Annotated in this window: 158 protein-coding genes and 4 tRNA genes (1 of these 162 cut by a window edge); 101 read left to right on the top strand and 61 right to left on the bottom strand. The window is 67.4% G+C overall.

The features are described from left to right. Positions 1 to 333 precede the first annotated feature (333 nt). Positions 334 to 2,397, bottom strand: a complete 2,064-nt coding sequence (locus tag N5J29_RS08170; RefSeq protein ID WP_053520399.1) for a 3-hydroxyacyl-CoA dehydrogenase NAD-binding domain-containing protein — start codon at positions 2,395 to 2,397, stop codon at positions 334 to 336. 235 nt (positions 2,398 to 2,632) lie between these two features. Between N5J29_RS08170 and rpoE the strand changes: the two genes are divergently transcribed. The 9 genes from rpoE to recO all read left to right on the top strand — a co-directional run bounded on the left by rpoE (position 2,633) and on the right by recO (position 11,180). Then, entirely contained in the window at positions 2,633 to 3,253 is a 621-nt protein-coding gene (gene rpoE, locus N5J29_RS08165; protein ID WP_164153111.1) for an RNA polymerase sigma factor RpoE, read from the top strand. Next, a complete protein-coding gene (locus N5J29_RS08160; protein WP_164153112.1) occupies positions 3,250 to 4,035 on the top strand; it encodes a sigma-E factor negative regulatory protein in 786 nt (261 codons plus the stop codon). Before rpoE ends, N5J29_RS08160 begins: the two co-directional genes overlap by 4 nt. A gap of 74 nt (positions 4,036 to 4,109) precedes the next feature. Then, the gene (locus N5J29_RS08155) at positions 4,110 to 5,642 is read left to right on the top strand and encodes a DegQ family serine endoprotease (RefSeq protein ID WP_065181807.1); all 1,533 of its coding nucleotides are present in this window, start codon (positions 4,110 to 4,112) and stop codon (positions 5,640 to 5,642) included. Between the two features lie 173 nt (positions 5,643 to 5,815). Continuing rightward, complete coding sequence (gene lepA / locus N5J29_RS08150; RefSeq protein ID WP_065174904.1) at positions 5,816 to 7,609, top strand: translation elongation factor 4; 1,794 nt, start codon at positions 5,816 to 5,818, stop codon at positions 7,607 to 7,609. A gap of 54 nt (positions 7,610 to 7,663) precedes the next feature. Next, the gene (lepB, locus tag N5J29_RS08145; protein WP_053520237.1) at positions 7,664 to 8,458 is read left to right on the top strand and encodes a signal peptidase I; all 795 of its coding nucleotides are present in this window, start codon (positions 7,664 to 7,666) and stop codon (positions 8,456 to 8,458) included. Positions 8,459 to 8,495: 37 nt separating this feature from the next. Further along, entirely contained in the window at positions 8,496 to 8,879 is a 384-nt protein-coding gene (locus tag N5J29_RS08140) for a DUF4845 domain-containing protein (protein ID WP_053520236.1), read from the top strand. Further along, on the top strand, positions 8,869 to 9,549 hold the full coding sequence (gene rnc, locus N5J29_RS08135; RefSeq protein ID WP_164153113.1) for a ribonuclease III: 681 nt from the start codon (positions 8,869 to 8,871) through the stop codon (positions 9,547 to 9,549). The genes N5J29_RS08140 and rnc overlap by 11 nt, the downstream gene beginning before the upstream one ends. Beyond that, complete coding sequence (era, locus tag N5J29_RS08130; RefSeq protein ID WP_053520234.1) at positions 9,546 to 10,442, top strand: GTPase Era; 897 nt, start codon at positions 9,546 to 9,548, stop codon at positions 10,440 to 10,442. The genes rnc and era overlap by 4 nt, the downstream gene beginning before the upstream one ends. Before the next feature lie 18 nt (positions 10,443 to 10,460). Continuing rightward, positions 10,461 to 11,180 (top strand): DNA repair protein RecO, encoded by a 720-nt coding sequence (recO, locus tag N5J29_RS08125; protein ID WP_164153114.1) that lies wholly within the window; start codon positions 10,461 to 10,463, stop codon positions 11,178 to 11,180. Between the two features lie 99 nt (positions 11,181 to 11,279). On the opposite strand, the gene N5J29_RS08120 is transcribed toward recO, so the two are convergent. Further along, positions 11,280 to 12,008 (bottom strand): response regulator, encoded by a 729-nt coding sequence (locus N5J29_RS08120; protein ID WP_053520232.1) that lies wholly within the window; start codon positions 12,006 to 12,008, stop codon positions 11,280 to 11,282. 129 nt (positions 12,009 to 12,137) lie between these two features. Here N5J29_RS08120 and rlmD point away from each other — a divergent pair, with 129 nt between their 5' ends. From rlmD to N5J29_RS08075, 9 genes are all read left to right on the top strand, one after another. Then, positions 12,138 to 13,472, top strand: a complete 1,335-nt coding sequence (gene rlmD, locus N5J29_RS08115) for a 23S rRNA (uracil(1939)-C(5))-methyltransferase RlmD (RefSeq protein WP_053520231.1) — start codon at positions 12,138 to 12,140, stop codon at positions 13,470 to 13,472. A gap of 33 nt (positions 13,473 to 13,505) precedes the next feature. After that, positions 13,506 to 13,991: a CYTH domain-containing protein gene (locus N5J29_RS08110; RefSeq protein ID WP_053520230.1), complete on the top strand. Its 486-nt coding sequence runs from the start codon at positions 13,506 to 13,508 to the stop codon at positions 13,989 to 13,991. 47 nt (positions 13,992 to 14,038) lie between these two features. Beyond that, positions 14,039 to 14,731: a DsbA family oxidoreductase gene (locus N5J29_RS08105; protein WP_053520229.1), complete on the top strand. Its 693-nt coding sequence runs from the start codon at positions 14,039 to 14,041 to the stop codon at positions 14,729 to 14,731. A gap of 102 nt (positions 14,732 to 14,833) precedes the next feature. Then, positions 14,834 to 15,841: a beta-N-acetylhexosaminidase gene (gene nagZ / locus N5J29_RS08100; protein ID WP_111186713.1), complete on the top strand. Its 1,008-nt coding sequence runs from the start codon at positions 14,834 to 14,836 to the stop codon at positions 15,839 to 15,841. After that, a complete protein-coding gene (locus N5J29_RS08095) occupies positions 15,841 to 16,395 on the top strand; it encodes a hypoxanthine-guanine phosphoribosyltransferase (protein WP_053520227.1) in 555 nt (184 codons plus the stop codon). The genes nagZ and N5J29_RS08095 overlap by 1 nt, the downstream gene beginning before the upstream one ends. A gap of 82 nt (positions 16,396 to 16,477) precedes the next feature. Continuing rightward, on the top strand, positions 16,478 to 17,224 hold the full coding sequence (locus N5J29_RS08090) for an S-methyl-5'-thioinosine phosphorylase (protein WP_053520226.1): 747 nt from the start codon (positions 16,478 to 16,480) through the stop codon (positions 17,222 to 17,224). Between the two features lie 88 nt (positions 17,225 to 17,312). Next, complete coding sequence (locus tag N5J29_RS08085) at positions 17,313 to 17,519, top strand: cold-shock protein (RefSeq protein ID WP_005410590.1); 207 nt, start codon at positions 17,313 to 17,315, stop codon at positions 17,517 to 17,519. Positions 17,520 to 17,740: 221 nt separating this feature from the next. After that, the gene (locus tag N5J29_RS08080) at positions 17,741 to 19,009 is read left to right on the top strand and encodes an NAD(P)/FAD-dependent oxidoreductase (RefSeq protein ID WP_164153133.1); all 1,269 of its coding nucleotides are present in this window, start codon (positions 17,741 to 17,743) and stop codon (positions 19,007 to 19,009) included. A 178-nt stretch (positions 19,010 to 19,187) separates the two neighbouring features. Next, the gene (locus N5J29_RS08075) at positions 19,188 to 19,460 is read left to right on the top strand and encodes a hypothetical protein (RefSeq protein WP_053519542.1); all 273 of its coding nucleotides are present in this window, start codon (positions 19,188 to 19,190) and stop codon (positions 19,458 to 19,460) included. Between the two features lie 18 nt (positions 19,461 to 19,478). On the opposite strand, the gene pdeM is transcribed toward N5J29_RS08075, so the two are convergent. From pdeM to N5J29_RS08055, 4 genes are read right to left on the bottom strand one after another with little or no spacing between them, the layout of a single operon-like run. Further along, positions 19,479 to 20,120, bottom strand: a complete 642-nt coding sequence (gene pdeM, locus N5J29_RS08070; protein WP_065181810.1) for a ligase-associated DNA damage response endonuclease PdeM — start codon at positions 20,118 to 20,120, stop codon at positions 19,479 to 19,481. Continuing rightward, positions 20,110 to 22,569 carry a ligase-associated DNA damage response DEXH box helicase gene (locus N5J29_RS08065; RefSeq protein WP_164153132.1) on the bottom strand — a complete coding sequence of 820 codons (2,460 nt, stop codon included), beginning with the start codon at positions 22,567 to 22,569 and terminating at the stop codon, positions 20,110 to 20,112. The genes pdeM and N5J29_RS08065 overlap by 11 nt, the downstream gene beginning before the upstream one ends. After that, entirely contained in the window at positions 22,566 to 24,173 is a 1,608-nt protein-coding gene (locus N5J29_RS08060; RefSeq protein WP_164153131.1) for an ATP-dependent DNA ligase, read from the bottom strand. Before N5J29_RS08060 ends, N5J29_RS08065 begins: the two co-directional genes overlap by 4 nt. Next, positions 24,170 to 25,168, bottom strand: coding sequence for a ligase-associated DNA damage response exonuclease (locus N5J29_RS08055; protein WP_053519546.1), 999 nt, complete (start codon positions 25,166 to 25,168; stop codon positions 24,170 to 24,172). Before N5J29_RS08055 ends, N5J29_RS08060 begins: the two co-directional genes overlap by 4 nt. A 112-nt stretch (positions 25,169 to 25,280) precedes the next feature. On the opposite strand from N5J29_RS08055, the gene N5J29_RS08050 reads away from it, so the two are divergent. Beyond that, complete coding sequence (locus N5J29_RS08050; RefSeq protein WP_164153130.1) at positions 25,281 to 26,918, top strand: acyl-CoA dehydrogenase family protein; 1,638 nt, start codon at positions 25,281 to 25,283, stop codon at positions 26,916 to 26,918. Positions 26,919 to 26,977: 59 nt separating this feature from the next. On the opposite strand, the gene N5J29_RS08045 is transcribed toward N5J29_RS08050, so the two are convergent. The 3 genes from N5J29_RS08045 to N5J29_RS08035 form a co-directional block, all read right to left on the bottom strand. Further along, entirely contained in the window at positions 26,978 to 27,388 is a 411-nt protein-coding gene (locus N5J29_RS08045; RefSeq protein WP_164153129.1) for a hypothetical protein, read from the bottom strand. A gap of 146 nt (positions 27,389 to 27,534) precedes the next feature. Beyond that, the gene (locus N5J29_RS08040; protein WP_053519549.1) at positions 27,535 to 27,876 is read right to left on the bottom strand and encodes a hypothetical protein; all 342 of its coding nucleotides are present in this window, start codon (positions 27,874 to 27,876) and stop codon (positions 27,535 to 27,537) included. A 122-nt stretch (positions 27,877 to 27,998) separates the two neighbouring features. Continuing rightward, complete coding sequence (locus N5J29_RS08035; protein ID WP_053519550.1) at positions 27,999 to 29,174, bottom strand: thiolase family protein; 1,176 nt, start codon at positions 29,172 to 29,174, stop codon at positions 27,999 to 28,001. Between the two features lie 183 nt (positions 29,175 to 29,357). On the opposite strand from N5J29_RS08035, the gene N5J29_RS08030 reads away from it, so the two are divergent. Further along, the gene (locus N5J29_RS08030; RefSeq protein WP_279924272.1) at positions 29,358 to 32,186 is read left to right on the top strand and encodes an autotransporter serine protease; all 2,829 of its coding nucleotides are present in this window, start codon (positions 29,358 to 29,360) and stop codon (positions 32,184 to 32,186) included. 58 nt (positions 32,187 to 32,244) lie between these two features. Here the strand turns inward: N5J29_RS08030 and N5J29_RS08025 are convergent, their stop codons facing one another. Further along, positions 32,245 to 33,342 carry a Glu/Leu/Phe/Val dehydrogenase dimerization domain-containing protein gene (locus N5J29_RS08025; RefSeq protein ID WP_053519551.1) on the bottom strand — a complete coding sequence of 366 codons (1,098 nt, stop codon included), beginning with the start codon at positions 33,340 to 33,342 and terminating at the stop codon, positions 32,245 to 32,247. Between the two features lie 280 nt (positions 33,343 to 33,622). Between N5J29_RS08025 and N5J29_RS08020 the strand changes: the two genes are divergently transcribed. Continuing rightward, entirely contained in the window at positions 33,623 to 34,705 is a 1,083-nt protein-coding gene (locus N5J29_RS08020) for an HDOD domain-containing protein (RefSeq protein ID WP_065181815.1), read from the top strand. A 3-nt stretch (positions 34,706 to 34,708) separates the two neighbouring features. Here N5J29_RS08020 and N5J29_RS08015 read toward each other — a convergent pair whose 3' ends face one another. From N5J29_RS08015 to N5J29_RS08005, 3 genes are read right to left on the bottom strand one after another with little or no spacing between them, the layout of a single operon-like run. Next, complete coding sequence (locus N5J29_RS08015; RefSeq protein ID WP_164151983.1) at positions 34,709 to 36,277, bottom strand: phospholipase D family protein; 1,569 nt, start codon at positions 36,275 to 36,277, stop codon at positions 34,709 to 34,711. Between the two features lie 42 nt (positions 36,278 to 36,319). Beyond that, on the bottom strand, positions 36,320 to 37,018 hold the full coding sequence (locus tag N5J29_RS08010; protein ID WP_065181817.1) for an RNA pseudouridine synthase: 699 nt from the start codon (positions 37,016 to 37,018) through the stop codon (positions 36,320 to 36,322). Positions 37,019 to 37,066: 48 nt separating this feature from the next. Further along, positions 37,067 to 37,567, bottom strand: a complete 501-nt coding sequence (locus tag N5J29_RS08005) for a M48 family metallopeptidase (protein WP_053519555.1) — start codon at positions 37,565 to 37,567, stop codon at positions 37,067 to 37,069. A 62-nt stretch (positions 37,568 to 37,629) separates the two neighbouring features. Between N5J29_RS08005 and N5J29_RS08000 the strand changes: the two genes are divergently transcribed. Beyond that, positions 37,630 to 38,187 carry a DUF2058 domain-containing protein gene (locus N5J29_RS08000; protein WP_053519556.1) on the top strand — a complete coding sequence of 186 codons (558 nt, stop codon included), beginning with the start codon at positions 37,630 to 37,632 and terminating at the stop codon, positions 38,185 to 38,187. Between the two features lie 125 nt (positions 38,188 to 38,312). Next, positions 38,313 to 38,579 (top strand): DksA/TraR family C4-type zinc finger protein, encoded by a 267-nt coding sequence (locus N5J29_RS07995; RefSeq protein ID WP_053519557.1) that lies wholly within the window; start codon positions 38,313 to 38,315, stop codon positions 38,577 to 38,579. 10 nt (positions 38,580 to 38,589) lie between these two features. Here N5J29_RS07995 and N5J29_RS07990 read toward each other — a convergent pair whose 3' ends face one another. Together N5J29_RS07990 and N5J29_RS07985 are read right to left on the bottom strand one after the other, a co-directional pair. Continuing rightward, positions 38,590 to 39,183: a mechanosensitive ion channel family protein gene (locus tag N5J29_RS07990; RefSeq protein ID WP_080375333.1), complete on the bottom strand. Its 594-nt coding sequence runs from the start codon at positions 39,181 to 39,183 to the stop codon at positions 38,590 to 38,592. 35 nt (positions 39,184 to 39,218) lie between these two features. Beyond that, positions 39,219 to 39,398, bottom strand: a complete 180-nt coding sequence (locus tag N5J29_RS07985; RefSeq protein ID WP_053519558.1) for a hypothetical protein — start codon at positions 39,396 to 39,398, stop codon at positions 39,219 to 39,221. A gap of 124 nt (positions 39,399 to 39,522) precedes the next feature. Here N5J29_RS07985 and N5J29_RS07980 point away from each other — a divergent pair, with 124 nt between their 5' ends. The 3 genes from N5J29_RS07980 to N5J29_RS07970 are packed head-to-tail and all read left to right on the top strand — an operon-like array spanning position 39,523 to position 41,521. Continuing rightward, the gene (locus tag N5J29_RS07980) at positions 39,523 to 40,101 is read left to right on the top strand and encodes an RNA polymerase sigma factor (RefSeq protein ID WP_065174854.1); all 579 of its coding nucleotides are present in this window, start codon (positions 39,523 to 39,525) and stop codon (positions 40,099 to 40,101) included. Further along, positions 40,098 to 40,631 carry a hypothetical protein gene (locus N5J29_RS07975; protein WP_065181819.1) on the top strand — a complete coding sequence of 178 codons (534 nt, stop codon included), beginning with the start codon at positions 40,098 to 40,100 and terminating at the stop codon, positions 40,629 to 40,631. The genes N5J29_RS07980 and N5J29_RS07975 overlap by 4 nt, the downstream gene beginning before the upstream one ends. Positions 40,632 to 40,639: 8 nt before the next feature. Further along, positions 40,640 to 41,521: a DUF4097 family beta strand repeat-containing protein gene (locus tag N5J29_RS07970; RefSeq protein WP_164151985.1), complete on the top strand. Its 882-nt coding sequence runs from the start codon at positions 40,640 to 40,642 to the stop codon at positions 41,519 to 41,521. 48 nt (positions 41,522 to 41,569) lie between these two features. Here N5J29_RS07970 and N5J29_RS07965 read toward each other — a convergent pair whose 3' ends face one another. The 3 genes from N5J29_RS07965 to N5J29_RS07955 form a co-directional block, all read right to left on the bottom strand. Next, positions 41,570 to 41,752: a hypothetical protein gene (locus N5J29_RS07965; protein WP_053519936.1), complete on the bottom strand. Its 183-nt coding sequence runs from the start codon at positions 41,750 to 41,752 to the stop codon at positions 41,570 to 41,572. A gap of 11 nt (positions 41,753 to 41,763) precedes the next feature. Beyond that, a complete protein-coding gene (locus tag N5J29_RS07960) occupies positions 41,764 to 42,057 on the bottom strand; it encodes a YkgJ family cysteine cluster protein (protein WP_080375345.1) in 294 nt (97 codons plus the stop codon). 229 nt (positions 42,058 to 42,286) lie between these two features. Further along, positions 42,287 to 43,648, bottom strand: a complete 1,362-nt coding sequence (locus N5J29_RS07955) for an Hsp70 family protein (RefSeq protein WP_164151987.1) — start codon at positions 43,646 to 43,648, stop codon at positions 42,287 to 42,289. Positions 43,649 to 43,815: 167 nt separating this feature from the next. On the opposite strand from N5J29_RS07955, the gene N5J29_RS07950 reads away from it, so the two are divergent. Next, the gene (locus N5J29_RS07950; RefSeq protein ID WP_053519938.1) at positions 43,816 to 44,151 is read left to right on the top strand and encodes a zinc ribbon domain-containing protein YjdM; all 336 of its coding nucleotides are present in this window, start codon (positions 43,816 to 43,818) and stop codon (positions 44,149 to 44,151) included. Between the two features lie 7 nt (positions 44,152 to 44,158). On the opposite strand, the gene N5J29_RS07945 is transcribed toward N5J29_RS07950, so the two are convergent. Continuing rightward, positions 44,159 to 45,307, bottom strand: a complete 1,149-nt coding sequence (locus N5J29_RS07945; RefSeq protein ID WP_164151989.1) for a transglutaminase domain-containing protein — start codon at positions 45,305 to 45,307, stop codon at positions 44,159 to 44,161. A 229-nt stretch (positions 45,308 to 45,536) separates the two neighbouring features. Between N5J29_RS07945 and N5J29_RS07940 the strand changes: the two genes are divergently transcribed. From N5J29_RS07940 to N5J29_RS07925, 4 genes are all read left to right on the top strand, one after another. After that, complete coding sequence (locus tag N5J29_RS07940; protein WP_164151990.1) at positions 45,537 to 46,139, top strand: hypothetical protein; 603 nt, start codon at positions 45,537 to 45,539, stop codon at positions 46,137 to 46,139. 50 nt (positions 46,140 to 46,189) lie between these two features. Further along, entirely contained in the window at positions 46,190 to 46,363 is a 174-nt protein-coding gene (locus N5J29_RS07935; RefSeq protein WP_065174857.1) for an oxidoreductase-like domain-containing protein, read from the top strand. After that, positions 46,360 to 46,977, top strand: coding sequence for a DUF998 domain-containing protein (locus N5J29_RS07930; protein ID WP_164151992.1), 618 nt, complete (start codon positions 46,360 to 46,362; stop codon positions 46,975 to 46,977). Before N5J29_RS07935 ends, N5J29_RS07930 begins: the two co-directional genes overlap by 4 nt. A 93-nt stretch (positions 46,978 to 47,070) precedes the next feature. Next, complete coding sequence (locus N5J29_RS07925; RefSeq protein ID WP_239519786.1) at positions 47,071 to 48,414, top strand: AcvB/VirJ family lysyl-phosphatidylglycerol hydrolase; 1,344 nt, start codon at positions 47,071 to 47,073, stop codon at positions 48,412 to 48,414. 52 nt (positions 48,415 to 48,466) lie between these two features. On the opposite strand, the gene mprF is transcribed toward N5J29_RS07925, so the two are convergent. Next, positions 48,467 to 51,031: a bifunctional lysylphosphatidylglycerol flippase/synthetase MprF gene (gene mprF / locus N5J29_RS07920; protein ID WP_164151994.1), complete on the bottom strand. Its 2,565-nt coding sequence runs from the start codon at positions 51,029 to 51,031 to the stop codon at positions 48,467 to 48,469. A 158-nt stretch (positions 51,032 to 51,189) separates the two neighbouring features. Here mprF and N5J29_RS07915 point away from each other — a divergent pair, with 158 nt between their 5' ends. After that, complete coding sequence (locus N5J29_RS07915; protein ID WP_049426796.1) at positions 51,190 to 51,537, top strand: RidA family protein; 348 nt, start codon at positions 51,190 to 51,192, stop codon at positions 51,535 to 51,537. 49 nt (positions 51,538 to 51,586) lie between these two features. Here the strand turns inward: N5J29_RS07915 and rnfB are convergent, their stop codons facing one another. The 13 genes from rnfB to trxA all read right to left on the bottom strand — a co-directional run bounded on the left by rnfB (position 51,587) and on the right by trxA (position 65,330). Beyond that, the gene (gene rnfB / locus N5J29_RS07910) at positions 51,587 to 52,000 is read right to left on the bottom strand and encodes an Rnf electron transport complex subunit RnfB (protein ID WP_080375344.1); all 414 of its coding nucleotides are present in this window, start codon (positions 51,998 to 52,000) and stop codon (positions 51,587 to 51,589) included. Between the two features lie 25 nt (positions 52,001 to 52,025). Further along, positions 52,026 to 52,616, bottom strand: coding sequence for an HAD family hydrolase (locus N5J29_RS07905; RefSeq protein ID WP_065174860.1), 591 nt, complete (start codon positions 52,614 to 52,616; stop codon positions 52,026 to 52,028). Positions 52,617 to 52,691: 75 nt separating this feature from the next. After that, a complete protein-coding gene (metG, locus tag N5J29_RS07900) occupies positions 52,692 to 54,770 on the bottom strand; it encodes a methionine--tRNA ligase (RefSeq protein ID WP_164151996.1) in 2,079 nt (692 codons plus the stop codon). A gap of 102 nt (positions 54,771 to 54,872) precedes the next feature. After that, on the bottom strand, positions 54,873 to 55,316 hold the full coding sequence (locus N5J29_RS07895) for a DUF2147 domain-containing protein (RefSeq protein WP_053519945.1): 444 nt from the start codon (positions 55,314 to 55,316) through the stop codon (positions 54,873 to 54,875). Positions 55,317 to 55,464: 148 nt separating this feature from the next. Next, positions 55,465 to 55,869: a VOC family protein gene (locus N5J29_RS07890; protein WP_053519946.1), complete on the bottom strand. Its 405-nt coding sequence runs from the start codon at positions 55,867 to 55,869 to the stop codon at positions 55,465 to 55,467. Beyond that, entirely contained in the window at positions 55,866 to 56,936 is a 1,071-nt protein-coding gene (locus tag N5J29_RS07885) for a serine hydrolase domain-containing protein (protein ID WP_053519947.1), read from the bottom strand. The genes N5J29_RS07890 and N5J29_RS07885 overlap by 4 nt, the downstream gene beginning before the upstream one ends. 16 nt (positions 56,937 to 56,952) lie before the next feature. Next, complete coding sequence (locus N5J29_RS07880) at positions 56,953 to 58,884, bottom strand: DUF885 family protein (protein WP_164151998.1); 1,932 nt, start codon at positions 58,882 to 58,884, stop codon at positions 56,953 to 56,955. Positions 58,885 to 58,978: 94 nt separating this feature from the next. Beyond that, positions 58,979 to 59,764, bottom strand: coding sequence for a queuosine precursor transporter (locus N5J29_RS07875; protein WP_053520127.1), 786 nt, complete (start codon positions 59,762 to 59,764; stop codon positions 58,979 to 58,981). Beyond that, positions 59,761 to 60,444, bottom strand: coding sequence for a DUF502 domain-containing protein (locus N5J29_RS07870; protein WP_053520126.1), 684 nt, complete (start codon positions 60,442 to 60,444; stop codon positions 59,761 to 59,763). The genes N5J29_RS07875 and N5J29_RS07870 overlap by 4 nt, the downstream gene beginning before the upstream one ends. 54 nt (positions 60,445 to 60,498) lie before the next feature. Further along, complete coding sequence (locus N5J29_RS07865; protein ID WP_065174907.1) at positions 60,499 to 60,951, bottom strand: DUF4442 domain-containing protein; 453 nt, start codon at positions 60,949 to 60,951, stop codon at positions 60,499 to 60,501. Between the two features lie 81 nt (positions 60,952 to 61,032). Then, complete coding sequence (locus N5J29_RS07860) at positions 61,033 to 62,658, bottom strand: CHASE2 domain-containing protein (RefSeq protein WP_164151999.1); 1,626 nt, start codon at positions 62,656 to 62,658, stop codon at positions 61,033 to 61,035. Then, the gene (locus tag N5J29_RS07855) at positions 62,655 to 64,364 is read right to left on the bottom strand and encodes a FecR domain-containing protein (protein ID WP_164152047.1); all 1,710 of its coding nucleotides are present in this window, start codon (positions 64,362 to 64,364) and stop codon (positions 62,655 to 62,657) included. The genes N5J29_RS07860 and N5J29_RS07855 overlap by 4 nt, the downstream gene beginning before the upstream one ends. Before the next feature lie 108 nt (positions 64,365 to 64,472). After that, on the bottom strand, positions 64,473 to 65,330 hold the full coding sequence (trxA, locus tag N5J29_RS07850; RefSeq protein ID WP_053520124.1) for a thioredoxin: 858 nt from the start codon (positions 65,328 to 65,330) through the stop codon (positions 64,473 to 64,475). 123 nt (positions 65,331 to 65,453) lie between these two features. Between trxA and N5J29_RS07845 the strand changes: the two genes are divergently transcribed. The 8 genes from N5J29_RS07845 to N5J29_RS07810 all read left to right on the top strand — a co-directional run bounded on the left by N5J29_RS07845 (position 65,454) and on the right by N5J29_RS07810 (position 72,347). Beyond that, positions 65,454 to 66,056, top strand: a complete 603-nt coding sequence (locus N5J29_RS07845) for a DUF998 domain-containing protein (RefSeq protein WP_065181828.1) — start codon at positions 65,454 to 65,456, stop codon at positions 66,054 to 66,056. Between the two features lie 105 nt (positions 66,057 to 66,161). Then, positions 66,162 to 68,804 carry a leucine--tRNA ligase gene (gene leuS / locus N5J29_RS07840; protein WP_164152001.1) on the top strand — a complete coding sequence of 881 codons (2,643 nt, stop codon included), beginning with the start codon at positions 66,162 to 66,164 and terminating at the stop codon, positions 68,802 to 68,804. Positions 68,805 to 68,941: 137 nt separating this feature from the next. Continuing rightward, positions 68,942 to 69,526, top strand: a complete 585-nt coding sequence (gene lptE / locus N5J29_RS07835; RefSeq protein WP_053520122.1) for an LPS assembly lipoprotein LptE — start codon at positions 68,942 to 68,944, stop codon at positions 69,524 to 69,526. 11 nt (positions 69,527 to 69,537) lie between these two features. Next, positions 69,538 to 70,575, top strand: a complete 1,038-nt coding sequence (gene holA, locus N5J29_RS07830; RefSeq protein WP_053520121.1) for a DNA polymerase III subunit delta — start codon at positions 69,538 to 69,540, stop codon at positions 70,573 to 70,575. Between the two features lie 3 nt (positions 70,576 to 70,578). After that, complete coding sequence (gene nadD, locus N5J29_RS07825; RefSeq protein WP_164152003.1) at positions 70,579 to 71,244, top strand: nicotinate-nucleotide adenylyltransferase; 666 nt, start codon at positions 70,579 to 70,581, stop codon at positions 71,242 to 71,244. Between the two features lie 58 nt (positions 71,245 to 71,302). After that, positions 71,303 to 71,713: a ribosome silencing factor gene (gene rsfS, locus N5J29_RS07820; protein WP_053520119.1), complete on the top strand. Its 411-nt coding sequence runs from the start codon at positions 71,303 to 71,305 to the stop codon at positions 71,711 to 71,713. A 64-nt stretch (positions 71,714 to 71,777) separates the two neighbouring features. Beyond that, entirely contained in the window at positions 71,778 to 72,248 is a 471-nt protein-coding gene (gene rlmH / locus N5J29_RS07815; protein ID WP_019662111.1) for a 23S rRNA (pseudouridine(1915)-N(3))-methyltransferase RlmH, read from the top strand. Positions 72,249 to 72,270: 22 nt separating this feature from the next. Further along, a tRNA-Asn gene (locus tag N5J29_RS07810) sits at positions 72,271 to 72,347 on the top strand. A 42-nt stretch (positions 72,348 to 72,389) separates the two neighbouring features. Here the strand turns inward: N5J29_RS07810 and N5J29_RS07805 are convergent. From N5J29_RS07805 to N5J29_RS07790, 4 genes are all read right to left on the bottom strand, one after another. Continuing rightward, a complete protein-coding gene (locus N5J29_RS07805) occupies positions 72,390 to 73,814 on the bottom strand; it encodes a basic amino acid/polyamine antiporter (protein ID WP_111186401.1) in 1,425 nt (474 codons plus the stop codon). Between the two features lie 129 nt (positions 73,815 to 73,943). After that, a complete protein-coding gene (locus N5J29_RS07800; RefSeq protein WP_164152005.1) occupies positions 73,944 to 76,751 on the bottom strand; it encodes a TonB-dependent receptor in 2,808 nt (935 codons plus the stop codon). Between the two features lie 195 nt (positions 76,752 to 76,946). After that, positions 76,947 to 77,597, bottom strand: coding sequence for an energy transducer TonB (locus N5J29_RS07795; RefSeq protein WP_065174870.1), 651 nt, complete (start codon positions 77,595 to 77,597; stop codon positions 76,947 to 76,949). A gap of 254 nt (positions 77,598 to 77,851) precedes the next feature. Continuing rightward, positions 77,852 to 78,586, bottom strand: coding sequence for an SIMPL domain-containing protein (locus N5J29_RS07790; RefSeq protein ID WP_053516775.1), 735 nt, complete (start codon positions 78,584 to 78,586; stop codon positions 77,852 to 77,854). A gap of 129 nt (positions 78,587 to 78,715) precedes the next feature. Here N5J29_RS07790 and N5J29_RS07785 point away from each other — a divergent pair, with 129 nt between their 5' ends. The 4 genes from N5J29_RS07785 to tldD are packed head-to-tail and all read left to right on the top strand — an operon-like array spanning position 78,716 to position 86,195. After that, positions 78,716 to 79,324, top strand: a complete 609-nt coding sequence (locus N5J29_RS07785; protein ID WP_065174871.1) for a Maf family nucleotide pyrophosphatase — start codon at positions 78,716 to 78,718, stop codon at positions 79,322 to 79,324. Then, on the top strand, positions 79,317 to 80,804 hold the full coding sequence (rng, locus tag N5J29_RS07780; protein WP_053516779.1) for a ribonuclease G: 1,488 nt from the start codon (positions 79,317 to 79,319) through the stop codon (positions 80,802 to 80,804). The genes N5J29_RS07785 and rng overlap by 8 nt, the downstream gene beginning before the upstream one ends. A gap of 30 nt (positions 80,805 to 80,834) precedes the next feature. Next, positions 80,835 to 84,689 carry a YhdP family protein gene (locus N5J29_RS07775; RefSeq protein WP_164152008.1) on the top strand — a complete coding sequence of 1,285 codons (3,855 nt, stop codon included), beginning with the start codon at positions 80,835 to 80,837 and terminating at the stop codon, positions 84,687 to 84,689. A 60-nt stretch (positions 84,690 to 84,749) separates the two neighbouring features. Further along, positions 84,750 to 86,195 (top strand): metalloprotease TldD, encoded by a 1,446-nt coding sequence (gene tldD / locus N5J29_RS07770; protein ID WP_065174873.1) that lies wholly within the window; start codon positions 84,750 to 84,752, stop codon positions 86,193 to 86,195. Between the two features lie 41 nt (positions 86,196 to 86,236). Here the strand turns inward: tldD and yjgA are convergent, their stop codons facing one another. Further along, complete coding sequence (gene yjgA / locus N5J29_RS07765; RefSeq protein WP_065181832.1) at positions 86,237 to 86,827, bottom strand: ribosome biogenesis factor YjgA; 591 nt, start codon at positions 86,825 to 86,827, stop codon at positions 86,237 to 86,239. Between the two features lie 67 nt (positions 86,828 to 86,894). Here yjgA and pmbA point away from each other — a divergent pair, with 67 nt between their 5' ends. Continuing rightward, positions 86,895 to 88,262: a metalloprotease PmbA gene (gene pmbA, locus N5J29_RS07760; RefSeq protein ID WP_065174875.1), complete on the top strand. Its 1,368-nt coding sequence runs from the start codon at positions 86,895 to 86,897 to the stop codon at positions 88,260 to 88,262. 87 nt (positions 88,263 to 88,349) lie between these two features. Next, positions 88,350 to 88,724 carry a DUF4870 domain-containing protein gene (locus tag N5J29_RS07755; protein WP_053516791.1) on the top strand — a complete coding sequence of 125 codons (375 nt, stop codon included), beginning with the start codon at positions 88,350 to 88,352 and terminating at the stop codon, positions 88,722 to 88,724. Between the two features lie 62 nt (positions 88,725 to 88,786). On the opposite strand, the gene N5J29_RS07750 is transcribed toward N5J29_RS07755, so the two are convergent. The 4 genes from N5J29_RS07750 to N5J29_RS07735 form a co-directional block, all read right to left on the bottom strand. Further along, the gene (locus tag N5J29_RS07750) at positions 88,787 to 89,665 is read right to left on the bottom strand and encodes a farnesyl diphosphate synthase (RefSeq protein WP_164152010.1); all 879 of its coding nucleotides are present in this window, start codon (positions 89,663 to 89,665) and stop codon (positions 88,787 to 88,789) included. Then, entirely contained in the window at positions 89,655 to 89,915 is a 261-nt protein-coding gene (locus tag N5J29_RS07745) for an exodeoxyribonuclease VII small subunit (RefSeq protein WP_065174877.1), read from the bottom strand. Before N5J29_RS07745 ends, N5J29_RS07750 begins: the two co-directional genes overlap by 11 nt. Positions 89,916 to 89,951: 36 nt before the next feature. Next, complete coding sequence (tilS, locus tag N5J29_RS07740; protein ID WP_065174878.1) at positions 89,952 to 91,238, bottom strand: tRNA lysidine(34) synthetase TilS; 1,287 nt, start codon at positions 91,236 to 91,238, stop codon at positions 89,952 to 89,954. 101 nt (positions 91,239 to 91,339) lie between these two features. Beyond that, positions 91,340 to 93,046, bottom strand: coding sequence for an alkaline phosphatase (locus N5J29_RS07735; protein WP_065174879.1), 1,707 nt, complete (start codon positions 93,044 to 93,046; stop codon positions 91,340 to 91,342). A gap of 154 nt (positions 93,047 to 93,200) precedes the next feature. Between N5J29_RS07735 and N5J29_RS07730 the strand changes: the two genes are divergently transcribed. Continuing rightward, complete coding sequence (locus N5J29_RS07730; protein WP_065181834.1) at positions 93,201 to 94,535, top strand: dicarboxylate/amino acid:cation symporter; 1,335 nt, start codon at positions 93,201 to 93,203, stop codon at positions 94,533 to 94,535. A 182-nt stretch (positions 94,536 to 94,717) separates the two neighbouring features. Here the strand turns inward: N5J29_RS07730 and N5J29_RS07725 are convergent, their stop codons facing one another. Both N5J29_RS07725 and N5J29_RS07720 read right to left on the bottom strand, forming a co-directional pair. Continuing rightward, entirely contained in the window at positions 94,718 to 95,422 is a 705-nt protein-coding gene (locus tag N5J29_RS07725; protein WP_229765799.1) for a C40 family peptidase, read from the bottom strand. Positions 95,423 to 95,621: 199 nt separating this feature from the next. Next, the gene (locus tag N5J29_RS07720; RefSeq protein WP_053516860.1) at positions 95,622 to 96,161 is read right to left on the bottom strand and encodes a C40 family peptidase; all 540 of its coding nucleotides are present in this window, start codon (positions 96,159 to 96,161) and stop codon (positions 95,622 to 95,624) included. Between the two features lie 111 nt (positions 96,162 to 96,272). Between N5J29_RS07720 and N5J29_RS07715 the strand changes: the two genes are divergently transcribed. From N5J29_RS07715 to N5J29_RS07685, 7 genes are all read left to right on the top strand, one after another. Next, entirely contained in the window at positions 96,273 to 96,755 is a 483-nt protein-coding gene (locus N5J29_RS07715; RefSeq protein WP_164152014.1) for a peptidylprolyl isomerase, read from the top strand. A 99-nt stretch (positions 96,756 to 96,854) separates the two neighbouring features. Further along, positions 96,855 to 98,099 (top strand): DUF418 domain-containing protein, encoded by a 1,245-nt coding sequence (locus N5J29_RS07710; protein WP_164152016.1) that lies wholly within the window; start codon positions 96,855 to 96,857, stop codon positions 98,097 to 98,099. A 3-nt stretch (positions 98,100 to 98,102) separates the two neighbouring features. After that, positions 98,103 to 99,353 (top strand): FAD-dependent oxidoreductase, encoded by a 1,251-nt coding sequence (locus N5J29_RS07705; protein WP_065174883.1) that lies wholly within the window; start codon positions 98,103 to 98,105, stop codon positions 99,351 to 99,353. After that, positions 99,350 to 100,708, top strand: a complete 1,359-nt coding sequence (gorA, locus tag N5J29_RS07700; RefSeq protein ID WP_164152018.1) for a glutathione-disulfide reductase — start codon at positions 99,350 to 99,352, stop codon at positions 100,706 to 100,708. Before N5J29_RS07705 ends, gorA begins: the two co-directional genes overlap by 4 nt. 84 nt (positions 100,709 to 100,792) lie before the next feature. Beyond that, a complete protein-coding gene (locus N5J29_RS07695) occupies positions 100,793 to 101,713 on the top strand; it encodes a DMT family transporter (RefSeq protein ID WP_164152020.1) in 921 nt (306 codons plus the stop codon). Then, positions 101,620 to 102,048 (top strand): MGMT family protein, encoded by a 429-nt coding sequence (locus tag N5J29_RS07690; protein ID WP_229765798.1) that lies wholly within the window; start codon positions 101,620 to 101,622, stop codon positions 102,046 to 102,048. The genes N5J29_RS07695 and N5J29_RS07690 overlap by 94 nt, the downstream gene beginning before the upstream one ends. 93 nt (positions 102,049 to 102,141) lie before the next feature. Next, a complete protein-coding gene (locus N5J29_RS07685; RefSeq protein ID WP_053516819.1) occupies positions 102,142 to 102,816 on the top strand; it encodes a rhomboid family intramembrane serine protease in 675 nt (224 codons plus the stop codon). A 49-nt stretch (positions 102,817 to 102,865) separates the two neighbouring features. Here the strand turns inward: N5J29_RS07685 and N5J29_RS07680 are convergent, their stop codons facing one another. The 6 genes from N5J29_RS07680 to N5J29_RS07655 form a co-directional block, all read right to left on the bottom strand. Next, complete coding sequence (locus tag N5J29_RS07680) at positions 102,866 to 104,452, bottom strand: NAD(P)/FAD-dependent oxidoreductase (protein WP_164152022.1); 1,587 nt, start codon at positions 104,450 to 104,452, stop codon at positions 102,866 to 102,868. Further along, the gene (locus N5J29_RS07675; protein WP_065181841.1) at positions 104,449 to 104,931 is read right to left on the bottom strand and encodes a VOC family protein; all 483 of its coding nucleotides are present in this window, start codon (positions 104,929 to 104,931) and stop codon (positions 104,449 to 104,451) included. Before N5J29_RS07675 ends, N5J29_RS07680 begins: the two co-directional genes overlap by 4 nt. Positions 104,932 to 105,052: 121 nt before the next feature. Next, positions 105,053 to 107,059 carry a M13 family metallopeptidase gene (locus N5J29_RS07670; RefSeq protein ID WP_053516862.1) on the bottom strand — a complete coding sequence of 669 codons (2,007 nt, stop codon included), beginning with the start codon at positions 107,057 to 107,059 and terminating at the stop codon, positions 105,053 to 105,055. A 166-nt stretch (positions 107,060 to 107,225) separates the two neighbouring features. Beyond that, positions 107,226 to 109,328 (bottom strand): M13-type metalloendopeptidase, encoded by a 2,103-nt coding sequence (locus tag N5J29_RS07665; protein WP_180876129.1) that lies wholly within the window; start codon positions 109,326 to 109,328, stop codon positions 107,226 to 107,228. 172 nt (positions 109,329 to 109,500) lie between these two features. Next, positions 109,501 to 111,534 (bottom strand): prolyl oligopeptidase family serine peptidase, encoded by a 2,034-nt coding sequence (locus N5J29_RS07660; RefSeq protein ID WP_164152024.1) that lies wholly within the window; start codon positions 111,532 to 111,534, stop codon positions 109,501 to 109,503. Between the two features lie 97 nt (positions 111,535 to 111,631). Next, positions 111,632 to 114,583, bottom strand: a complete 2,952-nt coding sequence (locus N5J29_RS07655) for a TonB-dependent receptor (RefSeq protein WP_053516828.1) — start codon at positions 114,581 to 114,583, stop codon at positions 111,632 to 111,634. A 439-nt stretch (positions 114,584 to 115,022) separates the two neighbouring features. Here N5J29_RS07655 and apbC point away from each other — a divergent pair, with 439 nt between their 5' ends. Both apbC and dcd read left to right on the top strand, forming a co-directional pair. Beyond that, entirely contained in the window at positions 115,023 to 115,877 is an 855-nt protein-coding gene (gene apbC / locus N5J29_RS07650; protein WP_053516830.1) for an iron-sulfur cluster carrier protein ApbC, read from the top strand. Between the two features lie 74 nt (positions 115,878 to 115,951). Next, a complete protein-coding gene (gene dcd, locus N5J29_RS07645) occupies positions 115,952 to 116,524 on the top strand; it encodes a dCTP deaminase (RefSeq protein ID WP_065174891.1) in 573 nt (190 codons plus the stop codon). 66 nt (positions 116,525 to 116,590) lie between these two features. Here the strand turns inward: dcd and N5J29_RS07640 are convergent, their stop codons facing one another. From N5J29_RS07640 to N5J29_RS07630, 3 genes are read right to left on the bottom strand one after another with little or no spacing between them, the layout of a single operon-like run. Continuing rightward, entirely contained in the window at positions 116,591 to 116,758 is a 168-nt protein-coding gene (locus N5J29_RS07640) for a DUF5668 domain-containing protein (protein ID WP_005410498.1), read from the bottom strand. Positions 116,759 to 116,773: 15 nt separating this feature from the next. Beyond that, positions 116,774 to 117,196 (bottom strand): HIT family protein, encoded by a 423-nt coding sequence (locus tag N5J29_RS07635; RefSeq protein ID WP_053516834.1) that lies wholly within the window; start codon positions 117,194 to 117,196, stop codon positions 116,774 to 116,776. Continuing rightward, positions 117,193 to 117,864 (bottom strand): dienelactone hydrolase family protein, encoded by a 672-nt coding sequence (locus N5J29_RS07630; RefSeq protein WP_065174892.1) that lies wholly within the window; start codon positions 117,862 to 117,864, stop codon positions 117,193 to 117,195. The genes N5J29_RS07635 and N5J29_RS07630 overlap by 4 nt, the downstream gene beginning before the upstream one ends. Positions 117,865 to 118,209: 345 nt before the next feature. On the opposite strand from N5J29_RS07630, the gene N5J29_RS07625 reads away from it, so the two are divergent. From N5J29_RS07625 to N5J29_RS07615, 3 genes are all read left to right on the top strand, one after another. Then, on the top strand, positions 118,210 to 118,734 hold the full coding sequence (locus tag N5J29_RS07625) for a hypothetical protein (RefSeq protein WP_164152026.1): 525 nt from the start codon (positions 118,210 to 118,212) through the stop codon (positions 118,732 to 118,734). Positions 118,735 to 119,118: 384 nt separating this feature from the next. Continuing rightward, entirely contained in the window at positions 119,119 to 120,480 is a 1,362-nt protein-coding gene (gene rimO, locus N5J29_RS07620; RefSeq protein ID WP_053516842.1) for a 30S ribosomal protein S12 methylthiotransferase RimO, read from the top strand. Positions 120,481 to 120,482: 2 nt separating this feature from the next. After that, the gene (locus N5J29_RS07615; RefSeq protein WP_164152028.1) at positions 120,483 to 121,310 is read left to right on the top strand and encodes a DUF3025 domain-containing protein; all 828 of its coding nucleotides are present in this window, start codon (positions 120,483 to 120,485) and stop codon (positions 121,308 to 121,310) included. 52 nt (positions 121,311 to 121,362) lie between these two features. On the opposite strand, the gene greB is transcribed toward N5J29_RS07615, so the two are convergent. Together greB and N5J29_RS07605 are read right to left on the bottom strand one after the other, a co-directional pair. Further along, positions 121,363 to 121,869, bottom strand: a complete 507-nt coding sequence (gene greB, locus N5J29_RS07610; protein ID WP_053516845.1) for a transcription elongation factor GreB — start codon at positions 121,867 to 121,869, stop codon at positions 121,363 to 121,365. A gap of 35 nt (positions 121,870 to 121,904) precedes the next feature. Further along, positions 121,905 to 123,410, bottom strand: a complete 1,506-nt coding sequence (locus N5J29_RS07605; protein ID WP_053516846.1) for a helicase HerA-like domain-containing protein — start codon at positions 123,408 to 123,410, stop codon at positions 121,905 to 121,907. 123 nt (positions 123,411 to 123,533) lie between these two features. On the opposite strand from N5J29_RS07605, the gene N5J29_RS07600 reads away from it, so the two are divergent. Further along, the gene (locus tag N5J29_RS07600; protein WP_065174896.1) at positions 123,534 to 125,144 is read left to right on the top strand and encodes a transglycosylase SLT domain-containing protein; all 1,611 of its coding nucleotides are present in this window, start codon (positions 123,534 to 123,536) and stop codon (positions 125,142 to 125,144) included. 23 nt (positions 125,145 to 125,167) lie between these two features. Next, complete coding sequence (locus N5J29_RS07595) at positions 125,168 to 125,515, top strand: ribonuclease E inhibitor RraB (RefSeq protein WP_164152032.1); 348 nt, start codon at positions 125,168 to 125,170, stop codon at positions 125,513 to 125,515. Positions 125,516 to 125,576: 61 nt separating this feature from the next. Here the strand turns inward: N5J29_RS07595 and asd are convergent, their stop codons facing one another. Both asd and N5J29_RS07585 read right to left on the bottom strand, forming a co-directional pair. Then, positions 125,577 to 126,419, bottom strand: a complete 843-nt coding sequence (asd, locus tag N5J29_RS07590; protein ID WP_053516850.1) for an archaetidylserine decarboxylase — start codon at positions 126,417 to 126,419, stop codon at positions 125,577 to 125,579. After that, positions 126,416 to 127,066, bottom strand: coding sequence for an SCO family protein (locus N5J29_RS07585; protein ID WP_065174897.1), 651 nt, complete (start codon positions 127,064 to 127,066; stop codon positions 126,416 to 126,418). The genes asd and N5J29_RS07585 overlap by 4 nt, the downstream gene beginning before the upstream one ends. A 122-nt stretch (positions 127,067 to 127,188) precedes the next feature. On the opposite strand from N5J29_RS07585, the gene prmB reads away from it, so the two are divergent. The 8 genes from prmB (at position 127,189) to N5J29_RS07545 (ending at position 135,195) form a co-directional block, all read left to right on the top strand. Beyond that, on the top strand, positions 127,189 to 128,118 hold the full coding sequence (gene prmB, locus N5J29_RS07580) for a 50S ribosomal protein L3 N(5)-glutamine methyltransferase (RefSeq protein ID WP_053516852.1): 930 nt from the start codon (positions 127,189 to 127,191) through the stop codon (positions 128,116 to 128,118). Then, positions 128,115 to 129,218 (top strand): chorismate synthase, encoded by a 1,104-nt coding sequence (gene aroC, locus N5J29_RS07575; protein ID WP_053516854.1) that lies wholly within the window; start codon positions 128,115 to 128,117, stop codon positions 129,216 to 129,218. Before prmB ends, aroC begins: the two co-directional genes overlap by 4 nt. Continuing rightward, a complete protein-coding gene (locus tag N5J29_RS07570) occupies positions 129,211 to 130,248 on the top strand; it encodes a D-glycerate dehydrogenase (protein ID WP_053516856.1) in 1,038 nt (345 codons plus the stop codon). The genes aroC and N5J29_RS07570 overlap by 8 nt, the downstream gene beginning before the upstream one ends. 89 nt (positions 130,249 to 130,337) lie before the next feature. Then, on the top strand, positions 130,338 to 131,366 hold the full coding sequence (locus N5J29_RS07565; RefSeq protein WP_053516858.1) for an aspartate-semialdehyde dehydrogenase: 1,029 nt from the start codon (positions 130,338 to 130,340) through the stop codon (positions 131,364 to 131,366). A gap of 70 nt (positions 131,367 to 131,436) precedes the next feature. Beyond that, entirely contained in the window at positions 131,437 to 133,353 is a 1,917-nt protein-coding gene (locus tag N5J29_RS07560; protein WP_164152034.1) for a FimV/HubP family polar landmark protein, read from the top strand. Positions 133,354 to 133,379: 26 nt separating this feature from the next. Further along, on the top strand, positions 133,380 to 133,739 hold the full coding sequence (locus N5J29_RS07555) for a VOC family protein (RefSeq protein WP_074900255.1): 360 nt from the start codon (positions 133,380 to 133,382) through the stop codon (positions 133,737 to 133,739). Between the two features lie 32 nt (positions 133,740 to 133,771). After that, a complete protein-coding gene (gene truA, locus N5J29_RS07550) occupies positions 133,772 to 134,542 on the top strand; it encodes a tRNA pseudouridine(38-40) synthase TruA (protein WP_053520070.1) in 771 nt (256 codons plus the stop codon). Then, positions 134,539 to 135,195: a phosphoribosylanthranilate isomerase gene (locus N5J29_RS07545; protein WP_053520071.1), complete on the top strand. Its 657-nt coding sequence runs from the start codon at positions 134,539 to 134,541 to the stop codon at positions 135,193 to 135,195. The genes truA and N5J29_RS07545 overlap by 4 nt, the downstream gene beginning before the upstream one ends. A gap of 23 nt (positions 135,196 to 135,218) precedes the next feature. On the opposite strand, the gene N5J29_RS07540 is transcribed toward N5J29_RS07545, so the two are convergent. Further along, entirely contained in the window at positions 135,219 to 136,106 is an 888-nt protein-coding gene (locus N5J29_RS07540; protein WP_053520072.1) for a LysR family transcriptional regulator, read from the bottom strand. A 96-nt stretch (positions 136,107 to 136,202) separates the two neighbouring features. Here N5J29_RS07540 and trpB point away from each other — a divergent pair, with 96 nt between their 5' ends. The 5 genes from trpB (at position 136,203) to glmM (ending at position 141,362) form a co-directional block, all read left to right on the top strand. Continuing rightward, a complete protein-coding gene (trpB, locus tag N5J29_RS07535; RefSeq protein ID WP_053520073.1) occupies positions 136,203 to 137,420 on the top strand; it encodes a tryptophan synthase subunit beta in 1,218 nt (405 codons plus the stop codon). Further along, complete coding sequence (locus tag N5J29_RS07530) at positions 137,417 to 138,106, top strand: hypothetical protein (protein ID WP_164152037.1); 690 nt, start codon at positions 137,417 to 137,419, stop codon at positions 138,104 to 138,106. The genes trpB and N5J29_RS07530 overlap by 4 nt, the downstream gene beginning before the upstream one ends. Before the next feature lies 1 nt (position 138,107). Beyond that, complete coding sequence (gene trpA / locus N5J29_RS07525; RefSeq protein WP_053520075.1) at positions 138,108 to 138,917, top strand: tryptophan synthase subunit alpha; 810 nt, start codon at positions 138,108 to 138,110, stop codon at positions 138,915 to 138,917. Between the two features lie 205 nt (positions 138,918 to 139,122). Further along, complete coding sequence (gene accD, locus N5J29_RS07520) at positions 139,123 to 139,998, top strand: acetyl-CoA carboxylase, carboxyltransferase subunit beta (protein ID WP_053520076.1); 876 nt, start codon at positions 139,123 to 139,125, stop codon at positions 139,996 to 139,998. Further along, complete coding sequence (gene glmM / locus N5J29_RS07515; protein ID WP_053520077.1) at positions 139,998 to 141,362, top strand: phosphoglucosamine mutase; 1,365 nt, start codon at positions 139,998 to 140,000, stop codon at positions 141,360 to 141,362. Before accD ends, glmM begins: the two co-directional genes overlap by 1 nt. Before the next feature lie 85 nt (positions 141,363 to 141,447). On the opposite strand, the gene N5J29_RS07510 is transcribed toward glmM, so the two are convergent. Genes N5J29_RS07510 through N5J29_RS07500 form a run of 3 tightly spaced genes read right to left on the bottom strand, consistent with a single transcriptional unit; the run spans position 141,448 to position 145,346 of the window. Next, entirely contained in the window at positions 141,448 to 142,305 is an 858-nt protein-coding gene (locus N5J29_RS07510) for a polysaccharide deacetylase family protein (protein ID WP_164152039.1), read from the bottom strand. Continuing rightward, on the bottom strand, positions 142,298 to 143,443 hold the full coding sequence (locus N5J29_RS07505) for a glycosyltransferase family 4 protein (RefSeq protein WP_164152041.1): 1,146 nt from the start codon (positions 143,441 to 143,443) through the stop codon (positions 142,298 to 142,300). Before N5J29_RS07505 ends, N5J29_RS07510 begins: the two co-directional genes overlap by 8 nt. A gap of 19 nt (positions 143,444 to 143,462) precedes the next feature. Continuing rightward, entirely contained in the window at positions 143,463 to 145,346 is a 1,884-nt protein-coding gene (locus tag N5J29_RS07500) for a DUF3413 domain-containing protein (RefSeq protein ID WP_164152043.1), read from the bottom strand. Between the two features lie 149 nt (positions 145,347 to 145,495). Between N5J29_RS07500 and N5J29_RS07495 the strand changes: the two genes are divergently transcribed. From N5J29_RS07495 to pnp, 27 genes are all read left to right on the top strand, one after another. Further along, a complete protein-coding gene (locus N5J29_RS07495; RefSeq protein WP_053520081.1) occupies positions 145,496 to 146,473 on the top strand; it encodes a 2-oxoglutarate and iron-dependent oxygenase domain-containing protein in 978 nt (325 codons plus the stop codon). 680 nt (positions 146,474 to 147,153) lie between these two features. Continuing rightward, the gene (gene tpiA, locus N5J29_RS07490) at positions 147,154 to 147,909 is read left to right on the top strand and encodes a triose-phosphate isomerase (protein ID WP_053519907.1); all 756 of its coding nucleotides are present in this window, start codon (positions 147,154 to 147,156) and stop codon (positions 147,907 to 147,909) included. Positions 147,910 to 147,942: 33 nt separating this feature from the next. Further along, on the top strand, positions 147,943 to 148,380 hold the full coding sequence (secG, locus tag N5J29_RS07485; protein WP_065175541.1) for a preprotein translocase subunit SecG: 438 nt from the start codon (positions 147,943 to 147,945) through the stop codon (positions 148,378 to 148,380). A gap of 51 nt (positions 148,381 to 148,431) precedes the next feature. Further along, a tRNA-Leu gene (locus N5J29_RS07480) sits at positions 148,432 to 148,516 on the top strand. A gap of 111 nt (positions 148,517 to 148,627) precedes the next feature. Then, positions 148,628 to 148,984 carry an NADH-quinone oxidoreductase subunit A gene (locus tag N5J29_RS07475; protein ID WP_053519909.1) on the top strand — a complete coding sequence of 119 codons (357 nt, stop codon included), beginning with the start codon at positions 148,628 to 148,630 and terminating at the stop codon, positions 148,982 to 148,984. Continuing rightward, entirely contained in the window at positions 148,975 to 149,529 is a 555-nt protein-coding gene (locus N5J29_RS07470; protein WP_005410463.1) for an NADH-quinone oxidoreductase subunit B, read from the top strand. The genes N5J29_RS07475 and N5J29_RS07470 overlap by 10 nt, the downstream gene beginning before the upstream one ends. A 33-nt stretch (positions 149,530 to 149,562) precedes the next feature. Beyond that, on the top strand, positions 149,563 to 150,309 hold the full coding sequence (locus N5J29_RS07465; RefSeq protein ID WP_065181852.1) for an NADH-quinone oxidoreductase subunit C: 747 nt from the start codon (positions 149,563 to 149,565) through the stop codon (positions 150,307 to 150,309). Then, positions 150,306 to 151,613, top strand: coding sequence for an NADH-quinone oxidoreductase subunit D (locus N5J29_RS07460; protein ID WP_053519911.1), 1,308 nt, complete (start codon positions 150,306 to 150,308; stop codon positions 151,611 to 151,613). Before N5J29_RS07465 ends, N5J29_RS07460 begins: the two co-directional genes overlap by 4 nt. A gap of 97 nt (positions 151,614 to 151,710) precedes the next feature. Next, positions 151,711 to 152,238 (top strand): NADH-quinone oxidoreductase subunit NuoE, encoded by a 528-nt coding sequence (gene nuoE, locus N5J29_RS07455; RefSeq protein ID WP_006381132.1) that lies wholly within the window; start codon positions 151,711 to 151,713, stop codon positions 152,236 to 152,238. Between the two features lie 4 nt (positions 152,239 to 152,242). Then, entirely contained in the window at positions 152,243 to 153,583 is a 1,341-nt protein-coding gene (gene nuoF, locus N5J29_RS07450; RefSeq protein ID WP_065175540.1) for an NADH-quinone oxidoreductase subunit NuoF, read from the top strand. Continuing rightward, a complete protein-coding gene (nuoG, locus tag N5J29_RS07445) occupies positions 153,580 to 155,814 on the top strand; it encodes an NADH-quinone oxidoreductase subunit NuoG (RefSeq protein WP_053519913.1) in 2,235 nt (744 codons plus the stop codon). Before nuoF ends, nuoG begins: the two co-directional genes overlap by 4 nt. Next, the gene (gene nuoH, locus N5J29_RS07440; RefSeq protein ID WP_053519914.1) at positions 155,811 to 156,905 is read left to right on the top strand and encodes an NADH-quinone oxidoreductase subunit NuoH; all 1,095 of its coding nucleotides are present in this window, start codon (positions 155,811 to 155,813) and stop codon (positions 156,903 to 156,905) included. The genes nuoG and nuoH overlap by 4 nt, the downstream gene beginning before the upstream one ends. 4 nt (positions 156,906 to 156,909) lie before the next feature. Then, positions 156,910 to 157,398 (top strand): NADH-quinone oxidoreductase subunit NuoI, encoded by a 489-nt coding sequence (nuoI, locus tag N5J29_RS07435; protein ID WP_053519915.1) that lies wholly within the window; start codon positions 156,910 to 156,912, stop codon positions 157,396 to 157,398. Positions 157,399 to 157,407: 9 nt separating this feature from the next. Then, the gene (locus tag N5J29_RS07430; RefSeq protein ID WP_053519916.1) at positions 157,408 to 158,067 is read left to right on the top strand and encodes an NADH-quinone oxidoreductase subunit J; all 660 of its coding nucleotides are present in this window, start codon (positions 157,408 to 157,410) and stop codon (positions 158,065 to 158,067) included. Then, on the top strand, positions 158,064 to 158,369 hold the full coding sequence (nuoK, locus tag N5J29_RS07425) for an NADH-quinone oxidoreductase subunit NuoK (RefSeq protein ID WP_053519917.1): 306 nt from the start codon (positions 158,064 to 158,066) through the stop codon (positions 158,367 to 158,369). The genes N5J29_RS07430 and nuoK overlap by 4 nt, the downstream gene beginning before the upstream one ends. A gap of 7 nt (positions 158,370 to 158,376) precedes the next feature. Then, positions 158,377 to 160,539: an NADH-quinone oxidoreductase subunit L gene (gene nuoL / locus N5J29_RS07420; protein ID WP_164150621.1), complete on the top strand. Its 2,163-nt coding sequence runs from the start codon at positions 158,377 to 158,379 to the stop codon at positions 160,537 to 160,539. A gap of 23 nt (positions 160,540 to 160,562) precedes the next feature. After that, the gene (locus tag N5J29_RS07415) at positions 160,563 to 162,071 is read left to right on the top strand and encodes an NADH-quinone oxidoreductase subunit M (RefSeq protein ID WP_164150620.1); all 1,509 of its coding nucleotides are present in this window, start codon (positions 160,563 to 160,565) and stop codon (positions 162,069 to 162,071) included. Between the two features lie 15 nt (positions 162,072 to 162,086). Next, complete coding sequence (nuoN, locus tag N5J29_RS07410) at positions 162,087 to 163,547, top strand: NADH-quinone oxidoreductase subunit NuoN (protein ID WP_053519920.1); 1,461 nt, start codon at positions 162,087 to 162,089, stop codon at positions 163,545 to 163,547. A 126-nt stretch (positions 163,548 to 163,673) separates the two neighbouring features. Next, positions 163,674 to 163,750, top strand: a tRNA-Met gene (locus tag N5J29_RS07405). A gap of 82 nt (positions 163,751 to 163,832) precedes the next feature. Continuing rightward, a tRNA-Met gene (locus N5J29_RS07400) sits at positions 163,833 to 163,909 on the top strand. A gap of 368 nt (positions 163,910 to 164,277) precedes the next feature. Then, positions 164,278 to 164,868: a ribosome maturation factor RimP gene (gene rimP, locus N5J29_RS07395; RefSeq protein ID WP_053518672.1), complete on the top strand. Its 591-nt coding sequence runs from the start codon at positions 164,278 to 164,280 to the stop codon at positions 164,866 to 164,868. A gap of 4 nt (positions 164,869 to 164,872) precedes the next feature. Continuing rightward, entirely contained in the window at positions 164,873 to 166,384 is a 1,512-nt protein-coding gene (gene nusA, locus N5J29_RS07390) for a transcription termination factor NusA (RefSeq protein ID WP_053518673.1), read from the top strand. 92 nt (positions 166,385 to 166,476) lie between these two features. After that, positions 166,477 to 169,119 carry a translation initiation factor IF-2 gene (infB, locus tag N5J29_RS07385; RefSeq protein WP_065181857.1) on the top strand — a complete coding sequence of 881 codons (2,643 nt, stop codon included), beginning with the start codon at positions 166,477 to 166,479 and terminating at the stop codon, positions 169,117 to 169,119. Positions 169,120 to 169,242: 123 nt separating this feature from the next. Next, a complete protein-coding gene (gene rbfA, locus N5J29_RS07380; RefSeq protein ID WP_053518676.1) occupies positions 169,243 to 169,626 on the top strand; it encodes a 30S ribosome-binding factor RbfA in 384 nt (127 codons plus the stop codon). A 111-nt stretch (positions 169,627 to 169,737) separates the two neighbouring features. Beyond that, positions 169,738 to 170,646, top strand: coding sequence for a tRNA pseudouridine(55) synthase TruB (gene truB / locus N5J29_RS07375; protein WP_065181858.1), 909 nt, complete (start codon positions 169,738 to 169,740; stop codon positions 170,644 to 170,646). A 172-nt stretch (positions 170,647 to 170,818) separates the two neighbouring features. After that, positions 170,819 to 171,079: a 30S ribosomal protein S15 gene (gene rpsO / locus N5J29_RS07370; RefSeq protein ID WP_005417886.1), complete on the top strand. Its 261-nt coding sequence runs from the start codon at positions 170,819 to 170,821 to the stop codon at positions 171,077 to 171,079. Between the two features lie 151 nt (positions 171,080 to 171,230). Then, on the top strand, positions 171,231 to 173,246 hold the 5' portion of the coding sequence (gene pnp, locus N5J29_RS07365; RefSeq protein ID WP_053518678.1) for a polyribonucleotide nucleotidyltransferase. Its footprint extends 93 nt past the window's final position; 2,016 of the gene's 2,109 nt are visible here — the first part of the coding sequence; its start codon is at positions 171,231 to 171,233; the stop codon falls past the right edge of the window.

The following is a 173,246-nucleotide window of genomic DNA, read 5'->3' as shown; positions in this document are numbered from 1 at the left end:
AAAAAAGAAAATCAACATCAAACGCCGGTCGCTTCGCTCCTGATGGCGACCAAGGTCGACACCCACCAGTTCGTAGTGATCCACACCGGAATCGAGATTCACCACCGTCACCGGGAAACTGTCGGGGGTGGGGCGGTGTCGGGTTGCGGGGACGCCGTAAACCCGTCCCTGGGGGCTTGGCCGCGGCATCCATGCCGCGGACACCCCGCAACCCGACACCGCCCCGCCCGACAAACAGAAAAGCCAGAGCCGGCTGTTGCTCCGGCTCTGGCTTCTGCTGTGGAACTTGACGTTGCCTCTGCGGGTGCCGGGCCGCAGGCCCGGCCGATCACATCACACCACCGGTTCGCGCAAGGCAGGGTTGTCCCAGCCCGGGCGCGGGGCAAAGCGGTCACCGTGACGCTGCTGCAGCGCCTTCAGGCGCTCGACGATCGCATCGGCACCCACCGCGCGGATGTGCTGGATCGGACCCCCGCGGAACGGCGCGAATCCGGTGCCGAAAATCACGCCCGCATCCAGCAGGTCCGCATCGGCCACCACGCCTTCGTGCAGGCAGGCCACGGCCTCGTTGAGCAGCGGCAGGATCAGGCGATCTTCCAGGTCCGCAGGGGCCTGGTAGTCGCTGGCGACATCCGGCTTCTTCGGCTTGCCGTTCTCCCAGGTGTAGATGCCCTGGCCATCCTTCTTGCCGCGCTTGTCGGCTTCCACCGTCTGCAGTGCCGCCGGAATCTGCAGGCCGAGGAACGGCGCCAGCTCGCGGCCCACGCCGGCGGCGACATCCAGGCCGACCGTGTCGATCAACTCGATGGGGCCCATCGGCATGCCGAACTTCACCGCTGCCTTGTCGATCACCGGGCCCGGGATACCTTCGGCATAGGCGGTGGCCGCCTCCAGCATGTACGGGAACAGCACGCGGTTGACCAGGAAGCCCGGGCTGCCCGCCACCGGTACCGGGAACTTGCCCAGCGCCTTGCAGAACGCTGCCAGGCGGCGCTCGGTCTCCGGCGCCATGCCGTCGTGATGGATGATTTCCACCAGCGGCATCTGTGCCACCGGATTGAAGTAGTGCAGGCCGGCGAACTGCGCCGGGCGCTGGATGTGGTCGCGCAGTTCCACCAGCGGAATCGACGAGGTATTGGTGGTCAGCAGCGCATCGGCCTTCATGCCCGGCTCCAGCGTCTGGTACAGCGCGCGCTTGGCCTCCGGGTTCTCGATGATCGCCTCGATCACCAGATCAGCGGCGGCCACGCCTTTGCCCTCCAGATCCGCCCGCAGCCGCGCCGCCACCGCCGGACGCTTGCTCTCGTCCTTCACCTTCCTGGCGAACAGTGCCTGCGCGCGTTCCATCGCCGGATCGATGAAGCGCTGCTCGCGATCCTGCAGGGTGACCTCAAAGCCCTTGTAGGCCGCCCACGCGGCGATGTCACCGCCCATCACGCCGGCGCCGACCACGTGCACGTGGCGGATGCCGGAATCGCCGCCGCCCAGACCCTTCAGGCGCTCGGTCAGGAAGAAGATGCGGATCAGATTGCGCGCGGTCGGCGTGCTGGCCAGTTTGACCACCGCGCGGCGTTCGGCATCCAGGCGGGCCTGCACCGGCTTGCCGGCGCTGCGCTGCCAGGTGCTGATCAGTGCATAGGGCGCCGGGTACTGGTCCTTCTTCGCCTTGCGCGCGACCTGCTTGATCATCTGCGGTGCCAGTACCTTGCGCGCCAGCCAGGTGTTGCTGGCCCATGCCAGCGCACGCTGCTTGAACGGCCGCGTGGTGCCGGCCAGCGCCAGTGCGACGGCGGTGTCGAGGACCACCGCCGGTGCCACCACCTTGTCGACCAGGCCGATGCCACGCGCGGCCGAGGCCGAGAGGGTGCGGCCGGTCAGCATCATGTCCATCGCCGCCGGGGCGCCGACCAGCTGCGGCAGGCGCGCGCTGCCACCCCAGCCGGGGAAGATGCCCAACTGGGTTTCCGGCAGCCCGATGCGGGTGCTGCTGTCGTTGGAGGCCACGCGGTAACGGCAGGCCAGGGCCAGCTCGGTGCCGCCACCCAGGCAGTGGCCATGGATGGCTGCAACGGTCGGGCAGGGCAGCTCCGCCAGCTTCTGGTAGGTGGATTGGCCGCGACGGATGGCATCGTTGACGGTGCCGCGCCGGTCGAACTCCTGGAATTCCTTCAGATCGGCGCCGGCGATGAAGCCGGCCTTCTTCAGGGACTGGATCACCACGCCCTTCGGCGGATCCAGCGCGATGCGTTCGAGCAGATCGCCCAGCTCCAGCAGCACGTCCTGCGACATCGCGTTGACACTGCTGTCCTGACGATCCAGGGACAGGACCACCACGCCGTCGTCGCGGATCTCGGGGTGCCAGTGGCTGAAGCGGAGACCATCGAAGCCTGAGAGCATGGACGTTCCATCCGGTTATGTATGGAGAAGCGGCTATGATCCAGAGGTTGTTTCCCCCGCGTCAAATCCCTATAGCAGGGGAGTGGCGGTTCCGGATCCATGGCCGTGGAACAGAACGCTAACGGAACAGTGGTTAAAAGCTGGTGCGGCGCCGGGTGATCGGCGACTGAACTTTTCCCGGGATTGGCAGTCTCATTGCCCGACGTCGGTTGGGCTGACAGGAGTGCGGCCCCCCATGGCCGAGGTTGAAACACCACAGGAGCTGGATCTGGAACTGGTCCGGCGCGTGCAGCGCGGCGAGAGCGCGGCTTTCGATGTACTGGTGCGCAAGTACCAGCATCGGGTCGTGGCCCTGGTCGGTCGCTACATCGCCGACTGGAGTGAATGTCAGGACGTCGCCCAGGACACTTTCATACGCGCCTACCGCGCGATCGGAAGCTTCCGCGGCGATGCCCAGTTCTCAACCTGGTTGCATCGGATCGCCGTGAACACCGCCAAAAACTACCTGGCTTCACACAATCGACGCCCGCCGACCGATGACATCGACATCGGCGATGCCGAACAGTTCGACAGCGGCACGCGCCTGCGCGACACCGACACGCCCGAACGCGAGTTGATGCGCCAGGAGCTGGAACAGACAGTGATGAAGGCCGTCAACGCGCTGCCGGAAGAACTCCGGTCGGCGATCACCCTGCGCGAGGTGGAAGGCCTGGGCTACGAGGAAATCGCGCAGAAGATGGGGTGCCCGATCGGCACCGTGCGCTCTCGGATCTTCCGGGCGCGCGAGGCGATCGACACCGAACTCCGGCCGCTGCTGGACATCGGCAGCGCCACCCGCGAGAAGAGCCGCGTATGACCAGTCATCCATTCAACGAATCGCAGAATCATCAATCGCCGGCCGGGCTGCGGCTTGACCAGCGCCATCGGGAACAGCTGTCGGCCCTGGTCGATGGCGAGCTGGGGGCCGACGAGGCCCGCTTCCTGCTGCGCCGCATGGAGCATGACCCGGAACTGGCCGGCTGCCAGGAGCGCTGGCAGCTGCTGGGCGACGTGATGCGCGGGCAGGCGTCGGTGCTTGCGCCCGCCGGCTTCAGCGCCGCGGTTGCCTCTGCCATCGCCGCCGAACCCACGCCCCGGTCCGGGCCTCAGGACCGGCAGGTGCGCCGCAGTGGCTGGCGTACCTGGGGGGGCGGTGCCGCATTGGCTGCCTCGGTCGCTGCGGTGGCCCTGTTGATCGGCGGCGAGAAGCTGAAGGAGACCCCTCCCGGAGAGCCGCTGGCACCGCAGGTGGTGGCCAGCCAGGCCGAGCTGCCGCCGGCACCGGTATCGCCCGCGACGGTGACCGAAGCCTCGGTCGATCCGGCGGTGGTGGCGGTGGCCAGTGTTCCGGCGGCCGCATTGGCCGCCAGCCGTCGCCAGGACGCACGCCGCGCCAGCGCCAGTGCCACCCGCAACCTGCCGTTCGGCGAGGTGGCCGGCCTGCAGGCCCGGCCGTGGCCGCGCTCCAGCCTGGCTCCGGCCGCGGGGGGCGCGCTCAACGCCAGCTTCCCGGCGCATGCCGACAGCGCCACGTTCTACCCCTTCGAGCCGCGCCTGCAGGACGACGACCTGCCGCCGCCGCCCCGCCCGCGCGACTGAGCCGGGTGCCGCCACGCCCCGCCGATCGCGGGGCCCTTCTTCTCCCTTCCATCCGATCCGGAGGTTGCCGTCCGATGACTCCCCGATTCCGCACGCAGGCCATCGGCCTGCTGGCCCTGACCCTGCCGCTGGTGGCCTGTGCCCAGGCGCCGTCCCCGGCTGCCCAGACCGCGCCGGCCGCGGCCGCTGCCGCGCCGCGCGCTCCGGCGCAGCCGCTGGTCACCGGCCTGCCCGATTTCACCAACCTCGTCGAGCAGGTCGGCCCGGGCGTGGTCAACGTCGACACCACCATCGTCCGCAGCAACCGCCAGGCGCGTGGGCCGATGGGGGACGACGACATGCCGGAGTTCTTCCGTCGCTTCTTCGGCCCGGACTTCCCGATGCCGGGGCAGGGGCCGGGCGGCCCCGACGGCGGTCCCAGCATCAAGGGCCGCGGCATGGGGTCGGGCTTCATCATTTCGCCCGACGGCTACGTGCTGACCAACTACCACGTGGTAGCCGACGCCAGCGAGGTGAAGGTCAAGCTGGGCGATCGCCGTGAGTTCACCGCCAAGGTGGTGGGCAGCGACCAGCAGTACGACGTCGCCCTGCTGAAGATCGAAGGCAGGAACCTGCCGACCGTCCGTGTCGGCGATTCCAACAGCCTGAAGCCGGGCCAGTGGGTTGTCGCGATCGGCTCGCCGTTCGGCCTTGACCACTCGGTCACCGCCGGCGTGGTCAGCGCCCTCGGCCGCAGCACCGGCGGCCCGGACCAGCGCTACGTGCCGTTCATCCAGACCGACGTGGCGATCAACCAGGGCAACTCCGGCGGTCCGCTGCTGAACACCCGGGGCGAAGTGGTCGGCATCAACTCGCAGATCTTCTCTGCGTCCGGTGGCTACATGGGCATCAGCTTCGCGATTCCGATCGATCTGGCGATGAGCGCGGTTGAACAGATCAAGAAGACCGGCCGGGTCACCCGCGGCCAGCTGGGCGCGGTGGTGCAGGAGATCGACGGCCTGAAGGCGCAGGCCATGGGCCTGCCGGACAGCCGGGGTGCGCTGGTCAACCAGATCGTGCCGGATTCGGCGGCCGCCCGCGCCGGTGTGAAGGTGGGGGATGTGATCCGCACCGTGAACGGCGCACCGGTCAACAGCTGGTCCGATCTGCCGCCGCTGATCGGCGCCATGGCCCCGGGCAGCCGGGTCACCTTGGGCGTGATCCGTGACGGCAAGCCGCGCGACCTGAGCGCCACCCTGACCGCGCTGGCCGAGGATGACCAGGCCAGCGCCCGCAGCCCCGCCACCGCCAGGGCCGATGCCGCTCCGCAGAGTGGTGCCAATGCCCTGCTGGGCCTGGACGTCAGCGATCTGACCGCGCCGCAGCGCAAGCAGCTGGGCCTGGAATCGGGCGAGGGCGTGCGCATCACCGGCGTCAAGGGGCAGGGCGCCCGGGATGCCGGCCTGTCCCCGGGCATGGTGATCCTGCAGGTGGCCAGCACCCAGGTGAGCGGCGTGGAGTCGCTGAACCGCGCGCTGTCCAGCTACAAGAAGGGCGATGTGGTGATGCTGCTGGTCCGCACCGGCAACGGCAACAGCGCCTTCGTGGCGGTCAAGGCCGGCGAGTAAGGACCGGGGCTGCTCCGGCAGCCGCTGCCCCCCGAAGCCCCGCTCAGGCGGGGCTTCGGTCGTTCCGGCCCTGGCCCGGCGAGGCGCCTTTCGCGGCCGGGCCCCGGGCGTGCGATAATCCACCGTTACCCTGACGACGCCGCGCGCCGCCGCCACCTATGTCATCTGATTCGATGCGGAACATCCGCAACTTCTCCATCATCGCCCACGTCGACCACGGCAAGTCCACGCTGGCCGACCGCATCATCCAGCTTTGTGGTGGCCTGCAGGCCCGCGAGATGGAAGCGCAGGTACTCGACTCCAACCCGATCGAGCGCGAGCGTGGCATCACCATCAAGGCGCAGTCGGTATCGCTGCCGTACCTGGCCAAGGACGGGCAGACCTATCATCTGAACTTCATCGACACCCCGGGCCACGTCGATTTCTCGTATGAAGTCAGCCGCTCGCTGGCCGCCTGTGAAGGTGCGCTGCTGGTGGTCGATGCTGCCCAGGGCGTGGAAGCGCAGTCGGTGGCGAACTGCTACACCGCGGTGGAGCAGGGTCTGGAAGTGGTGCCGGTGATCAACAAGATCGACCTGCCTACGGCCGACATCGAGCGCGCCAAGGCCGAGATCGAGGCCGTGATCGGCATCGACGCCAGCGACGCCGTGCCGGTCAGCGCCAAGACCGGCCTGAACGTGCAGGACGTGCTGGAGGCCATCGTCCACCGCATTCCGCCGCCGCAGCCGCGCGATACCGACAAGCTGCAGGCGCTGATCATCGACTCCTGGTTCGACAACTACCTCGGCGTGGTCTCGCTGGTGCGCGTCATGCAGGGCGAGATCAAGGCCGGCGACAAGCTGCAGGTGATGTCCACCGGCCGCAACCACCAGGTCGACAACGTCGGCGTGTTCACCCCCAAGCGCAAGGTGTTGCCGGCGCTGCGCGCGGGTGAGGTGGGTTGGGTCACGGCCAGCATCAAGGACGTGCATGGTGCGCCGGTGGGCGACACCCTGACCCTGGCCGGTGATCCGGCACCGAAGCCGCTGCCGGGCTTCCAGGAAATGCAGCCGCGCGTGTTCGCCGGCCTGTTCCCGGTCGACGCCGAGGACTATCCGGACCTGCGCGAGGCGCTGGACAAGCTGCGCCTGAACGATGCCGCGCTGCGCTTCGAGCCGGAAAGCTCGGAGGCGATGGGCTTCGGTTTCCGCTGCGGCTTCCTCGGCATGCTGCACATGGAGATCGTGCAGGAACGGCTGGAGCGCGAATACAACCTGGACCTGATCAGCACCGCGCCGACGGTGGTGTACGAGGTCCTGAAGACCGATGGCTCGATCATCAACATGGACAACCCGGCCAAGCTGCCGGCGGTGAACCAGGTCCAGGAGATCCGCGAGCCGATCATCCGTGCCAACGTACTCACCCCCGAGGAGTACATCGGCAACATCATCAAGCTGTGCGAGGAAAAGCGCGGCAGCCAGATCGGCATCAACTACCTGGGCAGCCAGGTGCAGATCAGCTACGAGCTGCCGATGGCCGAAGTGGTGCTGGACTTCTTCGACAAGCTGAAGTCGGTCAGCCGCGGCTACGCGTCGCTGGACTATCACTTCGTGCGCTTCGATGCCGGCCCGTTCGTGCGCGTGGACGTGCTGATCAATGGCGACAAGGTCGATGCGCTGTCGCTGATCGTCCACCGCAGCCATGCCGACCGCCGCGGCCGCGAGCTGTGCGAGAAGATGAAGGACCTGATCCCGCGGCAGATGTTCGACGTGGCGATCCAGGCGGCTGTCGGCTCGCAGATCATCGCCCGTACCACGGTCAAGGCCATGCGCAAGAACGTGCTGGCCAAGTGCTATGGTGGCGACGTTTCGCGCAAGAAGAAGCTTCTGGAAAAGCAGAAGGAAGGCAAGAAGCGCATGAAGCAGGTCGGCCGCGTGGAAATCCCGCAGGAAGCGTTCCTGGCCGTGCTGCAGATGGACAACAAGTAAGCGCGCACCGGCCCTCCGGGGCCGGTCGTCCGGTGACGTTGCAAAGGACCCTGAATGAAACTGTTTGAGATCCTCCTGGTCGTGCTGACCCTGGCCTCGGGCCTGATCCTGCTTGCGGACAAGCTGTACTTCGCCAGGCGCCGCGCCCAGCGTGCAGGCCTGCTCGACACCGAGCCGGTGCTGGTGGATTACTCGCGTGCATTCTTCCCGGTGCTGGCGATCGTGCTGGTCGTGCGCAGCTTCATCGCCGAGCCGTACAAGATCCCGTCCAGCTCGATGATGCCGAACCTGCTGATCGGTGATTTCATCCTGGTCAACAAGTTCGCCTATGGCCTGCGCCTGCCGATCACCAATACCCGCTTCGTGCCGGTGGGTGATCCCGCGCGCGGCGATGTGGTGGTGTTCCACTTCCCGGGCCACGGCGACAACGACCCGGCCAAGGGCGAGAACTTCATCAAGCGCGTGATCGGCGTGCCGGGTGACACCGTGGTGTTCGAGGGCGACAGCCTGGTGCTGAACGGCGAGCCGGTGAAGTACGACAACAAGGGCATCTACGCCGGCCACAAGGGCCAGGGCGAGGGCGCCAACCTGCTGGTCGAGCATCTCCCGGGCCGCACCCATACCGTGCTGGAGACCGACTATCCGCGTGGCCAGGGCCAGTGGACGGTGCCGGCCGGCAAGTACCTGGTGATGGGCGACAACCGTGACAACAGCGATGATGGACGCTTCTGGGGGCTGCTGCCGGAAGAGAACCTGCGGGGCAAGGCATTCCTGATCTGGCTGAACTGCCAGGGCTGGTTCTGCAAGGACGGTTTCGAGCCGTCGCGGATCGGCTCGGGCATCAACTGAGTATTTTCACATCCAACGCGTATCTGGGGAGAACGCAATGAAGACGATGAACACGCAGCGCGGCATCACCCTGACCTCGTTCCTGGTGGTCCTGGTCGTGGTTGGCTTCTTCATCTACATCGGCATGAAGCTGTTCCCGATGTACCAGGAGTATTACGCGGTACGCTCGGCGATGAAGAGCCTGGCCAGCCAGCCGGGCGTGGCCAGCATGGAGCCGGCGCGGATCCAGGATCTGTTCTTCAAGCGGCTGTACATCAACTACTCGGACAACGTGAAGCCGGGCAACGTCAAGTTCGATCGCCGCGACAATGGCTGGACCCTCAAGGTCAACTACGAAGTGCGTCGCCCGTTGATCGGCAACCTCGATGTGGTTGGCAAATTCGATTCTTCCCAGGACCTGACCCGAAGCGGTGCCCAGTAAATTCATCCAACGTGGCGACCTGATCGGCCATGCCTTCCGCGACCCGGCGCTGCTCAAGCAGGCGCTGACCCATCGCAGTGCCGGCGTGCCGCATAACGAGCGCCTGGAATTCCTCGGCGACAGCATCGTCAACATGATGGTCGCCGAGGCGCTGTACCAGCGCTGGCCCAAGGCCGACGAGGGCGCACTGACCCGCGCCCGCGCCGAGCTGGTGCGTGAAGGGGCGCTGGCAGTGATCGCCCGTACCCTGCAGCTGGGCGAACGGCTGATCCTGGGCGCGGGCGAGATGAAGTCGGGCGGGCACCGCCGCGACTCGATCCTGGCCGATGCACTGGAGGCGGTGGTGGCCGCGATCTACCTGGACGCCGGTTTTGACGCGTGCCGGGAGACCGTGCTGCCCTGGTTCATGGCCTCGATGGAGGCGCTGCCGGCCACCGGCCGCCCCGAGAAGGACCCCAAGACCCGCCTGCAGGAATGGCTGCAGGCCCGGCAGAAGGCGTTGCCCCAGTACGAACTGGTGTCAGAATCCGGTGACGACCACGCCAAACATTTCCGGGTACGCTGCAACGTGGCCGACCCGGCCGCCAGCACCGAGGGCGAAGGCGCCTCGCGGCGGCTTGCCGAACAACAGGCGGCTGCAGCCGTCCTAGAACAACTGGATTCCAAGTGAGCGAACAAACTTCCCATCATTGCGGCAGCGTGGCCGTCATCGGCCGCCCGAACGTCGGCAAGTCGACCCTGACCAATGCCCTGGTCGGGGCCAAGGTCAGCATCGTCTCCAACCGGCCGCAGACCACCCGCCACCGCCTGCTCGGCATCGCCACCTATCCGGAAGGCCAGCTGGTGCTGGTCGATACCCCGGGCCTGCACAAGGTGCAGAAGCGGGCGATGAACCGGGTGATGAACCGCGCCGCGCGCGGCTCGCTGGAAGGCGTGGATGCAGGCCTGCTGGTGATCGAGGCCGGGCGCTGGGATGACGAAGACAGCCTGGCCTTCAACGTGCTGCGCGATGCCGGCATCCCGGTGGTGCTGGTGGTCAACAAGATCGATCGCCTGAAGGACAAGGGCGCGCTGCTGCCGTTCCTGCAGGAGGTGACCGCCGGCCGTGATTTCGCCGCCGTGCATCCGATCTCGGCGCAGAAGCGCAACGGCCTGGACGCCCTGGTGCGTGACGTGCTGGAGCTGCTGCCGGAAGCCCCGCCGATGTTCGGCGAGGACGAGATCACCGACCGCAGCCAACGTTTCCTTGCCGGTGAACTGGTACGTGAGCAGCTGATGCGCCAGCTTGGCGAGGAGCTGCCCTATGCCACCACCGTGGAGATCGAGCGCTTCACCGAGGATGGCAATCTTCTGCGCATCGGCGCGGTGATCTGGGTCGAGCGGGAAGGCCAGAAGGCCATCGTGATCGGCAAGGGGGGCGCGCGCCTGAAGGAGATCGGGGCCAAGTCGCGCCTGCAGATGGAGCGTCTGTTCGGTGCCAAGGTGTTCCTGGAAACCTGGGTGCGCGTACGTGAAGGCTGGTCCGACGACGAGGCCGCGCTGAAGGCCTTCGGTTACGAGTAAGCCACGGCGATCGCTTCGGTGATCATCGAGGACGACACGGGGTTCGTGCTGCATGCACGGGCCTATCGCGAAACCAGCCTGCTGGTGGAGGTGCTGAGCGCGGAGCATGGCCGGATCGGCCTGCTTGCGCGCGGCGTGTCCACGGCCAAGGGCCAGGTGTTGCGCGCGGCCCTGCAGCCGCTGCAGTGGATCCGCTTCAGCGCACAGCAGCGCGGCGAACTGGCGCAGCTGCGTGCCGCCGAAGCGCTGGACGCGGCGCCGCGGCTGGTCGGCCAGTCCATGCTGGCCGGCTTCTACCTGAGTGAACTGACGCTGCGGCTGGCGCCACGCCAGGATCCGTTGCCGGAGGTGTATCTGGCGTACGGCGAGGCACGCGCGCGGCTGGCAGTGGGCGCCGGACTGGCCTGGACGCTGCGCCGCTTCGAGCGCGAGCTGCTTGCCGCACTGGGGCTCGGTTTCGATCTGGAAAGCGCCAGCGATGGTCAGCCGATCGATCCGGCAGCGCGTTATGCGCTGGATCCGCAGGAAGGGCCGCAACGGCTGCTCAGCGAGCGCGGTGGAGAGCGCAGTGCGGCGGCCACCGGTTCGGCGCTGTTGGCGCTGGCGGCCGACGAGGAGCCGGGGCCTGCCGATCTGGCGAGCCTGCGGCTGCCCATGCGGCGGGTGCTGGCGCACCACCTGGGGCCACGGGGGCTGAAGTCCTGGGAGCTGCTGGAGCAGTTGGCCCCCCGGCGGTAGGCGGACGGGGAGCAGATCCGTCTTCCGCAGGGAAAGGGATCTGACCCCGGATTGATTTCGATATCCGACGGGGCAGGGCGCACCCGTGCCGGGCAACCCTCAGTGCAGCAGTGCCGCTACCGCGGCGCGGAAGCCCGCTTGTGCCAGGTCCGACTCCGGCATGTGGTGCAGCTGGCGCACCGCGCGGCCCAGCCGTGCTGCACCGACGAAGCCGCAGCTTGCCTGCAGCCGGTGCAGCTGGCTGCGCAGCTGGCGTTCATCATGCTGGTCCACGGCCTGCTCGACCGCATCGCGGACGCCCGGCAGTTCCGCAAGGAACAGCTCGCGCAGGGCGATCAGGTGGTTGCGCTGGCCATTGAGAGCGGCCAGAGCGGCGGTCTCGTCCCAGTCCTGCCCGTTCAGCTCGATCGCAGCGGGGGCCGGAGCGACGGCGATGCCGGCCGGCGAGTTGACCAGGGCGCGGCGGACCGCCTTCAGCAACTGGTCGCGGCCGAGCGGTTTGACCAGGGTGTCGCTGAAACCGGCCTCACGCAGGCGCGCATGGATGGACGTGTCGCCGTCGGCGGTATGCGCCAAGGCAGGCGTGTCCGGATGCGAACGGCGCAGTTCGCGCAGCAGCTGCGCGCCATTGCCGTCAGGCAGGTTGACGTCGATCAGCCACAGGTCGTGAGCCCCGGGCTCGGCGCTTGCCAGGGCACTGGCAAGGGAGTCCGCGGTATCGACGTCCGCCGGCAGGGTTTCCAACGCCGCCTTGAAAAACCCGCGGCTGATGATGTCGTCCTCGACAAGCAGGAAGCGGGGCCGACCGGCCCGCGGGGTCATCTGCATCAGGGGCTGCCTCCATGTCAGCTGGTTGACATCATCAAGCACGGCGGCGGCTGGCGCAAGCGGCGGCAGGCCCCGCCGGTCAGGATCTGCGACAATACGCGCCCATTTTCGCCCGCAGCCTGTTGCCACGTGGCCCGATCCCGCTCCCGCATCGACCGTACCCCGTTCCAGACCGAGATCCTCGACCTCAGCCATGATGGTCGCGGCGTCGCCCGCCGTGAAGGCGAAGGTGGCAAGGTCACCTTCATCAGCGGCGCTCTGCCGGGCGAGGTGGTCATGGCTGAACAGACCGCCCGCAGCCGCCATTTCGACGAAGCACGCACCGTGGAAGTGCTGCAGGCCTCGCCACAGCGGGTGACGCCGAAGTGCCCGCATTTCGGCACCTGCGCCGGCTGCGTGCTGCAGCATCTGGATGAAGACCAGCAGATCGTTGCCAAGCAGCGCGTGCTGATGGACAACCTGGAACGCATCGGTCACGTGAAGCCGGGCCGCGTGCTGCCACCGCTGGTCGGCGACAGCTGGGGTTACCGCCGCAAGGGGCGCTTCTCGGTGCGCCGCGTCGAGAAGAAGGACAAGACCCTGGTCGGCTTCCGTGAACAGGACCCGCGCTTCGTCGCCGATCTCAGCCAGTGCCTGACCGTGATCCCCGAAGTGGGCACCAAGGTGCAGGCGCTGTCGACCTTCATCGAGTCGCTCGACGGCAAGCGCGACATCCCGCAGATCGAGTTCATCGGCGGTGACCAGGCCATCGCGCTGACCGTGCGCCATCTGCAGCCGCTCAGTGATGCCGACCGCGCCGCATGGGCCAGCTTCGGCCAGCAGCACGGATTCGCCATCTACCTGCAACCCGGTGGCGTGGACACTGTCCATCCGCTGGACGGGCAGGGCGTGCCGCTGTCGTTCCGGCTGGCGCCGTGGGATGTCGAACTGGCGTTCCGGCCACTGGATTTCATCCAGGTCAATGCCAAGCTCAACGAGAAGATGATCGCTCACACCCTGGATCTGCTGGAGCCGGGTGAGGACGAGCGCGTGCTGGACCTGTTCTGCGGGCTGGGCAACTTCACCCTGCCGCTGGCGCGCCGCGTGCGCGAGGTGGTGGGCGTGGAAGGCGACGCGGGCCTCGTTGCCCGCGCACGTGAGAACGCCGAGCGCAACGGGCTGGGCAACGCCCAGTTCTACAGCGCCGACCTGACCCAGGACCAGCGCGCCACGCCGTGGATGCGCCAGGGCTTCGACAAGCTGTTGCTGGACCCGCCGCGCTCGGGCGCGATCGAGGTGCTGCAGCAGCTGCCGTTGAAGCAGTTCAAGCGCATCGTGTACGTCAGCTGCCATCCGGGATCGCTGGCCCGGGACGCGGGCTACCTGGTGAACGAGCAGGGCTTCACCCTGGTCAGTGCCGGCGCCATGGACATGTTCCCGCACACCGCGCACGTGGAAAGCATCGCGGTGTTCGAAAAGCGCTGACCCGCTGTCATGCCCATCGCGCATAATGGCGCGATGGGCATCGAGATCGAACGCAAATTCCTCGTCAGCAGCGACGGCTGGCGTGCGGCCGCACACCGGGTGATTCCGATGGCGCAGGGCTACATCAACGATCTGGGCGCGCTCGACAGCGGTCGCCAGAACGCGTCCGTGCGGGTGCGCATCGAAGGTGAGCACGCCGCGCTGAACCTGAAGTCGCGCACGATCGGCCATACCCGCCAGGAGTTTGATTACCCGATTCCGGTGGAGGATGCGCGCGCGCTGCTGGCGCTGTGCGTGGGGGGCCTGATCGACAAGCGTCGCCACCTGGTCGAGCATGCCGGCCTGACCTGGGAAGTGGATGAGTTCCTGGGTGACAACGCCGGCCTGGTGGTGGCCGAAGTCGAGCTGGAAAGCGCAGGGCAGGCCATCGTCCTGCCGGACTGGGCCGGCGCGGAGGTCACCGACGACCCGCGCTACTACAACGTCGCACTGGCCAGTCATCCCTATTCACGCTGGTGAAAGGCGTTCCCCCTTTTTTCGGGGCGCCCGGACCCCATGTCGGTGGGATGAGAATCGACATCTACTCCGACGTGGTCTGTCCCTGGTGCTGGATCGGCAAGCACCGTTTCCAGCAGGGGGTGCAGTTGCTGGGGGCCGATGCCCCAGTACTCGACATCCACTGGCAGCCGTTCCAGCTGGACCCGGATGCGGGCACCACGCCGGTGCCGCTGCGCGAGGCGTATGCGCGCAAGTTCGGCGGTGTCGAGCGCACAGAGCAGATTCTCGGCCAGACCCAGGCCACCGCCCGTGGCGAAGGCCTGCCCATGGACTTCAGCCAGGGCCAGGTGCGGGTGACCACCCTGCCAGCGCACCGGCTGCTGTGGCTGGCCGGCCAGCACGGTGTGCAGGACGCGGTCGGAGAGGCGCTGTTCCGCGCCCATTTCGAGCACGGCCAGAATCTGGCGGACACAGAGGTGCTGACCCGGGCCGGTGTGGCAGGCGGACTGGATGCGGCAGAGATCGCCCAGATGCTGGCCTCCTCACGCGGCCTGGCCGAGGTCGAAGCGGGACTGGACCAGGCCCGTGCGCTGGGTGTTTCCTCGGTGCCGACCTTCGTCATCGACGGCCGCTGGGCGATCTCCGGCGCCCAGCCTCCGGAAGCCTTCGCCCAGGCGCTGCGGCAGATCGCGGCGGAGCAGGGCACGGCAACCGGACGCAGCGGCGACGACGCCTGTGGTGCGGACGGCTGCAGGGTCTGATCCTTCGAGGGGCGCGCGATGGACGCCCCCACCTGCGTCCAACGGCCGGTTCTGCGACAATGCGGCACTGCGCCATGCGGGCGCCCGTTGTGGAGAACGACCATGCTGCTGATCGGCGTTGCCGGCACTGAACTGACCCCCCAGGAACGCGACTGGCTGCAGCACGATGCCGTTGCCGGGGTGGTGCTGTTCACGCGCAACTTCGCCTCCCGCCAGCAGGTGAGCGAGCTCAGCGCCGCGATCCGCGAGGCCGCGCCGCGCCCGCAGCTGATCTGCGTCGACCAGGAAGGCGGTCGCGTGCAGCGTTTCCGCAAGGGCTACAGCGATCTGCCGCCGCTGCAGGAGATCGGTGCCGGCTATGCGAAGGATCCCGGCGCCGCGTTGGCGCTGGCCGAGCAGCACGCCTGGCTGATGGCCAGCGAAGTGCGCGCCAGTGGCGTGGACCTGAGCTTTGCCCCGGTGGTCGACCTGGGCCGTGGCAACCTTGCGATCGGCAACCGCGCTTTCAGTGAAGACCCGCAGGTCGTGGCTGCGTTCACCGAGGCCTACGTACGCGGCATGCACGCGGCCGGCATGGCGGCCACCCTCAAGCATTTTCCCGGCCATGGCACCGTGCTGGAAGACACCCATGTCGATACCGCGGTCGATCCGCGGACGCTGGACGAACTGCGCGCGCAGGACCTGGTGCCGTTCCGGGCTGGTGTTGCCGCCGGTGCCGACGCCGTGATGATGGCGCACGTGATCTACCCGCAGGTGGCGCCGGAACCGGCCGGCTATTCGCCGCGCTGGATCCAGGAGGTGCTGCGTGGCGAGCTGGGCTTCCGCGGCGTGGTGTTCTCCGACGACATCGGCATGGCCGCTTCGCACCATGCCGGTGGCGTTGCGGCACGCGTGCACGCGCACCTGGATGCGGGCTGCGACGTCGTGCTGGTCTGCCATCCGGAGCTGGTCGATGAAGCCCTGCACGCGGTGCAGGGACGCTCCCTCAATACCGCTGCGCTGCTTGGCCTGCTCGGTCGCGGCGCGCTTGGCTGGGATGGCCTGCTGGCCGATGCCCGCCATGGCGACACTCAATCCCGTCTGCTTGAAACCCTTGGAAGAACCGTCTGATGCCGAACCTCACCATTTCCCAGGCCCTGGCCCAGGCCGACCTGCTGGTTGACCGCCCCACCATCGACAAGGCCATCGCCGGTATCGCCGACGCCATCGCGCGCGATTACAAGGGCGAGGTGCCACTGTTCCTGTCGATCATGCACGGTGCGCTGCCGTTCGCCGGCCAGCTGGCGCTGGAGCTGGGTGCGCGCGGCCAGGACGTGCAGTTCGATTACCTGCACGCCACCCGCTATCGCGGTGAAACCACCGGCGGCGACCTGGTGTGGAAGCACAAGCCGGCCACCGCGCTGTTCGGCCGCCGTGTGCTGCTGGTCGATGACATCCTCGATGAGGGCTACACCCTGCAGGGCGTGCGCACCTGGTGCCTGGAGCAGGGCGCGACCGACGTGCGCATCGCAGCGATGACGGTGAAGAAGCACGATCGCGGGCTGCCGGATGTGACAGCTGACTACGCCGGTATCGAACTGCCCGACCGCTACGTGTTCGGTTTCGGCATGGACGTCAACGAGACCCTGCGCTGCGTGCCGGCCATCTACGCGATGAAGGAATAACAGGCACGGCCGTCCGCGGCCGTCCTTTGCCGCCGCCGGCATCCTCGGGTGCCGGCGTTCGTCTTTCTCTGGAGTGCTTTCGATGCAACAGATCGCCCTGGCCGTGATCGGCGGTACCGGTGTCTACAACCTGGCCAAGCTCGACGATGTGCAGACCCACGAGGTCGAGACCCGCTTCGGCCGTCCCTCCGGCCCGGTGCGCGTGGGCACGCTGCTGGGCAACCGCGTGGCGTTCCTTGCGCGCCATGGCGAGGGCCACTCGCTGCCGCCGCACAAGATCAACTACCGCGCCAATCTGGCTGCGCTGCAGCAGATCGGCGCCCAGCGCGTGCTGGCGCTGAACACCGTCGGGGGCATCACCGAGCAGGTCGGGCCGCGCGTGCTGGCCTGCCCGGACCAGATCATCGACTACACCTGGGGCCGGATCAGCACGATCTGTGAAGAAGAGGGTACCGAAGTGCTGCATGTGGACTTCGGCCACCCGTACACGCCGATGCTGCGGAGCAAGATTCTGGCCGCGGCCAAAGTGACGGGTGTCACGGTCCATGACGGTGGCTGCTACGGTGCGACGCAGGGGCCGAGGCTGGAAACCATCGCGGAAATCGCCCGCATGCGGCGCGATGGCTGCGATCTGGTGGGCATGACCGGAATGCCCGAAGCCGCGCTGGCGCGGGAGTTGGGACTGGATTACGCGTGCCTGGCGATCGTGGCGAACTGGGCCGCGGGCTGTGGTGATGGCGAGGAGATCACGATGGCCGAAGTGCTGGCCAATGTGCAGGCGGCGAGCAATGGACTTCCGGAACTGATCGGCGAATTGGCACGGGGGTGATTGTCTTCGCCGAGCAAGCTTTGCATACTCAGCCGGTACGCGGGTTCAGCGTACACCACCCATTCATTGCATAAGGTCTCGCATCACCATGCCGAACGGTACCGTCAAGTGGTTCAACGACGCCAAGGGATTTGGCTTCATCTCGCCGGAGGATGGCAGCGCCGACGTGTTCGCGCACTTCTCCGCCATCAACTCCAAGGGCTTCCGCAGCCTGCAGGAAGGCCAGCGTGTCACCTATGACGTGACCCAGGGCCCGAAGGGTGCCCAGGCTTCGAACATCACGCCGGCCGAGTGATCCACTCGACAGTGCGTTGAGAACCCCGCTCCGGCGGGGTTTTTTTTTGCGCCCATCGCATGGGACCGAACCCAAGCCGCGCGCGGGCGGGCCGCCCTGCCGGCGAAGTAAAGGAGGAGGCGACGGTCGAAGGCCGGCGCCGGGGGACATTCGCCGGCAGGGCGGCCCGCCCGCGCGCGGCTTGGAGAACGATCCGGATCCGGCTGGGGCACAATGTGCGGATGACGGAACGACTTCGCATTGCCGTGATTGGATACGGCACCGCTGGCCAGGCGATGGCCATCCTGCTGACCCGCGACGGGCACGACGTTGAGATCTTCGAGCGCGTGCCGACCCCTGGGCCGGTCGGCGCCGGTTTCCTGTTGCAGCCCAGCGGCCTGCAGGTGCTGTGGCAGATGGGACTGCTGGAGGCCGTGCGCGCGCATGCCGCGCCGGTGCATCGGCTTTATGGCGACACGCCGTGCGGACGTGCGGTGATGGACATGGGCTATGGCGGCCTCGATGTCCGCCTGCACGGTCTGGGCATGCAGCGCGGCGCCCTGTTCTCGCTGCTGGACCAGGCCCGCGATGGCGCCGGCCAACTGCATGCGGGGACCACCATCGACGCGGTCGATACCGCGCGGGGGCAACTGCGCGACAACGAAGGCCGCACCCATGGCCCGTTTGACCTGGTAGTGGCGGCCGACGGCGCAGCGTCGTCCCTGCGCGCGACCATTGCCGGCGGCGCTGGCCTCGACCGCGTCTATCCGTGGGGCGCATTGTGGTGCCTGCTGCCGGCCGGAGAGTGGCCGCACGTGCAGCAGCTGCGCCAACGCTACGTCGCCGCGCGCAAGATGATCGGCCTGTTGCCGGTGGGCACGCGTCCGGGTGATGACACCCCGCGCCTGAGTTTTTTCTGGAGCCTGCCACGCGCCGACTTCGCGCGTTGGGAAGATGAAGGCATGCAACCGTGGCTGCAGGAACTGCATGCGCTCTGGCCCGAGGCCAGCGCACGCTTCGATCACCTGCACGATGCCGGACAGCTGTCCCGGGCGGTTTACCGCGATGCGGTGATGACCCGTTGGCATCAGGGGCGCATGGTCCTGGTCGGCGATGCAGCGCACGCGATGAGCCCGCAGCTGGGGCAGGGGGTGAACATGGCGCTGCTCGATGCGCTGGCGCTGCGAGACGCGCTGCGTGTGCATGGCGCTGGTGAGACGGCACTGCAGGCTTACCAGGCGCAGCGACGTGCGCATGTGGCGGTGTACCAGCGCTGGAGCCGCTGGCTGACGCCGCTGTTCCAGTCCGATCGCGATGCGTGGGCCAAGGCGCGCGACGCGCTGCTTGGCCCGATGGGGCGGCTGCCGGGGGGACGCGGGCACATGCTGCGGGTGCTCAGTGGAACCCAGCACGGCTGGTTCGGTTCGCTTGCTCTGGATCCAGCCTTCCTCGAAGCCCTGGCCCGGCCGCCCGTTGCGCGTGCCACGCAGGCTGCCACGGCGGCTGCGTGAATCACATCATCACGTGAATTAACGGTTACCTCACTGCGTCTGTGCGACAAGAGTGAAGCACGCCACAGCTGCGTCGCCCGTTTTCCTCTCCGTGATTCGAACATCGCGTGGCCCGGGTGGCGCCGCCGTCGCGGCCTGCTGCGGCCCGGATGTGCTGCGAGTTCACGAGGAGGACGCCATGTTGTTCGCGGTCGAAGAGCTGGAATCGGAAATCTGCAAGCTGCGGGGATTGCTGCAGATGCTGCACGAGGACCAGCCCGACGTTCTGGAGGATGTGTTCGAGTTCCATGTGGGCAGCCTGATCAGTCATGCGCTGCCGGAACACCACACGCACATCCGCGCCTGCGCGCAGGAAATGCTGTCGGCCGTCCAGGCACTGCCGCGCCGGCAGAGCAACGACACGCCCGATTTCCATCTGATGCCGGCGCTGGCGGGCGTCCGGCCGGCCTGACTGTCGCGCCCGCTGGCCTTACCGGCCAGGCATCGCCACCAGACCCTGTTCGACACAGGCGATGCGCCGTTCACCCTGCGCCGGTGCGATGACCCAGCCGCCGGTGAAGGCGGAGAATGCCGGCAGCACCGTCAATCCTTCGCGGAGCCAGAACGCCGGAAAGCGGCGGCGCAGCGCCGGCAGTGCGATCTGCGGATGGATATGGCCGGCAATGACGTGCGCCGCGGGCATGTGCCGTGGTTCATGGCACAGCAGGAACGCGCCCAGTTGCACCTCCTCATGCAGCTCCACCTGCAGCGCCGCGTGCGGCAGGTGCCGATCATGATTGCCGCGTATCACATGCACCGCCAGCGCGGAGTGCTGCTCTCGCCATCCCAGCCATTGCCGGTACCACGCCGCACGATGCGCCGGCCCATGCAGCACATCGCCCAGTATCCACAGCTCGCGGCAAGCCCTTGCCTGCACCAGCCTCTGCAGGCGCTGCAGGTCGTCGCGGGTGCCGCCGGACGGCAGCGCGATGCCGGCGCGGCGGAACAGGTCGGCCTTGCCCAGGTGCAGGTCGGCGATCAGCAAGGCCTGCCGGGCCGGCCACCACAGTGCGCGCGCACCGAGCAGCAGCATGGGTTCACCGCCCAGCGTCACGGCCAGCTCATCGGCCATGGCGTCTCTCCAACTGCTGTGCGGCACGCAGCACGCGGGTGCGCCAGTCTTCATTGCTGAACTGTCCTCGCAGGCGCTCGGCCCACAGCGGGAAGCCCAGCGGTGTCAGCGAGGCGGGATGCTGCAGTGACAGTGACTGCGTGCCGATGCGTTCGAGCACCTGCTGTAGGCCCGGCAGATCCAGGCTGTCCTGCAGCACTTCATGCTCGGCCAATGCCAGCAGCAGATGCTCGGGGTCGTGCTCACGCAGCACGTCGTACAGCAGTCCGGCCGAGGCCTGCAGCTGGCGCAGCGAGCGCGGCGCGCCTCCGGGCAGGCTGGGTACCAGCAGGCCAGCGACGCGTGCGATTCCGCGGAACTGGCGTCGCGCGAGCTCGCCCAGATTGACGGCGGCACGCAGGTCCTCAAGCAGCTGATCGGCCGCGAACAGTTCCTTCCATTGCTCCGCCTGCAGCTCGATCGGCTGCGTCGGTGCCAGCACCAGCCCGTGGTCATTGACGGCATAGCCGATGCTGTTGCGCTGCCGGCGCGTGCAGCGCAGCGCCAGCAACGCCGCCAGTGCCTCGTGGATGTGGCGTCCGGCAAAGGGATAGACGAACACGAACTGGCCTTCGCGGCGGCGCACGTCTTCCAGCAGCAGGTGCGCAGGCGATGGCCGGGCAGACAGGCGCGACTGCAGTGCCATCAGAGGGGCCAGCCAGCGCGACTCGGCGCTGTCGTCCGCGCCGGACAGCACCGCTTCCAGTTCGCGCCCGAGCGGCATCGACAGGGGCAGCTGGCCACCCTGCCAGCGCGGGACGGTGCCTTCACCGCCCTTGCGGGCCAGGCGCACATAGGCGGTCATGTCGCGCAGCTGCACCAGCTCCAGCATGCGCCCGGCGAACTGGAATCGATCGCCTCTGCGCAGGCGGCTGGCGAACTGTTCTTCCACCGAGCCGAGGCCACCGCCGCGCAGGAACTGCACACGCACGGCGCCATCGCTGCTGATGGTGCCGATTGACAAGCGATGGCGCAGGGCCTGGCGGCGGTCGTGCACGCGATGGTAGCCGTCCGCGTCGAGCACCACCTTGTGGAAGTCCGGGTACTGGGCCAGTGCCCGTCCCCCCTGCACGATGAAGTCCAGGACAGCCTGCCATTGCGCGTCGCCCAGGTGCGCGAATGCGTGCGTGCGCCTCACCTGCGCCAGCAGCGAGCGGCTGGTGAATCCCCCCGCCAACGCGCGGCTGACCGCATGCTGGGCGAGCACGTCCAGCGACAGGGTTGGCGGTCGCCTGGCTTCAACCACGCCGTCGCGCAGCGCGCGGCGGACGGCGGCGTACTCGGCCAGTTCCAGCGCATGGCTGGGCACGCACAGGATTCTGCCGCTGGCGCCGGGGCGATGCCTGGCACGGCCGGCGCGCTGGCGCAGCCGCGCCACGCCCTTCGGGCTGCCGAGCTGCAGTACCTGGTCCACTTCGGGAAAATCGACGCCCAGATCCAGGCTGGAGGTGGCAACCACGCAGCGCATCGCACCGGCGCGCAGGCCGTCTTCCACCTGCTGACGCAGTGCGGGGTCCAGCGAACCGTGGTGCAGCGCCAGCGTGGCGGCATCCTCCGGCCACACCGCCGCCAGCGCCTGGTGCCACAGTTCGGCCTGCGCCCGCGTGTTGGTGAACAGCAGGCTGCTGCGCGCGGCCATCAGCGCTTCCAGCACGCGCGGAAGCTGCGCCAGGCCAAGATGTCCAGCCCAGGGAAAGCGCTCGCCCGGTGCCGGCAGCAGGCTGCTTACGGTGACCGGACGCTGGCGCGCGCCTTCGACGATGGGTGCATCCGGCCTGTCCGGCAGCAGCACGTCGCGCGCCTGCGGCAGATTGCCCAGCGTGGCCGACAATCCCCACAGCTGCAACGCAGGCGTGGTGTCGCGCAGCAGTGCAAGATTCAGCTGCAGCAGCACGCCGCGCTTGTTGCCCAGCAGTTCATGCCATTCGTCGACCACCACGCAGCGCAGCTGATGCATGCGTGGCAGGGTATCGGGGTAGGTGAGCAGCAGTGCCAGTGATTCGGGCGTGGTCACCAGCACGTCGATGCGCCCTTCGCGCGCCAGGCGCCGCTCGCGCTGGCTGGCGTCGCCGCTGCGCAGGCCCACGCGCCACCCCAGGCCCAGGCCATCGACGACCGATTGCAGTGCGCGTGCGGTGTCGCTGGCCAGGGCACGCAGCGGGGTCACCCACAGCACCTGCAATGGGCGCACCGCGCTGGGGCGGGCGGGTACGGGTGCGGGCGCGATCATCGCCTGCAGCAGCGGTCCGCCGAACATCGCCAGCGTCTTGCCGCTGCCGGTGGGGGTATGCAGCAGGCCCGATTCGCCTGCCAGGTAGTGACGCCACATGGCGCGCTGGAAGGGCAGGGGTTTCCAGCCGCGGCTGGCAAACCAGCCGTTCAGCCGCTGCAGGGCCTCGCTCCGCGTCATCGTGCCAGGGCCTGCAGCGTCGCCAGCTGATCGGCCTCGCTGGCCGGCTTGTCGTGGCGCCAGCGCAGGATGCGCGGAAAACGCACGGCGATTCCTGATTTGTGCCGTGCACTGCGGTTGACCGCCTCGAAGCCGAGTTCGAACACCTGCTCGGCGCGGACGCTGCGTACCGGTCCGAAGCGCTCGCGGGTGTTGGCGCGGATCCAGCGATCGAGGGCGAGGATTTCCTGATCGTCCAGGCCCGAGTAGGCCTTGGCCACCGGAACCAGCGCATCGCCGTCCCATACGCCGAAGGTGTAATCGGTGTACAGCGTGCTGCGCCGGCCATGGCCGGCCTGTGCGTACAGCAGCACGGCGTCGATGGTGAGTGGATCGACCTTCCACTTCCACCAGTCACCACGGCGCCGGCCGGACTGGTACGCCGAGCTGCGGCGCTTCAGCATCAGGCCCTCCACGCCGCGCTCGCGCGCGGCGTCGCGCAGCGCGGCCGCCCGTGCCCAGTCCCCGGCGGGCACCTCCGGCGACAGCTGGATGCGCGCATCGCCGAGCGTGCCGAGCAGTTCCGCCAGCTGCACGCGCCGCTGCTGAAGCGGCAATGCGCGCAGGTCGTTGCCGTCGCGTTCGAGCAGGTCGTAGGCCAGCATCCGCACCGGCGTCGTACGCAGCGTGGTGGCGCCCGGCTTGCGGCGCTGGATGCGGGTCTGCAGGGCGGTGAAGGCTTTCGGAAGATCGGCCGGCTCATCCCAGGCCAGCAGTTCGCCATCCAGCACCGATCCGTCCGGCAGCAGTGCGGCGGCCTGCTCGATCTCGGGGAACCGGCCGTCCAGGCGCTCTTCGCCACGCGACCACAGCGCCACCTCGCCGCGACGACGCAGCAGCTGCAGGCGGATGCCGTCCCATTTCCATTCCAGCAGCCAGTCGTCGATGCTGCCCAGGCGATCACCGGGCTCACCTTCCAGCGGCGAAGCGAGGAAGAACGGATACGGCTGCTGACGGTCCAGCGGCAGTTCTTCCGGCGACAGCAACTGTGCGAGCAGGGTGGGCGAGGGCACCCAGGTGCCCAGCATGCGCTGCGCGATGCGCGCGATGTCCAGTCCGGACAGTTCGGCCAGCGCCTGCTGGACCAGGCGCTGCGACACGCCGACGCGCAGTGCACCGGTCAGCAGCTTGTTGAACACCAGGCGCTCGTTCGCGGGCAGCTGGCGCCAGCCCTCGACCACGGCTGCACGTCGCTCGGGCTCGGGCTGATTGGCCACGGCCAGCAGATGCTGTTCGATCCAGTCGGCCAGAGGGCGGTCCGGCGCCGTTACCGCTGGGTCGTCCAGCAGCAGGGTCAGTGTCTCCGCCAGATCGCCGACCTGCGCATAGCTGTCCTCGACCAGCCACGCAGGCAGTCCGGCTTCCTCGCCGATCCAGCGGCGCAGCTCGCCGCTGGCAGCGATCTTCCGGCGCGCACCCCCGACCTTGCCACCGCTGAGCAGGAACAGGGCCCAGGCCGCATCGTGCGGTCGCGCGTGACGGAAGTAATCGACCAGCGCCGCGCGCTTGTCCAGCGTGGCAGTGCTGCGATCGAGGCGTTGGTACAGCGCGGCGAAGGCCTTCATTCCTCGCTCCCGAAATCGGTGCGGAAAGCCTCCGCAGCGACACCGCGCTCGCGCAGAAACGGAATCAGCGCATCGGTGTTGCCATGGGTCGCGATGACGCGTCGTGCCCCGGTCTGCTCGATGGTACGCAGCAACGCGGGCCAGTCGGCGTGGTCGGAGATCACGAAGCCACGATCGACGTTGCGGCGCCGGCGGTTTCCGCGCAGCTGCATCCAACCGGAGGCGAAACCCAACTGGTGGCGCCCGAAGCGGCGCAGCCAGGGCGTGCCGGCGGCCGAGGGCGGGGCGAGGATCAGCCGTCCGGCCGCATCGGCCTGGCGCCCCTGTTCGGCGACGGCGATCGTGTCCAGCATCGGGATGCCCGCAGCGCGATAGACGGCCACGCCATTGGCGATGGCACCGTGCAGCCATGCCGGCGGTTCGCCCCGTGCCAGCAGCTCGGCCAGCACGCGCTGGGCCTTGCCCAATGCATAGCAGAGCAGGACGGCGGCTTCACCGCGCTGCGCGCATTCCTCGCGCCAGGACGCGATCTCGGCAGCCACGGCTGCGGTGTCCGGCCAGCGGTAGATGGGCAGGGCGAAGGTCGCCTCGGTGATGAAGGTATCGCAGGGCACCACTTCGAACGGCGTACAGGTGGGGTCGGGCTGGCGCTTGTAGTCACCGGAGGCGACCCACACCTGCCGGCCATCATCGATGCGCACCTGCGAGGAGCCGAGCACATGACCGGCCGGATGCAGCGACACCTGCACCCGGCCCAGCGCAAAGGGTGCGCCCTCGGCATGCGCGTGCAGCGGTACGTCGCCCAGCCGCCAGCGCAGGATCGGCGCGCTGCCCGTGCTGCAGTGGTATTCGCCCATGCCCGGGCGCGCGTGGTCACCATGACCATGGGTGATGACCGCGCGCGGCACCGGCCGCCAGGGATCGATGTGGAAATCGCCAGCAGCGCAGTACAGCCCTTCCGGGCGCAGCACCACAAGATCGTCGTTGCCTGCCATGGCTGCACTGTGGCGCGCGGCTCGTGCACGGGGTGAGAACCGGCCTGAACGCGGGCTTGGCGCAGCATGCGGCACAATCGGATCGCATACCTCTTGCCGCCGGATGGATCGCATGAGTGGACCGGGTTTCAGCAGCACTGCCCCCTTCGAGACCCATGTGGTGCTCAATCAGCCGCCACCGTTCGCCGGGCGCCAGCTGTGGACCGATGACGCAGCGTTGATGGAGGCGGTGCATCGCGAAGGCGCCGCAGCCTTCGTCCCGCGCCTGGCGCAGTACGGTGCGCTGGCCGGTGACGAGCTGTACCGGCTCGGATTCGATGCCAACCGCGACCGCCCGCGCCTGCGCACCCACGACGCGCAGGGGCATCGCATCGATACGGTGGAGTTCCATCCGGCCTACCACCAGCTGATGACCGCCGCGAAGGCGCATGGCGTGGCCGGCCTGTCCTGGCATGAGCCGCAGCCGGGTGCGCATGTTGCACGCGCGGCGCTGAGCTATCTGCACCACCAGGCCGAGGCCGGTACCAGTTGCCCGTTGACGATGACCCATGCGGCGGTAGCGGTGCTGCGGTCGCAGCCGAACCTGGCCGAATGGGCGCGCAAGGCCGCCGCACCGGTGTACGACCCGCGCGACGTACCGGTGGCCGACAAGGCCGGCATCACCCTGGGCATGGGCATGACCGAGAAGCAGGGGGGCTCGGATGTGCGCGCCAACACCACGCGAGCAGAGCCCATCGACGGCGAGCGCTATCGGCTGGTCGGCCACAAGTGGTTCTTCTCGGCACCCATGTGCGATGGCTTCCTCGTGCTGGCGCAGGCACCGGGCGGACTGACCTGTCTGCTGATGCCGCGCCGGCTTGCCGATGGCGACCGCAATGCATTCCGCCTGGTGCGGCTGAAGGACAAACTGGGCGATTGGGCCAACCCGTCCAGCGAAGTCGAGTTCTGCGGCGCGCAGGCGTGGCGGGTGGGCGAAGAGGGGCGTGGCGTGGCCACCATCATCGGCATGGTGATGATGACCCGCCTGGACTGCATGCTGGGTGCCGCAGCGGAAATGCGCATGGCGCTGGCGCAGGCGCTGCACCATGCCCGCTACCGCCGCACCTTCGGCCGATTGCTGGTGGAACATCCGTTGATGGCCAACGTGCTGGCCGACCTCGCACTGGAATCGGAAGCGGCGACGGTGCTGTCGATGCGCATCGCGCGTGCGGTGGACCGTGCGTCCTTCGATGCCGGCGAGGCGGCGCTGGCCAGGCTGGGCACGGCGCTGGGCAAATACTGGGTGTGCAAGCGGGCGGCGACCTTCGTCAACGAGGCGCAGGAATGCCTGGGCGGCGCGGGCTATGTGGAGGAATCAATGCTGCCGCGCCTGTACCGGCAGGCGCCGCTGAACTCGATCTGGGAAGGCAGCGGCAACATCCAGTGCCTGGATGTGCTGCGGGCACTGGCCCGCGAACCGGAGACGCTGGGCGCACTGCAGGGCGAGCTGTCGGCGGTGGCTGATCGCGATGCGCGCTATGCCGCTGCGCTGCAGCGCTGGGTAACGACCCCGGCACCGGAAGAGTCGCAGGCGCGGATGTTCTGCGAGCGCACCGCATTGCTGCTGCAGGCGGCGCTGCTGCTGCGTGCACGCAGTCCGGTGGCGGATGCGTTCATCCGCAGCCGGCTCGGCGGTGAACATGGATGGGTGTTCGGCACCCTGCCGGCCGGGTTGGACCTGTCGGAAATCCTGGCGCGCGCGCTGCCGTAGCGTGGAATTCTGTAGAGCGCCGCAGCGTGGCTGCGGCGCTCTGCAGTACCGGACGCGGCTCAGTGCTTGGCTTCTTCCTTGGCCGCGTTCGCCTTCGCGTCATTTGCGACATCACGCGCCTTGTCGGCGACCTTCTGTGCGGCGTCCGCGGTCGCATCGCTGGCGTGTGCAGCGGCGTCGGTGGCGGCGACCTTGGCCTGGTCAGCAGCATTGGCGGTAGCGTCGGCCGCCTTGTCCAGCGCCTGCTGGGTATCGGCCGCCGCCTGCTCGGATGCAGCTGCCGTCTTGTCGGCGGCCTCGCGGGTAGCTGCGGCGGCCTGGTCGACTGCGTCACGGGCGGCGGCGCCTGCGCTGTCGGCAGCCTGCTGCGCATCCTGGCGGGCCTGTTCGGCTTCCGGCCCCTTGCAGGCGGCCAGGCCGATCAGCAGCGAAGCGGCCAGCAGGGACAGGGTCAGCGAGCGGATCTTCATGGCGGTCTCCGGTAGTGCACTGCGGCAATGGATGGGGACGCCAGCCTATTCACGCCCTTGTGAAGGCGGGGTCGCGGAACGCGATGCAAAGAAAAAGCCGCTGGCGAACCAGCGGCTTTTCCAGAACAGCGTGAAGAAAGAAGTTATTACTTCTTGGCTTCTTCAGCAGCGTCCTTGGCCTGCTCGGCGGTGCCTTCGGCAGCCTTGGCAGCGTCCTTGGCCTGTTCAGCAGCAGCGTCGGTAGCGGCGCCAGCAGCCTGGGCAGCGGCGTCAGCCGAAGCGTCAGCAGCGGTGGCGGCGGTGTCGGCGGCCTGCTGGGCAGCGTCGGCGGTCTGGGCGCCAGCAGCGGCGGCCTGATCGGCAGCAGCCTGGGCTTCGGTGGCGGCTTCGTTGGCCGAAGCAGCGGCGTCCTGGGCAGCTTCCTGCTTCGAGCAGGCGGCCAGGGCCAGAGCCAGGGACATCGCGACCAGCAGCTTGTTGATGCTCATTGTGTGAATCCTCGTCGTTAGATTAGGCAACGCGCAACTGCGCGCCGACAACATGATGACAAGCCACGTTTGGCTGTCAAGCGATCCCGCATTCATTTTTGCGAAATCGCAGTTAAACCTTTTTAAATCAATTCGATGGCAATTGCGGTCGCCTCGCCACCACCGATGCACAGGGTGGCAATGCCGCGCTTGCCACCGCGCGTGCGCAGGGCGTTGACCAGGGTCACCACCAGGCGTGCCCCGGATGCGCCGATCGGATGGCCCAATGCGCAGGCCCCACCATTCACGTTGAGCTTGTCGTGGGGAATGCCCAGTTCGCGCATCGGGGCCATCGCCACCACGGCGAAGGCTTCGTTGATTTCGAACAGATCCACCTGGTCCAGCGACCAGCCGGTCTTCTGCAGCAATGCGTGGATGGCGCCGATCGGTGCGGTGGTGAACCACTCCGGCTCCTGCGAATGCGTGGCGTGGCCGACGATGCGTGCCAGCGGGGTGATGCCGCGGGCCTTGGCGTCTTCCTCGGTCAGCAGCACCACGGCGGCGGCGCCGTCGGAAATGCTGGACGAGCTGGCAGCGGTCACGCTGCCGTCCTTCTTGAATGCCGGGCGCAGGGTCGGAATCTTGGCGATGTCCGAGCGGCCGGGCTGTTCATCGGTATCGACCTCGACCTCACCCTTGCGGGTGGCCACCTTCACCGCGACGATCTCGTCGGCGAACGCACCGTTGGCCTGCGCCGCCTGCGCGCGCTTGACCGATTCGATGGCGTAGGCGTCCTGCTCCTCGCGGCTGAACTGATACTTGTCCACGGCGCATTCGGCGAATTCACCCATGGCCTTGCCGTCGTAGGCGTTGACCAGGCCATCGTGGGCCATGTGGTCCACCGCCTGGAAGTTGCCGAAACGGTTGCCGGTGCGCGAGTTGGGCAGCAGGTGCGGCGCGTTGGACATCGACTCCATGCCGCCGGCAACCACGACCTTGGCCGAACCGGCCTTGATCAGGTCATGCCCGAGCATGATGGTCTTCATGCCCGAGCCGCACACCTTGTTGAGGGTGCTGGCACCGACGGACAGCGGGATGCCGGCGGCGATCGCGGCCTGGCGGGCGGGCGCCTGGCCGAGGTTGGCCGGCAGCACGCAGCCCATCAGAACTTCGGAAACGTCGCTGGCCGGGACACCGGACTGCTCCAGCGCTGCGGCGATGGCGGCCGCGCCGAGGGTCGGGGTCGGCACACCGTTGAACTGGCCGAGGAAGGAGCCGATGGCGGTGCGTTTGGCGGCGGCGATGACGATGTTGGACATGGCAATCTCGTTGATGCGTAAGCAATGTTCGGAAAGGAGACCGGGGGGCGTTGGATGCGCTCCGGTTTCCCGGCAGACTGCGTGGGGGTCGGCCCAAGTATAGAGGGTCGGGGATGGCTGCCGCTGGATGGCGCCGCATGCCCGCCGGGATGAAGGCGGGCCAACGTTCATGGGATGGAATCGATGGAACGCACGACGATGGCACGGTCGGTCCTGGCAGCGGCGCTGGCGATGGCGCTGACGGCGTGTGGGGGCGGAGGTGGCGGTGGCAACGTGCGCGTTGACCCGCCGCCCACCACGCCGCCGCCTGCACCGCCGCCGCCGACCACGCCGCCCCCGCCCAAACCGCTGGAGCCGGCCTTCGATGCGCACCTGTCGGTCACCCATGCGGGTGCCGCGCAGGCCACCGGTGCCACCGGCAGGGGCGTGCGCATCGGCATCGTCGATTCGGGCGTGCAGCGCGCGGCCGCCGCGTTGAACGGGCGGGTAGTGGCCAACCTCACCTACATCGACCCTGCCCGCAACAATCTGGGCGTGGACGATGTGGTCGGCCATGGCACTGCCGTCGCCAGCCTGGCCGCGGGCGCAGCGGTCGGGCGCTGGCCCGGCGGCATCGCGCCCGGTGCGCAGATCGTGTCGGCGCGGATCATCTCCGACAAGCCGCCGGCAGACGACGGCAGCGGCCAGGGCAATTCCTTCAGCGGCACCCTCGGCGTGGCCCAGGTGCACCGCGACCTGATCAGCTACAACGTCAAGGTGATGAACAATTCCTGGGGCGGGCTGTACTGGACCGACCTGCCCACCACCGCCCAGGTCGCCGGCGAGTACCGGCCTTTCGTCATCAATCACGGCGGGCTGGTGGTGTTCGCCGCGGGCAACGACGCGCGCAGCGAGCCCAGCAGCCTGGCGGCATTGCCGGGTCAGGCGGGCGTGGCAGGCTCGCGGCCGGCTGCGGATCTGGAGCGCGGCTGGCTGGTGGCCACGGCCGTCGATCCCTACGCGCCGGACACGCTGGCCGGTTACGCCAACGCCTGCGGCCAGGCGGCACGCTACTGTCTGGCGGCGCCCGGCAGCGCGGTCTATCCGGATGACGCGGGCACCAGCTACTTCTGGAACTACGGCACGTCCTTCGCCGCACCTCTGGTGTCGGGCGCGGCCGCGCTGGTGTGGGAGCGGTATCCGTACTTCGACAACAACCTGGTACGGCAGACCCTGCTCGGCACGGCCAAGGACATCGGCGCCCCCGGCGTGGACCCGGTGTTCGGCTACGGGCTGCTCGACATCGGCAGGGCCATCAACGGGCCGGGACGTTTCGACTGGGGCGACGTGGTTGCCAATGTCGACGCAGCATCCACCGGTTCGGTCTGGAGCAACGACATCGTCGGCAGTGGCGGCCTGGTCAAGCAGGGCGCCGGCGTGCTGGCGTTGACCGGCAACAGCAGCTACAGCGGTGCCACCCGCATCGAAGGCGGTGTGCTGTCGCTGCGCGATGGCGGCGTGATCCGTTCCGGCGTGAGCATCCTGCCGCAGGCCGATCCATCATCCAGCGGCCTGCAGTTCAATGGCGGCACGCCCCGCGTGGTCGGCAACGTGACCAACGGCAGCAGCGTGTTCCTGACCACCGCCAATACCACGGCGACCATCGAAGGCAACTACGTGCAGCAGGCCGGCGCACAGCTGATGATCGCGCTGGGGGCCAACGCGCTGCAGGTCACCGGCAGCGCCCGTCTGGACGGTGGCGTGCACGTCCACGGATTCGTCGATGGCTACGTGCCGCAGGACGGTACCCGGCAGGATCTGATCCATGCCGCAGCCGGCCTGACCGGCACCTTCAGCACCGCGGCCACATCCAGTGGCCTGCAGGGGCTGGCCCTGCTGCAGACCAGCTATGGCTATGACAGCAACAACGCATGGTTGAACCTGACCCGGATCAGTGTCACCGCTGCTGCGCGTGGGCTCGATGCCGGTGTGCAGACAACTGCGGCGCGGCTGGAAGGCGCGTTCGTCGAACTGGACGGCAACCACGCGTTGCAGGATTCGCCATTCGGTGGCGCAGCGGCCGGCCTGCAGCGCAGCACGGGCCTGGCGGCCACGCTGGAGAGCCTGTCCGGCAAGGCCCACGCACGGGCCGAGGCGGCAACCTTCGACAGCATCGACATGTCGCGACGCGCGGTGGCCGCCCGTTTTGATCGCGTGCAGGCTCTGCCTGCGCTGCGCGGTGCCTGGCAGAGCACGTTGGGTGAGGCAGGGCAGGGCAGTTTCGCTGGCAGCGCCACCGACAGCCGGGGCTGGATGGCCGGTCAGGACGTGCCGCTGGGCAGCCATGGCCTGCTGGGCATGGCGTTCGGTGAAACACGCAGCAACGGTGGCAGTGCCTTCAACGGTGACCGCGGGCAGGACCGCCAGGCGCAGGCGCAGCTGTATGCCGGCTGGAGCGTTGGGCACGGTTATGCATTGGCACAGCTCGGCACAGGGCGGTTCACCCGCGAACTGGACCGGCAGCTGCTGCTGGGTGCAGGTGCCTACGGCGTTTCCGCGCGCTACGGCGGTCGATTCAGCAGCGCCAGTGTCGAAAGCGGCTATCGCTTCGGCACCGTCGGCGCGTCGTTGACACCATATGTCGGTGCCAGTGCCACGCGGGTGGATACCGCGGCGTTCAACGAGCGCGGCGGCTTCGGTTTCGGCCTGCGGGGTGAAGCCAATCGTGCGCAGCGCAGCCAACTGCTGGCGGGGCTGCGCGGCGAGCGCGGCTGGGGACGCTGGACGCTGCGCGGGCACGCCGAATGGCAGCAGCGCCTTCAGGGCGGCGCCGGGGAGTGGCAGGCCAGCTTCGTCGGTGTCGACGCGTGGGCACCGTTGCCAGGTGCCGACTCACCGCGTGGCAGCGCCCTGCTCGGGCTTGCGCTGGAGTCGTGGTGGGGGCGGAGTGGCCGTCTGAGCCTGGGCATCGATCAGCGTGTCGGCGGTGATGACGCACGGCAAGCGGCGCTGCGTTACAGCGCCGGGTTCTGATCCATCATGGGGTTGCCGGCGCCCGGAGGGGCGCCGTGCCGAGGCCCGGCAGGGGCGGTCAACCGCCGCGCAGATTGCCCAGGCGCGGGGTGCTGCGGCCCAGCGGCATCTTCAGCTTGCCGATCGACAGGATGCGGCTCTCGGCGATTCGGTCGGCCGCACGTTGCGGCGCGATGTTCTCGCGCTGCGACAGTTCAAAGATGCGTGTCAGGTTGTGGTAGATGCTGCGGATCAGGCGCATCGCGCGCTCGCGGTTGTAGCCATCGATCTCCAGCGACACGTTCATCACGCCACCGGCATTGACCGCGTAATCGGGTGCGTACAGGATGCCGCGCGCGTGCAGTTCATCGCCGATTTCCAGGCTGGACAGCTGGTTGTTGGCGGTGCCACAGATGATCTTGGCCTTGATCCGCGGCAGGGTGTCGGCATTGATCGAGCCTTCCAGCGCGCACGGCGCGAAGACGTCGGCATTCACTTCGTGGATCTCGTCCGGCTTCACTGCTTCGGCGCCGAAATCGCTGACTGCGCGATCGACCAGGGCCGCGTCCAGGTCGGTGACATACAGCTTCGCGCCGCGGTCGCGCAGCAGCTTGACCAGTTCCATGCCGATGTGGCCCAGGCCCTGCACTGCGATGCTGGTCTTGCCCACTTCCTCGTGGCCGAACTTGAAACGCATCGACGCCATCAACGCCTGCAGCGCGCCGTAGGCGGTGAACGGTGCGGGATCTCCGGAGCCGCCATGCACCTGGTGGACGCCGGTCACGAACTGGCTTTCCAGGTAGATGTTCTCCATGTCGTTGACGTCGGTACCGACGTCTTCGGCGGTGATGTAGCGGCCACCCAGCGAATCGACATAGCGACCGAAGGCGCGGAACAGGACTTCGGTCTTGTCCGCTTTCGGATCGCCGATGATCACCGCCTTGCCGCCACCGACATTGAGGCCGGCCAGCGCATTCTTGTAGGTCATCGTCCGGCTCAGCCGCAGCACGTCGGCCAGCGCTTCGTCGGTGCTGGCATAGGGACGCATGCGCACGCCGCCCAGGGCCGGGCCCAGGGTGGTGTTGTGGATGGCGATGATCGCCTTCAGGCCGGCGTCATGGCTGTGGCAGAACACCACCTGTTCGTGGCCGGTGGTGGCGAGGGTTTCGAATAGCATGGCGTCTCCGATGGTGCGAACGGCGGCGAACTGCAGCGAACGACCAGTGAACGGTAGGGTCCCAAAACAAAAAAAGCGACGTCGTCGGTGCAGGGGGACGGGTCGCGCGGCGCCATTCTAGTCCATTCCCCGAGTGTCTGCCGTCGACGTCGACGGGCACTGCGGGTTAAAGAAGATGAAAGCGCGGCCGATGCTGCGTCGATGGCCAGTGGCCGGATCGTGTGAAGAGACAGAGACGGGCCATGGCGAGCGCAGTACGACATCGACAGGATCACGGCCGGTGACGCTGGCCTGGGCACGCAGGGTACGCGGCTGGCTTGCGTCGCTGACCGGCGCGGCGCCGTCGCGTCTGTCGGCGGGGCCGCGTCAGGCGGTGGCCGCTGCGGCTGCCCGCCTGCAGGGAGACCCAGTGCCCCCGGGAGAGATCGCCGCGCAGCTGCAGCGTGGCCTGCACGCGCTGGCGCTGTACCCGCGACTGGCGGGCGAGCCCGGCCCTGTCGATGCCGCCAGCGCCGGACTGGCACAGGCGGTGGCGGACGCGCTGCAGGATCGCGACTGGGCGACGCGGCAGCTGCCGCGCCGGCCGCAGCTGCTGCCGCAGCTGATCCAGACCGTCAACGATGATGCCGCCTCGGCACGGGTGATGGCGGCGATCATCGGCCAGGATCCGGTACTCACGGGCAACCTGCTACGCATCGCCAACAGTCCCGCGTACAAGGTGCACGAACGCCCGGTCGAGAGCCTGCAGCGGGCGGTGACCCTGGTCGGCACGGAAGGCGTGCGGCAGATCATCAGTGCGGTGCTGGTGCAGCCGGTGATGCAGGTTCAGTGCGAGCGGTTCCCGCAGTTCAGCACGATCACCTGGGAGCACGCCCTGCTGGCATCGCGTGCTGCTGCCGACCACGCACGCAGCGTGAACTCCGGCGATGCCTTCGCTGCGCAGTGGCTGGGCCTGGTGCAGGGACTCGGTGCGGCGCTGGTGATGCGCCAGCTGCTGCAGGAAGCCCAGGCGCGCGGCGAGGACGTGCAGCCGGCCCTGGCCCTGCAGCTGCTGCAGCAGTGGTCGTTGCCGCTGGCACAGCGGGTGGCCGCCGCCTGGGAGCTGCCCGACCCGGTGCACCAGACCCTGGCGGCCGACGCCTCGGGCCCTCTGTCCGACAGCCTGCGGCTGGGCAGCGCAGCGGCGGCGGCGAGCCTGCTGTGCCGGCATGGCCACGCCACCCAGGGCCGGATGCTGGCCCTGCTGGAGCAGCTGCCGTCGGCTCCGCCCCATGCGCTTCGCTGGATCTGGCGGCGCCTGCATGGTCGCAGCGTGGAAACACTGGACGACGCCCCGCATGAAGGCGAGGCCAGGGCACACTGAGCGCTACAGCTGCGATTCCACCGGCAGCCAGCTGATGATCCGCGACAGCCAGCGCTGGCGCCGCGTAGCACCTGGCTCGTCCTCCACCCAGCGCGGCGGAGGCTCACGCTCCAGCCAGCGCAGCCGATCGCGGTTGTCCACTGCCAGCCACCAGCTGTGCCTGGCGTCGGCCAGGCGCAGGTACTCGTCGCGCAGCTGCGCGCCCAGCACGGGATCGTCGAACAGCACCCCCATTTCGGTGTTGAGATAGGCCGAGCGCGGGTCGAGGTTGAAGGAACCGACGAAGCCACGGTGGTCGTCCACCAGGAAGGCCTTGGTGTGCAGGCTGGCCCCGCTGCTGCCGAACAGGCCTGCATCGCCCGCCTGGCCCTGTGCCTTCAGCTCATACAGGTGCACGCCGGCGTTCAGCAGGGGCACGCGGTAGCCCATGTAGCCGCCGTGCACGGCCGCAACGTCGTTGGCGGCAAGGGAGTTGGTCACTATGCCCACGTGCACGCCGCGCGACGCCATTGCCGAGAGCCCGTCCAGGCCCTCGTTGCCCGGCACGAAGTAGGGCGAAATCAACAAGGCCTTGCTGCGCGCAGACTCCAGTTCACCGATCAGCCCGGTAACGAGCCAGCTGCCGCGGTCGTCGTTGCGGTGTTTCATCGGCGGATCCGAGACGATGCGCACGGTGCTGCTCCAGTGCAGCGGCTCGGGGCTGGGACGCTGCCGATGGCGTGATTCGGCCACGCGCGCAAGATAGGGCCGGGCAGCATCGCGCTGCGCTTCATGGTCGGACTCACGCACCAGAAGGCGAAGCTGCGCGTCGGTATGGAAGGCCAGCGCGGAGACCGGAATCGCCGCCGGGCTGTTCCAGTAGTCGTCGAATATCCGGTTCGCCTGTGCAACGGCAGGGCCGGCGACCAGCAGGTCCAGGTCCTGGAAGTTCACATCCGTGCGCGCGCTGAAATACTCCTCGCCGATGTTGCGGCCACCGACGATGGCAACACGGCCATCGGCGATCCAGCTCTTGTTGTGCATGCGGTGGTTCACGCTGAAGAAGCGCTGCACCATCTCCACCATGCGCAGGATGCCGCTGCGGTTGCGGAACGGATTGTAGAGCCGGATCTCGATGTTCGGATGCCGGTCCAGCGCCATCATCAGCGCGTCCTTGTCCTTGGCATTCATGTCGTCCAGCAGGATGCGCACGCGCACCCCGCGCTCGGCGGCGTCATGCAGCGCTCTGGCCATCAGGTGACCGATCAGGTCGTCGTGCCAGATGTAGTACTGCAGGTCCAGACTGCGCCCGGCCTGCGCGGTGATCATCGCGCGCGCCGCGAATGCATCCATGCCATCGCCGAGGAAGGCCACGCCGGATTGCCCGGGGTGCGCCTCCTGCAGCGGCACGACCTGCTGGTCGATGCGGGTCTGCGCCGGTTGCAGCGGCAGTACGTGCGACGGCTCACCGTGCGCCTGTGGCGTCAGGTGGTCGGCCAGCAGCAGTCCGGACAGGACCAGCAGCAGGAGGATGGCGAAGATGATCGCAACGACGCGCAACAGGCGTCGCCACACAGGCGCAGGCGGGCTCATGGCCCCATGCTAGTGGATCGGCGTGCCGCGCGGCGGCGCGCGTCAGAACCGTTCGTCGCTGCCCACGTAGCGCCACTGTCCCGGCGGCAGCGGGCCCAGTGCCACCCGGCCGATGCGCAGGCGGCGCAGGGCGGTGACCTGCAGGCCAGCGGCAGCCACCGCGGTCTTCAGGCCCTTGGCCGTCAGCCCCTTGCCGGCGAAGCGCAGCCGCTGCTCGCTCTGCCAGCTCACCTTGGCCCCGCCCGACTCCTGCTGCAGCCGGGCCAGCAGCCAGGGGCCCCGTTCCGGCCCGCCTTCTGCCACTTCGACCAGATACTCCTGTTCGGTGCGGCCGAGATTGCGCTGCAGGTGGGCCAGCGTGGCCGGGTCCTGGCTGACCACGACCAGGCCGCTGTCTGCCGCGGGCAGGGACGCAGCCAGCTGCAACCCGTGGAAATGGCGCTGCAGTGGCCGGATGCCGCTGGCGTCCAGAGCGCTGTGGCTGTTGCTGCTGACCAGCGCACACAGGGTTTCGGCGGCAGCACCAGCCGGCTTGTGCAGCAGCATGCCCACGCGCTCGGCCTTGCTGTCATTGGCCTGTTCATCGACCACGATCACCGCCGTGTCATCGACCGGGCGCTGTGGCTGTTCGACCACCTCGCCATCGACCGTGACCCAGCCACCTTCAATGTAGCGCCGCGCTTCGCCGCGCGGGATGCCGAGCAGGGCGGACAAGCGTTTGTCGAGGCGTATCGGTTCCATGGGCGGGCAGGTCGGGCAGGGGCCGCGCAGTGTAGCCCCTGCGCGCGGTCAGCGCTGGCTGCGGTTGGCCAGCTCGGTCAGGTACAGGCGGGTGTCGAATTCCAGCTGCAGGTAATCGGGCTCCATGTGCTGGCAGAGCTGGTAGAAGGCCTTGTTGTGGTCGGCTTCCTTCAGGTGCGCCAGCTCGTGCACCACGATCATGCGCAGGAAGGCGGCCGGCGCCTGCCGGAACACCGTGGCGATGCGGATCTCACGGCTGGCCTTGAGGCGGCTGCCATGCACGCGGGAAATGGCGGTATGCGTGCCCAGTGCATGCTTGATCACTTCCAGCGTGTTGTCGTAGCAGACCTTGTTGAGCGGTACCGACTTGCGCAGGTAGCGGTCTTTCAGCTCCTGGGTGTAGTCGTAGAGCTGGCGGTCGCTGCGCACCTCATGGGGCTCGGGATAGCGCTGCTGCAGCCACGGGCCGAGCCGGCCCTGCGCCAGCAGTTCGCTGACCTGGGCGACCAGGGGTTCGGGATAACCGGTGAGGTACTTCAGGACTGCCATGCAGGGGCGGCGGGGCGTCGGTAGAATGGGGCAACCAAGATTACACGCGGTACGCACCGACCATGGCAAAGCCCAACGCGCTGCAGGAACAATTGCTCAAGGCCGGCCTGGCCAAGAAGTCGCAGGCCAGCGCCGCCGCACGCGAACAGGCCAAGGCGCGCCAGGGCAAGGCTGAATCGACGTCGGCCGAGGTCCAGCGTGAGGCTGAACGCGCCCGCGCCGAGAAGATCGAGCGTGATCGTGCCCTGGCCGCCGAGCGCAACGCACAGGCCAGGCTGGCCGAGCAGAAGGCGCAGGCAAAGCAGATCATCGCCGCCCATGCCGTGCCGCATAAGGGCGAGGACGAGTATCGCTTCAGCGATGGCAGCACGATCCGTACCCTGCTGATCGACCCCAAGCTGCGCAAGGCGCTGTCGGTGGGCGTGCTGGTCATCGTCGCCCAGGGCGAGGGTTACGCGTTGCTGCCCCGTGCTGCGGCGGAAAAGGTGCGCGAGCGTGCGCCGGAAGCCATCGTGGTCGACCACGGGCAGCCGGGCTCGACGGAGGAGATCTCCACCGGCAACGCCGAAGATGATGCCTATTACGCGCAGTTCCAGATTCCTGACGATCTGGTCTGGTAAGCCGCTGCCGCAGGCGTCCCCACGGGCAGACAGGTAGCTGAAGCACGGGCCGGGCGGGGCACTGCCCGGCCTTTTCCGTGGGTGTATCGTCCCCATATCAGGCCACACACCTGCGGAGGACGGACATGGCTACCGGTTGGGCGGGAGATGGCGCGGTCCAGGACCAGATCGACGCGACGGTAGACGATGCGATTGCCCGCGCGCGGCGCCAGCTGCGCCAGGGCCCGGGTCTGGAGCACTGCGAGGAATGCGACGCACCGATTCCGTTGGCGCGGCGCAACGCCGTGCCCGGCGTACGGCTGTGCGTGGCCTGCCAGCAGGCGCACGATGAGGAAGAGCAGGCGCACAGCAGCTACAACCGTCGCGGCAGCAAAGACAGCCAGCTGCGTTGATGTGGGCGGCTCAGCCGTCGCCCTGGATGCCGCCCGGCGCCTGTGCCGGATCGCGCCAGCGGCGTACGGTGCGCTGGAAGAACAGGTTGTTCGGCAGCTGCAGCACCGTGCCTTCGTGGCCTTCGCCGGTCTCCTGCAACGTGGTGTAGATCAGGTTCACATCGATCACCCGGCCCTTCAGTCCGGGCTTCTCGCCGTTCTCCAGCACCTCGATGTAGTCATGCAGGCGGAACGGGCGGGTAGTGAAGATCAGCAGCGTGCAGAAGATGTTGGAGAGCACGCTCCAGGCCGCGAAGAAGGCCACCGCACCGACGGCTGCAAAGCCCGTGAATGCCGTCCACAGCACTGCCGGTGAGGCCCCCAGCAGGCTCAGGATGTACAGCAGTGCACTGAAATAGACCACGAAACTGGTGATGCGGCGCGCGCCCATCACCATTTCCGGCGGCAGGGTGTAGTGGTCGGCGAAGCGGCGGATCAGGCGGCGCGCCAGCAGCCGCAGCAGCCAGGCGGCCAGCAGGACGAGCGCGATCTGCAGGGCGATGCCCATGTTGTGCAGCCAGGGATGGGTCCAGGCCGGCAGGTGATCCTTCAGCGACAACATCATGGGGCGACAGCAGGTAGCGGTGGTGGTCGCCGATGTTACCCGGCACGTGCCGGCGATTCGACCATCGGCCTCCACGCCAGGCACACCAGCTCCTGGCGCTGCTGCTGCAGGCAGGCCCGGCCGCGCTCGGGGTGGAGCTGCAGCGACAGGCCAAGCACCTGCAGCGCGACGCAGGCAGCGACGGCCAGCAGGGCGGCACACGATGGGCTGGACATGGCGGGCTCCCGGACGGTATTTCACGAAGGACCCTCCATGGATGCAGCGGCCGCCGAAAAGGTTGCATCGTGCCTGGCAGGAATCGGATCTAAACCTTCTGCGGGACTGGCGCATCCAAGGACTATGCTCGACACCACCATGCCCGCACCGCCTGCTGCCTCCGACGCCGTCGACGAACCTGCCCTGGTACGGGCGGCAGCCGGTGGCGATACAGCGGCCTACGAACTGCTGTATCGACGCCATGCGCCACGGGTGTTCGCCGTGCTGTGGAGGCTGTGTGGCGGCCAGCAGGCACGTGCGGAGGATGCGCTGCAGGAAGCGTTCCTGCAGGCGTGGAAGGCACTGCCCGGGTTCCGTTTCGAAAGCAGCCTGTCGACCTGGCTGCATCGTCTCGGGGTCAATGCCGCGCTGATGGAACTGCGCGGCCGGGCGGGAGGACACGATCACGACAGCCTGGATGACGTGGACGGTGGTGTACCGGAGCTGGCCGTGCATGACCGCTGCGCCGGCACGGAGCGCGACCTGGAACGTGCGCTGGCGACGCTGCCCCCGCGGGCGCGGGCGGTGCTGGTGCTGCACGACATCGAAGGCTGGAAACACCAGGAAATCGCCGAGCAGCTGCAGATGGCTGTCGGCAGTTCCAAGGCACAGTTGCATCGTGCGCGTGGCTTGCTGCGTGCACGGCTGGGAGACATGACATGACGATGAACGACCCCGACTACGACCACGACCTGCTCGCGCGCCTGCGCGCCTTGCCCCGCGAGCGCAGCGTTCCGGAGGACGGCTGGGCGCGGCTGTCGGCCAGCCTGCCACCGCGCGGGTCCGCCCCCGGACCGCTCCCGGCAGCAGGCACGGTGGTGGCGATGACGCCGCGTCCGCGACGGCGCTGGTGGCTGCCGGTGGGCGCGGCGCTGGCCGCCAGCCTGGCGGTCTACGCGGTGGCACCGTGGTGGCAGCCGCCGCAGGCCACGCCGGCGCCTTCCGGGCTGCAGCTGCAGGCCGCAGCGATGACCGAGCAGTACCAGCAGGCGGTGGCCTCCCTGCCGCAGGGTGGGGCAGCGGAGTGGCAACCGGCCCTGCACGAACTCGACCGCAGCGCGGAGCAGATCCGCGCGGCGATGGCGCAGGATCCACGTGCGCCGCACCTGCTTGGACAGCTCAAGCGCACCTATGCGCTGCGGCTGGAACTGACCCGGCAGGCGGCGCAGGCCGCCGCCGGACTGACAACCTGAGGAGACCCATGATGCGACCCCTTCTTTTCTGCTGCGCCGCGCTGCTGCTGGTACCGGCTGTGGCACTGGCCAACACGCGCGTCGACGAACGCCATGCACTCGCCACCGGTGGCCGGATTGAACTGAGCAACGTGGCCGGCAAGGTCACCGTGCGCGGCTGGGACCGCAACGAGGTCCAGCTCACCGGCAGCCTCAGCGACGGCCTGCAGCTGCGTCAGGAGAAGAGTGCCAACCGCGTGCGGTGGGAGGTGGAATATCCACGCCGCAGCAACAATGGCGGGGCCACCCTGGTGCTGAACGTGCCACGCTCGGCGGAACTGCTGCTCAGCACCGTCAGTGCGAGCCAGGACATCAGTGGCATCGATGTGCGTCGGCTGCAGGCCGATACGGTCAGCGGCAGCCTGTCCGCGGCAGGCCGCAGCGGCGACACCAAGCTCAACACGGTCAGCGGCAGCGTCACTGCCCGCCTGCAGACGCCGCGGCTGGACGTGAACACCGTCAGCGGCCGCATTGACGCGGGGGGAGGCGTGTCCGGCGACATCGGTGCGCAGACCGTGTCCGGACGCGTGGATGTCGATGCGGGGCGCATCCAGCGCCTGGCGGTGGAGACGGTGTCAGGCAGCATCGAACTGGCCGCTGCCGGTCTGGCGCCGGGGGGGCGCATCAACGTCGAATCGGTGAGCGCATCGGTCAATCTGCGGTTGCCGCGGACCGTATCGGCGCAGCTGTCGGTGAACAGCTTCAGCGGCTCGATCAACAGTGATGCCGGCACGGTGGAGCGGCCGCGTTATGGGCCGGGCAGCAATCTCGACACGCGGCTGGGGGGCGGTGACGGCGATATCCGCATCCAGTCGCATTCGGGCAGCGTGCGGGTCCGACTGGACCGCTGAGCATCGACCGGCAGGCCGCGGCGGCAGCGCCGCCGCGGTCAGGGAGGGTCAGCTGGCTTTCTTCAGCGCCCAGGTCGTACCCAGCACTTCGATCTTGCCACCGGCCTTGCGGAACGCGGCCAGGTCAGACGCGATCGAGTCGCTGCTGACCACAGTACTGGCGGCTGCACCCTTGCGTTCGCTACGGATGCTGTTGTTAGCCTTCGCGGGGGTCTTTGCCTTGCGGGGCATGGTTGCTCCTGTCAGGTGGAAGGGGAGGAAAGCGCACAGGCATCGGCCTGGCGCAGGTAATCCTGCCGCTCGCGGCGGCAGTCATCGCCGCCCATCGAAAACTGGCGGCAGATCGCCGGGCGCTGCGAATAGATCGTGCAGCGCAGGTGATAGGGATCGATCGCCGCGCACCAGCCTTCCTCGTTGCGCGCCATCACGGCCCGGCCGTGGGCGTCGCGCGCGAGGAACTGGCCGGGCACGTGGTCGCCGGGCTGCAGCAGTACCGGCAGCCGGCAACAGACCGCGTCACAACGGCGGCAGTCGATGGGTGCAGGTGCGGCGTCAGGTTGTAAGGCCACAGGGGCCTGGCGGGTGCCCAAAGCGGGTCTCGATGGCGGCTCGGGTGATGCGCGGCCATGAACGAGCCAGGAAGGCACGGCCGCAAGACCCGCGTGGCGGGCCGCGCTGCACCCGGAACACACACCGGCAGGGCCGATGGAAGGTACAGCTGTGGATCAAGCCTACCGAGGGTAGCAAACCCTGCGTAACGTTTTGTTAATCCCGGCTGGCTGCGGCCAGCGCCAGGCCTTGTACCACCCCGAGTGAAGGCTCCCCGTAGACCATCCGGGCACCCGGAAACGCCTCCGCCACGGCCTGGCGCAGGTAGCCCGCACGGGACATGCCACCGGTCAGGAACACCGCGTCCGGGTCGCCGCCGATGTCGCTGCGCACCTGGGCGAGCAGCGTGCGGATCTGTTCCAGGTAGCCATTGGCCGCACTGGCCAAGCCCTCGGCACTGCTGTCGGCGTGCAGGTCGCGGCCGATGTAGTCCAGCGTGCTGCGGTGCGTGGCAGAACTGCTCAGGGCGATCTTGGCGCGCTCGACATCACGGTACAGGCGCGCGGTGTTGCCGGTGTCCTGCAGTGCCTGCAGGCGCGGGCCCCAGGGTGCGTCGACCGCATCGTAGTTGTGCTGGCGGAAGTCGCGCTGGCGGGTCATGTCCTGCACGGTGGCGGCTTCCACGTAGTGGTGGGCGGGCACGCGGGTGATGCCACGACCGAACAGCGGCATGTAGCTGGACAGGCTCAGGGCCAGGTCGATGTCGGTGCCGCCACGGGCGATGCCCCAGGCACGGTGGATATGCGGGGGTACTGGTCCCCCCACTTCGGCATGGGCGATGTCGGTCGTGCCACCGCCGATGTCGACGATCACGGCCTGGTGCCGTGTCGCGCTTCCGGCGTGATAGTGCATCGCCGCTGCGGCAGGTTCTTCCAGGAAATCGATGCGGTCGAAGCCGGCCTGCGCCGCCGCCTCGCGCAGGATGTCCAGCGCCTGCGCGTTGCCGGCCTCGCCGATCGAGCTGCGGAACTGCACGGGGCGGCCGAGCAGGGCGGTGCGCAGCGGCTGGCCGAGCTGCGCGCTGGCGGTCAGGCGGATGTGCTCAAGGATATGCGCGGCAATGCCGGTGATGGTCTGCTTCGCGCGCGGGTGCAGGTTGTAGCCGAGCATCGACTTGGGGCTCTGCACGAGGTTGCCTTCATGCTCCTCGAAATAGGCTTCCAGCGCGTCATCGCCGTAGATCGCGTTCTGCAGCAGGTCGCTGGCGCTGCGCGCTTCGCGGGCACGGGCTTCCATCCATTCGCGGCGCAGTGCGCGCAGTGCTTCGCGGCGCAGTGCCTGCGGCGGGCGCTCCTGGCCGGCAGCGCGGGCGGCACGCGCCGCGCTGTCGATCATCTGCTCCAGCGCATGCTGTTGGCTGGCATCGGGCTGGAAGTCGTCCGGATCGGGTACCACGCCTGGGAAATAGACGCTGGTGCGGAACTGTTCGGCATCGCCGAAGCGGATCGGCAACAGGCGGCCCTCGTGCACGATGGCGGCGGCAGAATTGCTGGTACCGAAGTCGATGCCGAGGCGCATGCGGAATTCCAGGGACGGACAAGGGCCGCGCACTCTGCTGCAGTTTGCGGTCCGCTGCAAGCGCCTGCCGGCCATCTCGGGCGGGCAGGGGGAGCGGCCGCGGGAAAACGGGTGAAAAGAGCGGGCGGTTACAATGGCGGCCGTTGATTCATTTTGAGGTACTTGCAATGTCGTCCGTTCCCGCTTGTCCGCAGTGCACCCTGGAAAACACCTATGCCGATGGCGCGCTGTGGATCTGCGCCGATTGCGGCTTCGAATGGACCGCCGAGGAGGGCGCGGGGCAGGCGCTGGTCGTGCGTGACAGCAACGGCAACACCCTGCAGGCCGGCGACACCGTGACCGTGATCAAGGACCTGAAGGTCAAGGGCTCCTCGATTCCGCTCAAGCAGGGCACGGTGATCCGCAACATCCGGCTGGTCGAGGACGATGCGGAGCACATCGAAGGCAACTCGGACAAGATCAAGGGGCTGGTGCTGAAAACCTGCTTCCTCAAGAAGGCCTGACGGGCCCTCAGCGCCTGGCCTGCTGCTGCGCCCGCCAGCGGGCCAGGCTGTCCAGCTTGGCCTGGTAGCGGGCCCGCTGCGGCGCCCCGCCGAGTTCCTGGGCCCGTGTCAGTTCCTTGTCGGCGCGGGCCAGCTGGCCGGCGAGGAAGTACACCCTCGCCAGGCCGAAATGGAACTGGTGTGCGGCATCGTACAGGCGCACGGCCCGGCGGTAGCAGCGGATGGCCTCCGCCAGGTCGCCCGCGCGTTCGGCGCGGGCCCCGAGCATGTACTGGGTAAACGGATCCTCGCGCTGTACGGCGCGCAGGCGGCGCTCCAGCTGCTGCGCTGCTGCCACCAGGCCCAACCGCCGGTAAAGCGCACTGGCGTTGTTCAGTGCCGCATCCTGACGGCCGTCCAGGCGCAATGCCATTTCCAGCGCACGACGTGCGCCGGCGGTGTCTCCCTTCCGGTTGTCCAGCACGCCCAGGTTGTTCCAGGCCGGTGCGAATCGCGCGTCCTGCGCGACCGCTGCATCGAAGAACACCCGGGCACCATCCAGATCGTCGCTGGCCATGCGTTCGGCGCCACGATTGTTGTAGAAGTGCGCCAACGCACGGGCACGGTCGATCGGCTGCGGGCCGTGGCGGTCGTACAGCACGTTGCGGTCCAGATCGACCGTGCCGAAGCGGCCGCCGACGTCGACCCCGGCATTGACGTGGCCGACGCTGTAGACCACGCCCTGGTCCTGCTCCTGATACCAGGACACCACGCTGCCGACTTCCTGCACCCGGGCCTGGATGCCGGCCTCGCGTGCCAGCGACACGAACAGCAGCGTGAATGCCAGGCAGTTGGCGCGGCGGTACTGCCAGACTTCGCCGACGGTATAGGTCGCGTCGGCGTCGTACTGCAGATCCAGTCCCTGCCGATCAAAGATCATCTCCACCAGGGCCTGCAGGCGCTGGTCGCGCGAGTGGCTGCGCGCGATCACCTGTCGGGTCAGCATCGCGCGCAGCGCCGGCGGAATCGCCAGCACTTCGTCTGCGGTCGGCACGCTCGCTGGGGCGGGGCGGTACTGAGCGGCCGGTGCGGCGGCAGGACCGTCCAGGGCAACGGCGGCCGGCGCCGCCAGCGCGAGCAGGGCGAGCAGCAGGAATCGGGTGGCAGGACGTTGCATGGCAATTCCCGGCAGCGGCGGGCGCATCCGCCTGCCGCCGAGTGTAGTCCTGCCCGTGCGCCCGTGCATCGACCGCCGGTCGGCGGCGCGGTCATCCACAGGCGATGTGGACCAGCGCTCGGCAAAGCTGTGGACAACTGTGCTCCGCCCTTGCCGGACGGCGGCTGTGAGTGCGTGGTGAATTATTGTCCAGCTTGCTGGCCGGGGCGTCTGGCGGGATCATGCCGGCATGGACTTCGCCCCGATCCCGCTCGATCCGGCGCAGTGGCAGGCGTTGCAGGACCGATATGCCACGCCGCCACGCGCGTACCATCACTTCGGCCACGTGCGCGCGGTGCTGCAGCACTGCCAGGACGTCGCCGATGGACCGGGTTGGCGGCAGCCCGCCGAGGTCTTTCTGGCCGCGCTTTACCACGATGCGGTCTACGAGGCGGGACGCAAGGACAACGAGGCACGCTCGGCGGCACTGGCCGTGCAGGCCATCGCGCAGGAGCCTGCGCTGGCGGGCATCGACGCCGCCCGCGTCGAGCAGCTGATCCTGCTGACTGCCCGTCATGGCGAACTCGGTCCTGCGGATGTCGACGCCGAAGCGGCGCTGTTCCTGGATTGCGACATGGCGATCCTGGGCGCGCCTGCACCGGTGTTCGATGCCTACGATCGTGGCGTGGCCGAGGAGTACCAGCGGGTGGTCCCGGGTTTCCTGTACCGCGCCGGCCGCCGCCGCTTCCTGCAGGGGCTGCTGCGCGCACCGCGGATCTTCCTCAGCGACTTCTTCCACCAGCGCCTGGATGCCGCGGCACGCGCGAACCTGCGCCGCCGGCTGGACACCTGAGCGGGGCAGTTACACTGGCGGCCTGCATCTGCAAGGTAGCGCCGCCCACCGTGTCCGTTCCCGATCCTGATCCCCGGCCGACCGCACCGGAAGAACCTGGTCCCAACGAGTGCTGCGGCAGCGGCTGCCCGCTGTGCGTACTCGATCTGTATGCCGAAGAGCTGCAGCGTTACCGCAAGGCGTTGGCCGAATGGAAGGCGCGCCACCCGGAGGCCACGCCATGACCGGAGCGCGTCCGGCTGCGCTGCTGGCCCTGGTGGCGCTCCTGTTGTTCGTGGCGACGGCCCTGTGGACGCAGTTCGCGCGCGCTGATCTGGATTGGATGCGCGCGACCCTGAGCCTGTACCTGCACGGTCCCTGGGGTCTGGCGCTGCGCGCCGCCTACTGCCTGCTGGCGGTGGCGATCGCCGCGCTCGGCATCGCGCTCTATCGTCACAGCGTGGGGCCCCGCCGCAGCGCGGCCGCGCCGCTGCTGTTCACCGTGTCCGCCGTGGGCCTGGCGACGGTCGCCATCGGCGACAGCTGGCTGCCGCAGGCGACGCCGCTGCTGGCGCCGCTGGTGCATGGCGTGGCTGCCAACACGGCCTTCCTGTGTGCCAGCGTCGGCATGCTGCTGCAGGCGTGGTACCTGCGTCGCGAGCCGGGCTGGCAGCGCAGTGCTGCCCTGCTGTGGGGCTGGGCCTGGCTGGCCTTCGCGTTGCTGTGGCTGCATGTGCTCTGGCGTGACGGGCCGCCGCGCGGGCTGGGGCAGAAGCTGGTGATCGCCGTGATCGTCGGCTGGCTGCTCTGGCTGGCCGTCACCCTGTACCGGCGCGGTCTGGCGCGCACGCGCGCCTGAACCCTGGCCGCGGGCCCGGCGAACGGCCGTGACCGGTACGTGTCGTGCACGCGGTGGCGGCGTATCGTGTGCGCATTCCACTGGGGTTGCGACATGACGCGTGCAGGGTTGGGCAGGGCGATGGGACTGGTGATGGCACTGGCGGCGTTGCCGGCGGTGGCCGCGGCATCCGTGCAGCAGGTCAGCCATGGCCGATTCGAGCAGGTGCCCGTGCATCTGCCGGTGGGAGTGCCGCAGCGGGTGGTGATCTGGTTCCACGAAGGTCCCTATGGCGCTGCCAGCCTGGCGCCGATCGAAGCACTGCGTGCCGACGGTGCGCTGGTGGCGGCGGTGGATGTGGCGCACCTGCGGGGCGTGCTTGAACGCGAAGGCGACAGCACCTGTTCGTTCGGTGCTGGCGACGTCGAGAATTTCTCGCGCTGGGTGCAGGCGTTCCTGCACCTGCCGGGTTATCACCTGCCGCTGGTCGGCGGCGATGGTGAGGGTGCCGAGCTGGCCTACAGCCTGGCCGCACAGGCCGACACCCAGGTGTTCGCCGGCCTGCTGACCTCCGGCTTCTGTCCCGACCATGCCCACGAACGCATGGTCTGCGGAGACGGCGTCAAGCAGGGGCGGCTGCAACCGGCCGAACTGAACTTTCCCTGGTTGAATGCCATCGGCGATATGGGCTGCAGGGGCCAGGGCGCGGGTCCGTTCGTGCAGCAGGTCGCGATGGCGCGCGGATTCAAGCGCAGCGCCCGCGGCGATGCCACGCCGGGACTGGTGGCTGCCGCGCGGGTGATCGGTGCGCAGGCCGGCATCAGCCTGGCACCGCCGCCGGCGGCGTTGAAGGGCCTGCCCGTGGTGGAAGTCCCCGCGCACGGTGACGGCGATACGCTGGCGATCTTCGTTTCCGGTGATGGCGGCTGGGCGGGACTGGACAAGGACGTGGCCTCGTCGCTGGCCGAACACGGCGTGGCCGTGGTGGGCATCGATTCGCTGCGTTATTTCTGGAGCGAACGCACGCCGGAGGGGTTTGCCGCTGACCTGCAGAAGATCATCGACCACTACCGCCAGCAATGGCGGCGCGACAAGGTGATGCTGATCGGCTTCTCGCAGGGCGCCGACGTGCTGCCGGCCACCATCAACCAGCTCGATGCCGGCAGCCGCGAAGCACTCGAGCGCATCGTGCTGCTCTCCGTGGGGCGGAAGGCCGATTTCGAGTTCCATGTCAGCAACTGGCTGGGCGGTGGCGGCGATGGCCTGCCGATCGCGCCGGAAGTGGCCAGGCTGCCGGCGGCCAAGACCCTGTGCGTCTATGGCGACAAGGATGAGGACGCGCTGTGTCCGGACCTGCCTGCGAACGAGGGCGTGCGCAGGATCCGGTTGCCTGGCGACCACCATTTCGGTGGCGACTACGATCGTCTGGCCGAGGTCATCCTCAAGGGCGGCACGTAATCAGCACACGCCTGCAGGAGCAGCGCCGGGCCATGCCCGGCGGTCGGGTGGCTCAGCCGCGGCGTGGATCCAGCGAAATCAGGCGGGTGGCGTCCAGCAGGGCTGCCGGCAGGTGCATGCCACCGGGCGCCGCCAGGTAGCGCGGGCGCCACTGCGGATCGAACTTCGACTTGAAGCGGCGCAGGCCACTGAAGCCATAGAAGCGCTCACCATGCCGTGCCAGCAGGCCGGCAAGACGATTCCAGCGGCCCGCCAGGCGATGCTGGGCCAGCCCAGACAGCGGCGCCATGCCCAGCGAGAAACGCGCATGGCCCTGCGCCCGGCCCCACAGGAACAGTTCGATGAACAGGAAATCCATCGTGCCTTTCGGCGCGTCGTTGACGTGCCGCATCAGGTCCACCGACAGCTCGGCACCGGCTGGCGCCTGCCACAGGTTGGCGAAGGCGACGATCCGACCTTCGGCCTCGACCAGCGCGACCGGGAAACGCACCAGGTAATCGGGATCGAAGCTGCCCAGCGAGAATCCTTTTTCGTCACCGGACTTGTCTTCCAGCCAGGCATTGGAGATCGCATGCAGGCGTGGCAGCAGGCTGGGGACCTCTTCCACCGGCGCCACCCGGAACGACAGGCCACTGCGCTTGCCGCGGTTCCATGCCTGGCGCAGGTCGGCGCGTTCGCGGCCTTCCAGACCGAAGTCGTGCAGCGGCACGATCGCTTCCTCGCCCAGCTTGACCAGGCCCAGGCCGAGATCCAGATAGGTTTGCCAGTAGGCTTCGCCCACCTGGTAGAACACCGGGCGCAGGCCGAGGCGGTCGGCTTCCTCACGGAAACGCCAGATCAACGCACGTGCGACCTCCGGCGGGCCGACCGGATCACCCATCGCGATCAACGAGCCGCCGTAGCGCTGCATCATCACGAAGCCCTGCCGGGCATCGTCGCGCAGCACTGCTTTGTCGGCGGTCAGCACCAGGCAGGCCTGGGTGTCGGTGGCGCTGGCCAGCACCGGTGCCAACGCCTGCAGCGTGGCTTCGTCAGCGGCCGGCAGCGGGCTGCGCGTGCTGTGCAGCAGGCGGGCGAGGCCGAACATCACCAGGGCGATGGCTACCACCAGCAGCGCACGCAGCGCACGCGGTGCGTTGCCGGACAGTGCGAACTGCCACCAGAGTTCGTTCTGGTACTCGACATGGCTGTACGTGAAGAACAGCAGCCAGGTGACCGCGACCAGGACCAGCCCCAGGTTGCGCAACCATGGCCACGACCACGCCTCATCCAGCAGCGCACCCTGGCGGTAGAACTCACGGCGTGCGGCCCACAGTGCCATCGCGACCAGTACGGCCGATACCGCGATCAACGGTTGACCGCCGCGCAGCCACAGCGGCAGCGGCGTGATCACGCAGACCGCCATCGCCAGCATCCACGCGGCGTGGCTGCGCCGGGCCAGGCCCTGGCCGATCAGCAGCAGGGCGACACCGCCAAGACTGCCGATCAGGTGCGATGTTTCCAGGATCGGCAGCGATGCATTGAGCAGATGGCGACGCGGGGTCGGCAAGGTGCCATCGATGACCAGGGCGGCGCCGATGCTGAAAGCCGCCAGCGCGATGATCTGCGGCAGCCAGGGGCGCAGCGCGTTCCAGCCGGCGCGGGTGGCGCCGGCGCTGGCCCGCAGCGGTCGCCGCAGTGCAGGCGCAAGCGCGAGCACGGTGGCCAGCAGCAGCGGCAGGACGTAGTAGGTGACGCGGTAGATCAGCGCGGCCGCCAGCACCGCCGCCGGTGCCACCTGCGGCAGCAGCTTGAGCAGGCTCCACTCGAACACGCCCAGGCCGGCCGGAACGGTCGAGACCAGGCCTGCCAGCACCGCCACCAGGTACAGGCCGACGAAGCCGGGAAGCCCGGTGGGCGTGGAGTCCGGAAGCAGCACGTAGAACGCTGCGCTGGCCAGCACCAGTTCGATCACGCTGAGCGCGGTGACGCCGAGCATGGTCAGCCGGTCGGGCAGCCACAGGGCGTGGCCGAACACACGGAACTGGCGTCCGCTGCGGCCGACCAGCAGCACCGTGGCCAGATAGGCGAGCAGGGCGGCAATGCCGACCGCGCGCACGGCGCCGGAATCCAACGGCAGCGCCAGCGCCGCCGCTGAGGGTTCCAGGCATAACGCCAGGCCGATCAACAGCCATGCACCGAACATGAAACCGAGCGTGCTCATCAGCACGACCTGGCCGATCTGGGCCAGATCCAGCCCGGCACCGCGATAGCCCCGCAGGCGCACCGCGCCGCCGGTCAAGGCCGCAAAGCCGACGGTCTGGCCCAGGGTGTGGGCGAGAAACGCGGTGATGCCGATGCGCGCGGGATGCACACGGATGCCGCTGCGTCGCAGGCCGATGGCATCGAAGCCGATCAGGCAGGCATAACTGGCCAGGCCCAGTGTCACGGTCAGTGCGATCTGCGTTGCGCTGAGTGCATGGAACGCCTGGCGGATGGCGCGGTAGCCATGTTCGTCGAACTCGCCGGCCAGGCCATGCAGGGCCAGGGCCAGGATCAGCAGGGGAACGAAGATGGTAAGCAGCCGCTTCCAGACCGGGATGGACGGAGCGGTTGCGGGATCGGAAGGGACGGTCATCGGCGCAAGGGTGCGGCAGGGAGGGCGAGGGCGGTGTCAACGCGGGCGTGGCGCATCGTGCGCCTCTCGAAGGCATTTGAACAGCGGTGGTGCAGGAGCCCCACCCGCCGCCGGTTTGGAGGACAATGCAGGCCTGATCACCCGCAGGAGCCACGCCCATGATGGAGCGTTACGACGTCGGACCGCGCATGTCCGAAATGACCGTGTACAACAAGGTTGCCTACCTCTCCGGCCAGATTCCGGAGGACACCAGCCAGGACATCACCGGACAGACCCGGCAGGTGCTGGCCGAGATCGACAAGCTGCTGGCACTGGTGGCCAGTGATCGCCAGCATGTGCTGCGCGCGGAAGTGTTCCTGGCCGACATGGCCGACTTCGACGGCATGAACAAGGCATGGGACGAATGGGTGGTCGAGGGTGCGACCCCGGCCCGCGCCACGGTCGAAGCCAAGCTGGCACACGCCGAGTGGAAGGTCGAGATCGTGGTGACGGCGGCCGTGCCGTAACGGCGGGCGGGTGTCAGCTCCCTTTCCTGCCGGAAGGGAGCTGGCACCGCTACCGTTCCCGCAGCACGATGCAGTCCACCGGACACGGTGGAATGCACAACTCGCAGCCCGTGCACAGGTCGGCGATCACGGTATGCATGTACTTCGCGCCGCCGACGATCGCGTCCACCGGGCAGGCCTGGATGCACTTGGTGCAGCCGATGCAGTCGGCCTCGACGATCACCGCAACCTGCGGCGCCTTGTGTTCGCCGCGCGTACGATCAAACGGCAGTGCCGGCACACCCAGTACCTGGGCCAGTGCACGCGCGCCCGCATCGCCGCCCGGCGGGCAGCGGTCCACGCCCGCCTCGCCGCGCGCCATCGCCTGCGCATAGGGGCGGCAACCGTCATAGCCGCATTGTCCGCATTGCGTCTGCGGCAACAGTCGGTCCAGGCGTTCGGTCAGCGGCGGAATCAGGCTCATGCGTGGCGAAGGCTGCGCGTATGGATCATTTCAGGGGTTTGCCACGGAACCAACGTTCGTGGGCGAGGGCCAGCATCGGCCGGTCCTCTGCGCTGTCGCCATAAGCGTGGATGCGCGTGTAACGCGACAGATCGAAACGGCGACGGATCTGCTCGACCTTGCGAGGACCGCAATCGCCGCCGTGGTACCGGCCGGTCAGGCGTCCGTCCCGGCTTTCAAGGCGGTTGCAGATCAGTTCAAGACCCAGCGTTTCGCACCAGGGACGCAGGTACAGATCCAGCGAACCGGACACGACCACCACGGTGTGCTGCTGTTCCTTGTGCCAGCGGATCTGTTCCAGCATTTCCGGGCGCACCACCTCGGGCAGGAACTCGCGCGAGAAGCCGGTGGCCAGCGCTGCGATGTCGTCGGCGTGGCGCTCGCTGAAGGTGAGGCGGGTGACGCGGGCGCGGATGCGTTCGGCCGAGATCAGTTTCAGCCGGTACGCTGCCAGCCACGGACCCACCTTCCACCACGCCTGCGCAAGCTGCTCGGCGGTGGCCACGCGGCGCAGGAAGCGGCCATAGGTATCGCAGGTGGTGACGGTATGGTCGAAGTCGAACAGCGCCAGTTCCATTCCGATGCCTCCCGTGGTGCGTCCCGTCGTTGCCGTGACCGCTGGGCGCCGCCGTGGCCGCGCCCGCGCAGTGCATCAGCGGACCGGCATGCCCGGCTGCGCGCCGCTGTCGGCGTCCAGCAGCGCCAGCGCGCCACCATCGAAACCTGCCGACAGGATCATGCCTTCACTCAGGCCGAAGCGCATCTTGCGCGGGGCCAGGTTGGCGATGAACACGACGCTGCGGCCGACCAGCGCTTCCGGCTCGCCGTAGCTGGCACGGATGCCGGAGAAGATCTGCCGTTTGCCCAGTTCGCCGGCATCCAGCTCGAAGCGCAGCAGCTTGTCCGAACCCTCCACGAACTCGCACACCAGCACCTTGCCGATGCGCAGGTCGAGCTTGGCGAAGTCGTCGATGCCGATGTAGGCCGGTGCCTCGGCGCTGGCCGTTGCGGCACTGGCCGGCACGGCAGCCGCCGACTTGGCAGCGTCGGCCTTGGCGGCGGGGGCAGCGGCGGTCGGCTGCAGGGTGTCCTTGGAGGCGTCGATCATGGCGTCAATCTTCTTCGGGTCGATACGGGTGAACAGTGGGGTGTAGTCAGCGATTCGATGGGCCAGCAGCGGCTGCGCCAGGTCGGTCCAGTCGGCCACTGGCGCGGCCAGGAACGCCTCGGCCTGGGCGGCGGTGGAAGGCAGTACCGGCTTCAGTGCGGTGACCAGTACACGGAACAGGTTCAGGCCCTGGCTGCACACGGCCTGCAGCTGCGCGTCGGCGCCTTCCTGCTTGGCGATCACCCACGGCTTGACGTCGTCGATGTAGCGGTTGGCTTCGTCGGCCAGGGTCATGGTCAGGCGGATCGCCGCCGCCGGATCGTTGCGCTCGTAGGCTTCGCGGATCGGCGCCAGGCTGTCGATGAAGCGCTGGTACTGGGCGGCATCGGGCAGCTGCGCGGCGAGCAGGCCGTCGAAACGCTTGCTGATGAAGCCCGCGCAGCGGCTGGCCAGGTTGACGAACTTGCCGACCAGATCAGCGTTGACGCGGGCGACGAAGTCACCCAGGTTCAGGTCGAGGTCGTCGACGCCACCGCCGGACTTGGCCGCGTAGTAGTAGCGCAGCGCTTCCGGTTCCAGTCCTGCATCGAGGAAGGTGCGCGCCATCACGAAGGTGCCGCGCGACTTGCTCATCTTGGCGCCGTCAACGGTCAGATAGCCGTTGACGTGCAGGCGGGTCGGCGCGCGGTGGCCGGTGCCGTGCAGCACCGCCGGCCAGAACAGGCCATGGAAATTGACGATGTCCTTGCCGATGAAGTGGTGCAGCTCGGTGGCGGTGCCGGCGCGCAGGTGGGCTTGGAAATCCTCGCCGAGCGTGCCGCACAGGGTCTGGAAGCTGGACAGGTAGCCGATCGGCGCGTCCAGCCAGACGTAGAAGTACTTGCCCGGATGGCCCGGGATCTGGAAGCCGAAGTACGGCGCGTCACGCGAGATGTCCCACGCGCGCAGGCCGCCCTCCGCGTCCAGCCACTCCACCAGCTTGGCTTTCACCCCGGGCAGCGCGACGTCGCCGGCCAGCCATTCGCGCAGGAAGCCCTCGAAGCGGCCGACCTCGAAGAAGAAGTGCTCCGAATCCCGGATCTCGGGCGTAGCGCCGGAGATCACCGATTTCGGCTCCTTCAGATCGGTGGGGCTGTAGGTGGCGCCACAGACTTCGCAGTTGTCGCCGTACTGGTCGGCGCTGCCGCAGTTCGGGCAGATGCCCTTGATGTAGCGGTCCGGCAGGAACATGCCCTTGGCCGGGTCGTAGAACTGGGCCACCGAACGGCGGCTGATGTGGCCGGCCGCTTCCAGCTTCAGGTAGAACGCCTCGGTCAGCGCCTGGTTGGCTGCCGAATTGGTCGAATCGTAGTGATCGAAGGCCACGCCGAATTCGGCGAAATCACGTTCATGGCTGGCCTGGATGCTGGCGATGAAGGCCTCCGGGGTTACCCCGGCCTTCTCGGCTGCGAGCATGATCGGCGTGCCATGGGTGTCATCGGCGCAGACGAACCAGGTCCTGCCGCCGCTCATTCGCCGTGCACGCACCCAGATGTCGGCCTGGATGTAGCCGACCAGATGGCCCAGATGCAGCGGGCCGTTGGCGTAGGGCAGGGCGGTGGTGACGAGCGCGGTACGGGTCATGGTCGCGGGGTGAAGCCGAGGGGAACCGCAGATTATCGCATGCCCGCAACGAGGTGACCCGGCCGGGGCCGGGTCACGGGTATGCGCGGACAGGCCGGTGGCTTACTCGCGTACCCAGGTCTGCGCCCGGCAGATGAAGGCGATGCAGCCGGAGACGTCCAGCTTGTTGCCACCCGGCTGCAGTTCCATCTTCGACTTGTAGGTCTTGCCGTTGGCGGGGTCGAGGATGGTGCCGCCGGACCACTTGCTGGCGCCGTCGGCCTTCAGGTTCCAGAGGATGGTCATGCCCTTCACCGGCTTGTTCCTGTTGGCACCCTCACAGCCATCGCAGACCGGGTTCGGACCCTTGTCCGAGTGCAGGATGTCCACCACCTTGCCGGACAGCGTGCCGTTGGCGGCCTGGCTGATCTCGACGATGGACTTCACCTGGCCGGTCTTGTCGTCGATGGTCTTCCAGCGGCCGGCCGCGCCATCGGCGGCCTGCGCCGAGAGCGCCGCCAGGCACAGCGGCAGCGCCAGCAGCAGGGTCTTGAAGGTCTTGCGCATGGTCCCCTCCCAGGGTTCATTCCGGCACGGTGCCGGTACACGCCGACTGTATACCCATTCGGCGGGGTATGGGGAAGGGGGTGCCGGGTCGAGCAGGTGAGTGGGGCCAGATCCTTTCCCGATGGAAAAGGGATCTGACCCCGAGCCATCAGCCGACTTCGTAGAGTTCCAGCGGCAGGCCGTCCGGGTCGGCGAAGAAGGTGAAGCGGCGGCCGGTGTATTCGTCCACGCGGACCGGTTCGCAGTCCACGCCGCAGCTGGCCAGGCGCTGGATGAATGGCTCCAGCGCGGCCACGCGGAAGGCCAGGTGACGCAGGCCCTGTGCCTCCGGGCGGCTGGGCCGGGGCGGTGGTGACGGGAACGAGAACAGTTCCAGCTGGCCGCCATCCGGCAGTGCCAGGTCCAGCTTCCACGAATCGCGCGCGGCACGGTGGTTCTCGGCCAGTACGCGCAGGCCGAGGATGCGCACGTAGAAATCCTTCGAGCGCGCATAGTCGCTGCAGATCAGCGCGGCATGATGGATGCCCAGCAGGGCGGTCGGATCGTCGGTCATTGCAGGATGTCCAGCCAGCGCTGGGCGATCTTCAGCGCCAGCGGATAGGGTTCGGGGTCGTTGCGGTTGCTCAGCACGATCACTGTCAGATGCCGGTCCGGATAGCGCAGGATGACGTTGCGGAAGCCGATGCTTTCGCCGCTGTGCCACTGCATGCGGCCGTTGAGGCGCCAGCCGAAGCCGTAATGCGGTACGTCCGGTTCGGTGGTTGCGGTGGCCGGGCTGAACATGGCCCGCCGCGATGCGGCTGACAGCAGGCGGTCGTCGTACAGTGCGGCATCCCAGCGGGCGAGGTCGTCCAGCGAGGAATAGATGCCACCATCACCCAGCACGGCACTGGTGGTGCTCTGGTCGGTGCGCTGCCAGCGACCGTCGAGCCAGCTGTAGCCGTAGGCCCGCGCAGTGACCGTATCGACGCCGTCCTGGTGGGCGACGGTGTGGGTCATGTGCAGCGGGCCGAAGATCCGCTGCTGCAGGAAGGTGGCGAAATCCTGGCCCGACGCGCGCCCGACGATCAGCGCCAGCAGCGCATATCCGCTGTTGCTGTAGCGGTACGCAGTGCCCGGTGTGAAATCCAGCCGGTCCTCGCGTGCGAGCAGCGCCAGCACGTCCGCATCGTGCACCTGGCGGCTGTCGGCGGGGTCCATCAGGCCCTCATAGTCGGGCAGACCGCTGGTATGCGACAGCAGGTGACGGAGGGTGACGGAGGACGCCGCAGTGGGAAGTTCCGGCAGCCAGCGTCGCACTGGCTGGTCCAGGCCCAGGCGGCCCTCTTCCACCAGCAGCAGCACGGCGGCGGCGGTGAACTGCTTGCTCACCGAGGCCAGCCGGAAATTGCTGGCCGCGGTCACCGCGGTGCCATCTTCGACCACCGCCAGGCCGTACCCGCGGCGGAACACCGCCTGCCCGTCGTGCAGCACCAGTACCGCTGCTCCCGGCACCTGGCCATCGTAGGCCTGCATCAGGCCATCGATGCCCGCATCCGGTGGCATCACCGCCGGTGCGGCAGGCGCGGCCTGCCGCAGCAGGGCCAGTACGGCAGCGAACACGACGGTGGCGGGACGCATGAGGGCTCCGTGGCGATCAGGGGGCCGGCGCGGCCCCCGGCGGTTGTGACAGCCATCGTTCCATCTTCCGCTCCAGCACGTCCAGCGGCATCGAGCCGTCCTTCAGCAGTTCGGCATGGAAACGGCGCAGGTCGAATGCCGCACCCTGGCGTGCCTTGGCCTTGTCGCGCAGTGCCAGCAGGGTCGTCAGGCCGGCCACATTGGACAGCGCCTGCGCAGGCTGGGCCATGATCCGCTCCACTTCGGCATTGGCATCATCGCTGCTCATGTCCACGGTCTTCTGCAGGTAGGCGACGGCCTGCTGCTTGCTCCAGCCCTGGGCATGCACGCCGGTGTCGGCGACCACGCGCGCTGCGCGCAGCAGGCGCGAGGAGAGATAGCCGATGCGGTCGTAGGGATCGGTGTAGACGCCCAGCGTTTCCCCCAGCGTTTCCGAGTACAGGCCCCAGCCTTCGATGAAGGCCAGGTCGCCGCCGGCACGCCGGAAGCGCGGCTGCTTGGCCAGCTCCTGCTGCAGACCCAGCTGCACGTGGTGGCCGGGAATGCCTTCATGCAGGTACTGCACCGGCACGTTCCAGCGCTTGCGGCTGGGCAGGTCGCGGGTGTTCACATACAGCACCCCGGCCTCGCCGGGCTGTGTCGGCTGGTAGGAGGCCGCGGCCGCGGTGAGCGCACGCTCGGGCTCCACTGCACGGATGTCCAGGGCAGCCTTCGGCAGCGTGTCGAGCACCTGCGGCAGGCGCGTGGCGACCTGCTGCTGCACCTGGCGGTAGCGGCCGAGCAGCGCGTTGGCGTCGCCATACTGGAACTGGCGATCACTGCGCATGCTGCGCAGAAGCTTGGTCGGCGTGCCGCGCAGCTTCGCATCCTTCATCACTGCGGCGATCTGCGCCTGCAGCTCCTGCACGCGCTGTTCGCCGAGCGCATGCCATTGCGCGGGTGTCTGTTCGCTGGCCGTGGTCTGCACGATCAGGTTGGCGTACCACGCCTGGCCATTGGGCAGGGCGCCCAGACCGCTGCTGGTCCGCGTGGCCGGCAGGTACTCGGTGGCGATGAAGCCGCGCAGGGCGCGGTAGGACGGCATGATGCGCAGTTCGATCATGCGCTTGTACTCGGCACTGATGCGCGCCTTGTCCTCGGCGGAAATCGACTCCGGCATGGTCCGGATCGGCGACCAGAAGATGCTTTCCTCGGCGGTCGGCTTGATCACCGCATCCAGCTGCGGCAGCACTTTTTCCATCAGGTCGCGCGGCTGCACCACACCGGCCTTCATGCCCTGGCGCATGTTGTCGATGGCCTGGTCGAACAGCGCCGGAATGCCCAGCGAGCGGCGCGACCAGGTGTCGTAGTCCTGCACGGTATTGAACGGCTGCGCACCCGCGCCGGCACCGAGAATGGCCATGATGCTGCCGACGTTGTAGTACTGGCTGATCGGCATCATCCAGCTGGGATACGGCTCGGCGGCCAAGGTCGCGCGCGCGTCGCGCACGAAGATCTCGTAGCTCAGCAGGTCCTGGCCCTGCAGGCCGTCGCTGCCGATCTTCTCGACCTTGCCCAGCCACTCCACGGTGAAGTCATGCGACTGCTGGCGCCACGCCGCGGACAGGATGTTCGGCAGCTGGTCGTTGTAGCGGGTTTCGCCCTGGAAGGTCGCCTGCAGCGGGTTCAACCGCATCGACGCATCCCAGTATTCGTCATAGAGGCGCTCCAGCTGGACCGTTTTGGGCACAGTGCGGGCGGCGGCGACCGGGCGCGCGGGGGAGCGGGTGGCGCTGCGTGCCGGTGCGGTGGCGCGCGCGCTGGGCCGCGCCTTGGGCTTGGCCGCCGGACGGCTCTGCGTCGCAGCGGGCCGGCTGGCCTTCTTCTTTGCAGCTTCGGCCGACGGAACGGCGCTGAACAGGAACAACGCGGCAATGGCGGCGGCCAGGGCGCGGGTGGAATACGGCATCAGGAGCTTCCGTGGAACACAGACCGTGGAGCTTGCACGATCCGGCCGCGTACGGCCAGCGCGGGGGCGCAGTCAGCTGGCGCCCGCTGGGCCTTCAGTCAGCCGCGGCCGCAGCCCGCAGCGCGGCCGCGCGCTCGACACCCAGGTATCGGGTGATCGCACGGCGCATCAGGTACAGCAGGGGAATCAGGGCGATCGCAAAGCCCATCTTGTAGACGTAGTTGACGCTGCTCACCGCCAGGAACAGCGATGTCGGCCACTGCTGCGGGCCGAGCACGAAAGCGATCCAGATCACCACGAAGCTGTCCACCAGCTGCGAGACCGCGGTGGAACCGGTAGCGCGCAACCAGACGTGGCGCTCGCCGGTGGCCTGCCGGATCCTGTGGAACACGGCCACGTCGATCAGCTGGCCGAGCAGGAAGGCCACCAGCGAACCAGCAATGGTCCACATGCCCTGGCCGAACACCGCGGCGAACGCGGCCTGGTAGTCGGGCACGCCATGGGCGTTCATCGAGGTGACCCACCAGCTGGCCGGCGCCAGCGAGATCGCCGCGAAAGCGAACAGGAAGCCGTAGGCGATCAGCACCACCGCCAACCACGAGATGAAACGCACCCCGCGCTTGCCGAAGAACTCGTTGATGGTGTCGGTCATGATGAACACCACCGGCCACAGCAGTGTGCCGGCGGTGAAGCTCAACGATCCGGTCTGGCCGAACAGATTCCAGTTCAGCGGGTCGATGCCGAGCGTGTCTTCCAGCGCGAAGATCTTCACTCCGATCAGCTCGGCCAGCACGGCATTGCCGCAGAAGAACGCGGCCAGCACGATGAACAGCAGGACCGCGCGGTCCTGCAGCGGGCGCTCGACCGGCGTCGTGCTCATTCGGTGCGTTCGCCCGCGCGGGTGAACGGCACGCTGGCTGGCGCCACAGCACCACCGGAAATGATGAAGCTCATCGCCTGGTCCACGGTCCAGTCGGTGGGTGTGAGCAGTTCCACCGGCACGATTTCAAGATAGCCGGAGGTCGGGTTCGGCGTGGTCGGCACGTACACCGCTGCCAGTTCGCGGTCCGTACCGTGTTCCTTGATCACCCGCGTGACCAGGCCGACCGACTTCATGTCGCGGTGCGGGAAGTCGATCAGCACGACGCGCTGCGTGCTGCCGGGTTCGGTCTGCAGCATGTCCAGCAGCTTCTTGGCGCTGTCGTAGATGATGCTGGCCAGCGGGATCCGCTTGATCACCGCGCCGATCCAGCGCAGCAGGCGCTGGCCGAGCACGCGGCGGCTGGCCACGCCCACGGCCAGGATCACCAGCAGCGTCGCCAGCAGCGCGATGGTGTTCTGGATCCACTCCGCGCGCACCCAGCCCAGATAATGCGGGAAGCTGGTCGCGATCTGCTCCGACAGGGGCACCACCAGCGGGCTGGAGATGCCCGACAGCAGCACGAACACGAATTTGACCACGACCCAGGTGAGCCAGATCGGCAGCAGGGTCAGCAGGCCGGTCAGGAACAGGCGCTGCAGGGAGGGGCGGGGGACCAGGGAGGGGGCTTCGAGCGACATGGGCGCATTGTAGCGGCCAGCGCTTGCCGATGATGCGGGGGAATGCGGCCGGGATCAGCGTGCGTGCGGCTTCAGCCGCAGGTAGACCTGCTTGCGCACCTGGGCGACCACCTCACCGCTTTCATCGACCACATCGTTGCTGAACCAGCGCAGCACTTTGCCGCCGCCGGCAGCGTCGGCGCGCAGTTCGTCCAGCAGCGCATCGTCGATGCGGAACGACGTGCGCACGGTGCCGCGCCCCGGCTTGAGGAAGTCGATCGCGCCGGCGCGGTCCCACACGTAGTAGTCGCGGCCGAGAATATGCAGCAGGCCCAGCATCCAGAACGGGTCGGTCATCGCAAACAGGCTGCCACCGAAGTGGGTGCCCACGTAGTTGCGGTTCCAGGGGCGCTGGCGCAGCTCGACGTCGATCTGCCGGTAGTCCGGGCTGACCCGGGTGACGTGGATGCCGGTGAACAGGAAGGGCGGCCACAGGTTGATGCCGAAACGGAACAGGCGGGCGTTCATGTGCATCGCGAGGGCGGAGGGCGGGCCCCAAGTCTAACCATTCGCATGCGTATGTTGTAGCTGTGCGCGGCGCGGCGCGTGTCACCCTGCGGCGTCGATCACGTAGCCGTCGCGACCATTGGCCTTGGCCTGGTACAGCGCCGCGTCGGCACCTTCCACGAAATGGTGGGGTTGCAGCTCGCCGTTGGGGATGCGGGTATAGACGCCGATGGTCAGGGTGATGCCGCCGCCATGGCCTTCGCCCGGTGCGGGCAGGGCGCGGATGCTCTGGATGAGGTCTTCGATCACCTGCCGCGCGCCCTCGGCCGGCGTATCCGGCAGCACCAGCGCGAACTCATCGCCGCCGTAGCGTGCCGCCTTGTCGCGCGGGCGACGCGCGTGGGCGGCGATCTGCCGCGCCACTTCGCGCAGTACGCGATCGCCGACCTGGTGACCGTGACGGTCGTTGTGGTGCTTGAAGTGATCGACGTCGATCAGCGCGAGCGTGAGCGGCTTGCCGCTGCGCCGTGCGGCATCGCATTCCTGCTGCAGCGACTGTTCGAAACGCAGCCGGTTGCCCAGGCCGGTCAGCGCATCACGGTTGGCCAGCCGGTGCCAGGCCGCGATCCGCCATATCGCCCAGGCCAGCAGCACCAGCACGATGCCCAGCATCGCGCTGGCCGGTGCCCACCACAGGTTGCCGGCGCGCAGCAGCGCCCAGCTCAGCAGCGGGGCCAGCGGCAGCGAACAGAGCGCCGTCAGCCAGGGCAGGCGCAGGCCGAGGAGGATCACGCACAGCGCCACCAGCAGGCCACCGATGGCGTCCTGGCAGAACCGTGGCAGGACGTGGATCTGCCTGCCCTGCAGCAGCATCGAGGCGATGTTGGCCTGGTACTCGCTGCCGCTCATCCAGTACTCGCGCGTGGTCGGCGTGAGCAGGCGCGGGGCGATGCCGCTGGCGGTCATTCCGACCACGATGCGTCGCCCATGCAGCATCGCCATGTCCACGTGGCCCTCGAGCACGTCGGCATAGGACACCTGCGGCAATCGTTCCGGCGGGCCGGCGTAGCGCACCCGCACGTAATCGTCGCGGCGCCACTGATAGGGGGAATCGACCTCCGGCTCGGGATCCGGCAGGCCGTCGATCGCGCTGGCGGGCAGTCCGGCCAGGGCCAGGCCCAGCGCAGGCCAATGCGGCTGGCCGATGCCGGCGCGCAGGTACACCCCACGGGCGACGCCATCGCCATCCACTTCGACATCGCTGTGGCCGATCGCCGCAGCGCTGGCCGCGATCAGTGGAATGGGCAGCAGTTCCTCGGCCATGCGGTCGCCGGCTGCCGGCGCCGCCAGCACGGGCAGTACGACGTGGCCATTGCGCCGGATCGCGGCGGCCAGGATTTCGTCCTGGCGGCTGTCGCGGCGGTCGGGTTCTGACAGCATCAGGTCCAGTGCGATGCGTTCAGCGCCGGCGTCGGTGAGGCGATCAAGCAGGCGCGCATGTACCGAGCGCGGCCATGGCCATTGGCCGATGCGCTGCAGGCTGCCTTCGTCGATGGCGATGATCAGCACGCTGGGGTCGGGTCGATAGTCCCAGCCGCCGACCATCGCGTCGTAGGCCGCTTCATCCTGGCGCCACAGCCACTGGCCATGGCTGGCCACGGCCGTCAGCACACCGGCCAGCACGGCCAGTGCGATCCGTCGGGACCATGGAAGCGGCGAACGCCTCATAACAACAGCCAGAGCAGCAGCGCACCGCCGCCGCCGGCGCCGTAGCACAGGCGGCAGGGCAGCTTGACCTGCTGCGCGGGCGAGAAATCGCCTGCGTGCCCGTCGTCGTCGATGTACTGCACGCGCACGTGCAGGGTGCCGCTCCATGGCCGCTTGAAGCTGACCTGGGGCTGCTCGACGGTTTCATCGAGCATCGGGCTGGCGAAGTCGCCACGACGATCCACCTGCACGCGGTAGCGCTGGCCTTCGCTGCCGGCCTGCCAGCGCAGGGTTAGTTGGCCATGCGCCGCCTCGGGCGGCTGCAGGGCAGGGTCCACCGGTTCGTTGGTCAGCTGCAGTGGCAGCGCTTGTCCATAGCGCCCCTGGTGGCCGTTGTCATCGCGCGAGGCAACGCGCCAGTAGTACTGGCCCGGCGGCAGGGGCTGCGCCAGGCGCAGGTCGGTACCGGTGCTGGCCTGCTCCTGCAGCGGCTGCGTGAACGTCGGTTCTGCAGCGACCTGCAGCACGCTGCTGCTCGCGCCCGGGGCCTGGGTCCAGCGGAACCGGGGGCGATCGCTGTTGACGGTCTGGCCGTGCAGCGGAGAGACGGTCAACGGCGGCGGCGGTTGGTCGCTGAGTTCGAAGTCGGCACTGGCGTCCAGGCCCTCCACGCCCTGTGCGTCGACCGCACGCAGCAGCACACGCAGCTCGCCGGGCGGTAGATCGCCGATCGCCAGTCGCGTGTCGGCGGTGGTGGCGGCGAACAGCAGGATTTCCGGCGTGGCCGCCTGCACCACCTCCACCCGGTAGTGGTCGGCTCCGGCGACCGGATCCCAGGCCAGCAGGCTCGGCAGGGGGGCCAGTCTCAGCTCATCCTGGCGCAGCGTCGGCGCCGGCAGCAGCGCGGCCACGGCGGCGGGCGCCTTGTCGGCGCTGGTGTTGCGGCTGGCCTGGCCCGGACGGACAAGGCGCTGGCCGTGGGTGTTGGCGACCTGCACCCGTCCTTCCAGCACTTCGGTGGCACCGATCCGGCCGGCCTCGCCATCGCCGGCGCTGACGCGGAAGACCGTGCCGCGCACGCTGCTGGTCGCCGTCGGTGCATCGATGATGTAGCGCGATGCCGGGCCGCGTGCCGGGGTGACCCGGTTGCTGGCGCGGCCCTGCTGCAGGCGCAGGCGGGTATCGACCATGCCGGTGCGGCCGTAGCGGCTGAGCTGGTCCAGGCGCAGGCGCGAATACTCGCGCAGCTGCAACCGCGAGGCATCGGCGAATTCGAGGGTGATGCTGGAGTCGCCTTCGGTTTCCACGGTGTCGCCGATGCGCAGCTGCTCTCCGGCCCGCACCGCGCGGGTGGCGCTGCCATCGCCGCCCACCAGCCCGACCTTCCCGCGCACGGACAGGACCCGTGCCGGCGCAGGCTCGGTGCGCAGCCAGCTGATCGGGAAGCGCAGCAGCTGGCCCGGCGGCAGCTGGTAAGGATTGGCGATGCGGTTGTGCTGCTGCAGCTGTTGCCAGGGCACGGAAGGCTTCAGGTACAGGCCACCCAGGTCCCAGAGGGTGTCACCGGGACGGACCCGGTAGTTCCAGTCCTGTGCGGCGGCGATGGCCGGCAGCAGCAGGAGGGCACACAGCAGGACACGTTGGAGGCGCGTAATGAAAGGCGAAGTGCGGACGAAGGTCACAGTTTGCAGTCCCGGCAATGCGGAGGCGCAGCAGCAAGACCCAATGGCCCCGACCCTCATCCCCCCGAATGGATCGCGGCGGCCGAACGGCCGCCATCGATCACATTATCGCCCGCGTTCAGTGCAGGGATTCTGAACGGGACAGGCTTCCGTTCAGAACAGCAGCGAGGCCATCTTCCTGCGGTACTGCCCGACCAGGTCCTCGTCGGAGATCACATTGAAGGCGTCGATCAGGGTCCTGCGCGGCAATCCGTCCTCGAAACCGCGGTCGATCCGCAGCATTTCCAGGAACTGGGCCAGGGCCGCCTCGTCCTGGCCCTCCAGCAGCAGCTGCACGCCCCGCAGATGGCGCGCCTTGAGGTCGCTGCCATCGGCGGCGATGCGTGATTCGAGCACCTCGGCGGCCGGGGCGTCCTTGAGTGCGGACGCGAAGGCCAGGCGTGCACGGGCGCGCACGGCGCGGTCGTCGGTGGCCAGGTTGGCCGGCAGGCGGTCGATCAGCGTACCGGCTTCATCCACGCCGCCGATCTGCAGCAGGGCCAGGGCCAGGTCGAGCTTCAGCTCGTCCTTGTCCGGTTCGGCGGCGATCTGCGCGCGCAGCACGTCCACCTGTGCCTGTGGGTCCAGCGGTGCTTCCTCCTCGCTGACCGTATCGCCGACATCAGCGGGGACGATGCCGTGCTGGGCCAGGAACTCGCGCAGCTGGCCCTCCGGGATGGCGCCGGGGAAGCCGTCCACCAGCTGCCCGTCCTTGACCAGGAACACGGTCGGCACCGAGCGGATCTGGAAGGCGGCAGCGATCTGCTGTTCCTTGTCGACATCGACCTTGGCCAGCTCAAAGGCGCCGTTGTACTCGCCGGCCAGCTTTTCCAGCATCGGTCCCAGGGTCTTGCACGGACCGCACCAGGTGGCCCAGAAATCGACCAGCACCGGCGTCTGCAGCGACTTCTGCAGGACTTCGGCCTCGAAGGTCGCAGTGGTGGCGTCGAATACGTAGGTCGTCTCGGTCATGGAGGAGGCATCGCTTGGCATCTGGAGAGGGATTCTATGGTGGCGGAACCTGTCCGTCTCAACCCGGGCCGCTGCAAATGGCCGACAATGCGGCCTTCCTGTTGCCGCTGTCGTGGAGCCTGCATGTCGTCGCCGTCCCCCTTGCTGCGCCTGTCGGGCGTGATCGCCGCACTCGTCTTCGTGGCTGCGGTCATCGGCTTCGGTGCCGGCCTCGACGGCTATGCGCAGGCCCGCCATCCGGTGGCGTTGCTGGGCGCGCAGGGGATGCCGCATGCCTTGGGCTTCAATCTGCTGGGCTTCATGCTGCCGGGCCTGCTGGCGGTGGTGGTGGCCGAATGCCTGCGCCGGCAGCTGCCGGCCACCGCGGGCTGGGCCCCGCGTGTGGGCAGCCAGATGCTGCTGCTGGCCGGCCTGGCGTTCGCCGCCATGGGCGTGCTGCCGCTGGATGTGGATGACCTGCACGGGCTGGCCAGCCAGCTGCATGCCAGCGCCTGGATGGTATGGGTGCTGGGCTTCGTTGCCGGCGCCCTGCTGCTGGGCACGGCGCGCCTGCGCGACACACAGGGCCGGGCATTGGGCGGGGTGGCGCTGGCCTGTGGTGTGGTTGCCGCGTTGGCAGCCTTCGCCCTGCAGGGCGTGCTGCCGGCGCCTCTGTCGCAGCGGCTGGCCTTCGCCTGCTGGGCGGTCTGGCTGGCGTTGGCGCTGCCGCTGTCGCGGGCCCGTTGAGACGGTCGCGGGGCCGCCACCGGGCCCACAGCCGTCGGACAGGATTGGAGACGTTTGCCGCACTGCGGTACGCTGTACCGCTTTGCCGCCGCATCCGCGTGTTCCATGACCAGCGCTGAACCCAACGCCTACGACCCGCAGCAGGTTGAATCCGCCGCCCAGCAGTACTGGGACGCCACCCGCGCGTTCGAGGTCGACGAGACTTCCGACAAGCCGAAGTACTACTGCCTGTCGATGCTTCCGTACCCGTCCGGTGCGCTGCACATGGGGCACGTGCGCAATTACACGATCGGTGACGTGATCAGCCGCTACAAGCGCATGACCGGCCACAACGTGCTGCAGCCGATGGGCTGGGACGCGTTCGGCCTGCCGGCAGAAAACGCGGCGATCAAGAACAGAACCGCGCCGGCGGCGTGGACCTACAAGAACATCGACCACATGCGCAGCCAGCTGAAGTCGCTGGGCTATGCCATCGACTGGTCGCGCGAGTTCGCCACCTGCCGCCCGGACTATTACGTCCACGAGCAGCGCATGTTCACCCGTCTGATGCGCAAGGGCCTGGCCTACCGCCGCAACGCGGTGGTGAACTGGGACCCGGTCGACCAGACCGTGCTGGCCAACGAGCAGGTCATCGACGGCCGTGGCTGGCGTTCCGGTGCGCTGGTCGAGAAGCGTGAGATTCCTCAGTGGTTCCTGCGCATCACCGATTACGCCCAGGAGCTGCTGGACGGCCTGGACGAGCTGGACGGCTGGCCGGAATCGGTCAAGACCATGCAGCGCAACTGGATCGGTCGTTCCGAGGGCCTGGAGATCCAGTTCGACGTGCGCGACGTCGATGGCAGCGTGCTGGATCCGCTGCGCGTGTTCACCACCCGCCCGGACACCGTGATGGGCGTGACCTTCGTCTCGATCGCCGCCGAGCACCCGCTGGCGCTGCACGCAGCGAAGAACAATCCGGAACTGGCCGCGCTGCTGTCGGAAATGAAGCAGGGCGGCGTGTCCGAGGCCGAGCTGGAAACCCAGGAAAAGCGCGGCATGGATACCGGCCTGCGCGCCATCCATCCGGTCACCGGCGAGAAGGTGCCGGTGTGGGTCGCCAACTTCGTGCTGATGGGCTATGGCACCGGTGCGGTGATGGCCGTGCCCGGCCATGACCAGCGCGACAACGAAGTGGCCAACAAGTACGGCCTGCCGATCGTGCAGGTCATCGCGCTGAAGGATCCGCGCAATGACGACGAGCGCAATTGGGATGGCGCGCGCTGGCAGGACTGGTACAGCGACAAGAACCGTGCCTTCGAACTGATCAATTCGGCCGAGTTCGACGGGCTGGATTTCCAGGGCGCCTTTGAAGCCCTGGCCGAGCGTTTCGAGCGCAAGGCGCAGGGGCAGCGCCGCGTCAACTACCGCCTGCGCGACTGGGGCGTGAGCCGCCAGCGCTACTGGGGCTGCCCGATTCCGGTGATCTACTGCGCCAAGTGCGGCGCGGTACCGGTGCCGGAAGAGCAGCTGCCGGTGGTGCTGCCGGAGGACGTCGCGTTCTCCGGCACCGGTTCGCCGATCAAGACCGACCCGGAGTGGCGCAAGACCACCTGCCCGGAGTGCGGCGGTGCAGCCGAGCGCGAGACCGATACCTTCGACACCTTCATGGAGTCGAGCTGGTACTACGCGCGCTACACCTCGCCGGGCGCGCGTGATGCCGTGGACAAGCGCGGCAACTACTGGCTGCCGGTGGACCAGTACATCGGTGGCATCGAGCACGCGATCCTGCATCTGATGTACTTCCGCTTCTACCACAAGCTGCTGCGTGACGCGCGGATGGTGGACAGCAACGAACCGGCCCGCAATCTGCTGTGCCAGGGCATGGTGATCGCCGAGACCTATTACCGTCCGAACCCGGACGGTTCCAAGGACTGGATCAATCCCGCCGACGTGGAAGTGCAGCGTGACGAGCGCGGCCGCATCACCGGCGCGACCCTGATCGCCGACGGTCAGCCGGTGGTGGTCGGTGGCACCGAGAAGATGTCCAAGTCGAAGAACAACGGCGTGGACCCGCAGGCGATGGTCGGCAAGTATGGCGCCGACACCGTGCGGCTGTTCTCGATGTTCGCCGCACCGCCGGAACAGTCGCTGGAGTGGAACGAGGCCGGCGTGGACGGCATGGCCCGCTTCCTGCGTCGCCTGTGGGCCCAGGTGCAGAAGCATGCCGCCGAGGGTGCCGCCCCCGCGCTGGACGTGGCCGCGCTGGACGGTGGCCAGAAGGCGCTGCGCCGCAAGACCCACGAGACCATCGGCAAGGTCGGCGACGACTATGGCCGCCGCCACAGCTTCAACACCGCGATCGCTGCGGTGATGGAACTGATGAACGCGCTGGCCAAGTTCGAGGACGGCAGCGAACAGGGCCGCGCGGTGCGCCAGGAAGCACTGCAGGCCATCGTGCTGCTGCTGAATCCGATCACCCCGCATGCCAGCCACGCCCTGTGGCAGGTGCTTGGCCATGGCGAGACGCTGCTGGAGGACCAGCCGTTCCCGCAGGCCGACGCCAGCGCGCTGGTGCGCGACGCGCTGACCCTGGCCGTGCAGGTCAACGGCAAGCTGCGCGGCACCATCGAAGTGGCCGCCGATGCCGCTCGCGAGCAGGTCGAGGCGCTGGCCCTGGCCGAGCCGAATGCAGCGAAGTTCATGGAAGGCCTGACGGTGCGCAAGATCATCATCGTCCCGGGCAAGATCGTGAACATCGTCGCCGCCTGATGTACCCCGCACCGGCCGCCCTCCCGGCGGCCGGTGTTCCAGCAACGCGGGGGCATGCGGTTGATGGCCCTGCGTTCACGCGGTCTCGGGCACGCTGTCTGTTGCCGTGATCGCCCGGCTCCGCCAGACTGTTCTCCATGACCCGACTCCTGCTTGCCCTCGTTCTTGTCCTCGGCCTTGCCGGCTGTGGCTTCCATCTGCGCAACAAGCTGATGTTGCCGACCGACACCGCGCCGGTGAAGGTGGTCTCCACGGCCCCGTACAGTGAACTGGTCAAGCTGCTCAACCGCAGTCTGCAGGCGTCCGGCGCCAAGCTGGCAAGCGAGGATGGCAACGAACCCAGCACCCAGCTGCAGGTGTTGTCCGAACGCTGGGGCGACCTGCCGATCGCGATCGACTCGCAGGGTCGTGCGCAGGAATACAGCCTGCGCTACGCGGTGATCTTCATCTTCCGTCGCGAGGATGGCAGCGAACTGGTGCCGCAGCAGGTGATCGAACTGTCGCGCGACTACGTGTCGCCGCCCACCGACGCGACCGGTACCACCACCGAGCGCGAGATCCTGGCCGATGAACTGCGCCGGGAAATGTCGGCCTCGATCATCCGCCGCATCGACAGCGTGGTCCGTGCCGAAGTCGCGAAGGGGGGCAGCCTGTCCGCGCCGAAGCCGGTCGATCCTGCGGTTCCGGCCGAGCCGACACCGGCACCGGCCATCAAGCCCTGACCGGGACCGGCATGGAACTGCGTCCGGAGCAGCTGGCCAGCCAGGGCGCTGATACCCCGCTGTCGCCGGTGTACCTGATCGCCGGTCCTGAGACGTTGCGCGTGCTGGAAGCCGCCGACGCGGTCCGTGCGCGGGCGCGCGCCGCCGGCATCGGTGAGCGCGAGGTGTTCGACGCCGATGGTCGCGACTTCGACTGGGGCCAGCTCGACGCCAGCTTCAACGCGCCGAGCCTGTTCAGTGCCCGTCGCCTGGTGGAAGTGCGGTTGCCCAGTGGCAAGCCGGGCAAGGACGGCGCCGAGGTGATCAGCCGGTTCTGCGCCGATCCGGCACCGGACGTCGTGCTGATGATCACCGCCAACGAATGGAGCAAGGCGCACCAGGGCAAGTGGGCTGAAGCGGTGGGCCGGGTCGGCGTGCTGTCGGTGGCCTGGGCGATCAAGCCGCATGAACTGCCCGACTGGATCGAGCGTCGCCTGCGCAGCAAAGGCCTGCGCGCGGATCCGGCCGCGGTGCAGCGCCTGGCCGAGCGCGTGGAGGGCAATCTGCTTGCCGCGGCGCAGGAGATCGACAAGCTGGCGCTGCTGGCCGATGGGCACGCGCTGGACGTGGAGCGCATGGAATCGCTGGTGGCCGATGCCGCCCGCTATGACGTATTCCGGCTGGTGGAAGCCACGTTCTCCGGGCAACCGGCGGCGGTGCTGCGCATGCTTGCCGGCCTGCGCGGCGAAGGCGAGGCGGTGGCCGCGCTGATGCCGATCGTGATCCGGGAACTGCTGGCAGGTGCCGGGCTGGCGCGGGTGCAGGCGCGCGGTGGCAACCTTGCCGCCGAGATGAAATCGCGCGGCATCTGGGAGTCGCGGCAGGCACCGTACAAGCGTGCGCTGCAGCGGCATCCGGAAGGCAAGCGCTGGGAACGTTTCGTGGCCGAGGCCGGGCTGGTCGACCGCATCGCCAAGGGGCGCGCCGACGGCGACGCCTGGCTGGCGCTGGAGCGCCTGCTGGTGGCCGTGGCCGAGCCGCGCGCCGTGCGGCTGCTGGCCCGGGCCTGATCGATGAGCCTGCGGGTCTATTACGGGGGCACCTTCGATCCGGTGCACCTGGGGCACCTGGCGATCGCGCGCGCCGCGCGCGATGAGCTGCAGGTCGCGGTGCGGATGCTGCCGGCGGCCGATCCACCGCACCGCCCGGTTCCCGGCGCGACCGCCGAACAGCGCTGCACGATGCTGTCGCTGGCCATCGGCGAAGAGCCGGGGCTGCTGCTGGACCGGCACGAACTGGATCGGGCCGCGCGCTTTCCCGGTCGCCCGTCCTACACCGTCGATACCCTGCGCGAACTGCGCGGCGAGCTCGGTCCCAGCCGGCCCCTGGCCTGGCTGGTCGGCGCCGACAGCCTGCTGGGCCTGCCCGGCTGGCATGAGTGGGAGGCGCTGTTCGGCCTGGCCCACTTCGTGGTGGCGGAGCGGCCGGGCAGTCCACTGCAGGCCTCGGTCGACGGCGAGCTCGGCCGTGTCCTGGAAGGGCGGTGGGCCGACAGCGAACAGGACCTGTTTGCCAGTCCGGCCGGCCGCATCCTGCGCCTGCACCATCCGTTGCGCGGGGAATCGGCCAGCGCCGTGCGCGCGCAGATCGCCGCGGCAGGGCCCTGGCGTGCCCTGCTGCCGCCGGCGGTGGCCGACTACGTGGCCGCGCAGCGGCTGTACCATCCGGCAACACCGTGAATGCCGCGACCGCGCCATCCCCGTATAATCGCCCCCACGTTTATCGAGTCGATCCACTTTGAGCAACCAGACCCAGCCCCAGACCATCAAGGTCGATCTGCCCAGCCCGCCGCCGTCCGTGCCGGAACTGCTGGCCAGTGTCCGTCAAGCCACCGAAGACCTGAAGGCCAAGGACCTGGTCGAGATCGACGTGCGCGGCCGGTCCAGCGTTGCCGATTACCTGGTGATCGTCTCGGGTACTTCGACCCGCCACGTCAAGTCGATCGCCGACGAGGTCGTGCGCTTCGCCAAGAAGATCGACGTGATGCCGCTCGGGGTTGAGGGCGAGCGCGAAGCCGAGTGGGTACTGGTCGATCTGGGCGACGTGATCGTCCACGTGATGCTGCCGCGCGTGCGTGAGTTCTACGCCCTCGAGCGCCTGTGGACGGTCGGTGACCAGCCGCCGTCCAGCGACGACGAAGTGGCCTGAGCCGCACGTTGATGCATCCCTTCGACGGCGCCGATGGCGCCGTCGACGTTTTCGAGGAGCGCTGATGAAAGCCCGCCTGATCGCCACCGGTGAACGCGCACCCAGTTGGGTCGCGCAGGGGTTCGCCGAGTACCAGAAGCGGCTCTCGCACTGGCTGCCGTTCGAGCTGGTCGAGATCGAGCCCGGCCTGCGCGGCAAAGGCCGCGATCCACGCCGTGCCACCGAGGACGAGGGCCGGCGGGTGATCGCCGCGCTGCCGAAGAATGCCTACGTCGTGGCGCTGGATGTGCCCGGCCGCCAGCTCAGTTCCGAACAGCTGGCGCAGCGCCTGGAGCATTGGCGGGGACAGGGCAGGGACCTGGCGTTCCTGATCGGCGGTCCCGAGGGGCATTCGCCCGAAGTTTCGGCATTGGCCGACGAGAAGTGGTCGATTGGTCCGCTCACGCTGCCGCACATGCTGGTGCGGTTGGTCGTGGCGGAACAGCTGTACCGGGCCGCCGCAATGATTGCAAATCACCCCTACCATCGCGCGTGAAGAGCCGTTATACTGTTCGTCTGCCCGAATAGCTCAGCCGGTTAGAGCACTTGACTGTTAATCAGGGGGTCGTTGGTTCGAGTCCAACTTCGGGCGCCACTTTCAGAAACCTGCATCGCGAGATGCAGGTTTTTTTTTGCTCTACAGAGTCAGCGCTCCTCGCCAGAACGCCATCAGTGTGGCGATCGCAACGGCCAGGATGGCGCCGAACAGCACCCACTCCCAAGGCGTGAACACCTGTTCGCCACGCTGGCGACGGGTCAGCGTGAACAGCGCTACGCCCGGTACATACAACAGCACCGACAGCAGCAGGTTGTGCAGGCCACCGGCATAAACAAGCCACAGCGCGTATGCGCTCGCCAGCAGCGCGACGCTGAAGTCGCGCCAGCGGATTCCTGCTTCGCCGCCCGCATAGGCCTGACCACGCCAGGCCAGCTGCACGCCGAATGCCGTGGACAGGAAATAGGGCACCAGGCTCATCGATGCAGCCAGCAGTACCAGGCCGGTATAGCTGCCGGAATTCACCAGCACCAGCAGCAGGAACAACTGGATCAGGCCGTTGCTCAGCCAGAGCGCATTGGCCGGCACGCCGCGCGCATTCTCGCGGCCAAGGAACGCGGGCATGGTGCCGTCGCCGGCAGCCGCATACAGCACCTCGGCGCACAGCAGTACCCAGGCCAGCAGGGCGCCAAGCACCGAGATGATCGAACCGATGATGATCACGGTCGCGCCCCATTCGCCGACGATGGCGCGCAGCACGTAGGCCATCGATGGATTGGGCAGGGCGGCCAGCTCGGCCTGCGACAGCACGCCCATCGACAACAGGCTCACCAGGACCAGCAGCAGCCATACGCCGAGAAAGCCGATCACGGTCGCGCGCCCTACATCGGCACGACGCGCAGCGCGCCGGGAATAGATGCTGGCGCCTTCGATGCCGATGAACACCCATACGGTCACCAGCATCATGCCGCGCAGCTGCTGGCCGAGATCGCCAAGTGCGGGGGTACCCAGGAAATCGGCGCCGAACACGTCCATGCGGAACGCGCCGGCGGCCAGGATGAGGAACAACGCAATGGGCAGCAGCTTGGCCACCGTGACCAGGCCGTTGACGATGGCGGCAGTGCGCAGGCCGCGCAGCACCAGCAGGTGCACGGTCCATAGCAACAGCGACGAGGCGGCCACCGCTGCCGGCGTATTGCCTTCACCGAACACCGGCATGAAGTGGCCGAGGCCACTGAAGATCAGCACGAAGAAGCTGGCGTTGCCGAGTACCGAGGCAACCCAGTAGCCCCATGCCGCGGAGAAGCCGATGTAGTTGCCGAAGCCTTCCCGCGCATACGCGTAGATGCCGGTATCGAGGTCCGGCCGGCGGTTGGCCAGGGCCTGGAACACGAAGGCGAGCATCAGCATGCCGGCGCCACTCACCGCCCAGCCGATGATCGCGGCGGCCGGACCGGCGCTGCGCGCCACGTTCTGTGGCAGGGAAAAGATGCCGGCGCCGACCATCGAGCCGACCACCAGAGCGGTCAGTGCAGCCAGGCCCAGCCGTTGTGAGGTCGCAGCCATGAATCTCCCCTGCGGCAGCGCGGCCGCAGGGGCACAGTAGCGGCAGTGCCGTGAAGCCGCATGCAACATCTGCAACGACGGAGGCCCGGGCATGTGCCCGGGCCTCCGAAGGTGATGCTGCAGCGACGATCAGTTGAAGGTGTACTTGGCACCGACCGTGAAGTAGCGGCCGATGGCTCCGCTGAAGTGCAGCGGGTTGTAGTTCACGCCGCCATAGGTGGTCGGATCGAGCGGTGCGATGCGATCAAACACGTTCTGCACCGATGCGTTCAGTTCAAAGGCTTCGGTGATGTTCCAACGACCGGACAGGTCGAAGGTGGTGAACGAGGAGATCTTCTCGACCGGCGAGCCATCCTCGTAGAACGCCAGGTAGTCGCCGCCACGGCGGTCCTTGTTCTCCAGCTTGCTGATGTAGTTGGCGACGCCGCTGACACTCCACGGGCCCTGCCTCCAGGTGGTGCCGAAGTTGATGCGGTCCTTCGGCGTGCCGATGCAGTTGGTGACGTCGCAGTTGCCGTGGGTGCCGGCGTAGTCGACCGTCACATCGGCATCGGTGCGCTCGAACTTCAGCACATGGCTCCACTGCAGATCCATTTCCAGCTGGCCCGGACCGATATCGAAGGTCTGGCGGATATCGGTGTCGATACCGCGCACGCGGGTGGAAGCGGCGTTGATGTACTGCGTGTTGACCGCCAGGATGCTGCCGGTGCCGGCAATGCCGTTGAGCAGGTTGGTGTCGCGCAGGACGTTGCCGGCGGCAATGGCGTCGGCGGTGCTGCCCTGGGCGATTTCGTTGGTGCGCTTGATCTGCCACGCATCCACCGTCATCGAGGTGGAGGAGGTCGGCTGCAGCACGATACCCAACGAATAGCTCTTGGATTCCTCCGGCTTCAGGTCGCTGTTGGGGCGGGTGATGATCGCCACCGAGCGTGCGGTGCATTCGGCTTCACTGATGGCGCAGCGCACCGGGTCGCGGGCGTTGGAGAAGGCGGCCAGGCCACCGTCGCCGTTCTCGGCCGGGTTCGGCGCGCGGAAACCTTCGGCGTAGCTGGCGCGCAGCGCGATCCAGTCGGCCGGGGTCCACTTCACGCCCAGCTTCGGCGTCGCCTTGCCTTCACCGCTCTCGTACTTGTCGTAGCGCAGTGCACCGGACAGCTCCAGCTGTTCCAGCACCGGCGCGGACAGTTCGACGTATCCGGCGTACACGTTCTGGGTACCGTCATAGGCCGAGTAGCCCAGGCCGATGATGTCGCCGGTGTCGGTGAACGTCTGCGGGGTCAGGCTGTTGCTGGTCTTGCGCCACTCGGTGCCCATCGCCAGGCCGAGCGGGCCACCCTTGAGGTCCATCAGGCTGCGCGACACGGTGAAGTCGAACATGTCCAGGCTGGACTTGGCGCGTGCACTGATCTCCGGCGAGATGAAATCGTACAGCGCCTGCGAGTTGAGGTTGGCGTTGTCGCCGATGCGCCATACGCCACCGGCACAGTTCGGGTTGGCCAGTGCACAGCGGACGTTGTCGTAGTGCAGGAAGCCGGTACGACGGTTGATCAGGTCGGTGCCGGAGTGCAGGTAGGCGGTGTCATAGTTCCAGTCGCCCCAGTTGCCCTTGACGCCCACCAGGAAGCGGTTGAACTCGTTGGTGTTGTTGGTCACGCGCGGACCAACGTCCCAGGCCGAATAGCGCAGGCGCGAGGCCTGGCCGGGAATCGGGTTGTCCGGATGATCCGGGCCGAGCACGGTGGCACCGGAACCGCTGTTGGCGTTGACCGGTCCTTCCGGGTAGCCCCAGCCGCCGGACACGCCCGAGGGCGTGTTGCTGAAGGTGGTTTCCTTCTTCGAGTAGCCGATCTCGGTGTAGATCTCGCCGCCTTCGCCGAAGGCGAAGCTGGCACGTCCGAACACGTTGATGTACTTCTCTTCCGGGCTCAGGTCACGGAACTTCTGCGCCGGATCCCACAGGCAGCCCTGCTGCTGTGCGGTCGCATCGGTCTGGCCGGGAATGCTGGTCAGATTGGCACAGCCCGGCAGCGCCACCAGGAACGCGGGATTGTCGTCGTCGACATTGCGGTCGTCGAACACCGAGCCGTTCGGGCCCACGCCACCGGCAGTACCACCGGACAGGTAGGCACCGCCCAGGAACTGCGCGTCGGCGGCGGAATACCCCCAGCGACGGATGTCACCGGTGCCGATCCACTTGCGGTTCTTGCGATCGCCGATCTTGATCGCGTCGGTCTTGCCGACGTCCAGGCTGAAGAATGCGTTCCAGCCATCGGTGGCCAGGTCGCCGGTGCCTGCGGTCAGCGTCGCCTTCTTGGCATCGCCGTCGCCGTCGCCGGAGACGCCGTAGGAACCGCGCAGGATCGCGCCCTGGAAATCGCTGCGCAGGATGATGTTGACCACGCCGGCGATGGCGTCGGAGCCATAGATCGCCGATGCGCCGTCCTTCAGAACTTCCACGCGCTCCACCGCATCCAGCGGAATGGTGCTCAGATCGGTGAAGACCTTCTGGCCATCGTCAGCCAGGCCGTAGGTGGCCATGCGGCGGCCATTCAACAGCACCAGCGTCGAGCCGGCGCCGAGGCCACGCAGGGAGATGCCGGCGCCGCCGCCGGCAAAGCCGTTGCCGAAGGTCTTGGGAATCGAGCCGGAACCGTCGGCGGTCAGGGTCTGCAGGTATTCGGCGACCGTGGTCTTGCCGGTGCGGTCGATCTCCTGGCGGGTCACCACCTGCACCGGGGACGGTGTCTCGGTATTGGTGCGCGGGATGTTCGAGCCGGTGACCGTGATGCGGTCGAGATTGGTGGCCTGCTCCTGGGCGAAGGCGGAGGAGGAAACCACGGCGCCGGCCAGCAGCAGGGCGCTGCCGGTAAGGATGTGAGTGATGGACGATGCCAGGGTGTCACGGCGGCTGGCGGGCCGATGGATCGGGTGTTTCACAGCTTCTCTCCTAACTGGAAAACCTTGCGTTGAGGGCTGTCGCCGGATCAGGTCCGGGACGGGCCAATCTAGGTTTCCGGCAGGTGACGGAGTCGTGAAATTTTGCTTAATCGGCAGCGCGTGGACGGGCGGTGTGCGGATTCGCAAACCCGGTCGCGGATTCCGGCCCGGCCTGAGGCCGGGCCGGTGCAACGGTCAGTCGGGCAGCGAGAACTGCACCGGCACCATGCCGATGGCAGGCACCGCCACGCCGTCATGCTGGGCGGGCTCAAACCGCCAGTGGCGCAGCACCTGTTGGCGTGCGGCCTGGTCCAGGCTGCGCGAACCGCTGCTGCGTTCGATGCTGACCGCAACAGGCTGGCCGTTGCTGTCCACTTCCACGCGCAGCAGGACCGTGCCCTGTTCGCGGTTGCGCAGCGCGGGGATGGGATAGGCCGGGGGCGGCGCACTGCGGTACTGCAGCTGGGCTCCCGCCAGCGGCGTAGCTGCCGTCGGCGTCGGCGGCGCCATCACGGCGGTCGGTTCGGCGGCCGGCAGGACGATGCCCGGCGCGTCTTCGACCGTTGCGGTGGGGGCTGGCAGCGCCGGTGCGGTCGGCACCGCCTGGGAGCGGGGGGCGACCTTCACCTGTTCGGGTTCGGTGGGCAGGATCGGCGGAGGTTCCGGTGTCTCGACCTTTTCGATCCAGCGGACCGTGGTCGTGTCACGCGGGGCCTGTACCGCCTGGTAGGTGGCGGGGATGAGCAGCAGCAGCAACGCCAGCAGATGCAGTGCGATGGCCGCGCTCCAGGCGGCGATGCGGGCGGGGTCGAAGTGCGCGGATGCAACGGGATACGTACGAACCATGGTCCACCTCCGTGCCAGTGTCGAAAGACGTCAACGCACCTGGGCCGCCATCGGGGTTTGCCGCACGCGGCTGGCAGCCAAGCATTAGCGCGTTGTGGCCGCCACTGCCTAGAGGCATGTCAGGCGATGTTGAACTGGCCTTCATCTACGCAACGGGGCCGGAGACCTTTCCGCTGGAAAGGCATCCGGCCCCGTGGGCAGCAGATCAGGGCAGGGCGCTGTCCGGCGGACAGTGCCCCCGCCGTGCCGGGTCGTCAGCGACCCAGCTCGAACACCACGTCCAGGTTGACCGAAACGGTGGATTCGCCCGGCGCGACCGGCGTGGCCTTGTCCATGGCGGCCGAGGCCATCTGTGCCCGCATCATCGGCACCGGGCGGAAGCCGCCGTTGCTGTTTTCAGAGATGCTGACGATGCGGCGCACCTGCAGGCCCAGCGACTTGGCATAGGTCTGGGCGCGCGCCTGTGCCTTCTTCAGCGCGGCCAAGCGGGCTTCGTCATAGACCGGCTCCGGCTGGTCGATCTCGAAGCTGGGGCCGTTGATCTGGTTGGCGCCCTGGGCGGCCAGCGCATCGAGCACCCGGCCCAGCTTGGCGATGTCGCGGACCTTCAGGCTGACGGTGTTGCTGGCCTGGTAGCCGGTGATCTTCGGCGCTTCGTTGTCGGCATAGCGGTATTGCGGGTTGAGGCTGACGCCGCTGGTCTGCACATCGCGCTCGGCGATGCCGGCCGCCTTGATCGCGGCCAGCACCTTGTCCATCTGCTGCGCATTCTGGCGCATGGCGCTGTTGCCGTCGGCGGCCTGGGTGACCACGCCGGCCGACAGGGTGGCCACATCCGGCACACGGGTCGCTTCGGCGTTGGCCGAAATGTTCAGCAGGGTGCCCTCGGCCGGGGCGGCGATCGGCGGCGGCGGGGCGGCATGGGCGGACATCGAGGCTCCAAGGGCGAGGGACAGGGCAAGCAGCAGCGGGGAGGCGGTCAGGCGCATGGGATCTCCTTGTTGTGGCGTGAGGGTGGTGTCGTAGCGATGAACGCGCTGTGAGTCCGTTCGGGGTTGAAGGCACGCGGGAGCAGGTTGCCGACGATTCAGGCGGCGGCCTCAGGTTATGCTGTGCCGATGCTCTATCTTGCTTCCCGCTCCCCCCGACGCAACCAGCTGCTGGCCCGACTCGGACGCCCCTTCCAGGCGCTTGACCTGGAGGTTGTCGAGCAGCGCGCGCCCAGTGAAAGCGCCGAACAGTACGTCTGCCGGGTTGCGGCCGACAAGGCGCGCGCCGGGTTGGCCCGGGTGCTGGCCGATGACCCGGACGCACGGGTGCTGGGCTCGGATACCGAGGTCGTGCTTGATGGCGAGGTGTTCGGCAAGCCGGTCGATGCCGCCGATGCCCGGGCAATGCTGACGCGCCTGGCCGGACGCACGCACCAGGTGATGACGGCCGTGGTGGTGGTCGGCGCGGCCGGGCTGGACAGCGAACTGGTGGTGTCCGAGGTCACGTTCGCTGCGATCGGCGCCGCCGACATCGCCGCTTATGTGGCCACCGGTGAGCCGCTGGACAAGGCCGGGGCCTACGCCATCCAGGGTGGGGCCGAGCGCTGGATCGAACACCTGTCCGGCAGCTACTCCGGTGTGATGGGGCTGCCGCTGCTGCACACCGATCGTCTGCTGGCGCGCTGCGGCGTGCCGGCTCCCATTGCCAACGCCGCCAGGGAGGCTGCAGATGTCTGAGGAAATCCTGGTCAATGTGACCCCACGCGAGACCCGGGTCGCGGTGATCGAGAATGGCATGCTGCAGGAACTGCACATCGAGCGCGGCTGGCGCCGGGGTGTGGTCGGCAACATCTACAAGGGCAAGGTGCAGCGGGTGATGCCGGGCATGCAGGCCGCCTTCGTCGAGGTCGGCCTTGAGCGCGCTGCGTTCCTGCATGCCAACGACGTGGTGCGGCCAGCGCCGGTGGCCAGTGCCGACACCGAGAACACCACCCTGCCACCACCGGCCAGCGTGCCGATCGTCGAGCTGCTGCGCGACGGCCAGGACATCGTGGTGCAGGTGGTGAAGGATCCCATCGGTACCAAGGGCGCGCGGCTGACCACGCAGATCAGCATCCCGTCGCGCTACATGGTGCTGCTGCCGCAATCGAAAGTGGTGGGCGTGTCTGCGCGCATCGAGGACGAGGCCGAGCGCGCGCGCCTGAAGGCGCTGGTGACCGAGTTGTCGGCACAGCACGGCGGCTACGGCTACATCGTGCGCACCAACGCCGAAGGGCAGCCGGCCGAAGCCATCGCCGAGGACATCGCCTATCTGTCGCGGGTCTGGAACGTGGTGGAGCGCCGCGGCCGCGACGCCACCCCCTGCAGCGTGATCTACGAAGACCTGAGCCTGCCGCTGCGGTCGGTGCGCGACCTGATCCGCAAGGACGTGGACAAGGTGAAGGTCGATTCCAAGGAAACGTTCGCGCAGCTGCAGGCTTTCGTGGCCAAGTACATGCCGGTGCTGGCCGAGAAGCTGGAGCTGTACTCCGGCGATCGCCCGATCTTCGACATGTTCGGCGTGGAGGACGAGATCGGCCGCGCGCTGGACAAGCAGGTGCCGCTGAAGTCCGGTGGCTACCTGGTGATCGACCAGACCGAAGCGATGACCACCATCGACGTCAACACCGGGTCGTTCCTCGGCCAGCGCAACCTGGAGGAGACGGTGTTCCGCACCAACCTGGAGGCGGCGCAGGCCGTGGCCAGGCAGCTGCGCCTGCGCAATCTCGGCGGCATCATCATCATCGACTTCATCGACATGGACGATGCCGAGCACCGCCGCCAGGTGCTGCGGACCCTGGAAAAGGCGCTGGCGCGGGACCATGCCAAGACCACGGTCTACGACTTCTCGCCGCTGGGCCTGGTGGAGATGACCCGCAAGCGCACGGTCGAAAGCCTGGAGCGCCAGCTGTCGGAGACCTGCCCGCAGTGCAGCGGTCGCGGCACCATCAAGACCACCGAAACGGTCACCTACGAGATCTTCCGCGAGATCACCCGCGCGGTGCGCCAGTTCGATGCCGCGCGCCTGCTGGTGATCGCGTCGACCAAGGTGGTGGCGCGCATCACCGATGAGGAATCCGCGGCGGTGGCCGAGCTGGAAGAGTTCCTCGGCAAGAGCATCCGCTTCCAGGCGGATGAGCAGTACCTGCAGGAGCAGTTCGATGTTGTGCTGCTCTGATCCACGCCGGCCGAAGGTCGGCGGCGGCCGATGAGCGCGCCGCCGCGCCTGCGACTGCGAAGGATCCGCCGTCATCTCATTGCTGCCTGTGCGGTGGCCCTGGTCGGGCTGGCGCTGCTGGTGGGCACCTTCAGCCAGCTGCTGCCGCTGGCCGAGCGACACCCCGACAGGATCGCCGCCTGGTTGAGCGAGCGCGCAGGCCAGCCGGTCCGTTTCGACCAGCTGGACACGGCGTGGACCCGTCGTGGCCCGCTGCTGCAGCTGAAGGGCCTGCGCATCGGCGCCGGGCAGGGCCTGGCGGTCGGCGAGGCTGAAATCCTGGTGTCGATGTACAGCGGCCTGCTGCCGGGCCGTTCGTTGACCGAGCTGCGTCTGCGCGGCCTGGCCCTGGATCTGCAGCAGAGCGAGGACGGTCGCTGGTCGGTGCGTGGCCTGCCGCAGCCCAGCAGCGGTGGTGACCCGCTGGAGGCGCTGCGCCGGCTGGGCGAGCTGCAGGTGATCGGCGGCCGGCTGGGCGTGCAGGCTCCGGCACTCGGCATCGACACCGTATTGCCGCGCGTCGATCTGCGCCTGCGCGTCAACGGCGACCGCCTGCGGGTAGGCGTGCGGGCCTGGGCCCAGACCGACGCACTTCCGCTGACCGCCGTGCTGGATGTGGACCGTGTGCGTGGCGACGGCGAGGCATGGCTGGGCGCCGATCCCATCGATTTCCGCGCTTGGTCGCCGTTGCTGGCGGCCGGGGGCGTGCGCCTGCGTGAAGGACGCGGCGAACTCAATGTGTGGCTGACCCTGCGCGATTTCGTCCCCGTGGCGCTGACCACCGATTCGGATCTGCGGGATCTGCGCATCGACGGCGCACCGATGCCGGGGCTGGCAGTGCCGCGGCTGCAGTTGCAGCGCATGCAGGCGCTGCTGCGCTGGCAGCGGCAGGCGGACGGATGGGCGATGCAGGTACCGCGCCTGCGGCTGGTGGACGACACCGGCGCGCAGCAGCTTGATGGACTGCAACTGCAGGTCGGCACGCAACTGGGCATCCGCAGCGGGGCGGTGCAGGCCGGCACCGCGCTGCGTGCGCTGGCGCTGAGTGACCGCCTGGACCCTGGCCTGCGGCGCTGGCTGTTCCTGTCAAAGCCGCAGCTGGATCTGCGGGAACTGCAGCTGGCCGGCACGCGCAACGGTCCGCTGTGGGCCCAGGGCGAGCTGCAGTCGCTGGGTTTTGCCAGCGTCGGTGACGCACCTGGCTTGCGTGGGCTGGGCGGCCATTTCGAAGGCGACGCCGATGGCTTCCGCCTGCAGCTGCAGCCGCAGCGCGAGCTTCAGTTCGATTGGCCGACCGGCTTCGGCGTGCGCCATGACCTGCACCTGGCAGGCCAGGTGGTGGGGTGGCGCGACGAAGGCGGCGGCTGGCGCATCGGCACGGCCGCCCTGCGCGTGGAAGGCACGGATTACGCAGCCGATCTGCGCGGCGATGTCTGGTTCCAGGGCAATGGCACGCGTCCGTGGCTGCAGCTGGCGGCCAAGCTGGACGATGTACCGATGACGGCCGCCAAGCGCTTCTGGATCCATTCCAGGATGAGCAAGGGTGCCACCGACTGGCTGGACATGGCGCTGGCCGGCGGCCAGGTGCGTGATGGTATCGGCCTGGTCACCGGTGACCTCGACGACTGGCCCTTCGACAACAACGACGGGCGGTTCGAGGCCACCGGCCATATCACCCGCGGCGACATCCGCTTCCAGCGCGACTGGCCGCTGATGAGCCAGGTTGACGCCGACATCGCCTTCATCGGTCCTGGCTTCCACATGCAGGGGCGCGGTGACCTGGCAGGCGTGCCGGTGCAGCACTTCGAGGCCGGCATCAAGGATTTCGGCCAGCAGCCGCTGTACGTGCGTGCCGATACCCGCAGCGAAGCCGGAAAGCTGCTGGCGCTGCTGCGGCAGAGCCCGTTGCACCAGGAATACGGCGAGACGCTGGACAACCTGACCGCCACCGGGCCGGCGCAGGTGACCTTCGACCTGCTGCAGCCGCTGCATGCCGACGAAGGGGGGGGGCACCTGCAGGGCACGGTCGATCTGGCCGGCGTGAAGCTGGTGGAGAAGCGCTTCGCGCTGGAATTCGACAACATGCGTGGGTTGGCCCGCTACGGCAACGGTGGTTTTGCCGCCGAGCAACTGGCGGTGCGCCATCTGGGCCAGGACGGCCAACTGAGCCTGCGCGCGGGTGGGTTCGTGCGTGACCCGAAGCTGGCCTTCGAGTCGGAGCTTTCGGCGCGCCTTGATGCAGGCGTGCTGATTGACCGCGCGCCGGAAATGGCCTGGCTCAAGCCCTACATCACCGGTACCTCGCCCTGGACCATCGCCGTCAACCTGCCGAAGGTCGCGCCAGGTGCGCCTGCTCCTCCCAGCGAACTGCGCCTGCGCTCGGATCTGGCAGGCACGCGCCTGGATCTTCCCGCCCCGCTGGACAAGCCCGCCGACGAGCCACTGGCCACCACCGTGACTGCGCAGCTGCCGATGGGGGATGGCCGCATCGACGTGGCGTTTGGCCAGCGCCTGGCCCTGGCCGCGCGCAGCCATAACAATCAGACCGGCGTGCAGGTGACCCTGGGCAGCGGCCAGGTCGACCGCGAGCCGCCTTCCAGCGGGCTGGCGGTCAACGGTCACAGCCCGACCCTGGACGCGCTGGAGTGGATCGGCCTGGCCCGCGGCGGAGACGGCGACGGCGATCCGATGCCGTTGCGGGCGATCGACGTGCAGGTCGGCCGCTTGATGCTGATCGGAGGGGTGTTCGAGCAGACCCGCCTGCAACTGCGCCCGGGCGCGCAGGCGCTGGATGTGCGCCTGGACGGCCCTTCGCTGGCTGGCCGCCTGAGCGTGCCCAATGCCGAGGGCGGCACCATCAGCGGCCAGCTCGACCGGGTGTACTGGCAGTCACCGCCGGCCGCGTCCGGTGCGCCAGCGGCACCGGCCCGGGTGCAGGCCGGCGCCAACGACATGGATCCGGCCAGACTGCCGTCGTTCGCGCTGGACATCGCCGACCTGAAGTTCGGCAAGGTGGCGCTCGGCCAGGCCGTGCTGCGCACCCGCCCGCGAGGCAACGGCCTGGAGGTGCAGACCCTGCGCTTCCGCGCGCCCGACCAGGAGATCGATATCACCGGCCGCTGGCTGGGCAGCAGCAGCGGCGCCCGCACCGAGCTGAACGCGCAGGTGCGCAGCGAGGATCTCGGCGCGCTGATGCAGAATCTCGACTACGGTGGCCAGCTGCGTGGCGGCGCCGGCCAGGCGCAGCTGCAGGCGTCGTGGAATGGCGGGCCGTCGGACTTCCAGCTGGGCAATCTGCAGGGCCAGCTGGATATCCATGCGCGCAACGGTCAGCTGCTGGAACTGGACCCCGGTGCCGGTCGCGTGCTGGGTCTGCTCAGCGTGGCCCAGCTGCCGCGGCGGCTGATGTTCGACTTCCGTGATTTCTTCTCCAAGGGCTTCGCGTTCAATCAGATCGAGGGCAGCCTGCAGTTCGGCCAGGGCGTGGCCCGCACCGACAAGGTGCTGATCGAAGGGCCTGCGGCGAACATCACCATCCGCGGTCAGGCCGACCTGCGCCAGCAGCAGTTCGACCAGACCATCGACGTCAATCCGCGTGCCGGCAATCTGCTGACCGTGGTCGGCGCAGTGGCCGGTGGCCCGGTCGGGGCGGCGCTGGGGGCGGCGACCAATGCGGTGCTGTCCAAGCCGCTGGGTGAGATCGGCGCCCGTACCTACAAGGTGACCGGTCCCTGGAAGGAGCCGAAGGTGGAGGTGATCGAACGCAGCCGCGAACGGACCCCGCCGGCTCCCGCACCTGCGCCGACCCTTCCACCGGCCGTGACCGACCTGCCGCGGTCGCGCTGAGCGCGGCCTCCCATTCCCTGGGGCTTGCCTGAGTGCCCCTGCATCCCCAGATCGAGAGCCATGACTGATATCGCCCTGACCCTTGCCCAAGACCGCCTGCTGCGCCCCGGCGGCCTGGATACCGCTGGACTGGAGCGCACCTTCGGCCAGCTGCTCGGCCCCGGTGTCGATTTCGGCGACCTCTATTTCCAGCACGCCCGGCGTGAGAGCTGGAGCGTGGAAGACGGCATCGTCAAGGACGGTGCCCATTCCATCGAGCAGGGGGTCGGCGTGCGTGCCATTGCCGGCGAGAAAACCGGCTTCGCCTATTCCGATGACATCCATGCCGATGCGCTGCTGGCGGCGGCGCAGTCGGCACGCGCGATTTCGCGCGAGGGCGGTGCCCAGGCGGGCCGCTCGCTGCTGCGCGGCAATGCACGCGCGCTGTATCCGGCGCTGGATCCGATCGATGGGCTCGGCAACGAGGCCAAGGTTGAAGTGCTCAAGCGCCTGGATGGCTATCTGCGTGCCGCCGATCCGCGGGTGAAGCAGGTGATGGTCAGCCTGTCCGGTGGCGTTGACACCGTGCTCATCGCGCGCAGCGACGGCGTTCTGGGTGCCGACGTCCGCCCCCTGGTGCGCTTGAACGTGCAGGTGATCGTCGAGCAGAACGGTCGCCGCGAGTCCGGCTATGCCGGCGGTGGTGGCCGTTATGGCTACGAAGAACTGTTCGCCGATGGCCGGCCGGAAGCGTTCGCCCGCGAGGCGCTGCGCCAGGCGCTGGTGAACCTGGACGCGGTGCCGGCGCCGGCCGGTGTGATGCCGGTGGTGCTCGGCCCGGGCTGGCCTGGCGTGCTGCTGCATGAAGCGGTCGGCCATGGGCTGGAGGGCGACTTCAACCGCAAGGGCACCAGCGTCTACGCCGGTCGCATCGGCGAGCGCGTGGCGGCCCCGGGGGTGACGATCGTCGATGACGGCACCCTGGACGGCCGTCGCGGCTCGCTGAACGTCGATGATGAAGGCCATCCGACCCAGTGCACGACCTTGATCGAGGACGGCATCCTGGTCGGCTACATGCAGGACAGCCTCAATGCACGGTTGATGGGCATGGCACCGACCGGCAACGCGCGCCGCGAGTCGTTCGCGCACCTGACCATGCCGCGGATGACCAATACCTACATGCGCGCCGGCCAGCACGATCCGCAGGAGATGATCCGCTCGGTGAAGAAGGGGCTGTACGCGGTCAACTTCGGCGGTGGCCAGGTCGACATCACCAGTGGCAAGTATGTGTTCTCGGCCACCGAGGCCTATCTGATCGAGGATGGCCGCATCACCACGCCGGTGAAGGGCGCGACCCTGATCGGCAACGGCCCGGAAACCATGCAGAAGGTGCGCATGGTCGGCAACGACCTGGCCCTGGACGAGGGCGTGGGCATCTGCGGCAAGGACGGGCAGAGCGTGCCGGTGGGTGTCGGCCAGCCCTCGCTGCTGATCGAGGGCCTGACCGTCGGCGGCACCCAGGCCTGAACATGGCAACGGCCCCGGCCAGCGCCCCGGCCGGCGGGGACTCAGTCCTCGTCGGTCGCGTCGTCCAGATCGGCGCCGGTGTCGTCGTCGGTGGCGACCTTCAGGCCAAGCGCGGCCGGCAGCATCAGCCCGCGCAGCACCTGGTAGATCTCGCGGTAGGCGCGCGGCGGCTTGTTCTTCGCCTTCTCGGCCTGGGCGTTGCGCACCAGCGTGCGCAGCTGCTGGCGATCCGCCTGCGGATACTCGTCCAGCAGCGCGGCCAGCGCCTTGTCGCCGTCGTCCAGCAGGCGCTCGCGCCAGTCTTCCACGCGGTGCATCATCGCCACTTCGCGGCGCGAGGTTTCGCTGTTGGCGTCCAGCGCATCGCGGATCGCCTCCAGGGTTTCGTCTTCCTCGCGGCGCATGTGCTTGGCCAGGAACGCCAGCTGCCGCTTGTGGGCGATGTGGGCCGTGATGCGCTTGCACTCGGCGATATGCGGCAGCAGATCCTCCGGAATCGGCAGGCGCGCCAGCTGGGCCGGGGTCAGCGACACCAGCTTCTCACCCAGGGCCAGGACTTCCAGGGCTTCGCCGCGCTTCTGCTTGCGGCTCTTGTCAAGGAATTCACCGGTTTCTTCGTCGCGTCCGCGCATCGTCCACACCTGCTTTCAAAAAAGTCGCCCGGCGTGATGCCGGGCCCAACCCGTACAGGATAAAGCATTGAACGTGATCGCCCCTGAAGTGGTTGTCGGCGACGACAGCCCGGCCCGCCTGGAACGGCTGGCCGACCTTTCCCAGCAGCTGCTCGAGCGTGCCCGTGCGCTGGGGGCCAGCCAAGCCGAGGTCAGCTGCAGCGAGGACCGCGGCCTGGAGGTCAATGTGCGCCTGGGCGAAGTGGAAACCGTACAGTCCACCCGCGACCGCGGCATTGCCGTGACCGTGTACTTCGGCCAGCGCAAGGGCAGCGCCAGCACCGGCGACCTGAACGAGGCCAGCCTGTCGGCCACCGTGGAGCAGGCCTGCGCGATCGCCCGCCACACCGAGGATGATCCGGCCGCCGGACTGGCCGATGCCGGCCTGATGGCCAAGGACTTTCCCGACCTGGACGGCTGGCATCCCTGGGCCCTGCAGGCCGACGAGGCGGTGGACCTGGCGCTGGCCTGCGAGGCCGCCGGGCGCGAGGCCGACGCGCAGATCCGCAACTCCGATGGCGCGGCGGTGTCCACCTCGCAGAGCCTGTCGGTGTACGCCAATTCGCACGGTTTCATTGGCCGTGAGCGCGGCACCCACCATTCGATCGGTTGTGCGCTGATCGCCGGCCAGGGCGATGGCATGCAGCGCGACGGCTGGTACACCAGTGCGCTGGCCAGGCAGGACCTGGAAGATCCGGCCCAGGTCGGCCGCCAGGCCGCCGCGCGTACCGTCGCCCGCCTGCAACCGCGCTCGCTGGCTACGGGCAGCATGCCGGTGCTGTTCGCCCCGGAAGTGGCGCGCAGTCTGGTGGGCCATCTGCTGTCGGCCGTGTCCGGTGGCGCGCTTTACCGCCAGGCCAGCTTCCTGCTGGACAGCGCCGGGCAGCGACTGTTCCCGGACTGGATGCAGATCGACGAGCTGCCGCACCTGCGCCGCGGCCTGCGCTCGGCCGCCTTCGACGGCGATGGCGTGGCGACCCGCGCGTCGGCACTGGTCCGCGATGGCGTGCTGCAGCGCTACGTACTGGGCAGTTACTCGGCCCGCAAGCTGGGCCTGCAGACCACGGCCAATGCCGGCGGCGTGCACAACCTGCAGCTGGCGGCCAACGCCGGGCCGCTGGAAGACATCGCCCGGCAGATGGGCAGCGGCCTGCTGGTGACCGAGCTGATGGGGCAGGGGGTCAATGGTGTGACCGGTGACTACTCGCGGGGGGCCGGTGGCTTCCGTGTCGAGAACGGGGAGATCCAGTACCCGGTGGACGGCATCACCATTGCCGGCAACCTGCGCGAGATGTTCATGGCGATCGAAGCGGTGGGCAGCGATGTCGATCCGCGCTCGCACATCCGGACCGGTTCGATCCTGGTGGGGCGGATGACCATCGCCGGTAATGATTGATGGCGTCGATGGCGTAAGCTATGGCCGCCTGACGCAACCGGCCTGATGCCGGTGGGTCAAGACCACCCAATGAAAAGGAGTTTTGTCGTGAGTGAATTCGATAACGTCCCGCCGCCGCCGCCGGTCACCGCCGATGTCCCGGCAGACCAGCGCACCATGGCCCTGGCCGCGCACCTGCTGGGCATCTTCACCGGCTTCATCGGCGCGCTGATCATCTGGCTGATCAACAAGGACGACGCCGGCAAGTCCTTCGTCACCGACCAGGCCAAGGAAGCGCTGAACTTCCAGATCACCGTGGCCATCGCGATGGTGGTCTGCATCATCCTGACCATCGTGGTCATCGGCGCGATCCTGATGCCGATCGTCGGACTGGTCAGCCTGGTGTTCTGCATCATTGCCGCGGTCAAGGCCAACAACGGCGAAGCCTATCGCTACCCGTTCGCATTGCGCCTGATCAAGTAAGACCGGCTGCATGCGGACATGAAAACGCCCGGCATTGCCGGGCGTTTTCGTTGCGCACCACGTCAGTGATCGCGCTCCACCGCAAGCCTGGCCAGCGCGCGCAGCGCATCGGCCTCTTCGTGGTAGCCCGCCAGAGCAGCCTGCATGCGGGCCGCCAGCTCGCGCAGCTGCGCCTTCGCTCCCTCCATGCCGAGCAGGGCGGGGAAGGTACTCTTGTCCTGCGCCTGGTCCTTGCCTGCCGTCTTGCCCAGCTGCTCGGAGCTGGCTTCGACATCGAGGATGTCATCGCGGACCTGGAACGCCAGGCCGAGTGCATCGGCGAATGCGTCCAGCTGCACCCGCTGCGGCTCCGGCGCATCGCCGCACAATGCGCCCATACGTACCGCGGCACGGATCAGCGCGCCGGTCTTGAGCGCATGCATCCGGGTCAGCGCGGCCAGCGACTGCCGCTGTCCGGTGGCATCGATATCCAGCGCCTGGCCGCCGCACATGCCGGCGGCACCGGAGGCGTGTGCCAGCGCCTGCAGGCAGTCCACGCGCAGTGTTGCCGGCAGTGGTGCCTCGGCCAGCAGGCTGAAGGCGCGGGTCTGCAGGGCGTCGCCGGCCAGGATCGCGGTGGCTTCGTCGAAGGCGATGTGGGTGGTGGGTCTGCCACGGCGCAGTGCATCGTCGTCCATCGCCGGCAGGTCGTCGTGCACCAGCGAATAGGCATGGATCAGTTCCACCGCCATCGCGGCCGCGTCGAGCCTTTCCGGTTGAGCGCCGAACAACTGGCCAGTGGCATAGACCAGCAGCGGACGCATGCGCTTGCCACCGCCGAGGACGGAATGGCGCATGGCCTGGTGCAGCCGCTGCGGTGCATCGGCCGGCGAGGGCAGGGCGGCATCGAGCAGGCTTTCGATCCGGTCGCGCCAGCGCGCGAACGCCGCCTCAGCCGTCATGGCTGGGCGGATCGAAGGGTTCTGCCGTATCGGGCTGTGCCGGATCGCTGAGCAGCCGGACGCGCAGTTCGGCCTGCTCCAGCGCCTGCTGGCACTGGCGGTACAGGCCCACGCCACGTTCGTAAGCACTGAGCGACGCTTCCAGGCTCAGCTCGCCGGTTTCCATCTGCTCCACCAGCTGCTCCAGCGATTCGAGCGACTGCTCGAACTGGGCAACAGGGGAGGCGTTTTCGGGGGACTTCTTGGCCATGCGGCAAGTGTGGACGGCACGCGCGCAGGGGTCAATTCACCAGCCACCCGGCTGCCACCGCAGCTGGGCGTCGTGAGCGTGCAGCCAGGCCTGCAGCGGTGCGGCGATCACCACATCGGCGGCGGCCAGCAGGTTGCCGTCAGCAAACAGCAGCGGCAGCTGCGCGCGCCGCCAGGGGGCCAGATGTTCACGCTGCAGGCAGTCCTTCAAGGCATGTGCGTGGCCGCGTCCCGGCAGCACGATGCGCTCGCCGCCACGCCGTGCACGCACCTGCATCGGCTGCTGGAACATCGCGGCGCCCAGCAGGCGCAGCTGGCCGCCATCAGGCAAGGCCAGAGGCACCCGGCCGTCCCACTCCTGCTGCCAGTCCAGGGGCAGGGCAGGCAGCTGGGCCGGCAGCAGATAGGCATGCTCGCGCCATTGCTGGATGACGTGATCCTGCCAGCGCACCCGCGCCTGCCGGTCGCAAGCGGAGGGCAGCATTTCCTCGAGCATCTGCTGCAGCACCCGCCCCGGCAGCGGGGCCGCGCCATGGCTGGCCACCCAGGTGCGCAGGACGCGTGCGGCGCGTTCCGGCGAGACCTGCCGCAGCAACTGCAAGGACAGCACGCGCGGGGCTGCTTCCAGGTGTGCGAGCAGTTCAGTGTCCTCCTCCTGCAGAAGGCCGCGGGTGCGTGCGCAATGATCGGCACTGCCGGCCAGGGCCGCTGCGGCGTGCGGCCAGCGCTGGCGCAGCAGCGGCAGCACCTGCAGGCGCAGGAAATTGCGGTCGGCATACGCGTCGTCGTTGCTGGGGTCTTCGATCCAGTGCAGATCGTGGGCCCGCGCATAGTCATGCAGAGCGTCGCGCGGGACCTGCAGCAGCGGCCGCCACAGCCGGTGGCCGGCGAGCATGCTGTCCCCGCTCATTGCCGCCAGGCCATCAACACCGGAACCGCGCAACGCGCGCAGCAGGAAAGTTTCAGCCTGATCGTCCTGATGCTGGGCCAGGGCCAGCGTCTCTCCGTCGCGCAGAGAGGCGGCGAAAGCAGCGCGACGCGCCTGCCGGGCTGCACCCTCCAGGCCCAGACCGGTGCCGGTCTCGACCTGCACGCGGTGTACGACCAGTTCGATTCCCAGGGCCGCGCACTGCTGCTGGCAATGCTGGACCCACGCATCGGCGTCGGGCTGCAGCCCGTGATGTACGTGTACAGCGCGCAGTCCCACGCCGGCCGCCTGCGTGCAGCGCCGCAGCCAGTGCAGCAGGACGGTCGAATCCAGGCCGCCGCTGTAGCCGACCAGCAGCGGTGCATCGAGGGAAACCAGGGCGGGGAAGGCAGTCACGGGTGAAGTGTAGGGTGATCGGCGGGGTCGCGCCGCGCCTTCGACTCACGGGCGGGATGCAGCCGGGCATGGCCCGGCTGCACACTGCGTCCGCCGTGCCGTTACTTTCCGTCGACGCTGCGTTCGAAGGCCTCGGGCGCCGGCAGCTGCACCGGTACGCCCTTGTCATCGCAGGTGCCCGCCTGGCACAGGCGATCGCGCAGCGCCGGCGTTGCCTGCACGATCATGTGATAGATCGTGTTCTGCTCCAGCGTGCCGCGGATCGCCTTGCTGCCGGGACCGCGCGCCCAGATGCCGACGTCCTCGCCACCATGCGATTCGGACTTCATCGGCACCAGCGCTTCCTGCATGTAGTCCGGATGCTCGGTGTCGACATCATGCAGGTCCGGACGCCCCTTGGCCGGCTCGAAGCTGCTCGGGTTGTGCGGGTAGCGCTTGCTGCCCGCCGGCTGCTGGTTGGTGCTGCCGGTGTGGCCCGGTCCATTGGCGTAGCTCAAGGTGGTGTAAGGCTGGCCGTTGCCGTCCAGCGCGTAGTCCAGCTTGCCGGCGCCGTCCTCACCGCCCTTGTCCTTCACCTTGCCCAGGATCGGGTTGCCGCGTGCGGGGTAGCCGACGAAGTTCAGGGTGTGCGAGTGGTCGGCGGTGACGATGATCAGCGTGTCGTCGGCCGACGTCATTTCCGACGCCACCCGCACCGCATCGGACATCGCCACGGTTTCGGTCAGTGCGCGATAGGCATTGCCGCTGTGGTTGGCATGGTCGATGCGGGCGCCTTCGATCATCAGCACGTAACCTTCCTGATGGCGCGACAGATTGGTGATCGCAGCAGCGGTCAGCTCGGCCAGGCTCGGCTCACCGGCCGGATCCTGCGGGCGCTCGTATTCGTAGCGCATGTGGTCCGGCTCGAACAGGCCGAGGATGGCCGGCGCATTCGCGGCGGCGGCCAGCTGCCTGCTGTTCCACACGTAGGCACCCTGCGGATGCGCCTGCTGCCATTCCTGTACCAGGCTGCGGCCATCCAGGCGCTGGCCGACCTTGTCGTCGTATTCCGGATCGCGCTCTTCCACGGTGGTGAATTCACCGCGACCACCGCCGAGCGCGACCAGCGGGCCGCGGCCATAGCGCGACGTGGACAGCAGCTGCTGGGCGATGTCCTTGCAGCCGGCGGCCTTGGCCGCTTCGGTCAGATCGGTGTCATTCTCCCAGTTGCGCTCCGGCGAGTGCGCGTAGGTGGCCGCCGGGGTGGCGTGGGTCAGGCGCGCGGTGGACACGATGCCGGTCGCCAGGCCGGCGCTGTCGGCCAGCTGCAGCCAGGTGAGCAGGCCCTTGGACAGGCTGTCGGCACAATCGGTTCGGGCGCCTGCGCTGACACCGATCGCGCCCATGTGGGTCTTCACGCCGGTGGTGATGGCGGTCATGGTGCCCGCCGAATCAGGGGTCTGCGAGTCGGTGTTGTAGGTCTTGCTGAACGCGGTGGCGGGGAAGCGTTCCCAGGACAGCAGGTTCTCTTCACCCGATCCGCCCTTCTTCTGGCCTTCGTAGATGCGCGCAGCGGCCACGGTGGTCAGGCTCATGCCGTCGCCGAGGAACAGGATGACATTCCGGGCCTTGCCGGCCATCGCGCCATTGGCGGCGGCCTGGGCGGCGCCGCTGCGGTACCACCATTGCGGCGTCTCGCCGGCCGGGTGTGCAACCGGCTCGACGGCGACCTTCAGGCCTGCCGGCGCGGAAGCGGGGGGGGTGCTGGCGCAGGCGCCGAGCAGCAGGGTGGTGGCACACGTGGCCAACAGGGAGACGGAACGGCGCATGGACGCTGGGATCTCACAAACTGTAACGGGACGTTCATTATGCCCGCCCTCGCAAGGCACGCCGATGACACACTGATTTGCCGGGCGGACGGTCGTTCTGCGGGCCGCCTTGGGCTATCGTGCCAGCATCCCTTCCTTCCCCTCTGGATTGCCTATGACGCTGGTCTCTGCCTGGCTGCGGATTCCATTCTGGCAGCGCGTGGTCGGCGGCTTCGTGCTTGGTGCGCTGGCCGGCTGGGCGCTCGGCCCCGCTGCGGAAACGTGGTTCGGTCCGCTCGGTGAGCTGTATGTCACCCTGATCAAGATGATCGCGGTGCCGCTGGTGTTCTTCGCGGTCATCAACGCGATCTCGTCACTGCATGGCCAGAAGTCGGTTGCAGCGCTCAGTGGCCGCACCTTCCTGTGGTTCGTGATTACCGCGGCGTTGGCGGTGTGCGTGGGCCTGGGCGTGGGCACCGTGCTGCAGCCCGGTGCTGGTGGCCTGCAGCTGTCCATGGCCAGCAACTATGTACCGCGCGAGGTTCCCAGCGTGGTACAGGTGCTGCTGGATGTGGTGCCGGCCAACGTCTTCTATGCACTGTCCGGCATCGGCACCCGCGTCAATGCTGCCGGCGAGACCGTGCTGGCCGCTGGCAGGGGCTCGATCCTGCCGGTGATCTTCTTCGCCGGCCTGGTGGGCTTTGCCATCGTCAAGCTGGGCGAGAAGGTGACCGAGGCGCGGAAGCTGGTCGGCCAGATGAGCGACATCATGATCCAGGTGACCCGCTTCGTGCTGGAAGTCACCCCGATCGGTACCTTCGGCCTGATTGCCGGCCTGGTGGGCAGTTACGGTTTCGAAAAGCTGCTGCCGCTGGGGCATTTCGTGCTGGCCCTGTACGTGGCCTGTGCGTTGCACATCGTGGTCGTCTACAGCGCGCTGCTGCTGGCGCACGGCCTGAACCCGCTGAAGTTCTTCCGCGGCGCGGCGCCAGGCATGCAGGTCGCCTTCGTCAGCTCCTCCAGCTTCGCCGCGATGCCGGTGGCGCTGCGTTCGATCACCCACAACCTGGGCGTCAACAAGGACTACGGTGCATTCGCGGTGCCACTGGGTGCGAGCATCAAGATGGACGGCTGCGGCGCGATCTACCCCGCGTTGTGCGCGGTCTTCATCGCCCAGTACAGCGGCGTGCCTTTGACGCCGGAGCAGTACGTGGTGGTGCTGATCGCCTCGGTGCTGGGCAGCTTCGGTACTGCCGGTGTGCCGGGTACGGCCGTGATCATGGCCACCGTGGTGCTCAGTGCCGCCAATCTGCCGCTGGAGACCATCGGTTACCTGTATGCCATCGACCGTATCCTGGACATGATGCGCACCATGACCAACGTGACCGGTCAGATGCTGGTGCCGGTGCTGGTGGCCAAGGAGACCGGCCTGCTCGACCAGTCGGTGTACGACAATCCCTCCAGCAACGTGGGCGTGGATGACCCGGACCCTACGCCGCCACGCAGCTGAGACGCCGCGCAGCGGCCTGTCATGCGAGAGATGAAGGCCCGCCGGACTGGCGGGCCTCTTCGTTGTGGGCGTGCCCGCCGGGCCAGGGAAGGGAAGACGCATCCCAGGCATTCCGCGGGCAACGAAAAAGCCGCTGCAGGGCAGCGGCTTTCAGCTATCAGGCGGTGCCTGGAAAGGCGGCGTCAGAGCTCGACGCGGCGCGCCTGCATGAACTTGTTGCCCCAGTAGCCGCTGAGCAGGGTGTCCACCCGCACATCCTTGCCTGCGCTCGGGGCATGCAGGAAGCGGCCGTCACCCACATAGATGCCGACGTGGTCGACCCGGCCCTTGCGACCGAAGAACACCAGGTCACCCGCGGCCAGGGCGGCACGGTCGTTGATCAGCTCGGCGTTGTTGTCGTGTGCCATCTCGCGGGAGACGCGCGGCAGTTCGATGCCCAGCGCCGAACGGAAGACGTAGCCGACCAGGCCGCTGCAGTCGAAGCCGCTGTCCGGATTGCTGCCACCCCAGCGATAGGGGGTGCCGAGCAGGGTCATCGCCCGCCGCAGCAGCGACTGCACCTTCCCATTGTCGGCGGCGCTGCCGACAACGCTGCCATTGGCAGCGCTGCTGGTGTCGTAGTTGGCGAGCAGGCGGCTCAGATCGCCGGCGACCATGGCCGAGCGGTCCATCAGCGGAATGGTGTCGTTGGCGGCCAGGTGCGGCAGCAGGGCGGCCAGCGTGGCACTGGCGGCTGCATCGGTGCGGCTGCGCTGGGGGGCCGCGGCGTCGGTCTTGCCCGTCACACGTACGCCATTGTCGGTCGCCGGGACCGGAGCAGCGTCGGCGCGTGAGGGAACGGTCTGCGACCAGGCGGGGAGGCTGGTCAGGCACAGTGCCAAGCCCAGAAGAACAGGGCGGACACTACGCGGAGAAGCGGCGGTCTGGCCTTTGCACGTCAGGTCGTCAGTCGTCACGCGTCGGTCACAGAAAAAAACGATGGGGCATCATGCCCTGTAAAAGCACTGATAAGTTAAAAATTCCGTTATAAAACCGTTATTTCCACTGTGACGCAATTCTCAATTTTGAACATGTCGCCTGTTCATTTTAGCGAAGGACGCGTTTGGCCCCTGTGTAGTGGTCCTTCCAGTAGGGCCCGCTGAGCGAGTCCAGGCGCACCGTGCCGCCGGTGCTGGGGGCGTGCACGAAGCGCCCCTCGCCGACATAGATGCCGACATGGGTGACGTTGCCGCGGCTGCCGAAGAACACCAGGTCACCCGTGGCCAGACGCTTCGGATCGATCCTCGGGCCCTGTACGGCGGCCAGGTCGCGCGAGGTGCGCGGCAGCTTCAGATCCAGCATCTCGCGGTAGACATAGGCGACCAGGCCACTGCAGTCGAAGCCCGATTCGGGGGTGTTGCCGCCGTAACGGTAGGGCGTGCCGACCAGGCTGATGGCACGCATCAGTACTGAATTGGCGGCCTCGGGATTGTCCGGGGTGGTCGCCGGCCAGTGCGCCGACGGCGGGGGCGCCGCCGTCCGGGTGGCCTTGCCGCCGCCGCAGGCGGTCAGCAGCAGGGGCAGGACCAGCAGCAGGGCGGGCACGGACAGCCGGCGCGGGCCGGACGAAACTGGCGTGATGTGCATGTTCTCCGGATAATGCGCCACCTTGGATTGGCCGTCATGATGGCGGCGTCCCCGCCGGGCGACAACCCGCCCCAACCCGTCTGCCTCCGGCAGAACCAGACAGAGTCGCGCATGAAGATCGAAAAAGACCGCGTTGTCCGCTTCCACTACACCGTTTCCGAAGTCGGCCAGGAGCCGATCGAATCGTCCAAGGACCGCGGCGAGCCGCTGGCGATCCTGATCGGTCACGGCAACATCATCCCGGGCCTGGAAAACGCCATGATGGACAAGGAAGCCGGCGCCACCTTCAGTGTCGACGTCACGGCGGCCGACGCCTATGGCGAGCGCCGCGAAGGCCTGTCCCAGCGCGTGCCGAAGAAGCACTTCGGCAATACCAAGCTGGCGCCGGGCCAGCAGGTCGTGCTGCAGACCAACTTCGGCCCGCGTGCGGTGACCGTGCAGAAGGTCGGCATGAGCGTGGTCGACGTCGATCTCAACCATCCGATGGCCGGCAAGGACCTGCACTTCGACGTGGAAATCGTCGACGTCCGCGAAGCCGGCAGGGAAGAGATCGAGCACGGCCACGTTCACGGCGACGGCGGTCACGCGCACTGATCGCCCTGCGATCGTGACGGCAGCAACGGCCCGCTTCGGCGGGCCGTTGCATGTCTGGAACACCGCGCGCTCGTCCACGGCGCGCAGGCGGGCTGCATAATGAAGGACCTGCCCGCCGGATGTCCTGTGAACAGCGCTTCGTCTTCCCTGCAGCCGGTCGCCTCCGGCGACCGCATCGCCGTGCTGGACATACTGCGCGGGGCCGCGTTGCTGGGCATCCTGCTGATGAACATGGAGGCCTTCAGCGGACCGCTGGACCTGGCATTCACTGGTATCGACGTGCGTTGGCAGGGGATCGATTACTGGGCCGACGCCTTCGTCTATGTGTTCGTGCAGGGCAAGTTCTTCACCCTGTTCTCGCTGCTGTTCGGCGCCGGATTCGCAGTGATGATACAGCGCGCCGAGACCGCCGGCCGCGAGTTCACTCCGTTCTATCTGCGCCGCAGCGCCGGGCTCATGCTGATCGGCCTGTGCCACGCGCTGCTGGTCTGGTCCGGCGACATCCTGGTGCTCTACGCGCTGGCGTCGCTGCCCCTGCTGGCGTGCCGCGAGGCACCGCGCAGCTGGCTGCCGTGGATGGGCGTCATCGTCTACCTCGGTGGCGCGGCGATGATGATGCTGCTCGGTGCCATGGTTTCACTGGCGACGCCGCAAGACGCGCAGCAGATGCTGGTCGACGCACAGCAGAGCATCGCCCGGGAGCGCATGGTCTACGGACACGGCAACTGGATCCAGGCCTGCATCCAGCGCCTGCATGAGTTTGGTTCGTCGATGGGGGCGCTGCTGATCACCGGCCCGGCGGTACTGGGCATGTTCCTGATCGGCAGTGGACTGGCCGGCAGTGGCGCGCTGGCCGCGCCGGAACGCCATCCGCGCCTGTTCGCGGCGCTGCGCTGGGTCGCCTTGCCGCTGGGCCTGCTGGTCACCGTGCTGGGTGTGGCCTGGAAACCCTACCTGGCACCCGGTGCCTACGACATTGGTGTGACCTCGGCGATGGCGCTGGTGATGATCGGCGCGCTGCCGATGTGCCTGGGCTACCTCGCCTGGATCGTGCAGTGGCGCGCGCGGCTGGGCTGGCTGGCGCCGGTCGGCCGGATGGCGCTGACCCACTACCTGGGGCAGTCGCTGTTGTGTACCTGGGTGTTCTACCACCATGGCCTGGGCTATTTCGACGTGATGCCGCGCAGCGTGCAGCTGCTCTTCGCTGTGCTGCTGTTCGCCGCGCAAGTCGCGCTTTCCCATGCCTGGCTGCGCCGCTTCCGCTTCGGACCGATGGAGTGGCTGTGGCGGGCAATGACCTATCGCCAGTGGCCGCCGATGCGCCGCGAGGCTGGAAGGGGCTGACCGATGCAGGGGGCGCGCGATGACGTGATCGTGATCGGTGCCGGTGCCATCGGCCTGGCGACTGCGCTGGCGTTGTGCGGACAGGGACGGCAGGTACGGGTGATCGATCGTGGCCGCGTGGGCGCAGCGACGTCGTACGGCAACTGCGGCACCGTCACGCCCAGTCATGCACCGCCCCTGGCCGCGCCGGGTGTGCCGCTGCGTGCGTTGCGCTGGATGCTCGACCCACGCGCGCCACTGTATGTGCGCAGCCGCCTCGATCCCGCGCTGTGGCGCTGGCTGCTGCAGTTCAGCGCGCGCTGCAATGCGCGGCATTGGCTGCAGGCCACGCGCGCGCGCGCTGCGCTGTTGAATGATTCCCGCGTGCGCCTGGCCGAATGGGTGGGAACCCATGGGCTTGACTGTGAGTTCGAGACGCGCGGCCTGGATTACGTGTTCGGTGATGCACGCAGCTTCGATCAGCATATCGCCCAGTGCGAGGCGCTGGATGCGCACGGCATTGCGACCCGCTGCATCGATGGCGGCCACTACGCACGCGACAATCCGGCGTTCCATGATCGGCTTGCCGGTGCGATCCATTTCCCCGGCGACGCGCAGCTGCGCCCGGACCGTTTCACTGCGGAGCTGGCGCGGGTACTGCGTGCGCAGGGCGTCGAGATCGACGAGCAGGTCGAGATGCAGGGCTTCAGCGGCGACGTACACGGGGTCCGGGTACAGGCCGGCGGACGCACGCTGCGCGCGCGCGAACTGGTGCTGGCCACCGGCCCGTGGTCGCCGCGATGGGCACGGCTGCTCGACCTGCGGGTGCCGATCCAGCCCGGCAAGGGGTACTCGCTGACCTGGTCACGCCCGCCGCTGGTGCCGGCCCGTCCGGCGGTGCTGAAAGATCACTCCGTGTTCGTGATCGCCTGGCGCGACGCGCTGCGACTGGGGGGCACGATGGAATTCGCCGGTGCCGACCCGCAGCTGCGTGCGCAGCGCCTGCAGGCGTTGCAGCTGGCCGCTGATCGCCACCTGCGCATGCCTCGTGGCGCGCAGCTGCAGGAGCAGTGGTGCGGCTGGCGTCCGATGAGCGTGGACGATGTACCGTTGATCGGCCGCGCGCCTGCCCATCCTCACGTCTGGCTTGCGGCAGGGCATGGCATGCTCGGCATCAGCATGAGCGCCGGCACCGGCCAGCTGATCGCCGATCTCGTCTGTGGCCGCACGCCAGCGATCGATCCTGCCCCTTACCGACCCGAGCGATTCCGATGAACACGGCTTCCCATGATTACGACCTGATCGTCCTTGGCGGCGGCTCTGCCGGCCTGGCCGGCGCCATCCGCGCCGCGCAGTACGGCAAGCGCGTGGCGCTGCTGGAACCCGGTGAACTGGGCGGGACCTGCGTCAATGTTGGCTGCGTACCGAAGAAGGCGATGTGGCTGGCCGCCGATCTGCACGAGCGTATCGGCCTGGCAAGCGCGATGGGCTTCGATGTGCCGCCACGACCGGCACTGTCGTGGAAGGAACTGGTGATCCATCGCCAGGCCTATATCAGCAACATCCATACCAGCTACCACAAGCGTCTGGATGAAACCGGCGTCGTCCGCATCCCGGCGCGCGGCCACCTGCTCGACGCGCACACGGTGGCCTGCAGCGACGGGGTGCGCTACACCGCCGACCACATCCTGATCGCCACCGGAGCGCACCCGCAGCGTCCGGACATCCCCGGCGCGGAGCTGGGCCTGGTATCCGACGACTTCTTCGAGTTGCGTGCGGCCCCGGCCGAGGTCGCGATCATCGGCGGCGGCTACATCGCGGTGGAGCTGGCCGGACTGCTGCAGGCGCTGGGCAGCCGGGTGAGCCTGCTGGTACGCGGCAAGCGCCTGCTGGAACGCTTCGACTACGAGCTGACCGGTCAGCTGGCGGAAAACCTCCGCCAGCAGGGCGTGCGCATCTACTTTGATTACCGCCTGCGCGAACTGCAGCGCGACGGTGAGCGCGTCCGCGCCTTCGGCCATGATGGCCCCATGGACAGCGTGTTCGACGCGGTGTTCTTCGCCACCGGCCGCCGTGGCAACAGCCGGGGCCTGGGCCTGGAGGCGCTGGGCATCGACATCGGCGAGCACGAGCAGGTGCAGGTGGATGAATGGCAGACCACGGCGGTACCCAGCATCCATGCCGTGGGGGATATCGCGGGCAAGGTGGGCCTGACCCCGGTGGCGGTGGCTGCATCGCGTCGGCTGATGGACCGTCTGTTCGGTGGCCGCCCACAGTCGAAGATGGACTATGAGAATGTGGCCAGCGTGGTGTTTTCGCATCCGCCGCTGGGGGCGGTGGGCATGGGTGAGGAGGAGGCGCGTGCCTGCTTCGAGCAGGTGACGGTCTATCACAGCCGTTTCCGGCCGATGCTGCAGGCACTGGCCAACGGTACCCAGCGCAGCCTGTTCAAGATGGTCTGCGCCGGGCCGGAAGAGCGCGTGGTGGGGGTGCACCTGCTGGGCGAGGCCGCGGACGAGATCCTGCAGGGCTTCGCGGTGGCGGTGAAGATGGGAGCGACCAAGGCACAGTTCGATGACACGGTGGCGATCCACCCGACCTCCGCAGAGGAAGTGGTGCTGATGCGCTGACGCTGCGGTTGCCGCGTCGGGCCATGCGACAATGGGCGTCCACACGCACCCCCGGGCCGCCCTGCGCGGCCCGCCGCTGTTCCCATGTCAAGCTCCTCCCCGCGCATCGCCACCGCATCCCCACGCATCGCCCTGGGGGGAATCGGCCTGGCGGCGATCGGCGCCGTTGCCGCATCCGGCAAGGCGGTGATCGTCAAGCTCGGCCTGCGCCACGGTGTCGATGCGACCACGCTGCTGGCGCTGCGCATGCTGATGGCACTGCCCCTGTTCGCACTGATGGCGGTGTGGGCTTCGCGCCGTGTCGAGCCGCTGTCGTGGGCAGACCGGGCGCGCGTGCTGTGGCTGGGGTTCACCGGCTACTACCTGTCCAGCCTGCTGGATTTCCAGGGTCTGCAGTACATCAGCGTCACGCTGGAACGATTGATCCTCTACCTCAACCCGACGCTGGTGCTGCTGATCAACGTGCTGCTGGCGCGGCAGCGGCCAGGGCGCTGGCAGGTCGTCGCGCTGGTGCTGAGCTACCTGGGGGTGCTGCTGGCGTTCGGCCACGATCTGCAGCGGGAGGGCGGGCAGATCATCGTCGGCAGCCTGCTGGTGCTGGGCAGCGCGCTCAGCTATGCGCTGTACCTGTTCGGCAGCGGCCAGGTGGTGGCACGGATCGGCGCGGTGCGCCTGACCGCCTATGCCAGCTGCGTGGCCAGCGGTCTGGTGCTGCTGCATTTCGCCATCACCCATCCGCTGCCACTGCTGTGGCAGGCACCTGCACCGGTGCAGTGGCTGTCGTTGGCCAACGCCACGGTCTGCACCGTGCTGCCGGTGCTGGCGATCATGCTGGCGGTGCAGCGCGTGGGTTCCTCGCTGGCAGCGCAGGTCGGTATGCTGGGGCCTGTTTCCACCATCGTGATGAGCCTATGGCTGCTCGACGAACCGATGGGGCCGGCGCAGATCGCCGGCACCGTGCTGGTCCTGCTCGGCGTGCTGCTGGTGACGCGTCTGCGCCGCTAACGCCGGACCAGGCGCGCGCGCGCATCCTGGCGGTGATCCACGCGATCCCGCCGGGACAGGTGATGGGCTATGGACAGGTGGCGATGCGCGCGGGCCTGCCGGGGCGGGCACGCTTGACGGCACGCATTCTCGGCCAGAACGATGACCCGACACTGCCCTGGCACCGCGTGCTGCGCTCTGACGGGCGCATCGCCATGGCGGAGGGGTCGGCGGGCTGGCGGGAACAGTCGCAGCGGCTGCGCGCGGAAGGCGTGGTGGTGGAGAACGGCCGGGTGCGGATGCCGGCGTCCGACCCGGCGGCGGCGCTGGATGCCGCCGTGTGGGGACCGGGCTGAGCGCGACCGGGGTCTGAACGGGCCGCACGCGGCAGTCGCCGACACGACACGACGGTGCGGCTATGATGGAGACCGTTCCATGCCGGTGTCCCCATGTTCCCGCGACTGCCAACCGTCACCAAGGCCCTGCTGATCGCCAACGCGATCCTGTTCCTGTTGCAGCAGCCGTTCCTGCTCGGCAACCAGACCTTCGAGCCGTTCATGCTGCAGCCGCTGCAGCAGGGCTTCGATGCGTTCTCCCCGGGTGGCAACTTCCAGCCGTGGCAGCTGCTGACCTACGGCTTCCTGCACGGCAGCTTCGGCCACCTGTTCTTCAACATGCTGGCCGTTTTCATGTTCGGTGCGCCGCTGGAACAGACCTGGGGCGAGAAGCGCTTCCTGCTCTACTACCTGGTATGCGTGGCCGGCGCCGGCGTCTGCCAGCTGCTGGTGGGGACGCTGCTGGAGAATCCGGCCACGGTGCTGGGCGCGTCCGGTGGTGTGTTCGGCCTGCTGCTGGCGTACGGCATGTTGTTCCCGAACCAGCGGGTGATGCTGCTGTTCCCACCGATTCCGATGAAGGCGCGCACGTTCGTGATCCTGTTCGGTGTCGGTGAACTGGTGCTGGGCATGACCGGCTGGCAGCCGGGCGTGGCGCACTTCGCGCACCTGGGCGGCATGCTGTTCGGCTGGCTGCTGATCCGCTACTGGCGCGGCCAGCCACCGTTCAACAAGCGCCGTCCCCCCGGCCCGCCGAACCGTCCGAATCATCTGCGCAGCGTCAAATGATCCGCAGGGTCATCTGATGCGGCAGGTGCCAGCCGTGGTTGGCACACCCCTACAGATCCTGCAGGATCACCTGCGCGGCATTGTGGCCCGGCGCGCCGGTCACGCCGCCGCCGGGATGCGTGCCTGAACCACACAGGTAAAGCCCGGGCAGGGCACCGCGGTAGCCGGCCTGGCCGATCATCGGCCGCGCCGAGAACAGCTGGTTGGGACTGAGCGCACCGTGGAAGATATCGCCGCCCACCAGGCCGAACGTCCGCTCCAGATCCAGCGGTGACAGCACTTGCCGACCGAGCACGCTGTCGGCGAAGCCGGGCGCATACCGATCGACGGTGGCGATCATCAGGTCGGCGACGGTATCGCGATGCGTGTCCCAATGCCTACCCCCGGGCAGGACCGGTGCCACATGCTGGCAGAACAGGCTGGCGACGTGCTGGCCCGGCGGCGCCAGCGAATCGTCCAGCGTGCTGGGAATCAGCATCTCCACGATCGGCTCGCGCGACCAGCCGTCGCGCCGCGCATCCAGCCACGCGCGGTCCATGTAGTCGAGGCTGGGCGCCATGATGATGCCGGCACTGAGGTGCTCACCGGCGCCGGGCAGGGCGTGGAAGTCCGGCAGCCGCGACAGCGCCACGTTCATCCGGAAGGTGCCCGAACCGCAGCGCCACTGCGCCATGCGTTCGCGCGTCGCCGCGGGCACCTGCTCCGGTTCCAGCAACTGCTCGTAGAGCAGTTTTGGATTGACGTTGGCCACCACCACGCGCCCGCGCAGTACGTCCCCGCCGGCCAGCTCAACGCCCACCGCGCGTCCGTGCTCGACCAGCAGCCGCTTCACGCCGGCATCCACGCGCAGTTCTGCGCCGGCCGCGCGCGCCGATGCAGCGATGGCCTGGCTGATCGCGCCCATGCCACCGATCGCATGGCCCCAGGCGCCCTTCACTCCGTTGCATTGGCCGAACACGTGGTGCAGAAGGACGTAGGCACTGCCGGGCGTGTACGGACTGGCGTAGTTGCCGACGATGCCATCGAATCCGAACAGGGCCTTGATCGGCTCGCTTTCAAACCAGCGGTCCAGATAGTCGGCGGCCGACAGCGTGAACAGATCAAGCAGCTCCTGGCGCAGGGCAGGGGACAGTGCTGCCAGTTCCCGGCCGAGCCGGCCCATCCGCCACAGTGCCGGCAATGCGCGCCAGCCGCCTGCGACGCCGAGGTCCGGCGGCGCGCGCAGGGCCCAGGCGCGCAGCACGTCGGCGAAAACCTCCAGCCTCGCCTCATAGGCTGGCAGGCGCTGCGCATCCCGTTCGGAGAACTTCGCCACCTCGGCCTGGGTACGGCCGGGTGCCGACAGCAGATAGCGGCCGTCAGGCAACGGCAGGAAATTGTTGGCCGGGCGGGCGACGACGCGCAGGCCATGCGCGTGCAGCTGCAGCTCGTCGATCACCTTAGGCTGCAGCAGCGAGACGGTGTACGAGGCGACCGAGTTGCGGAAGCCCGGATGGAATTCCTCGGTGACCGCTGCGCCGCCGAGCACGCCACGGCGTTCGAGCACCAGTACTTTCCTGCCGGCACGGGCAAGATAGGCCGCGCAGACCAGGCCATTGTGGCCGCCGCCGACGATGACCGCATCCCACGCGGTCATGCGGTGCGGATCGCCGCTTCGATGGTGGCGATGTCGATCTTCTTCATCGGCATCATCGCGTTGAAGGCGCGCTTGGCCAAGGCCTTGTCCGGGCTGGTCACCGCTTCGATCAGCATGCGCGGACTGATCTGCCATGAGATGCCCCAGCGGTCCTTGCACCAGCCGCACTGGCTCTCCTGCCCACCGTTGCCGACGATCGCGTTCCACAGGCGGTCGGTCTCGGACTGGTCCTCGGTCTGGATCTGGAACGAGAACGCTTCGCTGTGCCTGAACGCGGTGCCGCCGTTGAGCCCGACGCAGGGAATGCCGCAGACGGTGAACTCGACCGTCAGCACGTTGCCCTCCTTGCCGTCCGGATAGTCACCCGGTGCGTGATGCACGGCCGTTACCGCGCTGTCGGGCAGGATCCCGGCGTAGAACGTGGCGGCCTCGAGTGCTTCGCTGTCGTACCAGATGCAGATCGTGTTCTTGTGGGCCATGGTCGGGTTCCGCTGCAGGACGAAGGCGCAGCGATAGCATGCGGCGTGTTAATGGCGGATCGTGCTGCATGCGCAAAAAAAAGGGCGCCCGAGGGCGCCCTTCGTGTCACGGACGGCTGGCTCAGCGCCAGACCTTGATCTGCTCGGCATCGCTGCGCTGCATCGGCTGGCCGGCCTTGCAGCTGAAGGTGGCGCCGAACGCCGGGAGGTTGGCCAGCGTGCCGTTGGTGCGCCACATGCCCGGCGCGCGGATGTCGGCGGTCAGGCGGCGTGCGGCTTCGTTGGGCGACAGCTGCTGCGCCCACAACGCGGCCCAGGCACGGAAGAAGCCCTGCTGCTGGGCCGGCTTGGCCTTCGGCTCCTGTGCGGTGTAGGCCGCCCAGGCCAGTTCCAGGCCGGCGATGTCGGCCAGGTTCTCTTCCTGGGTCAACGTGCCATTGACCTTGGCGCCCTTCACGCCCGGGAACTCATAGGCGCCGTACTGGGCGGCCACGCGGCTGCCGAGCAGGGTCCAGGCCGTCTTGTCGGCCGGCGTCCACCAGCTGCGCAGTTCGCCCTTGGCATCAACCAGCGCGCCCTTGGCATCGATGGCACGGGTCAGCTCGTGGCCGACCAGGCCGCCGAAGCTGCCGAACTTGTCGGCGCTGTCGGCCTTGGCGTTGAACACCGGGCCCTGCAGGATGGCCGCGGTGACGATCAGGCGGTTCTGCGCCAGGTCATAGGCCAGCGACGGCTGTTGCGGCAGCACGTCCCAGCGACGGTCGGCATTGCCCTTGCCGATGCGCTTCATCTCCTCGCGATGGCGCCAGGTCGAGGCGATCAGCATGTTGCCACCGAACGAGCCGCGGCCCATCGGCTGCACGGTGTAGTCGAGGTCGCGCAGCGGGGTGCCGATCTCGATCTTCAGCGCCGCCAGCTTGGCCTGTGCTTCAGCCTTGGCTTCGGCACTCATCCACGTGCTGTTCCTGACGGCCTCGATCTGCACCTCGCGGACCTTGTCGACGATCCATGCCGCCTGCCGGCGGTCTTCGGCCGAGAGATGGCGGGCAGCGTACTCGCGGCCGACCATCGGACCGGCCGCCACATTGATGGCATCGAGCACCGCTTCCCAGCGCTGCGGCGGCAGCGTTTGCCCGCGCAGTACGCGGCCGCGGAACTCAAACTCGGCGTCCCGGTAGGCCTTGGACAGGTACGGCGCCATCGAGTCGCCCACGCGCCAGCGCAGGTAGGCCTTCCACTGGTCCGGCTTGAGCTTGGTGACCATGCCATCCAGCTGCTGGAACAGGCCCGGGTCGGCCAGCGATACCAGATCGTCGTTCACACCCTGTACTTTCAGGAAGGCCTCCAGCTGCAGGTTGCGGTAGCGGCTGTTGAGTTCCTTGGTGGAGATCGGCGCGTAGTTGTTGAACGGGTTGTTGATGCCGGCCAGCGACTGTGCATTGCGCGCCAGCTCGGTTTCCAGCGCGATCACCGCCTGCGACTCCGCATCGAGCTTGGCTGCCGGCGTACCGGTCAGTGCCAGGATCTGCTTGACGTAGGTGCGGTAGCGGCCCATCAGCGCCACGGTATCGGCATCGGTGCGGGTATAGAACGCCGGATCCGGCAGGCCCATGCCGCCCTGCATGAAGTAGCCGATATGACGGTCCAGTGCCTTCAGGTCGACGTCCGGACCGAAGTTGAAGGCGACCGGGATGCCGACCTGATGGAGTGCAGCGATCGACGCCGGCACATCCTTGGATTTCTTGATCGCATTGATGCGGGTCAGCAGCGGCGCGATCGGATTGGAGCCATCGGCTTCCACCGCCGCCTCGTCCAGGCCGCTGGCCCAGAAGTCGCCCAGCAGCTTCTGCACGTTGCCCTGCGGCGACGTCATGGCCGCATCGAGCAGTTCGCGCTGTTGCTGCCTGCTGCGCTCGACCAGCTGGCCCAGCGCGGTGGTGGCTCCGGTCTGCGGTACCGGGTTGGCCTTCAGCCAGCCAGCGTTGGTGGCGCCGTAGAAGTCGCTGCACTGGGCACTGACGGCCGGGGCGCGGGCGGCCTTTTTCTTTGCGGCGAACGCATCATGGCTCGGGACCAGGGTCGCCAGGCTGATGCCCAGGGCGATGGCAAGCGGACGGAAATTGGGCATGTAGAACGAATCCATGATGGATTGAGGGCGGGCGCACTATAGCAAGCCGCGCATGGGCGCAGCATGCACGTATCACGGTATGCCTGGCGGCCGTGGCGGGTCGCGCAAAAACAAGGGCCCGGGAGATCCCGGGCCCTTGCAGGTCTGCCTTGGCGTCAGCCGTGGCTTACCAGATCACCACCTGCTGCTCGCCGCTGCGCGCCATCGGTGCACCGGCCTTGCACTGGAACGCGGCCGCGAAGGTCGGCAGGTTCGAGGGCGCGCCCATCGCGCGGAACTGCGCCGGGGCGTGCGGATCGGTGGCCAGGCGGACCTTGGCGTTTTCCGGGGTGTACTTGGTACGCCACACGGTGGCCCAGTTGAAGAAGAAGCGCTGATCGCGGGTGAAGCCGTCGACCTTCGGATCTTCCTTGCCGGCCGAGGCCTTCTGCAGCGCATCGTAGGCCGTGGCCAAGCCACCCAGGTCGGCGATGTTCTCGCCCAGGGTCAGGTGGCCGTTCACGGCCTGGCCGTCAACCTTGTACTGGTCGAACTGCTTGACCAGCTTGCCGGTCAGGCCTTCGAAGTTCTTCTTGTCGGCCGGCGTCCACCAGTCTTCCATGTTGCCGGTCGGCCCGAAGCGCGCGCCCTGATCGTCGTAGCCATGGGTCATCTCATGGCCGATCACCGCACCGATGCCACCGTAGTTCAGCGCATCGTCTGCCTTCGGATCGAAGAACGGCGGCTGCAGGATGGCGGCCGGGAACACGATCTCGTTCTGCAGCGGGTTGTAGTAGGCGTTGACCGTCTGCGGGGTCATGCCCCACTCGGTCTTGTCCACCGGCTTGCCGATCTTGGACAGATTGAATTTGTAGTTGAACTCGTTGGCCGCACGCACGTTGGCCAGGTAGCTGTCGCGCTGGGTCTGCAGGCCCGACCAGTCACGCCACTTGTCCGGGTAGCCGATCTTCGGAGTGAAGGTTTCCCACTTCGCGATGGCCTTGGCCTTGGTTTCCTCGCTCATCCAGCTCAGGCCCTGGATGCGTTCCTTCAGCGAGGCAGCCAGGTTCTTCACCAGTTCTTCCATCTTCGCCTTGGCTTCCGGCGAGAAGGCAACCTTCACGTACAGCTGGCCGAACGCTTCGCCGGCATCGTTCTCGATGGTGCCCAGCACGCGCTTCCAACGCGGCTTCTGTTCCTTCTGGCCGTTGAGGGTCTTGCCGTAGAACGCGTAGTTCTCCTGGACGAAGGCATCGGCCAGGTACGGCGAGGCGCCATCGACGGTGTGGAAGCGCAGGTAGGCGCGCCAGACCGACGGGTCGGTGTCGCCCAGCGCCTTGCTCACTTCCTCATGGAAGGCCGGCATCGCCAGCGAGAACTTCTCCGGCGCAGCAACGCCCTGCGACTTGAAGAACTCGGTCCAGCTGAAGTTCGGGGTCAGCTTGTCGGCGTCAGCCAGGGTGACCGGGTTGTAGTACAGCTCCACATTGCGCGACAGTTCGACGCGCGACTTGGATGCCTTGGCCAGGCGGGTCTCGAACTTGACCACGTCCTCAGCCTGCTTGGCGGCGTCGGCTGCCGGGACGCCGGACAGTTCCAGCACCTTGGCGACGTGCGCCTGGTAGGCCTTGAGCTTGTCGGCGTTCTTGGCGTCGGTGTAGTACGTGCTGTCAGGCAGGCCCAGGCCGCCCTGGCTGGCATAGGCCAGGTTCATGGTCGAGTTCTTGAAGTCGGCCTCGGCGCCGAAGCCGAACAGCACGTTCTCGCCCTTGGCTGCGCTGGTGCGCAGATAGTCGGCGATGGCGGCCTTGTCCTGCAGGCCGTCGATGGCGGCCAGGTCGGCCTTCAGCGGCTCGATGCCCTGGGCGTTGATCTTGGCCTCATCCATGCCGGTGGCCCACAGGTCGCCGACGATCTTCTCGATGTGGCTCGGGTTCTTGACCTGCGCGACCTGCTCGGCCAACTGGTGCTGCACTGCCACCGAACGCTCGTCGAGGATGGTGAACGCGCCCCAGCTGGTGCGGTCGCCGGGAATCTCGTTGGCGGCCAGCCACTTGCTGTTGACGTAGTCGCCGAATGCGGTGCAGGCGTCCAGGTTGGTGTCCAGATCGCTGGGCTGGAAGGCGTTATAGGCCGGCAGCTTGCTCTCATCCAGGGTGTAGGTGGTGGCTTCGGCGGCGGCCGGGGCAGGCGCGGCGGCCTCCTTGGCCGGGGTTTCGTTCTTGCCACAGCCGGCCAGCACGGCCGACACGGCCAGGCTGAGCAGCACGATCTTGGGAGTACGCGTGATCACTATGTTTGGCCTCCAGGCCGAGTGAGTCAGGGAAGAGCCGCGGGGACGGCCGTGGGCCGAACGATACGCCGCCAGCCTACCCCGCAAGGGTGTCGAAGGTCATGGGCGGGTGCAAGGGCCAGAACGGGCAAGGGCGCCCGTGGGCGCCCTTGCCTGGCAGCGACGGGGCTTACAGGCCGCCGCCGCCGCAGCCTTTGGTCAGGTAGTCGTCGATCAACTTGAGCTGGTCGCCCATGATCGCTCGGGTCCACGCGGGGCCATGCGCGTAGTCGGCGATGGCGTGGAATTCGATCGGCTGTCCTGAATTCTTGGCCTTGTTAACGAACCACTCCGACTGCTCGATCGGCACCGTACGGTCGCGGTCACCGTGGTAGACCATCAGCGGGATCTTCATCTCGCCGGCCTTGTCCAGTGGATTCAGGCCGTCAACGGTCTTGGACTGCGCCTGGCGGAAGAACGGGTTGGTATAGAAGCGTGCCCAGATCTTCTTGATGTCCGAGACGCCAGCACCGGCGATGGCACATTTGTACAACCCATTGGGGCGGACCGAGGCGGCGAACGCGGAATAACCACCGTAGGAGAAGCCGAACATGGCGATGTGGCCAGGCTGGGCGATCTTCTGCTCGATCATCCACTTGGCGCCGTCGTCCTTGTCATCCTGCATCTTCTGGCCCCACTCGGCGTCACCGGCCATCCACAGCTTGCGGCTCCAGTCGGCCGAACCGCGGAACTGCGGGCGCAGGACCGCCATGCAGCGTGAGGCCATCAGCGGTACCCACATCGAACCGTCGAAGTCCATGCCATCGCGCGCCCACGGCCCTCCATGGGGATGCACCACCGCCTTCCACGGGCCGGCACCGCATAGTTCGGTGTTCGGTGTGGTCAGGAACGCCGGAATATCCAGACCATCGCGGGCCTTGTAATAGACCAGCCTGGTATCGCCCAGCGCAGCCGGATCGATCTTCGGATAGGACTTGGCCAGCAGGGTCAGCTTGCCGTTGCGCAACAGGTGGTATTCCGGCGGGTTCGCCGGCCCGGAGACGGCCAGCACAAAGGTCTTCAGGTCCTTGCTGTAGTCGATCACGCGCACCGCGCGGCCGGTGTCGGCCTGGGTGGTCGCGCGCTGGCCCGTTGCGGGATCGACAAGGGTGACGTCGCTGGACTGGATGCCCAGGGCCTGTCGGACGCCCTGGTTGAGGCCCTTGAACACCGGATGGGTCCATTCAACCTCGTTCTCGCGCGGACCACTGTAGGTCACGCCGAGCAGTGCGCCGAACGGCACGCCCTCGACGTCCTTGTAACGGTTCACATGAACGGTGCCTGCATTGAAGAATTTGTGCTCGAACAGTACTTCCCTCTGTTTGCGGGCCGTAATGTCGTACTCATAGATGATGGTCTTGTCGCGTCCGACGTTGCTCTGGATGAAGGCGATGTTCGGGTCATCGGCGAAACCGACGACCTGGGTGATATCGCGGTCCTTCACGTGCGAGCGGAAATGTTCTTCCCACGCGTTGGTGGCAGGGTTGCGGAACTCGGTGGCGACGTAGGCGCCGGTACCGTCCACGTCCTGGCGCAGGCGTGCGCGCAGTTCGCTGTTCAGATCGGTGAGGTAGCCAGCGACACGTTCTTCGGTCTTCTGGATGCGCTGGGACGTGAAGCTGCGCAGGTTGACCTTGTAGACGTCACCGGAATTGCTGCCCGAGCCGTTGACCACCAGGATGTGGTCGGGGTCGTTGGGCAGCGTGTCCAGCACCGTGGCATTGGACAGCGCCTGTTCCAGTTCTTCGTTGCGGCTGGTGGCGCGCGGAACGCTGATCGGTTCCTTCCACTGCTTGCCTTCGGTATCGGTGATGAAGAACTTGCTGATGAAGGTCTTGTTGACCCGGTCGGTGCGCAGGTCGAAGGGCTGCCACAGCGTGACTGCCAGCAGCCCGTTCTTGATGAAGCCCACGCTCTGGAACTTCATGCGGCCCGCACCGATCGTGGTCGGTGCTGCGCTGAGATCATCGGTCTTCCAGACCAGGATCACGCGCTCTTCGCCGCGGGCCTGCAGACCGGCGATCTGCGCGCCGTCAGGCGACACGGAAAGGCTTGAAATATCCGGGAAGGCGGCCAGTTGTTCGATCGTGGGGACCGCGGGTTTGGCGTTGAGGTGCAGCGGCGCGGCGACGGCCAGCGCGGCCAGCAGCAGGTAGTGCTTCATGCGACGTCTCACTGTGTCCGTGCAATGGGAAGGCGGGCATTGCACCCACCCCAAAAGCAGCCGCCGCCCTTGCGGGCGGCGGCTGTTGACGCATGGCTCAGAACTTCTTGCTGAGGTTCACGAAGAACGTACGGCCGAAGTAGTCGTAGCCACTGTACAGCGGGGCGTTGCCGACGGTGTTGTAGATGCCGGCGCCCGGGCTGATGGTCGGCGGTTCCTTGTCGGCGAAGTTGCGCACGCCGGCAGTGGCCTGCCACTTGTCGGCGGTGTACTGCACCGAGAAGTCCTGGGTGATGTAGTTCGGCACGGCCAGCTTGTACGCCGAGGTTGCGGGATCTTCCTCGTAGTACGCGTAGCTGGACATGTTGTCCACCCAGTTCAGGCCATAGCGCACGCGCCATTCCTTGACACGATAGGTCAGGTCGAGCTGGCCGGTGAACTTCGGGTTGTTGATCAGGCCGTTGGAGTCAACCAGCGGATCGTCCTCGAACACCTTGCCGGACTGCTCCAGGAACCGCGAGACCTGCACATTGGCGCGGAACTCGCCCGGACCGATGTCGCGCACGTAGCGGGTCGTGAAGTCGAGGCCGCGCACCTTGTCGGTGGCCAGGTTGGCATAGCCGTTCTGGACCGTCAGCGTGTTGTTGGGCGAACGGCTGATCAGACGGCACAGACCGTTGTTGGCGGCGAAGTCGCCGGTGGTGCCGTTGTAGCAGGTGCTCAGGATGTAGGTGGCACCCATCTGGGCAACGCCGTTCTCCACTTCGATGTCGTAATAATCGACGGCGAAGGACAGATCACCGAAGCCGCTGCCGAACTCCGGCTGGAACACCAGGCCAACGGTGAACGCGTCGGAGGTTTCAGCCTTCAGGTTGGCACCGACCAGGCCGCCACCGATGGAGTCCACGCGTACCGAGTTGGTCGCGGTGAAGCTGGTGGGCAGGCCCTCAGAAGCGCAATTGATGTAGCGTGGGCTGGTCGGATTGCGCGAGCCGTAGTTGTTGCAGGGATCGCTGGAGGCGTTCAGGAAGCCGCTGGTGGCACCCAGGAACTGTTCGAACAGCGCCGGAGCACGATACGAGGTGCCGTAGGACGCACGCAGCGACAGCCACTTGACCGGCGTCCACAGGCCACCCAGCTTCCAGGTGGTGTCCGATCCGTAGGACTGGTAGTCGGTGTAGCGGGCCGAGGCGTTGAAGGTCAGCTCTTCGGCAGCGGTGACGCCGGACAGCAGCGGCAGTTCGATTTCGCCGTAGGCTTCCCACACCGAGTCGCTGCCGCGGGTCGGGTCGGAGCTGGTCAGGTTGTACAGGTTGCGGTTGATCGAGTGGATGCTCGGGGTATCGTCGATCTTGGCCTTGCGGTACTCGACGCCAAAGGCGCCTGCGGCGGTACCGCCCGGCAGATCGAACAGCGGACCATTGACGTTCAGGTTCGCGGTCGATTCCTGGTAGCTGGTGTTGCCGGTGACCGGGGTATAGACGAAGTTCTTCCACTCGTACGGCAGATTGCCGGCCAGGGTCTGTGCGTTGAGCATCGGTGCGGCAACGCAGCCATTGGCCGGGTTCACGCAGTTGAAGCCGCCTGCGCCGTCGGACACAACATCCAGGCTCTGTGCCAGGCGGTCGGTCAGGAACGAGTTGAAGGTGTAATCGGCATCCGAGTCGGCGTGGCTGACCATGAAGTCATAGTTCCACTCCGAACCGAGCCTGCCGCGCACGCCAGCGGTGGCGCGGAAGAAGTCCACCGACTGCTTGCTGCGGTCGTTGCCGAAGCCGATGAAGGTGCGGGCCGCTACGTTCTTGCCATTGGACGTTTCCGTCGGCAGGGCGAAGGCCGGCAGGTTGGACAGGTTACCGAGCAGCGGATTGCCGACCGAGTAGTCATACGACAGCTGGCGGTAGCCGGTCTGGGTGGAGTCGCGCTTGTTGCCGAGGAACTCGTAGTAGAACTCGGCGTCGCCCATCACGCCCAGATCCACGCCACCCTGGAAGAACAGGGTGTGGGTTTCGGCCGGGGACACCAGCGATTCCTTCAGCAGGCCCGGATCGTAGGTGTCGCGGTCGTAGTAGCCGACGGACTCATAGCCCGGCAGGCGGCCGGTGGTGACGGCCGGATTCGGACGCCAGCGGTTGAACCCGCCAAAGGTGGCGGTGCCCAGGGTGTTGATGGTCACGCCGCCGGAATCGAGGGTGAAGCACTTCGGCTTACCGGTGGTCGGATCGATGTAGTCGCCGCTGCCGAAGTAGTTGCCCACGTCCATGTCGCGCAGGTTATCGGTCGGGCAGCTGGCCCAGCTGCGATCGCCAATGGTCATCTCATTGCGACGGTAGTTCTCGTACGAACCAGAGAAGTGCGAGCGCTCACCGGTGCTGCCGAACACGATCGAGTACCGGGTTTCGTCGCCGCCGCCGCCCTCGGTGGCGTTGTGCTGGAACTCGGCTTCAACACCGTCCACGTTCTTGCGGGTGATGATGTTGACCACGCCGGCCACGGCGTCGGAACCATAGATGGACGAAGCACCGTCCTTCAGGATTTCCACGCGGTCGACCATCGCGCTGGGCAGCACGTTCAGGTCGGCCGAGCCGACCGAGCCGCGCGAGCCCGCCGGTGCAACGCGGCGGCCGTTGAGCAGGATCAGGGTGCGGGTAGCGCCCAGGCCACGCAGCGACAGGGTGTTGGCACCCGGGCCGCCATTGGTGACGTATCCGCCGAAGGAGTTGTTGATCTGTGCGCTGCCGGCAGTGACGCTGTTGCTCTGCAGCGCGGCGGCCGTCGAGTTGAAGCCCGCCAGGGTGGTCTCCTCACGGGTCACGACCTGCACCGGCGAAACCGAGTTGAACACGTCCCGACTGATGCGCGAACCGGTGACGGTCACTGTGTCCAGATTGGTCGCCTTGGACTTCGGCGCTTCCTGCGGCGTGTCCTGTGTCGTCTGCGTCGAGCCCGACGCATCCTGGGCAATCGCCGGGGCGGCTGCGGCGAGCAGCACGGCAGAGGCGAGGGCGAAGCTCAGCGGGTTCCTGCCGAGCGACTTGCGATTGATCATCTGAAATCCCCTTGAATCGAATGATTGCGTCGTACACCGGGGACATGACCTTGCGGGCGTCTCCGTGTGCCCCTACCCCGGTATCGGCAGCGTGCCGCCGCCCGGTTTTGGTACCGGCTTCACAAGCCAGTGACTCGAGATTAACACGCCATTAACCAAGCGTGTCAAACGTTCACAACGCAGTCATCTTTCTGTGGTCGATTTCCTGGCGGAACGTATCAAGGCGTGTCGAAAGCCGCGCAGTGTATTGATTCAACTGGTTTTTCTGTTCCTTCGCAAATCGTGTCTGCTTCCTTAACGGGGGGGGCTGGGGTGAACAGGGAGCGAAAATTCTCCGCGGCGCCCACATCTTCGACCAACGCGATCCTGCGCGCCGGTCCTTGAGGCTCCGGCGGTATGATGTCGGGTTCTCCTTCCTGACTTTCCGCCGGAGCCCGCAGTGAACAGTCCGACCCGTCGTCCCCATGCAAGCCAGGTGCAGAAGGGGCTGGCACCGCACGCGCGCATCCGCAACGTGATCGCGGTGGGCTCGGGCAAGGGCGGTGTCGGCAAGTCCACCACGGCCGTCAACCTGGCGGTGGCGCTGCAGCAGCTGGGCGCGCGGGTGGGCGTGCTCGATGCGGACATCTATGGCCCCAGCGTTCCCGCCATGCTGGGCCTGTCCGGCCGCCCGGAAAGCCCGGACAACAAGAGCATCGAACCGCTGCGTGCCTTCGGCGTGGACACCATGTCGATCGGTTACCTGATCGAGGAAGACACGCCGATGATCTGGCGTGGGCCGATGGCGACCTCGGCAATGACCCAGCTGTTCAACGACACCCTGTGGGACGACCTCGACTTCCTGTTGATCGACCTGCCGCCCGGCACCGGTGACATCCAGCTGACGCTGACCCAGAAGATTCCGCTGGCCGGTGCGGTGATCGTCACCACGCCGCAGGACATCGCCACGCTGGATGCGAAGAAGGCACTGAAGATGTTCGAGAAGGTCGAAGTGCCGGTGCTGGGCATCGTCGAGAACATGGCGGTACATACCTGCAGCCAGTGCGGCCACGTCGAGCACCTGTTCGGCGAGGGGGGCGGGGAGCGCATGGCGGCGCAGTACGGCGTGCCGCTGCTGGGATCGCTGCCGTTGCAGATCGGCATCCGTGAGCAGGGTGACGCAGGCACACCGATCACCGCCGCGCAGCCGGATTCCCTGCCGGCCCAGGCCTATCGCCACGCCGCGCAGCGGCTCATCGAGGAAGTGGGCAAGCGCCCGCGTGCCTCGATCCCGATCCTGTCGTCGCTGCTGTAGGGACCGGGCGGGGAGGGCGGTGGCGCCCGGCCCCCTGCTAGAATCCTCGCGCCCCCTCGCACCCAGGACAGAGCATGAGCATCAAGAGTGACCGTTGGATCCGCCGCATGTCCGAACAGCACGGCATGATCGAGCCGTTCGAGGCCGGGCAGGTGAAGCAGGTCAACGGCCAGCGCATCGTCAGCTACGGTACCTCCAGCTACGGCTACGACGTGCGTTGCTCGCGCGAGTTCAAGGTGTTCACCAACATCAACTCGACCATCGTGGACCCGAAGCACTTCGATTCGGGCAGCTTCGTCGACATCACCGCCGACGAATGCATCATCCCGCCCAACAGCTTCGCGCTGGCGCGTACCGTGGAGTATTTCCGCATTCCGCGCGACACCCTCGTGGTGTGCCTGGGCAAGAGCACCTACGCGCGTTGCGGCATCATCGTCAACGTCACTCCGCTCGAGCCGGAGTGGGAAGGCCATGTGACCCTGGAGTTCAGCAACACCACGCCGCTGCCGGCGCGCATCTACGCCAACGAAGGCGTGGCCCAGATGCTGTTCTTCCAGGCGGCGGCCGATGATATCTGCGAAACGTCCTACAAGGACCGTGGTGGCAAGTACCAGGGCCAGACCGGCGTCACCCTGCCGCGCACCTGACGGACCGGTAGCGCCGGGTCATGCCCGGCGTCGCTCGATCGAAGGCGGCGCTTGCGCCGCCTTCGCTTATTTGCCGCGGCCGAACAGCATGGCGATGCCGACGCCGACCAGGGCCACCGGCCACCAGGTCAGCAGCAGCTTGGACAGGTTCAGGTGCGTCCAGCCCAGGTTGCTGGCAAGCATGAACAGCCCGATCAGGATCAGCAGGATGGCGGCGACGAGGTTGAATCGCATCGTGTCGGCACGGTCTCAGGAGTGGGCCGGATATCCTAGCCGTTCCTTCCAGTAGGCGACATGCTGCTGCAGCGCGTCCGGTTCGTAGCGGTGCGCAGGACCGCTGCCCCACACCGGTCCCGGCCACGCCGGATCGCCGTCGTGGCGGCCGATCACGTGGAAATGCAGCTGGCGCACGATGTTGCCCAATGCGCCGATGTTGATCTTCTCCACCCCGTCGGAGCCCTTCAGGGCCTTGCAGGCGCGGTTGAGTTCGGTGCGCAGCTTGTCCTGCTGGTCGCCGTCCAGTTCGATCCACTCCGTTACCCCGGCCAGACGCGGCACCAGGATCAGCCAGGGAAACCGTTCGTCGTTCATCAACCGCACTTGCGACAGCGGGCCTTGCGCCACCAGAACGCTGTCGGTGGCCAGGCGGGAATCAAGTTCGAAATCGCTCATCCAAGATGCTCCGTGAAGAAGTCCAGGGTGCGTTGCAGCGCCAGGGTGGCGCTGTCTGGATCATACGCATGTCCGACCTCGCGGTTGAAGGCATGGTCGGCCGGGTAGACATAGGTCGCCATCTGCGGCAGCTTCTGGCGATGCGCCTCCACGGCCTCAGGTGGGATGCTGCGGTCCTGCGCGCCGAAGTGGAAGATCACCGGCGCCTTCGGTGTCTCGTCCAGATACTGCACGTTGCGTGCGCCGTAATAGCTCACCGAGGGCAGGCCGAGGCGCAGCGCGGACAGCATCGCCACCGTTCCGCCCCAGCAGTAGCCGACCGTGCCGACCTTGCCGAAGGGGGCAAGCCGGGTTGCTGCGGCGCGCACCACTTCCAGTGCCCGTTCAATGCCCAGCGCACTTACCCGTTCCAGGCCCTGTTTCACCCCTTCAGGGTCATAGGGCAGGGCGTCGGGGTCGGCGTCCGGGCCATCGACCAGGTCGAAGAACGACGGCGCCAGCACGGCATAGCCTTCGGCGGCGAAGCGCTCGGCCACGCCACGGATGTGCGGATTGGCGCCGAAGATCTCCTGCACGACCACCAGGCCGCCACGCGGCGTGCCCGCCGGCAGGGCCTGCCAGGCCCGGACCGGGCCATGATGCGTATCCAGGGTGATCCATTCGGACATCGTCGGGTTCCTCATAGCAGTGGACAGGCCTGCATTGTCGGCGCTGGGCGGGTTAGCGCGGCGTCTGCGGCTGTGCGTGATCGGGCGGCTGATGCATCGAGCGACGTCGGATCGCGACTTGACCGAATGCGTCGCGGACGATCCTGCCAGGGATTCTGACATCTGATCCGGCCTGGCTCTGACAGTAGATTCAGTAAAGCACCTGCTGAAGCCAAGAGGGCGAGCAGATAGCATTTCGTTCGCGGAACTCCAGTCTGGAGGGGCGATATGGGGCTGATCATAACTCGGCATGTTTCCGGGGCGCGGCGTGAAGGTGCAGGCGCCCGATAAATGGAGTTTCATGAAATGAAAAAGGAATTTCGCCTTCTGTGTGCATTGGGGATGGCAACAATGCACACGGTGGCTATGGCCAACCAATCGTCGTACCAGGACCGCCAGATGGCGTCATCGGATGGCAGGCAGTGGGTTGAGCGGACGGTGCGCCTCTCTGATTTCGAAGGCGGCGACGTGGCTATCCAGGTGCGCCTTTTCAAGGATGGAAAGGGCGGTTTTGTATATCGTTATGATGATCAGAATGAAACCACAAAGCTCTATCACCAGGCCGCCTGCGAAGTCATGAACTCCAAGGTGCGGCGTGGCGAAACCGTGATATCTGGCGAGTCGGCCGTCGTTGGTTGGTCCTGTGAGGGTGATTCAGATCCGGCGGAGGATTCGAATTCAGCCTCCAGCGACATGACGCAGCCCAGGGCGGGGTACTACGTATTTGCATTGGCGCCCAGTGGGAGTGCGCCAATCGGAGTCAACTTCAATTCGGTGGTAACTGCTCGTTTCGAGAATTCGTTGGCAGGGAAATCTACAGGCGCTGCATGACCTCCGCGAGCGATGAATACGCGGGCCCAACAAACAACGGATCAATCAACGTCTATTGATGTCGCAATCAACGCTCCCGTGCGGCCGTGGCGACGGTGGACCGTGAGACGATTGCCGCTCCGTGAGCGTCGAGCCTTCGCAGCGCGTTCCGCCGGGTCGAGCCGGAGCTCCAGCTCAAGCCGCCGGGGGCCTTGACGCGTTCACGGGTGCCCCGCTGATGGAGATGGCACGTGGGGCCGAATCCGGGACGCTCCCCTCAGTACACCCCAGGGCCGTTCAGAGCGCGGCCCTCAACCCCGGTATACTGGCGCCCTTTCAGGCCCCGGCCCCCAGGAACCCCTGCCACTCCGGCAGGGGCCCAGGCCCCCAGAGTCCCGCGATTCCATGTCCCAGCTGAACCCCAAAGTCGGCTTCGTCAGCCTTGGCTGCCCGAAGGCCCTTGTCGATTCCGAGCGCATCCTGACCCAGCTGCGGTCGGAGGGATACGACATCGTCCCGTCCTATGACTCGGCCGACGTGGTGGTGGTCAACACCTGCGGCTTCATCGACTCGGCGGTGACGGAGTCGCTGGACGCCATCGGCGAGGCGATGAACCAGAACGGCAAGGTCATCGTCACCGGCTGCCTGGGCAAGCGCCCCGAACAGATCCGTGAGGCGTACCCGAACGTGCTGGCGGTGTCCGGCCCGCAGGACTACCAGAGCGTGATGGAGGCGGTGCATGAGGCGCTACCGCCCCGGCATGATCCGTTCGTGGACCTGGTGCCCGACTACGGCATCAAGCTGACCCCGCGCCACTACGCCTATCTGAAGATTTCCGAAGGCTGCAACCACGCGTGCAGTTTCTGCATCATTCCGTCGATGCGCGGCAAGCTGGTCTCGCGCCCGGTCGATGAAGTGCTGCGCGAAGCCGAGCGCCTGGTCCGGGGCGGTGTGCGTGAGCTGCTGGTGGTATCGCAGGACACCTCCGCCTACGGCGTGGACGTGAAGTACGCCGAGAAGATGTGGCGCGACAAGGCCTACCAGACCCGCCTGAAGGCGCTGTGCGAGGGCCTGTCCGAACTGGACGCGTGGGTGCGCATGCACTACGTGTACCCGTACCCGCACGTGGATGACGTGGTGCCGTTGATGGCCGAGAACCGCATCCTGCCGTACCTGGACATTCCGTTCCAGCACGCCAGCCCGCGTATCCTGCGACTGATGAAGCGCCCCGGTGCGGTGGAAAAGACGCTGGAGCGCGTGCAGAACTGGCGCCGCATCGCGCCGGACATCACCGTGCGTTCGACCTTCATCGTCGGCTTCCCAGGCGAGACCGAAGCGGAGTTCGAGGAGCTGCTGTCGTTCCTCGATGAGGCGCAGCTGGACCGCGTGGGTGCGTTCGCGTATTCGCCGGTCGAGGGTGCTACCGCCAACGCTCTTCCGGACCCTGTCCCGGAAGAGGTGAAGCAGGAGCGCCTGGCGCGCTTCATGGAAAAGCAGGCACAGATCTCGGCCGCACGTCTGGAGGCCAAGATCGGCACGGTCCAGCAGTGCCTGGTCGATGCCATCGAAGGTGACATCGCCGTGGCCCGTTCCAGGGCCGATGCACCGGAAATCGATGGACTGGTGCATATCCAGAATGCCGACCAGGTGCCGCTGCGCGTAGGCGAATTCATCAACGTGGAAATCACCGAGAGCGACGAGCACGATCTGTATGGCGACGCGCTGCCGCCGACCACGCGCCCGGCCTTCGACCTGAAGGTGCTCTGATCATGGCCGAGGGTGCTGCTGGCCACGCTGGCAGCCCTCGGCGATTCGTGCCGCCGCCGCGCGCGGCGGTGGACCCGGCGGTGTTCGATCATCCGCTGTTTGCCCGGGTGCGTGCCTTCCGCGATCTTCTGTCCGGCGACCGCTGGCCGACCGTTGCCGAGCTGGATGCGCGGCTGGCGTTGCGCGGGCGGCGACTGGTCGAGCAGGATGCAGCGTTGCTGGCCGATGGCCTGCACTACGAAACGCGCATCGCGCAGGGGCGTATCGCCACCCGTGCGGCGAGCTGGCACGATCTGTTCAATGCACTGGTATGGGCGTGTTACCCGCAGCTGAAGCACGTGCTCAACAGGCGGCAATGCCTGCATGTCGCCACGATGCCAACCGGTCAACGCAATCGCGCGCAGGCGGCGCTGACCCAGTTCGACGAGACCGGCGTGATCGTGTGCGTCCAGGACGATGCGCTGATCGCTGCGTGGGACGCCCACGACTGGCCGATGCTGTTCGCGCCGCCGCACTGGCAGGCCGGTCGCATCACCATCGCCGCGGTGTTCGGCCATGCACTGATGGAACAGGCGTTGCTGCCGGGGCGCCTGCTGGTCGGCAAGTGCGTGGTGGTGCGCGGCGATGATGAGGGTGCCTGCATCGAGACCGTGGCCCGGGCGATCGAGCAGGGCGCGACGGTGACCGATCCGCTGCAGCTGCGCCCGCTGCCACTGGCCGGAATCCCCGGCTGGCACCCGCAGCAGGACGCCGCCTTCCATGGCAACGCCGACTACTTCCGCCCGCTGCGGCAGGGCCGCCTGTACCCGCCGCCGCTCTTGCCCCGGTAGCGCCGGGCCATGCCCGGCGCTGGATTGACAGCAACGCCGGGAGGGCTCGGTGTTACGAAGACGGGTACTCGACGCTGATCACCGCGAAAGTGAACCGGCCGCCCGGCAGTTCCACCGAGAATTCATCGTCCAGGCGCTTCTTCAGCACGGCCCGCGCCAGCGGCGAGTCGATGCTGATCCAGCCCAGGCCGGCGTCGGTTTCATCCGGCCCAACGATGCGGTAACGGCTGGTCTCACCACTGTCGATGTTCTCCAGTTCGATCCATGCACCGAAGAACACCGCTTGTGGATCGGTCGGCGTGGTATCGACCACACGCAGCGATTCGAGCCGCTTGGTCAGGTAGCGCACGCGGCGGTCGATTTCACCCAACTGCTTCTTGCGGTAGGTGTACTCGGCGTTCTCCGAGCGGTCGCCCTCGGCGGCGGCAGCGGCCAGCGCCTTCACCACCTCGGGCCGGCGTACCCGCCACAGGTCGTCCAGCTCGGCTTTCAGCCGGGCGTGGCCGGCGGCGGTGATCAGGGCGGTGCTTTTCTCTGCGGGCGGACGCCAACGGGACATGTAGTACAGCTTCTTCTCAGGAATACGAAAGGGCCTCAGCGCTTGCCGCCGAAGATGCCGCCCAGGATGCCGCGCACGATCTGGTTGCCCAGCTTGGTCCCGACCGTGCGCGTGGTCTGCTTGGCCATGGTTTCAATCATGCCCTGGCGACGCTTGGTGCCGAAGATCGCATCCTTGATCGCCTGGCCGAATCCACCTTCCTGTGCCTCGTCCTGCTCGCGGCTGCGCGCGGCCGGGGTCTGGGCCTGCTCCACGCTCTTCTGCGCCCGCTGGGCCAGCAGTTCGGCGGCCGATTCACGGTTGACCGCCGTGTCGTAGCGGCTGCCGACCGGACTGCCGGCACGCACCTGTGCGCGCTCGGCCTCGGTGACCGGCCCCATCCGGCAGCGGGGCGGCGCGATCATCGTCTGCTGGACCGGCATCGGCACGCCCTTGTCCTGCAACGTGGAAACCAGTGCTTCACCGGTGCCGAGCTGGCTCAGCACCTTGGCGACATCCAGCTTCGGGTTCGGCACGAAGGTTTCGGCAGCGGTCCTGACCGCCTTCTGGTCGCGCGGCGTGAAGGCCCGCAGCGCGTGCTGCACGCGGTTGCCGAGCTGGCCCAGGATGTTGGAGGGCACGTCGTCGGGGAACTGCGAGCAGAAGTACACGCCCACGCCCTTGGAGCGGATCAGCCGCACCACCTGCTCGATGCGCTGCACCAGCGAGGAAGGCGCATCGTCGAACAGCAGGTGGGCCTCGTCGAAGATGAACACCAGCTTGGGCTTGTCGAGGTCGCCCACTTCCGGCAGCTGTTCGAACAGTTCCGACAGCAGCCAGAGCAGGAAGGTCGAGTACAGCTTGGGCTTGAGCACCAGCTGGTCGGCGGCGAGGATGCCGATCACACCGCGGCCGTCGTGATTGACCCGCATGATGTCGGCCAGTTCCAGTGCCGGCTCGCCGAAGAAATTCTCACCGCCGTCCTGCGCCAGCCGCAGCACGGCACGCTGGATCGCTGCGATCGACTGCGCGCTGACCAGTCCGTACTCGGTGGAAATGTCCTTGCGCTCTTCGGCGACCAGGCCGAGCAGGGCCCGCAGATCATCCATGTCCAGCAACAGCAGGCCGCGGTCGTCGGCCAGCTTGAACACGATGTCCAGCACGCCGGCCTGGGTGTCATTCAATTCGAGGATGCGCGCGAGCAGGGTCGGCCCCATCTCGCTGACGGTGGTGCGCACCGGGTGGCCGAGTTTTCCGTACAGGTCCCAGAAGATGGCCGGGCTGCCCGCCGGCGCATAGTCGGCCACGCCGATGTCCGCGGCGCGCTTCAGCAGCGCTTCGCTGCCCGTGCCGGGCACGGCCAGGCCGGACACATCGCCCTTCACATCAGCGAGGAACACGGGAACCCCGAGCCGCGAGAATCCTTCGGCCAGGGTCATCAGGGTCACGGTCTTGCCAGTGCCGGTGGCGCCCGCCACCAGCCCGTGGCGGTTGCCGAGTTTCGGCAGCAGGGTGACGGCCACATCGTCGGTGATGCCTTTGCCGAGCAGAATCGGATCCATGGTCCAGCCCTTGTGGTGAATGCGCCCAATGTTAACCGGCAGCGATGACGGCCCGAAGGTCGGCTTGCCCCGACCTTGGCGGCGCCGCTACTCTGCCTGCCTGTTTCGCACACAGTGCCAAAAATGCCCGTTCCTGTCCTGATTTCCCGCACCTGGCCGTTGCTGGCCCTGGCTGGCCTGGTTTCCCTGGCCCCCGATGCCCACGCCCAGCGGGTTTCCGCCCGGGACAAAGTGAAGGTAGATGCCCTGCAGCAGCGCATGACGGCTGCCGAGAAGCGTTACAGCGATGCGCTGCTGCTGGTGGCCAACGCCGACCCCAAGGGCAGCAACGAGGCCGACGCGGCGCTGGAGGACATGGAGGATGTCATCAGTGAGTGCGTGAAGCAGAAGGGTTGCCAGATGAGCAACATGCTGGCCACCTACAAGCGCCTGCTCAAGCGCGATGCCGATGCGGCCGCGGAAGACGAGGGCGGTGAACTGCCCGCCGAGCGGCTGGAAGCCGACCCCGACCATATCGGTCCGTTGACCGCCGACGTGCCGGAAGCCGCACGCGCAGCGGCACTGCTCAACGACAAGCGGCACGCCTTCGACAACATGGTCGAGTACAACCCGGCCGTCCAGGCCGGCATCCGCCGCTGGCTGACCGACATGCGTCCGGCGCTGCTGACCAGCTACGAGAACTACCAGAACCTGCGTGCCGTGATGTGGCCGGAGTGGGAGAAGCGCGGCCTGCCCGAAGCGCTCCTGTTCGGCATCATGGCCAAGGAATCCAATGGCCGCGTGCATGCGTCCTCGCGCGCTGGCGCCGCCGGCCTGATGCAGTTCATGCCGGCCACCGGGCGGCGTTTCGGCCTCGGTCCGGACGGCACCGGGTTCGATACCCGCTTCGATGCCCACAGCGCTGCTGAAGCCAGTGCGACCTATCTCAACGAGCGCATGCGCGAGCTCAACAACAACATCGAGTTGTCGCTGGCCGGGTACAACGGGGGTGAAGGGCGCGCCCTGCGCGTGGCGCGCGAGAATCCGGGGCAGAGCTTCTGGGTCGACCGTGTCTACAACCAGTTCCCCGGTGAAACCAAGGATTACGTGCCGATGGTGATCGCTGCGGCGTGGATCTTCCTGCACCCCCAGCAGTACGGCGTGGAGTTCCCGAAGATCAGCGCGCAGCCGGCCACCCTGCGCCTGGCGCGCTCGACCACCATCTACGAGCTGACGATCTGCCTGGGCAGCCACGGCACCCGAGATGGCTACATGCGTGCGCTGCGCAACCTCAATCCGCGTTATGAGGCTGATGGCTGGATTCCGGCCGGCACCCTGATCAACGCAACCACCCGCATCGCGAGCCTGTATCAGCGCAACTGCGTGAGCGGACCGCGTGCCGACCTGGCGCGCACCCTGATCACGGCCGACCTCAATGCCGCCATCGTGCGGCCAAGCGCTGCCAGCTACACCGGCAGCGTGGCGGTGGGCGGCGTGGTGCCGGTGGCCGATGCAGCCAGTTCGACCAGCGTACCGACCGCACCGGTGGCGGCAGTGGCCGCGCCTCGGCCGGCACCGGCCGCGCGACCGAAGCCGGCACGCAGCTACAAGGTCGGCCGCGGCGAGACGCTGGGCCGCATCGCGGCCAAGTTCCAGTGCGACGTGCCGACGCTGGCACGCGCCAACGGTCTGAAGGCACCGGCCTACAGCCTGCGCCACGGCCAGGTGCTGAAGCTGCAGGGCTGCGAAAAGTAATCTCCACGACCTCTGGAACTGCCATGGACCTTGAAGCAACCCGCAACCTGTTCGCCAATCTGCGCGAAAACACCGACTGGGACATCAGCGGCCCGCTGCTGTGGGGCTATTTCTTCGTGCATTCCACTGCCAAGCCGCTGCAGGCACTGGCCGCGCATCTGCAGGCGCAGGGCTACACCCTGGTGGAGGTGTTCGAGCAGGAGCCGGACGAGGGGGACGCGCCGTTCCACGTGCTGCATGTGGAGCGCGTGGAGGTCCACGACGAAGCGTCGCTGGATCGCCGCAACCAGGAGCTGGCAGCGCTGGCAGCGCAGATGGGTGTGGAAGACTACGACGGCATGGACGTCGGCCCGGCCCCCACCCTGCAGTAGGGGCCTGTGCGTAGTGCCGGGCGCGTGCCCGGCGCTGCGCAGCAACCCGGTGGCGGGATTGTCAGCGCAGCGTGGCCAGGGCCTGGCCCAGCTGCACCGGTGACTCCGCAGCCAGGTGTGGAGCGAACTCCGCCACGCCCGGCGGCAGCAGCACGACCACGGTCGAGCCATAGTTGAAGCGTGCCATCTCCGCGAAGCGCTCCAGGCGGATGCCTTGGCCGCGATAGTCCTTGCGGGTGATGCGGTCACCGTACTGAGGGATCTCCTCGCCGCTCCACACTGTCTCCACGCCGGAGACCAGCAGCGCGCCGACCATCACGCTCACCATCGGGCCGAAGCTGGTATCGAAATGGCAGACCAGGCGCTCGTTGCGTGCGAACAGGCGTGGCACGCCTGCCACGGCGGCCGGACCCACGCTGAAAAGGCGGCCTGGCACATGCACGGTCTCGCGCAGGGTGCCGGTCCAGGGCATGTGCACACGGTGGTAGTCGCGCGGGGACAGGTAGACGGTCGCGTACAGGCCGTCGTTGAACGGCTTGGCGTCCTCGGCGCTGCCCAGCAGCTCGGCGGCGGTGAACGACTGGCCCTTGGCCTGGAAGATGCGGCCGGCCTCGATGTTGCCGAGCTGGCTGACACGGCCGTCGGCCGGCATCACCAGGGTGCGCGGATCGGCATCGGCCACGCGTGCACCCGGTTTCAGCGCACGGGTGAAGAACTGGTTGAAGGTGGCGTAACTGCGCGGGTCGGGGTTGGCGGCTTCGTCCAGATTGACGTTGAACCTGCGGCTGACGGTGTCGATCAGCCAGCGCGACACGCGCGGGTTGTCCGAGTACGCCAGCGAGCGCGCCATCGAGGACAACAGGCGATGGGGCAGGGCGTATGTCAGGGCGGTGGTGAGGCTCATGGGGCGGTTTTCTCGGTCAGCTTCTGCAGGTCGCGGGCGATCGCCGGCGCGTTGAACGGGGGGCGCACCAGGCCGGCGAGCCGGCCCTGCGGATCGAGCACGGCCAGGCTGGCCGAGTGCTCGACGGTGTAATCCTCGGGATTCTCATCGAAATGCTTGCCCGGCACCTTCTGGAACACGAAGCCCAGTGCGGTGGCGAAGCGTTCCAGCGAAGGGACGTCGGCGGTGGCCGCCAGGGTGTCCTTGTGGAAGCCGTGCGCGTACTCGCCAAGGCGGGTGGCGCTGTCGCGCTCGGGATCGACGGAGACGAACAGCACCCGCGGACGCAGCCCGTCGGGCAGTGCTTCCCACTGCTGCTGCGCACCGGCCAGTTCGGCCAGGGTGGTCGGGCACACGTCGGGGCAGAAGGTGAACCCCAGGAACACCAGGGTCCAATGGCCCTTCAACTCGCCCGGAATGAGCCGCGTGCCATCGGACTGGGCCAGGTTGAAGTCGGGCAGCTCGCGCGGCTGCGGGTACAGGGTGATCGCTTCGGTGGCCGGCTGGCCGGCCGGGGGCTTCGGAGCAAAGACCTGCTGCGCGGCGAGCAGGCCCAGGCCCGCCGCCAGGGCGATCAGCAGGATGATGCCGACGTTGCGATTGAACATGGGAGCCCCCGCGCGAAGTGGTCCCCATCATACCGGCTGCGGCCTGATCGTTTCCGTCGCAACGGATGCCGGCGCAGGCGCCAGCCCCTATAATCGGGGGCCACTTTGCCCGCAGTACCGCCATGACCGCTGAAACGGCCGCCGAACTCCACACGATCATCGACCTGATCCGCTACGGCACCAGCCGTTTCAACGCCGCCGGGCTGACCTTCGGGCACAGCTACGACAACGCCCTGGACGAGGCGACCCAGCTGGTGCTGCACAGCCTGCACCTGCCGCATGACCTGGGCCCGGCGTATGGCCAGGCGCGGTTGCTGCAGGAGGAGAAGGTGCGGGTGCTGGAGCTGTTCCAGCGCCGCATCGACGAACGTATCCCGGCCGCCTACCTGACTGGCGAGGCGTGGTTCGCCGGCCTGAGCTTCAAGAGCGACGCGCGCGCCCTGGTGCCGCGTTCGCCGATCGCCGAGCTGATCGAGTGTGGTTTCGAACCATGGCTGGCCGGCCGCGACGTCAGCCGCGCGCTGGATCTGTGCACGGGTTCGGGCTGCATCGCCATCGCAATGGGCCACTATTACCCGAACTGGGAGGTGGACGGCGTGGACCTGAGCGACGACGCACTGTCGCTGGCCGAAGAGAACAAGGAGCGCCTGCAGGCGCACAACGTCACGCTGATCAAGTCCGACCTGTTCAGTGGCCTGACCGGCCGCCATTACGACCTGATCGTCACCAACCCGCCGTACGTCACCAACGACGAGACCGATGCCCTGCCGCAGGAATATTCCTACGAGCCGGAAATGGGCCTGCGTGCCGGCGATGACGGCCTGGACCTGGTGCTGAAGATCCTGCGCGATGCGCCGCTGCACCTGAGCGAGGACGGCCTGCTGATCTGCGAAGTGGGCGAGTCCGAGCAGCACCTGGTCAAGCTGCTGCCGGAAGTGGACTTCGCCTGGATCGAGTTCAAGGTCGGGCAGATGGGCATTTTCGCGGTCGAATGCCGCGAGCTGATCGCCCACAGCGCCCGCATCACCGAACTGGCGGCGCAACGGCCGTGAGCTCCAATTCGTTCGGCAAGCTGTTCACCGTCACAACGTTCGGCGAGTCGCACGGGCCGGCCATCGGCTGCGTGATCGATGGCTGTCCGCCCGGGCTGGCGCTGGACGCGGCCGAATTTGCCCACGATCTGCAGCGCCGTGCCACCGGCAAGAGCCGGCACACGTCGGCGCGGCGCGAGGCCGACGAGGTCGAGATCCTGTCCGGCGTGTACGAGGGCCTGACCACCGGCACGCCGATCGCGCTGCTGATCCGCAACACCGATCAGCGCAGCAAGGACTACGCGAACATCGGCCAGCAGTTCCGGCCGGGCCATGCCGACTACAGCTACTGGCACAAGTACGGCATCCGCGATCCGCGGGGCGGTGGCCGTTCCTCGGCGCGCGAGACCACCATGCGCGTGGCCGCGGGCGTGGTCGCCAAGAAGTGGTTGGCCGAGCGCTTCGGCGTCACCGTGCGCGGGTATCTGTCGCAGCTGGGCGGGATCACTCCTGCAGGTTTCGACTGGTCGGCGGTGGAAGACAATCCGTTCTTCTGGCCGCACGCCGCGCAGGTGCCGGAGCTGGAGGCGTACATGGATGCGCTGCGCAAGTCCGGCGATTCGGTCGGCGCGCGCGTGGACGTGGTTGCCGACAACGTGCCCCCGGGCTGGGGCGAGCCGATCTACGGCAAGCTCGATGGCGAGCTTGCGGCGGCGCTGATGAGCATCAACGCGGTCAAGGGCGTGGAGATCGGCGACGGGTTCGCCAGCGCGGCCCAGAAGGGCACCGAACACCGTGACCTGCTGACCCCGCAGGGTTTCGCCAGCAATCACGCGGGCGGCATCCTGGGCGGCATTTCCACCGGCCAGCCGGTGGTTGCGTCGATGGTGTTGAAGCCGACCTCCAGCCTGCGCCTGCCGGGCCCATCGCTGGACACCGCCGGCAACGTGGTCGAAGTGGTCACCACTGGCCGCCATGATCCCTGCGTCGGCATCCGCGCCACGCCGATCGCCGAAGCGATGGTGGCGCTGGTGCTGATGGACCAGGCATTGCGTCACCGCGCGCAATGCGGCGATGTCGGCACCATCACGCCCCGCATTCCCGGGCAGGTCGATGGCTGAAACGCGGCCGACGGTGTGGGTGAGCCAGCCGCTGATCGAGGCGGCCATCGCGCCGCTGCGTGATCGCGTGCAGCTGCGCACCACCGACGCCGTCACCGTGTGGTCGCCTGAGCAGATCGCCGCACAACTGGCCAGCGCCGATGGCGCGATCATCACCCTCAACGAGCGTATCGGCGCGGCCGAGCTGGCCAATGCCTCGCGGCTGCAGGTCGTTGCCAACGTCGGCGTGGGCTACAACAACCTGGATGTGACCGCGCTCAGCGCGGCGGGCATCCTGGCCAGCAATACCCCCGACGTGCTTACCGAGACCACCGCCGATCTGGGCTTCGCACTGCTGATGGCCGCCGCGCGCCGGATCACCGAATCCGAACGCTGGCTGCGTGAAGGGCACTGGCAGCAATGGTCGTTCCAGACCATGCTCGGTGCCGACATCCACGGCAGCACCCTGGGCATTCTCGGCATGGGGCGGATCGGCCAGGGCATCGCCCGTCGCGGCGCGCATGGTTTCGGCATGAAGGTGCTGTACCACAACCGCTCGCGACTGCCAGCAGATGCCGAAGCAGCAGTCGGTGCCGCTTATGTCGATCTGGATACGCTGCTGGCGCAGTCCGACCATCTGGTGCTCGTGCTGCCTTACACCCCGGCCTCGCACCACCTGATCGACGCCGCTGCGCTGGCGAAGATGAAACCGACGGCCACGCTGGTGAACATCGCGCGCGGAGGCCTGGTCGACGAAACAGCGCTGGCCGATGCACTGGCCCATGGGCGCCTGGCCGCTGCCGGGCTGGACGTCTACGAAGGCGAGCCGGCCGTACGCCCGGAACTGCTGGCGCTGCGCAACGTCGTGCTGACCCCGCACATCGGCAGCGCTTCGCTGGCCACGCGTACGGCGATGGTGCAGCGGGCCGTGGACAACCTGCTGGCCGCGCTCGGCCTGGCCGGCGGGCCGGCGCACATGCCGAGCGCGATCAATGCCGACGCGGCGCTGGCCGCACGTGCCGCCCTGGGCAAAAAAAACGGGAAACGATAGGGAGCCTCCGCGCGTTCCGTCCGAGGAGGTTCCCCGAACCCAGCTGTCGTGCGTGAATTTTTCCCATCCGTTTTCTTGAGAGTTCCCCCATGAGCAATGCACAACGCCGCTTCCATGTCGCCATCGTCGGTGCCACCGGCGCCGTCGGCGAGACCATGCTGGCCATCCTGGCCGAGCGCGGTTTCCCGGTCGGAACCCTGAGCCTGCTTGCCTCCGAGCGTTCGGCCGGTGGTGAGGTCGAGTTCAACGGCGAGAAGGTCAGGATCCAGGACCTGGCGAGCTTCGATCCGAAGGGTGTGGAGATCGCCCTGTTCTCCGCAGGTGGCAGCGTCTCCAAGGAGTACGCACCGAAGTTCGCCGCCGCCGGTGCGGTGGTGATCGACAACTCCTCGGCCTTCCGTTACGACGATGACGTGCCGCTGGTGGTATCGGAGGTCAATCCGGACCAGATCGGCAATCGTCCGCGCGGCATCATCGCCAACCCCAACTGCTCGACCATGCAGATGCTGGTCGCGCTGGCGCCGCTGCATCGTCGCTATGGCATCGAGCGCATCAACGTCTCCACCTATCAGTCGGTGTCCGGCGGTGGACGCTCCGCACTGGAGGAGCTGGGCAAGCAGACCGGCCAGCTGCTGAGTTTCCAGGAGATCGATCCGCAGCGTTTCCCGGTGCAGATCGCCTTCAACCTGATCCCGCACATCGACGACTTCCAGGACAACGGATTCACCAAGGAAGAAATGAAGCTGGTGTGGGAAACCCGCAAGATCCTGGGCGACGACAGCATCCTGGTGAACCCGACCGCGGTGCGCGTGCCGGTGTTCTACGGCCATTCCGAGTCGGTGGCGATCGAGACCCGCGACAAGGTCACCGTGGCCGAGGCCCGTGCGCTGCTTGAACAGTCGCCCGGCATCGAGGTGGTCGACCGCCATGAAGCCGGCGGCTATCCGACGCCGGTCACCCACGCATCGGGCACCGATGCGGTGTACGTCGGCCGCATCCGCGAGGATCTGTCGCATCCGCGTGGCCTCAATCTGTGGATCGTGTCGGACAACGTGCGCAAGGGCGCAGCCCTGAACGCGGTGCAGCTGGCAGAGCTGGTCGCTGCCGAGCAGCGTTGATCGACAGCCCGGGCGCCCTGGGCTGCTCTGTGCGTGCGGACCCCGGTCCGCACGCTTTATAGTGTCGCCCATGAATAAACGGGCCAAGGGCGCATCGCGCCCGCTCACCTATCTGTCTGCCGCACTGCTGGCTCTGGCCAGCAGTTCGGTGTTCGCGCTGGGGCTGGGCGACATCCGCGTCCTGTCCAGACCCGGTCAGCCGCTGCTGGCGGAGATTCCGGTGGTGTCCGCCGATCCTTCGGAGCTGGAGAATCTGCGCGTGGCGCTGGCATCGCCAGCCACGTTCGAACGTGTCGGCCTGCAACAGCCGACCGGCCTGGTGGGCGAGCTCCAGTTCGAGCTGACCCGCAATGCGCAGGGGCGGGCCGTGGTGCGGGTCACCTCGCAGATGCCGGTGGAGACGCCGTCGCTGAGCTTCCTGGTCGAGGCCGACTGGGGGCAGGGACGGTTGGTGCGCGAGTATTCGGCCCTGATCGATGCGCCCTCCAGCGCGCTGGCCGTGGCGGAACCGGAAATCGTCGCACCGGCGGGCACGCTCTCCAATACCATCGCCCGCGATCCGCCCGCCGAGGCGGCGGTACCGGCGCCTGCACAGGGCGGGACGCCGGCCAGTGCGACCACGGCGGCTGCACCGGTGCGTCCGCGCGCTGCCGCTGCACCGTCGTTGCCGCCGGCTGCCGATGGCAGCATTACCGTGCAGCGCGGGCAGACCTTGTCGCAGATCGCCAGCGCGGTCGCCCGCGGCAACCAGGTCAGCCGCGACCGGGCGATGATTGCGCTGCTGCGTGCCAATCCCGAGGCCTTCATCCGGGGCAACATCAACCTGCTCAAACAGGGTGCGGTACTGCGCATGCCCGGCAGTGACGCGCTGGCGGCTGTGGATGCGGCCGAAGCCGGTGCCCTGGTCCGCGAACACGCCGCGCAGTGGCGGCAGGCGCGTACCGTGCCGCAGCCGGCAGGCGTTCCTGCACCTGCGGTCGCTGCGCGGGCCACTTCTCCGGCCGCCGCGGCCGGGGCACGACTTGAGATCGCCCCGGCGCTGGCGTCCGACGCAGCGCACGCGGGCACAACCACCGGCACCGGAGCCGGCAGCGAGGGTGACATGCTGGGCAACGAACAACTTCGCCAGGCGCGCGAGGACATCGCCACCCGCGATGCCGAGATCGGCGAGCTGAAACAGCGTGTGGCCGAACTGGAAACGCTGAAGGCACAGCAGCAGTCGCTGATCGCGATGAAGGACAACGACCTGGCGGCGGCCCAGCAACGGCTGGCACAGGCGCCGGGCGCGCGTGACGCCGGAACGCCGTGGTACTGGCTGGGACTGCCGGTGCTGCTGGTGCTGGCAGGCGCCGCATGGTTGCTGCGCCGTCGCAAGCCATCGCCGCTGCCGCCGCTGCGCGAGGAGGACGATGCTGCAGCTCTGGCGGCGGCCGTGCCGGCCGGTGCCGCGCTCGATACGCTGGCCGAGCAGTCTGCGTGGTCTACCGCCGATGCCGACAGCGGGCGCCAGGAGCCGGCGATGCCGGCCTGGGCGACGATCGCCGACGCCCGATCCGAAGACGGATCGGGCGGCACGGACAAGCAGCCGTCGGGCGATGGCAAGGACGAGGCACCGTTGCCGGAACCCGTGACCGACCTGCCGCGCTGGGACGAACCGGTGGACGAGAGGGGTGTTGGCCGGCCGACTGCCCAGGAAGCCGATTCCGGGGTTTCGGTCCCGGACTACGCGCTGCATGCCGAGCAGCAGCCGCAGTTCCGCGGCGTGTTCGACCTGCCCGCCGATCTGCAGGACAACGACGCCCCGTCGGTGGAGGATGCCGGCGACACCTGGTCGCCCCGCGCCGGGCAGGAACGCCTGGAGCTGGCGATCGCCTACCTGGATCTGGGCGACGCACAGACCGCGCGTACCCTGCTGCTGGAGGTTGCCGAAGGGGGCGACCCGGACTGCCAGGCGCAGGCGCGCGAGCTGCTGGCCCGACTGCCGTGACCGATACCTTCGACAAGGACCCTGCCATGACCCGCGAGCGTCGCATCGACTATGTTGAGTTCGCGTCCCGCGACCCGGCCGCCAGCCGTGCCTTCTTCGAGAAGGTGTTCGGCTGGTCGTTCGTCGATTACGGCAGCGACTACACCGCCTTCGACGATGGTCGCCTGCAGGGGGGCTTCTTCCGCGGCCAGCCGCAACGCGCCACTGAAGGTGCCCCGCTGCTGGTGCTGTACGCCGATCAGCTGGCCCCCGCCGAAATGGCCGTGCGCCAGGCGGGTGGTGAGGTGGTGCGGCCGGTGTTCTCCTTCCCGGGCGGCAGCCGCTTCCAGTTCGTCGAACCCGGTGGCAATGAACTGGCGGTCTGGTCGGAACGCGATCCGGCCTGAGCGTCGTCCACTCCGCAACATCGAGGTAGCACATGCGTTATGCGCTTGGCGTCGAGTACGACGGCAGCGATTTCAGAGGCTGGCAGAACCTGGGAGAGGGCGGTCCCAGCGTCCAGGCCAGTCTTGAGCAGGCCCTGTCTTCGGTGGCCGACGCGCCGCTGCAGGTGGTCTGCGCTGGCCGAACCGACGCCGGCGTGCACGGCCAGTGCCAGGTCGTGCATTTCGATACCGACGTAGTGCGCGACCCGCGCGCCTGGATGCTGGGTACCACCACCCGCCTGCCGCGCTCGATCGCGGTGCGCTGGTGCGTACCGGTGGCGGAGGATTTCCATGCGCGGTTCTCAGCGCGGGCGCGCCGCTACCGTTACCGGCTGCTCAATCGCGAAGTACGGCCGGCGCTGGACCGGCAGACGCTGAGCTGGGAGCGTCGTGCACTGGACGCAACGCTGATGCACACGGCCGGGCAGGCGCTGCTGGGTGAGAACGACTTCAGCGCGTTCCGCTCGGTCCAGTGCCAGGCCCTGCATGCGCGGCGCGAGCTGCAGTCACTGCAGGTCAGCCGCCACGGCGAGGTGATCGAGGTGGCGGTACAGGGCAATGCATTCCTTCATCACATGGTTCGCAATATCGTCGGTTCGCTGATCCTGGTCGGCAGCGGCGAGAAACCGGTGGAGTGGATCGCCGAGCTGCTGGCCGGAAGGGATCGCACCGTAGCCGGTCCCACTGCACCGCCGCAGGGCCTGGTGTTTCTTGGACCGCTGTACCCCGACAACTGGCATCTGCCCGCCGAGGTCACGCTATGAGCCGCTCCTACTACCGTACACGCATCAAGTTCTGTGGAATGACCCGTGCCGGCGACGTGCGCCTGGCCGGCGAGCTCGGCGTGGATGCGGTGGGTTTCATCTTCGCCCGCGAGAGCAGCCGCCGGGTTGCGCCCGCCGAAGCGCGCGCGATGCGCCAGGCGATCGCGCCGATGGTCGACGTGGTGGCGCTGTTCCGCAACAACAGCAAGGAAGAGGTGCGCGAAGTGCTGCGCACCGTGCGGCCCACCCTGCTGCAGTTCCATGGCGAGGAGGACGAGAGCTTCTGCCGCAGCTTCAACATGCCTTACCTGAAGGCGGTCGCGATGGGGGGACGTGAGGAAGTCAACGCGCGTACCCTGCAACTGCGCTATCCGAGCGCGGCCGGCTTCCTGTTCGACAGCCATGCACCGGGGGGCGGTGGCGGTACCGGTGTTGCATTCGACTGGACCCGCATCCCGACCGGGTTGCATCGGCCATTCCTGCTGGCCGGCGGTCTGACCCCGGACAACGTGTACGACGCGGTGCTGGCGACCCTGCCGTGGGGCGTCGACGTCTCCAGCGGCATTGAACTGGAGCCGGGCATCAAGGACGGCTACAGGATGCGCACCTTCGTCGAGGAAGTGCGCCGCGCCGACTGCACCGTGCTGGAGTAGGACCGGGAGGCTGCGGCGTCACGTTACCTCAGCTGGGCCGCGACCCAGTCCGCCAGGGCGTCGACGCGTGCGTCGGCCTGGCCCTCCGGCCGCGCCAGGACCCAGAAGCCGCCCGTGGCGGCGAAACCCCATGGGGCCAGCAGCCGGCCTGCCGCGAGATCCTCAGCGACCAGCGGCTCCGGCGCGATCGCTGGACCCAGCCCTGCCACCGCCGCTTCCAGCAGGTAGTAAAGGTGTTCGAAACCCGTGCCCAGCCGCAGCCGGGCGGGGTCGAGATCGTGCGCCTGCGCCCACGTCGGCCACGCCTGTGGCCGTGAGCTGGTGTGCAGCAGCGTCTCCTGCAGCAGTGCCGAGGGCGGCACATGGCGCAGGCGCTGCGCCGCCGGATGTGACGGTGCCACCACCACGCCCACCCGCTCGGGCGCCAGCTCGCGCACCTGCCAGCCCCGTGGCCACGGCCCCTGCGCCAGCAGCAGGACCGCATCCAGTGCCGCCTGCGCCTCGGTGAAGCTACCGTCCAGTGCCGACCACTGCAGGCGCACACCGGGCAGTGCGGCCTGCAGGGCGGGGAGGCGCGGAATCATCCAGCGCGCCAGCACGCTGCCGCTGCAGCCCAGTACCAGCGCTGGCGACGCCGCGGGCCGCCGCAGCTCGCGCACGCAGTCTTCGATGCCGGCGAAGGCTTCGCTGCAGGCCGCCTGCAACAGTGTTCCCGATGCGGTCAGGCGCAGGCCACGCCCGGCGCGCTGGAACAGGGCCAGGCCCAGATGATCCTCCAGCAGCTTCAGCTGCCGGCTGACTGCACCGTGGGTGACATGCAGGTCCTGCGCGGCGCGGCCCACACCGCCCAGACGGGCGGTGGCCTCGAACGCGCGCAGGGCATTGAGTGGCGGCAGCAGGGATCGGCTCATGTGAGATTTCCTGACGATAGGTGCCAGATAATATCCATTTTCCGGTCATGACCCGTGCGCTAGAGTATCCACCTGTCTGAATCACCGGTCCCTGCCATGTCTGCCTCCCCCATTGCCGACTACCACGCCTTCCCGGATGCCCAGGGCCACTTCGGCCGCTATGGCGGCAGCTTTGTCGCCGAAACCCTGGTCGGTCCGCTGCAGGAGCTGGCCCAGGCCTATGACCAGGCCCGCCAGGACCCCGCGTTCCAGGCGGCCTACGACCGCGATCTGGCTCATTACGTGGGCCGGCCGAGCCCGATCTATCATGCCCAGCGCCTGAGCGACCACGTCGGCGGCGCACAGATCCTGCTCAAGCGCGAGGACCTGAACCACACCGGCGCGCACAAGATCAACAACACCATCGGCCAGGCGCTGCTGGCGGCGCGGATGGGCAAGACGCGCATCATCGCCGAGACCGGCGCCGGCCAGCATGGCGTCGCCAGCGCCACCGTTGCCGCACGCCTGGGCCTGGAGTGCGTGGTGTACATGGGCGCCACCGACATCGAGCGGCAGAAGATCAATGTCTACCGGATGAAGCTGCTCGGCGCGACGGTGGTGCCGGTCACCTCCGGTTCGGCGACCCTGAAGGATGCGCTCAATGAAGCGATGCGCGACTGGGTGACCAACGTGCAGGACACCTTCTACATCATCGGCACCGTGGCGGGCCCGGACCCGTATCCGCGCATGGTGCGCGATTTCAATGCCATCGTCGGCCGCGAAGCGCGCGAACAGATGCTGGCCGAGTACGGCCGGCTGCCGGATGCGATCACGGCGTGCGTGGGCGGTGGCAGCAACGCGATCGGCCTGTTCCATGCCTTCCTCAACGACCGCCAGGTCGAGATCGTCGGCGCCGAAGCGGCCGGTGACGGTATCAACACAGGCCGCCATGCCGCCTCGATCGCGGCAGGGCGTCCAGGCGTGCTGCATGGCAACCGCACCTACGTGCTGTGCGACGACGACGGCCAGATCATCGAGACCCACTCGGTGTCGGCCGGCCTGGATTATCCGGGGGTCGGCCCGGAGCACGCGTTCCTGGCCGACAGCGGGCGCGCGCGCTATCTCGGCATCACCGACGAAGAAGCGCTGCAGGCGTTCCATCTGCTGGCACACACCGAGGGCATCCTGCCGGCGCTGGAGTCCAGCCACGCGCTGGCGCAGGCGATCAAGCTGGCGCGCGAGCGTCCGCGCGACCAGATCGTGCTGTGCAATCTGTCCGGGCGTGGCGACAAGGACGTGCATACCATCGCCGCACGCGAAGGGCTGGTGCTGTGAGGCCCATGCTGCGCCATGGCGGCGCGCTGGTACTGGCGGTGGGGCTGGGCGGCTGCACGCCGCCCGATCCGCCGGTGCTGGCGCCCGCGGCGACGTCTCCGGCGGCCATCGCCCCGGCCCGCCAGGTGGCCAGCAACGACGACGATGCCGCCCATCACCCGATCGAGGATGCACCGTTGCCTGCAGCAGGGGAGGTCACGGATGACGGGGCCGCGCCGACGGTGGCTTCGGTCGCGCTGGACCATGCCGGCGAGGTGCTGATCGGCCAGCCTTTCAGCGAACTGCAGGCCGAGGCGCAGTGGCACTCGGCGGGCCTCGCCGAGGCGACGGCCGGGCGCTGCGACTATTACGAGCGCGGCACGCTGCCCGAGGGCGTGGCGATGCTGGTGCAGGACGGCAACGTGGTGCGTTTCGACCTGGCTCCGATCGACGATTCGGGCCTGGTGGTGACCCAGCCCGGGCCGTTCGGACTGCGCCTGGACATGCCGCGTGCGCAGGTGCTGCAGCAGATGCCGCGGGGCGTCATCGCAGCTGCGCTGGGCGTTGATGCCGACGCCGGCGAATCCCTGCTCTGGCAGGACCCCGGTTCCGATCTGGCGATCCGCGTGGAGATCGTGGATGGCACCGTATCCAGAATGCATTGGGGCGCCAGCGGCGCCGTTGACCTGATCGAAGGATGTATCTGACATGCCCGTATCCCGACTCGACGCCTGTTTCCAGCGCCTGCGCGAACAGCAGCGCAAGGCACTGATTCCCTTCGTCACCGCTGGCGATCCTCTGCTGGAAGCAACCGTGCCGGTCATGCATGCACTGGTTGAGGCGGGCGCCGATGTGATCGAACTGGGGGTGCCGTTCTCCGATCCGATGGCCGACGGCCCGACCATCCAGCGCAGTTCCGAACGTGCGCTGGCGCGCGGTGCAGGCAGCCGTTACGTCCTGCAGGCGGTAGCGCAGTTCCGCCAGCGCGATGCGCAGACGCCGGTGGTGCTGATGGGCTATCTCAATCCTGTGGAGATCCATGGCTACGCGGCATTTGCCAAGGCCGCGGTGACCGCCGGCGTGGATGGCGTGCTGCTGGTCGACCTGCCGCCGGAGGAAGCCGGCGAAGCCCAGCAGGCCTTTGATGCGGAAGGCCTGGCCCTGGTCCTGCTTGCCTCCCCGACCACCAGCCCGGCACGCGCGGACAAACTGCTCGCGCTGGCGCGGGGCTACCTGTACTACGTCAGTTTTGCCGGTGTCACCGGTGCGTCCGACCGCCTCGACAGCGAGGCCGCCAGCGTACGCCTGCAGGCGCTGCGTGAACGGGCCACGGTCCCGGTGGTGGCCGGCTTCGGCATCCGCGATGCCGCCAGTGCGGCGGCCATGGCGCGCGAGGCAGACGGTGTGGTGGTGGGCAGCGCCCTGGTCGCGGCACTGGCCGAAGCGACCTCGGCCGAAGAGGCGGCCCAGCGGGCGCACGCATTCCTGGCGCCCCTGCGCCAGGCCCTGGACGCCTGACGGCAGCGCCCGGCCATGCCCGGCGGTGCGCGCTACGGCGTATCCGCCGGGCGTGGCCCGGCGCTGCCTGCGCTAAACGTACGTCCCAGCATGGTTTTTCCGCCGCCGCCCACAGGCCGGCAAGGGGTGCACGGGCGGGGAAAGCGGAGCTAGACTGTCCGCCTTTGCGGCCCCCGGGCCGCCCTGAACGGAAGTGTCCTCCCGCATGAGTTGGCTCAGCAAGTTGATGCCGTCCGGCATCCGCACCGACAACACCCCCAGCAAGAAGCGCAGCGTCCCCGAGGGCCTGTGGGAAAAGTGCAGCAACTGCGGCAGCGCGCTGTACCGGCCGGAACTGGAAGAGAACCTGGAGGTCTGCCCGAAGTGCGGTCACCACATGGCGATCCGCGCGCGCGCGCGCCTGGCCGCGCTGTTCGATGCGGACAGCACCACCGAGATCGGTGCGCGCCTGGGGCCGACCGACCTGCTGAAGTTCAAGGACCAGAAGAAGTACAGCGAGCGCATCAAGATCGCGCAGAAGAACACCGGCGAGTACGACGCGCTGATCGCCATGCGCGGCCTGCTCAAGGGCCGTCCGCTGGTCGCATCCTCGTTCGATTTCGCCTTCATGGGCGGTTCGATGGGTTCGGTGGTCGGCGAGCGCTTCTCGCTGGCGGCCGAGGCTGCCGTGGAGATCGGCGCGCCTTACGTCTGCTTCTCCGCCAGTGGCGGCGCGCGCATGCAGGAAGGCCTGTTCTCGCTGATGCAGATGGCCAAGACCTCGGCTGCGCTGGGCAAGCTGCGTGAAGCCGGCCTGCCGTACATCTCGGTGCTGACCCATCCCACCACCGGCGGCGTGTCGGCCTCGTTCGCGATGCTGGGTGACATCAACATCGCCGAGCCGCAGGCGCTGATCGGATTCGCCGGGCCGCGCGTGATCGAACAGACCGTGCGCGAGAAACTGCCGGAAGGTTTCCAGCGTTCGGAATTCCTGCTGGAGCATGGTGCCATCGACCAGATCTGCGACCGCCGCGAAATGCGTGACCGCCTGTCCGACCTGCTGGCGATGCTGGGCCGCCAGCCGGCGCCGGAGGTGGCTTGATGGGAGGCCGCAAGTACTTCGGTACTGATGGCATCCGCGGACGTGTCGGTGAGGGAGCGATCTCGGCCGACTTCGTGCTGCGCCTGGGCAATGCGCTGGGCCGCGTGCTGGTGGCCCGGCACGGCCAGGACGGGCGCCGCCCGATCGTGGTGATCGGCAAGGACACCCGCATTTCCGGCTACATGTTCGAGGCGGCGCTGGAGGCGGGCCTGGTCGCCGCCGGCACAGATGTGCAGCTGCTGGGCCCGATGCCCACCCCGGCGGTGGCGTTCCTGACCCGCACCTTGGGCGTTGATGCAGGCATCGTCATCAGTGCTTCGCACAATCCGCATTACGACAACGGCATCAAGTTCTTCTCCGCACAGGGCGAGAAACTGGACGACGCCACCGAACTGGCGCTGGAAGCCGCACTGGACGTGCCGTTCACCACGGCCGAATCGGAGCGGCTGGGCAAGGCGTCGCGCGCGCGCGAGGCGGTAGGCCGCTACATCGAGTTCTGCAAGGCCAGCGTGCCGCGTGCGTTCGATCTGCGTGGCGTACGTCTGGTGCTGGACTGCGCGCATGGTGCCACCTACCAGATCGCCCCGCTGCTGTTCCGCGAGCTGGGTGCCGAGGTCATCGGCATCGGTGCCGAGCCGAACGGGGTGAACATCAATGCCGGCGTCGGTTCGACCCATATCGACAACCTCGCCGCCAAGGTCCGCGAGACCCGTGCCGATCTCGGCATCGCCTTCGACGGTGACGGCGATCGCGTGCTGATGGCTGACGACCAGGGCAATCCGGTCGACGGCGATGATCTGCTGTACATCCTGGCACGCACCTGGCAGGCGGAAGGTCGCCTGCGTGGGCCGGTGGTCGGCACGCTGATGAGCAACTATGGACTGGAGAAGGCGCTGGCCGACCTGCAGATTCCGTTCCAGCGCAGCAACGTGGGCGACCGCTACGTGCACCAGGCACTGATCGAAGGTGACGGCGTGCTCGGTGGCGAAGCGTCGGGCCATCTGCTGTGCCTGGACCGGGCCACGACCGGTGACGGCATCGTCAGTGCGCTGCAGGTGCTGCTTGCGCTGCGCAGCAGCGGACAGACGCTGCGGCAGGCGTTGCAGCCGCTGGTGAAGGTCCCGCAGAAGACGGTGAACGTGCGCTTGGGCAATGTCTCGGCCAAGACCACCGTGCAGGCCGAAAGCGTGCAGTCGGCACTGCTGGAGGCGCAGCAGGCCGTGGCCGGCCGTGGGCGCGCATTCCTGCGCCCGTCCGGCACCGAGCCGGTGGTGCGGGTGACGGTCGAGGCCGATGACGCAACACTGATGCAGGACACGCTGGATCGCCTGTCGGCCGCAGTGAAGGCCGCCGCCGCGGCCTGAGCCCGCAGGTGGTTCCGCAACGGACAACGCCCCGGACGACCGGGGCGTTTTCTGTTCAGGGGGCCGCTGCTGGGCCGAGGCGGACTCAGGGGCCCGGCACCATCTTCTTCTGGCGGGCCTTGAAGCCGTTGAACAGCGGCGCGATCAACGGGTTGTAGCTCTGCGCGATGCGCTTGCGCAACCAGCTGGCCGGCCGGTTGCGGATCGCGAAGCGGTAGATGCGCTCGGGATCGCCGCCGATCACGTTGCGGCCGAACGGGTGGGTGGTATGCAGGTAACGGAACCCCTGCTCGCGCGCGACTTCGACATGGTCATCGTCGAAGTCACCGTACGGCCAGCACAATGTGTCCGAAACTGCGCCCAGCTTGTCCTGCAGGACCTGGCGCGAGAGGGCCGGGTCGTTGCTGATGCCGGCCCGGCGCTGCGCGCGGTCCAGGTCGTCGCGGCGCAACCAGCGTGTATGGGTGTGGGTATGGCAATGCACCTCGAAGGTGCCCGCGTCGATCGCCGCGCGCGCTTCGCTCCAGCGCATCATCACATCGTCGCTGCGCCCCTGCTCGTAGATGGCGGCCTCGCAGCCGCGATGGTCCGGCGTTGCCGGCAGTACCGCGCCGGGCAGGCCTGCATGCGGCCGCACCGGGCCTTCGCCCATCCATCCGGTGACCACGAACACCACCGCGTGCATGCCGTACTTCTGCAGGATCGGATGCGCGTAGACCCAGTTGTCCAGGTAGCCATCGTCGAAGGTGATGACGATCGACCGGCGCGGCACCGGCCTGCCGGCCAGGAACCCGGCGTACTGCTCCAGTGTCAGTGAGGTCCAGCCACTGTTGGCCAGCCAGGCAATCTGGCTTTCGAAATTCTCCGGCGACACCGTGATCATGCCGGGCGACGGACTGACGTGATGGTGCATCAGCACCGGTACGGTTCGGGCATCAGCCATGTCCCAGCTCCTTCAGCCACTGGCGGTAGTAGTGTTCGGTGGTCTCGCCGTGGCCGGTGGGTGTGAAGCGGTGCGCAGCGCGCATCCATTCCCAGCCGGCACGGCCCATCTGCCGGCGCCGTTCCGGATCGTCCACCAGCAGGCGCAGAGCGCCCGTCAGGGCAGCATTGTCGCCCAGCCGGGTGAGGATCGCATTGCTGCCGTCCACGACCATCTCCGGCACGCCACCAACCCGCGTCGCCACGATCGGCACGCCGACGTACGCCGCTTCCAGGAACACGGTGCCGGCGGCTTCCTTGTGCGAGGCGAGGGCGAAGATATCGAAGCCGGCCATCAGCCGGCAGGCGCCGTCGCGGTAGCCGAGCAGGTGGACCTGCGACTGCAGGCCGTGCTCGGCGCACATCGCCTGCAGGTGCTCCATCACTGGCTGCCCGTCGCCGATCACCACCAGGTGCAGGTTCGGATTGGCCTTGCACAGCGGCACCATTGCCTGCAGCAGATCGGCATGGCCCTTGGGCTCGCGCAGCACCGCCACGCAGCCGACCACGATGTCCTGTTCGCCGAAGCCGAGCTCGGCACGGACTTCGGCACGCACGTCCTGCAGGCACTGCCACGGATCTTCCTTGCGGATATCGGTCCAGCGCGGTGGAACCGCGATCGGCGGCACGATGCCGATGCGCTCAGCGGGAATGCCACGGTCGGCCAGCAGCTGCTTGACGAAGCTGCTGACGGTCAGCACCCGGTGCGGCAGGCCGGTATAGGTCAGCAGCGAGTTGACCGGACTCATCAGGTGGCGCGAGCGCACCACCAGCGGCGCACCGCCGAGGCGGGCGCCGGCGGCGGCAATCAAGGCGTCGCGACGGCTGGTGGTGTTCACCACGTCATAGCGTTCGCGGCGCACCAGGCGCGAAACCGACCAGATGCCGCGCAGCAGGCGCGCCAGCCCTCCCATGCGCAGCGTATGCACGGTGAAGCCGTCATCGCGCGCCAGCTGCGCCAGCCGTGCCTCGGGCTGGCACAGCAGCGAGACGTCGTGGCCGCGCGCGCGCATGGCCTGCATGTGGCGGAAGATGTAGATCTCCTGCCCGCCCATTCCCTTGGCGGCTTCGGTGTGCAGGATGCGCAGCGAACGTTTCATGCGGACTCGATCCTTGATATCAACGATTGCGGAAGCGCGTCAGCGCTTCCCAGGCGGAACGGATCGCGGCTGCGTCCGGCGCCTGTTGTGGCAGTGGGCGATAGTGCCGATCCAGCGCGGTGGCATTGCCGAACTTGTCGAACACGTAGAGGGCATCGCCGTGGCGGACGGCGCGCTGCGACCAGCTCTCCACCACCAGGGCACGGAGCCCTTCCGGGGCCGCCAGCAGATCCTGGCCGGTGCTGTAGTCGGCCAGCGGGTTCTCGCAGCCCAGGGCGTGCCGCATCAGCGTGGGCACCCAATCCTCATGCGAGCTGGTGCGCGCATCACGGCCGCTGGCCTCGCCCGGCCAGTGCAGCACGAACGGCACCTGCAACTGGTAGTCGGAGAAGTTGCCGTTGTGGCCCCAGTAGTTCAGCGCGAGGTCGTTGAACTCCTCTGCGTGATCGCCAGTGACCAGCACGATGGTGTCCTGCTCCAGGCCCTGCGCACGCAGGGTATCGAGCAGCGATCCGACCAGGCTGTCGGCGTAGTGGACGGAGGTGTGATAGCGGTTCAGTTCCGGCGTCGGATCGTGGTCCGGCCCGAACTTGAGGAAGTCGATGTCCGCGGCCACCGGCGTGGCCAGGGGCGGATAGTCGGCCGGCAGGTGGTAGGGCGCGTGGGTGGAATCGAGGAACACGAAACCGAACCACGGGCGCTGCGCGGCCTGGCTGCTACGGATGTCCTGCTGCAGCGACGCGACGATGGCACGGTCGCGGCCATCGGGCTTCAGTGCCGACGGCCCCTGGTGCAGCTGGTCACGGACATCGGCGAACACGGTGCGGTCGAATTCAGGGCTGTACATCGGCGCGCTGCCGTACAGGTGCAGGTCATAGCCCTGCTGTCCCAGGACCTGGAACAGCTGCGAGCCACGCTGCTCGTCAAGCATGCTTGCCCAGTAGCCACCGGGAAGGCCGTAGAGCAGGCCGAACAGGCCGTAGCGGGTGGCGTTGCCGGTGCTGAAGTGATGCTCGTAGACGCGGGAGGACTGCGCCAATGCCGTGGTGTTCGGCATGATCTGTGGCGTCAGCACATCGTGGCGGAGTGATTCGAGTACCACCATCAGCACGTTCGGCCGCCGGTGGCTCTGGCAGCGCAGCGGATGCAGCGGGTAGTGCAGCTGGGCATGGCGGGGGTCGGGCAGGCCCGCCTGCTGCTGGCTGACCACGCCCAGGCGACGCATGAAGCTCTTGGCGGTGATCGGCTGCGCCCAGGGCAGGTAGTTCCACTGGCTGATCACGTCACGCTCGCCGCGTGCATCGTAATAGGCGGTCGCCACCTGGCCACCTGCCATCAGCAGGATGACCAGTGTCCATGCCTGCAGGACGTGGCGCCGTCGGGGCAGGGCGGGCAGCAGCTTCCAGCAGGCCCACGCCAGCAGGGCTTCGGCGGCGAAGATGGCCGATACCAGGGCGATCGCCTGCAGCCAGGTCTTCCACGACAGTGCGACCTGATCGTGCAGCGCGCCGCCGAACACCATGTTCGCCACCATGGCATTGAGGTGGAAGCGGTACAGCGCGAACACCTTGGCATCGACCAGCAGCAGGCACAGCCACAGGCCCTGCAGCACCACCGCGCCGATGCTCAGAGGACGCGCGCTGCGGGCCCACAGTCCGAGCAGCAGCGGCAGCAGGCCGGCCAGCGCGCCGAACGCCAGCAGGTGGCCGGGCAGGGCAACGGCCAGATACGCCAGGCCGACGGGGCCGCCGGGGTTGTCCCGCAGCGGCACGTTCCCCAGGGTGATGACGGCTGCCAGTACGGCGTTTGCCGCCACGAACAAGGACCACCAGGCCAGCCGGCGCCAGTGCTGGGTACAACCGGGTCGGGAAGCTGGATCGGCGGCGGGTGGAGCGGAGGGCATCGTCGGTACGTGTTCAGCAGGAGCGGGACAAGGGGGCGGCGCCGCCGCGGCCGGCGGATCCGCGCGCGGGTCGCGCATTGTATCGGTTTGTTTCAACGTATCGGTGTCGACCTGCGGGCGATCTGTCACAATGTTCAGGTGGGCCCTGAATGCGGCGGCCCTCCAGACCCAATGACAAGCCAGGAACCGCTGTGAGCCAGATCCCGACCCTCGACATCACCCGTTTTGACAGCGACCGCGAGGCCTTCGTGGCCGAGCTGGGGGCGGCCTATCGCCAATGGGGATTCGCGGGCATCCGCAACCACGGCATTCCGCAGGCCGACATCGACGCGGCCTACGATGTCTTCAAGGCCTTCTTCGCCCTGCCGGAGGAGATCAAGCGGAAGTACCACGTGGCCGGCGGGGGCGGTGCACGTGGCTATACCCCGTTCGGCGTGGAAACCGCGAAGGGGTCCAAGCACTTCGATCTGAAGGAGTTCTGGCACATCGGCCGGGAGATCGGCGACGACTCCAGGTACCGCGACGTGATGCCGCCGAACCTGTGGCCGACCGAGGTCGAGGGCTTCCGTGAGCGGGGCTACGGCCTGTACCAGGCGCTGGACAACCTCGGGTCGCGCGTGCTGTCGGCGCTGGCGCTGCACATCGGCCTGCCGGAGGATTTCTTCGCCGACAAGACCAATTTCGGCAACTCGATCCTGCGCCCGATCCATTACCCGCCGATCACCACCGACGACATTCCCAACGTGCGTGCCGGTGCGCATGGCGACATCAACTTCATCACCCTGCTGGTTGGTGCCAGTGCGGCGGGCCTGGAGGTGCAGTCGCACGATGGCAAGTGGGTGCCGTTCACGTCGGATGCGGACACCATCGTGGTCAACATCGGCGACATGCTGCAGCGCCTGACCAATCACGTGTATCCCTCCACCATCCATCGCGTGGTCAATCCCCCGGGCGAGCTGGCCCGCCAGCCGCGCTACTCGGTGCCGTTCTTCCTGCACCCGAACCCGGACTTCCTGATCGACGTGCTGCCGTCCTGCATCACCCCGGAGAACCCGAGCCGGTATCCGGAGCCGATCACCGCCCACGGCTTCCTCGAGGAACGCCTGCGCGAGATCAAGCTGAAGTAATGGAAAGGCCGCCGCGAGGCGGCCTTTCCATTACGGGTAGCGCCGGGCCGTGCCCGGCGAGCGCAGTGGAAGGTGCCCGGCAGGGCGGCACCCTGCACCCGCAGAGGCCAAAGCCAAAGCTAAAGCCAAAGCGGCTCTCGGATGTTCCGTGGGGAGGCGGGGAGGTGTCGGATGGCGGGGTGTCCGCGGCATGGATGCCGCGGCCAAGCCCCCAGGGATGGGTTTACGGCGTCCCCGCCATCCGACACCTCCCCGCCTTCGACAGTTTCCCGGTGACGGATGGATGAGATCTGTCACACCGAGGTGGGGCAGGGGTCAGATCCGGATCTGACCCCGGTAGTCACCTGCAATGCCGCTTTTGCCTTTGATCTTCTTTTCTCTTTCCGTGGCGGGCGGAACCGCCGGAATGTGTCAGAAGCCGGGCGGGTGGGGCTGCGCAGGGGCGTGAGCCGCATGGATGCGGCGATCGAGCTTACAGGGACGTACTTGCAGCGTCCCCTGTGCAGTCCCGCCCGCCCGGCCAGGCCGATCAACTACCCGGGGCTCCCCGCGACCAACCCCGCCCCCGCCACGAGGGGCCGCGCCGTTGGCTGGAAATCCATGTAACCGCTTACATGGAAACGGATTTTTGCCGTAACGGGTATCATGACCGGCTGACTTCACACAGGAGCCACCCGCTCATGCGCCGCAAGATCGTCGCCGGAAACTGGAAGCTGCATGGCAGCCGTCAATTCGCCAATGAACTGCTGGGGCAGGTGGCTGCGGGGCTGCCGCTGGACGGGGTCGATGTCGTCATCCTGCCGCCGCTGCCGTACCTGGGCGAGCTGGTCGAGGAGTTCGGCGCGACCGGCATGACCTTCGGTGCCCAGGACGTGAGCAGCAACGAGAAGGGGGCCTACACCGGCGAAGTGTGCGCGGCCATGCTGCACGAGGTCGGTGCCCGTTACGGCCTGGTTGGACATTCCGAGCGTCGCCAGTACCACCACGAGAGCAGCGAACTGGTTGCCCGCAAGTTCGCCGCTGCCCTGCATGCCGGCCTGGTGCCGGTACTGTGCGTGGGTGAGACCCTGGAGCAGCGCGAGGCCGGACAGACCGAATCGGTCATCGCCAGCCAGCTGGCGCCGGTGCTGGATCTCGTCGGTGCCGACGGCTTCGCCAGCGCCGTGGTCGCCTACGAGCCGGTCTGGGCGATCGGCACCGGCCGCACCGCGAGCAAGGAGCAGGCGCAGCAGGTGCACGCGTTCATCCGTGGCGAAGTCGCGCGCATCGATGCTAGAATTGCTGATTCACTGCCCATTCTTTACGGCGGCAGCGTGAAGCCCGACAATGCCGGGGAACTGTTCGCGCAGCCGGATGTCGATGGTGGGCTGGTCGGTGGCGCCTCCCTGGTGGCCGCGGACTTCCTGGCCATCGCGAAGGCGGCGGCCGCGAACTAAATCCTAGAAGTATTGTCCGAGGGCGGATTTCCAATGCTGATGTTGATCCTCAATGTCGTCTACGTGCTGGTTGCCGTAGCCATGATCGCGCTGATCCTGATGCAGCGTGGCTCGGGCGCAGCGGCTGGTTCGGGCTTTGGTGCCGGTGCCTCGGGAACGGTGTTCGGTGCGCGTGGCGCCTCGAACTTCCTGTCCAAGTCGACCAAGTGGCTGGCCGTGGTGTTCTTCGGCATCAGTCTCTTCATGGCCTGGTATGCCGGCCACGGCAGCCGTCCTGCCGCCGAGCAGGACCTGGGTCTGATGTCCGCCCCGGCGGCCAGCGCTCCGGCCGCCCCTGCGGGCGAACTGCCGGCCGTTCCGAAGGCCGATGAGGTCCCGGCAGCCCCGGTTCCGGCGGCGACTGTGCCGGCTCAGGCGGAATCTTCGGTTTCTGGTGAAGAAAAGCCGTCGGAAGGCTCCCAGAAAGACTGAAGCCGGTTACAATACGCGGCGCATCGGGAAGATAGTCTGATGTGATCGTTTGCCCAGGTGGCGGAATTGGTAGACGCACTACCTTGAGGTGGTAGCGACGCAAGTCGTAGGGGTTCGAGTCCCCTCTTGGGCACCATTTGTAAGTAAAGCGGGTTCACCTGGCGCGCAATGCGCCAGGGCGATTCCCGTCCACTCCCCCATGCCAAAGCGCCTGCAGGCGCAGCGGCAGAGGCAAGAGAGAATCGCTGTGCTGGCCGAATATTTGCCGTCTCTGCTGTTTCTGATCGTTGCCACCGGTATCGGCGTCGTGCTGATGCTGGTCGGCCGACTCCTCGGTCCCCGCCGCCCTGATCTGGAAAAGCTCTCGCCGTACGAGTGCGGCTTCGAGGCGTTCGAAGACGCGCGCATGAAGTTCGATGTGCGCTATTACCTGATCGCGATCCAGTTCATCGTCTTCGACCTGGAAATCATCTTCATCGTGCCGTGGACCCAGGTCTTCATGGAGCTGGGTGCCCGTTCGCTGGTCACCATGGGCCTGTTCGTCGGCATGCTGTTCCTCGGTTTCATTTACGTCTGGAAGAAGGGAGCGCTGGAATGGGAGTGATTCAGACGCTCGATGGCCTGATGAACAATCCGACCCCGGAAGGGCGGGTTGATGACATCCTGCGGCCGGAAGGCGACAATCCCCTGCTGGAAAAAGGCTTCGTCACCACCAGCGTCGACGCCCTGCTGAACTGGGCGCGTACCGGCTCGATGTGGCCGATGACCTTCGGCCTGGCCTGCTGTGCCGTGGAGATGATGCACGCCGGCGCCGCGCGCCTGGACCTGGACCGTTACGGCGTGGTGTTCCGCCCGTCGCCGCGCCAGTCCGACGTGATGATCGTCGCCGGTACGCTGGTCAACAAGATGGCCCCGGCACTGCGCAAGGTCTACGACCAGATGCCCGACCCCAAGTGGGTGATCTCCATGGGCAGCTGTGCCAATGGCGGTGGTTATTACCACTATTCCTATTCTGTCGTGCGCGGCTGTGATCGCGTGGTGCCGGTGGACGTCTACGTCCCGGGCTGCCCGCCGACCGCCGAGGCGCTGGTGTACGGGATCCTGCAGCTGCAGAAGAAGATCTGGCGTACACAGACCATCGCCCGCTGACCCCTTCACCTGACAAGAGCGCGCCAAGCCCCCATGGCAGAGCAAGCATCCTTCATCGACCGACTCTCCGCACGTTTCGCTGGTGCGAAGGTCATCGTGGTCGAACCCCGCGGCGAAGTGACGCTGGAAGTGCCTGCCGCCGAGTGGCACGCCACCGCCCTGGCGCTGCGTGACGAGTTCGGTTTCGAGCAGGCCGTGGACCTCTGCGGCGTGGACTACCTGGGCTATGGCTCCGACGAATGGGACACCGCCGACGTGTCCTCGCACGGCTTCAGCCGCGGCGTCGAGGGCAAGGCGCAGGGCCGCTTCGCGTGGGGCGAGTTCCCCAGCGAGGAGAGTGCCGAAGGCGCTCGCCCGCAGCACATGCCGACCCAGCGCTTTGCCGTGGTGGCGCAGCTGCGCTCGTACCAGCACAACCTGATGATGCACCTGCGCTGCTTCGCACCTGACGAAGCACTGCCGGTGGTGTCCTCGCTGACCGGCATCTGGCCGGGCCTGAACTGGTTCGAGCGTGAAGCGTTCGATCTGTATGGCGTGATCTTCGAAGGCCACCCGGACCTGCGCCGGATCCTGACCGACTACGGTTTCGTCGGCCATCCGTTCCGCAAGGACTTCCCGCTGATCGGCAATGTCGAAGTGCGCTACGACGAAGAAAAGAAGCGCGTGATCTACGAACCGGTCACCTCGGTTGAGCCGCGTGTCGGCGTGCCGCGCGTGATCCGCGACGACGCCCGTCTGCAGACCGCAGCCGGCGAGCGCGCGCAGGAGGCAGTGAAGTGAGCCACGTACACCAGGCCGGCGAAGCGTTCGCCAGCAATGCCGCCGAAAGCCGGCAGGAAATCCGCAACTACACCATGAACTTCGGCCCGCAGCATCCGGCCGCGCATGGCGTGCTGCGCCTGATCCTGGAGATGGACGGCGAGACCATCATGCGCGCCGACCCGCACGTCGGCCTGCTGCATCGTGGTACCGAGAAGCTGGCCGAGTCCAAGCCGTTCAACCAGTCGATCGGCTACATGGATCGCCTGGATTACGTGTCGATGATGTGCAACGAGCACGCCTACGTGCGCGCGATCGAGACCCTGATGGGGATCGAGGCGCCGGAGCGTGCGCAGTACATCCGTACCATGTACGACGAGATCACCCGCATCCTCAACCACCTGATGTGGCTGGGTTCCAACGCGCTCGACCTGGGCGCGATGGCGGTGATGCTGTATGCCTTCCGCGAGCGCGAAGAGCTGATGGACTGCTACGAAGCGGTTTCCGGCGCGCGCATGCACGCGGCGTACTACCGTCCGGGCGGTGTCTACCGCGACCTGCCGGACCACATGCCGAAGTACAAGGAATCCCGTTGGCACAAGGGCAAGGCGCTGAAGCAGCTCAATGCTTCGCGCGAGGGCTCGCTGCTGGATTTCCTGGAGAACTTCACCAATGAGTTCCCGGGTCGCGTCGACGAGTACGAAACCCTGCTGACCGACAACCGCATCTGGAAGCAGCGCACCGTCGGCATCGGCGTGGTCACCCCGGAACTGGCGCACCAGTGGGGCATGACCGGCGTCATGCTGCGCGGCTCGGGCATCGCCTGGGATCTGCGCAAGAAGCGTCCGTATGCCAAGTACGATGCCGTTGATTTCGACATTCCGCTGGGCAAGGAAGGCGACTGCTACGACCGTTATCTGGTCCGCGTCGCCGAGATGCGTGAGTCCAACCGCATCATCAAGCAGTGCGTGGCATGGCTGAAGGCCAACCCCGGCCCGGTCATGGTCAAGAACTTCAAGGTCGCTCCGCCCAGCCGCGAGGACATGAAGGACGACATGGAAGCGCTGATCCACCACTTCAAGCTGTTCAGCGAAGGCTACTGCGTGCCGGCCGGCGAGACCTACTCGGCGGTGGAGGCCCCGAAGGGTGAGTTCGGCTGCTACCTGGTTTCCGACGGCGCCAACAAGCCCTTCCGCGTGCACCTGCGTGCGCCGGGCTTCGCCCACCTGTCCTCGATCGACTCGGTCGTGCGCGGCCACATGCTGGCCGACGTGGTGGCGATGATCGGTACCTACGATCTGGTGTTCGGCGAGGTTGACCGGTAATGCCGTCTGCCACGCCAACGCCTGCTGCAGGCAGCCGGCGCAAGCCGGCGCCGCAGTTCCTGGAATTTCACGTTATGCATTTCGCTGAGGTCGGCCGATGAAGGCGACAGGTAATTTCGAGGCGGCGCGCGACGTCGACCCGATGGTGGTGCTGAGCGACAAGACCCGCGCTCACATCGATCACTGGCTGTCCAAGTTCCCGCCGGACCGCAAGCGCTCTGCCGTGCTGCAGGGCCTGCATGCGGCCCAGGAGCAGAATGAGGGCTGGCTGACCGACGAGCTGATCGCCGGCGTGGCCAAGTACCTGGACCTGCCGCCGGTGTGGGCCTACGAGGTCGCCAGCTTCTACTCGATGTTCGAGACCGAGAAGGTGGGCCGCAACAACGTGGCCATCTGCACCAACATCAGCTGCTGGCTCAATGGCGCCGAGGACATCGTGCGCCACTGCGAGAAGAAGCTGGGCATCAAGCACGGCGAATCGACCCCGGACGGCCGCGTCTACCTCAAGCGCGAGGAAGAGTGCCTGGCCGGCTGCGGCGGTGCGCCGATGATGGTCATCAACGGTCACTACCATGAGCGTCTGACCCTGGAAAAGGTCGACGAGCTGCTGGACGGGCTGGAGTAAGGGCATGGCACATCACCACGAATCCAAGGGCCCGGTCGGTCCCGCGCCGCTGCCGCACCAGGTGGTCTACACCACCCTGCATTACGACACTCCGTGGTCGTACGAAAGCTACCTCAAGACCGGTGGCTACGCTGCCCTGCGCAAGATCCTCGAAGAGAAGATCCCGCCGGAGCAGGTCATCGAGATGGTCAAGGCCTCCGGCCTGCGCGGCCGCGGTGGCGCAGGCTTCCCGACCGGCCTGAAGTGGTCCTTCATGCCCAAGGGCAACATGCAGAAGTACATCCTCTGCAATTCGGATGAATCCGAGCCGGGCACCTGCAAGGATCGCGACATCCTGCGTTACAACCCGCATTCGGTGGTGGAAGGCATGGCGATCGCCTGCTACGCCACCGGTTCGACCGTGGGCTACAACTACCTGCGCGGCGAGTTCCACCACGAGCCCTTCGAGCACTTCGAACAGGCCCTGGCCGACGCCTACGCGAACGGCTGGCTGGGCAAGAACGTGCTGGGCTCAGGCGTGGACATCGACATCTACGGTGCTCTCGGTGCCGGTGCCTACATCTGCGGCGAAGAAACCGCGCTGATGGAATCGCTGGAAGGCAAGAAGGGACAGCCGCGCTACAAGCCGCCGTTCCCGGCCAACTTCGGCCTGTACGGCAAGCCGTCGACGATCAACAACACCGAGACCTACGGCTCGGTGCCGGCGATCATCCGCAACGGTCCGGAGTGGTTCAAGGGCCTGAGCCGGACCGCCAATGGCGGCCCGAAGTGCTTCTCGGTCTCCGGCTGCGTGCAGAACGGCGGCAACTTTGAAGTGCCGCTCGGCACCACCTTCGACGAGCTGCTGGAAATGGCCGGTGGCCTGCGCCCGGGCCGTACCCTGAAGGGTGCGATTCCGGGTGGCGTCTCCATGCCGGTGCTCACCGCGGCGGAGCTGAAGGGCCTGCCGATGGACTACGACACCATCCGTGCGCTGGGCTCCGGCCTGGGTTCCGGGGCGGTCGTGGTGCTGGATGACAGCGTGTGCTGCGTCAAGTTCGCCTGCCGCATCAGCCAGTTCTTCCACAAGGAATCCTGCGGCCAGTGCACGCCGTGCCGTGAAGGCACCGGCTGGATGCACCGCGTGCTCGAGCGCATCGTCGCCGGCAAGGCCACGATGGAAGACCTGCACCAGCTGAAGGCGGTGGCCGGCCAGATCGAAGGCCACACCATCTGTGCGTTCGGCGAAGCGGCGGCATGGCCCATCCAGGGCTTCCTGCGCCAGTTCTGGGACGAATTCGAGTACTACATCGTCAACGGTCATTCGATGGTTGACGGCAAGAAGGTGGAGGCAGCCGCCGCATGAGCGCGCAACCCGTAAACCCGAACGTGCCACCGGACCATGTGACCATCGAGATCGATGGCAAGTCCCTGGTCGTGCCCAAGGGTTCGATGATCATCCAGGCCGCCGACAAGGCCGGCATTCCGATTCCGCGCTTCTGCTACCACGAGAAGCTGCCGATCGCCGCCAACTGCCGCATGTGCCTGGTGGACGTGGAGAAGTCGCCGAAGCCGGCGCCGGCCTGCGCCACGCCGGTGATGGACGGCATGAAGGTCGCCACCCGCAGCGAGAAGGCGCTGAAGTTCCAGCGCTCGGTGATGGAGTTCCTGCTCATCAACCATCCGCTGGACTGCCCGATCTGCGATCAGGGCGGCGAGTGCGAGCTTCAGGACGTGTCGCTGGGCTATGGCCGTTCGGTCAGCCGCTTCAACGAGCGCAAGCGCGTGGTCCCGGACGAGGACATGGGTCCGCTGGTCGCCACCGAGATGACCCGCTGCATCCAGTGCACCCGCTGCGTCCGTTTCACCGCCGAAGTGGCGGGCACCTATGAACTGGGTGGCATGTACCGCGGCGAGAACCTGCAGATCGGTACCTACGACGGCAAGCCCCTGACCACCGAACTGTCCGGCAACGTCGTCGACGTCTGCCCGGTCGGCGCGCTGACCAACAAGGTGTTCCAGTTCCGTGCCCGTCCGTGGGAGCTGACCGCGCGCGAGTCGCTGGGTTACCACGACGCGATGGGGTCGAACCTGTTCCTGCATGTGCGCCGCGGTGAAGTGCTGCGTTCGGTGCCGCGCGACAACGAAGCGGTCAACGAATGCTGGCTGTCCGACCGCGACCGCTACTCGCACCAGGGCCTGTACAGCGAAGACCGTGCGGTCAAGCCGCTGCGCAAGGTCAACGGCGAGTGGAAGGAAGTGAGCTGGGCCGAAGGCCTGGCCGCTGCCGCCGATATCCTCAAGGCGAACCAGGGCGACACCCTGGGCGTGCTGGTGCACCCGTCGACCTCCAACGAGGAGGGCGCTCTGCTGGCGCGCCTGGCCAAGGGCCTGGGTTCGGGCAACATCGATCACCGCATCAACAACCGCGATTTCTCCGACGCCGCCACCGCCGAAGTGTTCGGCCTGCCGCTGGCGGAGATCGAAGGCGCTGACCGCATCGTGGTTCTGGGCAGCAACATCCGCCATGAACTGCCGCTGCTGCATGCCCGCCTGCGCAAGGCGCAGACCCAGAACGGCGCGAAGATCCACGTCGTCAACCCGGTCGACTTCGACTTCGCCTTCAGCATCGCCGGCAAGCAGATCGTCGCACCGTCGCAGTTCGTCGATGCCCTGGCCAACGCCGAGCTGCGTTCGGCGGTGCAGGGTGGCAGCAACACCGTGCTGATCGTCGGTGCCATCGCCGAGAACCACCCGCAGGCTGCCGCGATCCGCGCCGCCGCGCGTGATTTCGCCACCGCCACCGGTGCCCGCCTGTGCCGCATTCCGCAGGGCGCCAACGCTGTCGGCCTGACCCGTGCGGGCGTGCTGCCGGCCGGCAGGGACGTCGCCGCGATGCTGGCGCAGCCGCGCCAGGCCTACGTGGTGTACGGCCTGGAGCCGGGCCTGGACTTCGCCGATGCGCCTGCCGCGCGCAAGGCGCTGGCCGGTGCCCAGGTCGTGGCGTTCAGCCACTTCGCCTGCGCCTCGACCCGCGACGTCGCCGATGTGATCCTGCCGATCGGTGCGCTGCCGGAAATCGACGCCACCCTGACCAACCTCGATGGCCGCGAACAGTCGGCCCGTGCCGGTGGCAAGCTGCCGGGCGAGGCCCGCGAAGGCTGGCGCGTCCTGCGTGCGCTGGGCGGTGAGCTGGCGGTGGCCGGTTTCGACTTCATCGATCTGGCGGGCCTGCGTGCCAGCCTGGCACCGGTATCGGTCACCGTGGCTGCGTCGGCCCAGCCGGCCGTTGCAGGCGAAGGCCTGGAAGTGGCCTCGACGGCGGCGATCTACCGCACCGATGCCGTGGTCCGCCGCGCTCCGGCGCTGCAGTCGCATCCGCTGAACAACGCCCCGCGCATCGTCCTCAACACGGAAGATGCCGCACGCCTGCAGCTGCAGGAAGGGCAGATGGCCAAGGTCGGCACCGATGCCGGTCGCGCCACCCTGCCGGTGGTGGTCGACGCCCGCGTCGCTGCGGGTTCGGTCTGGATTGAATCGGGCCACGGCGCGACCGCGCCGCTGGGTGCCGCTCGCGTAACGGTGGTGGCTGCATGAACGAATTGCTGTTGAACGCGGTCGATCCGCTGCACCAGTGGCTGCTCGGCCTCGGTGACATCGGCGCGCTGCTCTGGATCATCCTGAAGATCCTGGTGATCACCGTACCGGTGATCGTCTCGGTGGCCTTCTACGTGGTCTGGGAACGCAAGCTGATCGGCTGGATGCACGTCCGCCATGGCCCGATGTACGTGGGCATGGGCATCTTCCAGGCCTTCGCCGACGTCTTCAAGCTGCTGTTCAAGGAAGTGGTCCAGCCGAGCAACGCCAACAAGGCGATCTACCTGCTGGCACCGCTGATCACCCTGGCCCCGGCGTTCGCGGCCTGGGCGGTGATTCCGTTCGATTCGCAGATCGTGCTGTCCAACGCCAATGCCGGCCTGCTGTACCTGCTGGCGATGACCTCGCTGGGCATCTACGGCATCATCCTGGCCGGCTGGGCGTCCAACTCGAAGTATGCGTTCCTGGGTGCGATGCGTGCCTCGGCGCAGATGATCAGCTACGAAATCGCGATGGGCTTCGCCCTGGTCGGCGTCATGATCGCTTCGGGCAGCCTGAACCTGAGCAACATCGTGATGGCCCAGGCCGGCAGTTCCGGCTTCTTCGACTGGTTCCTGATTCCGCTGTTCCCGCTGTTCGTCGTGTACTGGGTGTCCGGCGTGGCCGAGACCAACCGTGCCCCGTTCGACGTGGTGGAAGGCGAGTCGGAAATCGTCGCTGGCCACATGGTCGAGTACTCGGGCGGCGCGTTCGCGCTGTTCTTCCTGGCCGAGTACGCGAACATGATCCTGATCAGTTTCCTGATCTCGATCTTCTTCCTCGGTGGCTGGCTGAGCCCGATCCAGGGCTGGGTCGATCCGGGCACTGTGTCGCCGCTGGTCGACTGGATCTGGAAGGGTGGCGCGCCGTGGCTGTTCGTCAAGGTGTTCTTCTTCGCCAGTGCCTACATCTGGTTCCGTGCCAGCTTCCCGCGCTTCCGCTACGACCAGATCATGCGCCTGGGCTGGAAGGTCTTCATTCCGCTGACCATTTTCTGGATCGCGGTCACCGCCGTCATGGTGTTCTTCGGCGTGATTCAAAAGGGCGTCTAAAGTGATGAACAGGATTACCCATTACTTCAAGAGCCTGCTGCTGCTCGAACTGCTGGCCGGCCTTTGGCTGACGCTGAAGTACAGCGTCAGGCCGAAGTACACGATGATGTACCCGATGGAGAAGTTCCCGCAGTCGCCGCGCTTCCGTGGCCTGCATGCGCTGCGCCGCTATCCCAACGGTGAAGAGCGCTGCATCGCCTGCAAGCTGTGCGAGGCGGTCTGCCCGGCGCTGGCCATCACCATCGATTCGGCCAAGCGCGAGGACGGCACCCGCCGCACCACCCGCTACGACATCGACCTGTTCAAGTGCATCTTCTGCGGCTTCTGTGAGGAAAGCTGCCCGGTGGACTCGATCGTCGAAACCCACATCCTCGAGTACCACTTCGAGAATCGTGGCGAAAACATCGTTACCAAGCCGCAGCTGCTGGCCCTGGGCGACCGTCTCGAGTCCGAGATCGCCGAGCGTCGCGCCGCCGATGCCGCTTACCGCTGAGGTCGAGAGATGGATTGGGTAAATATCGCTTTCTGGGTCTTCGCCATCGTGGCCGGCATCTCCGCCGCGGCGGTGATCAGCGTGCGCAACCCCGTGCACGCCGTTCTGTGCCTGGTGCTGACCTTCTTCTCCGTTGCCTGCGTGTGGCTGCTGGTGGGCGCCGAGTTCCTCGGTGTGGCGCTGGTGCTGGTCTACGTCGGCGCGGTGATGGTGCTGTTCCTGTTCGTGGTGATGATGCTCGACATCGATCCGTCGAACCTGCGTGAGGGCTGGGTGCGTTACCTGCCGGTCGGCCTGGTCGTGGCCGTGGCGATGCTGGTGCAGATGCTGATGCTGATCGGCGTCAAGGGCAGGGCGGTCAACCCGTTCCCGGCCGACAATGCCGCCGCTCTGGCCGCTGACACGTCCAACGTCACCTGGCTGGCCCGCAGCCTGTTCACCGAGTACCTGCTGCCGTTCGAGTTCGCCGCCGTCATCCTGACCGTGGCCGTGGTGGCCGCGGTGATGCTGACCCTGCGTCGCCGCGAAGGCCTGAAGACCCAGAACCCGACGCAGCAGACCATGGTCAAGGCGCACGATCGCCTGCGCGTGGTCAAGATGAGTGCCGAGCAGCCGGTGGTGCACAGCAACAGCACGCCTGCGGCGGGCGAAGAGGAGACCAAGGCATGATCACTCTGGGCCATATCCTGGCGCTGGGCGCGGTGCTGTTCTGCATCAGCCTTGCCGGCATCTTCCTCAACCGCAAGAACATCATCGTGCTGCTGATGTCCATCGAGTTGATGCTGCTGTCGGTGAACATCAACTTCGTCGGATTCTCGCGCCAGCTGGGCGATCCATCCGGCCAGCTGTTCGTGTTCTTCATCCTGACCGTCGCCGCTGCCGAGGCCGCCATCGGCCTGGCGATCCTGGTGACCCTGTTCCGTACCCGCCGCACGATCAATGTCGGCGAAGTCGATTCGCTGAAGGGCTGATCCACAGATGGAAATCACTCTCTCCAAGAGTCTGTTGATCGCAGTGGTGCTTGCACCGCTGTTCGGCAGCATCATCGCCGGCCTGTTCGGTCGCCAGGTCAAGCGCTTCGGCGCGCAGACCATCACCATCCTCGGCGTTGCGGTTGCGTGCGGCCTGTCGATGTACACGCTCTACCAGCTGCTGTGGGGCGGGGCGCAGCCGTTCAACCAGAACGTCTACACCTTCTTTGAAGTCGGCCAGTACTCGGCCCACGTCGGTTTCATGGTCGACAAGCTGACCGCGATGATGATGGTGGTGGTGACCTTCGTGTCGCTGCTGGTCCACATCTACACGATCGGCTACATGCAGGACGATCCGGGCTACCAGCGCTTCTTCAGCTACATCTCGCTGTTCACCTTCTCGATGCTCACCCTGGTGATGAGCAACAACTTCCTGCAGCTGTTCTTCGGCTGGGAAGCGGTGGGCCTGGTGTCGTACCTGCTGATCGGCTTCTGGTTCAAGCGCCCGACCGCGATCTTTGCCAACATGAAGGCGTTCCTGGTCAACCGCGTCGGTGACTTCGGCTTCCTGCTGGGCATCGCCGGCGTGCTGTGGGTGTTCGGCACCCTGGACTACTCCGAGGTGTTCTCGCAGGCCAGCATGCTGGCCGACCCGCGCGCCCAGCTGCAGATCTGGGACGGCACCCTGTTCGGGATGCAGCTGCTGAACGAGCCGGTGATCTGGTCGATCGCCACGCTGATCTGCATCTGCCTGTTCATCGGCGCCATGGGCAAGTCGGCCCAGGTCCCGCTGCACGTGTGGCTGCCGGATTCGATGGAAGGCCCGACGCCGATCTCGGCGCTGATCCACGCCGCGACCATGGTGACCGCCGGTATCTTCATGGTCACCCGCATGTCGCCCCTGTTCGAGCTGTCGCAGACCGCGCTGGACTTCATCCTGTTCATCGGTGCCACCACGGCCTTCTTCACCGGCCTGATCGGTATCGTGCAGAACGACATCAAGCGCGTGGTCGCGTACTCGACGCTGTCGCAGCTGGGCTACATGACCGTGGCGCTGGGTGTTTCGGCCTATTCGGCTGCCGTGTTCCACCTGATGACCCACGCCTTCTTCAAGGCGCTGCTGTTCCTCGGCGCCGGTTCGGTCATCATCGCCATGCACCACGAGCAGGACATGCGCAAGATGGGCGGCCTGCGCAGGTACATGCCGATCACCTTCATCACCATGTGGATCGGTACCCTGGCCCTGGTCGGTACGCCGTTCTTCTCCGGTTTCTACTCGAAGGACACCATCATCGAGGCCGCCGAGATCCATGCCCATATCCAGGGCAGCTGGGTGGCCACCTATGGCTACTGGGCGGTGCTGGGCGGCGTGCTGGTGACCAGCTTCTACAGCTTCCGCCTGCTGTTCATGACCTTCCATGGCAAGGAGCGCTTCCGCGACGCGCATGACGATCATGGCCACGGCCATGACGATCACCATGCCGCTGATGCGCACCATGCCGACGCCCACCATGACGACCACGGTCATGGGCACGGCGCGCACGAGCCGCACGAGACCCCGTGGGTGGTGACCCTGCCGCTGATCCTGCTGGCCATCCCGTCGATCGCCATCGGCTTCTTCAGCATCGGTCCGATGCTGCACGGCACCGACTGGGCCGGCCACCACGCCCATGAGGCGATCAAGGGCCAGGCGACCACGTTCTTCACCGGCATCGTCGACTTCTACGATCCGGCCAAGAACACCGTGGCCTTCCTCGGCGAGGAGTTCCATGGCCCGGTGGCGTTCGCGCTGCACGGCATGATGCTGCCGCCGTTCTGGCTGACCCTGGCGGGCTTCCTGCTGGCCGCGTTGTTCTACCTGTGGAAGCCGGACCTGTCGGGCAAGGCACGCAAGGCCTTCGCCCCGGTGGTGTCGGTGCTGGAAAACAAGTACGGCTTCGACAAGCTGTGGATCGATGGCTTTGCCGGTGGCAGCGTCAAGCTCGGCAGGGTCTCGCGCTGGATCGACAGCAACATCGTCGACGGCGTGGTCAATCTCTCGGCACGTGTTGTGGACGTCGCAGCCGGCGTGCTGCGTCGTACCCAATCCGGTTTCCTCTATCACTACGCCTTCGCGATGATCATCGGCCTGATTGCCCTGCTGGGCGTGCTGATGCATTACCTGCGTTGATGACCTGTACGGAATAAGAAGACGTGTCGAACTGGCCTCTACTCAGTGTCCTCATCTGGCTGCCGATCATCGGTGGTGCCCTGATCCTTGCGATCCGTGATGCGCAGACCGCCCGCTGGGCGTCGCTGGGCGTGGCGGTGCTGACCTTCGCGGCGAGCCTCTCGCTGCTGGGCGGCTACAACCCGGGCATCGATGGCCTGCAGTTCGTCGAGACCCATGCGTGGATCCCGGCGTACAAGATCGGCTACAACCTGGGCGTGGACGGCATCGCCGTGGCGCTGATCCTGCTGACCACCCTGGTCAGCGTGCTTGCCCTGATCGGTGCCTGGAGCGCGATCGACAAGCGCGTCAACCAGTACGTGGCGGCCTTCCTGATCCTGGAAGGCGTCACCGTCGGCATCTTCGCTGCGACGGACGCGATGCTGTTCTACGTGTTCTTCGAAGCGATGCTGATCCCGATGTTCCTCATCATCGGTGTCTGGGGTGGCCCGCGTCGCATCTACGCCGCACTGAAGTTCTTCCTCTACACCTTCCTCGGCTCCGTGCTGATGCTGGTGGCGCTGATCTACCTGTACATGAAGGGCGGCAGCTTCCAGCTGGCCGATCTGTACGCGCTGCCGCTGACGGCCAAGGAGCAGACCTGGATCTTCTTCGCCTTCCTGATCGCCTTCGCGGTCAAGGTGCCGATGTTCCCGGTGCACACCTGGCTGCCGGATGCGCACGTGGAAGCGCCGACCGCCGGTTCGGTGATCCTGGCCGCCATCGCGCTGAAGATCGGTGGTTACGGCTTCCTGCGCTTCAACCTGCCGATCGTGCCGGATGCTTCGCTGGAGTGGGCCTGGCTGGTGATCGCGCTGTCGCTGATCGCGGTGATCTACGTTGGCCTGGTCGCCCTGGTCCAGGACGACATGAAGAAGCTGATCGCGTACTCGTCGATCGCGCACATGGGTTTCGTCACCCTGGGTACCTTCATTGCCCTGTGGCTGGTGCGTGAAGCCGGCAACGTCGATGCGGCGCGCCTGGGCCTGCAGGGCGCGATGGTGCAGATGATCTCGCACGGCTTCGTGTCGGGTGCGATGTTCTCCTGCGTCGGCGTGCTGTACGACCGCATGCACAGCCGCCGCATCGCCGATTACGGCGGCGTGGTCAATGTGATGCCCTGGTTCGCCACCTTCGCCATGCTGTTCTTCATGGCCAATGCGGGCCTGCCGGGCACCAGCGGTTTCGTCGGCGAGTTCATGGTCATCCTGTCCGCCTTCCAGCGTAACCCGTGGATCGCCCTGGGCGCGGCCACCACCCTGATCATCGGTGCGGCCTATACCCTGTGGCTTTACAAGCGCATCTTCTTCGGCGAAGTGGCCAACAGCCATGTCGCCGAACTGAAGGACATCAACGGCCGCGAATGGCTGGTGCTGGGCGTGTTCGCCATCGGCGTGCTTGCCCTGGGCATCTACCCCAAGCCGCTGACCGACCTGATGGAGCCCTCGATCGCGAAGCTGGCGATGCAGATCGCATCCAGCAAGCTGCTGTAATTCCAGGATTTGATGATGACCACCTCGCCGCTGCTGCCATTGACCGCTGCTGACCTGCCTCCGCTCGCCCCCGAGCTGGTGCTGATCGGCAGCGCCTTCGCCCTGATGATCCTCGACCTGTTCGTCAGCGAGCGGAACAAGATCGTCACCCACCTGTTCTCGGTTGCTGCACTGGCCGTCGTGCTGTTCATGCTGGCGACCGGCGTGGGCGGGCAGGGAGAGGTCTTCCATGGCATGTTCGTGCGCGATACCGCCGCGGACGTGATGAAGACCGGGATCGTGCTGCTCAGCGGCCTGACCCTCGTGTACGGCTGGCGCTACCTGCGCGACCGCAACCTGTTCCAGGGCGAGATCCCGGTGCTGATCCTGTTCGGCACGGCCGGCATGATGATCCTGGTCTCGGCCGGCAGCCTGCTGATGGTCTACCTGGGCCTGGAACTGCTGGCGCTGTGCTCGTATGCGCTGGTGGCCAGCAACCGCGACAGCGGCCTGGCCTCGGAAGCGGCGATGAAGTACATCGTGCTCGGTTCGCTTGCCTCCGGCCTGCTGCTGTATGGCATGTCGCTGATCTACGGCGCCACCGGCAGCCTGCACCTGGACGTGATCCGCGATGCCATCCCGCATTCCGAAGAGCGCGTGCTGCTGATCACCGGCGCGGTGTTCATGATCGCGGGCGTGGCCTTCAAGCTGGGTGCGGCACCGTTCCACATGTGGCTGCCGGACGTCTACCAGGGTGCGCCGGCGCCGATCGCGCTGTTCATCAGCTCGGCACCGAAGCTGGCTGCGTTCGGCATGGCCTACCGCCTGCTGGAAATGGGCGTGGGTCCGCTGTCGACCGAGCTGCAGCTGCTGATCGCCGGCCTGGCCGCCGTATCGCTGGTGATCGGCAACCTGATGGCGATCGCGCAGAGCAATCTCAAGCGCATGCTGGCGTTCTCCACCGTCTCGCACATCGGCTTCCTGCTGATGGGCATCGCCGGTGGTGGCTCGCAGGGCTACGCTGCCGCGCTGTTCTATGCGCTGGCCTACGCCATCATGTCCACCGCTGCCTTCGGTGCGATCATCGCGCTGTCGCGTGCCGGCTTCGAGGCCGAGAACATCGAGGACTTCAAGGGCCTGAACGCCCGCAACCCGTGGATGGCCGGCCTGGTGCTGTGCATCATGGCGTCGCTGGCGGGCATTCCGCCCTTCCTCGGCTTCTGGACCAAGCTGGCGGTGCTGGGTGCGGCCGTCAACGGCGGCCTGCTGTGGCTGGCGATCCTCGGCGTGCTGTGCGCAGTGGTCGGCTGCTTCTACTACCTGCGGGTCATCAAGGTCATGTACTTCGATGAACCGGTGGGCGAGGCCATTCCGCGCAGCAACGACCGCGTGCTGGGCCTGGTGCTGGGCGTGAACGCGCTGGCGCTGCTGGCCCTGGGCCTGGCCTGGAACCCGATCATGGTCTGGTGCCAGCAGGCTTTTGCGCATCTTGCATAAAAGTTGACACAAAGCTGCGCGATTCGTGTAATATGCGCAGCCTGAGTTGTCACTGCAGCGGTTCAGCCAGAACATCGTTGCAATGGCCCCCTCGCCAGGGTGGGGCGGCAGCTCAAACACTTCCGGTGCGGGGTGGAGCAGTCTGGCAGCTCGTCGGGCTCATAACCCGAAGGTCGCAGGTTCAAATCCTGCCCCCGCTACCAACATCGGGCCGGCGCCATCCGGCTTGATGAATGAGGGAAAGCTTGCATTTATTGCAGTTATGCCTCATGATTCCACTTCTGATGCGGGGTGGAGCAGTCTGGCAGCTCGTCGGGCTCATAACCCGAAGGTCGCAGGTTCAAATCCTGCCCCCGCTACCAAGTAAAGAGATCGCCTTCGAAGTCCTGCTTCGAAGGCGTTTTTCTTTGAGGTCTGTGTGCTTTCCACGTGTTCGGGGTCAGATCCCTTTTTCCGTGGAAAAGGGATCTGACCCCGGCTCCCTGCCTTGCACCAGCGCGGTGCAGCCGCTATCATCATCGGCCTAAGCAGTACCCCTGAAGGCGGCGCTCCCCTGGGGAGACCTCACCCGGAAGGAGGGCTCGCAACATGCCTTCGCGGCGTGCTGCAACCGGAATCCAGTCACCGGAGTCTTTCCGGAAAAAGGGGCCCTGCGGGCCCTTTGTCGTTTCCGGGGCGTCATGTTCACGCCGGCCATGGCCGGCACCCAACCAAGAGATCAAGGCAGGCTGTGAGCGACAAGGCAACCGACATCGCGAATCTGCTCGCCCCGACCGTTGTGTCGCTGGGCCTGGAGCTGCTGGGCGTTGAGTATCTGCCGGCCCCCGGCGGTGCGACCCTGCGCCTTTACATCGACGTGCCGCTGGCTGAACAGCCCGAGCGCATCATCAATGTCGACGACTGCGAGCGGGTCAGCCGCGAAGTGTCGGCGCAGCTGGACGTCGAAGACCCGATCAGCGGCAACTACACGCTGGAAGTGTCCTCGCCGGGCGTCGATCGTCCGCTGTTCAACCTGGAGCAGTTCACTCGCCACCTGGGGGAGTCGGCCAAGGTCACCCTGAAGCTGCCGCAGGACAACCGACGTCGCCTGCAGGGCCGTATCGAAGCGACCGACGAGGCTGCGGGCACCATCACCTTCATCGTCGACAAGGCCGAAGTGGTCGTGTCGGCGGACAACATCGACAAGGCACGGATCCTGCCCGACTGGGTGGCGCTGGGGCTGGCCCCGAGCAAGCCGACCGGTCCGGCACCGAAGCGTCCGAAGCCGAACAAGAATTCTTCTTCCAACGAGCCGGCGGCAAAGAAGCCGCGCGCGGAGTGAGCCAATGAGCAAGGAACTGTTGCTGGTAGTCGACGCGGTCGCCAACGAGAAGGGCGTGCCGCGTGAAGTGATCTTCGATGCCATCGAGGCCGCCCTGGCCTCGGCAGCGAAGAAGCGCTATCCCGACGAGGAAGTGCTGACCCGCGTGGTCATCGACCACAAGGATGGCAGCTACGAAACCTTCCGTCGCTGGGAAGTGGTGGCTGATGACGTGGTCATGGAGTCGCCCGACCGCCAGATCCGCCTGATGGACGCCATCGATGAAGCCGAGGGCGTGGACGTCGGCGATTACATCGAAGAGCAGATCGAGAACCCGGACTTCGGCCGCATCGCCGCCCAGGCCGCCAAGCAGGTGATCGTGCAGCGCGTTCGCGAAGCCGAGCGCCAGCAGGTCGTGGACGCATGGAAGGACCGCGTCGGCGAGCTGATCACCGGTGTGGTCAAGCGTGCCGAGCGTGGCAACATCTACGTCGACCTCGGCGGCAACGCCGAAGGCTTCATCCCGAAGGACAAGGGCATTCCGCGCGACGTGCTGCGCGCCGGTGACCGCGTCCGCGGCTACCTGGCCGAAGTGCGCTCGGAGCCGCGTGGCCCGCAGCTGTTCATCAGCCGCGCCGCGCCGGAGTTCATGATCGAGCTGTTCAAGCTGGAAGTGCCGGAAGTCGGTCAGGGCCTGGTGGAAATCAAGGCCTGTGCCCGCGATCCGGGCGACCGCGCCAAGATCGCCGTGCTGGCCCACGACCAGCGCACCGATCCGATCGGTGCCTGCATCGGCATGCGCGGTTCGCGCGTGCAGGCGGTGTCCAACGAGCTCAATGGCGAGCGCGTGGATATCGTGCTGTGGAACGACAACCCGGCCAACTTCGTCATCAATGCGATGGCGCCGGCCGAGGTGCAGTCGATCATCGTCGATGAGGACAAGCACTCGATGGATCTGGCCGTTGCCGAGGACCGCCTGGCCCAGGCGATCGGCAAGGGTGGCCAGAACGTGCGCCTGGCCAGCCGCCTGACCGGCTGGCAGCTCAACGTGATGACCCAGGACCAGGTCACCGCCAAGTCGGAGGCCGAGCAGGCTTCGGCCCGCCAGCTGTTCATGGACAAGCTGGAAGTGGACGAGGAGATCGCCGGCATCCTGGTCAGCGAAGGCTTCGGCACCGTCGAGGAAATCGCTTATGTCCCGGTCGGCGAACTGCTGGCCGTGGAAGGTTTCGACGAGGATATCGTCGAAGAGCTGCGCGCTCGTGCCCGCGATGCGCTGCTCAATGAGGCCCTGGCAGTCGAGGAAGGCCTTGAAGACGGCCAGCCGGCGCAGGACCTGCTGTCCCTGAAGGGCATGGACGAAGCCACCGCGTATGCGCTGGCCGGCCACGGCGTGCGCACCAGCGAGGATCTCTCCGACCTGGCCGCCGACGAGGTCGTGGACTTCGGCATCGAAGGGCTGGACCAGGAGCGCGCCGCCGCGCTGATCCTGGCCGCGCGTGCCGAGGAGATCGCCCGACTGGAACGCGGCGAATGAGCCGGCAATGAACAGGGCCCTGAGCCGCTCAGGGCGTAGAATCCGCGCCACCTCCAGATGCGGGGGGGCGCCCACAAGATCATAGGATCCGAATGTCGCAGCAAACCACCATCCGCAAGCTTGCCGAACTGGTCAACACACCGGTCGAAAAACTGCTTGAACAGCTGGCCGGTGCCGGCATGAAGTTCAGCGGTCCCGACCAGGTCGTGACCAGCACCGAGAAGGTGAAGCTCCTGGGCTTCCTTCGTCGTTCGCACGGCAAGCCCGAGCAGGCGCCGGAAGAGACCGATCAGTCTGCAAAGAAGATCACCCTCAACCGCCGTAAACAGCAGGAAGTGACGGTCAATTCCGGTCGCAGCAAGACGACCGTGAATGTCGAGGTGCGCCAGAAGCGTACCTACGTCAAGTCCGATGGTGGTCGTGCGATGACTCCGGACGAAGAGCGCGCCGACATCCTGCGCAAGCTGGAAGAGTCGCGCGCCCGCAACCTCGCCGAACAGCAGGCATTGGCCGAGAAGGACCGTCTGCGCGACGAGGCCATCGTCCGTGCACGCGAGGAAGAGATTGCCGCCAAGGAGCGTGCCGAAGCCGAGAAGAAGGCTGCAGAGGAAGCAGCGGTTGCCGCCAAGGCCGCCGAGGCGCTGGCCGCCAGCCAGCCGAAGACGCGCGCTCCGATCGACGAAACCGCACCGCGTCCGCCGCGTACCCCGGCCGCAGCCCCGGCTGCCCCGCGTGGCGCTCCGCCACGCAGCGAGGACCGCAACAACCGCAGCGCGCCGCGCAACGAGCGTGGCCCGGGCGATCGTTTCTCCGGCCAGATGCACCTGTCGGCCGCCGACCGTGCACGTCGTGGCAACAGCAACAGCACGACCCGTGGTCGTCCGGGCGGCCGGAACCAGGCCGGCGGCCGTCGCGACATGTCGCGCGGTGGCAGCAACGCCGGTCCGCATGCCTTCGAACGTCCGACCGCCCCGGTCGTGCGTGAAGTGGCGATCGGCGACACGATCACCGTGGCCGACCTGGCGCAGAAGCTCGCGCTGAAGGGCGGCGAGGTGGTCAAGGCGCTGTTCAAGATGGGCGTGATGGCCACCATCACCCAGTCCATCGACCACGACACGGCGGCGCTGGTGACCGAGGAACTCGGCCACAAGGCGATCCGTGCCAACGACAACGACGCCGAAGACGCACTGCTGGCATCGACCGGTGAAAACCAGGGCGAAGCCGTGCAGCGCCCGCCGGTGGTCACCATCATGGGCCACGTCGACCACGGCAAGACCTCGCTGCTGGATTACATCCGCCGGACCAAGGTCGCCACCGGCGAAGCCGGCGGCATCACCCAGCACATCGGTGCGTACCACGTGGATACGCCGAAGGGCGTGATCAGCTTCCTGGATACCCCGGGCCACGCAGCCTTCACTTCGATGCGTGCCCGCGGTGCCAAGCTGACCGATATCGTGGTGCTGGTGGTCGCTGCCGATGACGGCGTGATGCCGCAGACCAAGGAAGCGATCCAGCATGCCCGTTCCGCCGGCGTGCCGCTGATCGTGGCAATCAACAAGATCGACAAGTCCGACGCCGATCCGATGCGGGTCAAGAACGAACTGCTGACCGAGCAGGTCGTGGCCGAAGACTTCGGTGGCGACACCCAGATGGTGGAGATCTCGGCCAAGACCGGCCTGGGCATCGACGACCTGCTGGACGCCATCTCGATCCAGGCCGAACTGCTGGAACTGAAGGCTGTCGATGAAGGCCGCGCGTCCGGCGTGGTGATTGAATCGTCGCTGGACAAGGGCCGCGGCCCGGTCGCCACCGTGCTCGTGCAGCAGGGCCGCCTGAAGAAGGGCGATTACCTGGTGTGCGGCATCCAGTACGGCCGCGTGCGAGCGCTGTTCGACGAAACCGGCAAGCAGCCGGAGTTCGCCGGCCCGTCCATCCCGGTGCAGGTCCTGGGCCTGTCCGGCGTGCCGGAAGCCGGTGACGACTTCGTGGTGGTCGAGGACGAGCGTCTGGCCAAGGACGTTGCCCAGCAGCGTGAGACCAAGCGCCGCGAGTCGCGCCTGGTCGCCACGGCGGGCAGCCGGATGGAAGACATCATGGCGACCCTGGGCAAGGGTGAGGGCCAGCAGGTCCTCAACCTGGTCATCAAGGCCGACGTGCAGGGTTCGGTGCAGGCGCTGAGCCAGGCCCTGGTCGCGCTGTCCAACGACGACATCCGCATCAACGTGATCCACTCCGGCGTGGGCGGCATCACCGAGTCGGACGCCAATTCGGCTGCCGCCTCCAAGGCCACCGTCATCGGCTTCAACGTGCGTGCGGATGCTTCGGCCCGTCGCATCATCGAATCCAACGGCGTGGACCTGCGTTACTTCTCGATCATCTATGACGTGATCGATCAGGTGAAGCAGGTGGCCTCCGGTCTGCTGGGCGTGGAGATCCGCGAAGAGATCATCGGTATCGCCGAGGTCCGCGATGTCTTCCGCAGCTCCAAGCTGGGCGCCGTCGCCGGCTGCATGGTCATCGAAGGCGTGGTCAAGCGCAGCAAGCCGATCCGCGTCCTGCGCGACAGCGTGGTGGTGTTCGAAGGCGAGCTGGAATCGCTGCGTCGCTTCAAGGAAAACGTCGAGGAAGTCCGCAACGGTACCGAATGCGGTATCGGCGTGAAGGCTTACAACGACGTCAAGCCGGGCGACCAGATCGAGTGCTTCGAGCGCATCGAAGTGCCGCGTACCCTGTAATGCTGCAACGGACCGGCCCTCGCGGGCGGGTCCACCCCTGGTGGCGCCCGACCCCGGTCGGGCCGTCTCTCCCGGTAGGGCCCGACCTTGGTCGGGTCACATTCAATTCAAGAGCCCGACCGCGTGCCCAAGACTTTCCATCGAACCGACCGTGTCTCCGCCCAGCTGCGCCGTGAACTCGGCACCCTGGTGCACAACGCCGTGCGCGAGCACGGGTTGCCCTCGGTGAGCGTGTCCGACGTGGAAATCACCCGCGACATGGCCCATGCCAAGGTCTTCGTCACCGCGCTGATGCCGGAACGTTCGGCCGAAGCGGTGGCCGGCCTGAAGGAACTGGGCTATCGCCTGCGCATGGACCTGGCCCGGGCGATGAAGCTGCGCCACGTGCCGGAGCTGCATTTCCATTACGACGACTCGGTTGATCGGGGCGAGCACATCGACAACATCCTGCGCGATCTGCCCGACACCGTGGCTGCCGAGAAGCGCCGCGAGAGCGACGAAGAATAACCGCGCGACGCCGGGCATGCCCGGCGTTGCTGCATTCCGGCTGCGCGATGTCTGATGCAGGCCGCGCCGCGCGCTTGCCGGGCATGGTCCGGCGCTACACCCGTATCTGTCATGACCCGAATTCAGTTCCGCCGCCTGGACGGCATCCTGCTGCTCGACAAGTCGACCGGCATGAGCTCCAACGCTGCCCTGCAGGTGGCGCGCCGCCTGTTCCGTGCCGAGAAGGGCGGGCATACCGGCAGTCTCGACCCGCTGGCCACCGGCCTGCTGCCGTTGTGCTTCGGCGAGGCGACCAAGATCGCCGGCCTGCTGCTGGGCTCGGCCAAGGCCTATGACGCCGAGATCGTGCTCGGCCAGACCACCGACACCGATGACGCCGAAGGCGAGGTGCTGCTGCAGCGCCCGGTGCCGCAGATCACTGCTGACGTTCTGCAGGCCGCGCTGGCACCGCTGACCGGCAGCATCCGCCAGCGGGCCCCGATCTATTCAGCGCTGAAGCAGGGAGGCGAGCCGCTGTACGTGAAGGCCCGCCGCGGCGACGCCATCGAGGCGCCGGAGCGGCAGGTCCAGGTGCATGCCATCGAGGTCCTGGAACAGCAGCCCGAGCGGCTGCGCCTGCGCGTCACCTGTGGCTCGGGTACCTACATCCGCAGCCTGGCGCGTGATCTCGGCGAGGCGCTGGGCTGTGGTGCGCACATCAGCGCCCTGCGCCGGCTGTGGGTGGAGCCGTTCCGCGAGCCGGCGATGGTCACTCTGGACCAGCTGCGGGCCATGGTCGAAACGGGCGACCTGGCGGCCATGGATGCCCTGCTGCTGCCGCTGGCCGACGGTCTGGCCGGGTATCCGCGGGTCGAGCTGGACGCCGGCCAGACGCAACGGTTCTGCATGGGGCAGCGGTTGCGCGATGCCGGCTGGCCGCGCGGTCTGGTGGCGGTGTTCGGTCCGGACGCCGCTGTCCAGGGCCTCGGTCAGGTCGATGACAGTGGCCTGCTGGCCCCGCAGCGCCGCTTCAACCTCTGAACAGGGCGGGGCGGTTCAGCCCCGGTCCTTGTCCCCGGAGCCCCTGGCCGTTACAATTTCGCGGCCATTTTCTGGCAGCCTGCCCCGCGCAGGTTTCATCCCCGTAGTCCACGGCGAGCCTGGCGGTGCGCGAAGCGCGTTCCTGCCGGCCACGCATCACTGAGAAAAAGACATGTCGATCGACACCCAGAAGGTCATTGAAGACAACAAGCGCAGCGCCGCCGACACCGGCTCCCCGGAAGTCCAGGTGGCCCTGCTGACCGCCCGCATCGAACTGCTGACCGGCCACTTCAAGACCCACAAGAAGGATCACCACAGCCGCCGCGGCCTGCTGCAGATGGTCAACCGCCGTCGCAGCCTGCTCGACTACCTGAAGAAGAAGGACGTCGAGCGTTACAAGGCCCTGATCGAGAAGCTTGGCCTGCGTCGCTAAGCAACGAATCCCCCGCGGCGCAGCGATGCGCCGCGGTTTTGTTTTGTAGTACCGCAATCCCCGATTCAGGCCGGAACGATCCGGTCACCCGCTGGCGGCAAGGGTCGCCGACGGTCCAAATTCGCAGACAGCATCCCCAAGGACACCCTCCGTGGCAAAAATCACCAAAACCTTCCAGTACGGCAAGCACACCGTCACGCTTGAGACCGGCGAAGTCGCCCGTCAGGCCAGCGGCGCCGTCATCGTCAAGATGGACGACACCGTACTGCTGGTCACCGCCGTCGCCGCCAAGAGCGCGCGCGAAGGCCAGGACTTCTTCCCGCTGACCGTCGACTATCAGGAGAAGTTCTACGCCGGCGGCCGCATTCCGGGTGGTTTCTTCAAGCGCGAAGGCCGTGCGACCGAGAAGGAAACCCTGATCTCGCGTCTGATCGACCGTCCGATCCGTCCGCTGTTCCCGGAAGACTACAAGAACGAAGTGCAGATCATCGCCACGGTGATGTCGCTGAACCCGGACGTGGACGGTGACATTCCGGCCCTGATCGGTGCTTCGGCGGCCCTGGCTCTGGCCGGCACCCCGTTCATGGGTCCGATCGGCGCTGCCAAGGTCGGTTACAAGAACGGCGAGTACATCCTGAACCCGACCGTCAGTGAACTGGCTGACTCGCAGCTGGAACTGGTCGTTGCCGGTACCTCCAACGCCGTGCTGATGGTCGAATCCGAAGCCGCGCTGCTGTCGGAAGAAGTGATGCTGGGCGCCGTGACCTTCGGTCACCGCGAAATGCAGAAGGTCATCAACGCGATCAACGAGCTGACCGTCGAAGCCGGCACCAAGCCGTCGACCTGGGAAGCCCCGGCCAAGAACGAAGCGCTGATCGCCGCCCTGAAGGAAGCCATCGGCCCGCGCCTGGGCGAAGCCTTCCAGGTGCGTGACAAGCTGCAGCGTCGCGACGCCATCTCGGCGATCAAGAAGGACGTGGTCGAAGCCCTGGCCGGCCGCGTGGCTGCCGAAGGCTGGAACCCGGCCGAGCTGTCGAAGGAATTCGGCGAACTGGAATACCGCACCATGCGCGACTCGGTGCTGGACACCAAGGTCCGCATCGACGGCCGTGCGCTGGATACCGTCCGCCCGATCTCCGTGAAGACCGGCGTGCTGCCGCGTACCCACGGCTCCTCGCTGTTCACCCGCGGCGAAACCCAGGCCATCGTGACCATCACCCTGGGCACCGCCCGCGACGGTCAGGTCATCGATGCCGTTGCCGGTGAGTACAAGGAAAACTTCCTGTTCCACTACAACTTCCCTCCGTTCTCGGTGGGTGAGTGCGGCCGCATGATGGGTCCGAAGCGCCGCGAGATCGGCCACGGTCGCCTGGCCAAGCGCGGCGTGCTGGCTGTCATGCCGTCGCTGGAAGCCTTCCCGTACACCATCCGCGTCGTCTCGGAAATCACCGAGTCGAACGGTTCCTCGTCGATGGCCTCGGTCTGCGGTTCGTCGCTGGCCCTGATGGACGCCGGCGTGCCGGTGAAGGCCCCGGTGGCGGGTATCGCCATGGGTCTGGTCAAGGAAGGCGACCGCTTCGTCGTCCTGTCCGACATCCTGGGTGACGAAGATCACCTGGGCGACATGGACTTCAAGGTGGCCGGTACCGCTGAGGGCATCTCCGCCCTGCAGATGGACATCAAGATCGAAGGCATCACCGAAGAGATCATGAAGCAGGCGCTGCAGCAGGCCAAGGCTGGCCGTCTGCACATCCTGGGCGAAATGGCCCACGGCCTGACCGCTCCGCGTTCGGAACTGTCCGACTACGCGCCGCGCCTGCTGACCATCAAGATCCACCCGGACAAGATCCGCGAAGTGATCGGCAAGGGTGGCTCGACCATCCAGGCCATCACCAAGGAAACCGGCACCCAGATCGACATCCAGGATGACGGCACCATCGTCATTGCGTCGGTCAACGCGATCGCTGCCCAGGCCGCCAAGGCCCGCATCGAGCAGATCACCTCGGACGTCGAGCCGGGCCGCATCTACGAAGGCAAGGTCGCCAAGATCATGGACTTCGGTGCGTTCGTCACCATCCTGCCGGGCAAGGACGGCCTGGTCCACGTCTCGCAGATCTCCAGCGAGCGCGTCGAGAAGGTCGGCGACAAGCTGAAGGAAGGCGATGTG

Origin of the sequence: Stenotrophomonas sp. GD03680 (assembly GCF_029844625.1) — a bacterium.
Taxonomy (GTDB): Bacteria; Pseudomonadota; Gammaproteobacteria; order Xanthomonadales; family Xanthomonadaceae; genus Stenotrophomonas; species Stenotrophomonas maltophilia_P.
Note: the sequence above shows the minus strand (reverse complement) of the source record. Positions and strands in the feature narration are given on the sequence as shown.

Coding starts and splice junctions, on each gene's coding strand:
- N5J29_RS08170 (WP_053520399.1), bottom strand. CDS start 2,397: ATGCTCTCAGGCTTCGATGGTCTCCGCTTCAGCCACTGGCACCCCGAG.
- rpoE (WP_164153111.1), top strand. CDS start 2,633: ATGGCCGAGGTTGAAACACCACAGGAGCTGGATCTGGAACTGGTCCGG.
- N5J29_RS08160 (WP_164153112.1), top strand. CDS start 3,250: ATGACCAGTCATCCATTCAACGAATCGCAGAATCATCAATCGCCGGCC.
- N5J29_RS08155 (WP_065181807.1), top strand. CDS start 4,110: ATGACTCCCCGATTCCGCACGCAGGCCATCGGCCTGCTGGCCCTGACC.
- lepA (WP_065174904.1), top strand. CDS start 5,816: ATGCGGAACATCCGCAACTTCTCCATCATCGCCCACGTCGACCACGGC.
- lepB (WP_053520237.1), top strand. CDS start 7,664: ATGAAACTGTTTGAGATCCTCCTGGTCGTGCTGACCCTGGCCTCGGGC.
- N5J29_RS08140 (WP_053520236.1), top strand. CDS start 8,496: ATGAAGACGATGAACACGCAGCGCGGCATCACCCTGACCTCGTTCCTG.
- N5J29_RS08120 (WP_053520232.1), bottom strand. CDS start 12,008: ATGCAGATGACCCCGCGGGCCGGTCGGCCCCGCTTCCTGCTTGTCGAG.
- N5J29_RS08110 (WP_053520230.1), top strand. CDS start 13,506: ATGGGCATCGAGATCGAACGCAAATTCCTCGTCAGCAGCGACGGCTGG.
- N5J29_RS08105 (WP_053520229.1), top strand. CDS start 14,039: ATGAGAATCGACATCTACTCCGACGTGGTCTGTCCCTGGTGCTGGATC.
- nagZ (WP_111186713.1), top strand. CDS start 14,834: ATGCTGCTGATCGGCGTTGCCGGCACTGAACTGACCCCCCAGGAACGC.
- N5J29_RS08095 (WP_053520227.1), top strand. CDS start 15,841: ATGCCGAACCTCACCATTTCCCAGGCCCTGGCCCAGGCCGACCTGCTG.
- N5J29_RS08090 (WP_053520226.1), top strand. CDS start 16,478: ATGCAACAGATCGCCCTGGCCGTGATCGGCGGTACCGGTGTCTACAAC.
- N5J29_RS08085 (WP_005410590.1), top strand. CDS start 17,313: ATGCCGAACGGTACCGTCAAGTGGTTCAACGACGCCAAGGGATTTGGC.
- N5J29_RS08080 (WP_164153133.1), top strand. CDS start 17,741: ATGACGGAACGACTTCGCATTGCCGTGATTGGATACGGCACCGCTGGC.
- N5J29_RS08075 (WP_053519542.1), top strand. CDS start 19,188: ATGTTGTTCGCGGTCGAAGAGCTGGAATCGGAAATCTGCAAGCTGCGG.
- pdeM (WP_065181810.1), bottom strand. CDS start 20,120: ATGGCCGATGAGCTGGCCGTGACGCTGGGCGGTGAACCCATGCTGCTG.
- N5J29_RS08065 (WP_164153132.1), bottom strand. CDS start 22,569: ATGACGCGGAGCGAGGCCCTGCAGCGGCTGAACGGCTGGTTTGCCAGC.
- N5J29_RS08060 (WP_164153131.1), bottom strand. CDS start 24,173: ATGAAGGCCTTCGCCGCGCTGTACCAACGCCTCGATCGCAGCACTGCC.
- N5J29_RS08055 (WP_053519546.1), bottom strand. CDS start 25,168: ATGGCAGGCAACGACGATCTTGTGGTGCTGCGCCCGGAAGGGCTGTAC.
- N5J29_RS08050 (WP_164153130.1), top strand. CDS start 25,281: ATGAGTGGACCGGGTTTCAGCAGCACTGCCCCCTTCGAGACCCATGTG.
- N5J29_RS08045 (WP_164153129.1), bottom strand. CDS start 27,388: ATGAAGATCCGCTCGCTGACCCTGTCCCTGCTGGCCGCTTCGCTGCTG.
- N5J29_RS08040 (WP_053519549.1), bottom strand. CDS start 27,876: ATGAGCATCAACAAGCTGCTGGTCGCGATGTCCCTGGCTCTGGCCCTG.
- N5J29_RS08035 (WP_053519550.1), bottom strand. CDS start 29,174: ATGTCCAACATCGTCATCGCCGCCGCCAAACGCACCGCCATCGGCTCC.
- N5J29_RS08030 (WP_279924272.1), top strand. CDS start 29,358: ATGGAACGCACGACGATGGCACGGTCGGTCCTGGCAGCGGCGCTGGCG.
- N5J29_RS08025 (WP_053519551.1), bottom strand. CDS start 33,342: ATGCTATTCGAAACCCTCGCCACCACCGGCCACGAACAGGTGGTGTTC.
- N5J29_RS08015 (WP_164151983.1), bottom strand. CDS start 36,277: ATGAGCCCGCCTGCGCCTGTGTGGCGACGCCTGTTGCGCGTCGTTGCG.
- N5J29_RS08010 (WP_065181817.1), bottom strand. CDS start 37,018: ATGGAACCGATACGCCTCGACAAACGCTTGTCCGCCCTGCTCGGCATC.
- N5J29_RS08005 (WP_053519555.1), bottom strand. CDS start 37,567: ATGGCAGTCCTGAAGTACCTCACCGGTTATCCCGAACCCCTGGTCGCC.
- N5J29_RS08000 (WP_053519556.1), top strand. CDS start 37,630: ATGGCAAAGCCCAACGCGCTGCAGGAACAATTGCTCAAGGCCGGCCTG.
- N5J29_RS07995 (WP_053519557.1), top strand. CDS start 38,313: ATGGCTACCGGTTGGGCGGGAGATGGCGCGGTCCAGGACCAGATCGAC.
- N5J29_RS07990 (WP_080375333.1), bottom strand. CDS start 39,183: ATGATGTTGTCGCTGAAGGATCACCTGCCGGCCTGGACCCATCCCTGG.
- N5J29_RS07985 (WP_053519558.1), bottom strand. CDS start 39,398: ATGTCCAGCCCATCGTGTGCCGCCCTGCTGGCCGTCGCTGCCTGCGTC.
- N5J29_RS07980 (WP_065174854.1), top strand. CDS start 39,523: ATGCTCGACACCACCATGCCCGCACCGCCTGCTGCCTCCGACGCCGTC.
- N5J29_RS07975 (WP_065181819.1), top strand. CDS start 40,098: ATGACGATGAACGACCCCGACTACGACCACGACCTGCTCGCGCGCCTG.
- N5J29_RS07970 (WP_164151985.1), top strand. CDS start 40,640: ATGATGCGACCCCTTCTTTTCTGCTGCGCCGCGCTGCTGCTGGTACCG.
- N5J29_RS07965 (WP_053519936.1), bottom strand. CDS start 41,752: ATGCCCCGCAAGGCAAAGACCCCCGCGAAGGCTAACAACAGCATCCGT.
- N5J29_RS07955 (WP_164151987.1), bottom strand. CDS start 43,648: ATGCGCCTCGGCATCGACTTCGGTACCAGCAATTCTGCCGCCGCCATC.
- N5J29_RS07950 (WP_053519938.1), top strand. CDS start 43,816: ATGTCGTCCGTTCCCGCTTGTCCGCAGTGCACCCTGGAAAACACCTAT.
- N5J29_RS07945 (WP_164151989.1), bottom strand. CDS start 45,307: ATGCAACGTCCTGCCACCCGATTCCTGCTGCTCGCCCTGCTCGCGCTG.
- N5J29_RS07940 (WP_164151990.1), top strand. CDS start 45,537: ATGGACTTCGCCCCGATCCCGCTCGATCCGGCGCAGTGGCAGGCGTTG.
- N5J29_RS07930 (WP_164151992.1), top strand. CDS start 46,360: ATGACCGGAGCGCGTCCGGCTGCGCTGCTGGCCCTGGTGGCGCTCCTG.
- N5J29_RS07925 (WP_239519786.1), top strand. CDS start 47,071: ATGACGCGTGCAGGGTTGGGCAGGGCGATGGGACTGGTGATGGCACTG.
- mprF (WP_164151994.1), bottom strand. CDS start 51,031: ATGACCGTCCCTTCCGATCCCGCAACCGCTCCGTCCATCCCGGTCTGG.
- N5J29_RS07915 (WP_049426796.1), top strand. CDS start 51,190: ATGATGGAGCGTTACGACGTCGGACCGCGCATGTCCGAAATGACCGTG.
- rnfB (WP_080375344.1), bottom strand. CDS start 52,000: ATGAGCCTGATTCCGCCGCTGACCGAACGCCTGGACCGACTGTTGCCG.
- N5J29_RS07905 (WP_065174860.1), bottom strand. CDS start 52,616: ATGGAACTGGCGCTGTTCGACTTCGACCATACCGTCACCACCTGCGAT.
- metG (WP_164151996.1), bottom strand. CDS start 54,770: ATGACCCGTACCGCGCTCGTCACCACCGCCCTGCCCTACGCCAACGGC.
- N5J29_RS07895 (WP_053519945.1), bottom strand. CDS start 55,316: ATGCGCAAGACCTTCAAGACCCTGCTGCTGGCGCTGCCGCTGTGCCTG.
- N5J29_RS07890 (WP_053519946.1), bottom strand. CDS start 55,869: ATGACCGACGATCCGACCGCCCTGCTGGGCATCCATCATGCCGCGCTG.
- N5J29_RS07885 (WP_053519947.1), bottom strand. CDS start 56,936: ATGCGTCCCGCCACCGTCGTGTTCGCTGCCGTACTGGCCCTGCTGCGG.
- N5J29_RS07880 (WP_164151998.1), bottom strand. CDS start 58,884: ATGCCGTATTCCACCCGCGCCCTGGCCGCCGCCATTGCCGCGTTGTTC.
- N5J29_RS07875 (WP_053520127.1), bottom strand. CDS start 59,764: ATGAGCACGACGCCGGTCGAGCGCCCGCTGCAGGACCGCGCGGTCCTG.
- N5J29_RS07870 (WP_053520126.1), bottom strand. CDS start 60,444: ATGTCGCTCGAAGCCCCCTCCCTGGTCCCCCGCCCCTCCCTGCAGCGC.
- N5J29_RS07865 (WP_065174907.1), bottom strand. CDS start 60,951: ATGAACGCCCGCCTGTTCCGTTTCGGCATCAACCTGTGGCCGCCCTTC.
- N5J29_RS07860 (WP_164151999.1), bottom strand. CDS start 62,658: ATGAGGCGTTCGCCGCTTCCATGGTCCCGACGGATCGCACTGGCCGTG.
- trxA (WP_053520124.1), bottom strand. CDS start 65,330: ATGACCGAGACGACCTACGTATTCGACGCCACCACTGCGACCTTCGAG.
- N5J29_RS07845 (WP_065181828.1), top strand. CDS start 65,454: ATGTCGTCGCCGTCCCCCTTGCTGCGCCTGTCGGGCGTGATCGCCGCA.
- leuS (WP_164152001.1), top strand. CDS start 66,162: ATGACCAGCGCTGAACCCAACGCCTACGACCCGCAGCAGGTTGAATCC.
- lptE (WP_053520122.1), top strand. CDS start 68,942: ATGACCCGACTCCTGCTTGCCCTCGTTCTTGTCCTCGGCCTTGCCGGC.
- holA (WP_053520121.1), top strand. CDS start 69,538: ATGGAACTGCGTCCGGAGCAGCTGGCCAGCCAGGGCGCTGATACCCCG.
- nadD (WP_164152003.1), top strand. CDS start 70,579: ATGAGCCTGCGGGTCTATTACGGGGGCACCTTCGATCCGGTGCACCTG.
- rlmH (WP_019662111.1), top strand. CDS start 71,778: ATGAAAGCCCGCCTGATCGCCACCGGTGAACGCGCACCCAGTTGGGTC.
- N5J29_RS07805 (WP_111186401.1), bottom strand. CDS start 73,814: ATGGCTGCGACCTCACAACGGCTGGGCCTGGCTGCACTGACCGCTCTG.
- N5J29_RS07795 (WP_065174870.1), bottom strand. CDS start 77,597: ATGGTTCGTACGTATCCCGTTGCATCCGCGCACTTCGACCCCGCCCGC.
- N5J29_RS07790 (WP_053516775.1), bottom strand. CDS start 78,586: ATGCGCCTGACCGCCTCCCCGCTGCTGCTTGCCCTGTCCCTCGCCCTT.
- N5J29_RS07785 (WP_065174871.1), top strand. CDS start 78,716: ATGCTCTATCTTGCTTCCCGCTCCCCCCGACGCAACCAGCTGCTGGCC.
- rng (WP_053516779.1), top strand. CDS start 79,317: ATGTCTGAGGAAATCCTGGTCAATGTGACCCCACGCGAGACCCGGGTC.
- N5J29_RS07775 (WP_164152008.1), top strand. CDS start 80,835: ATGAGCGCGCCGCCGCGCCTGCGACTGCGAAGGATCCGCCGTCATCTC.
- tldD (WP_065174873.1), top strand. CDS start 84,750: ATGACTGATATCGCCCTGACCCTTGCCCAAGACCGCCTGCTGCGCCCC.
- yjgA (WP_065181832.1), bottom strand. CDS start 86,827: ATGCGCGGACGCGACGAAGAAACCGGTGAATTCCTTGACAAGAGCCGC.
- N5J29_RS07750 (WP_164152010.1), bottom strand. CDS start 89,665: ATGACGGCTGAGGCGGCGTTCGCGCGCTGGCGCGACCGGATCGAAAGC.
- N5J29_RS07745 (WP_065174877.1), bottom strand. CDS start 89,915: ATGGCCAAGAAGTCCCCCGAAAACGCCTCCCCTGTTGCCCAGTTCGAG.
- N5J29_RS07735 (WP_065174879.1), bottom strand. CDS start 93,046: ATGCGCCGTTCCGTCTCCCTGTTGGCCACGTGTGCCACCACCCTGCTG.
- N5J29_RS07730 (WP_065181834.1), top strand. CDS start 93,201: ATGACGCTGGTCTCTGCCTGGCTGCGGATTCCATTCTGGCAGCGCGTG.
- N5J29_RS07720 (WP_053516860.1), bottom strand. CDS start 96,161: ATGCACATCACGCCAGTTTCGTCCGGCCCGCGCCGGCTGTCCGTGCCC.
- N5J29_RS07715 (WP_164152014.1), top strand. CDS start 96,273: ATGAAGATCGAAAAAGACCGCGTTGTCCGCTTCCACTACACCGTTTCC.
- N5J29_RS07710 (WP_164152016.1), top strand. CDS start 96,855: ATGAAGGACCTGCCCGCCGGATGTCCTGTGAACAGCGCTTCGTCTTCC.
- N5J29_RS07705 (WP_065174883.1), top strand. CDS start 98,103: ATGCAGGGGGCGCGCGATGACGTGATCGTGATCGGTGCCGGTGCCATC.
- gorA (WP_164152018.1), top strand. CDS start 99,350: ATGAACACGGCTTCCCATGATTACGACCTGATCGTCCTTGGCGGCGGC.
- N5J29_RS07695 (WP_164152020.1), top strand. CDS start 100,793: ATGTCAAGCTCCTCCCCGCGCATCGCCACCGCATCCCCACGCATCGCC.
- N5J29_RS07690 (WP_229765798.1), top strand. CDS start 101,620: ATGGCTGCTCGACGAACCGATGGGGCCGGCGCAGATCGCCGGCACCGT.
- N5J29_RS07685 (WP_053516819.1), top strand. CDS start 102,142: ATGTTCCCGCGACTGCCAACCGTCACCAAGGCCCTGCTGATCGCCAAC.
- N5J29_RS07680 (WP_164152022.1), bottom strand. CDS start 104,452: ATGACCGCGTGGGATGCGGTCATCGTCGGCGGCGGCCACAATGGCCTG.
- N5J29_RS07675 (WP_065181841.1), bottom strand. CDS start 104,931: ATGGCCCACAAGAACACGATCTGCATCTGGTACGACAGCGAAGCACTC.
- N5J29_RS07670 (WP_053516862.1), bottom strand. CDS start 107,059: ATGCCCAATTTCCGTCCGCTTGCCATCGCCCTGGGCATCAGCCTGGCG.
- N5J29_RS07660 (WP_164152024.1), bottom strand. CDS start 111,534: ATGAAGCACTACCTGCTGCTGGCCGCGCTGGCCGTCGCCGCGCCGCTG.
- N5J29_RS07655 (WP_053516828.1), bottom strand. CDS start 114,583: ATGATCAATCGCAAGTCGCTCGGCAGGAACCCGCTGAGCTTCGCCCTC.
- dcd (WP_065174891.1), top strand. CDS start 115,952: ATGAGCATCAAGAGTGACCGTTGGATCCGCCGCATGTCCGAACAGCAC.
- N5J29_RS07640 (WP_005410498.1), bottom strand. CDS start 116,758: ATGCGATTCAACCTCGTCGCCGCCATCCTGCTGATCCTGATCGGGCTG.
- N5J29_RS07635 (WP_053516834.1), bottom strand. CDS start 117,196: ATGAGCGATTTCGAACTTGATTCCCGCCTGGCCACCGACAGCGTTCTG.
- N5J29_RS07630 (WP_065174892.1), bottom strand. CDS start 117,864: ATGTCCGAATGGATCACCCTGGATACGCATCATGGCCCGGTCCGGGCC.
- N5J29_RS07625 (WP_164152026.1), top strand. CDS start 118,210: ATGAAAAAGGAATTTCGCCTTCTGTGTGCATTGGGGATGGCAACAATG.
- rimO (WP_053516842.1), top strand. CDS start 119,119: ATGTCCCAGCTGAACCCCAAAGTCGGCTTCGTCAGCCTTGGCTGCCCG.
- N5J29_RS07615 (WP_164152028.1), top strand. CDS start 120,483: ATGGCCGAGGGTGCTGCTGGCCACGCTGGCAGCCCTCGGCGATTCGTG.
- greB (WP_053516845.1), bottom strand. CDS start 121,869: ATGTCCCGTTGGCGTCCGCCCGCAGAGAAAAGCACCGCCCTGATCACC.
- N5J29_RS07605 (WP_053516846.1), bottom strand. CDS start 123,410: ATGGATCCGATTCTGCTCGGCAAAGGCATCACCGACGATGTGGCCGTC.
- N5J29_RS07600 (WP_065174896.1), top strand. CDS start 123,534: ATGCCCGTTCCTGTCCTGATTTCCCGCACCTGGCCGTTGCTGGCCCTG.
- N5J29_RS07595 (WP_164152032.1), top strand. CDS start 125,168: ATGGACCTTGAAGCAACCCGCAACCTGTTCGCCAATCTGCGCGAAAAC.
- asd (WP_053516850.1), bottom strand. CDS start 126,419: ATGAGCCTCACCACCGCCCTGACATACGCCCTGCCCCATCGCCTGTTG.
- N5J29_RS07585 (WP_065174897.1), bottom strand. CDS start 127,066: ATGTTCAATCGCAACGTCGGCATCATCCTGCTGATCGCCCTGGCGGCG.
- prmB (WP_053516852.1), top strand. CDS start 127,189: ATGACCGCTGAAACGGCCGCCGAACTCCACACGATCATCGACCTGATC.
- N5J29_RS07570 (WP_053516856.1), top strand. CDS start 129,211: ATGGCTGAAACGCGGCCGACGGTGTGGGTGAGCCAGCCGCTGATCGAG.
- N5J29_RS07565 (WP_053516858.1), top strand. CDS start 130,338: ATGAGCAATGCACAACGCCGCTTCCATGTCGCCATCGTCGGTGCCACC.
- N5J29_RS07560 (WP_164152034.1), top strand. CDS start 131,437: ATGAATAAACGGGCCAAGGGCGCATCGCGCCCGCTCACCTATCTGTCT.
- N5J29_RS07555 (WP_074900255.1), top strand. CDS start 133,380: ATGACCCGCGAGCGTCGCATCGACTATGTTGAGTTCGCGTCCCGCGAC.
- truA (WP_053520070.1), top strand. CDS start 133,772: ATGCGTTATGCGCTTGGCGTCGAGTACGACGGCAGCGATTTCAGAGGC.
- N5J29_RS07545 (WP_053520071.1), top strand. CDS start 134,539: ATGAGCCGCTCCTACTACCGTACACGCATCAAGTTCTGTGGAATGACC.
- N5J29_RS07540 (WP_053520072.1), bottom strand. CDS start 136,106: ATGAGCCGATCCCTGCTGCCGCCACTCAATGCCCTGCGCGCGTTCGAG.
- trpB (WP_053520073.1), top strand. CDS start 136,203: ATGTCTGCCTCCCCCATTGCCGACTACCACGCCTTCCCGGATGCCCAG.
- trpA (WP_053520075.1), top strand. CDS start 138,108: ATGCCCGTATCCCGACTCGACGCCTGTTTCCAGCGCCTGCGCGAACAG.
- accD (WP_053520076.1), top strand. CDS start 139,123: ATGAGTTGGCTCAGCAAGTTGATGCCGTCCGGCATCCGCACCGACAAC.
- glmM (WP_053520077.1), top strand. CDS start 139,998: ATGGGAGGCCGCAAGTACTTCGGTACTGATGGCATCCGCGGACGTGTC.
- N5J29_RS07510 (WP_164152039.1), bottom strand. CDS start 142,305: ATGGCTGATGCCCGAACCGTACCGGTGCTGATGCACCATCACGTCAGT.
- N5J29_RS07505 (WP_164152041.1), bottom strand. CDS start 143,443: ATGAAACGTTCGCTGCGCATCCTGCACACCGAAGCCGCCAAGGGAATG.
- N5J29_RS07500 (WP_164152043.1), bottom strand. CDS start 145,346: ATGCCCTCCGCTCCACCCGCCGCCGATCCAGCTTCCCGACCCGGTTGT.
- N5J29_RS07495 (WP_053520081.1), top strand. CDS start 145,496: ATGCGGCGGCCCTCCAGACCCAATGACAAGCCAGGAACCGCTGTGAGC.
- tpiA (WP_053519907.1), top strand. CDS start 147,154: ATGCGCCGCAAGATCGTCGCCGGAAACTGGAAGCTGCATGGCAGCCGT.
- secG (WP_065175541.1), top strand. CDS start 147,943: ATGCTGATGTTGATCCTCAATGTCGTCTACGTGCTGGTTGCCGTAGCC.
- N5J29_RS07470 (WP_005410463.1), top strand. CDS start 148,975: ATGGGAGTGATTCAGACGCTCGATGGCCTGATGAACAATCCGACCCCG.
- N5J29_RS07465 (WP_065181852.1), top strand. CDS start 149,563: ATGGCAGAGCAAGCATCCTTCATCGACCGACTCTCCGCACGTTTCGCT.
- nuoE (WP_006381132.1), top strand. CDS start 151,711: ATGAAGGCGACAGGTAATTTCGAGGCGGCGCGCGACGTCGACCCGATG.
- nuoF (WP_065175540.1), top strand. CDS start 152,243: ATGGCACATCACCACGAATCCAAGGGCCCGGTCGGTCCCGCGCCGCTG.
- nuoG (WP_053519913.1), top strand. CDS start 153,580: ATGAGCGCGCAACCCGTAAACCCGAACGTGCCACCGGACCATGTGACC.
- nuoH (WP_053519914.1), top strand. CDS start 155,811: ATGAACGAATTGCTGTTGAACGCGGTCGATCCGCTGCACCAGTGGCTG.
- nuoI (WP_053519915.1), top strand. CDS start 156,910: ATGAACAGGATTACCCATTACTTCAAGAGCCTGCTGCTGCTCGAACTG.
- N5J29_RS07430 (WP_053519916.1), top strand. CDS start 157,408: ATGGATTGGGTAAATATCGCTTTCTGGGTCTTCGCCATCGTGGCCGGC.
- nuoK (WP_053519917.1), top strand. CDS start 158,064: ATGATCACTCTGGGCCATATCCTGGCGCTGGGCGCGGTGCTGTTCTGC.
- nuoL (WP_164150621.1), top strand. CDS start 158,377: ATGGAAATCACTCTCTCCAAGAGTCTGTTGATCGCAGTGGTGCTTGCA.
- nuoN (WP_053519920.1), top strand. CDS start 162,087: ATGACCACCTCGCCGCTGCTGCCATTGACCGCTGCTGACCTGCCTCCG.
- nusA (WP_053518673.1), top strand. CDS start 164,873: ATGAGCAAGGAACTGTTGCTGGTAGTCGACGCGGTCGCCAACGAGAAG.
- infB (WP_065181857.1), top strand. CDS start 166,477: ATGTCGCAGCAAACCACCATCCGCAAGCTTGCCGAACTGGTCAACACA.
- truB (WP_065181858.1), top strand. CDS start 169,738: ATGACCCGAATTCAGTTCCGCCGCCTGGACGGCATCCTGCTGCTCGAC.
- rpsO (WP_005417886.1), top strand. CDS start 170,819: ATGTCGATCGACACCCAGAAGGTCATTGAAGACAACAAGCGCAGCGCC.